Raw genomic sequence first — 222641 nt, 5'->3', positions numbered from 1 at the left:
GTTGGCGAAGATTCTTTCCAAATCCTCGTCTCTGGCCAGATAAACCCTCTCGCCGGGCTTTATGGGAACGCGGTTCGGTGCCGGTTTCACCAGAAACTCGCCGTCCTTCGTTCTGAGAACGCCGAGAACCTTGGCGGTAGCCAGTATCTCCTCGCTCTTGTCGAGGATTCCGCGCGAGAAAACGTTGACCGTCTTTTCAACGTAGTCGTAGCTTCCCCTTCCGGCTTCCATAAGCCAGTTAAGGTTTCTGATGGACTTGAGGAGAGCCAAAACTTCGTCTCCCTCGCGGTTTTTGACGACGAGGAACTCGCCGAAGCGCGGGAGCTCGTTCTTGGGGTTGACTATGAACGTGAAGTGATCCGTGCTCGATTCACCGAACACTATTCCAACCGAAGCGTCGCGCCCTTCCATATTACCACCTTGAGTTGATTTTCCGGCGAGGACAAAAACCTTTCGATGCCGAAAGGGTTTTTATTGGCTCCCCCAATCCACCACGCCCGATGACGAGCTACTCCCGGCTGAGCGGTGATGAACCACCTACCGGCCGAGGGCTTTTAAGGTTAAAGCGGAAGTTCCAACCATGAGAATCCTCCTCGTCACGGGAAAACTCGCCGAACCGCTCGTGAGGAAGTACGGGAAAGGCTGCGACGTCCTCGTCACGCCGGTCAGCGTCGCGGCCTTCTTAACTCCCGAGCTGATAGTCCGCTACCTGAAGAGGGCCGGCGTGAGGAGCGAGGACTACGACTTAATTCTGATTCCCGGTCTCGTCAGGGGTTCAGCCCAGCCCATCGAGGACGAAATAGGAATCCCAACGTTCAAGGGGCCAAGGAACGCGAGGGATTTGCCTGCGGTGCTGAGGGCATTGGAGAAGGGCTTCAGGCTGAGCAAGGAGAAGCCGGCGGACGAGCTCTTCTCCCTCGACGGGTTGAAGAAAGTCGAGGACATCAGGAACAAAGCAAAGGACATGCGCTACATCGAGAACGCCATTAAGAAGCCCTGGAACGTCCTCATCGGCAATCTACCGGTTGGAAGGGACTTCCCGACGAGGATTCTCGGCGAGGTCGTTGACGCCTCGAGACTCGGCGTAGATGGGACGGTTGAGAAGGCCCTCTACTACCTCCGTGAGGGGGCGGATATAATCGACATTGGAATGGTTGCTGGAGAGACGAACCTCGATTTCATTGAGTCCCTCCCAGAAATCCGCGAGAGGCTCAAAGAGAGGGGTTTCGACGTTCCGATTAGCTTCGATTCTCTCAACACCGCTGAAATCGAGAAAGCTTTGAGCTACGCAGACCTCTTCCTGAGCGTCGACGAGGGTAACCTTGAGGAACTCGTCACCGATAAGCCGGTCGTTCTAATTCCGACGAACCAGAGGAAGGGCTTCTTCCCCGCCAGGCCCTCAGAGAGGGTCGAATTTCTCGAGAGGCTCAAAGAGAGGGCGCTCGATTTGGACTACAAAACCCTAATCCCTGATTTAATCCTCGAGCAGGTTCCCCACCTGGCGCGCTCAATTACGGCCTTCCAGCTCTATCGCGAGAGGAACCCGGACGACGTTCTCTTAGCTGGAGTCGGCAACGTGGTTGAGCTCTACGACGCCGACAGCGTGGGAATGAACGCCCTACTGGCCGGAATCGCGAAGGAGCTTTCGATAGGTCTTTTCCTCACGACGGAGACGAGCGCAAAGGCTAAAGGCTCCGTTAGGGAGCTGAGAAGGGCTGTGGACATGAACCTCTTCGAAACTCCAAAGGACCTCGGCTTCGACCTGCTCATTCTGAAGGAGAAGAGAACCAGGGAGTGGCGCTTCGAGCCGGCGGAAGAAATAATCGAGGCTGAAGAAAAGCCGGTCCAGCTTGAGCCGGTTTACTTCAGGATTTGGATTGAAAACGGAAGAATCTGGGTGAATGCCCATAGAGGAACAGAAGCGGTTCTTACAATCGTCGGCGACGAGCCGAACGCGATAATCGACACGATTCTTGAGCGCTTTGAAATAAGCCCGAGGCACGCCTTCTACCTCGGCCGGGAGCTGGAGAGGGCCTACACGGCCTTAAAATTGAGGAGGAGCTACGTTCAAGAGGTTGAGCTGTTCCCGGGGTTTTACTTGGACAAACTTGAGTAATGATGCACATATAATTTTTGGTCGATTCCTTCTTTCTGGCATTGCGTCGATGAGCCAAGTGCTTTTAATGAATTGGGGTTTTGCGTTGGGATTTCAGCCAAGAATTGGACATAAATTTTTGTTTTTCCAAATGTATTCATTATCAACTACCTCCTTACAAGATTTTTTAGCTAGAATGGAGACACAATAACACTTGCTGTTCAATAATTTCTTGTCTGAGCGTTTTAAACTGCAGAAGGTGGTCTGAAAATGCCTGTTCATATTTTACGTTATGTGGAGGTATTAGCATGTACAATTCTGACAAAATAGGCTTTGTCTTCCGTTTTATCCCAATATAAGGTAGTTCCAAAGGATTCTAAATAAAAAAACCGAGATGCGCTGGTTTTCAAAGTTCAAACAAACGAAGAAAGATGACACCTTTTCTCGGATTCTTGCGCTGTTTCCGAGGGGTGCGGTGGGACGAAAACAGCTGACCTATGGACGTTCCGTGAAACACGCTTTGATAAAACCAAAATTGCAAATTCTACGGGTGCTGTTCCTTACTCACCCTGTTCCCTTCAGTAGATTTCCCAGATTGCATTTTTACAATACTTAATGGTCTAAAAAACGGCCTCTAATCTCTCTAAATCCAAAGCATTCAAAGGCGCAAAACTTATATACCAGTTTCACTTTCTCCTTTAATGTCCAAAGGACGAAAAAATCGGACCGTTTCAGAACTAGCGTAGCTTTGGAAACTCAAACTTCTCTGCGTCGGTTGAGAAGCGTATGGTTGAGTTTCAGAACTAGCGTAGCTTTGGAAACACTTTAAAAAGAAGTATGGGTGACAAAAAAAGCTCAATTTTCACCTTGTTTCAGAACTAGCGTAGCTTTGGAAACCTTATATATGAGCAACATTTGTTCTCTGCTGAGGGAACCACCGATAAGTTTCAGAACTAGCGTAGCTTTGGAAACTCCGCTGGGTCGAGCCCGCCCAAAATGCCCCCGATTTCCGGGGGGCGTTTCAGAACTAGCGTAGCTTTGGAAACTATCACCCAACTCGCCATAACACCACCTCCATAGTATTTCAGCAATTTATTGCACACAGTTTCAGAACTAGCGTAGCTTTGGAAACGGAATAAGGAAAGAGAGAAGTCACAAAAGCTCCAGGCGACGAAGAACGTTTCAGAACTAGCGTAGCTTTGGAAACTGCCTCAACACCATTTTTCTCTATAAATATGATTTTGTTTTCAATCTTTAGTTTCAGAACTAGCGTAGCTTTGGAAACTTGGAAACATGGTGGGATGACAAGGATTTAAGAAAAAGCCGGGACTTAGGTCGTTACCGAAGGTTCTGCATCGCCGGCTTCCTGAAGAGCTCGTCGAGCTCCGCCCGCTTGGCCCTGATTTCCTCGTATAAGTCCGCAACCTCACCTTTCCCCGGGTACTTCATCTTCAGTGTCATCAGGAGTCCCTCCAGGAAGCTCAGAATCGAGAGCTTTATGTAGTCCCCGCCTTTCTTGGTCTCAAGACCCTCGTTTAAAGCGATGAATGAGTCCAGCCTTGCGATTAATGCCTCTTCACCGAGTTCCTTCAAAAGCGCCCGAACCTTTTCGGCCTCTTCGACCTTCATGCTTTCACCTCCAGAGCAAAGAACTCGACGGCCTTTTTCTCGGTTTCCCTCTCGACCTCTTCAAACTCCAGCCCCTGGAGCTTGGCTATCCACTCGACCGCAACGCGAACGTTGCACGGGACGTTGCGCTGTCCCTTGAAGGGGCTCATGTATGGACTGTCTGTCTCGGCTAAAAGGTAATCCACATCGATGGCTTCAGCAACCGCCTTAACTTCCGGGATGAAGACTATCCCTGTGTTTATCCCTATGACGTGGTCGTTCTCGGCTATCTCTTTTGCAAGCTCGACGCTCCCGGCGTAGGAGTGGAAGTAGGCCTTAACGCCGGCTTTCTGAACCAGCTCGTAGGCCTCCTCCTCGGCTTCCCTCGCGTGAATAACCACCGGAAGGTCGAGCTCAACGGCCAGCTCAAGGAAGTGCCTGAAGATTTCGCGCTGGTTTTCCCTCTGCGCCTTGTTTTCGGCGTAGTGGTAGTCGAGGCCTATCTCCCCAATGGCGACTATCTCTTTCGAGTGCTCCCTGATGAAATCCTCGACTTTCCTCACCTTCTCCCAGTTGCCCCTGCGCGCTTCGTTCGGGTGGTAGCCGAGGGTCGGAAAGATGAAGCCGAAGTATGGCCTGAGCAGTTCCCAGCTCTTCCAGACGTGGGCCTTCCGGTACTCGGTTATCGAGTCTACCACCGCCCTGAGCTCTTTCCGGCACTCTTCGATAACCTTCGGAGCGTCCTTTTTGTAGAACTCGAAGTGAGCGTGTGCGTCAATCATGCTCCCTCGTTAAGCCGGGAACAGAAAAGCTTTTCCCCTGGTGTGTCCAAGTAACTTTGGGCGTTGGTCATGGAGCGGGACCCGAGTGAGGTAATGAAGGAAATCGTAAATCGTCTGAAAAATCTTTCAGCCAAGGAGTTGCTGAGCTACGCGATTTTCAACGAGAGGGATGAGGTTGAGTACTACGCCGAACTCGCAAAGAGAGCCAAGCGCAGGAGCGTGAAGGTCCTCTTCAGGAAAATGAGCGAGGAAAGCAAGGTTCATGAGAACATGCTTCGCGAGCTCTTCAAAAAGCTCTTCCCCGGTGAGGAGCCCGTGAAGGTGGACGCCCCTCCGGTGGAGGTCTACCCATTCTACCCAGAGTTCGAGAGCGCCGAGGACTACGTCTCAGCCCTGCGCTACTGTATGGAGAGCGAGCTCTTCGCAAAGCAGACCTACGAGCTCCTTGCGAGTGTTGCCCGAGACGAGGAGGTCAGGAAGCTTGCCCTCGACCTCGCGGCGATGGAGCAGGGGCATTACGAGGAGATAAAGCGGGTCTACGACCTTATGGAGGCCTTTGAGCGGAGGCACAGTTCTCCCTGGGAGCTCGACTCCGGAGCTTACCTGCTCACGGACGACACCAAGGTAAGGTACTTCCTCCTCGACTTTCTCGACGAGCCGAAGGAGCTCCTCGCCCTCGTCCGCGAGAATCCCCACCGGTTCGGGGAGTTCATAGAGGGCTCCAGCAGGGTGTTCTGGATTACAAAGACGGACGTGGAGGGTGCCGTTCCCCCAGAACTCCTGCCCGATATGAGGAACGAGCTGTCCCACTTCTTCAGGGAATGCTCGTCGCGGGAACGGCGCGGCGTCGTGTTCCTCCAGAACCTCGGCTACCTCGTCAGCCAGCTCGGCTTCAAGGACACCCTTGACTTCGTTCTCTACGTCAAGGACCTCGCAATCATCAACGACGGCTACCTCATAGTGACGGCGATTCCAGAGGCGTTCGAAAAGAAGGAGTGGGCGATTCTCACGTCGGAGCTTGAGCTAATCTCTTGAGCGCCTCTCCCACACCACTTTCCCGTCTTTCCGGACAACCCGGATTATCCTGTGGTATGGAATCTGCGTCTCGCCGATGAAGAAGTAGCCGTGCCCAAGCTCAATCATCTCGACGGGGATTTTCTTCTCGTTTCCATACGCTCCCCGATGCTCGATGACAATGTAATAGTCCCTCTCGTCTTCCCTCGGGTCGTGCTTAATCTTCGCCAGAACCTCCTTCAGGGAACCCTTCCTCATAGGAACCTCCTCGCGGTTTCTATGTTCCCGCGCCAGTCCTTTATCACCCACCCGTGCCCGGGCAGGCCGAAGTCAACATCAAGCTCCGCCAGCCTCCCGATGCTTCTCTTCAGCTCCTCCCGGTTCCCGGTTGGCAAATCAGTTCTTCCGACGGTTCCATTGAATATCGTGTCTCCGGTGAAGATTAGCTTAACTTCGCCGTCGAGGTAGAGGCAGGAGCTCCCCGCTGTGTGGCCCGGCGTGTGGAAGAGGAGTAGTTTTCTCTTGCCAACCCTTAGATAGTCGCCGTCATTGAGCTTGATGTCAACATTATGCCCCGGAAACCTCTTCCCGTAGGCGTAGTCGAGGATTATCCTTCCATCGGCGCGCTCAAGGACTCCGGCTGTTTTCCTGTGCGAAGCGAAGAGAACCTCGACGCCGAGCCTCTCGAAGAGCGCCTTCATCGCGAGGTTCCCGCCGACGTGGTCGAAGTGCTCGTGGGTGTTGAATATCACGACCTTCCTTAGGCCGTCAAGGTAGCCCTCGCCGAGCCACAGGGAGAAGTAGCGTTCGACGTTTTTGCCCGTGCCCGTGTCGATGATTAAAGCTTCTTTTCCGGAGCGGAAGAGGTAGACGTTGGAGTCCCAGTTAAGGCCCTTTAGCATCACCGTGTTGGGCGGAATCTCGATTGGGAACAGGTCCGGATAGATTACTTCAAGGTTCTCCAAGCTCCCACCTCCAAAAGGGCTCGAGGGGGGACCGCGTCTTCATCTCGGGGGGAGCGAGTCCCCGTCAGGAGGGATGAATCTCTTCATCGCCCGGAGTAGTTTAGGGCGGTGGTTTATAAGGTATTGGTATGGGGCGGGTGAGGGGTTTATAAGCTCACAATCCAAAGCCCATTAGGTGAACCAAATGAAGACCGAGAGAGCGAAGGAGATACTCCTCCAGCTTTTGAAGATACCCTCGCCTTCGGGCCAGGAAGACCGGCTCATGCTCCACATCATGGAGTTCCTGCACAGGCTCGACTACGACGTCAAGATAGAGAGCGACGGCGAGATAATAGACCTCGTCGTGAACCCCGAGGCGGAGCTCTTCTACGAGGTCCACGTTGATACGATACCGATTCGCGCAGAGCCCTTTGTCAGGGGCAACATAATCTACGGCACCGGAGCGAGCGACATCAAGGGCGGTGCGGCCGCGATTCTGCTCATGCTCGAGGAGCTTAGGAAAGAGGGCAAAGACCTCAACGTCGGCATCGTCTTTGTCAGCGACGAGGAACTCGGCGGTCGCGGGAGCGCGCTCTTCATGGAGCGCTACAGGCCCAAGATGGCCGTCGTTCTGGAGCCGACCGACCTTGAGGTCCACATAGCCCACGCAGGCAACATCGAGGCCTACTTCGAGGTGGACGGCAAAGAGGCTCACGGCGCCTGCCCGGAGAGCGGTGTGAACGCCATAGAGGAAACCTACAAGATGCTGGAGGAACTCAAGAAGCTCGAACCATTCAAGGCCAAGGGCGAGTTCTTCGACCCTCACATAGGAATTCAGGAGCTCGTCTGCGAGAACCCCGTCTATTTAATCCCTGCCCTGTGCAAGGGAAGGCTCGAGGCGAGGCTCCTGCCGGAGCAGGAGGTCGAGGACGTTCTGGATTTAATGGACCCGATACTCGACGAGTACACCAAGAGCTACGAGTACACCGAGATATGGGACGGCTACAGACTTGAGCCCGACGAGGAGATAGTCCAGCTGGCCAAGAAGGCGATGGACTGGACGGGCCTCGACGAGTTCGGCGGAATGAGGAGCTGGACGGACGCGATAAACTTCATGTACAACGGAACGAGGACGATAGTCTTCGGCCCCGGCAACCTCGACATCTCGCACACCAAGTTCGAGCGCATAGACGTCAGGGACGTCGTTACCGCCAGCGAGTTCCTCAAGGCCCTCAACGAGATTTACGGTGGAAGTTAGAGTATCCTGCACTATCCTGCTATGGAGCTCTCGCCTTTGCGGACCGGTAAAACGTTACTCTGAGACGCTTTTCCTCGCCCCGCCTTTCCTTTACCGTCCCCAACCTTCACCATCCCGAAGCCCACTGAATTCTTCTCTCCGAAACCAACGAGGTAACCAACCCGGAGGAGCTCCTCGCTCCCCCTCGCCCTGAATATCAAGTGCCAGGCGCGCTGGAAGATTCCGGGTTTGACTTGGATGCGTTTTGGCTTTGCAAGGAGAACTTTGAACTCGAGGTCCCTCTCATCGGGGAGTGTCCCGTAGAGGGCCGTGTACTTCTCCATCAGGTTCTCGACTATATTCTCGTAGAACTCTGGCTCCGTTGGGTTGAGGTCGTAGCGTTTTACTCTCCCAAGCTCCTGTCTCAGTGTCGTCACCGCTATGGGGGAAAGGGTTATCATCTTTTTTCCGCTGAACCTCTTTGGTTCGGCTATTGATTTAACGCTCTCGACCGTGAAGCGCTCCCCCCAAAGGGTGACCTCCGGCTCCTGGAGGAGTCCTCCGAGAAACGCCTCCGCTATCTCTGGGACGGCAGTGGAGAAGTAGAAGTAGCCCCTACCGTAGCCATAGAAGTAGGGCTTGCCGTATTCAAACTCACGCCTCTCGGCCATGAAGAGGGAGAACGTGAAGAACTTGGGGACTTTTGGGTTGTGTAGCCTTAAGCTGAGCTCCGGATTGGTACGCTGGACCCTCCTGTATATCAATCCCTGAAGGTAGTGCAGATGATTAAACGGTACCTTGAAAGGTTCACTCTCGGGTGTTAGCCGTATTGCAAATCTCAAAGTATCACCTCACGTACTATTTGGTTAAGGAATTACCATTGTAGGATGAATTTTAGAATTTATAAAGTTTTCCAGAAATTGTAGAATCTACAACGAAGCTGCACGGAGGTTATCCAAAGAGTTAGGTAGAAGGTAAAAAGAGAGGAAACTTCAAAGAAGCATCCTCGCGTCGACGGCAACGGCGCCGTCCTCGTAGGCGAAAATCGGGTTGATATCGAGCTCCTTAATCTCGGGAAGCTCAAGGGCAAGCTCGCCGACCTTGACGATGATGTCAGCCAGGGCCTCGATGTCCACCGGCTTCTCACCGCGAGCTCCGGCGAGAATCGGGTAGGCCTTGATTTCCTTAATCATCTCAAGGGCTTCCTCCTTGGTAATCGGGGCGACGCGGAAGGAAACGTCCTTGAGAATCTCGACGAAGATTCCACCGAGACCGAACATTATGGCCGGGCCGAACTGCGGGTCGCGTATCATACCGACTATGACTTCCTTGCCGAGCGGGAGCATCTTGTAGATTATGACGCCCCAGAGGTCGGCGTCGGGCTTGTACTTCTTGGCGTTCTCCATGATGGTCCTAAAGGCCTCTCTGGCTTCCTCATCGTTCTTGATGTTGACCTTAACACCGCCGGCGTCGCTCTTGTGGATAATCTGCGGAGAAACGATTTTCATGACGACGGGGTAGCCGATTTCACGGGCGAACTTTACAGCTTCTTCCTCGTTGGTCGCGACCTTGAAGTCCGGAACCGGGACGCCGTAAAGGCGGAGTATCTCCTTCGCCTCGGGCTCAACGAGTGGCCTGTTCTCGGCCTTGGCCTTCTCGATTATCTTCCTTGCCTCTTCGACACGGCTCATCTCAATCACCTCGTAAGCTTGACGTTTATCACTCAGAGGGGAAGGTTAAAAGGGTTTCCATTTGCAAAGTTTTGGTTCAAGCCCGGTTGAAGCCGTGCGAGGCTATAAATAGGACAAAGGCCAAAGTTAATTGGTGAACAATATGAAGAAAAGGTTCTTTCCCTTGGTCGTTTCGCTCGTTGTCATTGTTCTCGTTGCCCTCTCCTTCCAGGGTGAGAAGGCCTCGACGAGCGACGTTACGGTTGCACTCTACAGCTCGGCGAGCGTTGGGATCGTCGAGCGAACCTTCGAGGTGGAGCTGAAGGCCGGGATAAACGAGGTCCCGCTGAAGGAGCTTTCGGGCCTGAACCTGGCGGAGGTGAGCGTCAGACCCCTAGACGACGGCGTCTCGGTCATGGGCCTCTTCGGTAGCGGTGAGAGCAGGGTCGGAAGCGACGTCGAGGTCGGCCTGAAGAACGGGAAGGTCATAGCAGGGAAATACCTCGGAACCCGGGACGGAAAAATAGCGGTCGAGGGAGACGGTTACTACCTGATAAACCCGAACGAGGTCGCCTACTTCAAAACGAAGGACCTCGGGGGGTCAAGCGTTTACGCCGTCCTCAGGTCGGAGAAGGCCGGGAAGTTCAGGGTGAGCGTCACCTACCGCGTCTCCGGGATAAGCTGGGAGAGCAGGTACAGGCTCTACCTTGGCGACCAGGCCGAGCTCAGGGGTTACGTTGTCATAAAGAATCCCACCGACAGGGAGTTCAGCGATGCCAAAGTTCTCCTCGTCGCTGGAGACGTCAACTTTTACTCCACCTACTCACAGCCGAGGACCCTCTACGCTAAGGCCGGGGAAACGAGCGAGGTAACGGTTGGCTCGCCGGAGAAGGTCGAAGCCTTCTACCTCTACCGCCTCGGCGTTGCGGACATCAAAGCGGGGAGCACGATGGTTTACCCCTACGTCGAGCTGAAGGCTCCGTTCACGAGGGAGTACCTCTACGAGAGCTGGGCCTACAGCGGTGAGAGACCCGTCTACGAGTCGATTTCCTTCAAGACGGATAAAGTCCTTCCAGCTGGAACCGTGGAGATTTTCAAGGAAACCCGGGATGGGGAGCTCTTCATGGGCGAGTCGAGAATCGGGCACACGCCGAAGGGTGATACCGTCAGGATAGGCATCGGCAGGGACTACGAGCTCAGGGGCACCACGACCGTCCTCGAGCGGAGCGACGATGGAAAACAATACAAAATCAGGATAACCCTTCAGAACTTCGGGAACGACACGAAAACCGTCATCGTCAGGCACCACAAGTGGGGTAAGGTGACCTACGCCAGCCTTCAGCCCCTCGACGAGACGGCCGACTACGTCGAGTTCTCGGTGACCCTGAAGCCCGGGGAAAAGAGGGAGATAACCTTCGAGTACGGGAGTTAGCTCTTCCGTAGGGTTATCTCGAAGCTCTTATCCCCTTTTGTCACGTCCATGACGAGGCTCTTGTCGTAGTCTATGAACTTCGTGCCCACGACGTTGTAGCCCTCCTTCCTGAGGAAGTCGGCCATCTTGAGCCCGAGGTCGTCGAAGAACTCGGCCGCCATCGTGGCCAGGCTCGGCTCCTTTATCCCAAGCTCGTCGTGATACCTCCTCGCCAGCTCAAAAACGTCGCTCATGATGACCACCGACATGAATAACTCGTTAACACATAAAATCCTTACCCTCAATAGCTGAGCCTTGGGTTGTACTCGAGGAGCATGAGGCCGTTCTTGAAAATCCTTATCGTCCCGCTCTCCGAGAGGCTTATGGCCATTGCCTTCGTCAGCTTGGTTATTCCGGCGGCCGCGATGTGCCTGCTTCCCAGGCCAGGCGGGAGCATCAAATCTATTACCTTAGGTTCGACCTCGAGATACCTCCCGGCCGAGACTATCCGTCCGTCCTCCCTTATGACGAACGCACCGTCGAGCTGGGCGAACTCCTTTATTATCTCTTTACTGTTCCTGTCGAGGACGTTTATCTTGTGGCCCTTGAACGGGTTTGGAATGAGCTGGTGTGAGTGCTTTAGAACCCTCCTCGTGTCGCCGATAACGAATATCGTCCCGACAGGCGTCCCCTCTCTGCCTTCTATGCTGAGCTCGATTGCAATCTCCAGCATCCTCTGAAGGACGCTTTGGTTCTGGGCAAAGAAGCTCTTCATGGCCGAGATTCCTTTCTTGACAGTCTTGACTCCTATTGAGTTCTCGGTAACGTAAACGAAGGAATCTCCCTCACTTACGATGTTGTGCTCCAGGAGAAACGCGGAGAGGAGGTTGAGAACGTTGTTGAGGTCGAGGTTCTGGGGAATGGACACCCTCTTCACTTTCTCGTCCTCAACGTCGAAGGAGGACCCGACGAGAACGACGGGCAGGTCAGTTGCAGGCACGTTCTCGTCCTCAATCTCCTCCATTATTACAATTGCCTTGGCTCCGAGTTTCTTCGCTATCTCAAAGGCGCTCTCAATGAGAACTGGGGGTATCTTCATGGTACCTCAACGTTTTTCGGCCAAAAAGGTATAAAAAGGTAGCGGGGAAACCGGAACGGTGGTGGCATGAGAGTAGTGGTTGCAATAACCGGCGCGAGTGGAACAGTTTATGGAACCCGGCTCTCCGAAGTTCTTCGGAAACTTGGCCACGAGGTGATTCTTCTCGCAACGGAAACAGGGATAAAGGTTGCCCGCCACGAGCTCGGCGTTGAACTCAAGCCGGATTACCCAGAGGACGACCTCTTCGCTCCCACGGCATCGGGTTCGTATCCCTTTGACGCAATGGTGGTCGCCCCCTGTTCGATGAAGACTCTTTCAGCGATAGCGAACGGTTACGCCGATAACCTGATAACCAGGACCGCGGACGTTGCGTTGAAGGAAAGACGAAAGCTCGTGCTCCTCATTAGGGAGACACCACTTAACTCCATTCACATTGAGAATATGCTTAAGGCAAGCAGGGCAGGCGCAATTGTTATGCCAGCATCCCCTGGATTTTACACAAAGCCCAAAACTGTGGATGATATAATAAACTTTATAATCGGCAAAATCTTAGATATTCTGGAAATCAAACATGATATTTACCAGCGCTGGGGGATTCCCCATGGTACAGTTGGATGACCTTGATAGGGCAATACTCAGACTCCTCAAGGAGGACGCTCGCCTGACGATATCCGAGATAGCGGAGAGGTTAAATAGGCCAGAATCAACCATACACTTTAGAATCAAAAAGCTCCTGGAACGAGGTGTAATCGAGCGGTACACGATTATCCTAGGTGATTCACTTCGTCCAAAGGCAGTGGCGCTGATTTACATTCAGGCCGAGACGCCAATCATCGAGGACTTCCTTGAGAAGTACATCAGCTACATCATGAAAACACTCTCCATTCTCCCCAACGTTCTTGCAGTCGCGAGGAGCGGTAAGGACAGCGTCATCGCGCTGGTCGGTGAGGAGAGCGAGGATAAACTCAACAAGTTCATAGACGAGACGATAAAGGTTCTACCAACGCTGAAGCGTGTGGAAGTGATTCCACTACAGGACTTCGTCAAAGGCGAGGATTTGATAGGTTTCCTCGTGAGGGTCTGAGATGGAGATTGAGGTGAAGTTCAGGGTTGATTTTGAGGAAGCAAAGCAAAAAATCGAGTCCCTTGGGGCCCTCTTTGTCAGGGAGGAGCTCCAGGAGGACGTTTATTTCTCCCTACCCCTTCCAAAGCTCCTCCGCGTGAGGAAGCTCGAAAACCTCGGGAAGGCCTTTCTCACATACAAGGAAATCAAGGATTTGGGCAGGAACGAGGAGTTCGACGAGCTCGAGGTCGAGGTCTCGGACTTCGACACAACCGTCGAGATTCTCAAGCGCCTCGGCTTCGAGAAAGACATCGTCGTGAGGAAGAGGAGACTCGTCTACCGCCTGGGCGATGTCACCTTTGAGCTCAACGACGTTGAAGGCCTCGGCGGTTTCCTCGACATAGAGGTCATCTCAGATGACGTTGAAGAGGCGAAGAAGAAAATCTGGGAAGTTGCAAAGCTCCTCGGCCTGAGCGAAAGCGATGTGGAGCCGAGGCTTTACCAGGAGCTCATGAGAGAAGCCATGAGAAACGAGAAGAAGGATGAAAAAAGCTGACCTTTCTTTTCACAAGCCTCGCCCTTCAGGGCGGGGTAGAGTATTCTGCAAATTAGCCATTAATCAGGAAAGCAACCTTTTTTAAAGCCCAAAAACCACACCATACTTTGAAATGAAGCGAACAGTAACAGTAAAACTTCAACCCTCAAAGGAGCAGGAGAAAATTCTCTTTGAGTTAGCCTACGCTACAGCAATAGTCTGGAACAAACTCAACTATCAGAGACTAAAACAGTTCAAAGAATTCGGCAAAATCGATTTTAATGGAACGGAAAAAGAGGCTTATCACGAGTTCAAAAACTGGATTGGTGGTTCGACAGTCCAGCAATTAGCCAGAAAGAACGCCGAAGCGTGGAGAAGTTTCTTCTCACTCAACAGAAAGAAAAAGAAGGGTGAACTTCCCGAGTGGTTCAAGCCAAGACCACCGAAATTCATTAGGGAAAAGAACGGTAGAAAACTCTTCATAATCCTCCTCAGGAACGACCAGTATCAGGTTAAGGGAAATGCTCTTGAATTGAGAAGACTTGGCAAATTTGGAAAACTCGAAATCCAGTTCAAGGGGCGAATTCACCTGAGGGGCAAACAGGGACGATTGGAAATCACTTACGACCCCGTTAAGCGTAAATGGTATGCCCACATCAGCTTTACGGTTGAGGAAAAACTTGAAGGCGAAGAATGGGTGAGCATTCCAAGGCAACATAAAGGAAATCTCTCGGCTGGCATCGACCTTGGAGTAAACAATCTCATGGCAGTTTACGTGGAGAACGGAGAGAGCTTCCTCGTGAATGGAAGAGCACTTAAAAGCATTGACTTCTACTGGAGGAAGAAGATAGCTGAATACCAGTCGAAAATCGACAAATCTGGAGCTAAAACGAGTAGGAAACTCAGGAGAATGCACGATAAAGCGAAACTACAAGCCAAGCACTACATTAACACTGCCGTTAGACAGACGGTTAAGAAGCTCTACGATTTGGGTGTTTCTAAAATCGTGGTTGGCTATCCAAAAGGAATCGCCAGAAACTCTGGTAAGGGCAAAAGGCAGAATTTTATCCTCTCCCACATTTGGAGATTCAATTACCTCATTAAACGTCTTACTGAAGTTGCTGAGGAGTATGGCATTCAAGTTGTTGTAGTTGACGAGGCTTTCACATCTCGGGTTTGCCCCCTCTGTGGCCAACGTCATAAGAATGCTCGTTTTGTTAGGGGTTTATTCAAGTGCCACAGGGGGGGCGTTGTTATGAATGCGGACTTAGTTGGTGCCTTCAATATTTTGAAAAAGGCCGTAAAAACCATAACCCCGAGCCTTCCTGCTCTTGCAGGAGGTAGGGGTAACAGGGGCAAGACCGTCCCAGAGGGGTCGAAGGCCCACGTTATCTTGGGTCTAAATGAGACCCCTCAAACCTCCCTGCCGTTGGCGAGGGGTTAAGCCGAACCCTCGCCTTGGCAGGGGAGGAGGTCAGCTAAGGCCCGTTCCTCACTTGGCCGTCGCAACTATCTTGATTATGTCGTTGAACCCAAGCTCGTAGTCCTCTCCAACGCGCCTCTTCGTTCTGGCGTTCACTGCGTAGAGGAAAGTCCTTCCGAGGTCGGTGTGAACCTTGTACGCCAAATCCCTCGGCGTCGAACCCTTCGGGAGCAGGTAGACGTGGGGCAAGACGTTGCCGAACTGATCGGTGAGCTTGTTCTCGTCCTGAACCGGGTAAACCGGGATGAGGTTGAGGAGCTCAAAGACCGCTCTGTTTATGACCTCCTGAACGCCGGTCGAGCCGAACCTCTTAAGGACCTTCTCCCTGATAAGCTCCAGGGCCTTCTCCTGCTTGGGATTCATCTTCTTGACGATTTTGAAGTCGCTCGAGCCCGGGATGTACTCGATGAAGCCCGCCTTTGCCGCCTTCCTGAGGGTCAGCTCCGCGGCGGCCGAGGTGGGGACGACGATGTAACCCCTCTTCTTTCCCTCCTCGATGAGCCTCCTGATTTGCTCGTCTGTGGCGGCATCTGCCTTGTTGGCGGCTATTATTATTGGCTTGTTGATTTTTCTCAGCTCGCGGACGAATGCGAGCAAGTCCTCGTCGCTCCACTTTGTAGGGTCGCCCGGAAGGCCCACCTTGTGAATCGCTTCCCAGACGTCCTCCTCGGTTACTCCAATCCCGGAAAGGTGGTCGGCTATTGCCTGCTCTAATTTCATGTGCTGGAGTTTAATCCTCTTCGCGAACTTCTCCCAGCCCTTCTTGAGGATTCCGTAAATCCAGTAGTCTATCTCCCTCTCGAGGAACTCGATGTCCTCAACCGGGTCGTGGTAATCCGTCGGCTGGCCCTCTGCGTCGGTCTTTCCGGTGGCATCTATAACATGAATCAGCGCCGAGGCCATCCTCAGGTCGTCGAGAAACTTGTTGCCCAGACCGCGTCCCTCGTGCGCCCCTGGCACGAGACCGGCGACGTCAATCATCTTTATCGGAATCAGGGCCTTCCCCTCGCGGTACTCGTAGTTCTGAGGGTTCGGCTTACAGCCGAGCTCTTTGCAGGGGTGCTCCGCTATGGCATAGCTCACGCCGACGTTGGCATCGATGGTAGTGAAAGGGTAGTTCGCTATATCAACGTCAACGAGCGTCGCCGCCGAGAAGAAAGTTGACTTTCCGACGTTTGGCTTTCCCACAACGCCTATCTCCATTCCTCCCACCGGCCTAAATTGGGGGGAGGGTTTTAAGGGGTTTCGGCCGAAAGGCATAAACGCTCCAGTGCCCATTATACCCGGTGGTTCCCTTGAGGGTTTACGTTCTGGTCGAGGACTACTCGGGCTATGAGAGCCCGTTCCTTGCACAGCACGGCGTCAGCTTCCTCATCGAGGGCGATGGGAGGAGAATTCTCTTCGATGCCGGTCAGAGCGCCGAGCCAGTGCTCCACAACATGAAGCTCCTTGGGATAGGGCCGGCCTCAATAGACCACGTCTTCCTGAGCCACTGCCACTACGACCACACCGGCGGGCTCTTGGGGATTTTACAGGCCATCGGAAGGCGCGTTCCGGTTGTAGCGCACCCCTCGATTTTCAGAAGGCACTTTATCACGAAGCCATACCTCCGCGAGGTCGGTGTTCCCTTCAGGCGGGAGGAGGTTGAAAAGCTGGCAGACCTCTACCTCACCGCCGACCCGCTCCTGATAACGGAGAACGTCCTCTCAACCGGCGAAATAACCGCGAGGGAGGACTTTGAAAGGGCCGAGCTTGAGGTTTACACCATCGAGAACGGAAAGATCGTGAGGGACGAACTGAGGGACGACATGAGCCTCGTCGCTAAAACTCCAGAAGGACTCGTTGTTATAAGCGGTTGCAGTCACGCGGGAATCGTGAGCATAGTGAAGCACGCGATACGGCTGACGGGGGAGGAGCACGTTAAGGCAGTCATCGGGGGCTTTCACCTGATTGAGGCGAGTGAGGAAAGAATAAGGAGAACCATCGAGGAATTCCAGAGGCTCGGCGTTGAGGAGGTCTACACCGGGCACTGCACCGGTCTGAAGGCGGAGACCACTTTCCTTGAGGCCTACGGCGAGCGCTTCCACAAGCTCCACTCGGGGATGGTCATCGAACTCTGAGCTCCTCAAGGCCGAGGGCAAGCTTTACTGATTTCTCGGCTATGACGTCCATCGGGTCAATCAGGGGAACGCTCAGGTCGTCCGGCTTGAGAGCGACGCTGACCTCGGTACAGCCGGCTATTATTCCATCAACCCTCTTTTCGAGCTTCTTCGCGACCCGCAGGAGGAGTTCCCGCCCGTAGGCAACGTTTCCGGCCTTAACCCCCCGGTATATCCCCTCCATTACGAGCTCCTGCCCGGTCCTGTCCGGCGTCGCGATGGCTATTCCCCTCCTAAGGAGTGCGCGGTGGTAGACAAGGCCCTTTATCGTCCCGTCAGTTGCGAGAAGGCCCACCTTCTTGAGGCCCATCTCCTTCACGCGTTCCGCAGTTTCCTCGACCATGTTGACGAGCGGAATCCGTATGGCCTTCTGGATGTCCTCGGCGAAGAAGTGAGCCGTGTTGCAGGGCATTATTATGAAGTCCGCCCCCCAGCTCTCGAGCTTTCTGGCGCTATTTATGAGCTCGGGCCTCGGGTCCTCGCCCCTGCCGAGGATGTATGCGGTTCTGTCAGGGATTTTCGGGTTGTTGTAGATGATGATGCGTGGGTGCTCCTGGTCCTTTTTAGCCGGGGTTTTCTCAACTATCCTCCGGAAGAGCTCGGCAGTTGCCAGCGGGCCCATCCCGCCGAGGATTCCGATGATTCTCTCAGCCATCAAACCACCGTTACACGTTTTTGGGAAACATTTTTAAACTTCGCTACTATGTCTAAATCAAACATGTCTCTACAAGACATGTCTGGGTGAGGAATATGCTGAACTACAAGAGGACGACCCCGAAGAAGGTTCCGGACATCGAGGAGAGGAAGGCCTACATGGTCGGAGGGGGAATAGCCTCCCTCGCGGCGGCGGTTTTCCTCATAAGGGACGCCAGAATGCCAGGAAAGAACATATACATCATAGAGAAGACCCCCGTAAACGGGGGCTGTCTGGACGGCTCTGGAGACCCTGAGAACGGCTACCTCCTCCGCGGTGGCAGGATGTTTGAGGAGCACTACGAAGCGACCTGGGATTTGCTTGGAAGCATTCCCTCCCTCGACGACCCTGAAAAGACAATCCTCGACGAGGTTGTCGAGTTCAACAAGGAATACGTTGGCTCCTCCAAGTGCAGGCTCGTCGGGACTCCGGGCAAAAAGGTTGACTTCTCCAAGTACGGACTAACCCTCAGGCACCTCAACGAGATGAACGAGCTCCTCATAACACCCGAGGACCAGCTCGGCGGAATAACAATCGAGCAATGGTTCTCCAAGGACTTCTTCGAAACCAACTTCTGGTACTTCTGGGCGACGATGTTCGCTTTCCAGCCCTGGCACAGCGTTGCCGAGATGAGACGCTACATGCTCCGCTTCATGCACCTCGTTCCGGGAATGAACAGAATCGAGGGCGTCCTCAGAACACCTTACAACCAGTACGATTCAATAATCCTCCCGATTCAGAAGTGGCTCCAGGAAAGGGGAGTCAACTTCATCATGGGCACCAAGGTAGTTGACGTTGAAATCGAAGAAATCGACGGCAGGAAATACGTCACCAAGCTCTACACGAAGGGCCAGCACGAGGGGGTTATAGAGGTCAGCCCGAAGGACCTTGTCTTCATAACCCTCGGCTCGATGGTGGACAACTCCACCTACGGCGACTTCGAGCATCCCCCGGTTCTCAACAGGGGCGAAGGCGACAGCTGGAGGCTCTGGCGGAACCTCGTCAAGAAGGACCCGTCCCTTGGAAACCCAGATGCGTTCGCCTCGGACATTGACAAGACCAAGTGGGAGTCCTTCACGATAACTTTCAAGGGAGAGGAGTTCATCAAGATGCTCGAGGAGTTCACCGGCAACAAAACCGGAACAGGCGGTCTCGTGACCTTCAAGGACTCCTCCTGGCTCATGTCGATAGTGGCCTTCAGGCAACCCCACTTCAGGAACCAGCCGGATGATGTAACCGTAATCTGGGGCTACGGCCTCTTCGTGGACAGGGAGGGCGACTACATCAAGAAGCCGATGAGCCAGTGCACGGGGAAGGAGATATTCCTTGAGCTCCTCTACCACCTCGGCTGGCTCGATAAGAAGGACGAGCTCCTCGAGACCGTCATAAACGTCAGGACTGCGATGATGCCCTACATAACCGCCCACTTCATGCCGAGGAAGCCCGGCGACAGACCTCCAGTGGTGCCCGAGAACTACGGAAACCTCGCCCTCATGGGCCAGTACGTTGAGGTCCCTGGCGAGTGCGTCTTCACCGTCGAGTACTCCGTCAAGTCGGCGATGATTGGCGTTTACAGCCTCCTTGACCTCGGCAGGGAGGCGCCGGAAGCCTACAAGCCCTACAGGAGGATAGACTACCTCCTCAAGGCGGCGGAAACCCTCGTTGACGACGACAAAAAGGAGATGCTGAAGAGGAGCCTGAACCTCTTCCTCTTCGGCTGACCCTTCTTTTTACTCTTCCAACCATACCGAGTCGTCGCCTTTGTAGTTGAGCTTCACAACGAAGAGCCTGAAGGGTTCATCCTTTTCGTTGATTACCCAGTGAACGGTCTTCGGCTTGACGAGGAAGATGTCGCCCGGCCTCGCGAGGTACTCGGTCTCGCCGATGCCCAGCCGAGCTTCACCGCTCATTATGTAGAACAGCTCGTACTGGTGGAGGTGGTAGTGCCTCTTAACAGTCTGCCCCGGCTTTACCTCGACTATCTGAGCGTACGAGCCTTCGGGCAGTTCGCCCTCGAAGAGCGGGAGCTTTCTGTAGGTGCCCCTGTCTATGAGGTTTTTGATTTCGGCTTTCATGGGCAGAAATAGGATGTGGAAAATAAAAACGTGGCGGAAATAACTGCTCCCAAGCACGCTTCAAGTTTTCTTTTTAGGCCATCAGAAAGTTCAAGGTTGCACAACAACGTCATCAACGACCTCGATTTCCGAACTCCAAACGCCACCTCTGCCTTTGGCCTCAATCAAAACACTTGACAGGAACGGTCCTGTCAGAAAGGTCTCAGCTTTTCCGCGAAATATGAGCCACACCGCTGGACTGCAACCTTTTGCGGATAAGTTCAGGGTTATCTCCCTGCTTGAGTTCCCCGAGAAGTCGCTCTCATAGTAGGTCCCATCACTATACAGGCCAGAGAAGTCAAGGGGGCGCTGGGCGTATACCAAATCTCCCGGGGCGGAGAGCTCGGCGCAGTAGTTGTCGGGCGGCTCCGGGCCCATTGAGCTCGGTTTCTTCAGTGCGCTCAGTGGCTGGATGCCTTTTTGGAGACCACTAAGCATCGAGGACAGGTAACTTTCGAGCTCCAGCCAGTAGGTCTCGTTTCTACCGAGCCTCCTTGGCACGAGAACCGACAGCGACCAGTTGCCGTAATCCCAGGGAACCGAGATTTTAAGGGTATAACTGCCGTTCTCTCCCCCGAGAGTGGCATCGGGTAGTGTGAGCTCGTTAGCACCCAGACCGCTGACCTCTATCCTCTGCGGGAGACCCGTTTCCCTGAACACTGTCCTTATGGACAGAACTGTACATTCACCTTTTCTCAGGTATCCCCTGTACCTTATCGTCCCGTTTTCATAGCTGAAGTCGGAGATTGTGGTGTTGGCCATACGAAACTTCCCCACTTCCTTGGGGATATCACCGAGAAATCCCGGCGGATACGCGCCAGGTGGAAGAAGGACATAGGTAGCGGCTCTGTCATCTATCCATTTCTGGGGTGTTATGTTGACAGCCACGTTTTCATCGGCCAGTGAGCACAGGAGAATGTGGATGGTGTACCCCGTGTTGTCGAGCACTTCAAGGGATTTTGAATACACTTTGCCCGCGAACTTTACCTCAGTCCCTTTCATTGGCTGTGGTGTGTTATAGATTCTCTGACCTGTGAGTGCTATAAGAAGTGCGAAAAAGAGAAGAATCGCCAATGAGTATTTTTTCCAGGATCTCATCCTGAGTCAAGCCTCCAATTCTTGTCCCCATCAAGCTCGAATGAGGCCTTTCCCTCAATGTATTTTTCCCACCAGTTTGGTTGGATAGACTCCATCGCCTCGTACGCAGTTTTTCCTTTATCAAGCATTTCCCAGAACTTCTTTCCCTTCTGTTTGATTACACTAAGTGAAATTGGCTTGTCAGTCCCAATGTAGACTTGATACTGTGCTCCGTGTCTGAGCTTAAATGAGTCACAGCCCAAGACAAAGATTAATGCACTACTGAAGTCTGCATGAACATATGAATATAAATCCCACATCCCCCTTGATGATACTCCATAGTTGCCCGAAGGAGTTTCTAGGAGTATGAAGCCAGAAACCTCGTTATCATGGTTTAATTCGGCAGTGTGTCCATAGTAGTACCACACCTTAATCTTAGCGTTACGAGCAGCGTTATAGTACTCTGCCATGCATCTACTTATGTTTGAGAGGCAATTCTGATCGTGTCCTCTTGACCACGCATTCCAAACAAAAACAGGATATCCATGCCGGGAAAGTATTTGTGTAACGTAGGACGTGTGGTCATAATCGACAGACGGGTCCGGGATGAATGTTATCACGGCAAGTACATCACCGCCTCCACTGCCACCAGGCGTTACTGCACTGATTGAAGGATGAGTATTGCCCCTTCCGGAGTTCAGCCAGGGTAGAATATCCGTCGGTTTAATCTGGGTTGCGTTTTCCATGGCAACTCTGGTAGCACTTACAAGGATGCAGGCTCCAATCAACAGCGACACCACAAACATGACCAACAATGCATGCCTCCGCATCGACCCCCCCAACGGGTTCTTGCGTTAAATTTTATTCACTCATCATATATAACACTTTCGTTCGGAAAAAAATTAGCAATAAATATTGTCATACATTTGTTTTATAACCACGTAATATTTTCCTTTCGACTCCCATCGAAAGGCTCAAAAGACTTTTATAGTTGTTCATCCCACAGGTATTTGGACAAACGTCAACGGTGATGGCCATGGAGGCACTTGAAAGGGCCCTTAAGTGGGCTGAAGAAAACCTGAAGGCTGAGTATATCGAGCTGCGCTACGAGGACCTCAAGAAGACCACGCTCGGCCTCAAGGATGGAGTCTTCACGAGCTTTACAGGGAAACTCCACAGGGGCGTTGCCATAAGGGTTCTGGCGGACGGTGCCTGGGGCTTCGCCTCGACGAGCGAGCTTGAGAACCTTGAGAAGAAGATTGAAGAGGCATACAAGCTCGCCAGAGCGGCCGCTCAGACGAAGAAGGAGAAAATTCAGCTGGCCGAGATAAAGCCTGTCGAGGACTTCGTAAAGAGCAAGATGAAGGTCAAGCCGAGGGAAGTGGACATCGAGGAGAAGGTTTCCCATCTCAGGGAGCTTGAGAAGCTTCTCAAAGAGGACAAGGCAGTTAAGAGCGTTCAGATTCGCTACGAGGACGGCGGGGGGAAGAAAATCCTCCTCACCAACGAGGGAACGAGGATAGAGTGGGACTACAACTACCTCTACCAGGGAACATACGTCACCGGTAAGGCCGATGGAAAGCTCGCGATGGCTAGGGACAGCATCGGAGCCGTTGACTATGGCTGGGAGCTCATGACCGAGATCGAGCCAAACGAGAAGGTCACCGAGAGGGTCCTGAGAAAAATGCACAGCCAGCTCAAGGGCGTTGCCCCGAAGCGCGGTGAATGGCCCATCGTTGCCGGCCCGATAGTCGTCGGAATCATCGCCCACGAAGCCCTCGGTCACCTCGCCGAGGCGGACCTCACGATAAACTCGCCCTTCAAGGACCTTATAGGCAAGCAGATTGCACCGGAATACGTCACGATGAGCGAACGCTACGTCGAGGGCGGCTTTGGAAACGACAAGTACGACGACGAAGGGGTTCCGGTTAAGGACATTCACATCATCGAGAACGGAATCCTGAAGGAGATAATGCTCAACCGCGAGTACGCGGCGAAGTGGGGCATGGAGCCGAACGGCCACGCGAGGGCCGAGAGCTACCGCTACCCGCCGATAATCAGAATGCGCAACACAGTCTTCGAGCCGGGCGACCACTCCTTCGAGGAGCTCATCGAGGACATCAAGTTCGGCTACTACGTGGTTGACTTCCGCGGTGGACAGGCTCAGCTCAACAGCGCCTTCCAGGTCGGAATCCAGGAGGGCTACGTCATCAGGAACGGCGAGATAGCCGAGCCGATAAGGGACACCTCGATTACCGGCGTCGCGATAGAGGCCCTCAAGAAGATAAGCGCCGTCGGCAAGGACTTCGGCCTCGAGGTCGGCTTCTGCGGAAAGGGACAGACCGCCTTCGTCAGCTCCGGTGGCCCGCACATGAGGTTTGACGGGGGAATTCTCATCGGGTGAGGTGGTGACGATGGAGAACCTCATACGCTACGCCGAGAAGTTTTTCGACGAGGTTGAGATTGCCGTTTACCGCTCGAGGGAGGTTAGCGCCAACGTTGAGCTCAACGAGATTTCGATGGCCTCGACGAGGAGCGGGGCGGTAACGATAATCCGCGGTATAAAGGACAAGCGCCTCGGCCTGGCCATAGTGGACAGCGACGAGGAGAAGCGCGTTAAGGAAGCGATAGAGCAGGCCGCGAAGATGGCGAGGCTCAACAGCAGGGACGAGAAGTGGGTCTCCCTGCCAGAGCCGGGGAAATACAAGGAGAAGCCCAAGCCCAACTACGAGCTGAAAGAAGCTTCTCCCGATGCCCTCGTCGAGATGATGGTCAAAGCAATAAAGCTCGCCCGTGAGAAAGAGCCGAATGCCGTCGTCGCCGGCGGACAAGGAGGCGTCAGTTGGGAGGAGAGGCAGGTTGTGAACTCCCACGGAATAGATGTCTTCCAGGAGGGCGGCGCGGCGTTCTTCTTCGTCGAGCTGGTCGGCAGGAAAGAGGGAGTCGTGACGCCGGGCATCTTCGACTTCGACGCGAAGAGGAATTTGAACCTAGACGTTGAAGGAGTCGTCGAGAGGGCCGTCCAGAAGGTCAAGTGGGCCTACAGCGTCAAGCCGAGCAGGAACGAGGAGGTTCCGATAATCCTCGGTCCTTGGGCAATCGCCGGTCTCTTCAGCTACGCTCTCCTTCCGGCCTTCAGCGGTGAGAGGCTCGTTAAAGAAACCACGCCTTTAGCTGGGAAGGTGGGCGAGAAGATTGCAAGCGACGTGATAACGCTCTACGACGACCCGTTCCACGAGCTGTCGCTCGAACCGGTGATAGCGGACGGCGAGGGCGTTCCGACGAGGAAGAACGTCCTCATTGAGAGCGGAACCTTCAGGGGCTTCGTCTGGGACAACTACTGGGCGAAGGTTTACGGAACCGAGAGCACCGGAAACGGGAAGAGGGATTTAAGAAGCGGCGGAATCAACATTGGCTTCCACAACGTTGTGATTGAGAGGGGCAAGCGCTCCCTTGAGGACATGATAGCCGAAATCGAGAGGGGCTACTTCGTGGACGGCTTCCAGGGCGCACACTCCAGCAACCCGGACAACGGAAACTTTGCCGTAACTGCCAACCCCGCCTTCCTCATCGAGAACGGCGAGGTCGTCGGCTCGAGCGTCTTCCTCATCGCCGGAAACGTCTACGAGCTCCTCAGGCAGGCGAGCGAGGTAAGCAGGGAGCAGACGGTAATGCCCTTCATGAACATCATAACGACGCCGTTCATAAAGTTCGAGAACGTGAAGATAGCGGGGAAGTAAACCGGCCCTTCTGTCATTTTCAATCTTTCCGTTTTTCTAACCTTAAGGGTGTTTTATCGGAAAACATTCGCTTTTAAAATCCCGTTCTCCGCGCAGAACATCACTTCCGAACCCTGAAGTCAATCGCGATGTTGAACTGCCTCGGAGCGTAGGGGCGGACTTTCCTCTGCTCAAGGAACTCGACCGAGAAGCCCAGCTCCCACGCAGCGGCTTTAATCCTCGCCTCGTGCTCCGAGTACAGGTCCTCCTCCGGGCCGAAGCCGTAGTAGTGAACAACGCCCCCGCTCCTAACGCTCAGCATCGCCTCCCTCAGAAAGCGGTCCGCGAACTTGGGCAGGTTCATTATAACGCGGTCGGCCCTGAGCTTTCCGGCAACTTTCCTGACGTCCCCGAGGATTGGAACGACGTTGTAAGCTTTGTTCAGCCCGATGTTCTCTTCAAGGTAGCGAATCGCCCAGGGGTTTAAGTCACAGGCAAAGACGAGCCTCGCCTTCCTCGCGAGGATGATTGAATACGGTCCAACCCCGGCGAACATGTCGAAGACAACCTCGCCCGGCTTTGCCTTCCTGAAAATCCTCATTCTCTCCGTGGCGAGGCGGGGTGAGAAGTAGACTTTAGCAACGTCGAGCTTGAGCCTTATCCCGTTCTCGCGGTGGAGGGTTTCAGTTCTCTTCTCCCCTGCGAGGTGAATTAACTCCCTAATGCGGTATTCGCCTTCAACCTTACTCCCCTTGGCGAAGACGGCCCTTATGTGTCTGTGGACCCTGAGGATTGCCTCACCGATGGTCCTTCCGTAAGGCATCAGCTCCTCGGGGAGCTCGATTATCGCGATGTCGCCGATTATGTCGAAGGAACTTGGGAGGAGGGGTTTAACACTATCCGGGACGTCAACTACCTCGCGGTAGCTGTGGGGCCTCCTCTCGAGCCTCTCGAACTCGGCCTCGACCAGCTCGAAGCCCTCAACCTCTCTCGTGACCGGAAAGAGTACGAACTCACCCTCCCGCCTGACGGCGTATCCTTTCGCCAGAACGCCGAGCTCGATGAGCTTCCTCCGCACTTTCTCGGCCTCTCTCTTGGGAACTTTGACAGCGAGCATCGGAGGATGTTAGTGGTGAGGTTTTTAAAAATGCCTGTCACTGAGGGTTTAAAGCTTTTCAAAAAGGAACTCCTTCTGCAGGACTATCGTCCCTCGCGTCGAGCTTTGCTCAACATCGTGCAAGCGAACAAGCTTTACAACAGCCTTTGAGAAAGGCTGGCGAAAAGAACGTCATTCTTGCCAAAGAGCAAGAAGTCAGTCGTACATTCTCGAATTGGGAAATTCAACGCGAGTTTAACATTAAAGGGGCTCAGTGAAATAGCTTCAACTTATTTTTGGCGTCCTTCGGACGCCGTTTTCAGAGTGAAACTCTCGCCAAGCAAGCTTTTGGGAAAAGCTTGACCAAAAGAGCCAAACCCTCTGAAGAGGCAACAAAAGAGCCGCATGCCTCCCCAAGCGATTCACTTGTTTTGGGTTTACTCTCATGACTGCTTGGGGGAGGTGTTTAAACTTGTAACGCGCCCAAAGGGCGCTAATGGAAAAAAACACGCTCGAGAACGGCGAGTTTGAGAGCAAACCCACCCGAAAATAAACCCTTCTAAAACGCATGCTTCACTTTAATGAAACTTTTCACCAGAAAAGTTTCCCCACCAGCGCTGAAACTTTTGGAAAAAGCTCCACCAAAAGCTTGTGATTCTTCTTTAAGGCATCCTTATCAAGGGATTTCAAAGTCAAACCCGCCGTTGAAAGTTTGAATTCACACTCTAAGGACTCCTTCACACGGGTTCTACTAAAACCGCGCTCCAAAGGAGCGCTTTTCTGGAGAAACCCCTTCCAAATGGCTCCTTTGAAGGAAATTCCTTGAGAGCACTATTATTTAAAAATGCAAACTTCTTAGAGTTGTGTTTTTGAAAAGAATCACGAGCCTTGGTCAAACTTCGCGTAGGCGAGCAAGCTTTAAGAAAGCTTGACCAAAGAGTGCCATTCTCCTCCAAAGAAGCAAAAACCAGTCGTGCACTAACTAAGTGCAACTTTAAATCATGGGTTTAACCTTCTTGACAAACATTTTCAAGCAGTTTCACATTTTTATCGGCGCCCAAAGGGCGCCTTTGGAGAGTGAAACACTCACTAAAGAATAAGTGAATAGAAAAACCCGCTCTAAAATCTTCAATCCCCAAAAAGACACATCATTTTCCGCCAGCGCTTGCGAAGCAAGGGCTGATGGCGGGCCCGGCGGGATTCGAACCCGCGACCTCCGGCTTAGAAGAGGTAAATAATTTTTTTGAAGAAGTTACCGAAGATTTCAGAGAGAGAAGAGTATCATCAGGGGCGGAACCGCAAGTAGAACCCCTGCCCTACGGGCTCGAATACTCACGGGAGAGTGGTTCACGGAGGAATTACAGTAGGGGTGGATGGTATGATTTCCCTGCTTGGCGGGACGAGTTCTACCAGTATTTAACTCAGGAGAAGGGCATCTCAAGGAAAACGGCCAGGGAATATCTTAGACGCCTCGATAAGTTCTTCTGGGAGCATAAAGGGTTGAGAACTCTGGAAACCCTGAGAAGGGCCCTCAAGAAAGAAAACTACCCGCAAAACCTCTCGAAAGGCCTGAGAAACTACTTCCACTTCCTGTTGAGTAGAGGGGTTTTGAACAGGATTGAGCACGATGAACTCGTGGCAGTGTGCAAACTCAAGAAAGGTGGCGTGGACTGGAAACTCCTCGATGACGAGGGCGTTAGAGCGTGGAAGAAAGCAGTTGATGACTTCGCTCCAAGATACAGAATACCCTTCAACCTCATACTATACGGGGGATTGCGGCTGACGGAAGCCGTAAAAATTTACACAGAATTCGACCCTGAAAAACTCCACTGTGAGAAAAACTACTGCTTTTACGAACTCGGCTGGAGAAGGGGGCAGAAGAGGAGTTATTACGCTTTTATGCCCCGCTCCTTAGGAGAAGAACTCCTCAAACACGATGGCGAGAAAGTCAGCGAGCACACCGTAAGGAAACACTACCACAGGCACGGAATTTACCCCAAATACCTGAGAAAGTGGTTCGTGTCCAAAGCCAGCGAGGCGGGAGTTCCGAGCGACGCCATCCGCTTCATCATAGGCCACTCCATATCAAAAGACACCCTCAGCCTCCACTACCTCGACCTCCTCGGGCAAGCAAAACGGAATTACCCAAAAATCCTCAAAACCATAGAAAACGCCCTAACAGAAGAGAAAACCCAAACAACCCACACAGAAACAGCAACAACCGAAACGGCCCTACTAAACTCCTTCATCAGCGGGGAACTGGCCCAAATCCCCGCCAATCTTTAACCTCCACCATCTCCCCAATTTTAGGTTTTATAAAGTTTTCAGTAGAGGACACGCCTTCTTTCGGGATTTTAGGTTTTATAAAGTTTTCACGGGGGAAATAAGGGGCAAGTAGGGGTGTTCAACTGGTAGCCTTTAAAAAAGCACAACGGGGCAAACTTTATGGTGAAGGTGATGAAAAACGGGACCCTCACACAGACGAGTATCGAAACGGGAGCAAACGCGGCAGTGATGAACGCACAGGCTGGTGCTGTTCTGGACAATTTTGTCCAGAATTGGGACAGGAGGCTTAAGCAATTTTCAACTTCCGTATATACGGAAGTGCCTATGCTGGTGTCGCTCGGAAAAGAAGTTTGTTCGAAACAAAGAGAGGACTTCCCCTACTACAACAGCGACCCCACAAAGAGAAACGGAGACATCTTTATATGGAAAAGGGAACTCACCGAAAAAGAGAAAGAGAAGCTAAGGGAGTGGTGCGACGAGGAAAAATTCGCAGTTCTCCTCGTCGGAAAAACCCAGCTCCCAATAAGAGTGAAAGTAAAAGAGAACCAGTGGGCTTTTAGAGTCAGGATTCCCGCCTCAGTGAGCAGACTGTTCTTTATGGGCAAGCACTCAGCCCAAGTAAAAGTCTTCGAGAACGGCCTCCTCATCAAACTGCCCAAGAACATCCTGAACCCCCAATTCTTCGACCTCAAAAACGGAGAAGAATTACTGAAAGGAGGGAGCAACGATGAGTGAAGCCCCCACCACAACACAAACCACCAACCAGTCCCCAGTTAGAACAGAGAAAAAACCCCTTAAAAAGACTGCCCTCACCATCCAAGTCGAGAAGATACTCGACTACCTGAACCAATTCTACTTCGAGTGGCAAGGCTACCCCAAGGACAACCCCGATTACCTCGTCCGCATATGCAAGAACAAAAAAGACCGCTGGGAAGAAAAACACTTTTCTCTCTCCCAAATCGCAAGAGGGGATGAGAAGCTGAAAAACTTCATAACGGACGCCATATGGAACAAAAAGAGCCTGCATAACAGCATCAGGGCTTACAGCAAAAAAGCGAGCTTGAAAAAGTGCGGTGGAAAAGCCTGTTTTAAGGCGTTCAAAGCCATCCAAAAAGGGAGCAGTAGGGTTCTCCTGCTGGATATTGACAAGGAAGGGCACGAGCCGTTCACCATCGAGGAGTTCAAGAGGGAGTTCGGGGAGCTCTTAAAGGAGATGAAGGATGCGGGCATCAAGTTCGTATATTACAACAGCGGGCGTGGCGTTCACATCCGCATACTGCTTGATGAGCCACTGGGTGAGAACGAATACGGCAAAGTGATAGTCACACTGGCCCAGTATCATCGGGAGATACTCAAGGAGGGGAGGCCTACTCTAACCATAGACACACAGGTTAGCGACTTGGCGAGAGTATTCAGGACTGTCGGCTCTTACAACCACAAGAACCCGGTAGCACTTGTGGGCTCCGATATGAGGGGCATCGAAGGGGTCACTGAGAAGAAGAAACTCCTCCAGTTTGTCAAAGAAAAAGAGGGGCTCCTCCAGAGAGTGAACGAAGCTGAGAAAACTCCGGATGAGAAGTTCGATATATACAGTGATGATTTTAGCACCGTCGCTTTTGAAATTGCGGCGATATGGAAACCCTATTACAGAGAAGGGACAAGACAAAACCTTGCACTGCTACTGGCTGGCATCCTGAAAAAATACACGGTATTAGAGGACAAACAGGTGGAGGAACTCTTCAAGAAAATTATCGAGAACTTGGACGATGACGAAAAGGCCGTCAGGTTAGGTGGCCTGCAAAACACCCTGAAAAAAGACAACCCAGCAACGATAACCCTCTTCTTCCTGAAGGGAGAGAACGGGGAAATTATTGACAGGAGTGGACGGTTAGAGCAATTCTGCAGTGTAAACAACCTTAGCAAAGAACGGGGGGCAAAGACCCTCGAAGAGCTCATAGAAAAAACAAGGGAAATTTTGAAAGAAAAAGGATTAGCAGTCAAAGCGAGGGGACTCATAGGCAGAAAACAATTTCAAAGAAAAATAACCCGGAAAGGAGTAGTGGTGGGTTTCCTCGAAATTTACACAGATAAGGTGAAACAGTCCATAGCAAGATACAACGATGAAGAGGGCAGATGGGAATTAATAGGCGAAGATGCAATTTTTGACGGAAGCTTTAGGCTAAGAAAGATTGAAGTATTAAGAAGAGAAGACAAAAACATACCAACAAGATACTATACAATAGACTTCATCAGCAAAAGCGGGGAAAAAGAAACTTTTGAAAGAGTAACACTCCCTGAGATAGCGAAGTATTTTAGCACGACAGAATATGCAGTTATGCAGTCTACAAACGAACTCAAGAAAATATTCCAAGGGATTACCGCCATCCTAAAGGACATATATAACATACAAGAAGAAAGCCTTTCCGAAAGCTTTGAATTCGAAATTATAAAAGAAGATGATTACTGGCTCGTCACGCAAAAAAGCGGCGCGATTCTAAATGACCTCGTGACAATTGATGAAAACGCAGGAGAAGTCAAAAATATGACAAAGCTCCTAACCGCTATGAACTGCATAAAAGACGATAAACTATTATTCTTACTCGCAGGCACGAGTTTCTCAGCACCCTTAAACGAACTCATAGAATATAAGCCGATAATATGGATATATGGGCCACCAAGAGTTGGGAAAACAAGCTCAGCAAGAATTTTTACAGAAAAAGCCTGGGGAATAGAAACCCCCGATGCAGTGAACATCACGGGAAGTACCTTTAGACTGGACTACAACCTAAAAGTCGGCTCCATCCCACTTCTCGTCGATGACCTCTCAGAACTTTCATACGGAAAACTCGTAGACTCCCTCAAGTCCTATGTCACAAAAAATACAACAAACATAAAAGGAAACGCCGACCAAACAGTGAAAAAATACAAGCGGACTGCAAGCCTGATATTCCTCTCAAACTACAAAATAAAAACCAAAAGGGATGACGAGGCCTTTTTGGATAGGGTACTCCAGTATGAAGTCCAAGAACAAGTATTTGACGAAAACTGCCCCAGAGGGTTAGTAAGCTCCCTCCCAAGAGGGATTTTTCCCAAAAGTTATTTCTTCGGCCTCATCTTCTACAAACACCCGAAAAAGTTATTCTACGAAAAAACAGGCGAAATAGGAGAAAAAGTTGGGAGTATCCTACCAAGCGTCACTGGAAGGAGAGCAGAATTCTGGGCGAAACTACTTGTGGGGCTTATTGGCTTCAGGAACTTCCTGCAAAAAGCACTCGAAGAGTTCCAGAACTTAGACCCAAAAGAAAACAAAGAACTGAACTTTGAGGACTTACCCGAACTGGAAAAAGCCACCGCAAACCTTGAAAAACGCCTCAGCAAACTTATCGAAAAAGCTCCCGAGTTAATAAAAGAACTTGAAAGCACCAAAGACGACGACGCTGTGCTCACAATATACGCAAAAGACATACTAAGAGCCATAGTCAAAGACCCCGACCTACACATAAGCAGGACGAAAAAAGGAAAAGAATACTTCTATGTGACGAGGGTAGAACTCGAAGAAGGGAGAAAAAGAGACAGACAAAAAATACGGAGCCTCTTCGAAAGAATAAATAGCCTCAACCAACTCAAAAAAGCCCTCGAAGCCCTCGACTCAGGCTTCGTTGAGATTGACAGATACAAATTCAACGGCAAAAAAATAACAGCCCTCCAGATAGACGCCGAAGTCGCAAGAAACCTGATAGAAGAAGATGAGTGGGGAGGAAGAAGCATAGAAAAAGAGCCCACAGACACCGACATAGGCTACGCCCTAACCGATGCCCTTGACGCCTTCTCAGAACAAAACAATAAGAAAATAGTGAGCCCCTTCATACTCTACAACCACCTAAACGAAAAGCTAAGACACTTCGGCCCCAAGTGGTCCACCTGGACAGAAGAAGATATGATACCCCTCCTGGAACAGTTAGCGAAAGAAAAAGCCATAGAGAAAGTGCTGGGGCTTGATGGGACGCCGACTTATCTTGTTGCCGATAAGAAGAAATTCCTTGAGAAGTTTCCAGAACTCCTCAAAAAAGAGGCCGAAAACAAACTCAAACTAACGGAAACCCCCGAAACGGAAAACACGAACGAACCGATGCCCCCCGACGACCTGCTTAAAAGAGTCATCACCAGCGTCCTCGGAGCCACCACCGAAACCGACGAAGAAGGCCACAAACGCCTCAAAATAGATGACGCCGTAAGAGCCTACAACACAATTATGCCCAGAGAAGGCTACCCCAACTGGGGCCACTGGACAAGAGGAGACTTCCTCGATGTCGTTTACTACCTCAGAAAAGACGGCCTCGTCAAGAAAACAAAACGGGGCAGTATGACCTACTACTACATCATCGGGGACGAAGAGAAAACCATCGAACGCTTCATCGAAGCCCTAAAGATGATTTACCAAGAACGCTGGGGAGACGATTGGTAAGCTTTTTTTCTTCTCCCTCCTTCTCCATAAGCGGGACAAAAATATGAGATACACTGTGCCTTTCATATTTCTGGGGACACTGGGGGCAGTATGGGGACACTGCCAATATTTCTTTAACTGTCCCATCCAAACGATAGCCTGGTGAACTCCCACCCAAAAATTTTCCAAGGGGACACTGGGACAGTGGTTTTTTCGAGCTCGCATATTGTGGTAGGATTGCGCAAAGGGGACACTGGGAGACAGTATGGGGACACTTGTCGAAAAATTTTTAGTGTCCCCCGAATTTTGAGGCTGTGTGCTCTCTCGCTTAAGAATTCTTCAAGGGGACAGTGGGACAGTGGGTTTTTGGGATACCCCCCAATATTTTGATTCTCTTTGTCAAGTCCATCTTCAGGGGACCTTCTAAAAAAAACAAGTTCAAAAAACTGCAAGTCCACTGTCCCCTCTACCCCTTGAATTTGAAAGCTATATTGCATACAGACCCAGAATCTGGAGGGGGCACTGGGGGACAGTGGACATACAATTGTATAGTATGTATGAATTCTTGCCCTATATAGCCTCCAGCCTAAGAATTCTTCAAGGGGACACTGGGGACAGTAGAAGGGGTAAACGGGGGTGTCCCTTTTCCATCACCCCACACGCGGGGAAGCTTAAGGCTTTTCCCCCCATATTAGTGGTGAAAGCCTGTGGAAGTAGGCGATATTCTAAAAATTATAGCGGCCATCGCCATCATCGGCCTGATACTGCAATACGGTTACAAGACGATGAACAAGGGCAACAGTCAGACTAACACGGTCGTCAGCACGGCTCAAAACACGATTAACAGCCTGGCCAGTAAGGCTGAGGTTCAGGCGAAGCTCACCGACCCGAAGATTTCAATAAGCTATATCGTCTATAAGGACACCACTAACACTGGTAAGTATGACCCTGAGAGTGGGACTGGTGACCAGATTTTGACTTCGGGCTCTGGTTGGGATGGTCTTCAGACGGCTTCACAAAACTATAACTTGGTCTTCTTTGGTAAGGTCAGTGCGTTCCCGTCAAGTGGTGGGAGTATTGTTCCTGCGACGACTCTTCCGTTCTCAGGTTCAGCGTTCTATCAGCAGTTGAAGAGCGATTATGCTTCGGCTGGTGCGTTCCCGCTGACGGAATACTTTTTGCTTGTGGACCCGAGTGAGATGAGTTTGATTTCTTCAGGCTCAGGCTCTTCGTCTTCTTCAGGTTCGGGCGGCTACTATGCCATAGTTACGGTTAGCGTCCAGCAGGGATGGCTCGGGTGATTTTCGTTTTCCCTCTTCTTGTGGTATTTTGGTGCACTTTCTGGATGGAAAGTTTGAAAAGTTCGGAAAACCAAGGGTCGTCTTGGTGGTTTCTCGTGGTGAAGCTTGATGAGGTGCTCAAGGACCGGGATGTTGATAAGGCCCTTGTCGAGGGCTGGATTAGGACGGATGGGACTGGGAGTTGGGGGCACTTTTCAAGGATAATTCGCCAGCACTTCGGGCTTGATGATGAGGACGAGGAAGTTCGCTCGAAGGGTCGGGATGAGCTCCTTGGTATGGCGCACACTCTTGCCCTTGAGATTCTGGGTTATGAGCCTCTTCCGGCCTTGGTGGCTCTGCCTCAGGTTGCTTGGTCGGCCCTTTTCTGGGCCAAGGTTGATGAGTTGAACGGTCTCTTGTCCCAGGCTGATGTCATAGCGTCTCGCTGGGATTTTGGGCAGTTCAGGGATGATGACGAGTTGTTCGTTATGAATATCCTGAACGGGCTTGTGATTCTGAGTGATGATATTGCCCAAATTCGGAGGGAGTTGCTGGATTTGGGTGTTGATGAGCCCATCAGGATTACGAACCCTCTGCTCGTGGCCCTCTTCATAGAGGCGGGTATTGAGAGTGGCGTGTTCAGTGAGGATTTGGTGTGCGATTTGCCCGAGATGGATGATGGTGGCGAGTCGGTCGAGCCTTCACAGGAGGGTGAGTGATTATGAAGCTCACAGGTTGCTTCAATTCTTCCGAGGTCCTTCACTTCGAGTTTTGCACCACAGGCGTTAAAACTTCCTCACAGTTGTTTGGGTGGTGGTGTCTTTGAAGCGTAGGGCAGGTTTCAAGGGAGCCATCAAAAAGCTGTTGGAGGTCTTGGGCGTCATCTTTATCCTCATAGTGGCCCTCGGAGCGTATGCCGTGTATGAGGAAAGCAAGACGCCTTCTGGGAAGGTGTATACTCAGAAGGAAGTGTTCCAGAACTGGGCGAACGCTCGGGTTAAGTTTGCACTTGAGAACGAGATAGTGCTGAACTATACTGTTTACAAGGATACGGCGGAGCCCGGTCGGTTCAACCCTCAGCTTGACCGTGCTGTGTCCGTTGGGCAGGGTTGGGAGTTCCTCAACGACACCGCTCATCGTTTCGGCCTTCTCCAGTTTGGTTATGTTCCTAACCTTGCTCCTGGGTCGAAATACAAGCCATCCGCTTTGAAGAAGTTCACTGCTAAGAACTTTTATGATGAGCTTGTGAGTTTGGTGAAGGTGCAGGGCCTGCCGTTGAACGCCACTTTTGTCCTCGAGCCCTTTGGGGGAGAGGGTGGCTACTACGCTGTGGTTTCGGTTCACTTGGAGCGTGGGTGGGGCGGTTGAGCCCCTCTCCCCTGCTTTGCTTTCCTGTTTTCTAAGTGGCTTTTTTGAAAAAGCAGAGAAAAAGAATTCTTCAGGACTTTGCGGGGCTTAGTTGGACTTTCCAGCCCAGTATCCCAACATCGGGGGTGGGAGAAACGGTTATCCCGTGCCCAGGAGCTTCGTTCACGAATTCTCTTGCCCTTCTTTGTAGGGCTTCGCCCATCTCCGTGTGCCCGAGGGCTTTGAGCACTTCGATGACTTTGACTTCTCCTCTCTCTGTGATGAGCGCCCTCACTTTCTCCCAGAGGTCGTCGTTAGCCGAGTTGATGCTCGACTCCAGTTTTTCGAGTTTCTCCTTCAGTTCGGCAAGCTCTTTCTTGAGTGCCTTATTTTCCGCTTTTAGTGCCATATTCTCAGAAAGGAGTTCTGCTTTTTCTCTTTTTTCAAGGAACAATTGTGAGAGAAAATCACCCAGCCCTATGGAGTGAGGTTTTGCCCTTATCATCTCATCGTAGATGTCCGACTCGAGAACGAGGCTTATCAATCGGGGATTGTTATACTTCCTCGGTCTTCCCACACTTTCACCGAAGTTAATTATATAAATAAATAACTTAACCCTCCGAGAATCAGGTTGAGCTACTCGTCTCTCTCCTCGTTCTTGTTTATCTGGTATCTGTTCTGTTTGTTCTGCAGGGATTTTTTATTTATTTATATAAAAAACTCTGCAAGATAGAGAACAGACTGACTTCCTTCCTGTCCTGGTGTGTGGGTTTCGAGAGGAAGTCAAGTGTTCCCGGGGAGAAAGAGAATAAGAGAAGAATTGGGAACTTCTCAAGTGAAGACTGCTCTCTTCCCCGCTGGTGTGGTGAGGCTTAAGGCTTTTTGCCTCTCTTTATTCTTGGGGTGTGGTATGATTGATGTCCTCTCGTTCCTGCTCGCCTTCCTCGGGGGGTTTGTTCCGGCCTACACTATCAACCATCCTGTTCCCGTCATAATTCCTCCTTCGACTGTCCTCTCGCTGACTTCGACTCACCAACTTGCTGGTGGCAGTGCAGGGGCAGGGAGTTCTGGGAGTTTTTTCACTGTGTTGGTGGTCCCCGATTCTGGGTCCTCTTTCCACTATGTTGAGGTTATTTATGGGGCCGATAAGCCAGCGAGTATAAGTGCGAACTTGTCGAATTTGAGCACGATTTGTGCGTATATTCGTTTCCCAAAACTGCCTTCGGGATATAAGGACGAATACCCAAGTATCAAGCTTTGGGGGCGGGGTGTGACTTTTATCACTCGGCTGAAGGAGAGGGTGCTGACGGTGACTCCCAGGGGGCCTGCGTTTGTTTACAGGGATGTGCTCGTTCACGCTTCTCAGATTATCTTTTACAATACTTCGGAGATTCGCCTTTATCCGCCTTCGGCTTTCAGTTGGGATATTGTCCCCACTAAGAAGAAGGGAGCGGCTTGGAGGCTCATCAGTTTCTATGCTGGTAATATGACCCTTTATGTTTTTGCGAGTGGTGTTGGGCCTGTTTTGTATACTGGACAGCTCAATTTCAGCAAGAGTTCCGAGGTTCAGTGGATACAACTGTGGGATAAGGCGAACAATTTCCTCTTCCGTTATCGAGAGCCAGCCTCTTGATGATGAGGGCAATTCGTCAGGGCCTTCGGATAATTCTACTAACTCAACGGGCAATAACAACGGCACAGGCCCATCGAATTCTTCTAACTCGACTAACTCGTCGGTGAGCGTGGAGCCCGATGACCCGAGTTATGTTCTCAAGCAGGCCGTTCAGGAGGTGGAGCGGGATTCCCACAGTTATGATGACGCCAGTTCGTTCTCGAATATTTACAGCACTGGGCCGTTCCACTATAAGTTTCCGAGGCTGTGGTTTTACCATCATACTGAAAAGTGGTCTGTTTCTGATGGAGTGACCGTCAAGCATCGGAGTATCAAGGAAGCGTATTTGCCGATTGTCCCGCTCTCGCAGGTTGCGGAGTATTTGAACCTCACGGTGCCCGATTACTGGAAGAATAATTTGACTATGATGGATTTGGCCGTTTTGGCCAATAAGAGCTTGACCTATATTGAAGACCTTGTGGTGAACCTCACCGTGCGGAAGTATGAGGCTTTGATGGGGAGTTCGACCAATTTGAGGGCCGAGGGCTTGAGTTATATTGACGGGCACTGGCTTGTTAAGGTGAGTGGCTCCGAGTCGGTGATGGTAACGCTCACGGTTTCAGAGGGAAAGACTATTGTCGGCACCCTTCACCCGATTGCTCGGTGGACTGTCGTAAGTGCCTTTCCCGCATCCGGTTATATCCTCGTGAACAAGCATACTGGCGAGGCCTATATTCGAGTTTACCCAGAGGGTGACTTGCCCACTTCGCAGTTCGGGGTTATCACTGGCACAGTTGTGTTGTATGGTGGTGAGGCCATCGTGACGACTTGGAAGGATGGGCTCCCAACGGGGGTTTTCACGAAGTATATTTACCGTTACAAGGCCAGCGTGAAGTTTGGGAGCAAGGCCCTCATAAAGGCTCACTTGAAGGACCTTCACCTGACTTCCGTGCTCAACCAATTGGGCTACAAGTTGTATGCCCAGAACGATGATTGGGCCCTCTACCGTTTCGGCCTCTCGAAGAAGGAAGTAAGGGCCCTTCAATATGAGCGGGAAGCGGGGGCTTTTCGTCTTTTCTGGGCTTATTTGGAAGATTCGGGTTTGGTCTGGGTGTTCGACCCGTCGTTGAAGAAATTGTCTGATGATGTGAAAAAACGGGTGTGGGTGAACCCGGCCCGTTTGGTCCTTTCATCAAACGACCTGGTGGATGGTGCAGTCAGCCGTGAGGGCGACTTCTTCGTCTACACTGATACCTGATTTTTTTCACTTTTTTGAAATTGAAAATAGAAAAGAACAGGCCACTTCAGAAGAAGACATCTTTGATGGCATCAACGATGCCCCTGCTGTCTATGAGGAGCTCCTTTGAGATGGTATATTCCTGACCGTCAGCGGTCAGCAACCTAATCTTGAAGCGGAAGTCCATCTTTTCGCCAGTTATCAGGCTCCACTTCTTCTCGGTCGTGACGACGAGGGAGAGGGTGCAGTCGTAGTAGGTGGTTGCGGGGGTTGTATTGGTGGCCTTCGTGGTAAAGGATGCGTTGCAGAGGCCGAGCTTGTTGAGGTAGTTGAAGTTGAAGTCAATCGGGATGTAGTTCATAGCCGTGTTTATGTTGAACTCTTTGACGACATCCTGGGCGGGGATGTTGAGGGTGTCCCCGTGTAGCCCCTCTGCTATTTTGGTCCCCAAGTCGCCTTTGAGGATGGCTATCTTATCGAAGAAGAATTGGCCGTTTGCCGTCTTGTAGAAGCTCATCAGCACTCTGTCCCCGGGCTTTATGTTGTAGACTTCGACCTCAATTGGGATGACGGTTTTCTGGTCTTTGAAGTAGCCGCCGCCTTCGAAGACGGCCTTGTCTCCGGTGTCGGGGTGGAGCAGTTTTATGTTTGGGCTGTGAGTGGTGGCCGGTGTCGTGTGCTGGGAGAGGTTTGAGAGGTAGCCGTTCTTGTAGGCCCAGTATCCTACGGCGAGTAATAGGAGTAAAAACAACAGGTCGCTTGAATTGGCTCGGCGTTTCACGCTTTCACCACTAATACTTGGGCTGAGGCACTTTAACCCTCCCCGCGTGTCTGGTGAGGCTTAAGCAATTTTGTTACTATTTTACCTGGTAAGAGCTGTGGAAGCCCCCCAGTCCCCCAATAGTGTGGTTTCGGAGTTTGTTGAGCAGGCTTTGAATATCATCCTTCACCGTTCCTCGGATTTCTCCTCGCTTTCCCAATCAGAGCTTGATGGACTGGCCGATAGGGTTGAGAAGAGGGCCCGCAAGAGCACGCACAAAGTTCAGGATGGCTATCTTCCGATAAGCCTCGTCGGCAGGTGTGAGGTTATGGCTTACTCCAAGGTGAAGGCGGCCCTTTCAAAGGCCACCCGCTCAGGGAACGGTGAGAGCACAAGATACCTATGGGGAAGGGCCGAGGGATTGAACACAAAGAGCAGGTTCAGGGGCTCGCTCCTTGAAGAGTTCGTTGGTGAGGCCCTTGAAGATTTTGCAGAGTTTTACAGTGAGAAGACTGGCACGAAAGTGGTGTTTCAACATAACAGGCTTCTCGTGGGCACGATACCCGGGTTCAAGGAAGCCCGCTTCAAGGGGTTCGTGAGCGAGGTTGATTTCTCCTTTGAGTTCTACTCCGAGGATGGCCTGACTTTTGAGCTTGGTATTGAGTTGAAGAGGAAGAACAAGTCGCCCGAGTTCGACCAGTTGAGCAAACTCTGGTATCACGACTTTTTCTCGATGAAGTTCTTCGCTCTGAAGTTCGACCGCTTGTGGATGGTGAACGCTCACCCGAGGAATTCGTTCCAGATGGAGTTTTATCTCAGTGGGCCTGAGCGGACGGCCTTCGCTTATGAGCTCGCTGAGATTTTGAAGCGGTGGAACGCTGATGAGCCCTCGCTACGCCCCAACTCGTGGTATTGCAGGTATTGCGATTTTGGCCGTTCAGGGAAGTGTCCTCTGCTGATGAGCAGGCCGTCGTCGGAGTTTTCAGGCGTCAAGTGGCTCGATGCCAAAATTGTCTTCAACTGATGAAGGGGCAAAGTCCCCCTTTTAAAGTGGTTCCCCGCAGGACAGCGGGGAGGTTAAGGTGTTTGGGTGAAGATTATTATGGTGATGGTGATGGGAAAACAGAGGCCGAAGGATGATGGGACGGCCACCACTGGCCGATTTTATATCAGACAGGATTGCGCCTCAGTCAGCCCGAGGTTTGATGTCCACATCTACCCGTCGGCCATAGAGGAGAAGCCTGCCTTGAGAAGTTTCCTCTTCAAGTGCTCGGACTGGGAGTATACTCCGGTGGAGCTCCGGATTTACGGGGTCAGTGATAAGCCCATAACGACGCTCTTTGGGGCGAAAGTCAGTTATGTGGATTTGGCCCGCTTCAAGAAGAACACGAACAGTTACCGCTTTCAGCTCTCCATCCCAGCCCGCTTTTTGACCCTGATTAAGAAGGTCCTCAAGAATTTGCCCTCTTCAGGGCCCATAACGGTGAGGGTTGAAAAGAGGGATGGGTTCAGGAGAAAACTCATAGTCCTTGAGCTTCACGCTGACGAACTCAATTGAGTTTCCACTTCCCGATTGGACAAGTTTGTCCCCACAGAGAATATAGTTGAACACCCAAACGGCCCTCTGCGGCCTTCTTTTCCTGTTCTTGCCCTGTTGCCCGCAGGCGAAGTTCCACTTCGCAACGGGTATAAGATTAGGCTCCCCTAATTGGTTTTTACATACTTCAGCAGTTTGACCATACTCCGACCCAGACTTTTCCCGACTCTTCAACTTCAACTCACTTACCTGACCTGACTGACTGAAGACTGACTGCCAAGTGATTTTTCTTGGAAAAGTTTGGTTCTCAGTATGGGCAAACTGCTGAACTATGTAAAGCCTCACTCGCTTGGCATCTCTCCACTTCGCAACGGGTGTAAGATTAGGGGGCTCTAACCCTTCAAATTGTGAAGGGCACAGGCCCCTTCATATCCATCCAGAGGAGAAACAGTCCGAAGGCCACCCCGAGAATCGTTAGTTTGAAGGCCTCAACGGCCCCTACCAGGTGGCAGGTGGCCGCTTCAAGGGCTATCATCGCTGAAATTCTAACGAGGGCTTCGTTCAGGGTTGCGGTCCTCACACTCCCCCCCATAACTTGTCTTGGTCTATGGCCGTTTAAGCCTCACCACTCACGCGGGGAGGCTTAAGCAATTTCATCCCCTATATTAGTGGTGAAAGTTGTGGAGAAACTGGTAATAGGCCTATTGCTTGTTGGTGTAGCCGTCCTCGTGACTTACCACTACAAGGCTTCGGTTGTCGGCATACTGGGGATGTTCAGCGACAAGACGAACCGCCAGGTGATAGGAACCAACGATGAGCCTGCTTATCATCTTGAAGTCGTTGCGGCCCCGGGACAGGAGCTCAAGATGGTGCCCGACAACTCTTCAAGTGGGGTTTACAAGACCACAGTCCTCGTCATATCGGACAGGCCTTTGAAGGTGAACTCCAGTGTTCCGCTCGGGACGGACTTTCCGCTTGCTGGAACCCCAAGGGTTGAGAAGCTGGTGAAGGTTTCAAACACGAGCGATGGCAAGAGGGAGTATCTGTATGAGATTTCCCTGAAGGTCAGGGTTCAGAACGAGAGCAAAGTCCAGGGGTTCATCGGTGGCCACTTTGTTTACCTCACGGCGGATAAGGACACTGTGGGCTCCTCAACCTCGGGCTCTTCATCTCCTATTGCGAAGCCAATAACGAAAGTCTTTCAGGTAAATTCGAGCGATGAGATTATCAGGTTTGGCTTTTACCCAGCTCAGGGTGTCGCTGACGGTCGGAGTGTGACTTTGGAGTATTTCAGCCCCAGTGGCGAGGTTCTCAAGAACGGAACTCTCTACCAGCTCTCGGTGAACGACTCGCTCACGATAGCGAACATAACTGACGGTGCGAGCATCCAGCTCAATTTCCCGCTCAACACGACTCTAAAGCAGGATGTCGAGTATTATGTCAAGATTGAGATTGGGAACTTGTCCTCGGGAACCATAGTGGCCAATTACACTATTCCAGTCCCGCTTGATGAATACAAGAGTGTGGTCTTTTGCTTTGACAAGACTACTACGGTGAACTCGATGAGTTCGCAGTTCGTGGCGAACTTGGAAGAGCCTGACTCAGTTAGCGGGGTCATCTTTAGTGATGCTGAGGGTGGCCCGCTCTTGAAGTTGGGCGTCATCCTCGTGCCTCGTGGGTGATGGCTTTTTCATCTTCTCTCCCCCTTTTTCTGTGTTGGTTCTTGGACTCTCTTTGCGGTTGAAGGCCGTTCTCGGGGGGCATCACCACTGGTTGGTATGCTTAAGGTGACAACGCTATGATTTTAGTGGTGTCGGTAGTGGGTCGGAGCAAGAAGGTTGGCGTAAGTGAAGCCCGTTTGATACGGTCGCAGGAAGACTGGGGAAGATACTCATACAGGGTGTATGCTTATGTTGGGAAGATTCATCCCGATTTGACGGCGAGGCTTAATAAGAAGGTCAGCGAGGAGCTGGAAGTGAAGTTGAGGATTCTGAAGGGCAGGAAAAAGCTGGTTGAGGTTCCGTTCACGGCGACCCTTTTGAGGGTTGTGATGCTGGGGGTGAATAAGGAGGGCAGGAGTATTCATAAGGGGACGAGGTTCCAGTTCACTATCCCTCAGAGGGTGGTTACTCCTCTTGAGGATGTGCTTGGGTGGGAGCGGAATAGTTGGCCTGTTCAATTGTTTTTTGAGCACGATGAGCGGTTCGGTAGTGATTTTCTCGTGTGCGAGTTGAAGCTTTGAGGGCTTTTTTCAATCTTTTCTGCCCCCGCAACCTTAGCCCCGCTGAAGAGGCCCTGTTTTCACATAAGTTCTTCTTTTTGCCTGGTTATCCGAGTCCTATTTTGAGAGCCCCCGCTGTGCTCGTCTCGTGCGCAAAATTCAAGCCTGCCCCGAAACCTTAGGAGCGAGGGGCCGTAGCCTTAGCAGGATAGGGCGCCGGACTTCTAAGCCGGAGGGAGCGTAAAAAATTACTTTTGCCCCGTGTGCCCGTTTCGCAAGTTTTGACCCCAAATCGGAGCCCTTATAAGGCTGGAATTTGTACAACTTTTGTACAACACGGGTTTGGAGGTCACGGCTTTGGTGGTTAAGTTTTCTAAAACTCGCATAAAGAAAGGCCGTAGGGAGTATGAATATGCGGTTGCTCGATTTCCGTCAATCCTTGCCGGTAGAAGTTTCCAATACACTATTACAAAACTGGGTGGGCGTTTTTTGGTAGTGCTTTTGGAGGTTGGGCCGGGGGTTGTACAACCGTTGTACAACCGTCTTCCTGTGGAGGAGGGTTTTGGAGCTTCAATACTGGAGGTTTTGTTGGGTGCGTTGTTAACTCCAGTGAAAAACGGCAGTTGCTCCGTGAATTCGTCAAAAAACGCTTTGTTGGCGGGCCCGGCGGGATTCGAACCCGCGACCTCCGGCTTAGAAGGCCGGCGCCCTATCCTGCTAGGCTACGGGCCCTCGCTCCTAAGGTTTCGGGGCAGTTTTATAAAAGTTGCGGTGGGAATGAAAAGAAAAGAAAGCTCAGCGCCTTCTCCTGAGGAGGAGCGGTATTATTGCGAGTCCGACTATTGCGGCCGGACCGCAGATGCCCTTGCTGCTCTTCGAAGTGGTAGTGCTGCTCGTCGGAGCCTGAGTGCTGGTGGCACTGGCCCCGTTCGATGATGTCGCTCCACCCTGCCCCGCGGGCGTTATCGACCTCGTGGCGACAAAGCTTCCAAGGCCGCTTATTGGGTCAGGCATTGCGACGTTAACCCTGCTGTTTGTGAGGAAGAACCTCCAGGTTTCAACTGTGTATATCCTTGGGGAGTTGTAGATGTGAAGGGCATAGGCGAGCTTGTAGAGGTCCCAGAACTGGTTGATGTTGCTGATGCTAACGGTGAAGTCATTCTTAGTCCATGTGTTCTGAACGAGGAGCATATCGAAGTCGTATCCGGTCCAGTCAAGGAGGGGTCTGAGCTTGTTGGGGGTGTTGTAGTAAGTGAGGCCGAGCGAGGTTATGAACTTGTTAAGGTCGCCGTTGGAAACAGCATCAACGACCTGTCTGAGTTTGACCGGGTTGTGGTAGCCGGCACCCATGTTGGGGGCAACGTAGTAGTCGAGGAGCCAGAAGTCGGTGGCGGTGCTGGTAACCGGGTGGATTCCCCTAACGACCCAACCCTCGGTGTAGACCTGCCACTGAAGGGTGTGCGGATCCTGGTTGTAAACGTTCTTGTTGGCTATCGTTCTGTCCCACTTTATGAGGTCCACCTTGAAACCTGCCTTCTCGAGAACCTGGGCGACGTATTTACCCTCATCTAGCCTCTTATCTTCGGGGCGGGCAACGACCTTTATGGTGACTGGCTTGCCGTCAAAGTACCAGACACCATCCTTCTTTACAAGGCTGTGACCAGCGACCTTGAGCCTCTCGGCCGCGGCTGTCATGGTGCGGTCAATCATGTCGAGGGCGTACTGCTCGTCACCCTGTGGAGTGAGACCCAGGGCGCGTCTAACCGTGTCAATCCTCGCGTAGGCATCAGCCTGTCCGCTGACTTCGGGGCCGAAGAGGGGGGCGCCGCTTCCCTGAAGTATCTGGTTGACGAGGTACTGTCTGTTGATGAGCCAGTTGAGGGCGTACCTGACGCCGCGAAGGGCAAGCGGGTTGAACTTGATTCCAGAGGGGGTTTTAACGAGTCCGGTGCTCTCGTTGCCCACGAAGTTGAGGTTGAGGCTCCACCAAACGGCGATGCTCTTAATCGGTTTGAGGCTGTCTTTGTACTTCTGCAGGAGGCCTTGGAACTCGTTGTAGGTGATTGCGTACCAGTAAACGTCATAGTCGCCCTTGGCAACGGCCAGAATTGCAGTCTGGGGGTTGAGGGTCCCGTAGATGTCTATCTCTTTCCAGTAGGGCTCCCAAGGAAGCTTCTTGCCGTTGACCTCGCCGGGGAAGCCAATCCTCTCGTCGTCAGCGAGTCTGAGGATGACGGTCATGGACTTCGGGTTGTAGCTGTAAACGTAGTAGGGACCATCGCTTATTATAGCGTTCTTGTACTTCTCGGTCCAGCTTATTATGCCCTCGTAGCCCTTCTTAGCGAGCTCGGGGGTGAGTCCAGCCTTATCGGGGGTAAGTCCCCACATCCGAAGGTAGGAGTTAAGCTCGCTCTCGTTCCCCAGCCAGATGGGTATTAGCTTCCCGCTCTCGAGTATTTTCTTTGCCTCGGCCGCGAAGTATGGGGCTTGGTTCGGGTCAATCATGTCGAGGTGGAACCCGTTCTGGGGCTGGGTATCCCAGGAAAACGCCTTGCCGTTGACACCGTTGGCCACCATCTGAACCGAGACGTAGAACAGCTCCCATGGGAATGAGGGCTTAACGAAGTAGTTTCCAACGGCAGTTCCCCACTTGCTGTACGGGACCACGTAGTTCTGGTAGATTGTGTACTCAACGTACCTGTCGGTGACGTTGTCAATCTTAAGGCCGAGAACCTTTGGAAGGGACGTTAGGAGTGCGTTGGCCCAGGCCTGGTCGTAGTACTTGTCGTTCTTGCCGTTCTGGTAGCTCCACTCCCAGTCCATGGCGTAGCTGAAGAGGTAGTCTGCAAGGGTTATTGGCTGGCCGTCCTGCCAAGTTCCGAGGCCACACTTCCAGGTGACGGCGCTCTTGGCTATCTTCCCGGTGTTGGGGGAGACCCACTTCTTCTGGGTTCCGTTCCAGATTATAGCATCGGCCGGAACCTGAACGTTGTACTTGATGCCAACGAGCTCACAGCGGTAGTTGTGGAACTGAACGTCCGAACCGGTGACCACTGCGGGGTCGCTGAGGAAGTACCAGACCCTGCTCGTGTAAGTGTCGGTCATCCCGTTGGGAGATGGATTGAAAACACCCATGAAGAGGCTGCCCTGGGCGGCGAGCTGGACTATCTTGAGCTTGTCCCCCGGGACGTTCTGAGCATTGACCGGATTTGAAACTGCAAGTACGCTCGCGAGAACGAGCAGGGCGAGTGCTACTCCAATGCCCTTCTTCATGTGCTCACCTCCATACATGCCATTACCCCTAGTTATAGACCTTCTTAAATCTTACTGTCACATTTTTAGTCCTAAAATATCCCTAATAGACACAATTTAGCGTCGATGTCTTGCCCATTAAAGCGTGGGATTAATAAGTCTCTGAATGTTCCTTTGTTGAATGCGTGGGTTCTGTCACCCTCATTGCCACCCATAGTTTTACAACAATGTAAAACTTAGGGCGCCACCGGGTTTATAAACCCCTTCCCCATTTCAGCCTCAGGTGAGAGCATGGGGAGACCGGTTTTCCTTGGAAAGGCTTACATAAACTGGTGCGAGAAGTGCAACGTCCCGCTCATCGGCGATAGCTGTGCCGTTCACGGAAAGGAGGGAATATTCCGCCTTAACATTACTCCCCCCGGCGATTTGAGGTTCGCCTTTGAGAAGGACCTGGAGTTCATAAAGTCAGTCTTCGTGGAGCACTTTGGCGTTGACGTCGGAGAGATCCTCGACGGAAAGGTCGTCCTCCTCAACAAGCTCCCGAGCGAGGACGATGCCTACGAAATCATCGTGGACGGCTACGTTTTCGGTTACATCAAGTTCGACCCGGTTGAGCTCCGCTGGAAGGCCGGCCTGAAGGTTGAAGGTGCCATAGCGCTCTGGAAGCGCTTTGGAAAGAGAATGAAGAAGTGGGTTATAGTTGACAGAGGTGCCGTCGAGCCGATAAAAAACGGGGCAAACCTCTTGGCTGTCGGTGTCCTTGAAGCCGACCCGAGCATAAGGGTGGACGACGATGTGATTCTCGTCTCCGAGGACGGCGAAGTCTTTGCGACGGGAATAGCGAAGAAGGACTACGAGGCCCTAATACGGGGCGAGCGCGGAACGGGGGTCAAGCCGAAGAGGCAGAAAAGCGTCAACTACCGCGAGGGAAGAAAGGCAACGATGGAGGACGTTCTAAGGGCGAACGCGATAGCGCTCGAGGAGAAGGTCATGAAAAGCCGGGAGTTCATGCGGAAAGTGGCGAGCAGGTACTCGGACTTACCCGTTGCCGTTGCCTTCTCTGGCGGAAAGGACAGCCTGGCCGTTCTCGGGCTGGCCCTGGAGGAGTTTGGTGGGGACTTCACCGTCTTCTTCAACAACACCGGAATCGAGTTCCCGGAGACGATAGAATATGTGGAGAAGCTGAGGAAGGAGCTTGAGCCGAAGGGTATAAAGTTCGTTGTTGCGGACGCTGAAGACACCTTCTGGAGGGCGCTATACGTTTTCTCACCGCCCGGTCGCGACTACCGCTGGTGCTGTAAGGTCACGAAGCTCGGCCCGATAACCCTCGCTATAAAGGAGAACTATCCGAAAGGAGTGCTCATGTTCGTCGGCCAGAGGAAATACGAGAGCATAAAGCGCTTTAAGCAGCCGCGCGTGTGGAGGAACGAGTGGGTGCCCAACGAGATAGGAGCTTCCCCGATATTCCACTGGCGCGCAATTGAGGTGTGGCTCTACATCTTCAGCAGAAAACTGCCCTACAACCCGCTCTACGAGCGCGGTTTTGACAGGATAGGCTGTTTCCTTTGCCCGAGCGCTTCTTTAGCAGAGTTCGAGAGGCTCAAGCGCGAGAAGCCCGAGCTCTGGGAGAAGTGGAGGAAGGCGCTGGAGCACTGGAGGAAGCGCTTCGGCCTTCCAGAGGAGTGGATTACCTACGGCTTCTGGCGCTGGAAGAAGCTCAGCAAGGGCGAGAAGGCCATAGCGAGGAAGCTTGGCGTTGATATTCCCGAGGAGCGCTCGTGGGAGCCAGTTAAGGTTAAAATTGAGGAGACAGGCGAGGGTTACGAGCTGGAATTCAACACAGTTCTCAACAAAAAGCGCCTCCTCCAGGTCGCGCCGATACTTGGCGAGGTGAGCGTTGAAGGGGATGTGGTAAGGGCCGGCGAGGCCGAGTTCTTCACGGGGACGAGGAAAGCAAAGGCCCCCGACGAGAGGGAAGCGATTAGCGCCTATCACCTCGTCAAGCGTGCCTACGAGTGCGTCGGCTGCGGCGTCTGCGTGGGAAAATGCCCAGAGGGGGCTTTGAGCATAGACCCGCTCAGCAGGAAGATAGTGGTGGACTGGAACCGCTGTACGCACTGCAGGGAGTGCATGGACGTCTGCCCGCTTTTGAAGATTAAGAACCCTGAGGAAGGGAGCCAGCTTTAATGATTTTGCGAACTTTGTCTACCTAAGCTTTTAATTTTTAAAATGTAAAATTTGCCAATAGATAGTACAATATTCTAAACAATGACTACATTAAGCATGTACTACAATTAACCAAAAATTTTAAGTACTTTTAATGTGCTACATTAAAATGACCACCCATTTGGAGGTGGTTAAATGCGACAGAAAGTAGTATGGTTTACGACACTGTTGTTGGTAGTGGCCGTGTTCCAAGGAGTGAGCGCCACCGGCTACAGCAAACAACTTGGAGTCAGCACATACACGCTGTATGTACATGACCAGAAGATTCCAATAATTGCAAAGAACGGGGTAATACAGATTCCCAACACTCCTGGACTTGACAGAAAAGAGGTTTTCATGGCAGTGAACAGATACTTTTCTCTCAGACACAGACAACTACTAGGAGCATCAAGTCATTGGATAGGGTCAAGCTCTGACTACGAACAAAGAGAGGCTTTCAGCGTACCACATCAAGGCGACGTTTACATCTCTGCATATGCATCTCTGAATATTGAAAAGGACCAATTTTCCGTGGTGGCAGTAGGCGGATACTCTTCGGCGGCCTGCTGGATTCAGCCATACGACTACTGGTGGTCCCAGGACTATCGGGCAGAGAATTTAACCCTAGGGGTTGAATTGAGGTTCGTTGCCATTAGGGGTTCCGTCCACATCTCAATACCACCAGGGATAGATTTTCAGGGAACTTCCGATGAAACGAAATACAGCATAACACTTCACAACACTGATTATGCTGGGGTAGACTTTGATAACATAGAGGCAACTGCACTTTTTGGCATATGGCGTGTGGAGGATCATACTATCGGGACATTTTATTTCAGCAAAGCCCGGGGGACTGAATATATACAGGGGGCTAACGTTATTAAGGTTAGGAGGGAGTCACATTGAAAAGAAAATTTTTCTTTTCTTCTCTTTTAATATTATTAATTTTTTTGTTGGGGATATACTGGAAGACCGGATGGAGCGGAAGCAATGGAAACAACGCTATTGAAAACAGTGGGACAACAACAAAACTCAGCTGTCTCCCAACGCGTCTCAATCTCTCCACGTTTCTTGGTGAATCATGGATTAACTACACCTCCCGGAGGTTGCATCTTGCCGAGTGTCCAGAAGGGGGTTTCACTGAAATTGACGATACAATAACCCCCGACATTGTCTCAACGTACTACTTTGTGACGGCACTAAAGATGATTAACCAAACCCCATACAACAGACTTCAGACTATAAAATGGCTTCATGAGAATGAGAGAAATCTTTTTGAAAATACGACAAGTGATTATACCGCTGACTTCCCTAAATTCTGGATAGTCTACTATGGTGTTATGACTCTGTCAATGTTAAACTCTTCTCCCAAAAATCCAGATAGAATTATAAGTTTCATATTAAGTATGAAGCAGAGAAACGGTTCTTTTGTGTACAAAGGAATGGACTTTACTCCACAACCCATCGAGCTTCTCCATGTCCTTGGATACAATTTAAGCAGTCTCACCAAGACAAGGGAATATTGTATTGAGCAGTTTGAAAACCTGACGGTGCCAGATGGATATGATGGCCTCCAATTTATGAACTTTCTCTTTAACTTTCCCTATTATACAAAGTGCCTAAAACTATTGGGTGTCAACTATACAAAATTGAGAGGATACCACCGAGACCTCTTGTTCATACAAAACCTTTCCAGAAACATAAAGACAATAATAAGCTACCGGCCACCGCTTTTTATCATAGCCCATGTAGCCCAACTACTCAGGGAGTATCACCTGCTGAATAGCACTGTCTCCAACGAGATTTACAATTACGTTATCTCCCAAGAATTGCCCGATGGGGGCTTTAACCTCTTTGGAAAGAACTACGGAGAGTTTCAGGGAACGTATTATGCAGTGAAAGCTATTGTAGCAGTTGGCAGAAAACCCGACAGAAAAACAATAGACTTTATACACAGTTGGGAGAGTCCCCTCGGAGGCTTTGGCTTTCCATTTCAAAAAACCTGCGGACCAATATTAACATACATGGCTGTTTACGTTGCTAAGAAAATAGGAATGCCCCTTAACAAAACTAAGCTGGAGGGGTATCTTGAAAACGCTCTCCGCAATAGATGGCCCTACGGCCAGGATGATCCCGGTGCTTTATACGCCGTCTACTTTACGTATAAAGAGCTTAACCTCACAATTGATTCCAATGACTTGAACTACCTAAAAAATGAAACGATACGGCTGATACGATTGTACTTAACTCATAAACGGGAGGACCTTTTGATGGACGATGGATGGATATCACTCATAGAGCTTGGAAATTCAATAGGGATTAAGCTAAGTCCAAAGACCAAATCTGAACTGATTAGGGAGATACTTTCCAAGAAAAACGATGATGGAACGTTTGGAATCGAGAATGGAACTGGAGTAATCTTCTACCAAACAACAAATGCAGTAATGCTCCTCTACGCCCTTGGGTACAACTACAATGACACTGACACTCTTCAGTATCTCTTAAGAACAATGCACGATGGAGGTTGGGGTTACCCAGACCTCTACAATACCTATAGAGTTGTAGAAGCGCTGACACATATGGGCCACTGTCCAGAAAATATCCAGAGTTTGATAGGCTTTATCCACTCATTAAAATATAAATATGGAGGTTTCCTGTTTTATAGAGGGGCAGATTACTATGGGGGACTTCAGGAAACCTACTATGCCCTTAGGATTTTGGAGCTGATAGGGGCCATTAATTAGGCACCTTTATAAGCCCCTTCTCTTTTCCCTACTCCGGTGAGAGACATGGAGGAGTACTTCATCTGTCCCGAGTGCGGTAGCGATGACGTTGAGGTCATCAAAGAGCGCGGAAGGGAGCTTACCCTTCGCTGTAACGAGTGCGGTAACGTCTGGCACGTGACGCTTCCGAAGCTCGTCAAAGTCCCGCTCATCGTTAGCAAGCACGAGAGGAGCTTCAAGAGCGAGGCAGAGCTTCCCGAGGGCGAGGAGATTAGAGTCGGCGATATAGTTGAGACCGAGGAGGATGAGGTAAGGATTACCGGAATCGAGCTGGAAGGAGGAAAGAGGGTGAACCGGGCGAAGGTCGGCGAGATAGTGACTCTCTGGGGCGAGAGCTTGACCTATCCAAAGGTCATCAAGGTGTCGGTTTACATGCCAAAGGGACTCACGCAGTCCTTCCGCGTGAAGGTTCCTCGAGATGAGGAGTTCGCCGTCGGCGAGGTGGTTGAAGTCGGGGGCTACACCTTCAGGATTGAGAAGATTAAGACCGAGCGCAAGATGCTCCACCACGGGAAGGCCAAAGCCGACGAGATAGTCGCCCTCATGGGCCATCACATCCCCCGCGCGAGGGCGAGGAGGAGCCTTGAGCTTTACCGGGGCTACGATAGGGAGAACCGCTAATCACATGATGTCGTGATGAGTTTCTTTATTTCCTGACCTCCGGGATGATGAGCTTGGCCGCTCCTGAGGTTGGGCATACGTTTCATTTTGTATTCCAACCTCTCGTGTTTCCTTTCTAATGTTCATCGTACTACACGCAAAGGTTATAAGATGGCACAGTAAGCCCCCAATGGTGATAAAATGCTATCACTGGGAGTGAGACAACTCGATGATATACTGGGTGGTGGGGTCGAAGAAGAGTCAAGTGTTGCGTTCGTTGGTTCAATAGAGTATGATAACGTCATACTCATGCACCAGGCAGTTTTACAGGCCCTCCGAGACGGTAAGAGGGTCCTTCTCGTGGATTTCAGGCAGCCCCCTCCAACCCTCCTAAAGGAGTTAAAAAACCACGGTATAGATTACGAACCATTCATGGGGAAATCTCTCACGATTCTCGATGGATACTCCAACCTTTACGGTCAGGCTACCCAGTCCGGAAAAGATGTTCTACCAAACCCCCTTGACCTTGGAATCACGACGGCGATAATAAAAGAAGCACTCCAAAAGAGGAACTATGAAATCCTGGTTATAGACGATGTGACATCCCAGTACACCCTCCAATCGAACCCTAAAATTTACATAAAGGCTGTTGTGAGACTCGTCAATTCGGTTAAGTCCCTTGGCAAGACGACGTTCGTTGCCGTGTGCTCCGATGTCTTTGAGCGTTCAGACCTCGCGGCAATACTGATACCTTTTGATTACATAATCGAGGCATCCAACGGAAAAATCACCATCAAAAGGACCCTCCAGCCCCTCCGTGTTCTTGAGCCCAAATTTGCTTACGTAAGGACCAAAGCCGGCATAAACCCGGTGAAGGAACACTATCAGAGCCTTGAGGGTCTGAAGACCCACTTAAAAGCCGAGGAAGATGGGACCATATGGATTGGGGATGTGCGAGTCCAGATAACAGAAGAACCGGCAGAGAGAAGTTTGATAGAAACCGTTTACGATTTTCTTGGACCTGAAAAAGGGAAGGAATTGCTCTACGCTTGGGGCAAAAAGCAGTTCCTTGGCTATGGAGAATACTCAAAGAAGCACAGCTCGAACGTGGAAGAAGCTCTTGAGGACCTCTTCAAGTTCACGATGGCAGGAGGGGGAGGAAAGCTCGAACTCGTTGAACTTTCAGATTCCGTTGTCATAGCTAGGGGCACCAACCTGTTCCCGGGTGGAAAAGGTTATCCCTATCCGTTTCACCCCCATTACGCGGGTTCACTTGCGCAGTTTTTGACTGAGTTCACGGGCGAGCGCTGGGAAGGAGAGGAGACCAAGTGCGAGGCGATGGGCGCGGAACACTGCGAGTTCGTGCTGAGAAAGATGACGTAGCGAAACCCTTTTAAATTCTCGCCCAAACTCCCCTCGCAAAACCGGATGAACGATGAGGTTTCGGAGGGATGAAAGATGGCGAAGCCGAGCTACGTGAAGTTTGAGGTTCCCCAGGAGCTTGCCGAGAAGGCCCTTGAGGCCGTTGAGATAGCCAGGGACACCGGAAGGATAAGGAAGGGTACCAACGAGACCACCAAGGCCGTCGAGAGGGGCCAGGCCAAGCTCGTTATAATAGCTGAGGACGTTGACCCCGAGGAGATAGTTGCCCACCTTCCGCCACTCTGTGAGGAGAAGGAGATTCCGTACATCTACGTTCCGAGCAAGAAGGAACTCGGCGCCGCCGCTGGAATCGAGGTTCCGGCCGCGAGCGTCGCCATCATCGAGCCCGGCAAGGCCCGCGAGCTCGTTGAGGAGATTGCCACGAAGGTTAGGGAGCTCATGAAGTGAGCTCCTCTTCCTTCCTTATCACGAAAGGTTTAAGGTTCATCCCGCGAGTCTTTACGAGGTGTGAGGTATGAGCGACGAAGGCTACCCCGCCGAGGTTATCGAAATCGTTGGAAGAACCGGCGTCACCGGTGGCGTTACCCAGGTCAAGGTCAGAATCCTCGAGGGGCGCGACAAGGGTCGCGTCATCAGGAGGAACGTTAAGGGTCCCGTTCGCGTCGGCGACATAGTCATCCTCAGGGAGACCGAGCGTGAGGCGAGAGAAATCAGGAGGAGGCGTTGAAAATGGCCCGCTGGAACGTCTGCTCCTACTGCGGAAGGGAGTTCGAGCCGGGAACGGGCAAGATGTTCGTCAGGAACGACGGCAGAGTGCTCTTCTTCTGCTCCAGTAAGTGCGAGAAACTCTACTTCATGGGCAGGAACCCGAGGAAGCTCAAGTGGACCAAGGCCTTCCAGGAGGCTCGCCTTCAGAGAGCCAAGAGGAGGAAGTGATTTCTTTCTTTTCAATCCTTTCCAACTGTTTCTACCAAGGCTCCAAAAAACCTATTAACCGCGCACCCCATTCTATAAGCGGTGTTGCCGATGGCCGAGAAGCAGATAGAGAGAACCCTCGTTATTCTGAAGCCGGACGCCGTTGTCAGGGGCCTCATGGGCGAAATCATAAGCCGTTTTGAAAAGAAGGGCCTCAAAATCGTCGGAATGAAGATGATATGGATTGACCGCGAGCTCGCTGAAAAGCACTACGAGGAGCACAGGGGCAAGCCCTTCTTCAACGCCCTCATAGACTACATCACCAAGGCCCCGAGTGTCGTGATGGTCGTGGAGGGCAGATACGCAATAAGCGTCGTCAGGAAGATGGCCGGCGCGACCGACCCGAAGGACGCTGAGCCCGGAAGCATAAGGGGCGACTACGGCCTCGACGTCGGCGATGCGATATACAACGTTATCCACGCCTCCGACAGCCCCGAGAGCGCTGAGAGGGAGATAAGCCTCTACTTCAAGCCGGAGGAGCTCTACAGCTACTGTAAAGCGGCGGACTGGTTCTACCACACCCACGCGCGGGCCAAAAAGGAGTACCTCGACACGATGGACTGCCTTGAAAGGTGACTCCCTTCCGTGTCTTTTCTCTTCCCCCGAACCCTTTAAAAGGCCAGCCATGAGTTATGCTCAGGTGATGAAGATGGCAAAGAGGATTAGACAGCCCATCATAGCGGTTCTCGGTCACGTTGACCACGGAAAGACGACGCTCCTTGACAGGATTAGGCGGACGAACGTCGCCGGCAAGGAAGCGGGCGGAATAACCCAGCACATCGGAGCGACGGAGGTTCCGATTGACGTCGTCAAACAGCTCGCCGGACCGCTAATAAAGCTCTGGAAGGGCGAGATAAAGCTTCCGGGCCTGCTCTTCATCGATACACCCGGCCACGAAGCCTTCACGAGCCTGCGCGCGAGGGGAGGAAGCTTAGCCGATTTAGCCGTTCTCGTTGTTGACATCAACGAGGGCTTTCAGCCCCAGACGATAGAGAGCATCGAGATACTCAGGAGGTACAGGACGCCCTTCATAGTCGCCGCCAACAAGATAGACAGGATAAAGGGCTGGGTCGTCGAGGAGGACGAGCCGTTTTTGGTCAACATCAAGAAGCAGGACCAGAGGGCCGTTCAGGAGCTCGAAACCAAGCTCTGGGAGCTCATCGGCAAGTTCTACGAGCTTGGCTTCCAGGCAAACCGCTTCGACCGCGTTCAGGACTTCACCCGGGAGCTGGCGATAGTCCCGATTTCGGCCAAATACGGCATAGGCGTTCCTGAACTGCTCGTTCTCATCGCGGGTCTCAGCCAGAAGTACCTCGAGCAGAAGCTCAAGATAGAGGTCGAGGGACCGGCGCGCGGAACGATTCTCGAGGTCAGGGAAGAGCTGGGCCTCGGAACAACGATAGACGTCATCATCTACGACGGAACGCTGAGGAAGGACGACACAATCGTCGTCGGCGGAAAGGACAAGGCGATAGTTACGAAAATCCGCGCGCTCCTTAAGCCCAAGCCCCTTGATGAAATTCGCGACCCGCGCTTCCGCTTCGACCAAGTTGACGAGGTAACAGCCGCGGCGGGTGTGAAGATAGCCGCACCGGGTCTCGAAGAGGCCCTGGCCGGTTCACCGGTAATAGCCGCGAGGAGCGAGGAGGAAGTAGAGAGGGCCAAGCAGGAAATCCTGAACCAGATACAGAGCGTCGTCATAAGCACTGGTAAAATAGGTGTCATCGTCAAGGCCGACACCCTCGGAAGCCTCGAAGCTTTGAGCAAGGAGCTTCAGGAGAAGGGCATTCCAATAAGGAAGGCCGACGTTGGAAACATCAGCAAGACCGATGTCATGGAGGCTTTAAGCGTCCGCGAGGAGGAGCCGAAGTACGGCGTCGTCCTCGGCTTCAACGTCAAGGTTAATGAAGACGCGGAGGAGGTCGCGAAGGCCAAGGGTGTGCCGATTTTCGTAGGGAACATCATCTACAAGCTCATAGAGGACTACGAGGCCTGGGTGAAGGCAGAGGAAGAAAAGAAGAAGCGCGAGCTACTCAAGAACGTTACCTTCCCGGGCGTCATCAAGCTCTACCCTGACGAGCGCTACGTCTTCAGGAGGAGCAAGCCGGCAATAGTCGGTGTCGAGGTCCTCGAGGGCAGGATAAGGCCAGGAGTGACCCTCATCAAGGAAACGGGCGAGAAAGTCGGCGTCATCAAGTCCATCAAGAACAAGAACGACTTCGTTCAGGAGGCCAAGAAGGGGGACGCCGTTGCCATAGCGATTGAGGGGGCGATAGTTGGCAGGCACATCCACCCCGGCGAGACCCTCTACGTTGACCTTACCAAGAACGACGTCATAATACTTCTCAAACAGCTCAAGAACGAGCTCGATGAGAGCGACCTGAGGGCCCTCAAGATGACCGCCAAGGTCAAGGCCAAGGAGGACCCCTTCTGGAGGGCGGTTTGAGTTTTCTTGCCCTTCAATTTTAGTTCTTTGCAGAGGCCGATGTGTATGCACTCACCAGGGGTTCCCATGATAGTTATCATGGCCGGCGGACGTTCCAGCAGGATGGGGCGGGAAAAGCCAGTTCTGAAGGTCGGCGGAGTGCCGATGCTCCTTAGGGTCTACCGTGAGGCCGAGAGAGCTAGTGAGGCAGTTGTCGCCCTCTCAAAAAATGCACCGAAAACGAGGAAGCTGTGTCTCCGCGAGGGAATTCCTTTCGTCGAGACGCCTGGAAACGGCTACGTTGAGGACGTTAAGTGGCTCCTCCGCGAGTTCGGGCCGTTCATCAGCGTCTCCGCGGATTTACCCTTCGTTAAAGCGAGCGATATAGCCCAGATGTCAGGAGCCTTTGACGGGAAAACGAGCCTTACAGGTGTTCTACCGCTAAAGCTGGTTCCAAAGGATCTGAAGCCCGTCATTTACAGGGGCTACGTGATAGTTGGCTTGAACGCCGTCGGAACCGAGGGGGAGCGGTTCTTCGAGCTGAGAAACCCGTTGCTCGCTTTGAACGTCAACACGCCGGAAGAGTTAAAGCTCGCGGAGAGGATAGCGGGGCTGGTGGGAAGATGAGGGGGAGCGAGGTTAAGGGAGCGGTGGCATTCGTCATCTTTCTGGCGCTCACCGTGCTGTTCCTTCTCGGCTTCCTGCTCTTCGCGGTGGTTTTAATTGTGGTTGGCCTGCTGGTCTTTCTCGGGTTTTACGTATACATTCGCCTGAAGCTCTGGTGGATAAGTAGGTATCCGCCGAAGGAGCTGGAGAGGCCGGAGGATTATTTTTGAGAAGCGAAAAATTTTTAACTTATTTTCTGGCTATTCTAGCTATAGCTACAAAGAACGGGGGATATCATGATGGATAAAGATACTCGGTTTTGGTTGGTGGTTGTATTCTTTGCTCTTCTTACAGTTGGAATATTCCTTTATTCGACGTCTTATGTCCAGACAGTAGTAACATGCAACTGTACTACTAGTACAGCAAGTGTACACTCGACTATCTGCACATGTATACCGAAAACTGATAATGATGCCTTATTTGCACAGTATATTCTTGTCCCCCTCCTTGTTAGTGCCACAATATCCTTGATAACATTGAAAATTGAGAGAGATACATAGGTTTGCTTTTCTCCTTTCTTTGAGGGAGTATTCTTTTCTTTTACCTCCACATTCGCAATGCTTCTCCCGGCTTTTCTCATTAGAAAAGAGAGAAAAGAGCTCATAAAAATAAGGGTAGGGAACTCTCAGAGTCCCAGCTCCTCTAAAATCCTCTCGATGTCGAGGTTCTTCTCAACAACTCCCGCGAACCTCTCTATTTCCCCCTCGATGCTCCAACGCTCAACAGAGACAGGCTCAAGGCCCTTCTCAGCCCGCAGGAAGTTGAGGAAGCGCTCCGTGAAGGCGAAGTTGTGGAATATCCCGTGCAGGTAAGTCCCGAAGGCCCTCTCGCCTATCGCTCCCTCAGGCTCGAAGGCTCTGGCGCCGTTGATTGCCCTAATCACCGAGAACGGCCTCTCCGAGACGCTCCTTCCAAAGCGTATCTCGTAGCCCTCGACGGCCATTCCTTTAGCAGGTTCCCAGAGAACCTCGGCACTCAGGTGGTTCGTTCTCTTGGTTTTCTCGAAGACGGTCTTAGCCGGAAGGAGGCCGATTCCTCTGACTGCTCCGTGCTTTGATTCGACATTGTCGATGATTTTTTCTCCCAGCATCTGGAAGCCTCCGCAGATTCCGACTACAAAGGAACCCTCGCGGTGGGCCTCAATTATCGCGTCCTCAAAGCCCTCCCTCCTCAGCCAGAGCAAATCCTCGACCGTGTTCTTGCTCCCGGGGATTATTATCACGTCCCCCTTGAGCTCCTCCGGCTTTGTCACATAGTCAACGCCGTTCGCCCAGTGCAGGGGCTCGAAGTCCGTGAAGTTGCTTATGTGGGGAAGTTTGATTATCTGGATGTGGAGCTCGCCCCTCACCTTGGGAAACTCCGTCAGGGAGTCCCCTTCCGGGAGGCGGTGCTCAACGTAGGGTATAACGCCAAGGGTCGGCTTCCCGTAGCGTTTCTCGAGGTACTCAAAGCCCGGCTTTAGGAGGGAAGCGTCGCCTCTAAACTTGTTGAAGACGAAGCCAATTATTGCGTCCCTCTCCTCCTGTTTCAGAAGCTCCATCGTGCCGACTATGCTCGCGAAGCTTCCCCCTCGGTCTATATCAGTGACGATGATTCCCTTCGCCTTTGCGTGAAGCATGACGCGCGTGTTGGCTATGTCGTAGTCTTTTAGATTAATCTCGACCGGACTGCCCGCCCCTTCGATTATGACGAGGTCGTGGTTCTCCTTCAGCTCGTCCAGAACGGCCATCGCCTTCCTGAAGAGTTCTTCCTTTCGCGAGAGCATGTAATCCCTTGCCGAAACGCTCCCAATCGGCTTTCCCATGAAGACGACCTGGCTCCTCATATTTCCTTCGGGCTTGAGCAAAATTGGATTAAACTTCACGCTCGGCCTTTTCCTGCACGCTATCGCCTGCAGATACTGCGCCCTGCTTATCTCGCCACCCTCGATGCTCGGGGCCGAGTTCAGGCTCATGTTCTGGCTCTTGAAGGGCACGACGTCGTAGCCGAGGTTCGAGAAAATCCTGCATAAGGCCGTAACGAGGAGCGACTTGCCGGCTCCGGAAGAGGTTCCAAGGACCATCAAAGCCTTTCCCATCTCCAACCCCAAAGCCTATAAGTGGGACTGGATAAAAACTCCACGGTGGTTGGAATGGAGAGCCTCTTCCTTCTCGTCTTGGGCAACACCGAGATAAGCACCGTGCCGGGAATAAGCGTTGCCGGAGCGACGCCAGAGCTGACGAAGCTTACACCGGTCGCCGACGCGGAGTACCTCTTCCACGAGAAGCCCCTGACGATTGATGTGATTCCCGTAACGCCAGAGGGCCACCCGACGCCGGCCATAATCACCAAAGCGGCAAAGGAGCTCGCGGACTTCCCGGTTCTCGTCGTCAGGGGTGGAACTTATCTTGCCCCGCTCGTCCCGCACGTCCACATCAGCGACGCCGTCGGGCGGGACTTCAGAAAAGAGCCTGCCCTTCCGGAGTTCGGCGATATAATCAAGCGTGCCAAGCTCTTCGGCGAGGAGCTGAACAAGACGCCGGTGAAGGAGCTCGTAATCGGAGAATCAACTCCGGGAGGAACGACAACCGCCCAGGCCGTCCTCTGGGCACTCGGCTACGAAGCGAGAACCTCCTCAGCCTCTCCGGACAATCCTCAGAGCCTCAAGGAGAAGGTCATCGCCGAGGCATTCGAGAGGGCGGGAATTGAGAAGGGCCAGCTGAGGGACAACCCCCTCGAGGCCCTCAGGCAGTTCGGCGACCCTATGATGGCTACCGTAATCGGCATCGCGCTCGGCTTTAGGAGGGACATCGTTCTGGCCGGCGGAACGCAGATGCTGGCCGTTTCGGCGCTCCTCAAGGCCCTCGGCGAGGATTTAGGCAGGTTCATGATTGCAACGACCAAGTGGGTCGCCAACGACAGGAGCGCGACCTTCCTCGAAACCGCGAAGGAAATCGGGATAATCACCTACGCCGCCGACCTTGACTTCTCGAAGAGCGAGTTCAAGGGACTGAGGGACTACGAAAAGGGCTACGTCAAGGAGGGAGTTGGAGCCGGAGGAGCAACGTGGCTGGCCGTTAAGGCTGGCTTCTCGCCGAAAGAAGTCAGCGCGAAGGTCAAGGAGCTGTACAGAAGGCTCATGGAGATGGGGTGAGTTCTCGCAGGAGTTCGGCTTTCACGCCCTCTTTGACCTATAGCTCCTTCGGAACTTCTTTTATTTAACCCCTTCCGTATCTGGAAGTACGACATATCACACTCCCGTTTCTCCCGCGCGCTCCCCCTTCAAGGCGTCCATTGCGTGGATGAGCGCGAGGGCGAGAACTGAGACAGCGGTAACCCCGGCGACTGGCGGGGAGCGCTCCGCGAGGAGAACCGCGGGAATGGCAAAGGCGTAGAGAAGGGCAACGTCGAGGAGTGCCTTCTTCAGGTGTAGCTTCCGCCCAACAAGCGCGCCGATGTTGATGAGGATGTATCCTAACGCAAGTGTCGTGCCGGCGTAGAGGGGAAGCAGGGCAACGCTTCTGCTTGAGCCCACGAGGTAGTAGAAGATTGCTCCGATGGCGATTGCTCTCGCGACGTTCACCAGTAACCGCCGCAAATGTCCCCACCGGTGAAGCACTACTGGAAGAAGTATTTAAATCTTTCTCTAGCTAGTAGGGCTTGGCGGTGAGGTCTCAACATCTCGTCATCTCCCACTTTCTTAAACTCTCCTCAAGCGCCTCCCTGACCGCCCTTCCGATATCGAGGCCGAGCTTCGTCGCCGTTCCAGCCCACTCCGTTTCGCCCTCGAGGGCAAAAACCCCGATGCCGTCGCTTGTCGTTCCGGTGGCCTTGTATCCGAGGCTCAGGAGGGTGTAGGTTTTTGCCTCCGTCGCCGTCATTATCGCGTTGGCCATCGCGCCGATGGTCAGGCCTTCTTCGATGACAAGGGCGATGTTTATCGTCCCGGGTTTCCACGGTGGCGGCTCCTCACCCGCTATCGCAGGGTTGGTTATTCCTGCGGTAACGTAGGCCTTAACGCTCCCGCTCCTCGAAATTGCGAGCACTTTGCCGATGTCCGCGGCCGTCATGAAGCCGACGAAGTTTTTCAGGTTGTGCTCTCGCTCGAAGACAAGGCAATCCCTCTTGTAGTCGCCGGAGTAGTTCTTTGGAACCTTCATGAAGAAGAATCCGCTGGCCAGAGTTAGACCGCCCCTGTGAGGAGCGTTGCTCAAAGCTCTCATCGGCTCATCAAAGGGCAGGATGAAGTGGTCGGACATGGCATCACCCTCTGTTTTGACCGGTTAGTTTTCCCATCCTCGAGGTCCCAGACTAATCAGTCTTCGACTTTTAGGGATTCTCCCCTCAATGCGCCTGCCAATCAACTCGTAACTCCCCCCTACCTTCCAGTCCCACAAGCTCGGCCTTTCTCTCAAAGGTCCTTTAGAATTCCCATTGCTTTCCTCTCGTTCGACTCCTTCCACCTGACCTCACCGAAAAGCACTTTCTTCCGCCCGTTCAAGGTAACCCCTCCAAAGAGATTATCCCCCAATGCTTCCCTCCAACGTCAGAGCACTGCGTTGAAGTCCCCCAGATCCCAGACGTGGTAGCCTTCATTATTGAGCCCTTCTTTTCCTTCCACTCTCTTCGCAATCAACCCGTAGCCCTTTTCCCACCCGTCAAGTCCTACGAGCTCACTCTTCCGCTCCAAATCCTTCAAAATCCCTCTGGCCTCCCTTTCACTGAGGCTCTTCCACTTAACCTCGATGAAGAGCGCCTTCTTCTCCCTCTCATTCAAAGCGACGAAGTCAATCTCCTCTCCTTTTCTCCACCACCTGCCAATCCTCGTGAATCTGAGGGGAAGTTCTCCTGCCCTGTTCAGCTCGATAAGGAACTGCTTGGCAACTTTCTCAAACACCGGACCGAGGTAATGGTCGTAGTCCCGCTTAATCTCCTCAACGTCAAAGACCCCCTCCTCGATGGCCGAGAGGTTTGGATGGACGAAGCGGAACCAGAAGGCGAGGAAGTTGTCGGCCACGTAGTAGCGGCCCCTCTTCGAGTTCGGTTTTTCGGTTACCGGAACCTCCCTGACGACGAGTCCAGTTTCGATTAAGTTCCTCAAGTAGGGTGTTATGTCGGAGTGCCTCATTCCGATGAAGTCCCTTATCTCCTTGGGTGTCGTTCTGCCGAGGGCTATCGCCTCAAGGATTCGCCTGTAGGTCCTCGTCTCCGTGAACTCGTACCTCAGCAGGAAATCCACCTCGTCGCGGAAGAAGCTCACGGGGTTTCTCAGCTCCCGGTCAAGCCACTTCCAGAAGGGCAGCCGGACCTGCGTTATGTAGAATGGAATACCATCGGTCATGCCGTAGACCTCTACGAGCTCCTCCCAGCTTGCGCGGGGAAAGAACTCCCGCAGGTGGAAGAACTTCAGGGGTTTGAGCTTCATTGAGCCCGTCCTCCTTCCGTAGAGGGGACTCTTATAGCTGAGCACCTTCTCCGTCATCATGCCCACGGAGGAGCCGAGGAGGATGAGCTTCGTCTTTGAGTTCACAAGGTCGGTGTCAATCGCCCGCTGGAAGACGCTCAGAACCCCCGGGTCTTCCTTAATCAGGTTGGGAAACTCATCTATGATGATTACCCTGCCCCTGAGGGCGTGGAGCAAACTCTCCCAGTTCTCCCCGGCGTACCTCACCTCCGGGAAAACTCTGCTCGCAGTCTCTCGAAAGTGCCTCAGGTTGTCCCCCTCGACGGCCAGGTAGTAAACGTGGGGAACGTCTTTCACCGCTTCGAGGACGAGACGGGTCTTTCCGACGCGCCTTCGACCGTAGATAACGATTAATTCAAATTTCCCGCTTGGGAGCCGTTCTCTCAACGCCTTAAGCTCTTCCTCTCTGTCTACGAACCTGACCATGTGATAATCACCGTTATGATAATCTCAATTATCACTTTAAGCCTTCCGCCGCTACCGCAGACATCTTCACAAAGCCTGGATGGATGGAAGCTCGCCACCGGTGAGCGTGTACTGAAAGACACCCCAAAAATAGGGAAATTGACGGCGAAGCTCACTTCGTCGCCCTCGTTATGCCGACGTCCTTAACGAGGACATAGGGCGTGATTACAGGTCTCGAAACCTCCCACCAGTGCACCTGGAACGGCTCGTTGCCTATAGCGACCACGTTGCTCAGAATCCTCCCGAGGTTGTCGCTGACGCGGATGTTCCGTATCGGCTTGAACTCGCCGTTCTCGACCAGGAAGATTCCGTCGCGCGGTATCGTCGAGAAGTCGCCGGTCACGTAGTTCTGGAATCTGGTGTACCAGACGTTGGTGATGTAGATGCCCCGCTTAACCTCGCTGAACAGCTCAGCCTTGGAGTAGTCGCCCGGTTCGAGGACGAGGTTCCAGGGCCTCGGCATTACCAAGCCGGCGTTGGCGGTTGTCTCGGTTCCGTACTTCTTGGCGAGGCTCGTGTTGAGGAGGAACGTCTTGAATGTCCCGTTCTCTATGACGGTGGTTTCCCTCGTCGGAACGCCCTCGTCGTCGAACTTCCTTGTGCCGTAGCCGTTGGGGAGGTTGCCTATATCCTTGAGCGTTACCAGCTCGCTCGCGACCTTCTGACCCAGCTTTCCGGCCAGGAACGAGAAGCCCGCCTCCGCTGCATAAGCTGAGAGCATGAAGCCCATGTAGCTGAGAAGGTTCGCGAAGGCGAGCGGGTCGAAGATGACGTCGAACCTCCCCTCGGGCCCCTGAACCGGGTCCTTGGCCATGTGGGCAATCTCGCCGGCCTTCCTTCCGGCAAGCTCAGGGTCGAACTTCTTGAGAACCCTCGCGGAGCACGTCCCGTGTCCGCTCTCAAGGTCGCCCACAAAAGCGCGAACGCTTATCTCTATCCCCGTTCCCTCGTCGAAGGCCTCAACCCCGTTGCTCGTGGTCAGGTAAAGCCTGTTGTGGTCGGTGTAGAGAACCCCTGCCACGCGCTTCGCCCCCTCGCTCAGGGCGGTGTTTATGGCAATCTCGACGTAGTCGTTCGGCTCGTCGAGCTCAACTATCGCCTTATCGAAGGTCTCTGGGATGTCTTTATACTGGAACGGCCCCTCGGCGATGCCGTAGTAGTCCTCCTTGGGCGAGAGGTTCTCGATGTTCTTCTTGAGGGTCTTCAGAACCCGCTCGACGTTCTCCTCGCTCAGCTCGGTTATCGTGGTTGTGGCGATGCGCTTGTCCTTCTCGACGAAGAGTTCCACCTTCCTCTCGTGCCAGTGCTTGGCAACGGTAATCTCGTTGTTAGCAAAGCGCACCTGCCTCCTGTTCGTTTCGTAGCTCAGAACGACGACGTCGCCGAAGCCAAGCTCTTCAGCTTTTTTGAGTATGAACTCATTAAGCTCGAACATCGCCACCACCTCACGGCCTCCTCAGAGGTATGTCCCTAAGCCTCGCGTGCGCTCCACCCATCCAGACGGGGACACCCTGTCCAGGCTCGCCCTTGCCACAGGTTCCGGGGTAGAACTCGACGTCTTTACCAACGGCGTCAACACTGCTCCACAAAGCTCTCGTGGTTATCTCAAGGATTGGCCTCCTGACGGGGTGCTTTATCTCGCCGTTCTCGATGAGATAGGCTTCCCTGCCGATGTACCTCTGCTGGTAGCGTCTGTCGTCTATGTTCCACTCGTTGAAGGACACCATGTAGACGCCGAGCTTTATGTCCTCAATCAGGTCCTCAAAGGAGTGGTCACCGGGCGCGAGGTAGGTATTGGCCATTCTCACTATCGGCTCGCGGTTGTAGTTTATTGCCCTCGCGGCCGCGTTCGAGCGCTGGCCGAGCTTTGCCGCGTACTCCCTGTTGGTTAGGAACTCGGTTATGATTCCGTTCCTAATCAGGTAGCGCGGTCTCGCCTTTACGCCCTCGTCGTCGTAGAGATAGAAGCCCCAGCTGTTCGGAATCGTCGGGTCGTCTATGACGGTGACTACCTCGCTCCCGATTCTCTCGCCGAGCATGTCTGGCTTGACAAAGCTCTCTCCAGCTTGAGCGGCTTCCCTGCCGAAAATCCTGTCAGACTCGTAGGGATGCCCGACGCTCTCATGAACCGCTATGCCAGCGACCTCTGGGCTTATGACGAGGTCAACCCTTCCTTCCGGTGGCTTCTTGCCCTCCGTGATGAGCCTCTTCAGGGCTTTGACGTCCTTGACCGCCCAGTTCCATGGCTCGTCCTTCTCGATGAGCTCGAAACCGCCGGAGAAGGCCCTCTGGACGAAGGGGGCCTGCTCCATCTGACCGTTCTCGAAGACGACGAGGTTGTAGACAACGGAAACGCGCGGGATTTTGCTCTTCACGTAGGCGCCTTCGCTGTTGACGAAGACCTTCTTCCAGAGCTGGTCGGAGTACATTAAATAGCGCATCGGCACGTTGACGCCGGTGGCTTTAACCTCCTCCTCAATTTTCCTCAGGATTTCGAGCTTCTCCTCCGGGGAAATGTCCCTGAAGTCCTTCTTCATCTTGACCTTGTAGGAAACGCGGTGGAAGTCCTCATCGCTGAACTCAACCGGCTCGTTTCTGACCTGGGAAGCCGCCTTCGCCAGCTTGACGGCCCTCTTAACGGCCTCGGCGACGCTTTCCTTAGTTAGAACGTTCGTGCTCGCGAACCCCATTCCGCCGTTGGCGAGAACCCTTATCCCTATTCCCCTGTCGGCCTCGATGCCCATTCCCTCGGGAGAACCGTTCTTCATGGCCAGATGAGTCCCGCTCTTCTCCTCGTAGCGGGCCTCGGCGTAGGAAGCGCCAAGCTCAAGGGCCTTCTCGACCGCGAACTCCAAAAGCTCCATGCACATCACCTCGGATTACTGCATAGAATAGTTCACGGGGGAGTATAAAAGTCTTTTCGTTCAGATAGTGGTCGAAATGAAGGGAAAGTTTAAGTCTCCCATGACAGGGGAAGATTAGGGGTGGAAATGGGCAGAGGGATACATCTGAAAACGAAAAAGCTTGAAGCGGAGGAAGTTAGCGAGGAGGAACTCAGAGAACTTGAGAAACCCTCCAAAGAGACCCTTGAAAACGGGATTCCCTGGGAAGAGGCTAAGAAGGAGCTCGGTCTTTGAGGTGCCTGGAAAGCGGGAGAACGTTTACGAATAAAGCAACGAAAACGTTTAATGAAAAAACCCGCACCTTTAACCATGGACTACGTGGGGCGGTTCTACCTATCAAGCCTCCTTCATATGACGTTCTACTCGGGCTTCTACCTAATCTACCTTCGGAGCATCGACCTCACCGACGGTCAGATTGGCTTCCTCATTGGCCTCTCGCTCGTTCTCGTTGCCCTGCTTGAGGTTCCGACAGGAATCGTGGCAGACAAAATCTCGAAGAAGGCGAGCGTCCTGCTCTCTAAACTTCTGCTGGTTCCCGGGACACTCCTCCTCTACCTCGCGCACTCCTTTACAGGCGTTCTCATCGCAACCCTCCTCAATTCGCTCGCGGTCGCGTTCCTAACCGGCGCGGAAACCGGCTGGCTCTACGAACTCCTTTCCAGAGACGGAAGGGAGGGCGAGTACCCGAAGGTTTATGGAAGGTTGAGGTCGTTCGAGATGGTCGGAGGCTTCGTCGGGGCCGTTGGCGGAGGTTTCATCGCGCACTCCCTCGGCATGCGCTCCGCCGTTCTCCTAAGCGCCCCCTTCGCGCTCCTCTCGGCGCTAATCCTCGCCACGGTTCCGGCGGACACCGCGAGAAGCGGAACTTCCTACGGTAGGCACCTGCTCGAAAGCCTCTGCTTCGTCAGAAACTCCCCCGAAGTCCTCTGGCTCTTCCTCTACGCGAACCTCATCGGGCTCCCTCTTACTGCATTTACGTCCTTCATGCAACTTTACTTCTACGGCGTCATCGCTTCCGTCATGGCTATCTCGTGGATTTCCGCAGGCTACACCCTGATAAGCGGAATCTCGTGGTACGTTGACTTTGGAGAAAAGGGCAGGGCCGTCATCTGCCGGTGGTCCCCCGTGTTGATTCCATCTTTAACCCTCCTCGCGGGGCTGAACGGCTACCTCGGCTTCCTCACGCTGGTTCTTGGGAGTCTCTTCTTTGCCCAGGCGTTCAAAGAGTGGCAGAGACGCTTTCAGAGGGCAATTCCGGACGAGAAGAGGGCCACCATAGGTTCGTTCTACTCCCTGTTCACTGCAACGCTGAACGGAGGTCTAAACGCCTTGGCCGGCTGGCTCTACGGGCGCGTTGGGATAGTGGAGGGTCTCGTTCTGCTGTCCCTCGGTTTCCTCCTGCTCGGAGCCGGAACAGCCCTAAAAAAAGACATATGAGTCAGAACTTCTCCTCGCACTCGCACGGTTTCTTCCCGCAGTAGGGGCAGACGCCGGGGTACTTCTTCTTAGCCGCTTCCCCCAAATCAACGCCGAGAAGGTTCGCCAGACTCGCGAGCCACGCCAGAACGTCGGCAAATTCTTCCTCCATTGCCCCGCGGTCGTTCTTCCTTATCGCCTCGCTTAGCTCGCCGACCTCCTCGACGAACCAGAGGAAGGTCCTATCAACGCCCCTCTTTGAGTCCTTGTGGAAGTAGATTTCCTTAATCATCTCCTGAAACTCACGGATTTCCATTCTCTCACCCGGGGAAAAGGGGAGAGGAGGGCCTTAAAAATCACTCGCTCGCGAGGTCGATGAGCTTGCGCATATGAATGTCGACGGTGTCAAAAACTTCAGCATCGACGTCTCCGGCCTTGACGATGAGCGGGAGCTCCGTGCAACCGAGGATGACCCCTTCGATGTCCTGTTCTTTGATATAACGGTTGATTAGGTCTATTATCCAGTCCCTGCTCGCGAAGTTGCCGAGGGCGAGCTCCTCCTTGATTATCCTCTCAACCTCCTCGATTTCCTCCGCGTTCGGCGTCAGGACTTCGAAGCCGGCCTCGCGGAGGGCGTTCTTGTAGAAGTCCGCGGTCATGGTCGTCTTCGTTCCAAGGAGGAGGGCCCTCTTAACTCCCCTCTCCCTCATCTCCTCGATGAGTGCATCTATTATGCTGACCATCGGCGTGTCAATCGCATTCTGGACGTCGGGAAAGACTATGTGGGGGGTGTTTGCCGTCAGGGCTATTATCTCCGCACCGGCTCTCTCAAGGGCCTTCGCCGCGTTGATGAGTATCTCCTTCCTGCCCTCCCAGCCCCTCGGGTTGTCCACGAACTCCTTGAAGTTTATAGAGTAGATTATCAGCTCGGGATAAACGTTGGGCTCGAAGCGCTCCCTGCTGACCTCGAGGTACTTCCTGTAATAATAGCAGGTTGACTCCGGGGTTGTTCCTCCTATAAGGCCTATCCTCTTCATCCGGCTTCACCAGAGGTAGTAACCCGGGTTTGATATGAACCTTTTGGTTTAAAACGAAAGGTTTGAGAAGGGACCCGCACACAAACTGCGGGAAAAGGAGGAAAAATACGAAAATCATTCGTTCTTCAAGTGGACGTCGAGCTGCGGGAACGGAATCTCTATGCCCTCCCGGGTGTAGAGCTCGTAGATTCCCCTCGTGAGGTCGCCCTTAACGGCCCAGTAGTCCTCGGTCTTCGCCCATGCTCTGAGCTGGAGGTTTATAGAGGAGTCCGCGAGGGCCGTTATGACGACGCTCGGTTCCGGCTCATTGAGAACCTTCGGGTGGCCCTTCATGAGGTCCATCGCGAGCTTTATAGCCCTGTCAAGGTCGGTTCCGTAGGCGACGCCTATGTCAACGTCCACCCTCCTCGTGGGCATCCGTGTGTAGTTGGTTATGACGCTCCCCCAGACGAGCTTGTTGGGAATCGTTATCAGCTTGTTGTCCGGAGTCAGGAGTTCGGTTCCCATCAGGCCGATGTTGTTGACCTTGCCAGTTTTGCCAGCGACCTCCACTACCTCCCCTATGTCAACGGGCCTCAGCGCGGCGAGCCAGACACCAGCCGCGAGGTTCGTAAGCGTGTCCTGCAGGCCGAAGCCGAGGATTAGGCCTATCACCGCCGACAGACCGAGGATTACCGGCGACACCGAGACCCCAACGGCCCCGAGGGCCACGATGAGGACTATCAGGTAGAGGCCAATGGCCAGAAACCTGCCGAGGAACTCGACGACCAGCGGCGGGAGCTTGGTCTTTCTGAGGGCCCGTTTGAAGGCCCCAACGACGGCTCTCGCAATGACGTAACCCACGATGAGAATCGCGAGGGCAGAAATCAGCTGAAACGGCGTCACCCCAACGTAGGGGAGCGCCTGGTTTAGGTTCACCATACCAACGACCTCCATACGAAGTTTTATCAAGAAAGATGGGAAAAAGGACTTAAAAAGGTTCGGGTTAGATAAGGCGCTCAACCTCGTCCCAGAGCCTCTCTGCCAGCTCGCGCTTGTCCATTCTCGGGAGCTTCTTAACACCATCGCGGGTAACGAGAAGGACCTCGTTCTCCTCGCTTCCGAAGGCACTGAGTGTATTCGCAACGACGAGGTCGCTCCCCGCGCGCTCAATCTGCTTTCTGGCTTCCTCGATGAGCCTTTCCTCGCCCGTCTCGGCCTTGAAGCCCACGAGGAATACGTCTGGCTGAAGCTCTTTAACGCGGTCTATTATCTTAGGCGTCGGCTCGAGTTCAAGGGTTAAACTCCTGCCGCTCTTGATTTTTTCGCCCGCCCGGTTTTTAACCCTAAAGTCGCTGACCGCCGCGGCTAAGACGACGACGTCGTATTTCTTCGCCTTCAGCTCGTTTTCTATAGCCTCAAGCATCTCCTCAACAGTTTCCACCTCAATCTGGTTCTCGACGAAGCTCGGGACGCTCCCCTTCGTCCTGATGAGCGTGACCTCCGCCCCCCTGAAGTCCGCCTCTTCGGCTATTGCAACGCCCATTCTGCCGCTGCTCGCGTTGGTGATGTAGCGAATCGGGTCTATGTACTCCCTCGTCGCGCCTGCCGTGACGAGAACGCGCTTCCCCGCGAGGCTCTTGGGGTGGAGCTTCCTGATGACGCGGTAAACTATTTCGTCGGTCGTCGCGACCTTCGCCTTGCCCTCCTCGAAGCGGGGGCCGATAAACTCGACGCCCAGCTTTTTGAGCTTCTCGATGTTCTCAACGACTATCGGGTGCTCGTACATGCTGGAGTGCATCGCCGGGGCTATCATAATCGGGGTGTGGGCGAAGGCGGTGGTTACAACGGTCGTGACGGGTGTGTCGTCTATGCCACAGGCTATCTTGCCTATGGTGTTCGCGGTCGCGGGACAGACGAGAACCAGGTCGGCCTTGTTCTCGTGGTCTCCGGCCAGCTCGACGTGCTCTATGAAGCCAGTAATCTCGGTCACGACGGGGTTTCCGGTGGCGAACTCCATCGCGTAGGGGTGGATTATTTTTTGAGCGTTCTCGCTCATCACCGCGTGCACTTCCGCGCCGTGTCTTATGAGCTCCCTTGCCAGCTTGACGCACTCGACAGCGGCTATACTGCCCGGAATCGCGAGAACGATTTTCTTGCCGACGAGCTTCCGGCTCTTGGTCGCGTAAATCAGCCTAACGTGGTGAAGCATCGGAACCACCGAGAAGAGTTGGGAGGGGAGGTTAAGAAGTTGTCGAGTTAAACGAGGGCTATCTCCTTCCCCGATGAGTTCGGAACGTTCGCCCTGAGCTGGATGAAGAGTCCCCCATCAACGATTGAGCTTCTGACCTTCTCGGTTTTGAGGAGGTTCACTTTACCAATCGTTAATTTGAGCACGGTGTCTATGAGCTCCTGTGGGGCGTCCGCGGAGGTGCCAACTATTATAGTGTCTGGGTAGAACTTGCTGACGTTGTAGAACAGGAGCACGACGACTGGGTATGAGCCCGTTGAGACGTCCACCCTTAGGAGAAACGCCTCGTGAATCAACCTCGCCCCGGTTTTCTCCTCCACTATCGTGACCTCAACCGGAAGCTCCACCACCGACGCCAGTCTGAGCAGAAACCTTTCAAGCGTTCCCTTTGAGATGGTCGTCCTCACGACGACGCTCTTCGCATCGTCACGATAGTACACCCACTGGAGCTTGGCGTCCTCCCTGAGGATTACCCCCATAACGTCGTTGAGCCTCTTCACGGGAACTTCGAACTCAAGCGACATCATCTCTATCCCCTCTCAGGGGTTACTGTAACGTTAGTTTGTGAGAAAGTCGAGTTAAGGCTTTATTAAGTTATTGGATTTTGGTTGTACTATTCCTCATGAACCGCGTCCTCTTCGAACTTCTTAACTTCCTCCTTCGTTCCGACCCACACGACGAGGGTGGGCTCAACGGTTATCATGCCGTCCTTAATCATCGGCTTGATTTCACATATCGCTTTCTCTATCTTGAACCCCCTGTCCACGACCTCAATCACGATGGGCAGGTCCGCCGAGAGGCGCATGACGTCGCTCGAGTGTATGTGACTCTTCTTTCCGAAGCCGTAGATGCCCCTGTAAACCGTCGCCCCGGCTATGCCCATCTCGCGGAGCTTTTCAACTATCGCTTTGTAGAGGGGCTTCCCCTTCCAGCGGTCGTTTTCGCCGATGTATATTTTCAGCCTGAGGGTGTTCCAGTGCTCAACCTCAACCATGCAATCACCTCCTTGCCACAATGAAGCCAAGGAAGACTAAGCCGATGGTTACAAAAACGTTTGCCAGCACGTTTAGGCCCGCTATGAGGTACTCCCTCTCGCGGAGGAGCGAGAACGTTTCGTAGGAGAATGTTGAAAACGTGCTCAGCGCACCGCAGAAGCCCGTCCCAAGGAAGAGCCTCCACTCGGGCGTGACGTCTATTCCCCAGAAGAGCAGCCCATAGAGGTAGCCGAGGATGAAGCTGGCCACGCTGTTTACTAGTAGGGTTCCCACAGGAAAGTCCCTGTAGACCGGCAGCAGTCCCGATAGATAGAACCTCGTGAGTGCACCCAGCGCCCCTCCGAGTGCGACCAGGGTTATTAGCTTCGCGTTCATGCCATCACCTCTGCATGTACCTCTCGGCTATCCTGAGGATCTCTTCCTTGGCCCCGTTTCCACCGAGGAGTTTGTTTCGTGAGGAGAGTGCAAAGAGCTTCATGGCCAGGTAGAAGTTTTCGTTCAGGACGGTGGTGAGTTTAAACCGCAGGGAAGCTATTTCACGGGAGAGCTCGAAGAGCTCCCTAACGTCATCAACGTTGTTCCCCTTTGGGTGACCTGAGGAGTCTCTCATTTTCAGCCCTCAGCCGGGCTATCTCCCTCCGCATGATTTCGGCATCCTTTAAAGCTTTTTGGTACTCCTCCCTGAGCTTCTCAAGTTCGCGTAGAAGTTCTTCAACCCTTCCCACTTCCCTCACCGAACGCGGATGACATGTAATAGTGTATCAGCTCCTCCACCTTCGAGTAGTCCCTTTCCGGCATGCCGAGCATCTTCCTCAACCTCTTGTTCTCGGCTATCATCCCCGAGAGCATTATCGCCAGGTTCTGATTGTCCATGGCTGAGTAGTACGTTTTGAACTTTAAGGGGGACCAGTGGCCTTCGAGCTCGTAAAGTTTCTCCTCAAGCCCGTTTATTTCCTCTTCAATTTTTCTTAGCTCCTCGTCATCAACTTCCTCGTCAACGTATCCATCGAGGAGGATAATCCGAAGTGCTTCCTCAATTCGAAAGCCGTGCTTTTTGCTCACTTCTTCTATTTGCCGCCACAGGTCGTCGGGTATTGTGAAGCTAACCTTTCTCCACCTTCCCTTTGCCCACACCGTTATCTTCATCCCCACCACCCAGCATCTTCCTGAGCCTTTCGTTCTCTTCCCCGAGCTCCTCACGGAGTTTCATCATGTACTCCCTGTCGGCCTTGGCTTTTTTCTCGAATTCAACGAGCTCTTCGTAGTGTTTCTCCATCTCCTCAAGCTTTCTTCGAAGTTTTTCCCGTCTCTCAAGCAAAATCCTCAGCTTGAGGACTCTCAGCGTTCTTTCAAGTCCCTCAACGTCCCTCAATCTCGCCTCTATCTCTCGCCTGTTCCTCCTGACTGCGTCGAGTTCCTCACCGCTCACCTCAATCTCAACGGCCAACGCTTCTCCCTCCTCTCCCGGCGCTGGGAATGAGGCCCTACCTCCCTCCCGACCAGAAATTCAACGGCCTCAATGACTGCCCTCTTTTCCTCCTCACTCGGTTTCTCCTCGGACCTGTAGTCAAAGCTCTCGATGAGCCGCACGAGCCGGGCGTCAAGCTCCCGAAGCTTTTCCTTTTGAACCTCTTCGAGACGGGTTTTAAGGTTCTCGTCTTCTACGAGTTTGAGGATTTCCTCGTAGTGCCTCCTGCAGAGTATCGATGGGGATTCCGCATAGGCATCGAGGAGCTCCGGCAGTCTGTCGGCGATGGACTCGATTAGCGTTCTCTCCTTCTCTCTTGAAAGTCTGCAGAGGAAGCACTCATCTTCCCCCACTTTTCCGGAGAGGTAGCTCCTAAGAACGTCCTCGTATATGACGGAGACCCCGTGGGGACCAAGGAGGGGGTTGGAAAGGGCGAGGTGGAGGACCTTCCACGCGTGATACGTGCAGAGCCCGCCGCTCCCCCTGAACTCCCTCCGCACCTCGGGGTCGTTGGGGTGCTCGTAGAGTATCGTTTCAATCTCGGTTCTCTCGAACCTCTCAACTAACCTGCACACCGGGCAGCCCGGCTCGCTCATGGCGTTCCTCAGCTCTAGCTCGATAACGTCCATAGGCCTTCACTAAACGAAGCGTGAGGCGAACTCTACGACTGCCAGCGCACGGTAGGTGTTCTGGAAGTTCGAGATTCCGAGTTCGATACTCCTCCTGAATCCCCCGTTGGGATTCTGAAGCTGGCGGATGAACCATACGTGCCTCCTCGGACAGGAAGGCGTCTCGTCCTGAATCTCCAGCCCCCTGGAGGCATAGAACGTCGGCTCTAGGTAGGGCGGAAGACTGTAGGGCACCTCGGTAAAGCCTCCCCAATCACCACAGAGCTCGCAGTTCCTGAAGTGGGGACTCTTCGGCGGATGATAGCCGAGTTTGCGAAGGCTGAATATCGCCTGATACGTCATAGTCGTAGTCGGCTGCTTGACGCCGTAGCCGTTGCCGTTGCGGAACTTCATGACGAACTCCCTTATGGCTTCCCTCTCGTCGGGGTTAAACTTGAGGCCGATGGCATCGAAGGCCTTTGTGACCCAGTAAGTGGCCTCGAGCGGCGTTGCCGTTCCAAACTCCTCACTCCCCCCGAGTCCAACCGCGAACTTGCCCTCCGCCGGGTTGTACTTGGTGAAGACTATCTCACTCCTCTCCCTCGCCACGTCCTTGGCCCCGAGAACGGCCAGCCCCTCAAGCGCCATCGCTATTGCCACGACGGCCGTCTGGGGCTGTATCGCATTTGCAAGGAACTCTATAGTCTTCTCGGGCTCTGGAAAGTCCAGGTCCAATAGCTCGTAAATCTTGACCGCGTAGTAGGTGTCGTTTACGTTCGTATCGTCGAGAAGGCTCACGAAGCAGTACCCTCCGTCCTCGTGGCGCCTCTCTCCCACGTATTTGAGAACCGCATCAACGTTAACGTAACGGGCAATCCTGTCGAACTTGGAGACCATACCCTCACCCCCCGGACGCAGAACAGGCGTCATCAGGCCCGGCGGGCCGTTAGGGCGGACGCCATCGCCCGAGCATTCACTTCCAGTGGTGACTTAAAAACATCTTGGTTCAACCTTCTAAAAGAACGCTTATAAAGATTCTCCCGCCTAAGTCATGAGCGGCGGTGGAATCCATGGAGTTCATCGGTTTCACATACGTTACCAACTTCCTCAGCGAAACGCTTGAAAGGACAATGTTCGAAGTCGTTGATGACGCTAACAGGCTTCTAAAAGACCTCGACCTCCCGCTGAGGTTTCTCTATCTGGACAGCCTGACCCTCGAACCCGGTTACTTAATAACGGTTGAGACTCCCGAGGGCAGGGTCAGATTATATCCCCTCGAGGTCCTCGTTGATTTCCTTGACTATCGCCTCAAGGTTGAGCTCGAGAAGAACGACGGAATAACCATGAACAAAATCCTCGGTTTGATAAGCTTCCCTCTCGCATCGAGGAACCGCTACTTCGACTTCTACGAGAGCTTCCTGGGGTTCCAGGCGGAGAGGCTCGGAAGGAGGATAATGGTGCTCTCAATGAGACCTTTTGAGTCGGACGTCCTCAGAATGGTCATCAGAACCCTTGAGAGTCCAAACGTCGAGGAGGACGTCAAACACCTCGCCAGAAGGGTCCTTCCCCGTGAGCTCGAGACCTTCAAGGGACGCCTCCTCAAGGGCATCCTTCACGAGGTCGGCCACGCCTTCGGCCTCGAGCACTGCTCCAACCCGTGCGTTATGAACCCGCCGGCGACGATTGAGGAGTGGGACTCCAGACCCGCCATCTTCTGTGACTCCTGCATGAAAAAACTGAAGGAGAGTCTTGGGAGCTTCACCCTTTGAACTCTCTGGCAACCTTGAGAACCCTTTCGGCGTGCCCCTTTGCCCGGACGTTGCGCTTCTCCCACACGATTTCTCCATCGGGGTTTATGATGAACGTGCTCCTTATGACTCCCTCGTACTCCTTTCCGTAGCGTTTCTTCTTGCCCCATGCGCCGAGGGCCTTGATGAGCTGAACCTCCGGGTCGCTCAGGAGCTTTACCCTTAACCCGTGCTTCTCCTTGAAGCGCCTGTGGCTCTCAACAGAATCCTTCGAGACTCCAATCACCTGGAAGCCGAGCCTCTCGAACTCAGAAAGCAACTCGGTGAACTCCTTTGCCTCGGTCGTACAGCCCGGCGTGTTGTCCTTTGGGTAAACGTAGAGAACCGTCCACCTGCCCTTTACGATGTCCCCAAGCCTGACCTTCCGGCCCCCTTCGTCGTAAACCTCAACTTCAAGGAACCCCATAAAACCACCGGGGCTTTTAGGGCGCCCTAATTAATAAACCTTCCGCGGGAAACGTTTTTTAGCGGGAGCGCGTAGTCCCTTCTTAGGTGGTAGCATGAGACTTCCGGGGCAGAAGACGAAGATTATAGCGACCCTCGGCCCGGCTTCGCTCAAGGAGAAAACGGTTTCTGCGATGGTCCGCGCTGGCATGAGCGTCGCGAGGCTCAACTTCGCCCACGGCGACCTCAAACAGCATGAGAGGGCGGTAAAGCTCGTCAGGAAGGTTTCGGAGAAACTTGACAGACCCGTCGCGATACTCGGCGACCTTCCCGGCGTCAAGATTCGTGTTGGGGAAATAGAGGGCGGTTCCGTCAACCTGAGGCGCTGGCAGACGATAACGCTGACCACAAGGGATGTCGTTGGAAACGAAGCGGTAATCCCCGTCGAGTTCAAGGACTTCCCGAGGATGGTCTCCAAGGGCGACGTGATTTACCTCAGCGACGGCTTCATAGCGCTCCGCGTTGAGGAAGTCCGGGGTCAGGACGTCATCTGTAAGGTTCTCGTTGGAGGTACGCTGTTCTCCCACAAGGGCATAAACGTCCCGAAGGCGAGGCTGGCGATAGATGCGGTGACCGAGAAGGACTTGGAGTTCGTGGAGTTCTCCCTTGAGGTCGGCATCGATGCCGTAGGAATAAGCTTCGTGGGCTCGGCCTACGACGTCCTCAAGGTCAGGCGCTTCGTTGACTCTCACCACGGAAGGCTGTTCCTCATCGCGAAGATAGAGCGCCCCGATGCGGTCAGGAACTTCGACGAGATTCTCAACGCCTCCGACGGCGTGATGATAGCGAGGGGCGACCTTGGAGTCGAGATGCCCATTGAAAAGCTCCCGATACTCCAGAAGAAGCTCATCAAGAAGGCCAACTGCGCCGGCAAGCCCGTTGTGACGGCCACCCAGATGCTCGAAAGCATGACGCACGAGAAGCTCCCCACCAGGGCTGAGGTCACCGACGTCGCCAACGCCATCCTTGACGGAACCGACGCGGTTATGCTCTCCGAGGAAACCGCGGTCGGAAAGTACCCTGTTGACGCCGTCAGGATGATGGCAAAGATAGCCAAGACCACCGAGGCCTACCGTGACAGCCTCTGGACGAGCAGAACGGTCGAGTGGAAGATGAACGAGTGGAAAGGTCGCGGGCCGACGAAGGGAACGATAAAGGACGCGATAGCGAGAAGCATCATAGAGGCCCTTAACTCGATTGACATTAAGTACATACTCACGCCAACCAGAACCGGCCAGACCGCGAGGCTCATAGCGAGGTTCAAACCGAAGCAGTGGGTTCTGGCCTTCGTTACCAATGATTGGGTTAGGAACACCCTTATGTTTTCCTACGGAGTCTACCCGTTCAAAGTGGAAGAAACGAGCGAAAGGGAGATAATCCGTCTCATAACGGGCCTCGGACTCGTGAGCGAGGGCGACACCGTCCTGCTGACCAAGGGAACACCGATAGGAAGGACCGCGGGAACGAACACCATAAGGATTTTCAACGTCTAACCTCCCCTTCATTAATTCTTATAAACTCCCGGGCGTAGCTTCAGGGGATGAGGCCAAAGCTGAATCCCGAGGCGAGGGCAGTTCACAGGGCAATCCTGTCGGAGATTCGGAGGAGGCTGAGCCTTCCGGGTAGTGAGGCTCATCTTGAGCGCTTTTCCCTTACCAATGACCCGAACGAGATAAGGAGACGGCAGGCCTACCTTAGGGAGAACCTCTCAAAGGTAAAGCCCGAGATGAGGGACCTAATCTCGAAGGTCAGACCGATAAGGTTCCAGCGGGAGTTCCTGAACGACAGGGTTCTCCTCGTCGACGAGTCCGAGGTTGAAGAGGCTGAGTCTTTGAACCTGTGCCACGTCACAACAGACGTCGAGGAGGCCCGCGAGTATCCTATTGTCCTGAGCACCCTCGGCTACGGGGTTGACGTCGAGCTGAAACCTCAGGAAATCGCTCCTGAGCTTTACATTCTACCCCTCTGGAGGAACAGGGAAACTCTGAAGGCCCTCACCAGAATCGGCGAGCTGACCGGCGAGGGGAGCGTTGCTCCGAAAATACTTGAGGCCCTGAAGGAGTTCAAGGAGGTAATGAAGCGCGAAAAGGTTCTCGAATCCCTCGACGAGCTGATCGCGGAGAAGGAGCGCGAGCTCAACGAGAGAATCGGCGAGAGGCTTGAGAACTTCAGCTTGACCCTCAGCGGGAAAGAACTCTTGAGCTTCCTCACCCAGCTCCGCGAGGGGAACTACGACGCCATATTCCGGCACTTCAGCGACGTCGAGGAGGAAATCCTTGAGCTGATAAACGAGGCCGAGCGCGACCTCTCGGAAAGGCTCGGAGTTACAGTGGAGCTCTTCTCGCGGGAGGAGCTTTATCCAATTCGTGTCCCTGCGGAGAGAGTCGAAGAACTCAGGAACCTTCTCGAACGCGAGCTGGCCCTCGAACGCTACCTGAAGGCGAGGAAAATCCTCGATGAGATTGGCCCGCTCATTCCCAGGCTTAAGGAGGAACTTGAGAGGGTTCACGAGCTCGACTTTCTCCTGGCCGTGAGGGAATTTGCGGAGAGCTTTTCGTTCCCGGAAATATGGAGCGGTGGAATCGCGTTCCTGCGCGGGAGGCACCTCTTCATCGAGAACCCACAGCCGGTGAGCTACGTCGTCGGGAGGAAGCCCGAGGAGTTCGATGCTCCGGGAGCGGAGAGAATTCGTGATGAAGACGTTGTAATCCTCACCGGCGCGAACAGCGGTGGAAAGACGAGTTTGCTCGAGCTGATAACGCAGGTTGAGATACTCTTCCACATGGGCTTTCCTGTTCCCGCTGAGAGGGCCTGGCTCGAGCCCCTCGACGAGCTGTTCTTCTTCCGGCGGAAGAGGAGCGTTTACGGGGCGGGAGCCTTTGAGACCGCCCTTAAGTCCTTCGTGAGGGCCTTAAGGGGTGTTGGAAGAAAGCTAATCCTGATAGACGAGTTCGAGGCCATAACCGAGCCCGGTGCCGCTGTGAAGATAATTGGCGAGCTCCTCAAGGTGGCCCACGAGAGGGGCTTTAGGGTCGTTATCGTTTCTCACCTCGGCGAGGACCTCAAGAAGGAGCTCCCCTTCGCGAGGGTTGACGGCATAGAGGCGAAGGGCCTCGACGAGAACCTTAATTTAATCGTTGACAGACAGCCAGTCTTCGGAAAGCTCGGCAGGAGCACGCCAGAGCTCATAGTTGAGAGGCTCGCGAGAAAGGCAAGAGGAAATGACAGGGAAATATACGAGCGGATTCTGGCCTCTTTCGGACGGAATGTGTAGGTCCCTGTGTAGGTAGTTACTACACCTTTTTGGCGTCATGTTCTTACTTTGTTGAATTAGAAAGCTTTAAGTATTTTTAACGCGTACCCTTTCGGGGGATGATGCATGGATGAGAAGAGCGCGCTCATAGCGTCACCGGTTCTGGCCTTTGGCCTGACGATAGTGCCGGCGTTTCTAGCGGGCCCCATTGCGGGCCTAATTGGAGGCATCATCGGCGTGGGCGCAGGGATAATGCTGACGAAGAATATAGCAGGGAAGGCAAAGATTCCTCCGGAGGTTGAGCAGTACCGCAGGGAAATAGAGAAGCAGATGAACGTCATCATAAAAATCCTCGACAGGATAGCAGAGGGAGACCTAACCGTTGAAGACACCGAGCTCAACGGACACCTTCAGGGAATTAGGGAGGCAATAGAGAAAATGCGCCAGAACCTTAACAGAATGGTTACATCGATAAGGGACGCCGCGGAGACCGTGCAGGAGAGAAGCGTTCTCATCAAAGAGAACATAGACCAGATTAGCGAGGCCATACAGCAGGTTGCCGAGGCAATCAACCAGGTCAGCATTGAGGCGCAGAGGGAGCAGGAGAACATCAACCACATGACCGAAACAATGCGCTACATTGATGAGATAGGGAAGGAGACCATAAACACGATGGAGGACTTTGAGAGGTCCATGAGCGAAGTTGTTGGACTTGCCAGGGAGGGTGGCCAGAAGGGCGAAGAGGCCGTCGGGCAGATTGAAGAGATAAGGAACATGATGCTGATGATTGAAGAGACCGTCAAGGGCGTTGCCGAGATGGGCAAGAACATAGCCAACATAACCAACGTGATTACGGGCATCGCGGAGCAGACGAATTTGCTCGCGTTGAACGCGGCTATTGAGGCGGCGAGGGCCGGCGAGGCTGGAAAGGGCTTCGCGGTCGTTGCAGAGGAGATTAGAAACCTCGCGGAGGAGAGCAAGCAGGCCGCCGACGATATCAGGAACATCGTGGAGCAGATTATGGCCAAGATTGACGAGAGCGTCGAGGTCACCGGAAAGAGCGTAGAGACCGTTGCCCAGTCAACAGAAGTCCTCAAGGAGAGCGTCTCGTACCTCACCCACATAGCCGAGCTCATGGAGGAGATGGAGGTCAAGGCCAACGAGCTCAAGAACAAGGTCCTTGAGGAGGGCGAGAAGATAGACGAGGGTCTGCGCTTCCTCGAGAACCTCGCGGCATCCGCGGAGGAAACCACGGCGGCGGCAGAGGAAGTCAGCGCCGCGGCGGAGGAGCAGACCTCGGCGCTGGAGGAGGTCCGCGCAACGCTCGCGGACTTCGAAGAGGTCGTCCAGAGGCTCATGGAAGAAGTCAACAGGTTCAAGCTTTGAGCCAGCTCCGCTCCCTGTACCTTCCCCGGCTCTCTATCTCTTCTATCTTCTCCTCGATTCCCTTTCTCGCTTCTTCGCCGAGAACCTCTGCATAGCCCTCTAAAACGGCCCTAAAGCCATCCTCGAACCAAGTGTAGTGGGTGCTTTCCATGGCCCTTTTGAGCAGGTGTAAATCAACGCCCCTCGCCTCGAGCGTTGAGTCGAAGTCCGCTAAGCCGAAGTCTATGAGGTAGACCTTCCCCCCGCGGAGAATCATGTTACTCGTTGTTAAGTCGCCGTGAACGATGCCAGCTTTGTGAAGCTTACCTATCTGCCTTCCGATTTCCCGGCAAAGCTTCAATCTCTCCCCCATTGGAACGCTTTCAAGGTGCTCCTTCAACCTTTTGCCCTCTATGAACCCCATAACTATTACCATGTCGCGTAGGTTGACCTCGTAGACGTACGGGCAGTTCACGCCGAACTCCTTCGCCCTGTGGAGGATTCGGGCTTCTCTAACGGTTCGCTCCTTCCTCAGTTTGACGTCTATCTCCGGAATCCTGTACCTCTTCGGAACCCTGTGCTTCACGATTACCCTCTCGTTCAGCAGGTCAACGCCAAATACCTCCTCAAAGGTCCCCTCGTAGATTTTCGCCTCGGCCCCCTGGGCTATGAGCCTCATTCAATCACCCCTGCTTCCCGAAGCAACTTCTCATACTCCCCGAGCTCAACCCGAATCTCAACAACGTTCTCGACGTTTATTACAAGCGTTCCCGTCCCGTCTCGAACGACCAGCACGGCCTTATCAACGTTGCCCTCCTTCACCTTCTCCCGCGCGTACTTGAGCTTCTCCCCGTCCGATTTGAGCATGTCGTCGAGGAGGGAAACTTTGTTCTCGACGTCCACCGAGACAATCCCATAACGTTCGATGTCATCTAAGACTTTCCTTGCAAAGTCAGGGGAAAGGTTGTAGACATTTACGTCCATAGACTGCCCACCACCCGTCATTGTTTCCCAAGGTTTTAGCCCTTTCCATAACTATTCTTGAATTTTTCTGTCAATTGACCAAAATTAAACTGAAAATTTGAACAATTTGAACCAAAAATTTATATAGAGCGCTGACGAACTGATTTCGCAAAAAGGTAAAAGGTTTGGAGGAATGTCAAAATGAGCATGAGTGGACAGCCGGTTGTTATTCTCCCGGAGGGAACCCAGAGGTATATAGGTAAGGACGCCCAGAGGCTCAACATCCTCGCCGCGAGGATTGTCGCCGAGACGGTTAGAACAACCCTCGGCCCGAAGGGCATGGACAAGATGCTCGTTGACAGCCTCGGCGACATCGTCATCACCAACGACGGCGCGACCATTCTCGACAAGATTGACCTTCAGCACCCGGCCGCGAAGATGATGGTTGAGGTTGCGAAGACCCAGGACAAGGAGGCCGGTGATGGAACCACTACCGCCGTTGTCATCGCCGGTGAGCTTCTCAAGAAGGCTGAGGAGCTTCTCGACCAGAACATCCACCCGAGCATAATCGTCAAGGGCTACACCATGGCGGCCGAGAAGGCCCAGGAGATACTCGACGAGATAGCCATCAAGGTCAATCCGGACGACGAGGAGACCCTCCTTAAGATAGCGGGCACCTCAATCACCGGAAAGAGCGCCGAGGCCCACCGCGAGCTTCTGGCCAGGCTCGCCGTTGAGGCAGTTAGGCAGGTCGCCGAGAAGGAGAACGGAAAGTACAAGGTCGATATCGACAACATCAAGATAGAGAAGAAGCCCGGCGAGAGCGTTGACGAGAGCGAGCTCATTCGCGGTGTCGTCATCGACAAGGAGGTCGTCCACCCGAGGATGCCGAGGCGCGTCGAGAACGCCAAGATTGCCCTCATCGGCGACGCCCTCGAGGTCAAGAAGACCGAGACAGATGCCAAGATAAACATCACCAGCCCGGACCAGCTCTTCGACTTCATAGAGCAGGAGGAGAAGATGCTCAAGGATATGGTTGAGGCGATAGCCAAGACCGGAGCCAACGTTCTCTTCGTCCAGAAGGGCATTGACGACCTCGCCCAGCACTACCTCGCGAAGCACGGCATCCTCGCAGTCAGGCGCGTCAAGAAGAGCGACATGGAGAAGCTTGCGAAAGCTACTGGCGCCAAGATAGTCACCAACGTTAAGGACTTGACTCCAGAAGACCTCGGTGAGGCTGAGCTTGTCGAGCAGAGGAAGGTTGCCGGCGAGAACATGATATTCGTCGAGGGTTGCAAGAACCCGAAGGCCGTCACCATACTCATCCGCGGTGGAACCGAGCACGTGGTTGACGAGGTTGAGAGGGCGCTCGAAGACGCTATCAAGGTCGTCAAGGACGTCATGGAGGACGGTGCAATACTCCCGGCCGGCGGTGCTCCTGAAATCGAGCTCAGCATCAGGCTCGACGAGTACGCGAAGGAGGTCGGCGGCAAGGAGGCTCTGGCCATCGAGGCCTTCGCTGAGGCCCTCAAGATAATCCCGAAAACCTTGGCTGAAAACGCTGGACTCGACCCGGTTGACATAATGGTCAAGGTCATCAGCGAGCACAAGAACAAGGGCCTTGGAATAGGCATCGACGTCTTCGAGGGCGAGCCGGCCGACATGATAGAGAAGGGCATCATCGCCCCGCTCCGCGTTCCAAAGCAGGCCATCAAGAGCGCCAGCGAAGCTGCCATAATGATACTCAGAATCGACGACGTCATCGCCGCCAAGCCCAGCAAGTCCGAGGGAGGACAGGCCGGCGGAATGGGCGGTATGGGTGGAATGGGTGGCATGGACATGGGTATGGGCATGTGATGCCCCTTTTCTACCCACTTTTGACCAAAAAGATTTATTTTTCGCCCTTGTATTCTTTCCCGGGGTGAGACGATGGGGCTCGAAATGTGGCTCCGAACGGGGCTGTTGATGGCAATCCTCACCGGACTGCTTATGGGAATCGGCTACCTCTTCGGAGGGCCCAGCTTAGCGTTCATAATGTTCCTCTTCGCCATGCTCTTCAACTTCATAACCTACTGGTACAGCGACAAAATCGTGCTGAGCTGGTACAACGCAAGGATAGTTGACGAAACCGAGGCGCCGGAGCTCTACGCGATAGTGAGAAACCTTGCCGAGAGAGCAGGGCTTCCAATGCCCAGGATAGCGATAATCCCGACCGAGACTCCGAACGCCTTCGCCACAGGGAGGGACCCGAAGCACGCGGTCGTCGCCGTAACTCAGGGACTCCTCAGAATCCTCAACAGGGACGAGCTTGAAGCCGTCCTCGGTCACGAGCTAACCCACGTCAAGAACAGGGACATCCTCATTGGAACCATCGCCGCGGCCATGGCTGGGGCGATAATGCAGCTCGCCTACTGGGCGCGCTGGATAGCGATATTCGGCTCTTACGACGACCGTGACGGTGACAACATCATCGCCGCAATCCTCGTGGCGATTCTCGCTCCAATCGCGGCGATGCTGATTCAAGCCGCTATAAGCCGTTCAAGGGAGTTCCTTGCGGACGAGGGCGGTGCGAAGCTCAGCGGAAAGCCTTGGGCGTTAGCGAGCGCGCTCCTCAAGATTGAGCAGGCCGTCCGCTACAGGCCGATGCGCGAGGGCAACCCAGCAACCGCCCACATGTTCATCATCAACCCCTTCAGGGGAATGAGCATCGCCGAGCTGTTCTCAACACATCCACCGACGGAGAAGAGAATCGAGAGGCTCAGGAAGCTCGCCGAGGAGATGGGCTACGTCCCCAACTTCTGAATTCAATTTTTGCACAATAATTTAATCCATCAATTCTTTATTTATATAACTCTGCTGAAAACTACCGGTCGCGCTTCTCAACAATATGCATTTAAACGTTAGCGCTCAACTCTTAACGGTGATTAACGTGAAAGCCGTGAAGGCAACCCTTCTCTACGACGGCCTCGGCAACGTCCAGAGGGACGTTTACGTCGTTTTCGATAAAAACATCATGGACGTAACGAAGGAGAAACCGAAGGATGCAGAAGTAATCGCGGAGGGTGTCGTTACCCCCGCATTCATAGACGGCCACAGCCACATTGGAATGGACAGGTATGGGGAACCCTACCAAGAAGGCGAGGCCAACGAGCAGATGGATTCGGTTCTTCCGCTCGTCGATGCGCTCTACTCTATCTATATGGATGACAAGGCCTTCAAACACTCCATCGAGTTCGGCGTGCTCTACTCCTCGGTTCTACCAGGAAGCGGAAACATCATCGGCGGAAAGGCCGTCTTCATAAAGAACTACGGGCGAGACATCGAGGACGCTTTCGTCCAGTACGCGGGCGTTAAGGCCGCTTTCGGCTACAACCCGCGCTCGACCACGAGCTGGAAGGGGACCAGGCCGAGCACAAGAATGGGCGCGATAGGAATACTTCTCAACTGGCTCATCAAGACCCAGAAGACGATAACGCTCCTTGAGAAGGGCAAGAAGGAGCCTGAGGAGGTCGAGCCTACTGTCGAGGCTCTGATTCCGGTCCTCAAGGGCGAGCTCCCGCTCCGCGTCCACGTGCATAAAGAGGACGATATAGCTGCTCTGCTGATGATAAAGCGGAAGTTCGGGCTCAGAATAACCATCGAGCACGCCGGCGACGTCCACAGCAGGGAGACCTTCGAGAAGATTAAAGCCGAGGGCGTTCCGGTCATCTACGGCCCCTTCGACAGCCACCCCTACAAGGTCGAGCTCAATCACGAGGACTGGAAGAACGCCAGGTATTTGCTCGATGTCAGGCCCCTCTTCGGCCTCATGAGCGACCACCCCGTTACGCTCCAGATGAACCTCTACCTGCAGCTCAGGCACTTCATAAGGCTCGGCATGAGCAAGGCGGAGGCGATAAAGGTTATCACCCACAACAACGCGAAGATACTCGGCGTTGACGACAGGCTCGGAAGCGTAGAGAAGGGCAAGTGGGCATCTCTCGTCGTCTGGAACGGCGACCCGTTCAGCCTCGAGAACTACCCGACGCACGTCTTCGCGGAAGGCGAGCTGATTCACGAGGCGGACTGGTGAGTTAAAGCCTTTTACCTCTTTTTTGCTATTCTGTTGCTTCAGAGGTCAACGCTTCTCGTCATTGCGCCATCTATGACGACGGTGGAGCCGAGCATGTATTCGGCATCATCACTGAGCAGAAAGGCCACGAGCGAGCCGAGTTCTTCCCACCTCCCGGTTCTGTGAAGGGGCGTTCTGCCAAGCACTTCCTTTTCCCACGTCTCCTCGAAGGGCTCTCCCTTCGCCTCTGCAACCGCCCTGAGGTTCTCCCGCGCACCGGGCGTGTCGAAACTGCCGAGCAGAACGGAGTAAGCACGGATTCCCTTACCTCCGTAGGTCCTTGAAACGCTCTTCGCCAGCTGAACAAGTCCGGCGCGCGTTACATCGGCAAGAACGAGCGGGGGCATCGGTTCCTTTATCGAGACCGAGTTCAGGTAGACGAGAACGCCCTTCCGCCTCTTCTCGAGCCACGTTTGAACGAGGAGCGTCGTTAGATAGCCCGGCGCCACCGTGTGGAGCGCTGAAGCCTCAATCCAGTCGAGGTAAGTAGCTTCGTGGAGGAGGCACGGCTCACAGCGGACGTTTCCGGCGTTCCAGACGAGGGCGTCAACTCCCCCAAGGAGCTCCCAGCCTTCTTTCACAAGGTTCTCAAGGTCCCTCTGGTCAAAAAGATTGGCCTCAACGGCGTAAACCTCGCCGTAGCCCGAGAGCTCGTCAAGGGTCTTTCTCAGGTTTTCCCGGTTTCTGGAGCTTATAACAACCCTTGCGTTCCTCCTCAAAAGCTCCCGCGCGACGTTGAAGCCTATTCCGCGCGAGGATGCGGTAACTATTACACCCATCCCCTTCAGGTCGACCTCAATCATGGTAGCGCATACGAGGGTGGGCTAATAACCTTTGTCCCCCTGACGAATTAGGCTTCCCGAATTTGGGAAATCTCCGTCATTATGGCAAGATTTTCGGGAAAAGAGACTTAAGGTGCAAAACCTTCGGTTTTTAACAGATTTTTCGAAAAACTTTGGGGGTGATAGAGTGAAGTTCTACATCTGCAGGGAGAAGAGCGAGCCGAAACCCTTCAAGGTCGCAATCATTGGCGCAGGCCCGGCTGGGCTGACGGCCGCCGGCTACCTCGCATGCAAAGGCTACGAGGTCCACATCTACGACAAGATGCCAGAGGGCGGGGGAATGGTAGCCTTTGCGATTCCGGAGGTTAGAATACCGATAAAGACAGTTAGAGAAGGCGTTAAGAATCTCGAAAAGCTCGGCGTGAACTTCCACTTCAGGACGAAGGTCATCTACGACTCCCCACGGGAACTCGGGGACGAGTGGGCCGAGCACTTCGTGTCGCTCGAGAGACTGCTTGGTGAGTTCGATGCCCTTCTCATTGCAACGGGCGCCTGGCGTCCGAGGAAGCTGAAGGTTTCCGGCGTGGAGCTCCCGGGCGTTTACGACGCGCTTAAGTTACTCCACCACATAAAGATGGCGAGGATAGGTTACTACCCCTGGGACCGCGTTCCCGACTTGAAGGGCAAGCACGTCGTCATAATCGGAGCAGGCTACACCGCGGTTGACGTTGCCCTCGAATCGAGGCTCCTCGGTGCTGAAAAGGTCACGATGGTCTACCGCCGTTCCCTGGAGCAGAGCTACGCAAAGGCCGAAATCAAGAAGCTCATTGAGGAGGGGCTTGAGTTCATCGAGATGGCCTCGCCCGTCAGAATCATCGGCGGAAGCAGGGCCGAAGGTGTTGAGTTTGCGAGGACGAAAATCGTCGAGGGAAGCGTTGTTACAACGGACGAAAGGTTCATCGTTGACGCCGATGTGGTAGCCTACGCTATCGGCCAGTTACCAACGAGTCCGATTCGAGAAGTCGTTTGTGCGAACGAGGAAATCCTTAAGGAGGCCGGGATTTTCTTCGCCGGAGACATCGTCGCGCCGAGAAACATCGGAACCGCGATGCGTGAAGGGAGAGCGAGGGCAAAGGAGATAGAGGAGTGGCTCACAGAGAAGGCACCGAGAAAGGTCTTCCCCGTCCCGGTTACGGCCAGGCTGATAGGCTCCGTCCTGAGCGGGAAGTGCTGACGAAAGCTTTAAACGCCCCCTTCCCAACCCCCTTCCATGACGGAGCCGAAAGAAATCGTGCTTAAGGAGAGCGAAGAGGTAGAGGGAGTTCCGATTGAGGGGCCGTGGCTTGACGACGTTTCAAGCATTGAGGAGGTTTTGGATTACTACGGGCGCATAGGCTTTCAGGCGACGCACCTCGGAAGGGCGATAGAAATCTGGCGGAAGGTCGAGGAGAAAAGGGCAAAGGGAGAAGAAGTCCGCGTTTTTCTCGGCTACACCTCGAACATCATCTCCTCCGGTTTGAGGGAGATAATCGCGTGGCTCGTGAAAGAGGGCAAGGTCGACGTCATCGTAACCACTGCCGGCGGAATAGAGGAGGACTTCATAAAAGCACTCAAACCCTTCGTCCTCGGCGACTGGAACGTTAATGATGCCCTGATGCGCGAGAAGGGCATCAACAGGATAGGCAACATCTTCGTGCCCAACGACAGGTATATTGAATTCGAGAAGTACATGATTCCCTTCTTCGAGCGGGTTCTTGAGATGGAGAAGGAACGCGGGGTTTTAACGGCGAGCGAGTTCATCTACGAGCTCGGTAGATACATGGACGAGAAGCTCGGAAAGGAGAAGGAGAAGAGCGTTATCTACTGGGCCTACAAGCGGAACGTCCCGATTTTCTGCCCGGCGATTACCGACGGCTCGATAGGGGACATGCTCTACTTCTTCAAGGAGGAGCGCGGGGATAGAGAGCTCATCATAGACATCGCCAATGACATAGTGAAGCTCAACAACCTCGCCGTCACCGCAAAGGAGACCGCCTCGATAATCCTCGGGGGTTCATTGCCGAAGCACGCGATAATCAACGCCAACCTCTTCAGGGGTGGAACTGACTACGCGATTTACGTGACGACGGCAATTCCGTGGGACGGCTCTCTGAGCGGTGCACCGCCGAGCGAAGGTGTCAGCTGGGGCAAGATAAGGGCAAAGGCCGACTACGTCGAGATTTGGGCCGATGCGACGCTGGTCTTCCCGCTACTGGTGTGGAAGGTGATGAAGGGATAGGGTTATATCCAGAAAAAAGCAACTAAGAACTGGTGAAAGCATGGAAGAGGTTATCCTCAGAGTCAGATTGCCCAAGGGCATTAATGAGGATACACGACGGGCTATTGAGAGGGAACTTGAACTTGAAGCGTTGAGGATATACCTCGAACTGAAATCAAAGAAAAAACGCGAGAAGCGCTCGATTGAGGAATACCTGGGAATATTTGGTAAGGCTTCTCCTCAGGAGCTCGACGCCTACGCTCTGGAGGCTGAGGGCTTTGAAGACGTACATTGACGCAAACGTCATTTACAACTTTCTATTCACGACGCCTTTGACCGCGAGGGCAAAAGGGATACTGACTTTGGACGATGAGCTGATTGTCTCCCCGATTTCAATCAACGAGGCAGTTTACGTCTCCTTCAGGAAGCTCGCCAAAGAGAAACATGGAATCTCCAATATCTACGATGCAAAGCGATTCCTCAAGACACCAGCTGGTTCAAAACTGATTGAAACGGCGTTTGCCATGGTCTTGGGCCTCGTTGGAGATGCGGGGATTGATATTCTACCCGATGAGGATAGGACTGAGATAATAAAGGAAGTTGCCACAATATACGGCCTCCTACCAAGCGATGCCACAATCCTTGCAACCTGCATAAAGCACGGAATTCCGAGGATAGCAACTTTTGACTCCGACTTTGGGAACATTGATGTGATTGAGGTCGTTAAATAGTTTGCACCTCCACTGCAAACTCTTTTTAAACTCCTTTGCAGTTGGAATGCAAAGGTCAATAGTTAATTGTGAATCCTCGAGGTTTCACCATTAGCGAACTCCCTTATCCCCTCCACGTCCCTCCTCTGGACGAGCCTGAGAAGCTTGGCCGTGTAGGCTATCTCAAGGGCGTTCTCCTCAAGGTTTTCGAGGAGTTCGTCAAGTCGATTGAGCAGGTCTCCCTCCGCCCGCTTCATCACCTCGCCCGAGAAGCCAGAGTATTCGAGGGCCTTTGCTATGGTGATGAGCTCAGAAGATGGCCGCCGAATCTTCTTGGCAGGGGTTGGGGTTTCTGATTTTCGGACTTCAAAAGCCCTTGGGTCAATCCCTTTCTTCTTGAGGAATTCGTACCATAGGTCTCCATACACTTCCTCTGGTTTCACGACGTTCGGGAATGCTTTCTTCAGTTCGATTATGTGATCTCCTATTGTTTCGAGCACTTTCTCCCGTGGTACTCGGAGGAGCCCGTCGAACACTCCGGTCAGCTGAACTGCCGGCGGTTGATCGTACAGGTTTTTGTAGTGATTAACGGCTATCCAGTATGGATCTGCTCGGTTGTCGAATATGTTGTGCGCAAGTTTGTCCGAAATCTCAACAGCACTCTCAACAGCCTTTCTAATTTTCTCCTTGTCTATAATCTTTCCCCTCATTTTGTACGCTGTGTAAATGGCATCTGTCATCTCTTCGATTACTTTCTCTCTGTGCTTCTGCAGGAACTCCTTGAATCTTGGCACTTTTATACCTTTACCTTTTCCTCTGTATGTTATGTCTTCTAAAGGTCTTATTTCATCCAAACCGCGGATTTCTCCAACTTCTTCACCGATTTCTTTAAGTATGTTGTGGAAGCGGGACTCTACGTGATCTGTGTGCGCGCCGCCGATCCCATCTCTTGCTAGCCCAGTGAGCAGGCCCATGAGAAAATCATATCCGACCTCTGTGGGCGTTTCTCTTTCGGAGACAAATCTGTAACTTCCGTCAGGAGTCCAGTGTGTGTGTTGGGTGCGGGTCGGGTAGGCCCGCGGCGATCTGGGCAATTTTGGCAAAGACTGTCTCGTTTTTCCCTGACGGTGCCGTATATACATCTACCTGTTCCCTTCTCTTTACTGTTCTGAATCTTCTTTTTTCTTCGATCTCTACTATTCCGGTTCTCTTCCGCGTGAGCACCATCTGGCACACCCTTTAAACTTCACCCCGGGGAGAAATAAGCCTTTCGAAGTCCCCCAAGTCAAAGGGGAAACATCTCTCAATCCACTTCAATGGGGGACTTGACCTTTATTGGCTCGAATAATAATCACGGTTATGATAATCAGAATTATCATTTCAAAGTTCCCAACGCTTCCAAAACCCTACCCTCCCCACCCGGTAACACCAGAGGCCTCGACAGGTGCTTCCTCGCGTCGGGGGGAACCTCGTAAATTTTCCTCTCCAGCTCGCGCGGGACTTCAACTGGAATCAGCTTCTTCGGCATTCTGTAGCCACAGCGCTTGCACTTCAGGTAGTCGCCCTTGCTCTTCATCGTTCCACCACAGCGCGGGCACTTGGGCTTTCTGTATTCGATTTTCGGGACGAGCTTCACCGGGTAGAACTTCTCAAGGTTGAGGGTCAAGACCCCCTCGTGCTCCTTAACCCCTCCAGCGGCTATGATTTCATCGCCGGGCAGGAGCCTCCGAACGTAGTTCCTGAACTTCTTCGTCGGCTCGAAGGCCGCCACCCTGATTTTTCCGGTCTCGTCCTCCAGCTCGAAGAAAACGTGCCTCCCGCGCTCCCAGTACGGCTTGGAAACTCTCCCTCTGACAACCGCACTGTCGTATAGCCTCAGCTCGCCGATTTTTTTGGGAGTCAGATGGTCGTCGGTGTTCTGGTTCGTCTTGTAGAGCTGGTAGAAAGCTATCGGCTCCCCAAAGCAGACCATCTCAAAGGTCTGGAGAACCTTTCCCCTGTCAATCCCCCTGATTCCGACGAGAACGGGGTCTTTGCCGTGAGGGGCTATGAGGACTGTTCTCTTGTAGGGGTCAACGTTATCGTAGGTGAAGGGGTAGCTCCACCTGTCGGCCAGAAACACGCTCTCGGCGTCGACTTTTCTCTCCTTCCCCCAGTTCTCCGGCTCGCGGTAAGCTAAAAGCTCGTAGGTGAAACGCTCCAATGGATAACCGATTGAAGCGAGCGCGCCGATTATGCCCCTTCCGAGCTTGAACTTGAAAGTTTCCGCCCCTACTTCCCTCGCAACATTCTCGGCTTCCTCGATGGTAACGTGCTCCCTTAAAGCTTTGAGCGAGAACTTCCTCAGTTTTTCGGGGATTTCGCCCTCGAGAAAAGCGACGCCGGGGTTTGTGTTCTCGTGTGTGAAGTCCGCAAGCTGATTAACGTAGAACAGCACGAGGTCCTTAATCTCAAGGATAAGCTCTTCATCGACCTCGAAGGTCATCGCAACCGCTCCGTTCCCGCGCGTCTTGTAGGGGATGTTCGGGTTCAGCCTTATCAGCCTCGGCAGGTCGATGGGCTCAGCTAAGCGCGACAGCTCGCGGTAGAGGAGCGCGCCGAGATATGTCGTGCACATGCCGTTGGGCGAGTCCGTGTCGTCGATTCCGATGTGGAGGAGCATGGTTGGAGAAAAGAGCGAGGGCTTAAAAATTAAACGCTCAGCCCCGCTCAAGGAGGACTCCCGAAGGCAGTCTAATGCTGTACCATATCGAGGCGTACGCTTGTATGCCCCTAAGGGCATCCTCGTCCGTGCCAATGACCAGCATTATCAGCGCGCTCTGGTTCCATGGATTTTGGATAACCTCCAGAACACGGAGGCTTCCGGAGTACGTTTTCCCCGTGATTCTGCTCTTTACCATCGTTCCATTGACGAACACAGGTGTGTTCTCCTGAAGTTTGGAGAGGATTGAGGCGTTGGATAGCAGGACAAGTACAAGGTTTTTCCTGAGGTCACTGGAATTTAGGTTCGAGACCGGCTTTATTGTCGCCCGAATGCCTTTGGCGGTGTACGATTCAAACACGAACTCCGCCAGTTGTTTTTCCGCAGGCGATGCGCCGTACGAAACTACCACGCCACTGTTGTTTGCGGCGATGACAAAATCCCACACGGTGATGGGAAGCGTGAGGTTCTTACCCCCATCGGTACGGTTGTACACCTCCCCGATTACCCGCGCAAGTTCGGGCATGAAGTCGGTGTAGTTCTTGTAAACGTCCCGGTGCTTCATGTAGTCGTTGACGTAAGCCCTGTAGACGTCTCCGATAAAGTAAAAGCCGATGTCCCGATTTCCTATTAGGCTCTTGAGCGCCTCCTTGGGATGCCCCGTAACGTTGAGGTAGTAAACCTCGACGGCTCTGACGAAGGTCTCGTAGAGCATGACTTTGAAGTTTGGATAGGCCATCCTGGTGAGCTTTTCCCGGACAGGGTTGTATAGGGACTCGTATGGTTTGAAGAGGTAGTAGTACTTATCCACAGCTGGATTAACGAAGCTGTGAGCGAACTCGTGGACAAGGAACGTTATTCCCGCCCGGCTCAAGTACACCCTTGGGACACCGCCCTCAATCCTGTCAAAGCCCAAGAACGCGTAGATTCTCTTCTTCCCCCCTTCGTTGAGATGATAACCGAAGCCGTCGTAGGCAATCAGAGTCAGCGGAACTATTGTCCATGAGGAGGCGTTCTCGCCGAAGAAGTTCTCCTCAAAGCGGGTCACGTTGAGGATTCTCCTCCCGTTTGCCTCGAATTCGAGAAGGGTTTCGTTATAAAAGGCTCTGTGCTCGTTGTAGAACCTCCAGAAGTCTGTCTCGTTGGCGAACTGGGCAACCGCCCTCGCGAACTCGTTGAGCAGGGTAACGTTGAGCCAGGGCCTCAGGCGGAGCATGTCGCTCCAGTTCATATCCCTTGAAAAGTTGACGGGGTTTAGGTGAAGCGCGAACTCCGGGATAGCGTCGTACGCCAGACTGTTGTTGACCATTTCAGGAACCATCCGAACGGCAGTGGCGTTTGTGTAATTCCCGAAGTAATTGAGAACGTCCCTTAGGTAGGGATAGTTGTAGGGATTTGCCCCAGCCCGGTACGGACTGGCATGCTTCCGGTACCAATCGGAGTTTGAGAGGAAGTATATTATCTGGACGAGCTCAAGGCGCGGGTCAATCTCAACGTGAACCCTGCTGGAGAGGTTCACCTCAACGGGGGCAAAGTCAAAACGCTTGGAGCTGGAAGAGTTCCGCGGGAAGCCCGACGATGAGGTGCTCAAAGACGTGGACTCGTTGATAGCACCTGAGTGCGCTTGTCCCCCCGTGGGATGAGCCGAAGATGTTGGGGACACCGGGTGGCTGGAACTCGAAGCGATGCACCCAGCCCCAACAACGAGAAGCACAATCAGAACCATGGAGGCAACGCGCTTCATGCCATCACCTGAAAACAATTTGGATTAATAAATTTAAATCTTTTTGAGGGAAGAAACCAGACATGAAAATCACGAACAGGGCTCAGAGCAGGATAAGCCCCGCGGAGATTACGAGGACAACGATGAAGTACAGCAGGGAGCACCTGTGGAAGTCTCTCAGCGAAACCCGTGCTATTCTAACCGCTATGAGATTGGCAAGAGAGCCGACGACCGTGCCCGTTCCACCGGCGTTCACGCCAATCGCCAGCGGGAGCCACGCGGGTTTGGAGCCGAGGAAGACAACCGTCGCCGGAACATTGCTTATCAGCTGGCTTAATCCTGCAGACGCCAGAACAAGGCCGGCTCCCTCGGTCGGGAGAGACAGCCCCGCCTTGATGAGTAGCGCCGAGAGCTCGTTGAAGTCGATAAAGATGAACGCGAAGGTGAGCACGAGCGCCCAGTCGAAGCTTAGAAGCACGTCTCGCTCGAGGAGAAGAAAGGTCAGCAGAGTGAGCGCAATCGAGAGCTCGTGCCTCCCGGTTTCGCCGAGGTAAACGTTGAGACCGAGGAGAAGGGCCGAGACAAGAAACAGGTCCTTTCTGAAGGCAACCGGGGGAAGGGAGCGGACGGAGAGCGGTTCATCGGGAGTAAGGAAGACGATTGCCAGCAACAGGCTGAGCCAGAGGAGGACGAAGGGGAGCATACCCCTGATGAATGCAAAGAAGCCCAAACCGTACTCGCGCCAGATTATGATGTTCTGCGGGTTCCCTATCGGCGTCAGGGCGGAACCGACGTTCGCCGATATTGCCGAGAGTGTTACCGCCCTCGCCTTGTCCATTCCCGAAAGCTCTGAGAGGGCCACGACGAGGGGAATGAAGACGAGCATTGCTGTATCGTTCATTATCAGTGCCGAGGAGAGGGCGATAGTTGGAAGCAGGAGGAGAAGCAGTCTTCTGCTCGAACCGTTTGCCCTTGCTACGAGCCTCGGCGCGAGCCTGTTGAAGACTCCCGAAAGCTCGAGGCCCTTCGAGGTTATGATTAAAGCTGTGATGAGACTTAAACTGCCCCAGTCAACGAGATTCAGTGTTCTCCCGGGGAGAGAGCGGTCTACCAGGACTAACCCGGCATAGAGAAGGAGCAGAACGCTCAGGAACCACTCCCTTTTCAGGAACTCCCCGAGCCTACAGGCCGTGTCGCCTCACCTCTTCGGTTAGATGGTAATCCGGAATCAGCTCGCTTCCGTCCGCCGAGACGCGGACGTGCAGGATTATAAAGCTTTTCCAGGCAACAGGCACGACCCAGCAGTCCTCCGGCTCCCTGAACTCCGCCCCCTCAAGGACATGGGCCTCTTTGAGGACCTCGTCTATCCTTTCGCGGGCCCCCTCAGTGCAGGGCTCCGCGTGGGGAGGTGCGCCCTTTGGACTTGGGTTGCCTGTTCGCGGGTCGTAGTGAACCCTGTCTATCGCGAAGTCGAGGTAGAGAACCGGAACGTCCACGTGGTCGGGGTGAACTATCGGTTCTCCCGCCCTGAAGAAGGGCAGTGCCTGCCTGACGAGCTCTATTGCTTTTTCAGCGTCTTCCGGCTTAAGGATTCGGCTCTTCCTTTCGGGTGTTCGCCTTATCGGGGGAAACGGCGCGCTCACCTTTCACCACCTCCGGAAAGCGCAACGACGAGGGTGAAGGTCATGACGAGGATAATTTCATAGGTCTCTAAGAGGGCCGTTGAGGGCCACTTGAAGAGGGTTCCGATTACGGCGAGGGCAAAGAGAACGAGCGAGGCAATCCTAACGTTTTTCTCCGAGCCGAGGCCGTAAATCAAAGCTCCCATGAAGAACTGGACGAAGAAGTACGTCGAGACGAAGACGTGGGGCCTCGTTCCCTCGTGGAATATCCCTATTAGAGCCAGAAAGATGGCCGAGACGCTTATGTAGGCCCCGCCAACGGTCTGGACTTTGTTGACTGCCATTGCAATTAGGTAAAGCGCGAAGGCCAGCACGAAGAACGATGTAACCACCAGACCGGCGTTGTAAATCCAGGGCGAGTTCGCTCTGGCTCCGCCGAGGTCGCTCAGCGCGTTCCTCCAGAAGGAGAACCAGGGGTTTTCCTTTATGGCCCAGGCGACAAAGAGCCAGTAGACAAGACCGCCCGCAAAACCGCTCCACGCGAGTTTTTTCGAGACCATTTTAACCCCCTAATTCCTTCGAGCTTGTGCGTAAAAACCTTTTATGTTAATTAAGGACTTCCGTTGGTGGTGGCATGGAGTTCTTCGAGGTTCTCAGGAAGAGGAGGAGCATCCGGAGGTTTCAGGACAGGCCCGTTCCGAGGGAGCTTGTGGACAAATTGCTCGAATCCGCGTTCCTCGCCCCGAGTTCCTACAACAAAAGACCCTGGCACTTCATCGTGGTGGATGATAGGGAGAATCTCAAGGCCCTCTCAAAGGCAAAGCTCGGTGCGTCCGGCCTGGCGACGGCGCCTATTGCGATAGTGGTTACCGCCGATGAAACGAAGAGCGACGTCTGGATAGAGGACTCGAGCATAGTTGCCGAGCACATACAGCTCTCAGCCTTTGCCCTCGGCCTCGGTGCGTTCTGGGTGCAGATAAGGAACAGGATGCACGACGAGACGAAGAGCGCGGAGGAGTACGTGCGAGAAGTCCTCGGCATTCCCGAAAACTACCGAGTCCTCTGCATAATAGGCGTTGGCTATCCGGCAGAGAAAAAGCCCTCACACGGTGAGGAGGTCTTCGAGTGGGAGAAGGTGAGCTACAACACCTTTGGCAGGCCGTGGAAAAAGGAAGAGGTCAGCCGAGGGCAGAGAAAGTAGCTTCCACCAGCCTCTTCACCGCTTCAACGTAACCCTGCCAGTCCATCGCCTGAACGGAAGCTGGGTGGAAAAATTTGTCGATTATCACCGGGGCGAAGAGCCCGAAAGCGACCACGAGGATTCCGAGGACTAAGTTAATTGCCACGAAGAGCGGAACCTCGTGCCTCTCCGGTTCTTCATGTTCTCCGTGCTCATGATGTCCCTCGACCGGCTTTCCGCGCCAGAGGGTTATGAAGAGCTGGAAGTATGCCCACGCGGCTATCGCGCTCGTGATTATCACGACGGAAGCCACGAGCGGGCTCACCTGGAGGAGGGCGTTGAAAATCAGCATCTTGCTGAAGAAGACGTTGAGGGGCGGAACGCCGACGAGGCTGAGCGTCGCCAGGCCGAAGAGGAACGTCGTTACCGGCATCTCCCTGCCGACTCCAGCTAAGTCTTCGACCTTCATCGCTCCCCTGCGGTAGATGAAGGCTCCAACCGTGAAGAACAGGAGCGTCTTCGCTATCGCGTGGTTGACGATGTGGAAGTCGATTGCCATCAGCGCGAGCTGGGTTCCGACGCCGAGGGTCATGAAGAGGTAGCCCATATGGAGTATCGTGGAGTAAGCGATGAGTCTCTTGACGTTCTTCTGGACGAGCATCATAATCGAGCCGAGGAATGCCGTCGCCGTTCCGAGGACGAGGAAGACGAGCGAGAGGGTCTTCCAGAAGGGAAGCCCGTGGAAGAGCGTGTAGGTGTAGCGCGCGAGCAGGTAGATTCCGACGACCTCGACGAAACTGCTGAGTATCGCTCCGACTGGAATCGGCGCGCCTGAGTAGGCGCTTGGAAGCCAGTAGTGGCCCGGGAAGATTGCGCTCTTTACTATGACCATCGCCAAAGTCAGCGCGAAGAAGATGGCCAAAGCGAGCGTCGGCTCGCCGAAGAGCTTCGTAGTTACCGGGAATGAAACCCCGTGGAACTTGGCGCTTAGGTCAGCCATGTTGAGGGTTCCGAAAGATGCGTAGATGAAGCCGAGGGCGAGGAAGTAGAGGCTCGTCGCGACGGCCCCGCTGATGCCGTACTTGAAGGCCCCTTCAACGGCCTCGCTCCTGTTGCGGTAGAAGCCGACTATCGCGTAGGCGCTCGCGCCGATGACCTCGAGCATGACGAAGGTGTTGAAGGCATCACCCGTCATGAAGGCCCCGAGAGTTCCTGCCTCAAGCCCGAGGAGAAAGGTGTAGTAGAACTCGAGGCCGTGCGTCCTTATGAATTTGGCCGAGTATATTCCCGCGAGGAGGAAGCCGAAAGTCGCCGTTAAAACGAGCGTCGCCGAGAGCTTGTCCACCTCGAAGACTATGCCGATGGGCGCTATCCAGTTGCCAAAGGCGTAGACAAGCGGTTCACTGCTCGAATAGGCCCTATCGAACAGCCAGATTCCAGCGAGGAACGTAACGGTGAGGGCGATGAGTGAGTAGGCTATTACAATTCCCCTCTTTCTGCCAGTCATGAAGGCCACAAAGGGCAGGAAGAAGGCGAAGCCAAGTGGTATGACTGGAACGAGTCCGACCTGCATGCTATCACCTCAGTCGAAGATTTTCCTCGCGTAGTCCTCGAAGTAAGCAACTATGCTCTCCTTCACTTCCTTCTCGTCGAGCGTGGAAACGTCAATCCAGTGGACGTAGAGCCACTTTCCGTCGTCGCTTATGTCCACCACAACCGTTCCGGGCGTGTTGGTTATCGAGTTTGCAACGAGGACCTTTCCGTAGTCGCTCTCGACGTCGAGGGGAATTCGCACTATGCCGGGGTTGGCCTTGAGCGTGAAGACCCTCTTTGCCACGTCAATGTGCGTCTTGGTTTCCTCGATGAAGAAGTATCGGAGGGCGTAGACGATTGCGTAGAACCACCTCCTCGGCGAGAAGAACTTGAGCTCGTTCTCAACCAGCCAGTGACCGACGATGAAGGAAACTATGAGCGCGACTATCGAGCCCGTTATTATGTCGTACTCCGTCGCTGAACCCGTGTAGAACAGGTACGTTGCCAGCACTATGAAGAACGTCGCCGGTGAAAACCTGAGCCTCATTCGCCCTCACCTCCCATTATCTCGGCCATGTCCCTTGCATCCACCGTCCCGTGGAGGCGGTAGAACTGTATCGCATATGTCGCGAGAAGTATGTTCATGGCCATTCCGATGACTATGGCCGTGAGCACGAGTGCCTGCGGAACCGGGTCGACGGCCCTGCTCAGGAACTCCTCAAAGCTCAGGTGCTTCTCGTAAATCGGCGGGAAGACGGGAAAGACGAGGCGGTAGCCGATTAGGATGAAGAGCATGTTTATCGCGTCGCCCATGACGTTGAGCATGATGATTTTCTTAATCAGGTTGGAGCGCGTGGCAACTCCGTAGATTCCAAGGAGTATCATGCCGAAGAGCGTCAGCGTGATGTAGGCGAGGAGGAAACTAATCATCGACCTCACCCCTGAGGACGGTCTTGAATATCCACTCCGAAACGCCGAGCACGAGGAACACCGTCAGGAAGCCGAAGGTTACCGCAGTGTACTCGCCGACGTCGAGGTTGAAGAGGCCCGTCTCGCCGGGCAGGAGGTTTATCTCAAGGACTTTGCCACCGTAGAGGAAAACCGGAGCCAAGACAGTGGCGAGGATTAAAGCTAAGCCGAGGGCATAAGCTGAAATCGTGTGCCTCAGGTTGAGGCCCTTTCTCTCAAGGGTGAACTTCGAGAAGACTGCGAAGAGCAGGAGGGAAGCAACTGCCATCGCCGAACCACCCTGGAAGCCACCGCCCGGCGTCAGGTGGCCGTGGAGCGCTATCGAGGCGGAGATGGCGACTATCATTACCACGACGAGCTTTGTGGTTGCACGGGTTATGAGGTCCATCTGCCTGTGAGGTTCCTTCGCCTCGAGCTCCCTTACAATCTTCTCCTGCTCGTCGGTGAGCCTGAGCACGCTGAAGGCTCCCATTATCGCGAGGAAGAAGACGAAGGTCTCGAAGAGCGTATCGAAACCACGGTAGTTCCAGACTATGGCCGTAACGACTTCAGGGCTGTGGCTCGTGAGGCCCTCGTGGGCGAAGGCGTGGCCCAGGTAGAACTCGCCGAGGGGTCTTAGCTCTGCCCCGCCGAGACCGAGGACGTTGGCGTAGACTAAGGCGTAGGCAATGAATGCGAAGGCCCCAAGGAAGGAAACCGCGACGATAACGTCCCTCTTCATTCTCCCACCTCGTAGCGCTCCGTTTTGCTTATGGCGAGGATTACGAGAGCTGTATAGGCTCCAACCGCTATGGCGAGGTATGCTAAAACTATGTCCGGGGCCGCGAGTATGTAGAAGCCGAGGGCGAAGAACGTTGACTGGACGGAGCTCAAAGCAAGGGCCTTGAGCAGGTCGTGCTCCTTCATGGCCAGGTAGCTGAAGGCGAAGCCGAAGGAAACGACTATCGCAAGGATTATCAGGTGAATCTCAATCATCTCGCCAGCCTCCTGAAGGTGAACTTGGGTTCTTCCTCCTCTCCGGGCAACTCCTCGTGCTCGCGGACGAGCTCCGCAACGTCCTCTCTCGTTGGTAAGTCCTCCTCGAGCTGGTCAACTACCAAAGGAGGCTTCTTTCCGACCCTTCCGAAGTAAACCGCTGAGACGAGGGAGTGAGTTCCTGTGGGGGCTATCAGGAGGATTAGGACACCGACGGTGAAGGCTATTCCGGCCATGAAGAACCTCTGGGCGCCGAGCGGGTAATAGACGAGCGCCACCAGACCTGCACCGAAGACCGGTAACGCAGCGCCTCCAACCGTCCCAACGGTCGCGGCGTGGGTTCTCATATAGAAGTCCTTGAACCTGAGCAGGCCTATCGCCGCTATGAGGTCGTAAATCGCCCCAAGGAGTATCGCGACCGACCCGATGATGAAAATGACGTCCTCGATAATCATACCTCCACCTCCCCGTAGAGGACGTACTTGGTGTAGTAGATGTCCAGCATGAAGGCCCACAGGGCAAGGATTATCGCACCGCTCGCGAGCATGATTGACTTGAAGTAGATTCCTAATATTACCATGAACGCCGCCATGTCGAAGGACAGGCAGTCGACGGCGAGGATTATGTCTGCCGTCGTCGGACCCTTAATCGCGCGGATTCCATAGAGGACGAACGCGAATGTGTAGATGACGGCCGCGAAGTAGAGGACCTCGTTGAAAACGACCTCAACGTTCATGCAAACACCCCCAGGAGGACTATAAGGACGGCCATCGCAATCGCGAAGCCACTTATGAGCGCGTTCATGTCGAGGTTCTTTGATTTGCCCCAGCGCGCGAGCCTTTCAACGGCCCTTATGAGTGGCATGAACATCGCCTCGTCAAGGTGCCTCACAGGGTAGTCGAGCGCGTCGTCGTAGTCCCTAATGAGCGGGAGCTCATGCTTCGGAACGACCTTTATGATTGGGAGAATCCTGTTGAGGTAAAAGCCCTTGCCCAGAGATAGGAAGTAGTCCGCCGTGAAGCGCAGTATGTCGCCCATGTTGTAGAAGATTAAAAGGAGCTCGCTGATGCGCTCCGTTGGCATCTTCCCGATTCTCCAGCCGATGACTGCCATAGCCACGAGCGTGACGAGTGCAATGAGCGAACCGGGACTTCCCAGGAAGAGCTGTGACGGAGTCTCTGGCAGGGGATAGCCGAGTTCTTCAATTGAACCCGTCAGCCATGGAAGCAGGATGAATGGGAACACCGCCACGAGGAAGCTCGCGAGCGAGACTATTCCCGTGACGGTTCTTATCGCGAAGGGAACTTCATCCCTTTCAACTTCCCTCTTACAGATGAGCCTGTTTATCCTCCTGACCTGGATTATCGAGGCCAGCGGGAATATTCCCAGGAATGCTATCGTGACGACCATCAGCCAGAGGAGGACGTTGGTAGTGCCCATTGAAGCCGTGTAGATGAGCCACTTGCTCACGAAGGCCGAGAGGGGCGGAATTCCGGCCATCGAAAAGACGGAGAGCGACATCAGGAGTGCGATGACGTGCCCCTTGAGGAGCTTTCTCATCGAGCATATGTTCGGCTCCTCTCCGTAGTGCTCTATCGCGCCGAGGCCGAAGAAGAGGGAGCTCTTGTAGAGCACCTGATACAGGACGTGGAGCAACGCTCCGAGGAGCGCAACCGTTCCGAGGAAGGTCCCCTGGAGCACGAGGGAGCTTCCGAGGGCGAAGTAGGCTATTCCAACGTCCATGACGCTGTGATAGGCGAACTTGCGCTTGAGCCTGATTTCCTTGAAAGAGTAGAGCGTCGCAAAGGCCGTAACCGTGCCGATAAAGGCCACAGCGTAACCGAGCGCCTCTCCAGACGGGAGGACGAAGTGGGCAACCCTGAGGAGCAGGTAAACTCCAAGGGCCTCGCCGAGGAGGAAAACCGGCACGAATGGACTCGGAAGCGAGCGGTAAACCCTCGGAACCCAGACGTGGAAGGGGAACGCCCCGCTCCTGACGAGGGAAGCCAAGAGGAAGAGGACAAGGAGAAACGCTGGACTGACGGCTAGATTTCCGAGGTTCTCGCGGAGGCCGTGGAAAGTCAGGTGGTGCAGGTTCCCGACGGCACCGTAGGCCAAGCCGGTCGCTATGAGGAGGGGGATTATGCCGAAGACCTGTGTGAGGACGAGATAGCGCCAGGTGGCCTTTCTTGAGCCCCTCGTCTCAGATGCCAACACCATCACTGCCGTGAAGACCGCGAAGAGCTCGTAAAAGAGCGTGAGCCTCTCGATGTTGTTCGTTGACAGAAAGACCACCGCTGAGAGGAGTGCCATGTTGGTGGCCATCGCCAGGAACCTCTCGTCCCCCTTCACCTCATAGGAGAGCAGGTAGAGCGAGAGCGTGAACGTGATGAAGGCAGTTACGAGCAGAAAGAGGGCCGAAAGGGAATCTATCCTAACAGTCGTGGGGAGGAATGGGATTATCTCACCTGAAAGACCGTTCAACCCCTCAACGGCGCTCGCGAATAGGAAGACGGAAGAGACAAGGGTAACGTAGTAGGCTCGCTTTCCAGAGGCGAGGCCGATGAGTGAGGCTATGAATAGCAGTCCGAGGGCCAGCTCCAGGACGTAGAGGCTCATGGTATCACCCCGTAGAAGGTTATCTCCTCGACAAGCGGGTAGGCGAGGTAAGCCGAGACCAGCGTCAGGACGATGAGAGTCACGAGCGACGCGGTTATTATCGGGTGGGTGCTGGCCTTCTCGACGTTGGGCTCCCCGAAGACGTTCTTCGTTATCCACTTGAGGCCGACCCAGAGGAAGACGGCCGAATCTGTTAGAACCATAATAATCGGGAGCCAGGCCAGGGCAGAAACCTTGACGAGGCTCAGGTTGGTTATCAGCTCGGCCTTGCTGAAGGCTATGCCCATCGGGGGAAGACCTGCCAGTCCGAGGAGTGCTACCGTCCACGCGAGGCCGTTCACGGGCAGGATTTCCCTTAGACCGCTTATCCGCCTCAGGTCGAGGGTCCCGAGGGAGTACGTGAAGGTTCCGGCGGTGAGAAACGCCAAACCCTTGACGAAGGCGTGGGTTGTGAGCTGGAACATTGCGGCCTTAAGTCCGATATCGAAGTTCGGTGCTTTGCCCGTAAGGCCGAGGACGGCGTAGGTCAGGCCGGAGAACATTATTCCCGCCTCTGCCACCGTTGAGTAAGCTAAAAGCCTCTTCGCGTCCTTCTGGACTGGGTAGTTGAGTATCGGGATGAGGAGCGTGAGGGAGACCATTATTGCCATGAAGTAGAAGACCCAGACGGGGAGGGGCCCGATGAACTGGATAACTCTCGCGACGAGGTAAACCCCCATCTCGACCATCGCCGCGCCGTGGAGGAAAGCGCTCGCGGGAGTTGGAGCCTCCATAGCATCGGGAATCCACGAGTAGGTCGGAAACTGGGCGCTCTTGGTGTAGCCCGCTATGAGTAAAGCAAGGAACAGCCAGGGCTTTACCCCGGGGGAAACCGTCGAGAGCGAGAACAAACTTAAATCGTGGAGCTGGGTGAGGCCGATGTAGATGGCCGTGTAGAAGCCTATCATAGCACCAACGTTCGGGATTATGAAGGCCTTGAAACCGGCCCTCCTCGCCTCCTTGGTGTTGTAATAGCTCACAACGCCCCAGCACGCTAAACCCATAAGCTCGAAAAAGATGAGCAGGCCGAGGAACGTGGAGGAGTAGATGAATCCGAGGGTGGCACCTTCAAAGAGCGTCATCCAGGCGTAGAAGAGCCCCCTACCTTTTCCTCCCGGGTGCCCGACGTTTCTCTCGCTCATGTACTCGACGCCGTAGAACATGAATATAAAACCCGCAACGGCAACAACAGTGCCTATCAAAACGCTCATGGGGTCGATTATAAGGCCATAAACCTCACCGAACTGGGCGCTTTTGAGGTAGGTAATGTGAATAAGCTCCTCGTGGCCGAGGAGGTAGAGAACGGCGACGCCGAACTGGGTAATCATCGCCGATATGAAGGAGGCGAGCATTATAACGTCCGCTTTTCTCTCGTCGAGCCTGAAGAGGATTAACCCACCGATGAGAGGGACTGTGAAGGTTAGTGCTGCCAGAAGGCTTATCATGACTGACCCCCCAGTCGGGTTAAAATCCATTAGGTTTGTCTAACGAACCTTTTTAAAGTTTTTCATTGTTTTCCGAAAGATGTTCAAAAGCGGTCATTTAGTGGCGAAATTCAATTCACTGGAGGTGAAGTTCTGTGGACATAATTGGGAACTCTTAGGGGGACAGCGCTTGTGGAAGGAATTAAAAGGTAAGGGACTTACGGCCCATTCTGAGTCAGCAGATTCCTCAGTCCGGCCTTTCTCGCGCCCAGTTCCCGGTCGAGCATGAAGAGACCGTTTGGACTGTCTCCGATTATCTTCAGCTTGTCCACGATGGCCTTCGTGTTCGCTTCTTCCTCGACCTGCTCCTCGACGAACCACTGGAGGAACTGGTATGTCGCCCTGTCCTTCTCCTCCTCGGCCAAGTCAACGAGCTTGAAGATGGACTGCGTGACGCCGATCTCGTGGAGGTAAACGGCCTCGAAGGCCTTGAGCGGGCTCTCGAAGTCCTGCTTGGGCTTCTCAATCCTCTCAAGCTCAACGGTTCCTCCCCTGTTGAAGATGTAGTCGTAGAAACGCATCGCGTGTCCAAGCTCCTCCTCAGCCTGAGCTTCCATCCAGCTCGCGAAACCATCAAAACCCTTCTCCTTGAAGTAGGCCGCGATTCCGAGGTAGAAGTAGGCCGAGAAGAGCTCCTTGTTGAGCTGTTCGTTCAGAGCTTTAAGCATCCTTTCGCTCAGCATGATACCACCTCGTTCGTTATTGTTTTCGAACCTTATAAGTTTGTCTATCGAGCTTTTTGACTCAACAAGATAACCGACGGCGGGGAGCTCGATTACCTCCGCCTGATTTTCCTGAGCTTCGGCGCTCCAGCTCCTAGGAGCAGTGCACCAATAATCAGAAGGTAGAGGTTTTCCCTTTTTCTTGGGGCGTTTTTGCAGACTGGAAGCCGGTTTTTAAAGGCCCTGGTGAAGTTCACGACTTCCAGCTTGTTTCCATTGTAGTAGAGAACCCTGACCTCGTTCCAGCTCAGGGGAGTGTCGTAACGCTCCGGACGGGTGTAGATTAGAACGCCCCTGCCCAAGAAAACCACCCTCAGCGTAACGTTCGACGGAAGTTCGAGGGAAAAGTTATCGGGAAGCCTTATCGTGTAGGTCAGGTTCTTTGAGGGAGGTAGCTCAATTGTGTCCGTAGGGCCCACCCCAATAATTTCCAGCGTGGAGCCGTTCAAAACGACCGGGTAGGACTTTGACTTTATCGAAACGTTGTCGCACGAACACAGCTCCTTTCTGATTTCCTTGGGAATCGTGACGTTCTCTACGATGCAGGGCCTCTCCGGATAAATCACCCGCCTATCGCTCAGGTACCAGAGGCCATCGTGGAAGACGTAGAACAACTCATACGCCCCGGTGGTGTTTCCGAGGTAGTAGAGCCGTCCGTCCTTGAAGTAGAAGTAGTAGTCCCCGACCATGCTCGGCGTTATCGAACCTCCCATAGCGGGACCGAGGGCGTCCCAGGAGAGGTCTATAATCGCGTCGTTGTGTCCAACCTTGATGAAGGGGTAAAACGTGCAGTACTCGTCTGGAGCAAGGACTGAGTGAGGCCCGCACAGGGACCCAATAGGAGTTGTATGCACTAAGCGTACAGTGGGGAGCATCAAAACGAACAGGAAAGCAACGGCGAGCCGGGATTTTGTTCCCATCTGAACACCGCTTGAAGAATCGCGGGAGAACTTAAAGGGTTTCTCTCCCCATTTTTGTCCCATAAGGTCTTTAAACGCATAACGGTACTCTTCTCGGTGTTGCTATGAAGGTTAAGATAATCCTCGGAACGGGGAGAGAGGGCAGGGAAAGCGAGAGGGTTGCGAGGTATCTCCTCAGGAGAGCGAAGGAGCGCTTCGACGCCGAGCTCATAGACGTGAGGGACTACAAACTCTGCTACACCCACCGCTGGAAGGTCCCGCCCGAGGTCGAGGACTACCGGCGGAAAATGCTTGAGGCCGACGCCCTAATCATCGTCGCTCCCGAGTACAACGGCGGTTTTCCCGGGGAGCTGAAGGTTCTGCTGGATACGCTCTTCGAGGAGTACGAGGGGTTGCCAGTAGGAATCGCCACAGTTTCGAGCGTTACCGGCGGGGCGAGGCTTCTGCAGGAGTTAAAGCTCCTCGCGACGAACTACCGCATGCTACCCGTCTCGTGGGTGCTCTTCTACAACGTGGGCGAGCTCTTCGAGGGGGACGAGCTGAAGGACGAGAAGTACCTCGAGAGGGTTGAGAGGTTTTTCGAGAGGCTTGAAAAGTACGCCACCGCGCTGAAGCCGGTTAGGGACGAGGTCAGGAGGGAGCTGAGATGAGAATTTTTAGGGTTCCGAGGGAGCCCGGGGCTGGAGGAACGATAATCCTCGCCATGATTGGTGGCTTACTCCTCAGCGGTGCCAGTTTGGTTGGCTGGCTAATCGGCCTCGCCGTCGCTCTGGTAACTTTCTTCACCTTCGACTACGCCTTTGACTCCTACCGCGCGTGGAAGCTCAGAGATATGGCCGTCGCGCTGGGACTGAACGGTCTGGCGTATCTCCTTCCGGCTCTCTACTGGGGAACGGTCGATGAGCTCATCATTCCCCTCGCCATCGTTGGAGTTATCTTCGCCCTCCACTTCGCCTTCTCCCGGGCAAAGGGCTGGAAGAACCCGGTAACGTATGCACTCGGAAACCTACTGCCGGCCGTCCCGGCCCTCTTCGCTCCGGCCGTGTCAGGTAAGCCCTTCACGGATAAGGTGCTCGTATTCTGGTTCCTCCTGGCTTACTACGAGGCCATTGGAGCCGCTTATGTGGAAACGAAGCTCGCCTTCAGGAAGTTCCCGCGAAAGTACCCGCTGATAGCCTGGATTCCCGCTTTCATTGTGGTTCTCTACAACCCCTACCTTACCATAGCCCTCATCGAGCCAACAATTAGACTCGTGAGGAACCTGAAGGACACCACTTACGTGGCCAGGATAGAGGACATCAAAAAGCTCGGCTGGAGCGTCTTCAGGAGCGTGATGCTTCTCTACCTCCTAACGCTGGCGATACTCTACCTGACGTGATAGTCATGCCCTTCAATCCCGCTTTCGCGGACACTCTCGACAACCCCGAGCGCAGGAGGGCGCTTCCAGTAAAGGAGATACTGCGCTATCTACTGGCTCTGAAGATGGAGAGAAAGGTTGCCGTTGACGTCGGAGCCGGAACCGGCTACCTCACCGTTCCGCTCTCGTGGGTCTTTGAGAGGGTTTACGCGGTCGAAGCGAATCCGAAGATGGCGAAGTTACTGAAAGAGAACATCGAGGGTAGGGGCATCGCGAACGTCGAGATAATCCTCTCGGAGAAACCGCCCGAGCTCCCGGAGAGGCCGAACCTCGTTGCTTTTTCCCTCTCGCTCCACGAGGTCGGTGACTGGCGGGGTTATCTGAGATGGGCGTCGAGGGTGGACTACGTTCTCGTAATCGAGTGGTGCCCCGAGTCAGAGCGCGGTCCGCCGAGGGAGGAGAAGATTCCGCGAGAGGAGTTGATTGAAGTTGAGGACTTTGAGGTCGTCCTCTCGAGGGTGCGGTTTCCTTACTACCTCGTGATTTTGAGGCCGGTGCGAAGGGGTTAAATAGTTCCGGGACAAGACGAGATTGGTGGGAAGATGGAGATAGTCATACCCGATGACGTTCTCGTTTCCCTCAAGCTCCCAAAGAGCGAGGTTGAAAGGGAGCTAAAGCTTGAGTTAGCCATTATTCTCTACTCCAGAGGTGCATTATCCCTTGGAAAAGCCGCCAAGCTAGCCGGGCTTACGAAGAGGGAATTCCTTGAGGAGCTTGCAAGGCGGAGAATCCCGAGGCACTACACTGAGAGAGAGCTTGAGGAGGATTTGGACTTTGCCCGTGGTTAGCAACTCCACTCCCCTCATTCACCTCGCCAAAATCGGCAGGCTTGAGCTTTTGAGTGAGTTCTTTGGTGAGGTTATCATTCCAAAGGCTGTTTACAGGGAGTGCGTCCTTGAGGGAAAAGGTTCAAGGGACGCAGAGCTCATTGAAAATGCCGACTGGATAAAGGTTGTGGAAATAAAGGACAAGACCCTCAAGAAGTCGCTTATGCTCGAGCTTGATGAGGGAGAGAGCGAGGCGATTGTCCTCGCGCTTGAAACCAATGCCGAGCTTCTGCTCATTGATGACTACGACGGCAGGGAAGTTGCAAGGGCACTGGGGCTGGAGGTTACTGGAACGATTGGCGTTCTGCTGAGGGCGAAGTTCCAGGGGATAATTCCGAGTGTCAAAGAAGAGCTTGAGAAGCTGAAGGAAACGGGCTTCTGGCTGAGCGAAGGGCTTTACAAAAGAATTTTGGAAGAGGTTGGGGAGAGTTAGGACTCCTTCAGACCATTGGCAATTGACTCTCCAAGCTTTTTTATGGCTTTTTCCTGTTCAAATCTCTTAAGTCTAGTGTAATCAATTAATGCGACTATTAGAAGTCCCAAAATTATCGGTCCAGAAAGAGTAATTATCCAATGAGTCTCGGATATGACCTCAGATAATTGCTTGGAGTCAGATACGAGGAGTCCCCCTCCAATGATTATTGCTGTTACACATTCAGCATATCCCTTTAGCCTGTTTCTTACTGCGAGTTCTGTATTGGTCAATGCAAAGAGTCCAACAAGAATAAACACAATGCCGACCAATTCCCCTCCCATCATTAACAAGGCACCTATAACTCCCAGTAATCCCATTTCCCTCCTCCCTCCGGGTACTTATAGATTTCCCTCCTCCCGGAGAGTATAATATTTGGGAGAAAGCCGTTCCGAAAACCAAAGCTCTCCCATCTCGCGTGAAAACCTTTTTATTCGGAAAACCGAACTAAAACCGGTGATAGTCATGGTGAAGGCCAGAGTTGAGAAGCTCTGCACCGACCCGGAGCTCTACATCATCAGGATTGACGATGATGAGATTAAGTACTTCGAGGCGACCTGGTACATTCCCGAGGGGATAACCTACAACGCCTATCTGATGAAGCTGAAGGACGCGGTTGTGCTCTTCGACACGACCAAGGCGGACTACGCAGACCTCTTCCTCGAGAAGCTGAAGGAACTCGTGAACCCGGAGGAGATAACGCACATCATCGTCCACCACACCGAGCCGGACCACAGCGGGGCACTTCCAAAGGTCCTCGAGGCCAACGGCTACAGAGCCCAAGTCATCGGAACGGCCTTCGCGAGGAACCTGCTCGAGGGCTTCTACGGAAAAGACGTCGTTAGGAACTTCAAGGTCATCAAGGACGGCGAAGAGCTCAGCATCGGCGGAAAGACCTTCCGCTTCATCACCGTCCCCTGGCTCCACTGGCCGGACACGATGATAACCTACGTCGTCGAGGACAGGCTGATATTCAGTTGCGACGCCGGCGGTGGCTACTCGATTCCCGAAACCATAGACGACAGCGATGAGGAGGTCGTTCAGCGCTATCTGCCTTACGTCACCAAGTACATCGTCACCGTCATCGGCCACTACCACAAGTACATCGTCCAGAACCTCAAAAAGCTCAAGAACCTCGGAATAGTTGACGATGCCAGGATGATTCTGCCCGGGCACGGAATAGCGTGGTGCCACAATCCGAAGAGAATCTTCGAGTTCTACGAGCGCGTCGGGGCCGGTGTTCCCGAGAAGGGCAAGGTTCTCGTGGTCTACGACTCGATGTACGGCTTCGTTGAGCGGAGAATGGAGATAGTGCTCGACGAGCTTAAGAAGCTCGGAAAGAAGCCGGTAGTTTACCGCTTCACCGACAGGGAGGCTCCAGCAGTCAGCGACATCCTCGGCGAGGTCCCGAGTGCCGAAGCCATTGTCATCGGCGCCTCAACCTTCGAGGCCGAGATACACCCGCGCATACGCTATACGCTCTTTGAGATACTCGACAAGGCCAACTACGAGAAGCCCGTCCTAATCGTCGGAGCGTACGGCTGGGGCGGGGTTGCGGGAAGGAAGATAGAGACGCTGATAACGAGGAGCAAGTTCGACCACGTAGCTACCGTCGAGAGCAAGGGAATGCCGACCGAGGAGGACGAGGCCAAACTAAGGGAAGCCGTCAGGAAGCTCGTTGAGTGGGCCTCGTGATTCTTGTTCCCTTTCTCTTCTCAACAGCTTTACTCTCTTCAGGTTCGAAAAGTGTTATATACTTTCGCTTCCATCTCAGTACGGTGTTTTCCATGCCCGTTGAGAGAGCCATGACCAGGAAGTTTTTGGAGGACGCCTTCGCCGGCGAGAGCATGGCCCACATGAAGTACCTGATTTTTGCCGAGCAGGCCGAGAAGGAGGGCTTTCCGAAGGTTGCCAAGCTTTTTAGAGCGATAGCCTACGCGGAGTTCGTGCACGCGAAGAACCACTTCATAGCCCTGGGCAAGCTCGGGAAGACCGAGGAGAACCTGAAGGAAGCCATAGCGGGCGAGACCTTCGAGGTCGAGGAGATGTACCCCGTTTACAAGAACTCCGCCGACTTCCAGGGTGAGAAGGAGGCCGTCAGGAGCACACACTACGCCCTTGAGGCCGAGAAGCTCCACGCCGAGCTTTACGAGAAGGCCAAGGAGACGGTTGCGAAGGGCGAGGATGTCGAGGTGAAGAAGGTCTACATCTGCCCTGTCTGCGGGTACACGGCGGTCGATGAGGCCCCGGAGCGCTGTCCCGTGTGCGGTCTGCCGGGCGAAAAGTTCGTGGTCTTTGAGTGATTCCTTCGCTTTTCCATTTCACAGGTTTGAACCGCAAACCTTATAAGTGCTCAATCCTATCCTACATCGGTGAAAGAAGTGGCAAAGTGGAGATGCATAATCTGTGGATACATCTACGATGAGGACGAGGGCGACCCGGACAACGGGATAGAGCCCGGAACCAAGTTTGAAGACCTTCCCGAGGATTGGGTTTGCCCGCTCTGCGGTGCGCCCAAGGACCAGTTTGAAAAGATAGAGTGAGGTGGTTGAGATGCTGAGCGAAACGGTAAAGAGTGGAGACTGGAAGGGGGAGAAGCACGTCCCCGTTATAGAGTACGAGAAGGAGGGCGACCTCGTCAGGGTCGAGGTCTCCGTTGGAAAGGAGATACCGCACCCGAACACCCCGGAGCACCACATAGCGTGGATTGAGCTCTACTTCCACCCCGAGGGGGAGAACTTCCCGATTCTCGTCGGCAGGGTTGCCTTCACCAACCACGGCGACCCGCTGACCGAGCCGAGGGCGGTCTTCTTCTTCAGGACGAGCAAGAAGGGCAAGCTCTACGCGCTCAGCTACTGCAACATCCACGGCCTCTGGGAGAACGAGGTCGCGCTCGAGTGAGCCCTTTCTTTTTCCGCCCCACCCCCATTTTTATTTGGAGAGTCCGAACGTTACGGCGGTCCAGTTTTCAACTGTCTTTGCCTCAATGCCGTTCAAGCCCTGGGAGTATTCAACGCCCGTTCTGCAGACCGAGACCGTCACGTTCTCCGGCATTTTCCTGAGCTCAAGGTGGTACCGTATCACCGCATCGCCGGGCAGGAACAGAAGGGATTGAAACGGACCCCAGAAGACCATAAAGTCGTAATTCTGCCCTACCGCCCGGCCGTCAACGTACACCCTAACCCCGCAGGAGTCTTTGGGAACGGCAATTAGAACGTCCACGACCACGAGGGAACCCGAGGTCTTCCAGTACAGCGCAACCCCATCGGACCGGGCCGAATGGCCGTACGACTCAAATGGAACGTGGAAGAGAACCGGCGAGAGGATAAGGGAAGCCGTGAAAATCGCGATGGCCTTCTTCGGCGAGAAGTTGATGGGAACGTTGGTCTTCGCGGTCATGGGTAGCTTCCAGTAGGAGTAAGCCTCGACGAAGCGGGCGATGGCTATCAAAACGACGCCAACCAGGACGGGAAAGAGGAGGGCGCCGATGAGGTAGACGTTTCCGGCGAGGTTGAAGTTCAGCTCACCCGTTGATTCGGCGAACAGGCCCATCCTCACCCGGTACACAAGAGCGTTCGCCACGAGAACCGAATAAGCCGGCGCGAGGGAGTTAACGAGTTTGTAAAAGCCCCAGGAAGGATTGAGAAGGACCCACTTGGAGCTTAAGGTTAAGAGATAAAGTGCGACAGCGAAAAGCCCCATCTCAACCGCGAAGAGCTTGATGGGCCTTGAATCAACGTCGACGTTCCACAGGTAGAGGCCGAGCAAGTAAACCACGAGGCCGAGACCCGTGGCGATGAGGGAAAACGAGCCGAGGAGCGGCGCGAGAATGAAAAGCAGACTTCCCGCGAGAAGGTATTTCCTTCCACTTACGGGAACAAACCTTTCTTCAACCGCCACTCTTATCCCCAACAAAACTACTTGTCTTAACACTTAAGGTTTTGGGCAAGGTTTAAAGGGCGAGTACCGTAGTTTCATGTGGTTGAGAGTTATGGATTCGTACTCTCTTGTAATGTCCGTTGACGGCCCGCTCGTCCTGGTCGGGGTCTTTCTCACCTGGCACCTGACGAGGCTCGTCGAACGAAACCGGCTTGGAAAGGAAAAACTGTCCGGGTTAATCCTCGCGGGAGGATTAATAACGGCCTTTGGCTTTACAGGGTACCTCGCCGGCTTCAATCTCGGAGTGCTGGTCATAATTGGCCCGGCTATCATCGCGTACGCCCTCTCAATGAGCGGACTCGTCGGGGCAAAGCTCGAAATGCTGGTTCAAATCGGTTTAATGGTCCTCTCAATACCAATCAGCGAAGACCCCAAAACCTATACAATTCTGATGTTCTCGGACGTTTCCCTGCTCCTCCTCATGGATGCGGTGGCCTTCTACTCGAATTCGCCGAAGAAACCCGCCTCGATGGCCCGCCTGTCCGCGTGGCTCCTCGTGGCCTTCACGGTCGTGAACGCGATTTACTACCGCTCCCTGCCGGCGCTCCTGCTCTACACCGCCTCCGTGTCGCTGTGGATAACCGCGTTGCTCCTCTCGTGTCCCTCGGCTAAAGTTCTCAACTCTGCCCAGGAAGGCTTATAACTGACCAGTCGAAGGGTAATCGGTGAGGGAAATGAAGGTTTACAGTCCAGACAGGGAGTGGCCCGAGCCATACAGGGCCGTCATCGAGGAGCTGAAGAAAATAACCGACCCGGTAACAGGAGGAGATATTCTCGATTCTGGCGTTGTGGCTGGCCTTGAGGTCACCGACGACACGCTCAAAATATGGCTTCGCTTCGAGAGCCACGCCGAGTACAACATCATAGGCGAGAGCCCCATAGCGTACTCCAAGATAATCGGAGACATAATGGAGCGGTTTGCACTGGTCAAGTTCGACAACGTCTACGTCTACGACCTCGGGAACAACGTTGTTGGAAAGTTCGAGAACAGGAAGGGTTACAGGCCTGAAGACCTCTCCGGGGAGAAGGTTTGAATGCCCCTCCTGGACTTTTTACGGCCCAAAAAGAGACCGGAGCCGGGTCCGAGGAAGGACCTTCCCGGGGAAGTCAAGCGCGTTGTGAAGCTACTCGAAAGGGTTAGGGACCCTGAAACCGGCCTTAACATCGTCGAGGAGGGCCTCGTCTACGGCCTCACCGTTGAAGGTGAGCGCGTCGAGGTCTTTCTCCTCATGGCCCGCTCAACTCCAGAATGCCATGCCTGCCAGATGCTGGCAATAAACGTCCAGAGGAAGATACTGGACGAGATAGTTTCGATTCTTAAAACGGAAGGGTTTAATACCGTGAAGGTGTATAACGAACTTGGACTGCTTTTAGTGGAGGGATGATGTATGGTTCCGCCCGAACTCGACGAGGGGCTTCCCCTCGAACGGATTAAGGACTTCTCGCTTGAAGAACTTCTCGGAATGGCCATAAAGGCCGAAATCGGCGCGAGGGAGTTCTACGAGAGCCTCGCGGAGAGAGTTGAGATAGGAGAGCTGAAGGAAAAGGTGAGCTGGCTCGCCGGAGAGGAAAAGAAGCACGAGGAACTGCTGAGGAAGATTTACGCCGACTTCTTCCCCGGAAAAGAAGTGGTCTTTCCGAAGGAGCACATAGGACCGGAGCTCCAGCCCGTTGCCAGGAAGCTCGATAAGGTGGAGGATATAATAGACTTAATCAGGTGGGCAATGAAGGCCGAGGAGATAGCGGCTAAGTTCTACGCCGAGCTTGAGAACATGGTCGGGGACGAGAGGAAGAAGAGGCTAATGCGCTACCTCAGCGACATGGAGTGGGGCCACTACTACAACCTCAAGGCTGAATACGAACTCCTCCTCGACTGGGCGATGTACGACCAGATGATGCACGTTGGGCCTTAATGTTCTGTTTTCTCTTTTGATAGTAAAGTATTTAAAGTTAGAAGTTGTTATTCCCATGAGTCAACATGGACTTCAGAAAGTTCGTGAGGTTGTTGGACTCGGGCAGTATTTCAGAAATCCTGCTGACCGACCACGTCAAGCTGAGATTAAAGCAGAGAAACGTTGACCCCAAACTCGTTGAGGAACTTCTACTGAAGAGGCAAAAGGCCCTTCGAGGGGTCGAACATCAAGGAGGCAACAGGTTTAAATCAACGTACGTACATCCAGAATCGAGAGGTATGGACTTGGTTATCGTCGTTGAAGCGAGGGAACGGAAGAGCAAGATGAGACTAACCGTGATTACCGCATTTCCACAGCCTGCAAGCAGACGTATCCGGGTGAGTGAAGATGGAGAGAAGTGTTAGAGGAATACAACCCATTGACTACGACCCGGTAGTGGATTCTCTGTTCGTAAGCGTTCCTAATCGGAAGTATGAGTACTCCATCATGGTCGGCGATGACTTAATCCTCGATTTTGGAAGGATTCCCCCCGGTGAAAAACAGACCATTGTGGGGTTTGAACTGTTAAACGCTTCGGAAAAATTTGGAATTGACAGACACCTTTTGAAGAACATCAGGAGACTTCACGCGGAGATAACCATCGATGAAAAAACCATTAAGCTAAAACTTTCCTTGGTCATCTCCCATCGTAGAAAAGAAAGAGAGCGCTCCAAGGTCTTAGAAGTGGCGAATTTAGGAGTTCCACCAATGGTTTCTTCAATCAACATCTGAGCTCAAAGCTCCACCTTTATCCCCGTCTCTTCCTCAACCTCTTCGAAGCCCTCCTTCATGTACTTCGCGAGCTCCTCGTCAACGGCGAAGAGAACCGCCATGAACTCTCCAAAGTGCTCCTTCTCCTCGTTGGCGACGTCAAGGAAGACGTGCCTAATCTTCTCGTCCTCGATGTGCTCCGCCAACTGTTCGTAGAAGCTTATCGCGTCGAGCTCGGCCTCGATGGCCCAGCGCAGGGCCTGGGCGATTTCCTTCTTACTCAACGGCCGGTCCTTCGGCAACTCAAACGGATATTTGGCCAGCATGGTATCACCCCCATCAAAACCCTCAGAATCCACAAAAGGAAAGCGTCAGTACACCTCAAGGCTGAAGTCCTGGTAGTCCATCCAGATACCTGTCTTCATGACCGCATCGTACTGCGCCTTGAGCAACTCGTAGTGGGCCTTCTCTATCTTCGCCAGCTCCTCAAAGAGCCGTTTAACCGACTCGTGCCTTGCTTCCTTCGAAGCGTTCTCGTAGAACTCCCACGTGAGCTTTTCCTGCTCCATTCCAATCCTCACGGCATCGACTTCGCTTTCAATCTCCCCGGCCTTCACCAGGAGCTTTTCGAGGAGCTCTTCGCTTACGGCCGGTAACTTGCACTCCTCCGCAACGCGCTCAAGGAACTTCTCCTCGAACTCCTCCCAGTGGTCGGCCTCCTCCTTGGCCAGGAAAAGGAACATCTTTCTGGCCCTCTCGTCCTTTGTCTTCCTTGCGAGGTCGAGGTAGAAGCGCATCTCGGCCTTCTCAACCTCCAGGGCCAAAGCTAAAGCCTCAAGCTCGTCCATAAAACCACCACAGTTATTTTAACTCCAACCCTAATAACCTTTGGGGGACGGAGATGAACATTGAAATGGTCAAAGACCCGCTCGCCCTGAAGGAGGAGCTTTTGAGGTTCGTCTTCGAGGTTTACCGCTCAACGAACGGCGCTTATCCCGCTCTGGAGTGGGTCGAAGAGAAACCATCGCCGGACGACTTCGAAGGTTTCAGGAGAGTTTACGAGCCGTTCCTCGAGTTCAGGCTCGGAGAGGAGTTCGACGAGCTCTACCTGCTGAGGGAAAGGCGGAAAATCGCCGGAACCGTGGCGCTCGTCTACAACCTCAAGGGCAAGGAAATCCACTGGGTTCCCGATGGGCTGAAGAACGAAAGAACGGGCCTCATCGAGTTCTTCATGACCGGCCCGGAATACAGGGGAAGGGGGTACGGAAAGGCCCTGCTCGATTTCGCGGTGAAGAGGCTCCTTGAGCTTGGAAAGACGCCCTACGTTGTAACGTTTCCCTGGCTTGAGGCCTACGGCTACTACATCAGGAAGGGCTTTGAGAAGGTCATGGACTACGGGGAGTTCGTGGTGCTCAGGTGGGAACAACCTTAAAAACCCCTCATGGGAGGCTGGAACATGCTCTACGTTGAGATACTCGGAAACCTGCCGGAGATGGCGAGGGACGAGGTAAAGGCGATGCTCGAACTCGGGGGAGGGAAGATAGTCGGCCAGGACTATCTCTTCCTGAAGGTTGACGCTCCCGAGAGGGCCTTCCCCTTCCTTGACCGCCTCGGCCTTGCCCACGAATACGGTGAGCTACTGGTTGAAGCTGATTCCGTTGACGAACTACTCAGGAAGGCCAAAGATGTGGAGTGGCCAATTGAAGGCACGTTTAAGGTTGACACCGAGACGATGGCCAACTGCAGGCACGATGTCCTCGACCTGCCGAGGAAGCTCGGGGCGGTGATTCACTCCCAGGGCCACCGCGTGAACCTCTCAAGGCCCAACACGCTCGTCCGCGTTTACTGCGGTGAAAAGCTTTACGCGGGGATAAGGCTACGTTTCTTCGACCCTAAGGACTTCGAGAGGAGAAAGGCCCACCACAGGCCGTTTTTCCGGCCGATTTCGCTCCACCCGAGGGTTTCGCGCGCGCTGGTGAACCTGACGAAGGCCACCAAAGAGCTCCTCGACCCCATGATGGGAGCCGGCGGGATACTCATCGAGGCGGGCCTGCTCGGGCTCAAGGTTTACGGCGTTGACATAAAGCCCGAGATGGTTGAAGGGGCCGAGATGAACCTCCGGCACTACGGAGTCAGAGACTTCGAGCTGAAGCTCGGCGACGCGACGAGGCTTGAAGAGCTCTTTGATAAAAAGTTCGAGGCGGTAGCAACTGACCCTCCCTACGGAACGGCAGCAACGCTCGCCGGGAGGAAACGGGAAGAGCTCTACAGGGCCGTTTTGAGGAGCATCTACAACGTCCTTAAACCCGGCGGAAGGCTCGCGATAGCTTTTCCAACGAGCTTCGACGGAATGGGCGAGGCCGAAAAGCTGGGCTTCAAGATGCTTGGACGCTACTACCAGAGGGTTCACAAGAGTCTTGAGAGGTACTTCTACGTGTTTACGAAGGATTAAATTACAACGACTGCTTAAGGTGAATCTGGAAAAACTTTTTTAGAAGTTTTTTAATAAAAATTTAGGGGGTGCACCATGAAGGCTATAGGTTTCTCAGAATATTTTCGTAACCTTCAACCTGGTGAGGATGTGATTCTTGAGTATTCCTCCCAAGACCCTGCTTATATCCTGTTAGGAACTCTCATTGAGTGCCTTCTGGAACACAATTCGCCAATTCTCCTCGTTGATGAGCTGGACCAACTTCATGTCTTTAAAACACATATGGAACTTGCCGGTTTTGATACAAGCTACCTCAACGGGATTAAGGTGATAAAAATTGGTGGTCTTATTCAAACAGGGAACGTCGTGGGATGGATTGAGCTTAGTAAAGAGCTACCAATACGAAAGAAGCGCTACGAAGAGGCCCTGAAGAAGGCCAACCTTGAATTTGCATTTAGGATAGTCCTTGGATTTGACAAGGTACTCTCAATTCATGAGGAGGACAGACGTGACCTTGAGTCACTCTTTAACCATATGATTCGCCCTTACCTTGGGAGTAAAAGCAGGACAACGATATATTTCATCAATACGGACATCATAGCGGATAGAACTCTGAAGGAGTTCCAAGAACACGCCAGCAGGGTCCTCCAGGTTAGGCACGACCTCGATAAAATGGTTCTTAAGATAGTGAAGTCTCCGCACTTAAAAGAATACGGAGAAGAAATAGCGATTCCCTTAGAATGATACGTTTTAACCCTCAAGCCAGATTTCGAGCCTCTGCTTCCCCTTTCCGAGGCTGGAGCGCTTGAACTTCTTCAGGTGGCCGATTTCCTTTATGTCCCTCACGTGGGTTCCACCGCAGGGAATGACCTCGAAGTCCCGTATCTGGGTGTATCTTGTTTCTCCTTCCCACCATATCTTCATCTCTCCGCCTTCGTCGACGAGCCTGTTGAAGGTCTCGATTATCTCTTGCTTCCACTTGTTCACGTTCTCCGGGTAAACGATGTCGAGCCTACCCTTCTCGGCGCTCATTCCGCTTCCGTAGGGCTCCCACTTCTCAGGCAGGACGACGTTGAGGACGTGCTCGAGGAGGTGCATGGCGCTGTGGATTCTCATTAGCTTGTAGCGGTAGTCCCAGTCTATCTTAAGCTCAACCTCGTCGCCGGGCTTGAACTTCTCCGGCTCCGCAACGACGTGCCAGACGTTGCCTTGGTCGTCCTTGTAGACGTCAAGTACCTCGACGCCGTTTATCGTTCCCCTGTCGTGGGGCTGACCCCCGCCGGTTGGGTAGAATATCGTCTGGTCGAGGAGCAGGGCGTTATCCTTCACCTCAAGAACCTTCGCCCTGGCCTCCTTGAGGTAGGCGTCCTCATAGTAGAGCTTGCGGGTCATTTAAACCACCGTAGAAAAGAGGGCGCGGGAGTTTAAATGGGTATCGAAAAGGAAAGAATGAAAGGTCACTTCCTCCTCCTGAGGAGGAGCGGTATTATTGCGAGTCCGACTATTGCGGCCGGACCGCAGATACCCTTCTTCGCTGATGAGCTCGTGGAGGTCGCAGTGGGGCTTGAAACGGGCGTGCTTCCCGCTATGTTGAGCTCCTTTGTGAGGACGGCTTTGTTCCCGTAGAAGTCCTCGGCCACTATCTCAAGCTTGTATTTGCCTGCCTTGAGTCCCGGGAGTTCGACGATGTAGAAGGTGTCGCCGGGCTTTCCGCTGGCGGGCTCGGCCGGGAACTTCTCAACCTTGCCGTACTTGACGAGGTTGCCGTTGGAGTCATAGATTACCGCGTAGAGGTTCCTTATGCCGAGGTTGTCCTGGGCAGTGAAGTAGACGGTGAAATCGGAGTTCGGCTGGGGGTGGCTCGGCTGCAGGTAGGCAATCTGGAGGATGGGCTTCTCAGTGTCCTTGCCAGTGTCGATGACGAGCTGGGAAACTCCCTTCGGGACCGTTACGTTGAGGAGCATGTAGTACTGGCCCGCGATTTCCCTCTCTTTTATAACCTTGTAGGTGACGTTGGTGGCACTTGGGTCCACCTTAGCGTTGGCAGGAACCGGAACAACGATGGGCCCTGAAACGCTATTGTTGAGCTCGTTGATGAACTTAAGGGCGGTTCCAAGGCTCGTCTCGTACCTGAATATCATGAACTCCTGCGGGACCGGGACGCTTATGAAGTCGCTCCTGACCTTGTCGTTCTCAATCTTAACCGGGGTGTAAGGCATCTCAACGCTGCCGTTCTCGCTTATGACGACGAGGTTGCTTCCGTACCAGGTCGGGCTGTGCTTCGGGTTGGCCGGCGGGTTGGGCTCCTTGTCAGGAGCACCGGTAGAGGTGAGGGTGAGGAAGTAGTGCTTGTGGCCCTCCTTGTCAATGTAGAGCCAGTACATGTCGTGGTGGATGTGGCCGCTCATCGTGAGCGGGATGTTGTACTTGACGACGTCCTCGAGGAAGCGCTTCGCAACGGCCGGGTCAGCGCCCCAGTAGTGACCGACGTACTCCTTGAGCTGGTCCCAGTCGGTGCTCGGGTCGAGGTTCTTTATGACGCCGCCGAGGTAGTTCCAGCGCGGGGCGAAGAAGTACGGGTGGTGGTATAGAACTATCGGGATGTATCCCTTGTGCTCGTTGAGGACCTTCTCCATCCACTCAATCTCGTCCATGGTCGGGTAGCCGCGGTCGCCGCCGGTGTCGAGACCGATTATGAGGAACTTGCCAATGGTGACGTAGAAGTACGTCGGGCCGAGAATCTGGGTGTAAACGGTCGGCGGGTCATCGTGGTTGCCCTTAATTCCAACGACCGGGAGTCCTGAAGCGGACGCAAGCTTGGTGATGTTGAAGATTATCCTGTAAGCAGTGAGGTCACTGCTCGTATCGGACTGGTCACCGGTGTTTATGAGAATGGTCGCCCCCTTCATAGCCCAGTACTGGTAGGCGCTGTAAGTCGCGACGATGCTGTGAAGCGGAATCGGGTTGGAGCACATGTTCTCGAGCTTGTATATGTTGTTCTGGAAGTAGGGGCCGCAGACGTAGCCTATCTTTGCGCCGGTGGTGACGTGGGTGTCGCTGACCCAGGCAATCTTGAGGGTCTTCGGCCACTCCTTGAAGACCTTGAGACCGTTCGGAAGAACGAGGGTTCCCTGGTTGGTCTTTATGAGCAGGAAGTAGTCATCGGGGGCCATGTCCTTGGGAACGCCAACGACAACCGTGCTCATGTCTTTCCCCGCTGGAGCGGTGGCGCTGAGTATGTGGAGGTCGTAGGGGCCGTGCAGAATTGAGACGGCTTCTATTCCCTTCACGTCCAGGTTGTTCCCCTTCAGGTAGAGGGTGAAGTTGCCGCCCGGAATAGCGAACGCTGGAACAACTGGTGCCGGCTGGTAGAGGAACTTGCTGTACGTGTACGAATAGCTGCCGGTAGCCGATACTGGCGTTACGTTCAAAATCGCCAGTGCACCCATAAAAGCCAGCAATAGTGCCAACAGCCGCCTGGCCATGGTATCACCGGTGGGAAGGGGAGAAGAGGCACTTAAAACCTTTCCCGTTCGAAACCTGTCCAAAGAAACGCCGTTCACGGTCCTTTTTGAGTCTCTCCTGTCAAAAAAGATACCATGTAGTCCGCAGTCGGGGAGCGACCGCCGAGGTGTTTGTAGAGGGAGTGCATTTCCAGAATCTGGACTCTCAGCTTTTCCTCCGGCCTCACGAGGTAGCGCGTGAAGAGCACCGCCATCTCAACGAGCAGGCAGTCGGCCCTGCTGAATGGCCGAAGCGGCAACGCTCCCTCGATTTCGCCCTCCGGAATCAGCTCGCAGAGCAGAACCTCGGTCTCGCCGAGTTCATCCTTCCAGCGCTCAACCTTCCACTTCGCCTGCCCATAGAAGCCTGGTAAGCCTTTAATCCAGCGATAGCCGTTCACCTCAACGAACTCCAGCTCGACGGGAAGGTTCAGCGCGGTTCTGACGAGCAGTTCGGGGTCATTTGTAAGCTGAATTGACACCATACCGGTTTCGGGAACCTCACGGAAGCTCTTTCCGGGGAAGAGCTTGAACCTTAGCCTCTCGCCCTCCCGGACAACGCCAACGGGCGTAACGTTCGAACGCGTGACGAGAAGGACCTCGTAAACTTTCCCCTCCTCGAAAACGTCGAGCATTCCGACCACCGGGCCAAATGAAGAAGAAAAATCAGAGGTTCTGCTTGGGGAGGACGATTATGTCGTCCCTGTCGACGTAGAAGGTAACCGGCTGGGTCGGCCGGAGGTTGGCTATCTCCCTGTCGCTTATGGCCCTGGCTATGATTCTCGTTTCTCCGAAGAGGCCGACGACCTCGGTGAAGAAGCCGTAGTACTCGATGAGGTCAACGGTTCCCTCAAGTGAGACGGTGTTCTCGCCGGGCCTGAACTTTATGCGCTCCGGCCTTATGACGAGGACGACGTCCTCACTCTTCTCGGTGTAGTGGAGCCCATCGAGGCGGAAGCTCTCGAACTCAACGGTGACCTTATCGCCGTTCCTCTCGACAACCTTTGCCGGAATGACGTTGGTCTTGCCCATGAAGCTCGCCACGAACTCGGTCCTCGGCCTCTCGTAGATGTCCCTTGGTGTTCCGACCTGCTCGACGGTTCCGACGTTCATAACCGCTATCCTGTCGCTTATGGCCATTGCCTCCTCCTGGTCGTGGGTAACGTAGATGACGGTTATTCCGAGCTCGCGCTGGATTCTCCTGATTTCCGAACGCATCTCAAGCCTTAACTTGGCGTCGAGATTGCTCAACGGCTCGTCGAGGAGGAGGACCTTCGGCTCGACAACGAGCGCCCTGGCTATGGCAACACGCTGCTGCTGTCCGCCGGAAAGCTGGGTCGGGTAGCGGTTCTCGAAGCCCTTGAGCTTGACGAGCTCGAGCGCCCACTCGACCTTCCTCTTGATTTCCTCCTTCGGAAGCTTCTTGAGCTTGAGGCCGTAGGCGACGTTGTCGAAGACAGTCATGTGGGGCCAGAGGGCGTAGTTCTGGAAAACTAAAACGGCACCGCGCTGGTAGGAGGGGAGGTACGTGACCTCTTCGTCGCCGAAGTAGATGTGCCCGCTGTCCGGGTAGTCTAGGCCCGCTATAATCCTCAGCGTCGTGGACTTTCCACACCCGCTCGGGCCGAGCAGGGTGAAGAGCTCCTTGTGCTTTATGTGAAGGTTTATCCCCTTTAACGCGGTCGTTCCATCGAAGGTTTTCACGATGTTCTCAAGCTTGACGTCAACCATCTCAATCACCACCTCAGGTAAGACCGATGAAGGAGTACCTCTGCTTGGTTATTATGTTCGCCAGCACTATGGCCACTATCTGGACGAGCATGAGGAAGACACCCAGCGCGGCCGCGAGGTTGGCGCTTCCAACGGCGCTCATGATGAGTTCCCTCATCTTCGCCGTTATCGGGTACCACGTGGAGTTGATGGAACCGAGGGTGATGCCGACGCTCGTCTCGCTCATACAGTAGACGAAGCTCAGCATCGCTCCGCCGAGCAGGTTGAGGGAAATCATGGGCAGGAGTATGCTCGTCAGTGCCTTCCACCGGCCAGCTCCGAGGTTCATTGCCGCCTCCTCAAGCGAGACGTGGACCTGCTGGAGTCCAGCCGAAATGGAACGGGCCGCGAAGGGCAGACGCCTAATGGAGTACGCTAGGATAAGCGCCGCTCCAGGGAAGAACGCCAGCAGGTTCGTGGGGTCGAGAATGCTTCCCTTGAAGGGCGGAACCGTCGAGAAGAAGAAGAAATAACTCATGGCAATGACGATTCCAGGAACCGCTATCGGTATTGTGGCGAGGCTGTCGAGTATCGGGGCGAGCTTGGCCTTCTTGAACCTGCCGGAGGCGTATGATGCAGTAAGCGAAAGCAGGATGATGATGAATATTGCAACGGTCGAATACAGAAGGCTGTTGAGGATTACCCTCGTGACGTCGGGCTGTGTAATCATGGCCTTCATGTTGGCGAGTGTGAAGCCGCTCGGCCAGGTTCCGTACCACTGCTTTGAAAACGCGAGCAGGATGACTCCAATCTGCGGGAAGATGGTTATCAACAGGAGCGGAACGGCGACGAACGCGATGATGAGGGCCTGCCACCACTTGGGCTTGGCAACCCTCGGCTTCCATCTGCCTCCCTTGCTGAGCATCGCGTACTGCTTGAGGCCGACGTACCAGCGGACGGCGAGGAACATTATGAGGGCGATGGTGAGCATTATCAAGGCCAAAGCCGCCATCTGCGGGTTGCCTATGGCGAAGCCCGAGACGAAGGAGCTGTAAATCTGGTAGGACATGAGCTTCTTGGCTATTGCACTTCCCTGGAAGACTATCGGCGCGGCGAGGTCCTCGAGGCTGAAGATGCCGACGAGTATGGCACCGGCCATTATTCCGGGCAGGGCGAGCGGGAATGTAACCGTCCTGAAGAGGTGGAAGCCCCTGCTGCCGAGGTTCTCGGCCTGCTCCTCAAGGCTGGGGTCGATGTTGATGAAGCTTGCGTAGGCGTTGAGGTAGACTATCGGGTAATAGGTTATAGTCTGTGCTATGACGACACCCACGAGACCGTCAATCCATATTGGCTTGGGGAAGAGGTGCAGGTGCTGGTAGAAAATCCAGTTGATGATTCCGTCCGGGAGGAACATCTTCTTGACAACGACGACGTTGACGAAGGGCGTAACGAGGAGCGGGATGAAGAGGAGGATTCTCATTATGTTCTTGCCCGGGAACTCGTAGCGAGCCATTATGAAGGCGAAGAACGTTCCGAGGAGCGTCGTTAGAATCATGACGCTTATTGAGACGATTATTGAGTTGAGAACGACACCGAAGTCCCAGCCGTAGAAGTGGTAGACCTCATGGTTTCCGTAGGGCACTGACTTGACTAGGTATCCGTCCGGATGGAGGTTGAAGTAGTAACTCGAGCTGAAGATGCTCTTGAACCAGTAGAGCGATACGTGACCGTTGTACTTGAACGCCGTTCCTAGCATTACCAGGACAGGAATCACGAGAAACGCCACCAGATACAGCAACGGAAACAGGAAGGAGACTATGACGACCGGGTCCGGCAGCGGGGTTCCGAAGAGCTTTTCACTCCACTTGCTGACCTTCATGGTGTTACCTCCTCGCGGTTTTTAAACCACTCGCAACTACCTTAGGATTTGCGAGTTCATTTTAAAGGTTTCTGAAAAGAGTCTGGAAAGTTTGGGGAGATTGAGTGGCTTTTCTTGACTTTAGCCTGTCAAAATGAAGAAAAGAAAGGTCAGCTACCCTCCATCTTCTTAAGGTCCTCCATGACCTTGTTGTACTTGGCCTGGGCGGCGTTCCTCCACTCCTGCATGAGCTGGCTCTGGAAGCCGGCGTCCGTTGCTATCTTGTTGTTTATCTTGGCCGCATACTCCTCCGTGAAGGTTACCATTTTACCCGTGAGCGGGTCCTTGAACTGTATCGGTGCGGTCAGTTCTTCCTTGAGTTTCTCAAACTGCTGCTGTGTTATCTTGCCGCTCTTGTAGGCGTTGACTATGGCCATCCAGGTCTGGTGGAGCGGGCCATTGACGTCGATGAGGGTGGCCTTGAAGTAGTACTGAAGGGCGTTCACGGTCTTGAGGGCCTCATTGTCGTTGAACGGGATTCCCTTGCTCGTTATAGCGAGCTTGTAAGCCTTTAGAAGGGCCGGCCTGGCCTTACCGAAGGTCTCACCGGCGTACTTGCCGTTGAAGAGAACCTTGGCCTCATCCTGGGTTATGGTCTGGTTGAAGATACCGGCGTTAATCGGAAGCCTGTTAACGTCGGGGCTCATCCAGACGGCCTGTCCCTCGGTTAGAACCCAGTAGATGAAGGCCTGAGCCGCCTCGGGGTGCTTGCTGTACTTGAGGAGTGCAATCGGGTCACCGTTGATGATACTCTCGCCCTGCGGGATGACGTAGACACAGTTCGGGTTCTGCTTCATGGCGGTGTAGCCGTAGAAGTCGATGGTGTTTCCAGCGGCAATCTCACCGTTGATGACGGCGTCCCTGACGGCGTCACTCGCCTCGTAAACCTTGGAGTTCGCCGCTATGATGGTCATTATGCGCCATCCCTTGTCCCAGCCGAAGGCCTGGAGGATAATCTGGTAAATCCTCGTGTTGGAGGTGCTCCTGGTCGGGTCGGCTATACCGTACATCGGCGGGTCGCGGGCCCACTTGTAGGTGGCTATGTCCTCCCACTTGTGCGGGAACGGGAGCTTCTGCTTCTCCAGAACCTGCTTGTTGACGGTGAAACCGAACGACGAGAGGGCCGCGGCAATCCAGTAGACCTTACCGTTCTCCTCCCTAATCATCGGCATTCCGGCGAGGGTCTTGGGAATCTGCTTGCCGATGAGGCCGAGGACCTTCTGGTCGGTTATCGGGGCGAGGTAGCCCATCTTGTACATGTCATCGAAGAGGGTCGGACCTCCGCCCCAGCCGACGTCGGCACCCTTCTTGATGTACTCCGGCCAGAGGGACTCGGGAACGCCTATGAACTTAAGGTTGGTTATGTGGTACTCCTTGGCTATCTTGCTCTTGAGGAAGAGCTCCTTCGTGAGGTACTGAATCGTCGCATCGTGTCTCGTGACTATAACAAGGGTTATTCCCTTGGAGTTCTGGGTCGCGGTGCCACTTCCGCTGCTACTACTACCGCTAATACAGCCGCTGGCCACAACGCTAAGGCCCAAAACGAGTATGAGGAGGACTCCAAGCATGCGCCTCATGGCAATCCCCACCCCTTCTTTGGGCATCTTTTAAAAAGCGTGTTGGTTCAACGATATAAAAAAGAAGGAAATCACTTCCTCCTCCTGAGGAGGAGCGGAACGACTGCAAGACCCACGATAAGGGCCGGGCCACATATCTTGCTACCGCTTGAAGAGCTCTGGCTCTCCTTGGTCATCTCAACACTCCACTCGAGGATGTTGGCTATGACGGTCGGCCCATCAAGCTTGACACCGTAGTACTGGCTGACCCACATGGGCTCGTAGCCGCCAATCGGAGTCTCACCGCTGACTATGATGACGTCCGGCTTCTTGTCCTTGCCGACGTTGACAATCTGGGCGGCGACAATTGGGAACTGGCCGGTGCTTCCGGCGGAGTACGCCTTTCCGGCCGGGGCACTGTTCTCAGTTATGTCCGAGTGATTGCTCGAGTGTATGATAACGTAAGCGTTGTCCGGCTTAACCTTTGGTTCGAGTGGGTGCCAGGCCCCGCTTCCGTCCGGCTTGTCAACCCAAGCGACGACACCCGGACCGTGGGCAAGAATCTTACCGCCGTACTTAAGGTTCTGGACGAGGATTGACCTCTTCGGGGTGTCCTTCCACGGGTCGTCGTAGGCGACGACACGGTAGGACTTTCCACCGGCGTTGCTGACGGCATCCTCAACGGAACAGAGGTCAACACGGAGGTTGGTTATGTTGAGCTGGTCGAGGAGGCTGTCGACGAACTGCTGGGTCTTGGCACCGTTTCCGTAGTCGGAGTCACCGGCGACCCAGAGAACCTTACCGCCGAGCTCAAGCCACTTCCTGATGGCCTTAATCTCGTCGGGGTAAAGTGGGCTGATTGGCTGGCCGAGGATAAGGATTGTAACGTTGTTCTTCACGAGGGCGTCATAGGTTATCTTGCCGCCGATGTCCTTGATTCCAAGCTCGGACTCGTACTTGGTGTCACCGAAGTAAACGAAGGTGTACTGCGTCAGCGTCTTGAGCATGCCCTTCGTCAGGAGCTTGCCCTTGTAGGTGGCATCCGTCAGTCCCTTCGGGTTCTCCCCGTGGGCGAGATCCACCGCTATAACAACCTTGCCGGTGTCAGCGGCGCTGACCGCTGGGCTGGCAACCACCCCAAAAACCGACAGCAGAACGACTGCCGCCAACAGTACTGCAACCTTCCTCATGGTATCACCGTCCTCTTTAGCGATAATGCGGTTATAAATCTTATCGCTCGGAACTTTAACGAGCCAGAAAAACTTCCGCAAAGCCCTTAAAGCCTTCCGCCGTTTCAGGCTCAGGTGGTAGTGATGGACGTTGAGGAAAAGATTGAGCTCATAAAGCGCAAGCCGACGGAGGAGCTCCTCACCGAGGAGAACCTTAGGCACCTTCTCGAGATTGGAATCCCGATGCAGCACTACATCGGCTTCGAAATCAGCGGTTACATTCACCTCGGAACCGGACTCATGGCCGGAGCCAAGATAGCCGACCTCCAGAAGGCTGGGATAAAGACTAGGATTTTCCTGGCTGACTGGCACAGCTGGATAAACGACAAACTCGGTGGTGACTTGGAAACCATTCAGAAGGTCGCCCTCGGCTACTTCAAGGAGGGCATGAAGCAGAGCATCAAGGTGATGGGCGGAGACCCCGACAAGGTCGAGTTCGTTCTGGCCAGCGAGATACTGGAGAAAGGTGATTACTGGCAGACTGTAATAGACATCTCCAAGAACGTCACCCTCGCGAGAATGATGCGCTCGATAACGATAATGGGGCGTCAGATGGGAGAGGCGATAGACTTCGCCAAGCTGATTTACCCGGCGATGCAAGTTGCTGACATCTTCTACCAGGGCGTCACCATAGCCCACGCCGGAATGGACCAGAGGAAGGCCCACGTCATAGCGATTGAAGTTGCCCAGAAGCTTCGCTATCACGCCCTCGAGTGGAACGGCGAGAAGCTCAAGCCCGTTGCTTTACACCACCACCTCCTCCTTGGCCTGCAGGAACCGCCGGTCTGGCCCATCGAGAGCGAGGAGCAGTTCAAGGAACTTAAGACCCAGATGAAGATGAGCAAGAGCAAGCCCTACTCTGCTGTGTTTATCCACGACAGCCCCGAGGAGATTAAGCAAAAGCTCAGGAAGGCCTTCTGCCCGGCGAGAGAAGTTAAGTACAACCCCGTCCTCGACTGGGCCGAGTACATAATCTTCCGCGAGGAGCCGACGGAGTTCACAATCCACCGCCCGGCCAAGTTCGGCGGCGACGTCACCTACACCACCTTTGAGGAACTCAAGAGGGACTTCGCGGAAGGGAAGCTCCACCCGCTCGACCTCAAGAACGCCGTCGCCGAATACCTCATCGAGCTCCTCAAGCCGGTTCGCGAGTACTTCGAGAAGCACCCGGAGCCACTTGAGCTGATGAGGCAGGTCAAGATTACCCGCTGATTTTCCTTTCCCTTTACCGGTGATAAAATGCCAGGGATTGACGAAAAGGACAGGGAGGTTCTAAGAATCCTCCGCTCAAACGGCAGGATTACACTGACCGAGCTTGGAAAAAGGGTCAACCTCTCTCCAGCAAGCGTGAAGAGCAGGCTTGAGAAGCTCGAAAGGCTCGGGGCGGTTAAGGGCTACTCGGCGGTGATTGACCCTGCTTTCCTCGGGGACTTCGTGAGGGCCCTGGTGTTCCTGCACTTCGAGCGCTTCGACGAGGGGCTCGGCCCCATGATAAGGGACATAGCGAAGCTCGACAACGTGGAGTTCCTGTACATAAAAACCGGTGACTCACAGGTGCTCATCAAGGCCACGTTCCGAGACACCGCGGAACTGGAAGAGTTCCTGAAGAGCCTGAAGCGGAAGTTCGGCAGGAACCTGAAGTTCATCGAGGCGAACCTCGTCGTAGAGGAGCTTAAAAACTGCTGGCTCGCCGATGAGGACGCCTCCCGACGCTGAGCCGTGATGAGTGGACGGCTGACCGAGGCGGTGAAGATGCTCTTCGTAATCAGACCCGGAAGGAAGAAGAACGAGCTTGAGGCCTTCTTTATCGAGAACGAGCCGGAAAAGCTTAGCGAGATGAAGAACCTGAAGGCCGAGCGGATATTCCGCCTCATAATGCGAGAGGGAAGGCTCTTCAAGGTTCTGGAGGGGAGCAACTATCGCAACCCGAAGGAGATTGAGAAGCTTTTAAGGCAGGCGAGAATCGTCCTCGTCAACGCGGACGAGTGGGAGGACTACTTTAAGAGGAGGCTCCAGAACAAGCGCGTTGAGAAGGCCGAGCTGTGCCGTCTCTGCCTCCTCGAGGGCAGGATAACCGTTCTGACGCCCGGCAACAGGATAAAGTACCGCAACGAGTACATCTGCGAGCGCTGTGCCGAGGACGAGCTTAAGAGGGAGCTCAGGTTTAGATTCAACAGCATAGCGATGTTCGAGCAGGCGAAGAAGCTCCTCGACAGGTTTAGGGACCTTGATAAAGTGCTCTACGCCTTCGACCCGCGCTTCGACCCGACGAAGCACCCGGAAGTCACCAAGTGGGACGAGCTGAAGGCCAAGCGCGTCAAGGTCGAGAAGGTCAAGGTTGACGAGCTCCCGCTTCCGGAGAGGTTTAAGGAAGTTCTGAAGGCCGAGGGCGTGAAAGAGCTCCTTCCCGTTCAGAGTCTGGCCGTCAAGAACGGCCTCCTTGAGGGAGAGAACTTACTCGTCGTTTCCGCGACTGCGAGCGGTAAAACGCTAATCGGAGAATTAGCTGGAGTTCCCAAGGCGATGAAGGGGAAAAAGCTCCTCTTCTTGGTTCCGCTCGTTGCTTTGGCAAACCAGAAGTACGAGGACTTCAGGAGGAGGTATTCGAAGCTCGGGCTGAGGGTTGCCATTCGCGTTGGAATGAGCCGTATAAAGACCAGGGACGAGCTTGTGGTTGTGGATACCGGCATAGACGCCGACATCATCGTGGGAACCTACGAGGGAATAGACTACCTCCTCCGCGCCGGAAGGAAGGTAGGCAACGTCGGGACGATTGTAATAGACGAGATACACACGCTCGACGACGAGGAGCGCGGACCGAGACTTGATGGACTAATCGCGAGGCTGAGGAGGCTTTACCCGAAGGCCCAGTTCATAGGCCTCTCCGCTACCGTCGGGAATCCTGAGGAGCTGGCTAAAGAGCTCGGATTAAAGCTCGTCCTCTACGACGAGAGGCCGGTTGACTTGGAGAGGCACATCATAATAGCGCGCAACGAGTCCGAGAAGTGGCGCCACATAGCCAACCTCTGCAGGGCGGAAGCGATGAGGAAGTCGAGGCAGGGCTACAAGGGGCAGACGATAGTCTTCACATTCTCAAGAAAGCGCACGCACGAGCTTTCAGCCTACCTCACGAGCAAGGGCCTCCGCGCGAAGCCCTACCACTCCGGTTTGCCCTACAAGCAGAGGAAGCTTACCGAGATGGAGTTCCTGGCTCAAAGGCTTGACGTCGTCGTCACGACCGCCGCGTTGGGGGCTGGTGTCGATTTCCCCGCCTCCCAGGTCATCTTCGAGAGCCTCGCCATGGGCAACAAGTGGCTCTCTGTTAGAGAGTTCCACCAGATGCTTGGAAGGGCCGGAAGGCCCCTCTACCACGAGAAGGGCAAGGTCTACCTCGTAGTCGAGCCCGGGAGAAAATATTCGGCCCAGATGGAGGGAACCGAGGAAGAAATAGCTTTCAAGCTCCTGACGGCCCCGATAGAGCCGGTTCAGGTTGAGTGGAGCGACGAGCTTGAGCAGGACAACGTTCTCGCTCACTCCTGCGTTTTCAACAGACTTGACGTCATCGAAGAGGTCCAGGAGCGTTGTTTGGGGGCCAACCAGAGCGCCGAGAAGGTTTTAGAAAAGCTGGAGGAGTTCGAGCTCGTAAGGCTCAAAAAGCCCCTCGTCGAGGTTACTCCTTACGGAAGGGCCGTGAGTATGAGCTTTTTACTGCCAAAGGAGGCCGAGTTTATCCGGAAGAACCTTCGGGAGAAGCCAGCAAGGTGGATTGCGCTCAAGCTTCACCCCTTCGAGAACCTTTACCTGAGTGGAACGCTCCAGAGGGAGCTTGAGGGGGCCGTGAGAGGCAGGATAAGCTCCAACGTCTTCTCGCCGAGCTTCGCTTCTATTCTGGAGGAGCTTGACAAGGTGATTCCCGAGCTGAGTCCCAATTCCGCGGAAAGGCTGTTCACGATTTACCAGGAGTTCTTTATGTGCGGTGAGGAAGACTGCACCGAGTACGCGATGGAGCGCGTCGGAAACCTCATAATCGAGCTCCGCAGGAGCGGGAAGCACCCAAGCCAGATAGCGGAGCACTTCAGGAAGGTTTACGGCCTCATCGTTTACCCGGGAGACGTCTTCACTTGGTTGGATGGCATCGTCAGGAAGCTTGAGGCGGTGGAGAGAATCGCAAGGGTCTTTCGCGTGAGAAAGGCCGAGGAGGAAGCAAAGCTCCTCAGAAGGGAAATAGAGGAGGGGAGAACCCTCAGCTGAGCCCGAGCTTTCCCTTTATCTTCTCCTTGAGGCCAACTTTAAAGGCGCTTATGATTGGAACCATCCGCTCCACTGCGTCGTGTATCTCCGATGCAACCTTCTCGAGATTCCGTATCAGGTTTTCCTGCTCCTCCATCGTTGAAGTAACTTCCTCCGTTGAGGCCGTCGTCTCTTCGGAGCTGGCCGCGAGGTTCTCCATCGCGCGGAGGGCCTTCTCTACCTCCTCCCTCGTCCGGAGTATGCTCTCCTTGACCTCCTCCATCTTTGGGGTGACCTCCTCTATGAGAGTTGCTATGTTGCCGAGGTACTCAACGGTTTCCTCAAGCCCCTTTGAGCTCTCTCCCACCACAGAGACGCTCTGATCCGTGAGCCGTGAGGCCTCATCGATGCGCTCGGTTATCTGGACGATTATGTTCCTTATGTTGTCGGCGGCCTGCTTGCTCTCCTCCGCGAGGCCCCTTATCTCCTGGGCAACCACCGCGAAGCCCCTACCGGCTTCTCCTGCCCTCGCTGCCTCAATAGCCGCGTTCAACGCGAGCAAATTCGTCTGCTCCGCGATGCTCGTTATGACGTCGGTTATGCTGACGATGTTCTTGCTCATCTCCTTGATGTTGTCAACCGCCTCTTTGACGAGCTCTATGGTGCGCTGGATTCCCGCTATCTGGCTGGCCGAGGCCCTGCTCCTCTCGCGTCCCTCGTTCGCTATCTCCACCACTTCCCTCATCGAGACCTCGAACTCCTCCATGGCCTTAACGCTCTCCCCGCTGATTTCCTCAACGTAGCGCATTCCCTCGGTTATCTCGTTGATGTTCTCCTGCTGTCTCTGCGCCTCGACCGCTATCTGTCGTATCGCCTCGGTTCCCTGGGCGACGAGGTTAACGCCCTCGCGGGACATTTCAAGTAGTCTCTGGGAGCTGTCCTCGAGCCTCTCAGTCGTCTCCTTCAGCGTGCCGAGCATCTCAATGAGCCTCTTCCTGAAGGTCTCAAGGGCCTGGTGGAGCTTCGCGAACTCTCCTTTACCCTCAGGCAGGCTAACGGACAGGTTTCCCTCAGATAGCTCCGTGATGTAGCTTATCAGGAGGTCAAGCTCGCGCTGGAGCTCATCGCGCTTTCTCTCGCTCTCCTCGTGGACGCCGACGAACTCCGACGTAATGTTTCCAAGGTAGCGGAGGAGGAGAACCGCGATAACGACGCTGAGAACGAGCATAACTATGAGATAGTACTCAAGGTAGGTCATCTTCCTGCCAAAGGTCTCGCTGTAAAGACCCACAGCGGTGTTCATCTCCGCCAGGAGCTGGTCGTTGTGGGTTATGATGTAGTTAAGCGCCTTCTTGAACTCAGGACTGTTGGGGTCGTCCTTGGCGACGATTTTGACGCTCGCGTAGAACGGTTCCCAGAGCTTCTCAACCTTTTCAAGCTGGTCGCGGACTTCTGGAGGTGCGGGGGGTACGTTCCACTCCTTGTCGTGAATGGGGGCCTTTCCACCGTAGAGGAGGGCCTTGAGGCATGTGTCAAAGAGCTCCGCTGTCGAGAGGAGGTCATCGCGGTAGGAGTCGTTTCCGAGGGCAACAATGAGGGCTTCCTTGGACATCTTCTGCGTGAGCATCCTCTGCCTGCCCGCGATGTCAATGACGATTCCGTCCGCCTTTGCCTTGCTCGCGTAGAGGAACACCCCTGCAACGGACACGACATTGAGGATGAGCATCACTATAATCCCCAGCCGGACAACCCGCTCCATTCTCATGAGCGTTCCCCAAAATTGTTACCTTTGGGAACTTAATTGGGTTTTGTGTAGGTGCGGATGTAGAAACAAAAGAGAAATCAAACCTGAAGGACCATCTGGGCCGGGTCGCGGATTGCGGGGCCGAGGCCGATGATGTAGACCGCGAGGTACCAAAAGCGCCGCTCCTCCTCGTCCGGAACTAAGTACTTGAGAGCGTAGTAGACGACGACTAGAATCAGGGTTATCCACGGGTAGTAAACGAAGGCCCCGAACCAGTGAACGAGGTGGCTCTCAATCCAGTGGACCTCGTGGTAGTGGTAGTCATGGATTCCAACGACCGTTGAACCCATATCGTAGTAGTGAGCTAAAACCGCGTAGAGGTAGAGCTTATCGAAGGGCCTCCAGTGGTAGTAGGCTAAAACCACGGCCCAGCTTATGAAGGTGTAAAGGAGCGTCAGCTCGTATGGGCGCCAGTTCTTGGCGTGAGTTACGAGCATGTAGTTCGCCCAGAGGGCCAGAACCGTTCCCCACCCGATTGTAATCTTTGGGTAGGTCTTGAGCTTCGCATCGGCCACTATCGCAGGAACTATAAGGACAAAGGCCGTGAAGAATATTCCAGGGGTTAAAATAAGCGGATTCTCGGGCAGGACGCCCCCATCAACGAGGGCCCTCACCGTTGCCCCAAAGACGACCATCGGCGTTACCGCCCAGAAGAGCCGCTCATCGACTCTGATTTTCAGGGGCTTTATTATGTAACGGTAGGAGTAAATGACTCCAAGACCGAAGAGGAAGGCGTAAACGAACGTGTTGACGGCGTTGTAGCCGCTCCTAGTGAACATTGGATGCCAGAATTCATTGTAGAAGAAATCCCACAGAGCCTTCTCGATGCCCATTTTAACCACCGGGGGTCGTTGGCGTCGAACCTTAAAGACCTTTTGGAACAACTTATTAAGGTGAATGCCGTAGGTTGTATGAGGTGGTATCATGTACGGTCATCCCGCTGGACCTGCACTTACGGGTCTCGGAACGCTCGCCCTCCTCGGCTTCCTCCTTGCCCTCTTTATAGCGGGGCTAATCTTGGCCTTCAGTGCGAAGCTCGTCGGTATAAGGGACGCGTCCATAGTCGGCGCAATGGTCGCAATAGTCGGGGGAGGAATCCTCGGCGCGATAGTGGGTGGAATCGTGGCGCTGGTGTTCTCAATCGCAGGCCCGATGGGAGTAGCGCTCGGCTGGCTCGCCTTCATGGTTACCTACGTCTGGGTCATCAAAGCGGTGTTCCACACCGACTGGGTCAGGGCGTTCCTGGCGTGGCTGATAGCGATAGTGGTTGAGCTAATCATAGCCGGGTTCCTTGGCCTCATCGGGGTCGCTACCCTCGGTGTAATGTTACACCCCTGAGCGGAAAAGATAAATAGAACCTCCGCGAAGGATAAACGATGCCGGGCTTTTTCCAGCCAGTTGAGGAAATCAGCGGGATAAAACCCTTCGAGGGCTTCCCGGTCGAATTCAGCCGGGGTTCGCTGTCGGCCCTCGTATCAACCGATGAGTTAGCCGGCTCGCTGTTCGTCCACACCCTGCTCGGTGAGGCGCTCAAAGCTGGAAAGGCCTACCACGTCGGGCCCAAGAGGGCGTTCTCCCCATCAATCCTTAGGGCCCTTGAAGTCGATCCGTCCACCCTATTATCGGCCAGCGTTTACAGCGCCGATGAGCTCCTCCAGGCCCTTGATTACGTTGAAGACGAGTCAACGGTCCTCGTTTCCCAGTTCCCAACGCTAAAAGGTGTCTCCAGGGAAACACTTCTGGAACTGAGAAGGAGGGCCGATGAGGGTTCGCTCACGCTCGTCCTCCATCACGAAACCCTTACCTTCAACGAGCTCGACCTTCCGGGAGAGTTCGCCCGGCTCTTCCTCCTGCCCGAGCTCTTCGATTCTCTCCTCGTCCTGAGAACTAGCTCCTACCGCGGGCATTACAAGCTAAACGCCACCGCCCTCAAGGCCCCGCCAGAGCAGATAGCGAGCCTTGGAGACCACTCGATTCCCGTTGACTCGCTCGTCAGGACGCTCACCGGTAGATGACGACGTGCCCGAAGCCAAGGGCAAAGCGGAGGTACAGGAGGGACGCGAAGCAAACCAGCAGGATTGCAAGGGCCAGGTAGTCCCTTCCCTTCATCGAAATGTCTCTGTAAAAGGTTCTCTTCTTGCTCGCTCCAAAGGCCCTACTCTCAAGGGCTATGCTGAGCTCGTGGGCCGTTTTGAGCGAGGCAACGATGAGAGGAATCAGGATTGGAATCGTCTTCCGAATTCTCTCCAAAAGGTTTCCCCTGTCGAGCTCGAGACCGCGACTCCTCTGGGCGTCCATTATCGTGCCCGCAATGCCGTAGAGCGTCGGAATGTAGCGGAGCGCTATCGTCAAAGTTAAGCCAAGCTCATAGGGGAGGCCGAGCCTGACAAAGCCGAGTATCAGCTCCCTCTGCCTCGTCGTCATCAGGAGCTGGAATGTCACAAGCCCAAAACCGAGCAGGCGAAGCGAGAACGAGACACCGAGGAGAAGGCCGGTGAGCCTCGGTTTGTAAACGAGTGGCCAGATTACGACGGTTAACGCAACGATGAAGAGGAGGGGTTTGAGGAGTCTCAACTGCTCGCCTATTCCGAGCTTTCCGAGCAGTCTGCCCGAGAGCAGGATGAGCAGGAACAGGGGGATGAGAACCTTCGGGTCGTTGAAGAGCATCAGCGAGGTTATTCCGATGAGCATGCCGATTATCTTGACCCGTGGGTCGAGCGAGTGCAGGAGCGAGTCCCTTTCGACGTAGAACTGGTAAATCACTGCCTAACCCTCCTCGCAAGCTCCTCAACGCTCCTCACGAAGCCGGCACCAAGATTCTCAGCGAGGGCGAGCAGTTCGGGCATCTCAAGCCCGTGGCGCTCAAGGTTGAGGCTGAAGAACTCCTCAACCGGGCCGTCGAAGGCCTTCTTCCCATCCTCCAGTAGAACCACGCGCTCAGCGAGCTCGAGCACCAAATCCATGTCGTGAGTTATGAGCAGAACCCCGTGGCCATTCTCGCGGAGTGATTTAATCGTCTCGACAACGCTCCTCTCGGCCTTCCAGTCGAGTCCCGTCGTTGGCTCGTCAAGTATTAGGTACTTCGGCCTCATCGCGAGCACACAGGCTATAGCCAACCTCTGCTTCTCCCCACCGCTCAGGGAGTAGGGCGTTCTCTCCTCGAATCCCTCAAGGCCAACCGCCCCGAGGGCCCAGCGAACCCGCTCCTCGACTTCATCCTCGCCCAGTCCGAGGTTCTTCGGCCCAAAGGCGACCTCCTTGAAGACGGTCTCCTCAAAGAACATGTGCTCGGGGTTCTGGAAGACGTAGCCGACCCTTCTGCTCAGCTCCGCTACCGTGTGCTCCCTCGTGTCCATCCCGTCAACGAGAACCCTTCCCCTCGTCGGCTTCAGAAGGCCGTTGAGGTGCTTGGCCAGTGTCGTCTTCCCGCTGCCGTTCGGGCCGACTAACGCGAGGATTTCCTCCCCAAAAGCCAGGTTTATTCTCCTGAGGACTTCCCGCCCGTTGTAGGCGAAGTGAAGGTTCTCTACCCGTATCATCGCTTAGAGCTCCCCCGAACCCTTAAAAACCTTCTCAGACCATCCTCGACAGCGGGCAGCACCTTCCTCGCAACTTCGAGGAGCGAGACCTCTCCGAGCAGCATCCTGAGGGAGATGGCGCCCTCCGGAACGGGGTTGTTCACGTTGAGGCCGACCCCCACGACGGCGCGTCTCACCTCCTCCATCTCGCCGGAGACCTCGACGAGGACTCCCCCGAGCTTCAGGTCTTCGACGTAGATTGCCTTTCCCACGGGTTCGGCGCCTACGCCGAGGTCGCTGAGAGCATCCAAGAGCGCCGAGAGCACGGGCTCCAAAATCGAGCCGGCCTCGGAGAGGCGAAGCTCCGGCGAGATGGGCACGGAGAAGTACAGGCCGCCGGGAGGGGAGGGCCAGCGGCTGCCCCTTCTCCCCCTTCCCGAGCGCTGGGTCCCCGCAACTACAAAGGTCCAGTCGCCCAGTTTCCACGCGACGTCCATTGTTGAAGCCGTCTCCGGCAGGTAGACTGAGCTGACGGGTAGCTCCCACGGATAGGGGACGTCCGGTTTTCCCTCGAGGACGTAGCCCTTCCCGGTCGAGCGTATGGAGTAGCCGAGCTCCCTGAGCTCCCGCACGTGCTTCCAAACGGCAACGCGCGAGATTCCGAATCTCTCAGCCAGTTCCTCCCCGGAAAGGGGAAATGGGCCTGCCAGAATCGCCCTCTTGACGGGGCTATCGCGAAGCATTCTCTCCCTCGGCACGGTAGTTCGTTAACCCAAACCCTTTAAAGCTTAACGGAAGTGTCCGTCGGTGGTGGCATGAAGGCGAGGGAGGTATCTTTGACTGGACTGTTCGTGGCGTTGACGGCCGTTAGCGCCCAGATTCAAGTTCCCTTCGGGCCCGTTCCCTTCACGCTTCAGGTCTTCGCGGTCATCCTCTCAGGTCTCTTACTCGGTTCGAGGCTCGGCTTCACGAGTCAGGTCCTCTACGTCTTAGCGGGTGCCATCGGTTTTCCTGTCTTCGCCGGATTCGCTGGCGGTTTCGCCCACATCTACGGCCCGACTGGCGGTTACCTGCTTGCGTTCCCCCTTGCCTCACTCATAGCTGGACTCTTCGCCGAGCGCTCAGAGAGAGTGGAAGTGTGGCTCCTCGGGTCAATCCTCGGAATCGGCGTGATTTACCTCCTCGGCTGGCTCAGGCTGGGCCTCTATCTAAACGGCGACTTTGGAAAGGCCCTCGCCGTTGGGGTGCTCCCGTTCGTCCCTTTCGACATAGCGAAGGCAATCCTGGCCGTTGGAGTTGCAAAGGCCGTTAAAAGGGCTCTCCCCTGGCTTTGAGCTCTTCAATCGTTTTCTCCGCGAAGGCGACGTCGAGGGAGTTCCTGACGCGGAAGAAGCTGAGGGTTATTTTGGGATTCCTCTTCGCCAGCTCCTCTATCGAGACCGGCTCGTAGTCAAGGAACTCGGTAACCCTTGAAAAGCTCCTGTAACCCTCGGCGAGCGCCGATTCTATCGCATCCCTCAGCGCGTCCGGCTCGTAGACCGCGTGAAATACCTCGGCGCTCCCGTCGTTCCAGACTGGGATTAGCGCCTCAGGTTCGTTCTCGTAGAAGAGACCGATGAGGTAGTTCACGAGGAAGGGCATTATAAGGGGCATGTTGCCCTCGACCAGGAAGAAGGGTTCGTCGGGGAGGGCTTTGAGAAGTGCCTCCATCTTGCTCCTTGCCGTTACTGGAATGGGCTTGGAAACGTGGAGCGAGTAAGTCTTCAGCTTGTCCCCTCTGACTATTGTGAGCGTTTCGTTGATTCTCTTGGCGGTTAAGAGCCTCCTCTCCGTGAGCTTGATGACGGGCTCCCCGTCCACGGGCAGGGTGTAGTTCTCCCACCTCTTCTCCGGAAACGCGAGTATAACGCCGAGCATGGTGCGAACTAAAGGGCCCGGTTTAAAAATCTCCCGGCCCGAAAGTTTTATATACCCTAGGTTACTAAAAAACCACGGCAAGAACGCGGAGGTGATGGGAAATGGCCGAGATGATAATACCCTATCCACAGCTCCAGAAGATTCTGGAGAGGACCTGTGAGCTCGCGGTCATCAAGCCGAGGGCCGAGGAGATGATGGACATCGTTGAGAAGAAGCTCAGCGACCTCTTCGAGGTTGCCTATGAGAACGCCAAGGCCGAGCGCTCGAGCACGATAAAGATGCGCCACATACCGATTACCAAGGGCTTCAAGAACAGCCTGAACCTCTTCAGGGCGGTCATCGAGGACGAGAAGGTCCAGATTGAGCCCATCAGGAAGTACGTCCTCAAGAAGATACCGGGCGACATCCCGCTCGAGGAAGAGGTTGTCAACGAGCTTCCAATTATCGCGGGAACGCTCTTCGTGCTCATTGGAAGGGTTATCAAGGCCCTCCACCCGGAGATTAAGAACGTCTACCCGGAGCACATCGAGGAGGCCAAGAAGGTTCTGGATTACACACTTTGATTTTTCTTTTTGTGATATTCTCTTTTAAACGCCGTCCATAACGAAAAGTTTATATATTATTGGATAAGCGATTATTAATGGTGATACCATGACTCAACTGGCATTGTTTTATTATGCTGGAAAGAAAATTACACCCAAAGAACAAATTGCAGAGTTTATAAAATATTTCGATGGAGTTGTGCTATTGTCCACCGACGAAGGAAAATATTCGGATTTTTCTACGCTCTTGAGTGACATGAAAAAGTTCGTAGCAGAATCCGGTTTGGGATTTGAAATATGGGTGGAAATCCCATATTATGATGCTACTAAAACACCCAGGGCTCTAGAGGATATGAAGGATTGGATAATTAAAGTTGAATCCTCTACTGTGGCTAGGAGGGTAACAGGGTACTACTTCAGTCTGGAGGGAGCAGGGGCCGTGTCTAGTGATTCTACTAAAATAAAAAACATTGTGAGTTACATTAGAGACACTTACAAAAAACCTGTACTGTGGATACCCATAGAAAGATGGGAGGACCGTGATCCATTGTATTTAACAAGAAAATGTGTACAAAAAGTAGGATTTACTCATGTAGCTCCGCAACCCCATTATTACATGGTCACCGACACTAAAGGTGATTACTACAGACCAAATGGTATGAATTATCAAGATTTAAACGAGTTTATGTGGTTCTGCCATGAAAATGGGTTCGGTGTCGAGATGGAATGGGACTCAGCAGTTAGAGGGTATTGCGAGCACTGTGGGTACGGATGTGATGCCGTTAAGTGCACAGAGAGAGCAAAAGACTACTTAATATCTCTCAGGGACATTGAAGAAGAATATGGAAAGTTTCCATATGTTGTTTACTATTTTAGCACAGACATTAACAACTATTTAAAAGTGGTGAGGTAATGAAAGGAATTTTCGATGATACATTTAAAAACATCATTCTTCTTTTGTTTGTTTTAGGATTATTCACTCTAGGTTCAGGAAGTGCGATGGATATATCATGGAACGGAACCGTCTGGGCTGTTTTGGATAATGAGAACGGAAGCCACTTAACGGTTGTAACGCCCGACTGGCACATCTCAACGGTTCCCCTCAGGGTCAACGGGACTCCCTGCGGTTTGGCGTGGAACGGAAGCCAGTGGATAGTTGAGACATTCATCCCGGACCGTGTGGAGATTCAAACACTCAATGGCTCGGTTCTCTTTAGAATACACAGCTATGACTGCAGGGGCTTCGCCTACCTCAACGGAACTTACTACGTTCCAATCTCAGAATCGGCGAGAATGGGGGACTGCTCGCTTGTCCAAGTTTCGGGAGAGGGGAAAATAAAAGGAACAGTCCCTTGCGGTTTCATCAACGGCGTGAAGGTAAAGACCGTAGAAGGAAGGATTTATCTCATGAACTGCACCGGAATCTACGTTTACTCCGATGGGCGCTTTGAGCAGGTTCAACGGCTTAAAAACTGTGCCGGGGACTTTGATTTCTTAGGGGACAAAACCCTTTTATGCTCCAACGGTCTCGTCGAAGTTTCCAAAAACGGCGGGCGGGAGATACTGAACGCCTGCGATGCCATCGGTTGCAACGATGAGGAGTGCCTGGTTGCGGCAAACGGAACGCTCTACGTATACGATGGCGGGCTGAAAAAGCTCGAAATTAAGAACCATGCGAACCACTCAGAGGGCACCTTCAAGAAAGCCATTGTCCTGGGCGCGTTCATCGCCATTCTGATTGTTTTGCTCGTTTGGAGGAAAAGGTCATTCTGAGAGTTTCAGCTCCCCAAACTCTTCTTTTATCCGCTCGAAGTGCCCGTCTCGTGTAACAAGCGTGAGCTCCCTGTTTATCGCGACTGCTGCAACTACCGCATCAACCGCCGGAACGGGCGTCCCCCTTCTGACCATCACTTGGGATATCTTGATTGATAGCAGGTAGTCTTTGAGGCTCGGCGTTATCACAGTCAGCCCGAGCTCAAGCGCCCTCGGAAACGCCACGATGTTGAGAATCGTTGTGTGCCCTTCGAGCTTCCTGCGGGATTTTAGGGCATCAATCAGGACGTTGGTGTCGTAGAGAGCCTTTTCCATTCGGCATCCCTTGTTTTCTTAAGCGCCTTCTCGTACTCCTCAACGGGCATGCTCTCAAGCTCTTTTCTGAAGTCCTCTCCGAGAAGCGAGAGCAGTTCGTCCGAACTGAGTTCTTCGGCCTCGATTTTGGCCAGATATTCCGCTATGGCCTTTCTCGCCACCTCACTCCACTTTATCTCCTGGGTGTTTCTTCATGCGCCTGTAGAGGTCATGCGGGACTGAGAGGGTTATGTTCGGCATGCCATCACCGCACATGATTATGTGAGTTTAAGTTGTGGTTTCACAAGCCCCAAGTTGGACTATACGCTTTGAGACTTTCTTCTGTTTTGAGTTACATTTCTTTATGCGCTTAGGAAGAAACATTTATAAGCACCACAGCATACCCCGAGCGGTGGTTGGGTGAGACAAAGCCCCTTCGTAGTGTTAATCATAATCCTCGTATTCCCTCCGCTCGTTGCAGGTGCAACACTGAAATGTCCTGCCAAAGCCCCCGCCAATGGAATCGTTTGCAGGCTGGAGGGCAACGGAAGGGGAAAGCTCTACCTGAAGAGTGTTGATGGGATTCCCCCTCGAGGATACTTAATCACGATAAAGGATTCAAAGGGGTTTAGGTACTCCATCAACGACAGGTGGGAGACCTTCGAGCTCCCTGCAAACGTCAGTTTCAGTCCCGATGGCATCTTGGGACGAATAAAAGACAACTACTTTGACTTCGTCCCGGACTGGGTCCTATTTAACAAGGAGCACACGTTTACGTTCGTTTTTATTGGGGAGAATGGAACCCGAGAGAGTTTTCATGTAAAGGTTTATATTGAGGGAAAACCGAACTGGAATAGCTTCAAAGATGACTTGAAAGCTTTTGTCTTCCTGTATGTCATTCTCTGGATTATATTTTCTCTGGTCTCTGGAATTGTGTGGCTCGCTGATAAGCGTCGCAACCTATACCCCCTGAAAGCCCAAATGGTTCTCATAATGGGCGCTTGGATTGCTGGGGTTGCTATGGCGCTACAATTCTCACAGCTATTCGTCTTTGGTCTGCCTTACTACTACTTCGGGAGCGGACTGAAGCTGTGGGGGGACATAGTTATTGGATTGAACTTATGGGCAATAACAATCTCCATTATCTTCTACACCGGAAACTATTTCCTGATGCCGCTTTATCTCGAACGTATGGCTTACCAAAAGCCTCTCCCGGAGCTGAAGAAGCAAACATTGGGCGGTTGCTCTGGTCTCGTGTGGTCCCTTATCACCCTCGCGCTTGTCTCCGGGGCACTCGACTCAAGGGTGGGGAGTTTGCTCCTGATATTCCTTGGAATTGCCCTCTCTATGCTCACCTATTACATCCTCAAAACATTAAAGCCCGAGGGGGTGCTCTTCACAAACCTCACCATCGCGGGATTCCCCTCACTCAAATACCGCCCGGATTTCGCATTCGTGGTCTTTCTGGTTGTCCTCCTCTTTGTAGTGTACTTTATCCAGAAAAAGTGCCTCAAGCGCTTTACAACGGAAAAAGAACGCCTGATTGCCGAGATTGAAGAGAGGGTTGCAAAAATCGAGGGGGCAGGAAGATGAGAAAGCGCACCATCCTGATAATTGTCCTAACTGTCTTAAGGATGAGGGGAAAATGGCCATGAAAAAAGTATTCGCAACAGTAACTCTGCTACTTCTTTTTAGTATGATTCCTTCAGCCAATGCAGTTCACGTTGAATGCTCCAGAACAGCGGGATACAATGGAAACTTTGGGGTTTGGATGTTAAAATGCAACGTTAGTGACGCCCCCCGTTATCCTGATTATTACGCTAAAGTTGGATTAAGAACAACGGGAATTGAGCCAATTCAGAGAGGATTTTTTGAAATATGGATTTCTGAGGCGGATTTGGTTAATTTTACACCCACTGTTTTGCCCGATGCCGCTTTCGCTCAAATGAACGTCCCGGTTACAATTTACATCATCACCTACAACTCCAATGGAACGCCGATAATCATTGCAAAGAAAAATGCTGAGGTGAAACTAAAAATGTCTATAAAGGACTATGTCCTCTCTTCTTTGATATGGGGTTTACTTGGGTTGCTCTTTCTATTCATTGCAGGCTACACTAAATGGGACAGCGGAAAGGGCCTCGTTGGAGACCTGCTATCAACATACCTCGTTTTTAGAGGGGCTTTCGTACCTTCCCTCTCGGCTCTTCTGATGATGCCCTTCACGACGTTTTCGATGATGTCAAACGGGAGAAGCGAGGCATCTGCCCTCGTTCTTTCTGGTCTCTCTGCCCTTCTGCTGTTCGAGAGTGCGTACGCCTATGGAATCGCGAAGTCGAAGTATCCAAAGGTATCCTTCTACACCGGCCTCGGTTGGCTTGCCGGCCTTCCGCTCGCGTTCAGCTTCCACTGGAGCGACTACTTTTACCCGTTTGCACTTTCCCTCCTGATAGCCGTCCCCATTATGGTAATCCTCTGGAGGTACGCCGAACTGCCGTATTCAAAGTGCCGTAAGATCCTTTCCCTCTTCAGGACTTACTCAGTGCCCCTAAGCATCGGCGTTGCGCTCGTTCTTGCGCTCCACTACACGACCGAAGAAACGACTTCGCTGTTTGCAGTGCTCATCGTTTCCCTGTTTATCTACGCGCTCACATCAAAGCTCGCCTTCGAGAGGCTGGAGTGGGCGAAGAGGAAGTTCGACGAGGACATTGGGAGAATCGAAAAAGCATTAGCATTACTCTGAGAGCCTCAACTCTCCGAATTCTTCTTTTATCCACTCATTTAAATTTATTATGTGGGATTATATCCCTGTGGAAGCTTTGCATGATATTGAGAGGGACGTTTTGGTTTGATATCTATGTCAAAAATGAAAAATATTAAGAATGCTATTATTCCAAAACTTTTCAGAATGTTTGAAATGCTATGATCTCGGATAATCGAAGAGACAGGAAGAGAAAATATCGAGAGATATAACAATCCCCCAAAGAGAACCTCAAGTTTATGTACAAAGTTCGGAATTTTTGAAAAGAATAGAAGGCCAACAAAAAACGATGCAATAAACACATAAACAAGAGAGCTAAAGTCACCAATCTCGTTCAGAGATATTTTCTGGCCATGTAATATTGCCCAAGAAATTCCAAAAAACAGGCCTGTTAAGACAAGGATAAAAGCATAGACACCAGCAAGTTCGGCGTTTTTGACAACTAATCTCATATTCTTTTTTAGTGTTGTCATTGAAACCTCAACCATAATATAAAAATGAGGAAATTTAATATCCCGCTTCATATAGTATTTATTGGCATAGTGTTGTATTTTAAGCTTTTAGACCTTCTCCAACCACCTCTCCATCCACCCTGCTATCAGCTCAAGCCTCCTGACCCTGTGCTTAGGCTTTCCGCTCCTGCTCAGGTCGTGGTTCTCTCCAGGGAAGAGCGCCAGCTCGACGGTCTTGCCAAGGTATTTCAGAGCGGTGTAGAACTGCAGCGCCTCCGGAAGCCAGCAACGGTAGTCCTCCATCGAATGGATTATCAGGAGTGGAGTTTCCACGTTCGGCGCGTACTTAAGCGGGCTCTTCTCCCAGTAGCCGTCGGTGTTGCTCCAGGGGTCGCCCCCTATCTGGTCCGGAGCAAAGAAGTAACCGATGTCAGTCGTGCCGAAGAAGCTTACCCAGTTCGAAATCGAGCGCTGGGTAACTGCCGCCTTGAAGCGCTTCGTGTGGCCGACTATCCAGTTGGTCATGAAGCCACCGTAGGAACCGCCAGTAACGCCGAGCCTCTCCCCATCAATGAAGTCGAATCTCCTTAGGGCCTCGTCAACGACCTCCATGAGGTCCTTATAATCCCGCTCCCCGTAGTGGCCCCTTATATCGGCGAACTCCTCACCGTAGCCGTCGCTGCCGCGCGGGTTGGAGAATATCACGGCGAAGCCTTTAGCCGTCAAAACGTGGAACTCGTGCATGAAGGCGTAGCCGTAGGCCGTCTTCGGCCCGCCGTGGATTTCGAGAACGGCCGGGTATTTCTTTCCGGGCTCAAAGTCAACGGGCTTCATAATCCAAGCGTCTATTTCAACGCCGTCGCTGGCCTTAACTGTGAAATGCTCAGGCTTGGAGAACTTGTAGTCCTTAATCCAGCCGTTGAGGTCGGTAATCTTCTTCTCCTTGCCGTCGCGGAGGACGTAGAGTTCCAGTGGAGTGACCGCGTCCTGGGCGGTGAAGGCTATGTAGTCGCCGATTGCGAAGCTCTCAACGCTCCTATCACCACTAACGACGCGCTCTATCTTCCCCTCAAGGTTCACCCTGAAGAGGTTCGCCCTCGGGCCGTCGGTTGCGACGTAGTAGACCCAGCCGTCCCTGAAGACCAGCTCGGCCCTCTGTGCTCCACGAACGTCGCTGTTGAGGGAGTTGTAGGACGAGCGGTCAAGCTTAGCGGTTAGCTTCCTCATCTCGCCAGTCTCAGGGTTGTAGTGGTAGATGTGCGTGTTCGTCGGAATCCCACGCTCGCGCGTGTTGGCCTTGAGGATGAAAGTGCCGTCGTCGAGTGGAATGAAGTCGCTCACGCTCCATTTTCTGGGAGTTAGGCGCTTCGCTTTCCTGCCTTCAAGGACGTAGAGGTCGCTCACCATTGGCTTCCTCTCGCGGTCCTCCTGGGCGATAAAGTAGAGCTTCCCGTCGTGGAAGCGAACCTGCGAGACGTCGAGGTTCTTCGGAGTTACGCGTCTCTTTTTGCCGGTTTCAACGTCCACCAGATAGACGACGCTTCTCTTCCCGTAGACCCAGCCGACGCCGTTGAACCAGAAGGGAATCTCCTTGATGAGGTGAACGTCGTCCTTGGGCTTCTTCTCGACGTCTATCGGCGTTATAACGGCTATGCTCTTGCCGTCCTCAGTGAAGCGGAGGTTCTTAATCCCGTACTTGAACTTCGCTAAAAGCCTCGCCTCACCGCCGTCGGTTGGGATAACGTAGAGCTCGGCTTCCTTGCTCTCCCTATCGCGCTTGGAGGTGAAGGCTATCAGCTTCCCGTCCGGGGAGAAGCGCGGGTTTGAGTCTTTCTTTCCCGAGGTGAAGGGTTTAACCTTCCTGCCGTCGTAGAGGTAAAGCCTTGAGAAGTAGTCGTCCTTCTCGACGCTTATCTCGGTAACCTGGAAGACGACCTTCCGCCTGAAGGCGTCGAGGTTGCCGACGAGCTTGAACTTTCCGAGGTCCTTCTCGGTCAGACCTTTCATAGAAACCACCGGGGTAAGTCAGTGTTTTTCGTATAAAAGCTTAGCGTTTCAATTTGTATCGAAAAAAAAAACTTAAATATTTAACTATAAGTAGTTATTAATGAAAACCTTATGGAGGGGTCTATATGCAAAAAAGGCTTATAGTAGCAATTGTGTCTCTTTTTGTAGTTAGTTCTTTGTTAGTAGCACCAGCAATCCAGGGAGTTCCCCCCAGCTATTCTAACCAGCTTTACAGCCTCTACGGAGATTGGCTTCAGGGAAAGCCCGTCGGCTTAGCAGTTTTCCACGTAATCCCAACCTACAACGGAAAATCTTTCAAGGGCAATCTAATACTCACCGTTATAAACTACTCCTCTGACCCTCCTAGGGTAATACTCGTAAAGCGCATCACAGGATATTCCGACGTTGCATTCAAGATAGAAAGAATTCCCGTTGGTGTCAGAGAGTTCACAGTCGTCGAGAACGGCAGACTCGTTCAGAAGACCAGAACTGTCTTTAGAGAGAGGGAGTACTACGTGGGAGTTTTCGGCTACGTGAACGGAAAGCTGTACAGCGGTGGGAAGTTCGTGATCTTTGAGCCACAGAAGCCAATAACCCAGCTGAACGTAGAGCTAGGGCTCTTTGCGAAGAGTGTTCCCAAGCCGAACAAATCCAAGGAGAGAGAGTACATGGAGAGCCTTAAACGAAGGGGTGTGAGTCTCAAATCCTCTGACGGCATCGTCTATTCTTCGACCCCCGTTGAGACTAAAACAGAAATTGTACACCTTCCTGCTGGTGTTATACACGCCGCCCCATGGACAAAGGTTTCCTGGTGGGTCTCCGGCGGATTTCTTGTCAAGGGCTACGGAACAGACCAGAAGACCGCCCTATGGTACGATTCCTTTGACCAGTACACCTTTGGAGAACTAATTCCCCCTGACCCCCACGGATGGCATAAGAGCGGAAAAGACCCGGCAGTTTCCTCTGTGACGACTTGGGTTACTCTCGACAACACGAACTCCCCATACTACAGGAAGGAAATCGTCATGGCACACGTTAGGTACGAACTCGATGCCTACGTTTACAGCTCCTGGATAACAGGACTCACGATAACCCAGTACGTCCTGAAGCCAACGAGAATAACTGGACTTTCAAACGGTCCTGTATCAATAGAAAACCCACCAGCGGTTCCCAGTTACGCCGACACAATCAACCAGAACGGAGAGTCCTTTGGATTCGAACCGAGAACAAGCGGTCCTGAATGGATGGTCAGGGAGGTAACGTTTACCTTCAGCCTCAACTACGAGGGAGTCGATGCAGAAGTCTCTGTAACCCTTTACAGGCAGGCAGGCGGTTCCTCGTACGGTGCGCCGTTTGTGGTCGTTTACAACGCTGTTGGCGCGAAATACTGGTACAAAAACGATGACCCTAAAACGTATGAGTTCTTCGTTCACTGGTAGTTCCTTGTCTTCTATTCGGATATTCTTTCCCTTTTGAACCTTAACCTCAATTGAGTCGAATCATCTGATGCCTCACCGCTTTCGAATCAAAGCTTGTAACACAGAAATGTATTTAAAGGCATCTTGTGTATTTATGGTAATGAAACTTCCCTTGAGAAAACACTTCGTGGTGCTTGCACTGGTCTGTGTGGTTCTCCTGACCATCGTTCAGTGGTGGGATTACGGCCGAACCGGTGAACTCCTTGAAAAATATCCAGGAGCCTCCTTCCCCGCCCAGTACACGGCCAACGTCAGCCCCATTCTGCCGTCCCACTACGTCCACTCCCTCGGGGACTCCATAGTTGGCTACTCCTACCGGCTCTCCACCGGTGAATACCTCCTGTACGTCAGAGGACGGCACGGAAGGCCAAACGACGACTACACGGAAGAACTTCAGTGGCTGAACGATTCCTACATCCATTACCTTACTCTAACGAGCGAGTCCATTAGAATGTGGTCTGAAACTGGAAACGAGTCTTACTTGCCCGCGCCGTGTTTTGGATGGAAGAGACTCTCAGAACAGGATACGAGCTGGAAATCGTCAAGCGCGGAAGAAACGTGACCATGATTGTTATGAAACCTCCTTATCCCTACAGACTCCTTTTGGAGGAAACACCGGTTTTACTAGGTGAGGTGGTCTTCATCCCGCTCCTCATCGTGATTACCCTCCTGCTGGTGTTCCGGTTCGATGCGGTGAGAAGGTTCATATCCAGACACAGGTACCTGGCGCTTCTGCTGATTGCTGTCATCTCGATGTCTTTTCTTGTGCACGGACACGTCCACAAAGGACCCAACGCCTTCGTCGGTGTCAAGCCCCACTGGAACAACGCGCTCAACCTCTGCGGTGGTGAAGTTTACTACGTCCACCGCAACGCCGCGTCGACTCGATACTGCTCAATGCATCCCGCTCCGCGGAGTACGTGGGCGTTGTGAGAGAGAATGGACACCTCAGACTGATGGCCCTTGCACTTCCCCGCGGGAGAGAAAGGGAGCTGTTGCGCAGTCTCTCAAGGGTAACTACCGTCCTTTACATGTACACAGTTCCCCCGACGGCTCCATCGCAGACCACAGTGGAGAAGGTTCGCGGCGACCTGCTTAAGAAAGGCGCTATCAGCGGAACGGCCGCTGATGAAGTGATAAACGCCACGCTCAAGAACATTCAAGAGTCGGAGGGTCTGAAGGTCTGCGGTAACCTAACGGTCGTAACGCTCACGTTTGGAAGGGAAGGGTAGCCAAATGGAGGTTCATTGAGGGTTTGGCCCAAAAAGAGAACTCACACTCTCGGGTGGCCTCCGAATCAATCTGGGCTATCTTTTTAAATTCCCCTTCTCCCCTTTAGCGGGGGGAAGCCATGACCGTGAAGGTCAGATTTGACAAAGAAGTGAGAGACTACGCGAAGGGCGAGAAAGTTAAGGACTCAATCTTAAAGCTCACCGAGACCGCTTTAGCCCAGGCCCTCGAGAACTTCCACAGGAGAATGATTGTAATCGAGGGCGACACGCTGAGGAAGGCCGAGTTAGCTGGAATACTCGCGGGGGCCTCCGCGAGGGTTTTGAGCGGAATTTTGGAAGAGCTCATGAAGAAACGCCTCCGCGACGAGAGCGAGGATAAAATAGAGGTTCTCTACGCCACCGACGCGCTCGGCGAGGAGACCTTCGGCAGGAAGCGCTACGAGGCATTCAGGAAGCATTTCGACGTTTTAGCAGGCTCAAACGTCGAGGTAAAAGCCGTTACCTTCAAGCACACCCGTGACATCCTTGGAAGAACCTACGATTTGCTCATCCTTGACATGAGCTACGACTACTCGCCGAACGACCTCGGAAGGATTATCGAGACCGTTCGCGGTGGGGGGCTGATTTTCATACTGGCTCATCCCTTTGAGAAGTGGAAGAACATGTGGACAGGCTTCCACAAGAGCCTCGTAACGCCACCTTACACGATAGACGACGTCAAGAAGCGCTTCAATAGAAGGCTCATAAGGAAGTTCACGGAGCACGGCGGCATCTACATCATCACCGAGGGCGGAAAGGCCAGGAAGAAGCCAAAGAGGAGCAAGAGCCAGGCGAGGATTAAAGCAAGAAAGGGAGTTCCTATCCCGGAGGAGACCCTCTTCCCGAAGGAGCTCTACGAGATGGCCTTAACCGAGGGCCAGGTTGAGGTTTTGAAGGCCTTTGAAGAGCTTGTCGAGGGCGGAATGCTCGTTCTTACAGCGGACAGGGGAAGGGGCAAGAGCGTTTCCGTTGGAATCGGCGCGATAGGTCTGGCCTTAGCTCTAAAGAAGAGGACGAGAATCGTCGTTACCGCTCCGGAACTCGAGAACGTTCAGGCACTGTTCCGCTTCGCCAAGAGGGCTTTGGAAAGGCTCGGCTTCAAGCCCTACGTCGTTGAAGAGCGCGGGCTGATAAAGGAGCTCTACGCGAGGAAAATCGGCCTGCGCTATTACCCGCCGGCCGAGGGCTACAGGAAGAGCGCCGACCTCTACATTTTGGACGAAGCGGCAGGAATCCACGTTCCGATACTCCACAAGTACCTCAACAAGGAGCGCGTCGTTTACTCCTCAACGATTCACGGCTACGAGGGAGCGGGAAGAGGTTTCTCAGTCAAGTTCCTCAAGAGGGCGAGGGAGAAGAGGGAGTTTAAGGAACTCCACATGGACGAGCCGATTCGCTACGCGGAAAACGACCCGATTGAGCGGTGGCTGTTTGATGTGCTCCTTCTCGATGCCGAGCCCGTGGAGCTCACCGAGGAGGACTTCGAGCTGATTGAGAAGAAGGAGGTCTATCTGGAAGAGCCGGACCTCGACGACTGGTTCGAGAACGACCGGGAGGACCTCAGGAACTTCGTCGGAATCTACATCCTCGCCCACTACCGCAACAGGCCGAGCGACGTGGCTTTACTCGCTGATGCTCCACACCACGAGGCCCGCGTGCTTAGGCTTAAGAACGGCAAGATAGTGACGGCGATACAGATTGCCAAGGAAGGAGGAATTCCGAGGAAGGTAATAGACAAGATGGCCAAGGGCTACAAGCCGAGGGGCAACATAATCCCGGACATGATGGTCAAGCACCACTACATCAAGGAGTTCGCGAAGCTAAAGGGCTACCGCATAGTGAGGATTGCAACGCATCCGGACGCGATGGACAGAGGCTTGGGAAGCAAGGCCTTAGAACTCCTCGAAAAGGAAGCGAGGGAAAAGGGCCTCGACTGGATAGGCTCTGGCTTTGGAGCCAGTGAGGAACTCGTCCGCTTCTGGGTCAGGAACGGCTTCGCTGTGGTTCACCTCAGCCCCGCGAGGAACCCGGTCAGCGGTGAGTTTACCGCCATAGTCCTCAAGCCGATAAGCGAGAGAGCCAAGAAGCTCATCAAGAAGGCCAACGACGAGTTCAGGATAAGGCTTACAGAGTGGCTCGGAGACACGCACAGGGAGCTTGAGCCCGAAATCGCGCGCTGGCTCTTTGAGACGCCCTTCGGCGAGGCCGTTGATTACCCGGTTCACCTCACGGAGATTCAGAAGAAGAGGCTTGATGCGTTCACGGGCAAGGTCCTGACCTACGATACCGTGGTCGACGCGGTGAAGCCGATAGTGAAGCTCTACTTCCTCGACGGATGGATGAAGCCCTACCTGGACGAGAGGCAGATAAAGCTCCTCATCTACCGCGTTCTGCAGGCCCACAGCTGGGAGGAGACTGCGAAGCTGATAGACAGAACCGAGACCTTCACAATGATTGAGGTGCGCGACATAATAAGGGGCCTCTGGTACTACTACAAGAGGCTCCTCTGACGAACATTTTTTATATCATTGGCCCGTAAAAGGCCGTGTTAGTTTCAGTGATTTCAACGGTGACACCTATGCCAGGCGGAAGCTGGGAAAAGATAATATCGATGACGAAGGACGGAATAAAGAGCATTGGGATGATTAAACAGAAGTCCAAGCGCGGAAAGAAAATAGCCCTTCTCATTGATGGGCCGAACATTCTGAGGAAGGAGTTCGGGATAAAGCTCGAAGACATCGTTGACGTTCTCGAAAGCATCGGAGACATCCGCGTTGCGAAGGTCGTCCTCAACCAGTACGCCCCACAGGGCCTCATAGAAGCCGTCTCCAACCAGGGGTTTGAGGCCGTCGTTGTCTCGGGCGAGACCGGGGTAAAGCTCGCCGTTGAGGCCATGCGCGAGATTTACAACCCCAACATAGACGTAATTGCCCTCGCGACGCGGAACGCGGAGTTTCTGCCGGTCATCCTCAAGGCCAAGGAGAAGGGAAAGGAAACGGTGGTCATCGGCGTCGAGCCGGGATTCTCCGTTGCGTTAAAGCACGCGGCGGACTACACCATAGTCCTCGAGCCCAAGCGGAACGGGAGGGATGAGCTGTGAAGGAGACGCTCATCAAGGTCCTCAAGCGCGAGAAAGAGTCACCAAGTGAGGAGATAAGCGGCAAGAGCATCGGGCTCATAATAGACGGGCCGAACATCCTGAGGAAGGAGTTCGGGATAAAGCTCGAAGACATCGTTGAGGCCCTTGAGAGAATTGGTAAGATAAGGGTCGCAAAGGTTGTCCTGAACCAGTACGCCCCACAGGGACTCATAGAGGCGGTCGTCAACCAGGGGCTTGAGCCGGTTATAGTCGCCGGCGACACCGACGTGAGGATAGCGATAGAGGCCATGGAGCTCATATATAACTCCGACGTGGAGGTTATAGCCCTGGCCACGAGGGACGCGGATTTTCTGCCAATAATCCAGGAGGCAAAGCGGAAGGGAAAGGAGACGATAGTCATAGGCACCGAGCCCGGCTTTTCTGTGGCCCTCCAGAACGCCGCCGACTACGTCATCAAGATGGTTAGCAAGGTAGAGGAGTGAGATGACCAAAACTGTGAAGCAAACCTTTTTTAAACCTTCAATTATCGGGTTATTGAACGTGACAACTTGTTAATGGAGGTGGTTCGATGAAGAGGCTACTGGTGATTCTGGTTGCCGCCCTCATGGTGACCTCTCTCTTCGGCGCAAAGCCAGTCAAGGCTGAGGAAACGCTGACCGTTTACTCCTACGATAGCATTGAGCCTTGGATGAAGGAAATCATTCCAATATTCGAGAAGGAGTACGGCGTCAAGGTCCGCCTCGTGACGTTCGGCGACGCTGGAGAAGTGCTCAGCAAGCTGATAATCGAGAAGAACAACCCGCAGGCAGATGTCGTCGTTGGAATAGACAACAGCTACCTCCAGAAGGCCCTTCAGGCGGACATTCTAATCCCCTACAAGCCGGAAAACGCGAAGTACATTCCCGATTGGATTATAAAGGACTTCGACCCGACTTTCCACCTCACGCCCTATGACTATGGCGCTATAGCGATAGTCTACAAGAAGGACGTCGTGAAGAACCCGCCGAAGACCTTTGAGGACCTGACGAAGCCAGAGTGGAAGGGCAAGCTCATAGTGGAGAATCCGCTGACGAGTTCAACTGGAATGGCCTTTTTCCTCTGGACTATTGGCGTTTACGGTGGCAAATGGCCCTACTACTGGGAGAAGCTCAAGCAGAACGGCGTGATAATCGTCAAGGGCTGGGGGGCCGGCTGGGAGATGTGGGACAAGAACCAGGCCCCGCTGTTCGTCAGCTACGCTACCGACCCGGCCTACGCGGCTTGCGAGGAGAACAGCACCAACATCGGTGCAATTTTCCTTAACAACACCGCCTACGTTCAGATTGAGGGGGCGGGAATCGTCAAGGGGACGAAGCACCTCGAACTTGCAAAGGAGTTCATAAACTTCCTGATAAGCAAAACCGCCCAGGAGAAGCTTCCGCTCAACCAGTGGATGTATCCCGTTAACAAAGAAGTCAAACTCCCGGCCTGCTTCAGCTACGCCCTCAACGTCAGCTCGGCGAAGGTTATCACAATCCCCTCGGAGGAGCTCGCTAAGAACACCGACAAGTGGCTCAAGGAGTGGAGGGAGCTAATGGTCGAGGGCAAATCCCCCGAGGAAATCTCGCCAATGCCGACTTCCACCGCCAATACGAACAAAACCGAGAGCTCAAGCGGTAAGGGTTCGAGTATCTGCGGCCCTGGTTTGATAGTCGGACTTGCTATAGTGCCTCTCCTTCTCAGGAGAAGACTCTAACTTTCCCCACTTTTCAATTATGCCTAACAAATCTCTATTCAATGAATAAGAACGAGAACAACATTTTTCCTTTGAGGTTAACACCCCTAAAACGTCCAAATTCTCGTCGAACAAGTGAAGTTTAGGCTCAAGGAGAGCATTGGAACGCTTTCCCGAACTTGTAGAAAGGTAAAGGGAATAATCCACAGGATAAGATTGGCTGATATAATTTCCTTATTCTTCCATGGAAGGCAATCTCCAGATTGGAGAAACATTTATATACTCCAAGAGCAGTGATATTAAGTGCAGTGGTGTCTATGCGATATTTAGTGGTAGTGAGATACGAAAATGATGCCGAGAGAAAGAGAGTGGACTACCTCCTTGAGAAATGGTCAGAAAAAACTTCAATAAAAAAACCAAAGGGTCTTATTTTTTTCATAGATACCGACCGTCCACATGAGTTCTTGGAGGACTTGTTTTCAAAGTTAGAGGGAGAACCCGAGAGGAAAGTGGAGGTGTATAAGGTTGAAGGTACCGTTAGGGGGGTGGAGAAAAGGAGCGTTGAGTTGAGGTACAAAATTCCCGAGGAAAAGCGAGTGGTTGAGAGGTTTATTGAGTACATCCTTACGAAGTTTAATGCAAACGTACTCCAGAAGATAGGGGGAAGCAAAGTCTACGAGGTCCCAACGCGAAAAGGTAGGGGTACGGTACAAGTGGAACTCAAAGAGAACAACGGGACCGAGGTCATAATCACGATTCAGGGTTATGGGGATGTTGTTGATTTTCTTTCAGAACGAATCAAAGAAGAACTCACATTGTTTGCAGGTGATTAAGATGGGGCTATTTGAGGAGGGCAGGACGGATTGTGTTAAGGCTTTGCTAAAACCCGCGGAGCGGGTTTTGAAAGAAGGGCTGGATATCGCGGTAGAGAGTTTTCAGAGGCGAGAAAAGCTCTGGCAACAGGTAGAAGAAAATTATGAACGCTATTTAGATGGAGAATGTGGGGAATTTCTTAGGGACCTTGATATGCACTTTAGGAGCAAGTTTGAGGGCGCGTTGGCTTTGCTCGCTTGGAGTTTCAGGCAGAACGGCGAAACGTACCTTCCAGCCAGTAGGAGGTATAGGGACAGAGAGCTTGAGGCTCTCGAACGTGTTCTCCGTTACAACGTCTTCGAAATATACACTATGGAGGACATACTGAGGCAGATAATGCATAGGGACACCAACATTCTCGGTCTCCTCAGGGAGTACCGTAGCGTGAACACATGGATTGAGGGAATACTACAGGACCACAGCATCAAGTTGCAACTGAGATTGTTCTTGAAATCAACGTGGGAATCCTACAAGGGCAAAATAACCGCCGCCATGGCAGAGGCAACACAGCGCTTTGATTGGTTCCAGGATGTCATCCACGAAGCCGAAGAAGAAACAATGGCCGTCGAGAGGACATACCGGAGACAACTGGAGAGGAAAGACCAAGAGATGAACGAACTGAGGAAGCAGATGAACAGTATGCGCATGAGATTCGAGCAGGAAAAGGCGGAGCTTCAGAAAAGACTTGAAGCCGCAAAGGATGAGGAACTCGCCCGCATCATTCAGGAAAAGGAGGAGATGCGGAGAAGGTTCGAAGAGGAAAAGGCCAGGCTTGTTGAAGAGATAAGCAGAATGAAAGATGAGGAAGCTAGAAAGATGCTGGAAGAAGAACTGGCCAAGATGCAGGAGAAAATGACGGCAGAAGTTAGGGCAATGGAGGAAGAAATAAAACGGAGGGAACTCCAGCTCAGAGAAAAAGAAATGGAACTTAGGAAGAGAGAACTTGAAATCAAAGAGAAAGAGGACGAGATTTCAAGGAAAATCCGGGAGGTAATGAACCTTACAGGAAAGGTCGAGAAGGGTTCACGCTTTGTGAAACTTGACGAAGCAAGGATAATGGAGATTAACTTCATAGGTCGGATTAAGAGCAAGTTCAAGGACAACGTTAAACTCCTTGGAATGACGTTTAAGGTGGAGTCAGTAAAGGAGGTAAAAACGTTTGACAAAACATCGTACGTTGGAAAGCTCAATGAGAGGGACATCAAAAACGTTCCGGACAATATGCTTGTTGAGGTCAAGCTAAAGGAAAAGAAGCTTCTTGGCAGGGGAAAAGAGATAATGGTCAAGGCACTCTTCTACGGAAGGCCAGAGCGTTATGCGGAGGTCGGCTTCGATACAGACCCAATTGAATTGGCCGACATAAACGCCCTCCTAATAGACGCCCGGGATAACGCCAAGAACGACCGCGTTGTTCTTCTCGTGGCATCTCCCACGGGATTTGAGAGGAGAGTAAGGAGTTACATCGACTCGAAGGACTTTCATAGGAACTTTATCTCCGAGAACGTCTCCATTGCCCTCCTTGACCTTGAGAGCGGTGAACTGCTGTACAATCCCCACGATGAATACGCTAAGGCCTTCGAGCCTTTCCTCAGGCTTGAACGGGATGAAGAACTCTTGGCCAAGGTTAAGGCAATGCTTGAGGAGAGAGTCTCACAGAAGGGATACGTTAGGCTTGAAGATGCCGTTGGAGACTTCTCCGAGGACATCGTGAAAAGGGCATTCCAGGAGCTCAAGAATGAGAAAGGTTACGTAACAAAATTCATCGACGGCGTTGGTTACGTCCTCGTAAAGGAGGGGTTCCTCTGAAGCTTTCGTTTTTAGTATGAAGATTGTGGTGGGGGTGTTGATATGGGACTAAGAGACATGTTTGGGAAGAAGAACACGATAGAGAAGCTCTCCCTTAGGGAGCTCCAGGGGGAAGAGATACGGCTGAGGAACAGACTGGAACGTCTCAAGAAGGACCTCAATCAGATAGAGAAAAAGAAAAAGCAGCTCTTCCAGGAGGGAATTGGAGCGGATAAACTCAAGAAGAAGATGCTTGCCCAAGAAATCAAAAGCCTTGACATGGAGCAGAAACTCAAGCTCAAGGACTTCACGATGGCCCAAAAGCAGTACACTCTGATAAAGAATATGATAATCGTCAAGAAGTACGAGAAGGAGCTTCGGAAAGTTGGGATATGGGAAAAGCTGAGCAGTGTTGAGCCAGAACAGCTCGAGCAGGCCCTGATAAAGATAAACCTTGACGGAAAGGAGTTCGATGAGATGGTAAGCAGCCTCAACAGGGTATTCGAAATGGAGGTTGCTGAATTTGAAGAGAGCGAAGACGAGACGGAGAGGGAGCTTCTCAAAGCCTGGAGCCAGGTAGAAACAGGGGAAGCTGATGTAGAAGAGGTCGCAGAGAAGGTCATTTCTATGGACAAAAAACTTGAGGATGAGGAGCTATGAGCATCCTCTCAAAATTTTTTGGAAAAAGAAATCCGCTGGACGTCCCCTTGAAGAGCCTTAACGAGAGCAGAATAAAACTGGAGTACCAGATAGAGAAAGTTGAGAATGAGATAGCAGGCATTGACCGGGAGATAGCGATACTATTCGAGAGGGCCAAAAGAGCGAGGAGCAAGAGCGAAGAGCTGACCATTGCAACCAAGATTAAAACGCTCAACCAGCGCAAAAAGAACCTCCAGAAGACTCACATGCAACTTAACAAACAGCTCATGCTCATCAGTAACCTTGCAATAATCAAGGAAAACGAGGCCCTTCTCAAGGACACACCGACGTGGAATCTACTTCGTAGGATGTCTCCGGAGGAGCTTGAGCGCCACCTCACGGAGATGCAACTCGATGCCCAGAACTTCAACGAGAACCTCAACCAGATGCTGGGCATGACCGACCAAACAATAGGAGCAGGTGTGGATTTTGAAGAAGATGAGGAGCTTGCCGAGATTATGAGGACCATCCACGCAGTCAAGGAAGGGGAACTTGAGCCCGAGGTAGCAGCAGAGAAAGTGACCGGCGAAGAGAGGCCGAAGAAAAGGAAGGAGGACTGGTTCGAGGAGTTTTGATTTTTTTCTTGCTTTCAAAACCCTTGGAGATGGGATAATGAAAAAGAGAATCGTTGCTGTTGTATGGGTTGTTTTGCTCATTGGAGCGGTGCTGGTTACACCGAAGGAAGTGGCGGCAGAAAAAACAAACGGATACTGGGTAAAAACATATGGGCCCGGAGAAATAACCGACACCAAGATTCTTCAGGATGGGGATATTATTGCAGTAGGATATGCATATACGACAACAGGTAAAAAAGATGTATTAGTAGCGAAGCTCTCATCAAATGGAAGGATAATATGGGCAAATACATATGGAGGAAACGAGGATGATAGAGCCAATGCAGTTGCTGTCACTCCAACTGGTAATATTATCGTGGTGGGGTGGACAAAGAGCTTTGGCAATAATGAAGGTAGCGCCTGGATTCTTAAGCTGGATAGCAACGGAAACATAATTTGGCAAAAAACGTATAACGATGGTGATACATGTTATTTTGATACTGTCGGGGTATCCCCTGAAGGAGACATAATTGTGGCAGGTTCCGTGTATATTCCCACCCCAGGAAGATGGGAGGCATGGATTCTTAAGCTTGATGAAAATGGAAATATAATCTGGAAGAAAACATATAGTGGTGGATCCGGGGAAATTACTACAATTAAAGTTACATCCAGTGGCAACATACTTGCAGTCGGAACATTCCATGGGGATATTTGGGTTGCACAGCTCGATTCATCGGGTAATATAGACTCACAAAGGGTACTCCGCCCAAAACTTAGTAAAGATGAAGAAGCGGAGATTGGGATAAACAGTGTTGCACAGACTTCAAATGGGGATATCATTTTAGCTGGGTGGATTTGGACATTTATTGTTGCCCCCGGGTCATACTCACCATACAACCCCGATGGGATTATTATAAAACTTAGTAGAGATAAAAACATCATATGGAGTCATGTCTATGGAGGAAACAGACGGGACTTTTTTAAGTCAGTACAGGTGGTCAAAGGAGATATAATTGCGGCGGGAAGTTCAAACAATGCAGAATGGGTTGTTAAATTGGGCCCTGACGGAACCCCGATTTGGCAGAGGGCCTATTACTCAGGCAGGATAAATTCCATTTCATACACAAATGATTCGCTTATCCTTGGAGGCACATATATTGGTTACACCGAACAGGATGCGCAAATCCTCAAGATTCCTTTGAATGGTATTGTGGATGGGGCGTACTCAAATATCACATTAAACTCAAAGAATCTCGAGTTTTTAGAAAGTTATAGTGTTAATTTGAACGTTACTTCGCCTACACTCCAAACTATGGAAAGTAATGCTCTCGTGGCCCCTTGGAAACCGACAGTTTACACATTATATACTACCACCGGGTACTTACAGATTAATTCTTCTCCCTCTGGTGCTAATATTTATATAAACGGAACATATGTTGGCACATCACCCATCAAGCTGACGTTAAACTCTGGGTATTACAATGTAACTATCACTAAGGAGGGATATTTGGACTACAAAAAACTAATCAAAATAACCCCTGGAAAAACAACATCTATCTATGCAAATCTCACCCCATCGATTGCAAGTTTAATCGCATATTACTCCTTTAATACCTGTGATGCAACGGATGACAGTGGCAACGGGCATGATGGAACAATACAGGGCAATATTCGGTGTGCTCAGGGTGTCATGGGAAAAGCTTTAAACTTTACAGACTATTTACAGGTAGTCAAGTTACCCAACTCAATCCTTAACGGACTTAGGTATACTACCATAACCTTCTGGATTAAAACCACAAATGGAATCCAAGGGATTTTAAGTGGTGCAAACGAAAATTACGACAATGAGCTCCTGATATTCATGGGGAATGGGAGTTACACAGCTAGTTATCACAACAATTTTGGTAGGGTTGAGCTGTTACTTCATGAACAGTTCGTTATGTATTCGCCACCAATAAACGATGGAAAGTGGCACATGGTTACCCTAGTCTTAGGACCCAGCTTTTCTAAGATGTACATAGATGGTAGATTAGTAAATCAGAGTACTATCGGAACCGGAAGTGGTCTCAATATCTCAAAGAATGGCCTATGGGTTGGTAATGACCAAGACTGTGTGGGAGGATGCTGGGATTCTGGACAGCAGTTCAAAGGTGCCTTAGATGAGCTGCGGTTTTATCAGGGCATTCTTAACGCCTCAACTATCGAGGCCTTATACGAGCAGGGGGAAGAGGCACTTGAAAAGCAAAAAACAGCAAACTCGCAAGAAACCCATGTTGGAGCTTTGGGAATAGTAACTCTGAAACTTAACGAGTCTGTTATTGTGAGGGATGCTAATGGGAATGAATACAATATTACATTACTCGACGTTTCTAAAGTAAGTCAAAGAGTCCTTTTAAGGATAACATCACCAACCAATCCCCAGTTCTCTCAAGTTATATCCCCCTACGCCAACGACACCCACTCAGTAGGCCCCATTAATATAACATTACTCCGTGTGTATATCGGAAACAATGGAGAATACTACGCAAAAATAAAAATATCTGGGGCTATCCCATTAAGTAATACCACAACAACATCAATCACCCAGACTGAGGCTTCAACGGGTTATATGATTGGTTCTGAGACTATTCCCGGTTTCCAGCCGTCACAGGAGTACTTGAAGAACGTCTCAGCCTACGCGATTCAAAAGGCAGAAGAGCTCATCGGTTGGATGGAAGAGAATGGCTACCAGGTCCTCTACGCCGAAAAATACCTAGATGAAGCCAAGAACGCTTACAACAACGCGGATTACAAGACAGCCAAAGAATTGGCCCTGAAAGCCTGGATTACAGCTTGGGAAGAATGGTGGATTCAGTATGAGGCCGAGATCCTAAAGGAGGGCGGTGTTGACCCCTCACAAGCCCTCTCTTATTACCAGTCCGAAGACCTGAATGCCTCAATCTCGGAGCTGAAGTCGCTCTCCTCCGGCCTCTCAGGTGAGTATGCTAAGCTCTTCAATTCAGTGGACTCAACTTTCTCAACAGTTCAGCAGTACTGGAGTTGGGGCATCAGGCTCTGGAATTACGTTGGTGACCTTGAGGCCTCGGCGTTAAAGTTCAATAACGGACAACTGGAGGTTGCTAAAAATCTCGCGGATAAGGCGCTGAACACGGTTAGGGACATTGGGAGCATGGCGAGGAAAGTGTTAGAACAATTGAAGAGCCTCGGTCGCTCAGTATTCGTCGAAGGCAGGGGAGGTAAAAACGCTCAAAACCTCTTCGAACACGCCATGAGTCTCTTTGAGCAGGGTAAATTCGAGCAGGCTAAAAAAGTCATCGTCCAAGTGGAGGAAATCATCACGGTGACAACGACACAAAAGAAACACGGAATCTGCGGACCAGCGTTTATACTTGGTCTTGCATTAATCCCGCTGTTTTTGAGAAAGCGCAGGGGGTGAAAAATTGAAAAAACTCCCCTTAATCTTTTTCATTCTTCTCATCTCAACCCAGTTAGTGGGTGCCTATTCATTACCCGCTAAGACTCTCTTTCATACCGGTGGAAGGATATACTCCATCTCCACAAACAATGAAGGCATACTAATAGGGTCAGGAGACGGCTACGCCTACTTTATTTCCCCTGATGGGCAGTTAATCTGGAAGTACGGAGTTGGGAGCGAGATATACTCCACGTATCTGGTAGGCAATATGGCGTTTCTCGGGTCGAGAGACGACTACGTTTACGAGCTCAACATGGACGGCCAGGAGGAGACGAAGTACTATATGGAGGGAGACGTGACTGGGATTAAAGTCCTTGGAAATACTCTCTACGTATCCACGGGGTACAAGGATTATAACGGTAACTACTGGGGTGGAATCTGGGTTTGGACAGTCGCGGGGAAACCCATATGGCAGATTGCGCGTCTCCAAAGGGCAGCTTTCAGTATTGACTCAGACGGGAAAATAGTTGTGGTCGGAACAGGTTGGGAACAGGGAGGGTATCATGGTGCAATAGAGGTTTATGACATGAAAGGAAACCTAAAGTTCTCCCATCAAACGGGGGACTGGGTAAAAAACGTTAAAATCTGTAGCGGCATAATCCTTGGCGCGTCCTATGATGGAAGCCTATACGCCCTCTCAGAGGATGGGAAACTACTATGGAAGTACAACGCCACCAATCCGATATATTCTCTCGATTGCAACGGCAAGGTAATAGTAATTGGAACAAACGACGGAGTTATACACATCCTTGACATGAAGGGCAGACCCTTAGTTGAGACCAGCATTGGAGTTGCTCCCTGGTCTGTCAAGCTCGACGGAAAGTACATTTACGTTGGGACTGACTCAGGAAACCTCATAAGGCTTGACCGTTCAGCTATCCCATCTGAGGAGATTAGCAAAGCAAAAGAACTGGCATCCTCCGTTGAAAACGCCAGTGGGATTACACTAAGTCCAGTTGAGAACCTGCTGTCCAAAGCAGAAAACCTCTTCAATAACGGAGACTATGAAAATGCCTACAGCTACGCCCAGCAGGCATACGCTCTTGCAGAAAACGCAAGGGAAGCGTGGAACGATATTCAATCCGCGAAGTCGGTGGGTAACGTCACCCAAGCAGTTCAAGCGTTCAAAGCGGGGGACTACGACCAGGCCAAGGAGCTTGCTCTAAAAGTGATGAACTCGGTAACCAGTGTGTCCCAAACGGCATCAACCGAGACGGAAACAATAAAACGAACACAGACAAGGGTTGTGGTTGTTGAGAGCAACACGAACTACCTCCCTTACGCTGGTGCCGGACTCGCCGTGCTCTTAATTCTGGTGCTCGTTGTGTGGAGGCTCCGCTCAAAGCCAAAATCGGGTAAAATTGAAGGAAGGGAGGACCCTCTGCAAAATCTCTTGTCCCGCTATTCCGATGTCGAGAAAATCGGCGAGGGTGGCTTTGCCGCTGTTTACAGGGCGAGGCGTAAGGACGGCACCGTGGTCGCCCTGAAGGTGCCGAAGAACATAGACGAAGAGACTGGAAGAGCGTTCATCCGTGAGGTCAGCAACTGGCTCCACCTGAGACATCCCAACATCGTTCGTCTCTACGAGGCCAACGTTGTCCCCGTTCCCTACATAGAGATGGAGTACTGCGAGGGTTCGCTCGAAAGGGAGAAGAAGCCCACGGGAGTTGAGAAGGCGGCGTGGTTTATCTTCAACACAGCGGAAGGCCTGAAATACGCGCACTCGAAGAAGATAATCCACCGCGATTTAAAACCGAGCAACATCCTGCTCAAGAACGGCGTTCCCAAAATAAGCGACTGGGGGCTGAGCAAGTTCATAGGCGAGGAGAAGGCAAAGACGATGGTATTCACACCCTACTACGCCTCTCCCGAACAGATTGCCCCCGAAACCTTCGGCGATGTCGACGAGAGGAGCGACATCTGGCAGCTCGGCGTCATCTTCTATGAACTCGTCACCGGAAGGAGGCCGTTCGAAGGTAACTCGCTCTCCAGCCTCGCACAGGCGATAACGACGAAGGAGCCCGTTAAGCCGGGCGAGATAAACCCGGAGGCGAAGGAAGTCGAGCCGATAATCCTGAAGATGCTCGCCAAGAGGAAGGAGGAGCGCTACCGGAGCGCCGAGGAACTCCAGAGAGACCTCGCGAAGGTGCTCGGCATCAAGTACCAGAGGGCCCTTGAGAAGAGCGTCTCGGCGAAGGACTTCTCAAAGAGCGCCTTCTACGCCGGGGAATTGGCTCTGATGCACCTCAAGCTCGGCAACTACAAGGATGCCCTGAAGTACCTCAGGGACCTCAAGGTCTATTCGAGGAGCGGGGAGCTCGACGGGCTGATAAGCCAGGTCGAGCTCGCGATGGACGAGGGGATAAAGCTCGGAGAGGACTTCCTCAACAGGGCAGAAGTTGTCATTCACGATGCGAAGATGGGGAGGTGAAGGTTTTGTTTTTGCATTTTCAAAAGCCAAGAAAAGGGGTGGAAGGATGAGGAAGGTCATCGCACTGATGTGGATTGCCCTGCTCATTGGAGCGCTGGCGGTTACGCCGGGGAAAGTGAAGGCTGAGGACACGAACTGGTGGGTCAAGTATCTCGAGGCAGGGGATACTTGTATTAATGCCCTCACAATAGCGCCAAACGGGGACATAATAGTAGCTGGAGAGACTGACAGCTTCGGCGCTGGCGCTACTGACGCTTGGGTTCTCAGGCTTGATGCTAATGGGAATGTTATCTGGCAGAAGACTTACGGCGGGAGCAGCTGGGATTATGCTAACGCGGTTGCAATAACAGAGAACGGGGACATAATAGTAGCTGGAAAGACTGACAGCTTCGGCGCTGGCGAGGGGGATGTTTGGGTTCTCAGACTCGATGCTAATGGGAACGTTATCTGGCAGAAGACTTACGGGGGAAAATACGGGGGAAAATATGATGATTGGGCTAAAGCGGTTGCCATTGCACCAAACGGAGACATAATCGTAGCTGGGACTCGGTTGCTGAGGTTGAGCCCGCGTGGAGAACTCAAGTGGGCGGTGAAATTAGAAGGATCAGACATCAAAATCCTCCCTGATGGGACTGCAGTACTGGTGGGACTAGTGGGAGGTTTTATTGCTCGCTTCAACATCGACAAAGTCCCACAGTACTCCGGTTGGGTCAGATGGGATGAGGTAAGCCTTGAAGTCCATGACACCAACGCCCAAGTCCAGTCAACAGACGCCAAGGTGAAAGATTCAAATGCAGAGATACAAGACACGAACGCGGAAGTTCAAGATACCAGCGCCGAAGTGAAAACACTCTGGACTTACACTCCTCCCAAGACTTCTTCCTCAAGCTCATCCACGCCAGTTCAAACCCCAACGCAGACAAGCAGTACATCTTCAACAATCACCCAGACTGAAACCTCAACGGGTTACATGATTGGTTCTGAGACTATTCCCGGTTTCCAGCCGTCACAGGAGTACTTGAAGAACGTCTCAGCCTACGCGATTCAGAAGGCTGAGGAACTAATCACGAACCTCACGAGCATGGGTTACCAGGTCCTTTACGCTGAAAAATACTTGAACGAGGCCAAGAACGCTTACAACAACGGGGACTACAAGACGGCCAAAGAACTCGCGCTGAAGGCATGGATTACCGCGCTGAAAGAATGGCAGATTCAATACGAGGCCGAGATACTGAAGAAAGCGGGAATAGACCCCAGCCAGGCCCTCCAAGAGTACCAGAACGGAGACTTGGACGGGGCCATTAACGAGCTAAACAGCCTTGCGTCGGACCTTAACGGAGAGTACGCTAAACTCTTCAATTCCGTTAAGAGCACATTTGACACCATCCAGTTCTACTGGAAGAGCGGGATTAGGCTCTGGAACTACGTGGGAGACCTCTACTCCTCAAACGAGAAGTTCAAGGACGGAGAGCTTGAAGTCGCTAAAAATCTCGCGGATAAGGCGTTGAACACGGTTAGGGACATTGGGAACATGGCAAGGAGTTTGTTGAAGCAATTGGTTAGCCTAGGCAGGTCTGTGTTTAGCAACGGTAGAAACCCCAAAGCCCAGGAACTATTTGAGCACGCTATGAGTCTCTTTGAGCAGGGTAAATTCGAGCAGGCTAAAAAAGTCATCGTCCAAGTGGAGGAAATCATCACGGTAACAACAACACAGAAAAAACACGGAATCTGCGGACCGGGGATTATTGTGCTAATAGCGCTGGTTCCCCTGCTCAGGAGGTTAAAACATAGATGAAACACAACTCGGGCCCGTTTGTAATTTCATTTTTTCTTCCCATAAAACGACAGGAGAGAAAAAAGATGCCAAAGAGAAGCCTTGAGGAGGACTTCGTTCGGAGGCTCATCATCTCGATTTTCCTGATTGCCCTCCTTCAGGGCTTCGGGTTACTCATATCGCTCTTCATATTCCTGCCGTGGATTGAGAGGTTCCTGCGGGAAACTGGTCCTCGGAGACCAAGACCCGAACCAGTTCCCAGACCAGTGCCCAAGAAACCGCACAACAAGGACTCAACTCGTAGAATCTCCCTTACGGACGGGCTGATTTTTGAGGCGCCGAAAAAGCTAATCCGGGGAGCTGAGGCGCTGATAAAGGTTGGTTTCAGAAACAGGACAGGGAAAAGCCTTCGCGTCTCGATAGACCTGTCGGAGCTGGCCCTCTACGGAAAGCTGGAGAAGAAAACCATTGACCTGTACCTCCTCCCGGGCGAGGAGAGGAGCGAGTACGTGCGCTTCGTGCCCTCGAAGGTTGGGAAGCACGCACTTACAGTCCGCGTTCGCTCCGGGCCGTTTATGGGGAAGAAGGCCATTGACATTGAGATTACCGGAGAAAAAGCCGGGGGCAACGGGTTGGAGGCCCTTCTGTCGAGATACGAGAGGGTCGAGCTAATTGGAGAGGGCGGCTTTGGCAAGGTCTACCGCGCCCTAAGGGACGGCCGGTGGGTCGCGCTCAAGGTCCCCCACGTCCTCAACGAGAGAACCGGAAAGCTCTTCCTGCGCGAGGTTTCCATATGGCGCGAGCTGAGGCACGGCAACATAGTGAGGCTCCACGACGCAAATCTGACGCCTTACCCCTACATAGAGATGGAGCTCTGCGACCGGTCGCTCGAAGACCTGGAGAAGCCCCTTCCGGCGGAGCGCGTGGCCGAGATAGCTTTTGAGGTAGCGGAAGGCCTGAAGTACGCCCACTCAAAGGGTATAATCCACCGCGACCTGAAGCCAAGCAACGTCCTCCTCAAGGGCTCCAAGCCGAAGATAAGCGACTGGGGGCTTGCGAAGGGTCTGTTCGAGAGCGGAACCACGACGGTAACGGCGATGACGCCTTACTATGCCTCACCCGAGCAGATAAGTCCGTCGCGCTTCGGAGGGGTTGACGAGAGGACCGACATCTGGCAGCTCGGCGTTCTCATGTACGAGCTCGCGACGGGGAGGAGGCCGTTCGAGGGGAGCGACTTCGTCGAGGTCGCCGGGAGGATAGTCATGGAGGAGCCGCGGAGACCGAGCGAGCTCAATCCGGAGGCGGAGCCCCTCGACGGGATAATCCTCCGCTGTCTGAGCAAGGAGAAGGAAAGGCGCTACGGAAGCGTTGAAGAGCTCCAGCGGGATTTGGCGGGGATCCTCGGCGGGAAGTACAGGGAAGAGCTCAAGAAGAGCGTCGAGCCCTCGCGCTCGGCCTACTACGCGGGCCAGCTGTTCCTCCTCCACCTGCGGCTCGGGGACGCGAAGGAGGCCCTGAAGTACGCGAGGGACCTGCTGAGGTACACGAGGGGGAGGGAGAGGGAAGAGCTGGAGAGGCTCATCGAACAGATTGAGCTGAGGGTTGAGGAGGGGCTCCCCATTCCAAAGGAGCTCGTTGAGAAGGGTGAGGTGGTAGTCCATGAGGTTAGCGGGGCATGAACGTATAGTGCATGTTATGGCTCCCTCAGACACAGAGGGGTTCGAGATGGGAGGGATGTTGAATTTGGATGATTACAGCGCTCGTTGGGGGTCTAGCATGGGTGGGAGCCGGTTAGATAAGGGGGGAATTTCATGAGAGCAATGAAGGTGTTTGTACTAGTTCTTTTAGTATTCATTGTCTCGGAGAGTGTCCCTTGGGCTACTGCTGGAAACGTTAGCGTTTCGTGGTCCTCAAAGGCACCAGGTACACTGATTGCCGTGTGTGAGACAATGAACCAGTTGATAATAGCTTCCGGGACTAGGTTGGAGTTTAGAGACCTTAAGGGGAACCTCCTGAATTCGAGGGATTTGGTGTATCCAATAACCGATGTCGAGCTTGAGCGTAACACATGGGGGTTGGATGTCTATGTTGCATCTGGAAAGTTCATCCATGTTTTCTATAAAAACGGGATGTACAAAAGGTTCACAGCACCCGACTCGATGAAAGTTCTGAAAGTAGAACCCTCCCCTTGGATCGACAGGGTTCTTCTCCTGCTGATGGATAACGGGCACTACTACGCGTATATAACGAACAAGAAGTTCTCAGAGGTCGTATTTAAGCTCGATTTGGGGACGGATAGACCCCTCGTTGGAATGACCTACGATGCCAACTACCTCGCGGTAGCCCAGGGAAGCGAACTCCGCCTCGTTGAGGTTTCCGACGGAAAGGTCGTGTGGACTAAAAAGCTCGGAGGAAGCGTTACCGCTCTCCTCGTTGTTGACCGTGGGGATGTGTACGTGGGAACCTCCGGGGATACACCGAAACTTCAGAAACTCAATGCTAAAACTGGAAAAACCGAGTTCTCGGTGCCTCTGCTCGGTACTCCCGTTGCAGTATCCATCGACTGGGAGGGGAGCTATCTCGCCGTCGCTCAGAAACCCGGTAGGCTGTCTTTACTCTCCTCCTCTGGAAACGTTCTGTGGGAGGAGGATTTCTCCAAGGAATTCGGCGAGGTGGGCGATGTTGAGGTATCGAGGAGCGGTCGCTACATAGCGGCGACGTTCGGCGGTGGGACGTTGGTTCTTACCAACGGATTTGTGCCTCCGGCGAAGTTTAGTGTGAATGCCAAAAACGCCAAGTTGATTCCTGTATTCACGGCACAGGTTAGGGGAAGCGTTTACGCTGTTGATGCGGACGATGAAGGGAAAGTTCTTGCGGTCATTAGTTACTACCCGAACCCTCAGGGGACCTTTCCGGATTACCTGAGTGACGTTGTCATTATGGACAGCTCCGGCAACGAGATGGGAAAAGACACTTTCGAGGGAATACTCAGAGATGTAGCAGTTAGCGGGAATGGAAAATACATAGCGGTTGTTGGCGACGACCACTATCTTCACGTGCTCAATATGAAAGGCGATGAAGTTGCGAACAGATTTTTTGACTTTTACAGCGGTGGATCATACACGGTCGCCATCTCAGAAAACGGTAATAGAATAGCAGTTGGAACCTTTGCAGGCTGGACCGATGATAACATGACGGAGGTGGCAAACGCCAGCATTTACTACTTCACGTTTGATGGCTCCAAAATCAATGAGGTATGGAAGAAGCCGTTTCCAAGCCCTACCTGGGGAACGAGGGTGTGGGGGCTCTCTATGGACTCTCAGGGAAACCACTTGGCAGTGAGTGTTGATGGTGGGTATAACAACACATTTATCCTTTCATCGAGCGGTAAACTCCTGTGGGAAAGTGGGGAAAGGGGATACATCCGTATCAGCAAGGATGGTGAAACCGTAGTATACCTGCCCCTCCCAGGAGATGGCATTATTCGCGTTCAGAAAATAACGGGGGATATTATCTGGACCAAGCCCGTATCTGGGGTTATAGGGGGCTTCAAGTTTTCAAGGGACTTCTTAGTGGCATGTCTACGAGATGAAAATAAATTAATCAGCACTATCAAGATTTTCTCGATACAAAATGGCACAGAGATTCTTACAGCAACTTTTCCCGGATTAATAGTTGATTTCGCAGTCAGCAGGAACAACTACCTCCTGATAGGCTTCGAGAACGGCACCGTAGAATACTACAAAATCGAGAGCACGGTTCCTCTGCCCAACGTTAGGGTCACACTGAAAATCAAGAGCTTCCCATCCAACGCGAGGGTCTTCGTAGACGGCTCATACAAGGGAAATACTCCCCTAACCCTTGAGCTTGAGGAGGGTACTTATTCAATAGCCATCGAGAAGATAGGCTACACCCGGTGGACCTCGACCGTTAAGCTCCTTGCGGGGGAGACGAAAACCCTCAACGTAACTCTTGAGAAGGTGGCCGCGGACACGGGAGCAGTCTTGGAGGTAACCTCCACTCCCGAGGGAGCAAAGGTCTATTTGAACAGGGAGTACGCGGGGGTTACGCCCCTCAACTTGACACTTGAAGCCGGCGACTACGAGGTAAAACTGGTTAAAGAGGGTTATCTGGACTGGGTAAAAACCGTCTCCCTAACTCCAGGCTCCTCGGAGAAGGTCAGTGCAGTTCTGAGCGAAGCTTACGGCGTCCTTGAGGTTACCACGAGTCCAACCCAATCCAAGGTCTATGTAAACGGGGATTACCAGGGCCTCTCACCTCTGAGGATAACCCTCACCCCCGGCAACTACACCGTGAGAATAGTCCGCGAAGGCTACGAGGATGAAGAGAGAAACGTTACAATCAAGGGTGGGGAAAAGACTTCCCTCGCATTGACGCTTGTTCCATTGAAGGGCTCCTCAGAAGGGTCAGTTGAAATAGCAGGGGTTACAATGAGCTCGAGCACGTTCTACTACATAGGTGCCGGTGTGGTTGCTGTTTTCGTTGCCCTCGTGCTCTTCATCAACAGGCGCTTGAAGCAGATAGAGCAGAAGACCACCGCCATGACGGTTGATGAATTCGCCCCAAAGCCGGCCTCCCCTACTACCTTTCCCCAGGAGCTCTCCAACAAATACACTGACGTTGAGTTTATAGGCAGGGGCGGCTTCGCCAGGGTCTTCAAGGCCAAAAGGGCGAGCGATGGAAAGGTCGTCGCCGTAAAGGTTCCCATAAACCTAGACGAGGCTACTGGCAAGAGTTTCATCAAGGAGCTCCAGAACTGGGCCAACCTGAGGCATCCAAACATCGTGGAACTCTACGATTACAACATCCTTCCCATCCCGTACCTTGAGATGGAATACTGTGACTGCAGTCTTGGGCGGGAGAAAAAGCCGATGGACGTAAAGAAAGCGGCATGGCTGATTTTCAACATAGCTGAAGGCCTGAAGTACGCCCACAACAAGAAGGTCATCCACCGCGACCTGAAACCGAGCAACATCCTCCTCAAAAACGGGGTTCCAAAGATAAGCGACTGGGGACTGAGCAAGGTCATGACGAGCAGCAGGAGCTCCACGGTTGCAGGCTTTACCCCGCTTTACGCCGCCCCAGAGCAGATAAGTCCGACAAACTTCGGGGGCACCGATGAGAGGACGGACATCTGGCAGTTGGGCGTGGTGTTCTACGAGCTCGTAACCGGAAAGCTTCCATTTGAGGCGAGCGATTTCGTGGAGCTGGCTTCAAAGATAACCACAAAGGACCCGGTTCCGCCGAGCCGGCTCAATCCAGAGGCGAAGGAGGTGGAGCACATAATAATGAAAATGCTCTCCAAGGACAAGGAGCTCCGCTACAAGAACATGCTCGAACTCCAGAGGGACCTCGCGATTTACCTCGGCATGTCCCTCAAAGAGGAGCTCAAAAAGAGCACGACTGTGGGGGACAGGCACAGGATTGTTTCGTATCTCGGCGACCTTCTGCTGATGAGTATGAAAACCGGAAATAAGATCGAGGCATATAAATACGCAACGGATATCGTGAACTACGTTACAGGAGAACTAGGAAATGAGTTCAGAAACCTTGCAAAGTACCTGCAAATAATAACAGAGGAGGGCCTTCCGATTCCGGATGAACTCATTCAAAAAGCCGAGATTCTCATCCACAAAGTGAAGCTTGGCTTTGAAAGGCTCTAGGTGGTCTAAATGAGATGCACCCACCAGTACAGGCATTCGATTAAGGAGTGTCCGCGCGAGGCGGAGGAGCTTGGCCTCTGCATTTTCCACCTTCCATTCAGTGGAAAGAACTTTGAAAAGGCGGAGCTAAGCGGCGAGGACCTTGAGGAGGCCTACCTCAGCGGGGCAAATCTGAGGGGGGCAAACCTCAGCAACGTCAACCTTCGCTATGCCGATGTAAGTGAGGGTAATCTAAGCGGGGCAAACCTTGAATGGGCCTCTTTGGTGGGTGTTGATTTAAGCACTGCCAAGTTGGACGGCGCAAACCTGACAAACGCTGATATACGCAATGCTGACTTAACGAGAGCCAACCTAGACGAAGCAAACCTGAGCTTTGCCAACCTGGAGGGTACGAGCCTTATTAGGGCGTCTCTCAATGGAGCCGAGCTCTATGGTGCAAGTCTGAATGGCACAAATCTCCTTGGTGCCGACTTCAGGGGAGCAAGGCTCTATGGGGCTGAGTTTGATGGGGCAAAAAACGTTGAGCACGCGATTTTTGACGACATCGCAGTTGAGGAAAAGGAAGGAGATGAATTCAGAAAGAAGAAGGACTTTGAAAGGGCATACGATTCTTACTCCAAGGCTCTTGAAGTTTACCTCGACCTGAAGAGAATTTTTAGGGCCAAGGGGCTCTACGACAGGGCCTCAGTTTACTCAGTCGGCGAGTGGCGCGTTCGTGGTAAGCTTCAGTTAATAGCTTCCCGGGTTCAGAATCATAGTTCAACCAGATTTCTGCCCCTAACGGGAGGTGGAAAACTGGGTGTCGTTGAGGGAACACTTAGGTACGTTACAAACAGGTTGTACGGGATTACATCCCTTTACGGAGAAAGCCCACTGAGAGTTCTCTTGACGACAGTGACGATAATACTGGCTTACGCACTGATTTTCTGTGTGAGTGGAACAATCCGTGTGGGTTCCCCAAGGGACTGCCTCTACTTTAGCATCGTGACGTTTACAACCGTTGGATACGGGGATATAACCCCCGTCCCCTCCCATAGACTACTCGCGGCGAGTGAAGCCTTTATCGGTGCGTTCATGCTTTCGTTCTTTGTGGTTGTGATGAGCAGAAAACTTATCAGATAAATGAGAAAGTTAGGAGGAGGTGTAAGAATGCCAGTTGACCTTTCAGGGCCTTTAATGGCCGCCTTCAAGAAAGCGAAGAGGGAATTCGAAGAAGCCGTGAAGAAAGGAAATAACGAGGTTGCCAAGAAGAAGGCTCTGGAGTGCGCCCGCATACTGAGGCAGCTCGCCAACTATGACGAGTTCAGCAGGGAGAGTTATCTTAGAAAGGCCAAGAAGTGGGAAGCCATCGCAAGGGACGTTGAAGCCGGCCGCTACGGGATAAAGAGGAACAAGCCGATAAAAGAGGGCGGAAACCAGAGGAGAAGCGGGAACTTCGAAGAGAATCGTGAAGATGATGTATTCAAACAGTACGTAGAGGGCCTCATTGCAAGGTCAAACGTTAAGTGGAACGACATAGGTGGTCTTGAGGAAGTTAAGAGACTCATGATGGAGACCATTGTTATCTCAGCTCTACAAAAACCCCAGTCAGTACAGCCTTGGAAGGGAATCCTCCTCTTCGGTCCGCCGGGAACCGGTAAGACCCTCCTCGCGAGCGCGGCAGCTGGAAGCTTAAACGCGACCTTCTTCTCTGTCAAAGCCAGCAACGTCCTAAGCAAGTACTTCGGCGAGTCCGCGAAAATAATCTCGGCCCTCTATGAGGTGGCTAGAGAGAAGGCCCCCAGTATAGTGTTCATGGATGAAATAGATGCCCTAACAACGAAGCGCTCCGGTGACCAGAGCGAGGCCAGCAGGAGGATGCTGTCAACGCTCCTCACCGAGCTTGACGGTTTCCAGGACAAGAAGAGTGATATACTCGTTCTCACCCTCGCGGCAACGAACACACCCTGGGACCTTGATGAAGCTGTTCTGTCAAGGTTTCCACGGAGGATTTATGTTCCGTTACCTGACCAGAAAGCCACGAAGGAGATAATCAAAATCAACACGCGCGGGCTCGACATAAGCAGACTCGACTTGGACGCGATAGCCGAGGAGAGCGTCAGACGCCGGTACTCGGGAAGGGACATCAAGAACCTCTGCCAGGAAGCAATATGGAATATGATACGTGAGGAGAACAGGGACCTTCACAAGCTCGCCGAGCTTCCATTCCACGAGCTAAAGAAGCGCTCGCTCAGAACGAGGCCTCTTGAAATGAGGGACTTCGAAGAGGCATTCAAGAAGATTAAGAGCCCACTGACGAGGAAGGAGGTCGAGAGGTACGAGAAGTGGGCGGAGGAGTTTGGAGGGTAACGCTTAACAGGTTTTATCATTTGGGAGGAATTGCCATGAAAAAGAGCGCTATCATACTGTCAATACTCATACTTGCTTCCATGTGTATGGTTTCCACACAGGTAATGGCTGACAGCTCCACAACATCAACCAACCTACCAACATACTGGGTGAAGACTTACGGCGGAAGTGGTAATGAGACGATTACCGGCGTTAAGGTTCTGCCGGATGGGAGCATTATTGCAGTGGGTTACACGAATTCCAGTGGAGCTGGGGGCGATGATGCTCTCGTCATGAAGCTCTCACCCAACGGTAACGTAATCTGGGCGAAGACTTATGGTGGAAGTTGGGAGGATCTTGCCAATTCTATTGCAATTGCCCCAAATGGAGACATAATAGTAGCTGGAACAACTAATAGCTTTGGTGTTGGGACTCCCCATTATAAAAATGTTTGGGTTTTCGAACTGGATGAGAATGGAAATGTTATATGGTCAAAGAATTACGGCGGGTATAATGATGATATGGCTTCTGGGGTTGCTGTAACCCCAGAGGGGAACATTATTGTGGCGGGCTATACTTATAGCTTCGGCGATTGGCACGGAGACGTTTGGGTTCTTAAGCTCGATGCTAGTGGGAACGTCATTTGGCAGAAGACTTACGGGGGAGGATGGGCTAACGCAGTTGCCATTGCTCCAAATGGGGACATTATAATAGCTGGAGAAACGCAAAGCTCCGGGTCTGGTGATGCTTGGCTTCTTCGCTTGGATGAGAATGGAAAAGTAATATGGTCTAAGACTTATGGTGGAAGTTGGGAGGATCTTGCCAATTCTATTGCAATTGCCCCTAACGGGGACATTATAGTAGCCGGCCAGACTTGGAGCTTCGGCATTGGAACACCAGATTATTCAAGCGTTTGGGTTCTTAAGCTCGATGCCCACGGCAAGATAAGTTGGCAAAGAACCTTTGGTATCTATACTAATGAATATGCTGAAGCAGTTGCTTTAGCTCCTAATGGGGGTATTATTGTAGTAGGTAGTACTCTAAATGGAGGTGGTTTAATCTGGGAAATTAATTTAGAGGGAAAGATAGTTTGGCATTGTGATGAAAGTGATGAAGATTGGGTTTCGTGGTTTAAGACAGTTACCGTGGCTCCTAATGGAGATATAGTGGTAGCAGGCTATATATACATGTATACACATAACAGTTATGAAACTGAAGTCCTTAAACTCCCCCCCGATGGGAATCTACGTAATTGTAACTTTTGCGGGTGGAGAACTGATACTCCGACAGAAAATTCTAACGCCAAAGTTAATAACGCCACTGTTTCTGTTAGGAATCCAAGTGCTACAATTAGATATGCCCATGCAATTGCAAAAGTGTTCAGACCAAGAATAAAAACATTGTATCCCCCATTTGGCACGATACTAATTTCTTCCTCACCTCCAGGCGCTAAAGTTTATATAAACCGGATTTACAAAGGAGTCACTCCCTTGGAGATGAATCTATCAGCGGGAAATTATAATTTAACTTTAGTATTAAGTGGATATAAAAACTATAGTACTATAATAACGGTACAAGCAGGAGCAACAACAAAAATATCGGCAAATCTAACGGAATCCCCCCTCCACACAACAAGCCCAAAGAGCACAACGTCGAAAACAACAAACAGAATTGACTTCTCAGATATTGTAGGAGCACTAATTGGACTCCTCCTAATCGGCGGAATCGCTGCTAAAGTCAAAGGCGGAAAATCCAAAACCTCCCCACCCAAGGGAGATATCGTAACCTCAACCCCCGCTCCCGCTAGAAAGCCCGAACCAAAACATTACGCACCACCAAAGCACGTTCCCGGCTTCCCGCCCGAGCTCCTCGACAAGTACGAGCCACTCGAGTTCCTCGGTGAGGGTGGCTTCGCCAAAGTCTTCAAGGTTAGAAGGAAATCCGACGGGAAAATCATAGCCCTTAAGGTTTCCCGCCTCAACGAGAAGACAAAGCGTTTCTTTCTCAAGGAGGTCAAGGCCTGGCGCCTGCTCAATCATAAAAACATCGTCAAGCTCTACAACGCTTACGCTGAACCACTACCCCACCTTGAGATAGAGTTCGTCGATGGAATTCAACTCAATGGTGAAGTCATCAGGGACCTCGGCAAGTATCCGAAGCCCACTGACGAGGAGAAGGCACTTCACTTCATCAGGGGCATCGCTGAAGGGTTGAAGCACGCTCACTCAAAGCAGGTGTATCACAGAGACCTTAAGCCCCAGAACGTCCTCATAACGAGCGATTTAACGCCCAAGATAACCGACTGGGGACTGGCCAAAGTCGGCGCGGTTTCAACCACAGCCACGACGACAAAGGGACTGACGCTCCTCTACGCGGCACCGGAGCAACTCGACGACGAGACCTATGGGCACACCGACCAGAGAACTGACATATACCAGCTCGGACTCATTTTCTACGAACTCTTAACCGGGAAGTTGCCCTACCAAGGGACTTCTCCAGCAGTCGTCATGGCCAAGGTGATAAATCCGGCAGTAAAGCCCAAACCGCCGAGTCACTTCAACAAGGCCCTGGCAAAGTACGACGGCATCTTTGAGAAACTCCTCGCAAAGGAGAAAGAAGGGCGCTATCAGTCGGTTGAGGAGTTCCTCCGCGACCTTGAGCTAATGAAAAAGCTTGACGAGGAGAGGAAGGCCCTCGAAAAGGAGATAGAGAAGACAAAGACTACCATGAGTCTCACAACAAATAGCAAGGAACTCAAAAAGCTCGTGCGCCAGCTTGTTGAACAGCTGAGCAGAAATGCCGTACTACATGCCCAGCTCAACGACAAGGCTGGACTCATCAATGCGCTTGAGGATTTGAAGGCGTTCTCGAAGGAACATAGAGATGAGCTTGAAAGTGCAATAGACCAGTTCAAGATGATGATGCAGGAGAGTGTGCCAATAAGCAAGTCCACGCTGGACGAGCTGAAGGTCCTCCTGCACAAGGTTCAGAGGGAAGTTGAATGACTTCGACAGCAATAAAGCTCCACAAACGGCACTTTAAAATTTCAGAGGAAATCAAGATAGTCCCACATCTAATGGAAAAGTTGAATGTGCAAAGAGCATCATCACAACGACCTAGAGTTCACCCTCATGAGGGGGACGGCGAAGAGGGGGATATTCCTGCTCAGCTCAGAAAGTTTCACAATTACCTAGAGGCGAGAGGAATGAGGGGGATAACTCACCCAAAAAATGATGGGAATCCCCACGAGACCCATTGGAAAGACACTGCCAATTGCAAGGGACAATATAGAAGCCGGCATGTTGGTGATGGGAAATGAGCAGAAATCCATCTCTCCTGTTGCTCCCCGTGGTTTTCTTAATTATATTGCCGTACGTCAGTGCAACGACGATTGGGATAGACCTCTCCCACGGCGAGAACCCAAACGGCCTCACATCAGTGGTCTACAAAAATCAGACGCTCGCTCCGGGAATAGTTGAAACCTTAACCCAATATAACTTCGTCTACTTTGGGAACGAGAGTTACCAGGACGAGCTGGGAATCCGCTGGCTGGGCAGGTCAATAACTCCAGGCCTGCTGGAAAACGTTGACGTCCTCATACTCGGCCAGCCAACGACAAACCTCTCAAGCGCCGAAATCTCAGCCATAAGGGAGTGGTTCTACTCCGGAGGGAAAGTTCTGTGGGTTGCCGGTGATTCGGACTATGGAAACGGTGCCAAAACCCAAGGAATAGTGAACAGCCTGCTTGAAGCCCTTGGAGCGCCCCTACGCCTTGACCTGTGCTCCGTTGAGGACCCTGTGAGCAACGCCGGCGGGAAGGCATACCGCCTCATAGCCTACGACAGACCGAGCAATGATACCCCATACCGCCTGCTTTTGATTCAGGGAGTGGCTTACGGCATCCTTGCCCATGGCCCGGGCCCGGTGGCGCTCTTCGCAAACGGCACCTGGAAGCCCCTGAGGGATGGGAACAAGCCTTCGGGAGTTTACATCATACTCAGGACGAGCAAAAATGCCCAAATCGTTGAGAACAGCGCACCCTCTGCAAAGGCTTACAAGGCCGGAGAAAAGGGTGAATTCCCGATAGTGGTGGCATGGGTATGGAATTTGGGCAACAAAAGGAGTGTTCTGATAGTCAGCGGCGAGACGCCCGTTGGAGGCTACCTTCCAATGTGGGTCAGTCAGTATTACGGCATCAAGCTCGACGGACCAACCTTTGTCTCGAACGTAATCCACTGGGGAATCACCGTTGCGTCTGGACCCCTTGAAGCTTCAGGTTTGAGCTCATCAACGTCCGCACAGGAAGTATCAAACAACCCTCTTGCCCAACCTCCGAGTTCCCTGCCGGAGACAGGAACGACCGGACAAGGCCCGTCTTCACAAGTCTCCTACCTCGCAATTGGAGGTATTCTAATATTCCTCTTCGTTGGACTTGTCTTCCTGAAGAGCAGGGAAGGGAGTGAAAATAGGAGCAACCGCGACATCCCTAGCTTTCCTCCTGGGCTCTTGGACAGGTACGAGCCACTCGAGTTCCTTGGCGAGGGCGGTTTTGCCAAAGTATTCAAGGTCAAACGCAAAAAAGACGGCAAAACAGTCACCCTAAAAGTCCCGCATCTAACAGAGAAGTCAAGGAAATCCTTCATTAGGGAAGTTCAGGCCTGGAGCATGCTGGAGCATCCAAACATAGTAAAGCTCTACCGTGCAGAGGAAGAGCCGGTACCGTACCTTGAGATGGAGTTCGTCGAAGGTGCGGAAGTTAATGGGAAGCTCGTTAGAACGCTTGAGGAACTTCCAAAGCCCGTTGATGAGACCACTGCTTTAGAACTCGCCAGAAGTATCGCAGAGGGATTGAAGCACGCGCACTCCAAGGGAATAATCCACAGGGACTTAAAACCTGGAAACATCCTCCTGAAGGCCGGCTTAACCCCAAAGATAACAGACTGGGGATTAGCCAAAATCGGAACAAATTCAACGACCACAACCTCAGGGGTAACGGTTCTCTACGCCGCGCCGGAGCAGCTTGACCCCGAAACCTACGGACGCACCGACCACAGGACTGACATCTACCAGCTCGGCCTAATCTTCTATGAACTCCTGACAGGAAAACTGCCCTACGGAGGGAAGGGCCCCGCAAGTGTAATCGCAAAGATTCTCAACCCAGAAACCAAGCCAAAACCGCCGAGTGCCGTTAGGCCAGAGCTTGCGAAGTACGATGGGCTCTTCGAGAAGTTGCTGGCGAAGAGGAAGGAAGACCGCTACGGAAGCGTTGAGGAGTTTCTGGAGGACCTTAAGCTCTTGGAGAGGCTCGAAGGAGAAAGGGCCGACCTCAGAGGGCAGATTGAGGAGCTCAAGAAAACCATCCAGGTAACGACGGACCGGTCGGAGGTTCAGAGGCTCGTCGGGAAACTCGTTGAAGGACTTGGGAGGAACGCGGTCCTTTCAGCCAGGCTCAACGACAAGGCAGGCCTGATTAGTGCGCTTGAGGAGCTCAAGGAGTTCACCCGGGAAGAAAGGGGAGAGGTTGAGCGGGCGATTGAAACCGTCGAGCTCCTCCTGAGGGAGGGTCTGCCGATTTCCCGGGAACTTGTTGAGAGAGTGGAGGTTCTCGTTGACAGGATTAAAAGGGAGGTGGAGAGATGAGGCTAATACTGCCCGAAAATCCATGCGTGGACTTCAGCGGGGCCGGAGCTGACTTCGTTTACGGGATAACCCACGTTGGAGGACGAAAGCACAACGAGGACGGCCTGCTCATCATGAAGCTCCCCGACGGCTACCTACTTGCCGTTGCGGACGGGTTGGGGGGCCACAACGCCGGGGAAGTCGCTTCTAGGCTGGCATTGAATGCAATCGCAGAGGTCTTTGAAGGGGAGTACGTTGGGGGCCTTGAAGAAGACCTTCTAGCAATTCTCCTGAGGAATGCCCACGAGGTTGCCCACTCCGTTGTTAGGGAGCGCGCAAAGGGGCCGCTTGAAGGGATGGGGACGACCCTCGTCTCGGCCGTAGTTAGGGGAAGGACCGTTATCGTTGCCAACACCGGCGACAGCAGGGCGTACCTGGTTTCAAAGGGGAGGCTCGTCGCGAGGACGCTCGACCACTCACCACTTCAGGAGCTCGTTCTCATGGGTCATGTAAGTGAGGAGGAAGCCATGTACCACCCACTCAGGAACAGGGTGAGTTCTGCAATTGGGCGGCGTCTGATGGTTGACCTCTACCGCTGGGAGGTGGGAGCCAATCACATCCTTCTTCTCAGCACGGATGGCCTTCACGACTACGTTCCAAAGGAGGAAATCCTGCGGGCGTTCACCCCGGGGAAAACGGCACGTGACCTCGCCAAAATCCTCGTGGAAAAGGCCCTGCCTGCCACTGAAGATAACGTCACGGTGGTGGTGTGGAGATGGTGACTAAGAACATGGGGAGTCTCGTAGTGATAGCCCTGCTCCTCGTGGCAATTTTAGCGTCCTCTACACCGGCCGCGGCCAGCAAAAGCACCTCTATGGTTAACATCGACACAACGGCTCCGGGAGTTAGCGTTTACCTCGACGGAAAATACGTCGGAGTGACTCCTATACACGGGCTTAAGGTCTCAGAGGGAATTCATACAATTCGACTCGAAAAAAACATGTATGGAACAGTCATTGTTCTCTTCAACGCGGTCCCCGGCAGAAACATTACACTAAACGTTCCTATGGTGTTCAATTTTAAGGTTGGAGAAAATCCCATTCTTAACGTGAGAACAAGCCCTCCCGGTGCGGAGATAGAGCTGAACGGTGTTATCATAGGCACGAGTCCAGTATACAACTATACACTCATTCCAGGTATGAAATACCAACTTCAGATTAACCTGAGAGGGTACAATCCAGAGAACCTCACACTGAACCCAGATATGCACACTTTGTACTACGTCTACATCACGCTGACTCGGGAACTCACAACTAATTCCTCGGGCTCCCCTGGAGAAACCTCTATCACTTCAAAGCTGTTGGGTTTGGCCCTTCTGATTGCAGTTGGGGTTGTAGCGGTTGCCATAGGCCGTAAAAGGCACAAGAAGGAAAAGAAGCCCCCCTCCCCTCGGCAACCCAGAGAAAGCGTATCCAAGCCCTTGGAAGGCTTTCCTCCTGGGCTCTTGGACAGGTACGAGCCACTCGAGTTCCTTGGAGAGGGCGGTTTTGCCAAAGTCTTCAAGGTCAAACGCAAAAAGGACGGCAAAACAGTCGCCCTAAAAGTCCCAAGAATCGACGAGAAAACAAGTAAAACCTTCCTCCGCGAGGTTTCAACGTGGTTCCAGCTCAACCACCCCAACGTCGTCAAGCTCTACGACGCGGACATCTTACCAGTTCCCCACCTTGAGATGGAGTTCGTTGAGGGTGCCAAGGTTGATGGGAAGCTCGTTAGAACACTTGAAGAACTGCCTAAGCCCGTTGATGAGGAAACCGCACTGAGACTCATAAAGGGAATTGCGGAAGGCCTAAAACACGCCCACTCGAAAGGCATCGTTCACCGCGACTTAAAGCCTGGAAACATCCTCCTGAAGGCTGACTTAACGCCAAAGATAACCGACTGGGGACTCGCGAAAATCGGAACGATGAGCTCGGGAAGGAGCGTGATGGGATACACCCCACTCTACGCCGCGCCGGAGCACCTGATGCCGAGCAAGTTCGGAAACACCGACCACAGGACAGACGTATGGCAGTTGGGGACTATTTTCTACGAGCTTCTCACAGGCAGGGTTCCGTTCGAGGGCTACACCTACGAGGAGGTCTTCGGCAAGATAACTGACGAGAACTACCGCCATAAGCCACCCTCCGACTTCAACCCCGCATTGGCAAAGTACGATGGGCTCTTCGAGAAGTTGCTGGCGAAGAGGAAGGAAGACCGCTACGGAAGCGTTGAAGAATTCCTGAGGGACCTTGAGAAGCTCGAAGAGAGCGAGAAGCGGAAGCAGGAGCTCGAGTCCCAGGTTGAGGAGCTGAAGAAAACGCTTGCAAGAAGCGTGGAAGCCCTAAAGAAGAGCAAGACGGCCGATGAAATCAGGGAGAACGGCAGACTTGTCGTTCAGACTCTCTCAAAGCTTGCTCTGGCTTACGCGGAGCTCAACAGAAAAGCCGAACTTCTCAACACCCTGAGCGACCTGAAGTTCTACACAACCCAGCACAGGGAAGAACTTGGAAGGGCAATTGAAACCCTTGAGCTCATGATTAGAGAAAACCTGCCCGTAAGAGAGGACTTCATTGAAAGGCTCAAGGTGCTCCTTCACAAGATAGAGCGCGAAAACGGGGTGTGAGTTATGAAGTTCTGGAAATCCAAGGAGGAAAAGGAAATAGAGCGGAAGATACGGGCCAGAAAAGCGAAGATGGCCCTAAAACAATACATAAGTAACCTCGAAGCCTTAAAACGCCGGGTCTTTCTCCAGGGAAAGGAAGCGGCAAAGCTCGGCGACGAGGAGCTGTTGAGGAGGAGTGCAGTGAAATACCTCACCCTTGAGAACAGGATAAAGCAGGCGAAGAGACTCCTCCTTCTGATGGAAGAAGCCGAGATTCAGAGGGAGCTCGTTAAGGTCTCTGGAGAGTTTCTCCGCTTCAGCCGGGACATCGTTGAGAGCATTGCTGAGGGACCCGGTGCAGAAGACGTTGCCAAGATGCAGGTCGAGTTCGAGAAGGCGATGACAAAGGTGGAGAGCCTCGATGAGGCCCTGAGTTCCATGCTCGACGTAACGAGCGAAAGCATCCTGAGCGGAAACTTTGACGAAGAAACGATAAAAGAGGCAGAGGCGTTCTTCGACGTAGAGCCCTCCGGAGAGAGGCTCAAAGAGATTGAGAAGGCTATGAGGGCTTAGCCCAAGCCACTTTTCCATTTACCACAACCTTTTCCACGTCGCTTCCCCTCGCGGAGTAAACGAGGAGCGAGTAAACGTTTTCCAACGGCCTGAACCACGGTTTATCCGCGTTTATGAGAACCAAATCCGCGAGATAGCCGGGTTCTATGAGTCCGGCCTTTAATCCAAGGGCCCTTGCGCCCCCAACGGTCGCCATTCCAAAGAGCTTCCGAGCTGGAACCGCGTGCGCCTTTCCGGCAGTTAGATTAGCCACGATTCCGGCCGTTCTCATCTCAAGGAAGGGGTCAATGATTCCGGTTGGGTTGGGTGAATCGTTGCCCAGCGCTACGTTAAGGCTGATGTCAAGGAGTTTTCTCAAGTTCACCGTCCGAGCCTCAAGTTTGACGTTGCTCGTCGGGCAGTGGACGAGGGTCGAGCCGGTCCTGGCCAATCTCTCGAAGTCAGAATCGTTCAGGTAAACGCCGTGGACGCTGATTAGCCTATCGTTCAAAAGCCCGGCCCTTTCGAGGAGACCAACGGGCGAAAGGCCGTAGCGCCTTCTAACCTCGGAAACCTCCGCCCTGCTCTGGGCGAGGTGAACGTGAATCCTCGCACCGGTTTCCCTTGAAAGCCCGGCAATTTCCCGCATGAGCTCAAGCGAGACGGTGTTCGTTGCGTGCGGTGCAAGTGTGGGCGCTACGAGCTCGCTCCGGTTTCGCCAGCGCTTGAAGAATCGGGAACCTTCCTCAGGACTTGCAAGAGGAAAATCAACCTCGTCCATGACCGTCTGGCCGATGAAGGCCCTTACCCCGAGCTTCTCGGCGACCTTCGCTATCTCGTCCGCGAAGAAGTAGTGGTCGTTTACCGTCGTCGAGCCGTTCATCAAAGCCTCTTTAAGGCCGATTTCAGCCCACTCGCGGATTTCCTTCCGCGTCCATTCCAGCTCCATCGGCCAGATGATTTTCTCAAGCCACTCCTCCGTCGGCAGGTCCTCGCCGAGACCCCTAAATCGTGCCATTGCCACGTGGGTGTGGGCGTTGATTAGGCCGGGAATCACGAGGTAGTTCTTCCCGCCGTAAACTTCGTCAACGCCCCACTCTCCCAGTTCCCCCGCCGGAACGACGGCCCGAATGACGTTATCCTCAACGATGACGGCCCCATCTCGAACGGAGCGGTAATCGACGAGCTTTCCGACCAGTGCAAACATCCTCCCACCGTTGAACATACGGCAGGGAAGAACTTAAACCTTTTGACGTTGTGACATTCAAATTCCCAAAGGATTTAAATCCCAAAACGAAAAACTCCGACCATGCCCCGGCTCGTTCGGATTGAGTCAAGGCTAAGGGTCCTGTCGCTCTGGCTGAATAACCTCTTCTGATTGGGTTAGCGTTATAAACCCCGCTGAAAAGCTTTTGGAGGTGGTAAAGGTGATTGATAAGGTTTACTGTGCCGACGTTAAGCCCGAAATGGAAGGAAAGAGGGTTAAGCTCGCCGGATGGGTTTACAGGAAGAGGGAGGTCGGAAAGAAGGTCTTCATAGTGCTCAGGGACTCGAGCGGAATCGTCCAGGTGGTCTTCTCCAAGGAACTCAACGAAGAGGCCTACAGGGAGGCCAAGAAGCTTGGCATTGAGTCGAGCGTCATCATCGAGGGAACCGTTAAAGCTGACCCGCGCGCTCCAACCGGCGCCGAGGTTCGGGCAGATAAGCTTGAAGTTATCCAGAACGTTGACTTCTTCCCGATAACGAAGGACGCGAGCCCGGAGTTCCTGCTCGACGTCAGGCACCTGCATCTCCGCTCGCCCAAGGTCGCGAGCATAATGAAGGTGAAGGCCACGCTCGTTCAGGCCGCTCGTGAGTGGCTCCTCCAGGACGGCTGGTACGAGGTCTTCCCGCCGATACTTGTCACCGGAGCGGTAGAGGGTGGCTCAACGCTCTTCAAGCTCAAGTACTTTGACCGCTACGCCTACCTCAGCCAGTCGGCCCAGCTCTACCTTGAGGCGGCCATATTTGGCCTCGAAAAGGTCTGGTCGCTCACGCCGAGCTTCAGGGCCGAGAAAAGCAGGACGAGGAGGCACCTCACCGAGTTCTGGCACCTCGAACTTGAGGGAGCCTGGATGGACCTCTGTGACATCATGAAGGTCGAGGAGGAGCTGGTGAGTTACATGGTTCAGCGCGCGCTTGAGCTCAGGAGGGGCGAGATAGAGACATTTAGAAAGGATTTAACCACGCTCAAGAACGCCGTTCCGCCATTCCCGAGGATAAGCTACGACGAGGCCATAGACATACTCCAGAGCAAGGGCGTCGAGATAGAGTGGGGCGAGGACATGGGCGCCGACGAGGAGAGGGTTCTTACCGAGGAGTTCGAGGCCCCGTTCTTTGTCTACGGATATCCGAAGGGCATCAAGGCCTTCTACATGAAGGAAGACCCGGAGGACTCGAGGAAAGTTCTCGCGGCAGACATGCTCGCGCCCGAAGGCTACGGCGAGATAATCGGAGGCAGTCAGCGTGAGGACGACTACGACAAGCTCGTGCAGAGAATCCTTGAGGAGGGAATGAACCCCGAGGACTACCAGTGGTACCTCGACCTCAGGAAGTACGGCTCCGTTCCGCACAGCGGTTTCGGCCTCGGCCTTGAGAGGCTCGTCGCGTGGGTCCTCAAGCTCGACCACGTCCGCTGGGCCACCCTCTTCCCGAGGACGCCGAGCAGGCTTTATCCGTGAGCCCTTTGCTGGCGCAAAGCGCTCGCGGAAAGTTTTTGCTCTTTTAGTTTATTTCAGGTTCAGAAAGTGACTAATTAGAGCTGAAAGTACCATAGTACCAACTGTAGCCATGGCGGTTACAAGATACTTGAAACTTCTTGGCCATTCCTCTATTTCCCGGACAGCATCAATAGCTACTTTTAGTTCTGAGAAACGGGTTGGAGTAGGGTGTTTAGAAATTAACTTCTCATACTCTTCTTGAAGAGCTTTTTGAAGTTTTTCTAATTCCCTAAGTTTTGCACGTTTTATATTCTTGTGATGAGTCAGTAAAAGGCCAATACCAATAAGTCCCGTGAGAGAACTCAAGAATAGTCCTGAGGCAATTGCATTTAGGGCTTCATTTTCTGTTATAAAAATGAAAAGTGCAAATCCAATCGACATGCTTAAACTAGAAGATAGCACGTTCAATACAACTTGACCAAGCTCGTTAAAGTTGGACCACTTATCAAAAACAATCTTGTAAGAAAAAGTTTCGAGAAGAGAATCTATGTCGTTAACTACGACAACTACGGGCACTATAAACAAGTATCCAATAAACAAAGACAGGACAGGCCAGTAAATCAAATAAATTAATGTGTGCGTTTCTGATAAGAGAAACTTGAAAAGCCCAAAACCAAGGAAAAATATTTCAAATGTAGATATTTCTTTAAAAGTATTGTTAATGAACAAGCAATTTAGAATAAGAGCATTTTTTCTTAGATATACCTCTGAAAGATTTAGAGGAAGCTTTCCAAAAAAGTCAAAATTCTGAAAGTCATTAATGCCACGAAGCAGGAATACAAATGCAATCAAGAGAACTGCAAAAAGGAAACTAAGCATTAACCGCTCTCTGGAATATTCCACAATTATCATGTCAAAAAGAATCCAGTATAATGGATAAATATGAACTTCTTGGTCTCGGAAACTAAAGGAAATCCCCGCAAAAAGGATTCTCATCATAGGAGGTCTCTTGATAACACACGCATTATTCATTTCACTTTTTAGAAAAACCATAGTGAATGCTCTATCACAGTAAGGGCAAGTAGCTTCAGAAACTAATATTTTTCTTCTATCCCCTCCAAACGAACCCCAAAGAAATTTAGAACGCTGTTTTGTCCCAGGAAGAATATATAGATTATTCAAATCTGAATCCAATTCAATTGAATGAATTTTGCCACAGTATGGGCAGTTGATTATCTTCTTCATACGTTCAGAGTCAAACCTAATCCTGATTTAAATATTTGGGAAACATTCATTCTCCATCGCTGAAGCTTTTGAAAAAGCTTCACCAAAGAAACTTTGCCCACAGCCTTTGGGAAAGGCTGGCGAAGGAGCGCCCTTCTCACCAAAGGGCAAAAAACAGTCGTGCACTAACAAAAGGGCAAATTCACAAGGGGTTTAACACTACAACAAAACCCCTAAGATAGTTTCAACTTCCTATTGGCGCCCTTCGGGCGCCTCTTCAGAGTGAAACTCTTGGAAATGAAGCAAATTTGACAGAAACCCCTTTCCCAAAACGAACACTTAGAATCAGCACTTAACCTTCCGCCAGCGCTTTCGTCAGAAAGGGCTGTAATGGTGGGCCCGCGGGGATTCGAACCCCGGACCTCCACCTTGTAAGGGTGGCGTCATAACCATCTAGACCACGGGCCCGCCCACCTTCGAGGACGCTGGAAAATTTATAACGTTTTCGCATTATTTCCTTTGGGATTGACATGGACAGAATTAAACTTCTCGCGGGGCTCTCGGCAGTTCTCATCCTAATCGCAACGGGGGCAACGTGGGTCATTACAAAAGACATCAACACTACCGTTGTAATCCTCACGCTCGCCTCAACCCTGGCAACCGTTATGATGGCAGTAACGATATACGAGCTGGACATAGCGCTGAAAGAGCTCAACTTCGAAGCGGTTAGTGCGGTTTACGAGATGATGGACGAGAAGGTCAAAGGCGACATTGCAAAGATTAGAAAGTGGCACCAGGAGGATAGTGAAAAAGGACTGATTTCAAAAGGAAATGTAGTGAAAGAGGAGTTCTACAGAGAGTTCTTTCGGGACAACGAAAAGGTAAAAACCGTAAGCGACGCCAGCAGGGTGCTCAATCGCATAGGATACTTCGTTTACAGGGACTTCGTGGGTGACTGGTTCATCCAGGAGCAGTACGCTGGTTTGATACTTGACTCATTTCTCGCCATGAAGCCGTACCTCAAAGCCCTCAGAGACAGCAGAGAATGTGGCGAGGAGGAAAGCGAAAGGGAAAGGTGCAAAAACGGACCCTGGTTCCTGAGGCGCTTCTACCTCCTCCTGGTCGTGATTAGCTACGACTACCTGTGTAGGGAATTTCAAGAGAACTGCGAGAAAACGTTCAAAAAGTATGGATATCCCGGGCACACAAATCCCATTCCCAAAGAGTGGCTTGCAGAAGACGTTAGAAAATGGCTAAAGAAAAAGGGTTACAAAAAGTATGTTTAACCAACGCCCCTCCTGACTTTCACCGCCAGCCCGCTCTGGAAGACCTTCAGCTCCTCGCCGTTCAGGAGGGTCTGCCCTGTCGCGAGGAGCTCGTCTTTTTCATTCACCACCAGAACCTCGTCGTAGGGCCTGATTGAGGGGTCGGCATCGACCACGAACTTGGCGAAGACGTTCTTGCCCTTCCTCGCGAAGGGTTCGGCATCTTCGTTGACCACAACGCGCATCCTAGGGAACGGCAGGAGCGCGTGGAGTCTCTTGGCGCCTTCGATACCGAGCGTTAACAGGCCGTCCTCCGCTCTAAAGGTCGCGAGATGCTTACCTTTGGCCTTTACCTGCCTCGGCATGCCAGTCTTCCGCGATAGCTCCACGAAGGCGTCTTTGAAAGCCTCGCCCGCCCCTTCGCCGAACTGATACTCTGCCACCGCCATGACGTACTTCCTCGCTTCCCCTTTCCTCGGCTTCTCTATCGTGAAGTCCTCCTCGCCCTCGCTCTGGGCGAAGGGGTAGCTCAAACTCAGATACTTCGGAATCTCTCCGAAGATTGGATGGTTAATCCTCTCAGGGAACTTCTGGGCAACGCGCTCGGCCCTCTCCCTGGCGCGATAAACGATGGGCCATCTCATCGCTTCCTCGCTCACCTTGAAGAAGGCGCTCGCTTTGGTTATCGGCTCGTTTTTCTCAAGGTAGTCCCTGTACTCGAGCAGTCTCTTGTAGGCGGAGTAAAGCTTCGGGTGACTCCTTGCCCTCTCGTCAACGAGGCGCCAGAGTTCACCCTCTTTTATCGCTTGCTTGACCCTGTTTAGCTCCTCGCGTATCACCCAGAGGTTGTGAAGAGCTAAAAGCCTCGTCCGCTCCTCCTTCGGCATCTCACGCAACTCTTGCGGGGTGTAGCGGGAGCAGACCGGGCAGGAGCAGGGGAAGTATTCGAGCTCTTCGAGTCTTTTCGTCCCCTCGGGCGTCAGGTAGCGGTCGTCTTTAGCGTACAAAGCGTAGCTGGCTGAGTCGAAGAGGTCAACGCCCATAGCAACTGCCAAAGCGAAAATCATCGGGTGGCCGGCGCCGAAGAGGTGAACGGGCCTGTCCGGTCTTAGACCGAGCTTGGAAGCTATAACAACGTCCACCAAATCGCGGTAGCGGTAGCTCTCCATGAGAGGAACGACGGCCCCAATCGGGTGAATTTCGAAGTTCATCTTGCTGAGCTCCCGAGCGGCGTAGGTTCTTAAGTCCGGATAAGTTGAACCCTGAACAGCAGCGTTCATGGCGATGTTCTTTATGCCTTCGGCTTCCTTCGCCCGCTCGAGGGTTATCCTGAGGTCCTCCTCGACATTCTCCCTCGGCGCGTCTGGGGGAGTCGGAATGTCGAGGAAGGTACCTATATCAACGCCGATTTTCTCCTGGAACTCTATTATCTCCCGGTTGGTAACCTCAACCTCGCCGTAGCGCATGAGCTGGAAGGAGCCGGAGTCGACCTCGATTATCCCGTCGTAGTCGAGGAGCCTATGAATGCCAAGCTCAATGGCCTTTTCTCTCAGCTCCGGCGTCTTGTAGATGATGTAGGAGTTGGTGATTATCATTCCAAAGCCCATCTCCTTGAGCTCCTTCGGCGTCACGATGAGCTGTTTCGGGTTGATGACGGGCATTATAGCTGGAGTTTCGATGCTCTTGCCGTTGACGGTGAGCTTTCCTATTCTTCCGGCCGCGTCGCGCGCCTTAACCTCGAACCTGAACTCCATGCTCTCACCTCTAGGAGAGCTATCTCTTGAACTTAAAAGCCTTAGTTGACTGTTTTTTAAGCGAAATGTTTAAAAGTTTTTGTGATTAAATGTGAGTGTATGGTAGTGAAAGAGAAACTCTATACGCTCAAACAGGCGAGCGAAATACTCGGAGTCCATCCAAAAACAATCCAGAAATGGGACAGGGAAGGAAAAATCAAAGTCATTAGAACGCCCGGCGGACGAAGAAGAATCCCCGAAAGCGAAATCAGACGCCTCCTCGGGATAAAAGAGGAAAACGGCCTCATCATAGGCTACGCAAGGATTTCCAGCCACACTCAAAAAGACGACTTGGAACGACAAATCGAGGCGATAAAAGAATACGCAAGAGAAAGAGGCTGGCAAGTTAAAATCCTCAAGGACATTGGCTCCGGACTGAACGAGAACAGGAAGAACTACCGGAAACTCCTTGAAATGGTCGCCAAAGGAGAAGTGTCAAAAGTCATCATCACTTACCCAGACAGACTCACCCGTTTTGGGTTTAAAACACTGCAATTCTTCTTCCAGCAACACGGGGCAGAGATAATAACAATCCACGAGAGGGATAAAACCCCAAGAGAAGAACTAATTGAGGACTTGATGGCCATAATCATCCATTTTGCAGGCAAACTCTACGGAATGCGCTCTCACAAATACAAAAAACTCAAGGAAGGCATGAAAAAACTCATAGAGGAGGTTGAAGACGAGTGAAAATCGTTCTCACCTACAAAATGACGCACGACTGGAATGTTCAGGAACTCCTTACCAAGTATCAAAAACGTCTCCAGCGAGTGATTGATGAGATTTGGGAACACACGACTTGGAAAGAGAAGAAAGTCAAACACCGATACTCCATCGGGAACGGGAAATACAAGTATTACGAGACCACCCGATTAATCCCATACTTTCCAAAATCCAACGAGTTCAAGAGGAAATTAAGAAATCAGCTCCTCAAGGACTGGCCCTTTGCCAAACACTACGTTGATTCCGCCATAAAAACAGCCTACTCAATCCTTGAGAGCTGGAGGCAGAACTACTTAAAGGGAAGGAGGAAGAGAAAGAAACCCGTAGTGAAGAGGAAGTTCGTGCGGGTTAAAACCACCTTGATGAAAGTCGAAGGTTCAAAAATCAGGATAACAGTCAAACCGAGGGAAGAATACCTCGAACTCAACTATTCTGGCGAGTGGTTTTATGAGCGAGTCAAGGACTGGAAGGTTGGCGGGTTGATAATCAGGGAGAAAGACGTTTACCTGACATTCTCGAAGGAAGTTGAGTTTTCGAGCAGGATTAAAATCGGGATTGATAGCAATCTTATGAGTCTCGACGTTTATCACCCTGAGAAGGGCTGGATTAAAGCGGACTTGAGTGAACTCCACAGGATTGCTGAAACTTACGACAGGATTATTGACAGACTCAAGAGTATTCAGAAGAAGGCTCCAAAGAGGATTTCGAGACTGCTCAAAAAGTATTACGTTCGCAGGCGGAACAGGATTGAGGATTACCTTAACAAACTCGTAGTTCAGCTCTCAAAGGAGTTTCCTGATGCGGTTTTCATCTTCGAGGACTTGAACAAGTTCAGCATGTTCAACGGAAATGGTAGAAAGTTCAATCGGAAACTCTCACGCTCAACTTGGAGTAAGATTGTCCAAAAGCTCTCCTACCGTGTTCCGGTTGAGTTCGTCAATCCCGCTGGCACTTCCTCCACCTGCCCGGTGTGTGGGAGCAGGTTAGAGTCCCGAAACGGGCTGGTGGAGTGCTCTAACTGTGGGTTTAAGGCTGATAGACAGTTTGTTGGAGCGTTCAACGTTTTCGTGCGGGGACTTGGGGTCGCCCTGAGCGGGGGTGAAGCCGGTGATTTACTCCCCAATGAACCCGGAGGGGAGTTGAGGCTGATGAATCCCAAGTCCGTCGTGAGAGTAAACTTGAACGGGAGGACATTCACTCACTTACCTCCCTAAACTCTCACGACGGACAGACCCCTGCCGAGAAGAGCTTGATGAGCAGGAAGGCGAGGATTCCAGCGAAGAGCGGCGCGCGAACCCAGCTCTTCACGATGTCCACGAGGAGCTTTTTGTTAACGCGCTCACCCTTGTAGGCGCTCAGTCCGCTTATCGCCCCGACTATCGCCTGGCCCGAGCTGACGGGCAGGCCGAAGAGGTTCGCGGTGCTGACCGCTATTGATGCCCCAAACTGGCTTGAAAAAGCCGAAGTCGGACCAAGGGGTGCTATGTCCTTTCCTATCGTCATCATAACCTCGTAGCTGAAGGTGAGCGTTCCGAAGGCCATCACGAGGGCGAGGAAAGCATTAGGATTGGACATTCCGCCGGCCTTTGCGAGGCCTATGACGTTCGAGACCTCGTTCGTACCGAGGTTGAAGGCTGAAAAAGCTGAGGCGAGAAAAACGAGCCACTTTTGAGTAATTTCAAGGTTCTTGAGGCACTTTATCCTCCTGAGGAATGGCTTGTAGAGCTTGTATATTGCTATGGCCAGGAGGGAGGCGAAGACCGGAGAGAAGAACCACGCCGAGACGATTTTACCGATTGTCCACCAGTCAACGGGGAGGCCGAGGGCGAGGGAGGAACCTATGAGCGCGCCTATTATGGACTGGGTCGTTGATATTGGCCGTCCCCACAGGCTCGCGATTGTAACGGCAGATGCCGCACTGAAGAGCGCCAAAGCGACTTCTCCAGCCGATAAACCGCTCGCCAGTCCAGTTATCGTCCCTGAAACGGCCGAGTGACCGATAACCGCACCCAACGTGGTGAAAACCGCGATTATCAGGACGGCCCGTTTGAAGCCCACTATCCCTGAACCGACTGCTGTGCCGACTGCCTTTGCGCTGTCGTTCGCTCCTACAGCCCATGCCATAAAGAACGCCGCTGCGATGACCTCCAGCATTCCCTCACCTCTCTATATTCTATATAGTCTATTTAGGCAGAGAGGCACTTTAAAAGGGTTTCGGCTTTAAAAGCATTGCGGTAGCTATGACCAAAAAAACTAGGACAGAATGCTGAATTGAGATTCGCGACGAATCACAACCGCCCGGTGAGAAGCCTAGTGTAGCCGTAGACGTGGAGCGAGAGGTAGAAGAGCGCCCAGAACCAGACGATTAGGGGGAAGAGGAGGGCGTTGGAGAGCTTCCCGCCCTCAACGAGCGTTGGGAGGAGCATTGTGACAACCTCGAACCCCCACCAGAGGGCGAAGAGGCTAAAGTTGCCGGTCGCGAGCAGTAGAATTGGAACCAGAACGTCTAGGAGGGCTATGAAGTCACCGAGCAGGAGAAATCCCCAGTCTTTGGTAAAGCCACCACCGAGGTTTTTGAGGTCGCCGAGAAACCAGCGCTTCCTCTGGCGCCAGAGAACGAAGAGGCTCCTCGGCATCTCCGTCCAGACCCTTGCCCTCGGCGCGTAGACCACCCTTCCGAGCCTCTTGATGGCCTTTGTGGTGGCGTAGTCCTCAACGATGTCCTCGACGAAGCCTCCGATTCTCCCGAGGGCGTCCCTGCGGAAGGCCGAAACCGGACCCGGGGCGAGGCTTAAATCTTCAAGCTCCTTGGCCCTGCGGAACATCGCTATCCTAAGGTGCTCCGCGTCCTGCGCCCTCTCGAGGAAGGAATCCCCCATGACCCTTACCTGCCCTCCAACGCCGAGCACTTCATCGGAATAGAAACGCCTCACGAGTTCCCTAACCGCGGTCGGTTCGAGGTAGCTGTCGGCGTCGGTCGTCACTATTATCTCGCCAGATGCTTTAGAAAGGCCGAAGTTCAGGGCTTTGGCTTTGCCCCCGTGCTCCTTCCGGTAGACCTTCAGGCGGGGGTTTCTCACCGATGAGGCAACCTCAAACGTGTTGTCCCCACTGCCGTCATCGACAACGATGACCTCAAAATTGGGGTAATCCTGAGCAAGAGCCGAGCGTATGGCTCTAAGAACCCTCTCCCCCTCGTTGTAAGCCGGGATTATGATTGAAGCTCTTGGCGTCCATTCATTAATTCTGTAATTCCTGAAAAGGCTAATTATGTAATTGAAGAAGAAGTAGCCGTCCCAGAGGAAGATGAGCGCGAGCGCAAGGCGAAGGAAGTTCATGGTCATAACTTCAAATTCTGGTTTTTAACGGTGTCGCCGGGGACGTCAAGGAACCTCGAGAGCCATCGAGCCACCTTTGCTACGGCTTCGGGCCTTGCGTAGAGTCCCCAGCGCCAGTTGCTCTCCTTGGCCTCGACGAGCGCCCTGACGACCGGCGAAACCTCGCTCAGGCGTTTTATTTCACCGCTGAACTCCACGAAGGCATTCCTCTCCTCAAACCTCGGCTTTGGTGGGTAATCAAGCAACGCGAGGTGGCCGAACTCGCTTTCCAGCTCCCGTTTTAGCTCCCTGATGGTTCCTTCATCGAGCTCCTCTCCGCTCCAGATGACGCGCTTGTAGAGTTTTCTGTTCTCGATTGCACCGATGAGCTCGCGGACTTCCCTTCTCTCGCTCGCCCTCAGCCGAGCAACGAGGTCAACCTCGTCCATTTTCCGGAGCTCCTCAAGCTCAATCCCTTCAAGCTCAACGGCCTTGCACAGCATCGCGCTCGCTATTCTAACAGTGTGGTGCTGGTAAACCGTTGGATACATCATGCTCCGTGATATGAGGAGGTTCTGGCCGGCCATTATCCCCTTCTCGCCGAGGATTAGTCTCTTCCCGTCCCAGCGGAGGTTTCGTATGAGCCTCTCGAGGTCGACCAGCCCGTAGGCAACGCCGGTGTAGTATGCATCGCGCACGAGGTAGTCCATTCTATCGGCGTCTATGTCACCGCTCACGAGGGGGTGCTTGAGAAGGCCGAGGAACTCCCTGAGCGAGAAGCGCTCCATCAGAACGTCGCCGATTTCGCCGTGCTTTATCAGCCACCTTGTGTTGTCCTCGTGCCTTGGGAAGAGGCATTCAAGGGTGTGGCTGAAGGGGTAGTGCCCGAGGTCGTGGAGTAGGGCCGAGTAAACCGCTCCCTCATCAATCCCCGGGTTTCTCTCCCGTATGAGTCTCGCTATGTGGAAGGTCCCGAGGGAGTGCTCGAAGCGTGTGTGTCTGGCAGAAGGGTAGACGAGGAAAGCCAAGCCGAGCTGGGTAATCCTCCTGAGCCTCTGGAACTCCGCTGTGTCCACTAGCTTTACCGCGAAGTCGTCGAGCTCTATTCCACCGTGTATCGGGTCGTGGACGAGCTTCATTGAAATCCCTCAATAAACATTTTCCCGCTTCCCGATTTTCAGGATTCGTATAATCTTTTCTGCCTTGTTATACTCAAACAGAACTCCGGTAATCTCCCACACGAAGGCGGTAAACGTTCTCGTATCCTCTGAGTTTTTGAACATCGAGCCTCGCAAGGGGAAAGTAAGCCAGCTTTGATATCCTGTCCTTAACCAGATTGCGTTCTTTTACGGGGATACTCTGAAGTTCTTTGAGAGCTTTCCTGCTAATCAAAATGCGGTTTTCAAAGCCCATCCTTCACCACGTCCCACTCAAGGAACTCGTCATCTCTACGCTCCATGATGGCCTGTTTCTCCCACTCCTCGGGCTCGGCTTCTTCGATGAGCTGAAGGTTGACTTCAATGAGCTCTCTCAGGAACTTCTCTATCGCGTCTATCCTTTGCATTATCTCAACAAGGGACGTCCCCATGCTCTCACCGATTCAATGTTATGAAGAAAGGATAAATAAATTGTGTTCCCAATCAGCTCCACGTCTCGGCTATGACGTCGTGCTTGTGGATGCTCTCGTTGCTGATTACGCGCACGTGGATTTTGCCCCTAAACTTCTCCCGGGCCTTGACGAAAATCTCGCGCGCGACATCTTCAACGAACTTCGGGTTGCGGTGCATTCCCCGCACGACCGCGTTTTCATCGACGGTCTTCAGGAGCGTGTAGGTCGGGTGGCTGAAGGAGCTCTCCACGACATCAATCATGTCTTCGAGCGCTATCTCCTCATCAAAGGCCGTTCTGACCTCAAGCTCGCCTACGGCGCGCTGTATGTGGGTCTTCCCTTCGTTGTTGGCCATCGCGTGCGGGCAGGCGGTGTTTCCAATAACGCGAACCCGGAGAACTTTCTCAAATGTGCCGTCCTCGTTCTTGATGACGCCGACCTCGACGTCGTAGGGCTCGTAGCTCGTCTTCCCGCTAGCCGGCGTTTCCCGGGGGATTATGAGGTGGGTCTTAATCCAGACCTCAGCGCGCCTGTGCGGATGCTTGCCCTCAAGGCGCCTTATGACAGCCCTTCCAAGCTCCTCAAGCGAGCTGTGGGCTTCTCTGACCTCCTCCTCTACGGCCTCGCTCATGGCCTCGGTGATGCTCTCCACGAGCCTGCTCATGTGGATTCCCTTCTTCTCGGCAGGGACGTCTATCGTGACCTCGAAGAGCGGGAGGAACGTGTATACCTTCCCCTTCCAGTTAATCTTGGCGACGCTCCTGAGGTTGGTTATGCCAACGCGCCTGAGGGGTTCTCTAATCTCCGGAACTTCTTCCTGAGTCTCAATCACTTCTCTCACCCGGGGTTGGCTTGAGAAAAGGTCTTTTAAAGTTAAGCCCGGAGCTCGTTCACCATGTAGTAAACGGTCCTCAGGGGAATGCCAAGACGCTCGCTGATTTCCCGCATCGGGACGCCCTTCCTGGCCAGCTCGCGGACGAGCTTCACCGTTTTTTCGTCGTACTTCCTTGGCCTTCCCCTGGGCCTGTTCTCGGGGACGAGCTCTATACCGAGCTGGCCGAGGGCGTAAATGACCCTCTTGGAGACCTTTGGATAGAGACTCGGTGGACAGCTTATCCTCTTCACGTTGGGCGCGTTCTCGAGGATTTTGACTACGACCTCCTTGGTGGGCCTTAAACTAACGTAAACCTCGGTAACGTCCTCGTTGAGCTCAGAAAGCTTCCGAAGAAGCTCGTCGTAGGTTTTGGCGCTCACCCGAACTTTCATCTCCTCACCCCTGCAGGAGGTCGAGGAAGCGCTTGGCCTTGTCGCTCTTCGGCATGAACTTCTCGAACTTCTTCAGCTCGCTCTCGCTGAACAGAACCTTGTGCAGGCCGGAAATCACGAACTTCTTTATGGCCTCCTCCAGCTCGGCCTCGTCAATCCCGAGGAGCTCCGCGACTTTTCCTTCGTCGTAGGAGCTCATGCCGTAGAGCAGAACCCCACCGAGGAGGTAGTTGGGAATCGTGGTTATGTCCTTCCTCTTCCCCGTCAGCTGGCCCTCTATCTCGCACTTCCTTATGACGTAGATGCTCCCCTGCCCGGTCTTGAAGTCCTTCTCGTGCCTGAAGGGCAAATCGAGGATTGAGTAGTGGCAGTCAACGCAGAGCTTTATCCCGGGGAATATGCCCAGGGTTTCACGCTCGGTCGAGGAGGTGAGGAAGTAGTAGCGGAAGATGTCCAGGCCGAGCTTTTCGGCGCCGTTCTCGGGGTCGAGGGAGGCGTAGGCAAGTGCGAGGTTGTCAACTGTGTAATGGTTGTTTATGAGAACCCCCCTCGTCTTCACGAACGTCAGAACGCGCCAGCGGAACCTTCTTCCGAAGCGTTTCCTGAGCTCCATCTCGATGTCTGCATCGGCCGGAAGGTCGAGGCGGGCCTTCTTCAGCCTGTTGTTCTCGAAGTACTCGACCTCAATCCTTATGCTCTTCGTCCTGACGGTTCCCTTCTCGCGGAGCTTGCCCTTTATGAACTTGAAAGTCTCTCTGACCTCGATGCTCTCCCTGGCCAGAAGCCTGAGCACATCGCCGGAGTAGGCGAGGTGTGGAAGAACTTCAAGCCTGCCGAGCTTCACGGGCTTCTCAACGGCCCTGACCTTCTCGAAGTTCTCCTTCGTTATGGCATCTATCGGAATCTCCTTCCTGCCGAGCTTGAAGGTGTAGTTGGCCGAGAGCAACGCCAGGGCCATCTTGTGAGCGGTGATAGCGGAGCGGAGCCTCTCAAGGGCCAAAGCCCTGTTGTGCTTCTTCCTGTAAATCCACTGGAGGTGGGGGTCCTTGTTCTTCTTGTCCATGAAGCGGACGGACGGAGCCGTTTCCCCAACGCGCCTCTCGAGCTCGTCCTGGAGGTCGTTCAAAAGGGAAACGTTGCGCTGGAGGGTGTAGGCTAACTTAGCGGGCTCGAAGTTCTCGAAGAGCTCACCCAGGTCTATGCCTATATCGTCGAGTATCTTGTTGACCTGGGCGACGAGCTCTTCAGTCGTCGTCATGGTAGCAAATCACCGTTGTTTATCTTTTCCGGTAAATACTCCTTGGCGACGAACTCGAGGGACTTATTAGCCAGGGCCTGCTGTTCAATCCTGACGCCCCACTTGAGGGCCATCTTGAGCTGTCTCTGCCACTCCTTGTTCTGGAACCAGGGGTACTCCATTTCCTCAAGGATTCTCTTGTAGTCGCCCGTCGGGCCACCTTTCTTGTTGGGCGGGATTCCCTTGAGCTTCTCGGTGACGTTCTCAAGGCCGTAGCGCTTTATGTCGTCCATCGTCATGCCCACGAACCTCGCTTCCGGAGTTGCCAGCTTGTCGCTGAGGTAGGCGAGGTTTATCGAGCCCTGCTTTATGGTGGAGTAGATGTACCAACCGTAGGGGTCGCCATCGGTGAAGACGATGATTGGCAGGCCTTCCTCGTAGTGGAGCCTGTGGATTAAACGCCTGACGCCACGCGAGGCCTGTCCCTGGGTCGCTATGATTAAAGCTTTCTCCTTCTTCGGGAACTTTTCCTCGATGAGACGGTCTGCCATAGCGGCGGTCTCGACAACGAGGGCGTAGTCAACGTTTATCTCCGGGAACTGAATGTGCTCGACCGTTCCCGGGACGGCCCAGCCACCGCTTCCGAGCTTGCTCGCGTTGAACTCGTCCTCGCCGTCCCTAATCACTATGTCGCCGTAGATGTAACCGCGCCTGTCCGCTGTGATGTGCATCTCCTCACGCAGGACTCCGAGCATTCTCTCCAAATCCTCGATAATCGGGTCGCTCTCGCGCTGGTCCTCGAAGGTGTTCTCCTTCGTTCCAGGAATCGTGTGCTTGTTGGCGTAGTAGGCTTCACGAAGGCTCGCGTGCTTGCCCTCGGCGACGAGCCTCTTCACGTAGGCCATTATGAGTAAGGTTTGCATAAACTTCCGCGTATGAGCAACGTTGAGGAAGTAACGCCTCGAAAGCTTGTCGCCCATTCTGATGAGCTTGGCCTTCTCGTCGAAGTAGACGTTATTGAGGCCCCTTGAGGGTATGTCGAAGTGGGGATTCTTACCGGCCTTGATAGCCTCGAGGACGCTCCTTCCGTACTCCTCAAGCTTGCTGAGCACCTTTCTCGGGTCGTAGGAGAACTTCTCCTTGGGCCTCTCGCGCTTTATTGCCTTGGATTTAGGCATTCTCGCTCACCTCCTGCCCCTTGGAGGCAAAGTGACTCTCTATAAACCTGATGAAGTACTCCCTAATCTTCTCCTCCGGCTCGCCCGTGAGAACGCTTAAAGCCCTCGCTACCTCGGGCACATACTTCTCAAAGGTTTTCTTCCTCTTGACCTGGTAGAGGCGTCTGTGCTTTCCGCTGAGGTAGGTCTGCAGTCTTCTCGCCGCGTCCATTATGGCCAGGCGAATCTCGTTGTAAATCTCGTCAACGCTCGCTATGCTCTGCTTTCCGGTTCCGGTGTAGGGGACGTGGACTGAAACGACGTTAATCATGAGCACGAGCGGGGTTCTGTCGAGGTCGTCAACGCGGTAGCGCTTCCAGTCTATCGAGCGTGCGGCCTGAGTGGTCACACACGAGCCGGCGTCGAAGAGGAGCGGAACGCGGTTCGCGTATCTTAAAAGCTCGAAACCGCTCGGTATCTCACCGCCGTAGGCAAGGCCGACCTCGACCTGGAAGGGGATTCCGCCCGAGTAGACCTTCGGGGGCCTCGTTACGGCCGTTACGAATTCGGGCTTGAGGATTCCCTTCAAACCCTTCTCGATGTTCTCCTCGCCTATGGGCCTGAGGCCGTGCGTCGGCGGAGCGAGGAACTTCATGTACTTGAAGGCCTCGACTATCTCTTCAGCCTCATGCCAGGTGAGTTTTTCGGGCGGTTTCTCCATCATCTTCGCGACCTGCTTGACGACCTTGGTGTAGCCCTTGAAGGAGCGGAGAACGGCCTTGACTTCACCCTTCATGAGCCTCTCGTAGAGCTGTTCCTGAACCTTCTTGTCCTCGACCGTCTTGATGAGCCTCAGTGCCGCTATGTACTCGACGAGCTCGTCAACCTTCTTGTCGCTTATCCTCGAGAATTCTCCAACGAGGAAGCGCCTCACGCTCGTCCTTCTCGTCTTCTTGGCCATTCTATAAACGTCGTCCGTGAGAACGCCCTTCGGGTGGGGCTTCATCTCAACCGGCGGTTCCGGAATCTCGTCGCTCGAGCGCGGGAAGACGATTAGCCTTCCGTCGGGCTCGATGAGCTCGATGTGGGCGTGGGGATTCGCTATCGCGGTGAGCTTGAGGTACCAGTAGACGCCCTGCTTGGAGCGGATGTAGCGGACGTTCTTGACCTCGAGCTCTATCCTCGTCCCGTGCCAGCCGTCCGGGTTGGGGTGCTTCTCCTTCTTTACGATTTTACCCTCGTTTCTGTCAACGTCTATCTTCACCCATGCCTCGATTATCTCGTCGCCCGTCGAGGTCACGACGCGCGTGGCCTTTCCGCTCGTTATCTGGGCGAACATCACCGCACCGCTTATACCGATACCCTGCTGGCCCCTGCTCTGTATGTTCCTGTGGGCCTTCGTTCCGGCCAGCATCTTTCCAAAGACGTGGGTTATGTACTTCTCCGGGATTCCCGGGCCGTTGTCCTCTACAACCACCTTGTAGTGCTCCCTTCCGAGTTCCTCAATCTCGACCCTTATGTAGGGGGAAATCCCGGCCTCCTCACAGGCGTCGAGCGAATTCGTCACCGCCTCATGGACGAGCGTTGTAAGCGAGCGGACCTTGCCGGTGTAGCCAAGCATTGCCGCGTTTCGCCTGAAGAACTCGCTGACGCTCTGGATTTTGAACTCCTTAAAGAGCTGATTCGCCTCGGCCATGCTCATTCCTCCAGTTCGTTCTCGGGCCCGCCCTCAAGGGCCTCGTAGTAGGCAGAACTCTCAAGCTCGAGGTCCTTCTTGCGCCTTTCGAGGTAGCGGTAAACGACGCCGTGGGGCGAGCCCTTGGCGAGCTTCTCGATGGCCGTCCTGGCCACCTCGACCTGAATCGGATTACCGATAATCGCGACGGTCTTCCCGTAAACGCTAACGTCAGCGCCACTCATCTCCTCGATAATCTCCCTCGTCCTTCCCTTCCGCCCGATGATTCTACCCCTGACCCTCGGCAGGGCGTTCTTCTCGTTTCCTACGACGATATCCGTGAGGTTGACAACCTCGAGGATTTCACCCTCGTTGAAGAGCCTGAAGGCCCTCTCCGGTGAGAAGCCCCTTCCGATTGCAAGAACAACATCCCTCGCCTTCCAGACCGCGAGCGGGTCCCTGGTTTCCTTCGTGGAGGTGATGAAAACTTCCCCGGTCTCGCTGTCCACCTCTATTTTCGTGCCGGTACGCTCCTCGATTTCCTTCTTGGTCTTGCCTTTTCTGCCTATGAGGACGGCTATCCTCTCCTTCGGAATCCTGACGAACTCCTCCTGCTCGCCCTCGGCCACGTAATCAATCTCGCCGAACTCGGGTTCCTCAACCGGTCTTCCATCCTTATCAACGCGCTCGTACTTTTTCAGGAGTCTCTCAAACTCGTCCATGCTCTCACCTCTCAATCAGCTCGCGGAGCTTAACCTCGTAATCCTCAACGTCAACCCCCTTCCTCGCGAAGTAGTTGGTAACGTTCCTCAGGTCGCGCTTTAAAAGCTCGACGCTCATGCGGTTCCTCCTGACGGTGGCCTGCGACCAGTCTATGACCACCGGCCCGTCCCAGAGCAGGACGTTGTACTCGCTCAAATCGCCGTGAACCATGTCACCGCGCTTCCAGAGCCTCTCGATGACGCCGATTAGGTAATCGTAGAGCTCCTCAAAGTCGCTCCTCTCAAGCTCCCTCTCAACGTCCTTCAGCCTTGGAGCGGGCATCTCATCGCCAATGAACTCCATTACCAGGACGTTGTTGCGGAAGATTACCGGTTCGGGAACGCGAACCGCGTACTTTATCGCCCTCTGGAGGTTCTTAAACTCCCTCCGAGTCCAGACGAAGACGAGCTTCCGCATGTCCTTCGGCAGGTAGCCGATGCGGGGGTCCGCCGCGAGGTACTCCCATATCCTCCTGAACTCGGTGGTGTAAGTTCTGTAAATCTTCACCGCTATCCTGTTGCCCTCGGCATCAACGCCAGCGAAGACGTTTGCTTCCTTGCCAGTGCTTATTACGCCGTAGAGCTCCTCGATTTTACCGCGCCGGTGGAGGTAGGCCAGGGTTTCTTTCGTCGTCCTGTCGAAGACCTCGTTGGCTATCTTGTAGAGCTCGCTGTCCTTCTCCCGCCTATCCCTAAGACCGAGTATCTCCTCGACTTCCCTTTCAAGGGCTTCCTCGCGCATCTCCCATCACTCGGAATCAGAACAACAGCTCCCCGCCTGTGAGGAAGTCCTGGCTTATCTTGCCCTTCCTGAGGAGCCAGTCCACCTGGGTCCTCGTGTAGCGGTAGACGATGTCTCCGCGCTCGTCGGTCTGAACGGGCCAGGGCTGGACGATGACGACGTCGCCAACGCGCATCCACATTCTCCTCCTGAGCTTGCCCGGAATCCTGCATCTCCTAATCTTGCCGTCCTCACAGCGGACGTCCATCCATCCGGCACCGAGGGCCTGCTCTATGACTCCGAAGAGCTGTCCCTGGCTCCTGTCCGGGAGTGGAACGCGGATAACCTCGTCTCCCTCTACCTGCCTGTTCTTCTTTTTACCGCCCCTACCTTTCCTGTACGCCATGAGCATCACCTCCAACCGCTTTGTTTGAGCCCTTATAAGCTTACCCATGCAAAAATTCTCCAACTGCCCTTTGGCCCCAGACTTTTAAAATTTTTGCAACGAGATTACACACTCCTGTCCAGTATGGGAACATCAAAGTTTAAAAACGAACCGAAATACTTGAGGTGGGATTGGCATGACCGCGGTGGAGGCCGAGAACCTCACGATACTCTACGAGGGCAAACCCGCTTTGAGCGACGTGACGTTCAGGTTAGATGAAGGTAAAACCCTCCTTCTCCTTGGCCCAAACGGCGCGGGAAAAACGACACTCCTCAAGACGATAGCCTGCTTCCACCGCGAGTACAGGGGAAAGCTCCTCGTCTTCGGGAGGAACCCCTGCGACGCGAGGCACCTGATAGGCTACGTCCCCCAGAGCAGTTCCCTCAACGAGCGCGTTCCGATTACGGCCTTAGAGGTCGTTGCAATGGGCGGACTTTACAGGAGGGGCTTCGTCCACTTCAAGATTCCCGAGGAGGTTCTGAAGAAGGCAGAGGAGGTTCTGACCTTCGTGGGCCTCGGCCACGTTAAGGACAAACTCTTCCGCGAGCTTTCAGGGGGACAGAAGCAGAGGGTCCTGCTCGCGAGGGCTTTAATGAGCGACCCCAAGCTTCTCCTCCTCGACGAGCCCCTCTCAGCGTTGGACCCGAGCGCAAGGGCAGAGGTAACGAACGTCCTCAGCAAGATAAAATCCGAGAAGAACGTCACGATGATAATAACGACCCACGACATAAACCCCCTCCTTGAGATAGGCGACCTCGTGATGCTGATTAACAAGAGGCTGATAGCCTTCGGAAAACCGGAGGAGGTCCTCACCGACGGCGTCATCAAGTCCGTCTACGGCCCGCTGGCGAAGGTAATCCCTGTCGGCGGAAAGCTCTACTGCATAACCGGCGACTTCCACCTCCACAGGGACAGGGGTGGTGGGCTGTGATTCCGGAGTTCATACTGAGGGCTATCCTCGCGAGCATAATGGTCAGCGTCCTCCTCGGCCTGCTGAGCCCGCTGATAAACACCAAGGGCCTGGCTTTCCTCACTCACGCGCTCTTTCACGCCCTCCTCCTTGGAGCCGTCCTCGGAATGATTCTGGCTTTGCTGTTTAACAACTACGCCCTCGTAACCCTCGTGGCGCTCATAGTCACGATAGCAATCGTCCTAATCATAGCCCAGCTCGAAAAGCTCGGCTTCACCCCGGATTCGGCTGTAGGAATAGTGGCGAGCTTCGTTGCAGGCCTAACGGTTCTCGGCTTCGGAATCCTCTACAAGGTCATGGCGAGCAGGCCCTACTTCCCGCTTACCGAGAACATCGTTTCCTACCTTACGGGCGACATCTTCCTCATAACCCTCAACAACCTGACGGTTCTAATCTTCGGCGGTGCGCTCATCTTCTTCGTCCTCCTCTTCCTCTACCGCGACTTCCTCTACCTCAGCTTCGACCCGGAGGGGCTTGAGAGCTACGGCGGGAACGCGAGGGCCTACCTCATGATTCTCTACGTCCTCGTGGGGGCGATTGGCGCTTTAATCGTCCAGACGGTTGGATTAATAACCCTCCAGGTCGTTGCAGTTCTGCCCGGCGCGATAGCGCTCATGGTGAGCTCGGATTTGAGGAAGGTCCTCGCGGTTAGCCTGCTCCTCACCCTCGCCGTCCAGCTCTCGTCGGTTGTTCTGGCCTACTTCACGGCAATCCCGCCGAGCGGTATAGCGACCATAATGCTGGGCGTAATCTACGGCGCGCTCCTCTTCCGGAGGTGAAACCGTGGGACGGAAGATAGCGGGCATCGACGAGGCCGGCAGGGGGCCGGTGATAGGCCCGATGGTCATCACGGCCATAGTCGTTGACGAGGATAAACTCGAGGAGCTTGAAGCCCTTGGGGTTAAGGACTCAAAAAAATTGACGCCGAAGAGGCGCGAGAAGCTTTTTGACGAGATTCTAAGCCTTGCGGACGATTACGTCGTTCTAATCCTCTCGCCGGAGGAGATAAGCTCCCGCGAGGGAACGCTCAACGAGTTCGAGGTAGAGAACTTCGCGAAAGCTTTGAACTCCCTGGAGGTGAAGCCCGACGTGATTTATGCCGATGCTGCCGACGTTGACGAGGAGCGCTTTGGGCGGGGGCTGAAGGAGAGGCTGGACTTTGAGGCTGAAATCATCGCGAAACACCGGGCCGACGCGCTCTTTCCGGTTGTTTCGGCGGCATCAATCATCGCGAAAGTAACCCGCGACAGGGAAATCGAGAGGCTGAAAGAGAAATACGGCGAAATCGGGAGCGGTTACCCGAGCGACCCAAGGACGAGGGCTTTCCTTGAGGAGTACTACCGGGAGCACGGAGCCTTTCCGCCGATTGTGAGAACCGGCTGGAAGACGCTGAAGAAGATTGAGGAGAAGCTCAGGGCGGAAATGGAAATCAAAAAATCAAAGAGGGGCCAGCTCAGTCTTGAAGATTTTCTGAGGAGGTAGCTTTTCCAGGGCCGAGCTTTTGGAAGGCCCGGTCCTTGAATCCCTTCAGCTTCTCCCGATAGAAGGCCAAGGAGCTCCTGAAGGCCTCCCACCTGAGGAGCTCGTTCAGCGCGACGCCCATGACGACGGCCGCCGATGGGACCAGGGAGGTGGCGTAGAAGCTGAACTGCGTCTTTCCGCCGAGGGCGTACTGGAGGGCGAAGAAGCCTATCGTGCTCCAGAAGACCATGAAGGGCGCGAGGATTCCCTCTTTCCTCTTGTAGAGCCAGGGCATCGCGAAGATTAGAACTACCATGCCGAGCAGAAGAACCGGGTCGGTGCTGGCGAAGACGTTGGGGTTGAAGTGGAATGGAAAGGCCCGGTAGTTGACGAACCACTGCCAGAAGGGCGAGGTGTTAGGGTTCGGCCCCTTGTAGCTCAGATGCCACCGGAAGCTCGCGAGGAACTGCTTCAGCCAGGGGACAAAGCCTATGGCCTTTATTATCGTGAGCTCCGGGAGAAGGAAAACGATGCCTGGGATTACCACGACTATTGAGAAAAACCTCACGAAAGATTTCTCCCGCTTGAGTGCCCTCCACAGGAGAACTGGCCAGCCGAAGGCGCCGTCGAGCTTGGCCGCCGCGGCGAGGCCTATCGCCACCGAGGAACCGAGTTCGCTCTCGTAGGCCAGCGCGAGGACGAAGAGCGAGACGAAGAAGGCCGTGTGAATGTCAAGCATGGCCGCGACCGAGGTTGCTTGGAGCGTTGGATCCGCGACGACAAAGGCGAGTGCTATGAGAGACGCGAGGTAGCTCCTGCTTATCCGGTAAGTTGCCATAACGACGAGGAGCTCTATGAGTGCAAACTCGATTATACCCGGAAGGCGCCAGTAAATCGGCTTGTCCCCGAGGAGTGCCATGCTCAGCATTATAAGGTCCTTCGCAAGGAACGGGTGCTCGGTGTTGAGGTAGTTCTGGATGTTCTCCTTGTCCGGATACCTGTAGCCGGGGACGATATAGTACGTTCCGGGGGGGAGCTCCTCAGAGAGCCTTTTCAGAAAAGCGGTGTAGTTGGACTTGGGAATCTCGTAGTAGACTCCTGGGAAGTTGTAGTATTCGAGCCTGAAGCGGACGCCGGCGAAGCTCGCAACGGAATCGGCGGCCCCAAGGTACTTGAACTTGTCGCTGTCGTTGGTGAATATCACGTTGACACCGTAGGTGCCGTTATGCTCGTAGGTGACGTTGATTCCGAGGAGGTGGAGGACGTTCCTGCTCGCGGGCACGTACCAGACCTCGTCGCCGATGTAGGTGTTCAGACTCCTCTGAGAAGCGAAGTGATAGTCGAACCAGACCGTCCCGGCCATGGTGAGGGCAACGATTAGAACGAAGGCAACCCGCTTCCAGTCCATTATTAACACCGCTTAAAATAAGCGGGCAACGTTTTTAAGCCTCTCTCCTTAGGCGAGAACATGCTCGAAGGAATCACAGAGGAAAAAGTCAGAGAGGCAATGGAGCTTATAAGGCGCGGTTTCGACGAGAAGAAGCTCCGCGCGAGGCTTGGAAAGGACTGGGAGCTGATAGCCGAGATAGCGAGGGCGAGGATTAGGGCTAAAGACAAGTTCTCGCGCGACGACCTGTGGATGGACCTTGAAGGCCTTCGCTACGCCACCCATGAGGTTGTGGCGAAGTACCGCGCCGAGCGCCTGAAAGAGCTCGGAGTCAGGAGCATCGCCGACGTCTCCTGCGGAATAGGAATCCAGCTCATCTTCTACGCGATGAATGTCGAGAAAGCCTATGGAATCGACATAGACCCGCTCAAGATAGAGTTCGCCCGGAGGAACGCCGAGCGCTACGGCGTTACCAACGTCGATTTTATCAACGCCGACTCTCTGGCCCCGGAGACCGTGGAGAAAATCGATGCTGAGGTAATCTTCTCAGACCCGGCCAGACCGCCGGAGATGCCCGAGAGAAGGCTTGAAGATTTGCTCCCAAGCCCGCTGGCAATCTACAACGCCTACAAAGCCAAGACCGACGCGTTCATATTCGACCTCCCGCCCCAGATGAGGCGCGAGAGGGTTCCCTGGAAGGGCGAGTTCGAGTACATTGATTTGCACGGCCACCTGAACAGGCTGACCTTCTACACCGAGCCGCTCGCCAGAGCGGAGAGGAGCGCCGTAATCCTTCCGGCAGGGGTCAGGCTCGAGAGCGACCCGAACCTTGAGGACATCGTCGAGTGGACTGAAACACCCTGCCAGTACATCTACGAGATTCCGCAGGCCGTTGATTACGCCGATTTGCTCAACGAGCTGTTCCACAGGCTCGATGGCAACGCAAAGATGCTCCTCCGCGAGAAGAGGCGCGTTCTAGCTACGGGCGACGAGCCGATTAAGAGTCCCTACCTCAAGAGGACCTACTCAGTCGTTGCCGTCTTGCCCTTCCATCCGGTCAGGATTAACGACCTCTTGAAGAGAGAGGGCTTTGGACGGGCGACGCTGAAGATGAGCGTCCCGCAGGGGGAGTACTGGCGGATAAGGCGGAAGATAGAGGCCGGCCTGAAGGGCGAGAGAAGGGCCTTCGTCTTCAAGGTCGGGGAGAAAGCGGTTGTAGCTGAGGCGCTATAGCTCCTCTATCCTCGCGTTCCTAATCTTCTTCGAGCCTATTCTGAGCCCCTTGAAGTAGTTAACGTATTCCTCGGGCAGAAAAGCCTCGAGACTCGTCGATTTGAGGCGCTTCTTTCTCTTCTTCGGCTTTTCTTCAGGATTTGCCTTCGGCCTTGCCCCCGCTAGGAACTCGTCGAGCTTCCTGTTCATTCGCCCACCCGGTGAAGATTGAAGCCGTCGTATAAAGGCTTTTTCCCTGGTTCAACCTTCTTAGGAAAGCTTTTAACTTCCGGGGTTTATCAGGGGAAAGAGTAAAGGCGGGTGGTTGCCATGTGCGGAATCATCGGCTACATCGGCGAGCGACGGGCCTGCGAGGTAATCGTCAAGGGGCTCAAGAGGCTCGAATACCGCGGTTACGATTCGGTTGGTGTTGTAACGGAGGAAAACGGGAAGCTGTACATCAAAAAGGGCGTCGGGAGCGTTGATGAGGTCGTTGAAAGGCTAAACCTCCTCGACATGCCCGGGAATCGTGGCGTCGGTCACACCCGCTGGGCAACGCACGGCGTCCCGAATGATATTAACGCTCACCCCCAGAAGGACTGCACCGGGAAGATAGCCCTCGTTCACAACGGCATAATCGAGAACTTTGCCGAGCTGAAGAAGGAGCTGGTCGAGAAAGGCCACACCTTCGAGAGCGACACCGATACCGAGGTTATCGCCCACCTCATAGAGGAGGAGCTGAAATCGAGCGGGAACTTTGAGGAAGCCCTGAGAAAGGCTCTCCTGAAGCTTAAAGGCTCCTTTGCCCTCGGAATCGTCTACACGGGGGAGCCCGATAGACTCTACTTCGTCAGGAACGAGAGCCCCCTCGTGCTCGGAATCGGTGATGGAGAGATGTTCGCGGCGAGCGACGTCCCGGCCTTCCTTGAGTACACGAACAAGGTGGTTTTCCTCGACGACATGGAATACGCGGTCGTTACGAAGGACTCGTGGGTCGTGAAGAGACTCGAAACCGGTGAGGAAGTCGAGAAGGAGGTCAAGACGATAGACTGGACGCTTGAGATGGCCGAGAAGGCAGGTTTTCCACACTTCATGCTCAAGGAGATATTCGAACAGCCGAGGGTTCTCAGAGATGCCATCCACGGGAACGCGAAGGTAATTCGCGACGTTGCAAGGGAGATAGCGAACTACAGCAAAATCTTCATCGTCGCGATGGGGACCTCTTATCACGCGGCCCTCACCGGCAAATACCTCCTCCAGAGGCTGGCGAAGAAAGTTCCAATAGTCGAAGATGCGAGCGAGTTCCGCTATGAGTTCGAGGATTTAATTGACGAGAACTCCCTTGTCATAGCGATAACCCAGAGCGGTGAAACGGCCGACACCCTCGCAGCCATGAAGCTCGCGAAGCGGAAGGGAGCGAAGGTTCTGGCTATAGTCAACGTGGTCGGCAGTATGGCGACGAGGATAGCCGATCTAACTCTATACACCCACGCGGGGCCCGAGATAGGTGTCGCGGCGACGAAGACATACACGACCCAGCTCGCGGTCCTCACGATGCTCGCCATCGAGCTGGCCAGAACCCTCGGAACGGCCGAGGAGGAGCATCTCAAAGAACTTGAGGAAGGCTTGAGGAGAGTCCCAGACCTTGTTGAAGGCATTCTAAACCTCAGCGAACCGCTCAGGGAGCTGGCAGAGGAGCTGAAAGACAAGCAGAACTTCTTTTACATAGGCAGGGGCATAGACCTCCCGACTGCCCTTGAAGGCGCTTTAAAGCTCAAGGAGATAAGTTACATCCACGCCGAGGGACTGAGCGCCGGCGAGCTTAAGCACGGACCGTTGGCCCTGATTGAGGACGGCGTTCCGGTCGTGGCGATAGCGCCGAACGGGAGGACCTTCGACAAGATGCTGGGCAACATCGAGGAGGCGAAGGCGAGGGGCGCCCACGTCATAGCGCTGGGCTCCTCAGAGAGGCTGGAGGAGGTCTCGGACACTTTCATAAGGATGCCAGACCTTGATGAAATCCTGACCCCGATTCCCTACATCGTCCCGCTCCAGCTTTTGGCTTATCACCTTGCCGTGCTGAGGGGCAACGACCCCGACAAGCCGAGGAACCTCGCCAAATCCGTTACGGTTGAATGAGGTGGTGTGAATGAAGACGGACGTTAAAGAAAAGAGGAAGCGGAAGGGCTCAAAGCCCGAGCTCTCCAAGTTTTACGTCTATTTCAGGGAGTACGCAATACCCCTGATTGTACTGCTCTTCGCGTACGTCGGCTACAAGATAAGGGCAGTCACATCGAGCTACAAGACGTTCCTCGACCCGGATACGTTCTTCCACTTTGAGATGTACCGCCAGGCCATAGCACACTGGATTCCAAAGTACTATGCCTACGCCGAGCCCCCGATGGGCATAAAGGCCGGTGGCTACCTCGGCCTCTACACCATGCAAGCGCTGTTCTACAAGGTAACCCACGCACTCTTCGGCTGGAGCGAGCTCCACGCCTTCAAGGTTTGGCCGCCGTTCGTCGGTGCGATGATAGTCATAGCGGTCTTCCTCGTCGGCAGGAAGCTCCACTCGAACTGGGCGGGCTTCTGGGGAGCGGCGCTGATAATGTTCATGAGCGCCAACATAACGAAAACCATGTCCGGAAACAACCGTGGTGAAGGGCCGTTCATGATGTTCTTCCTCTTCGCCGTTTACTTCCTGCTCGTTTACCTTGACGAAAAGGCCTGGAACTGGAGGAAGATAGGCGGACTCATCGGCTTCTTGGTTCTCAGCCCGATTTACATGGGCGTCTGGAACGGAAGCCAGCTGGGCATAATGGTCCTCCTGACCACGGCGGGCCTGACCATGGTGGCCCTCTTCACACTGGGGGAGATGGAAAAGCTCAGGCGCTTCGTTAAGGAGCTCTACCCTGTACTGGGGGCGTCCCTCATCATAGGATACGTAATGGCTCACCTCAGGTTCGTCGGAATCGGTGGCTTCCTCGTCTTTGCCATTGAGCTCTACGTTGCCCTCGGCGTCCTCATAGCGGTGATGCTCTACGGAAAACGCTTCGGCCTGAACTACTCCGACAAGAAGCACCGCCTTGGAACCGTCGTTGGAATCCTAATCCTTGGATTCCTGGCGTTCTACGCATACTTTGGAAGGGACCTTCTCCGGTTCCTCGGTCAGGCAACACGCTCTACTCCCCTCTACCAGACCGTTGCGGAGCTCCAGGCCGCCAGCCTCAAACAGCTTGCCTCGTTCTTCAGTGTAAAGTCTAAGGACGGCCTAATCTTCGTGCTCTCCTTAGGCGGTCTCGCCGTGATGATTGGAAGGATGCTCAAGAAGTTCACGGAAAGGGACTACACAGTCTACAAGGAGTTCTTCATACTGACGTACTACCTCGCGGTTATGTACCTGCTCCACGGGGCGATACGTTTCACGTTCCAGGCGTCTGCCCCCGTTGCGATTCTCGCCGGTGTCGCAATAGGTTTCGCCTTCGTCTTCGTCGAAAACATGAAGGAGAAGGCAAGCACGAAGGCGCTCTACGCGGTTTTCCTCATACTGCTCTTCCTGCCGCTGCCCTACGTGGGGGCCAGCTACGCGGACAGCCAGCAGAAGAACATGATGCGGGCGTATTCCAGAATCAACCCCTCGATGCCAGGTAGCGTTCCGGAAGCGTGGACCGATGCGCTGTTCTGGCTCAGGGACCACAGCAGCCCCTACGCAACGGTTCTGAGCTGGTGGGACTACGGCTACTGGGAAGAGTCGAGTCTCCTAAGCCATAGAAGGGCGGTCAGCGACGGTGGTCACGCATACGACAGGAGGTACATAATAGCCAAGTTCTTCTCCCACAGCGACAACGCCGGCGAGGTGGACCTCGAGGCTTGGGAGGACAAGTACGTCATAACTTTCCTCGACCCCTTTGACGGCCAGAGCGACTTCGGAAAGTTCAACGCGATTGCCTACCTCGGCGGTGCGATAAGCCACGGTGAAGGAACCGCGATGTTCGGCTACGTCCCGTATACGAGCATCATAATCCAGAACAACACCGTCTATGTTAACCTTGGAAACAACCAGTACATAAAGCCCGTCATGACCATAGACATGGTGAACGGTAAAGTTTACAAGGCCACGGGTACAACCGCCCCCTACGTTCTCTACGTCGTTCCGTACAGGACCGCTAACAACAAGATTTACCCCATTGGAATCCTCGCCTACAAAAAGATTGCCTTCAGCAACTACGTTAGGCTCGCCCTTCATCTGACGTTCTCAGTCAAGGAGTGGGACGCCCAGAAGCTCTTCGCCAACTTCAAACTCGTCTACACTGGCTACAACGGCTACCTCCGGAGAGAGGGAGTCTACGACCCCGCGGTGATGGTCTACGAGTTCACGCCCTTCGCGATATACAGGATGGACTTCCTACAGAACGGAACGTGGGAGCCGTTCTACAGCACCACGGGAGGAGGAAAGCTTCCAACGGGCAACCAGACGCTCAGGCTCTGGATTTCGGCCTTCGGCAGGGATGTTAAGAACGGAACGATAATCTTCGAGGCATACAACGGGACCAAGCTCATCGAGAGAAAGGTCGTGGCCAGGAACGTCTACATCAACCACCTCAACGAGACTCCCGTTGAGATACACCTCTACGTTCCGAAGGCCACCAAGTACCGCTTCCTCCTCATCCAGGACGGACCTGTGGGAGTTACAAACGGTCCCGTCTACGTGAACGGAAAGCTCGCGAACCCGAGCTGGGTCATCGCCCCCGGCCAGAGTGGAACCATCAAGCTCACCGAGGCCTTCGACAAGAGCTACACCAACGTCGAGTTCACCCTCAGGGGAATGCTCTACTACTACGTGGCCCCCAACGGAACGGACATATACAAGCCCAACTTCTACCTTGAGCCGCACATGGACATCGTTGGCTACATTCCAGTTGAAACCCTGAAGAGCGTCAAGAAGGGCGACAACGTAATAACCGGAAGGGCAAGCGTTCCGGCGGACCTGTTCACCAAGTACATAAACGAGCTCAAGAAGAAGTACGGCGACAAGGTCGTCATCGTCAGCGAGAGAATCGAGCCGATATTCATCACGGAGAAGACCTACGTTCTCTGGGAGGGGAGCTGAGCTTTCTCCCCTCTAACCGCTATGAAGGCTCCAAAGCTTTTGCATTTTTTGTGACATTTTCTATCCACCTTCTCCGCGAGACCAAGGAAAGGCCAGAAGGAGGGGAAGAATATCACCCCGGCGCTCTTGACGTTGGTAAAGCCGACCTTTTTGAGAAGCTCCTCGAGCTCCTTTGGTGTGTAAAAGCGGGCGTAGCGGTAGGCTGTCTCGACGAAGAGGCTTTTGAGGCGCTTGAAAAAGAACCAGAGACTTCTCCCGTTCATCGTTCCGATTAGAACCTCTCCTCCAGGCTTTAAAACGCGATGGATTTCCCTTAAAACATTCTCCGGCTCGTGGATAAACTCGAACATCGTGACGCTGAGAACGAGGTCGAAGCTCTCATCGGGAAAGGGGAGTGAGTAAGCGTCTCCTTTGACGCAGTCGAGACCCTTTGAGTGTGCTATTTTGAGCATCTCCTCACTCGCGTCGAGGCCAATTACGTCGAAGCCCCGCCTTTTGAGCTCGAGCGTGTAGTTGCCGGTTCCGCAACCGAGGTCCAAAGCCCTGCCGAATTTCGTCCGGAGTATAGAGAAGACGAGCCATTTCTCGGTCCTGTCAACGTACCTGCCGGTCTTCGTTCTGTACCAGTCGTCGTAGCGGTGGGCTATCCTATCGAAGTACTCCATCAGAGCTTCACCTTTCCCTCGATGGTGAGCTCCTTGTCGGTCCTGTCGTCTATCCTGAGACTTATGACCACGCGCTTCGCCCCGGCCTTCAAAATCGCCTCGTGGCACTTCTTCACCAGCTCAAGGATTTCATCTATCGAGCCCTCAACGACCGTCCCCATCGGGCAGAGCTGGTATTTGAGCCCGCTCTCCTCGATTACCCTGAGGACGGGCTTTAGATACTCGCCGACGCTCGGGCTCCCCGTCCCGAGGGGAAAGATGCAGAGTTCCGCGACGGCCATCAGCCACCACCGGCGGGCGGGAATATGTGCACCTCGTCGTCGTCCTTGAGTTCGGTGTCAAGGCCTTTCAGGTGGAGGATGTTGTGTCCGTTCACGAGGATCATGCCGTCTATCGGCTTGTTCGGTCCGACGCGGGGACTCTCAAGGAGTTCCTTTTTAATCTCGGGGCTGTAGTGTTCGGCGAGGTAGTCTATGAGCTCCCTTACTGTTTTAACGCCGTGAACCTCAATCTCCTTCCTTCCGATTAGTTCGCGGAACGTCGCGTAAAACTTCACCCTCATTAGACACACCTAAGGTTAGTGGATGGAAACCCTTAAAGCGATTTCCACTTACTATTCTAAGGTGGCGAGAAAGTGCTGAACGTGGAGCCCGGAGAATATTACTCAATTGTTGATAAGCTGTTTGCATCGAGGATAGTTGAGGCAGTTGAACCACTCGGTGCGAGCGTTGAGAGGATTGACGCTAAAATCAGACCTGAAGGAAGGGTTCTCTTTCTGAGCTTCGAAGTGGAGGTTGTCCAGCACAGCCTCGCGGGGATAGTTGATATGGAAACCGTTATCCAGGGAATCGTTGAGAAGCTCATCCAGGAAGCCAACTCATCCTTTGGAAAGCTTTATGGGGTTGCCTTTGCCCTCGAATCACTGAAAGTTAGGGAGGAAGTTCCCAGAGCGCACAAAAGGGGGGAGGTCAAGCTCGTAATCAGCGGGCCCCCCGAGCTGGAGGACGCACTCAGGCGGCTTGGCCGCGGTTTAATGATAACCTTAAAGGATTGGGGGGTTTCCCTCTCATCAATAACCGTGACCACGGACTTAGTCACCCCGAAGATTGTTTCAGTCGTTCTTAGGCTCACCGAAAAAAAGAGCGAAGCCGAGAAAGAAACCCTGCGTGAAGCCGTTGAAACCAAGGCCAGGGTTTACGCGAGAACGCTCCTCCCCGAAGACCTATCAATCCAAGTTAAGGTTCTCGACCCGAGCGACAGGAACATTGCCCAGGTGATGAGAAGGGCCAGGGAGATAGAGAAGGAAGTTGAAATGCTCACCAAGGATGAGGAAATCAGAAAGCTCATGGAGGCCTTAGGTAAGTCTCCCTCGCCCTGATGTAGTCGAGCAACGGGTGGATTCTCTTCCAAACCTCCTCAACGCTCCCATCGCCGTCAACCCTCACGTATATCCCCTTGTTGCGGTAGAACTTTATTATCGGCTCCATGTTCTTCGTGTAGATTCTGTACCTCCGCTCCACGACCTCGCGCCTGTCGTCCCTCCTCTGAATCAGCTCCGAGCCACAGACGTCGCATATTCCGGGCTTTTTGGGCGGGTTGTGCTTGACGTGGTAAACCGCGCCACAGTTCGGACAGATTCTCCTCCCGCTTATCCTCTCGACGCTGGTTTCAAGGTCTATGAAAATCTCAAGGGCCAAGTCAAGCCTTATCCCGTGGTCGTATAGGTAGCTCTCAAGGGCCAAAACCTGCTCCGGGGTCCTCGGATAGCCGTCAAGGATGAAGTTCTCCCTCTGGCGCCTCAACTTGGAGATTATGAGCGTGTTCACAATCGTGTCAGGAATCAGTTCACCTCTGCTCAGGTAGGCCTCCATCTCCTTCCCTATCGGCGTTCCGCGCTCTATCTCCTTTCGTATCAGGTCGCCCGAGGAAATATACGTCAGACCGTAGCGCTCCACTATCCTGTGGGAGTGCGTGCTCTTTCCGCTCCCGGGAGGGCCGAAAATCAGAATGTTCACCGCGCACCACCATTAAACATTTATGCACACGAGTTGAATAAACTTTTGGTGGTGGCCGTGAAGCTGAGCACCGGTTACGTCCGCGCGAGCGGTTACGCCCACAAGGTAAGGCGCGTTCTATTCGCTCTGGCGAGGAAAAAAGTCGAGCCCAAGGAGATTATCCGTGCCTCGGCCGAACTCAACCAGAGGATTTTCGAGGAGTTCCAGAGGCTCAACGTCTCGAAGGAGGACGTTGTGAGGATTACCGTCGAGTTCCAAATCAAGGACGGCTCGATAGTCTGGGACTACGACTCACTCAGGATTGAGGTCTACAGGAAAGGCGAGGAAGAGAGGCTCGCGAAGGCGATGGAGGAAGTGGAGGAGCGCGAGAGGGAACTCGAGGAGAAGATTAGGGCCATCGAAGAAGTCGCCCTCAACCTCAAGAAGCTCAGCGACGAGCTAATCGAGAGGATTGAGGAGCTCAAGCAGGAGCACACCTCACTCAAGCTCAGGGAAGAGCTATAGAGTCAAGGAAGATGTTGACGTAGGCAACGACGTGGGAAGCGAGGTAGCTCTTTTTCCCGACGCTTACCTTTTCCGCTATTCCCTCCAAGAATGCCTCGTCCTCCCGGCTCAGTCCCTCGTGGTCGCCGAGGACAAAGGCGACGTTCCCCCTGAAGGAAACCCTCTCTATCGGCCTGCCCTCCTCGTGAAGGTAGTAGAGGGTGGAATTCTTGAGCGTCAACCTGATAACGTCCTCAAAGGTTCTGTTGCTCACGTAGAGGCCGGGGTAAACCTCAACCTCCTTCCCGGGCTCCTTCAGTCCCTCACCGGCCTTGAGCGCCTTCATTATGAGCTTCGCCGTGCTCCTCTCGTCGGGATTGAGGCGGACCTTAAGCCTTGGCCCATCAAAGCGTATCGCCTTCGGCGGATTCGGCGGACCGTAGAGGAGGAGCCAGACACGGACATTTTTCCGGAAGCCGTGCGAGAGCAGAAAAGCGGAGTTTAGAAACCTGCAGAGGACGTCTATCCTCCCGCTCGTGCCGGGTAAATCGCTCAGCTTGAAGTCGGGGCTCGTTCTGGCCTTGTTGGCCTTGATTATGAAGGTTCTCAACTCACCCCCTCCCGTGCCTCTCGTACCAGCCCCACTCCTTCTTCGGCCCGAAGGCCCTCACTCCCTTCTTCGCGAGCGTTATCCTCAGTTCTTTCGCAATCTCGGGCGTTATCTCGCCCCTGCTCTCCATCCAGTTGATTATCTCCAAGGCCTCTTCGTCGGTCTCGCATCTCCGGAGGAAGTCTATAACCGTCGGCTCGTAGCCGGCAAAGCTCCTCGGCTCGGCCTCCCGCTCACCCTCCTCCTCGTCGGCCCGGAAGGCCTCTATCGGAACCCCACCTTCCTCAAGCTCCTTCGCGAGGGCAGGGAAGCGCTTCTCAAACTCCTCTTTATCGTACTCCTGCCACGCGAAGTCGTCAACCGGTTTTTTCTTCCCCCCGTCCATAGGCACACCGATTGGGTTACGGCAGTGGGCTTATAAACCCCACCCCGAAAGGGATGGCATGAAGGGTTCATACTTCCTCGTTATCAGGCTCGATGAAGGGAAGAGGATTCGCACGAAGGGGAAAACCTTCGAGCTCAAGCCGGGTTACTACGTTTACGTCGGCTCGGCCATGAACTCCCTCGAAAAGCGCGTCGCGAGGCACTTCCGGCGGGAGAAAAGGCTACACTGGCACATTGACTACTTCCTCAAAGAGGCCGAGCTCCTCAGGGCTTACCTTATCCCGAGCAAGGTGAAGCTGGAGGAGGAACTCTCTCGCGAGGTTTCCAAGTTTGGAGAGCCGATTCCGGGCTTCGGTGCAGGCGATGTTAAGGTGAGCTCCAACCTCTACCGCTTTGAGGACGAGCCGGACGAAGCCCTGATGGGAATCCTCGATAAGCTTGGACTGGGCTGGAAAATCGTTAAAAGCGAAGATGAGACCTACCAGATGGGTGAGTGAAATGTTGGAAATAGGCAAAGTCGAGCGCTACATTCACGAGAAGCTGGAGAAGGAGAAGCTCCACTTCGTTCTCCTCGACCCGGACGACGTTTCGCCGGAAACGGCAGGAAAGATAGCGGAGATGAGCGAAGGCATTGGGGTTGACGCGATAATGGTCGGGGGCTCGACCGGGGCCGAGGGGGACGTTCTCGACAGCGTCGTTAAGGCGATAAAGGAATCCTCCAGCCTGCCAGTAATCCTCTTTCCTGGCTCGCACGGCGGCATAAGCAGGTACGCCGACGCGATATTCTTCATGAGCCTCCTCAACTCGAGGAACCCCTTCTTCATAACCGGCTCCCAGGCTTTGGGGGCCTTCACCGTCAAGCGCTACGGGATAGAGCCAATTCCGATGGCCTACCTGATAGTCGAGCCCGGCGAGACCGTTGGCTGGGTCGGCGACGCGAAGCCTATACCGCGGCACAAGCCGAAGATTGCCGCCGCTTACGCTTTGGCTGGCCAGTACCTCGGCATGCGCCTCGTTTACCTCGAAGCGGGGAGCGGTGCGCCGCAGCCGGTTCCGCCGGAGATGATTGCCCTCGTTAGGAAGGTCATAGACGTTCCCCTCATCGTCGGCGGCGGCATAAGGACGGGGGAGCAGGCGAGGAGAGCGGTCGATGCCGGGGCCGACATCATCGTCACAGGGACGGCGATAGAAAAGGCCGGCTCCATCGAAGGCGCCAGGGCAAAGCTGGAAGAGCTCAACTCGGGAATCAAGGGGTGAGTTGCGTTTTCTGTAACCCCACCAAAACTTTTTTATATCCCTTCGGCCAGCCTAAAACCGCCGAGCTGGTTTCTGACAAGAATACAGCTCAGCGGAGGTTAAGGAGAGATGAGAGGACTGGAGGTGAAAGCGATGAGGGGTGAGGAGGATGAGTGTGGCGCAGATGGCAGTAGGCCACGCACACACGTTCAAAGGAAAACTGAAGGAAGCGTTTCTCCTGTCGTTCCCAGCCCTGTTCCTGTGCCTGATATTTGACTTCGTAGGTGGCGCTGTTCTTGGTAAGAACTGGAACACGATAATGAGCTACTTCCCGATTCTGGTCTTCATCATGCCCGGCCTTATGGACCTGAGGGGCAACATCTTCTCTGCCCTCGCGTCCCGCTTCACGACCAAGCTCAACCTCGGTCTCATAGAGAGCATCCGAGACCCCGAGGTAACTACTCAGATAGTTATGGCGATACTCAGCAGTAAGATTCCCCTGATAGTTCTCTGGGTCGTCGGCCTGTTTCTGATACATAACTTCATTCAGAACGTTATAGTGCTCCTCATGGTTATCGCGTCTGCAATCTTCATAGGGGTTATCCTCGGCTACGGTACGGCGGCGATAACGATAATTCCATTTAAGCGAGGCTACGACCCGGACCTGATAGCCGCACCGCTGATAAGTTCGCTTGCGGACCTTATAACGATGCCAACGATGGTTTACTTTGCCCTGCTCTATCTCCACCATCCGATTCCGTTCTACATCTTGGCCTTTACGATGCTTGGAATCCTCGTATTGCTTGCTCTGAAAGCCAAATTCAGGCACGAACACAAGCGAGCTTTTGGGGAGCTCGCGGCAGTCATTGGAGCCATGGCGCTCATAGAAACCGTAACCGGAGGCCTGCTCGTCACTTACGAGAAAATCATCAACGCGGTAATCATCGTCAGCGTCATGTGGCCGAGTGTGAACGACAGCATGGGAAACTTCGGCTCGATAATAGCGGCGAGGGTTTCAACAAAAATCCACCTTGAAGGTGTAGAAGCAGTCAAGAGCAGGGAAACGCTCTACGACTTCATAGTCCTCCTAATCCTCGCGCCGATAATCGGCTATCTGACGAACCTCATCTCAATGTGGGTGGTTATTCACTACATCCACCGGCCCGCGAGAATCCTCTGGCAGTTCGTACTCGGCTTTCCAGTTGTAATCTTGGTGGCCATGTTGATAGGTCTCGTCGTAGCGATACTGGCGGACAAGTACAACTGGGACCCGGACAACGTGGCGATTCCAGTCGTTACGACGCTCAGCGACGTCATAGGGACAATGTTCCTTGTCTGGGTGGCGCTGAGCGCAATGTAAAAAGAATCAGGCTTCGGAAAGCACCTTGAACGAGAGCCTTCCATCCTTTACAATTTTTCTGAACTCCTGAATGAGCTCCTTACCACCAACGAGTTCCATCCTAACCTCGGACATGCCCGTAGCGTCGGGCGGAAGGAAGTGTATGTCCTTAATCCTGCCAGAGACCTTGGAAAGGAGACGACCCAAAACGTTCCCCCTCTCGCGGTAGGGGAGTCTCATGTTAACTTCAAGGATTTGCATATCCATCACCGCTTTATTCTTTGAAAAAAGACCTATAAAACCTTTTTCATGAGCGGGGATTATCGGTTTCTGAGGAGAATATTCCCAAGAGTTATTACGGGTCCGGTAGATTTTTATCTCAGCGCTTCTATATCCCTCTGGTGATTGCCATGAGGGCCTTCATTTCTCTCGACCTTGAGGGTTTACCTCATATCGTCAGCAGGGAGCACCTCTTCGTGAAGGGCACCCTCTACGCGGAAGCGAGGAAGATAGCGACCGAGGTGGTAAGGGTCGTCGCCGAGACGCTCCATCACGAGCTCGGGGTTGATGAGATTGTCATAGCGGACAGCCACGGCCCGATGGTGAACATCCTCGTGGACGAAACTCCCGACTACATCAAGCTCGTCCGGGGCTTTCCGAGGCCATTGAGCATGGTCGCCGGGGCGAAGGGCTCGGACTTCGCAATCTTCCTCGGCTACCACGCCAAGGCCGGAACCGGCCACGCTACGTTCGACCACACCTACAGCAGCGGGACCGTTGACAGGCTTGAGATAAACGGCGTTGAGGTCAGCGAGACCCTTTTGAACGCCTACCTTCTCGGCGAGTGGGGAATCCCTGTGGCGATGGTCGCCGGGGACAAAGTGCTGATAGAAACGGACGTGAAGACTCATCTCCCCTGGGCGGTCGGCGTTCCGCTGAAGGAGAGCCTCGGCAGGTATTCGGCAGTGAGTCCAGGAATGGAGGGGATAAAGAGGCTCCTCCGCGAAGGAACCCTTGAGGCCTTCAGGCGCGTCGAGCGCGGTGAAGTTAGGCCACTGAAAACCGAGAGGCCGGTCGAGGTCAAGCTCCGCTTCCTCAACAGCGCCTACGCGGAGGTCGCTGAACTGCTGCCCTTCGTCGAGAGGCTCGACGGAAAGACCGTCCGCTTTGAGGCAAAGAACGTTGAGGAAGCCTACAGGACGTTCGAGGTCCTCATCCTCGCCGCCTCCGGAGTCAGCTCGATAGTGAACCGCTAACGATTTAAGCGGAAGTCCGTAACTTAAGCCGCCCCCGGGAAACCGCGGGGGATGAGCGCCTCGGCGAGCCGTGAGTCCCCTTCGCTCCCCGGGGGCACAGTCACAGCCCTTTCTGACGAAAGCGCTGGCGGGAAACTTTTCTTGATGAAAAGTTTCATCAAAGTGGGCATGCCTTTTGAATGGATTGTTTCATAAGGGTTTTACTCTCAAACTTGCCAGTTTTAAGCGTGTTTCCTTCATTAACGCCCTCCAGGCGCGTTCCAAGCTAAACACCTTTTCCAAGCCGGCATGAAAATAAACCCTCCGTCTTTTCGTGGGGTCTCACTTTCATCTTCAAAACCTTGTGCACGGCCTCGGAATCCTCCCCCGCACCCTACCAATTGGTCCGCTGGGCTCTTCCTCATTGGCCGGAATCACAGGTAGGGAGCAAAGAGCAAATCCTCAATCTCTCCGCCGGATTTTCGGAAGACCGCCAAGCTCCAGCCGACGTTTCCAACCTTCTCCGGCCTGTGGGCGTCGCTGGCGAAGGTCAGCTTAACGCCCCTCTTTATGCACTCCCTCACGAACTCCAAATCCGGAACACGGTAGCGGGAGCTTATCTCAAAGGCCTTTCCCCTTTCCTCGGCGAGGGCGATGAGTTCAAGGAGGTCCTCCCATGAAGGGTAACCTATGTAGGGGAAGCTCGCCCCGAAGTGGCCTATTACATCGACGTTCTCATCGAGGAGGGCGACCCTGACGAGCTCGACGTACTGCTCTGGTCTATCAACCCACTCGTGAACGCTCGCTATCACGAAATCGAGCTTTTTAGCTATCCAGTCCGGCACGTCAACGCCGTTGGGAGTTATATTGCCCTCGATTCCGGCCAGAACCGTTATCTCGCTATCCTCGCTCCAGCGCCTTATCTCGCTCAGGTAAGCGTTGAAGTTGCCCCGCAGGAGGTAGTGACTGTGGTCCGTTATCGCGACGAGCGAGAGACCCTTCCGCTCGGCCTCCGCGATGTTCTCAAAGACCTCTCCGAGGCCGTCCGAGTGGAGCGTGTGAGTGTGCGAATCGTGAAGCATGTTCAGGGCTATTCTGGGGCTTTAAAAAAGCTTGTGGACAAAAAATCCAACGTAAAGCTAAACCTTGAGTTTTGACAACCTTTAAATACGACAAGAAAGAAACCCTACCCGGTGGTGTCAATGGTCGAGCGCTCAAAGGTTCGCGTCGTCATAGCGAAGCCCGGTCTTGACGGTCACGACAGGGGAGCCAAGGTTGTGGCGAGAGCCCTGAAGGAAGCAGGATACGAGGTTATCTACACGGGAATCAGGCAGACCCCCGAGCAGATAGTCGAGACGGTTATTCAGGAAGATGCCGCCGTCCTTGGGATAAGCATTCTCTCCGGTGCCCACATGGTCCTTATTCCGAAGATTATCAAGCTCCTTGAGGAGAGGGGCATAAAGCCGAACGAGGACGTCGTAATCTTCGCCGGCGGAATAATCCCGCCCGACGACGCGGAGGAGCTGAAGAAGGTGGGCGTCGCGGAGGTCTTTGGCCCGGGAACGCCCCTGAGAACGGTGATAGAGTTCGTTGACAGGGCCGTCGAGAACCTCAAGCGCTTCAAGGCTTAACTTTATATTCTCCCTCTGGATAATTTCTCCAGTGATGAAAATGACGCTCGAGTCCCTCATTCAGTCGGCACTATCGGGCGATAAGAAGGCCATAGCAAGGCTGATAACCCTCGTTGAAAACGACGAGGAAAAGGCAAGGGAGATAATACGGAGGATTTATCCCCACACGGGGAAGGCCTACGTCGTCGGTATAACCGGACCCCCCGGCTCGGGAAAGTCAACCCTTCTCGACAAACTCATCAAGCTTGCCAGGGACGAGGGGCATAGGGTCGGTGTCATAGCGATAGACCCGACGTCGCCCTTCACCGGGGGTGCACTGCTCGGCGACAGGCTGAGGATGCAGAGGCACTCGACCGACCCCGGGGTCTTCATCAGGAGCATGGCGACACGCGGTTCCCTCGGCGGTCTGGCGAAAGCTACTAACGACGCGGTTAAGGTTCTGGACGCTTCAGGCTACGACCTGATATTCGTCGAAACCGTTGGGGTCGGGCAGATTGAGGTTGACATCGTCA

Annotated in this window: 232 protein-coding genes, 2 tRNA genes, 1 CRISPR repeat array and 1 riboswitch (2 of these 236 cut by a window edge); of the genes, 124 read left to right on the top strand and 110 right to left on the bottom strand. The window is 53.3% G+C overall.

The window, feature by feature from the left end:
* On the bottom strand, window positions 1-411 hold the 5' end (the start) of the coding sequence (locus ACYQ04_RS04710; RefSeq protein ID WP_460127729.1) for a helicase HerA-like domain-containing protein. It extends 1257 nt beyond the left edge of the window; 411 of the gene's 1668 nt are visible here — the first part of the coding sequence; it begins with the start codon at window positions 409-411; its stop codon lies beyond the left edge, outside the window.
* A 169-nt stretch (window positions 412-580) separates the two neighbouring features.
* Between ACYQ04_RS04710 and ACYQ04_RS04705 the strand changes: the two genes are divergently transcribed.
* On the top strand, window positions 581-2116 hold the full coding sequence (locus tag ACYQ04_RS04705) for a dihydropteroate synthase-like protein (RefSeq protein WP_460127726.1): 1536 nt from the start codon (window positions 581-583) through the stop codon (window positions 2114-2116).
* A 707-nt stretch (window positions 2117-2823) separates the two neighbouring features.
* Window positions 2824-3380: direct repeats of the CRISPR family, unit length 28 nt; unit sequence GTTTCAGAACTAGCGTAGCTTTGGAAAC.
* Between the two features lie 53 nt (window positions 3381-3433).
* On the opposite strand, the gene ACYQ04_RS04700 is transcribed toward ACYQ04_RS04705, so the two are convergent.
* Together ACYQ04_RS04700 and ACYQ04_RS04695 are read right to left on the bottom strand one after the other, a co-directional pair.
* The gene (locus tag ACYQ04_RS04700) at window positions 3434-3724 is read right to left on the bottom strand and encodes a DUF3216 domain-containing protein (RefSeq protein WP_460127723.1); all 291 of its coding nucleotides are present in this window, start codon (window positions 3722-3724) and stop codon (window positions 3434-3436) included.
* Window positions 3721-4485 carry a YchF/TatD family DNA exonuclease gene (locus tag ACYQ04_RS04695; RefSeq protein WP_460127721.1) on the bottom strand — a complete coding sequence of 255 codons (765 nt, stop codon included), beginning with the start codon at window positions 4483-4485 and terminating at the stop codon, window positions 3721-3723. Before ACYQ04_RS04695 ends, ACYQ04_RS04700 begins: the two co-directional genes overlap by 4 nt.
* Before the next feature lie 69 nt (window positions 4486-4554).
* Between ACYQ04_RS04695 and ACYQ04_RS04690 the strand changes: the two genes are divergently transcribed.
* Window positions 4555-5520 (top strand): DUF835 domain-containing protein, encoded by a 966-nt coding sequence (locus ACYQ04_RS04690; RefSeq protein ID WP_460129876.1) that lies wholly within the window; start codon window positions 4555-4557, stop codon window positions 5518-5520.
* On the opposite strand, the gene ACYQ04_RS04685 is transcribed toward ACYQ04_RS04690, so the two are convergent.
* Together ACYQ04_RS04685 and ACYQ04_RS04680 are read right to left on the bottom strand one after the other, a co-directional pair.
* Entirely contained in the window at window positions 5509-5757 is a 249-nt protein-coding gene (locus ACYQ04_RS04685) for a DUF504 domain-containing protein (RefSeq protein WP_297516532.1), read from the bottom strand. The two genes, ACYQ04_RS04690 and ACYQ04_RS04685, sit on opposite strands and share 12 nt — an antisense overlap.
* Window positions 5754-6401, bottom strand: a complete 648-nt coding sequence (locus tag ACYQ04_RS04680; RefSeq protein WP_460129874.1) for an MBL fold metallo-hydrolase — start codon at window positions 6399-6401, stop codon at window positions 5754-5756. The genes ACYQ04_RS04685 and ACYQ04_RS04680 overlap by 4 nt, the downstream gene beginning before the upstream one ends.
* Window positions 6402-6648: 247 nt before the next feature.
* Between ACYQ04_RS04680 and ACYQ04_RS04675 the strand changes: the two genes are divergently transcribed.
* The gene (locus ACYQ04_RS04675; protein ID WP_460127720.1) at window positions 6649-7701 is read left to right on the top strand and encodes a M20/M25/M40 family metallo-hydrolase; all 1053 of its coding nucleotides are present in this window, start codon (window positions 6649-6651) and stop codon (window positions 7699-7701) included.
* 11 nt (window positions 7702-7712) lie between these two features.
* Here the strand turns inward: ACYQ04_RS04675 and cas6 are convergent, their stop codons facing one another.
* Both cas6 and ACYQ04_RS04665 read right to left on the bottom strand, forming a co-directional pair.
* Window positions 7713-8522, bottom strand: a complete 810-nt coding sequence (gene cas6 / locus ACYQ04_RS04670; protein WP_460127718.1) for a CRISPR-associated endoribonuclease Cas6 — start codon at window positions 8520-8522, stop codon at window positions 7713-7715.
* Between the two features lie 150 nt (window positions 8523-8672).
* The gene (locus tag ACYQ04_RS04665) at window positions 8673-9371 is read right to left on the bottom strand and encodes an acetate--CoA ligase family protein (RefSeq protein ID WP_042689023.1); all 699 of its coding nucleotides are present in this window, start codon (window positions 9369-9371) and stop codon (window positions 8673-8675) included.
* Window positions 9372-9513: 142 nt separating this feature from the next.
* Between ACYQ04_RS04665 and ACYQ04_RS04660 the strand changes: the two genes are divergently transcribed.
* Entirely contained in the window at window positions 9514-10782 is a 1269-nt protein-coding gene (locus tag ACYQ04_RS04660) for a DUF4139 domain-containing protein (RefSeq protein WP_460129872.1), read from the top strand.
* On the opposite strand, the gene ACYQ04_RS04655 is transcribed toward ACYQ04_RS04660, so the two are convergent.
* A complete protein-coding gene (locus ACYQ04_RS04655) occupies window positions 10779-11015 on the bottom strand; it encodes a hypothetical protein (protein WP_460129870.1) in 237 nt (78 codons plus the stop codon). The genes ACYQ04_RS04660 and ACYQ04_RS04655 overlap by 4 nt on opposite strands.
* A 47-nt stretch (window positions 11016-11062) precedes the next feature.
* A complete protein-coding gene (locus tag ACYQ04_RS04650) occupies window positions 11063-11860 on the bottom strand; it encodes a DNA integrity scanning protein DisA nucleotide-binding domain protein (protein ID WP_460127716.1) in 798 nt (265 codons plus the stop codon).
* A 66-nt stretch (window positions 11861-11926) separates the two neighbouring features.
* On the opposite strand from ACYQ04_RS04650, the gene ACYQ04_RS04645 reads away from it, so the two are divergent.
* The 4 genes from ACYQ04_RS04645 (at window position 11927) to ACYQ04_RS04630 (ending at window position 14902) form a co-directional block, all read left to right on the top strand.
* Window positions 11927-12478: a UbiX family flavin prenyltransferase gene (locus ACYQ04_RS04645; protein WP_460127714.1), complete on the top strand. Its 552-nt coding sequence runs from the start codon at window positions 11927-11929 to the stop codon at window positions 12476-12478.
* A complete protein-coding gene (locus ACYQ04_RS04640; protein ID WP_099210840.1) occupies window positions 12462-12944 on the top strand; it encodes an Lrp/AsnC family transcriptional regulator in 483 nt (160 codons plus the stop codon). Before ACYQ04_RS04645 ends, ACYQ04_RS04640 begins: the two co-directional genes overlap by 17 nt.
* 1 nt (window position 12945) lies before the next feature.
* A complete protein-coding gene (gene cyaB / locus ACYQ04_RS04635; RefSeq protein WP_460127712.1) occupies window positions 12946-13479 on the top strand; it encodes a class IV adenylate cyclase in 534 nt (177 codons plus the stop codon).
* A 112-nt stretch (window positions 13480-13591) separates the two neighbouring features.
* Window positions 13592-14902 (top strand): RNA-guided endonuclease InsQ/TnpB family protein, encoded by a 1311-nt coding sequence (locus ACYQ04_RS04630; RefSeq protein WP_460127711.1) that lies wholly within the window; start codon window positions 13592-13594, stop codon window positions 14900-14902.
* A 48-nt stretch (window positions 14903-14950) separates the two neighbouring features.
* On the opposite strand, the gene ACYQ04_RS04625 is transcribed toward ACYQ04_RS04630, so the two are convergent.
* Window positions 14951-16144 carry a redox-regulated ATPase YchF gene (locus ACYQ04_RS04625; protein ID WP_460129868.1) on the bottom strand — a complete coding sequence of 398 codons (1194 nt, stop codon included), beginning with the start codon at window positions 16142-16144 and terminating at the stop codon, window positions 14951-14953.
* A gap of 83 nt (window positions 16145-16227) precedes the next feature.
* On the opposite strand from ACYQ04_RS04625, the gene ACYQ04_RS04620 reads away from it, so the two are divergent.
* Window positions 16228-17061, top strand: a complete 834-nt coding sequence (locus ACYQ04_RS04620; protein ID WP_460127709.1) for an MBL fold metallo-hydrolase — start codon at window positions 16228-16230, stop codon at window positions 17059-17061.
* Here ACYQ04_RS04620 and cuyB read toward each other — a convergent pair.
* On the bottom strand, window positions 17048-17755 hold the full coding sequence (cuyB, locus tag ACYQ04_RS04615) for a cysteate racemase (protein ID WP_460127706.1): 708 nt from the start codon (window positions 17753-17755) through the stop codon (window positions 17048-17050). The genes ACYQ04_RS04620 and cuyB overlap by 14 nt on opposite strands.
* 95 nt (window positions 17756-17850) lie before the next feature.
* Between cuyB and ACYQ04_RS04610 the strand changes: the two genes are divergently transcribed.
* Window positions 17851-19515, top strand: coding sequence for an oleate hydratase (locus tag ACYQ04_RS04610; RefSeq protein ID WP_460127704.1), 1665 nt, complete (start codon window positions 17851-17853; stop codon window positions 19513-19515).
* Window positions 19516-19524: 9 nt separating this feature from the next.
* Here ACYQ04_RS04610 and ACYQ04_RS04605 read toward each other — a convergent pair whose 3' ends face one another.
* The 3 genes from ACYQ04_RS04605 to ACYQ04_RS04595 form a co-directional block, all read right to left on the bottom strand.
* Window positions 19525-19869, bottom strand: a complete 345-nt coding sequence (locus ACYQ04_RS04605; protein ID WP_460127702.1) for a cupin domain-containing protein — start codon at window positions 19867-19869, stop codon at window positions 19525-19527.
* Between the two features lie 90 nt (window positions 19870-19959).
* On the bottom strand, window positions 19960-20877 hold the full coding sequence (locus tag ACYQ04_RS04600; protein ID WP_460127700.1) for a hypothetical protein: 918 nt from the start codon (window positions 20875-20877) through the stop codon (window positions 19960-19962).
* Window positions 20878-21002: 125 nt separating this feature from the next.
* On the bottom strand, window positions 21003-21773 hold the full coding sequence (locus ACYQ04_RS04595; protein ID WP_460127698.1) for a hypothetical protein: 771 nt from the start codon (window positions 21771-21773) through the stop codon (window positions 21003-21005).
* Between the two features lie 248 nt (window positions 21774-22021).
* On the opposite strand from ACYQ04_RS04595, the gene ACYQ04_RS04590 reads away from it, so the two are divergent.
* A complete protein-coding gene (locus ACYQ04_RS04590; protein ID WP_460129866.1) occupies window positions 22022-23389 on the top strand; it encodes a metallopeptidase TldD-related protein in 1368 nt (455 codons plus the stop codon).
* A 10-nt stretch (window positions 23390-23399) separates the two neighbouring features.
* Complete coding sequence (locus ACYQ04_RS04585; RefSeq protein WP_460129864.1) at window positions 23400-24725, top strand: TldD/PmbA family protein; 1326 nt, start codon at window positions 23400-23402, stop codon at window positions 24723-24725.
* A gap of 100 nt (window positions 24726-24825) precedes the next feature.
* Here the strand turns inward: ACYQ04_RS04585 and trm5b are convergent, their stop codons facing one another.
* Window positions 24826-25821 (bottom strand): tRNA (guanine(37)-N1)-methyltransferase Trm5b, encoded by a 996-nt coding sequence (gene trm5b / locus ACYQ04_RS04580; RefSeq protein WP_460127696.1) that lies wholly within the window; start codon window positions 25819-25821, stop codon window positions 24826-24828.
* A 1161-nt stretch (window positions 25822-26982) separates the two neighbouring features.
* Here trm5b and ACYQ04_RS04575 point away from each other — a divergent pair.
* From ACYQ04_RS04575 to ACYQ04_RS04550, 6 genes are all read left to right on the top strand, one after another.
* Window positions 26983-28086, top strand: coding sequence for an integrase (locus tag ACYQ04_RS04575; RefSeq protein WP_460127694.1), 1104 nt, complete (start codon window positions 26983-26985; stop codon window positions 28084-28086).
* A gap of 159 nt (window positions 28087-28245) precedes the next feature.
* Window positions 28246-28821 (top strand): hypothetical protein, encoded by a 576-nt coding sequence (locus tag ACYQ04_RS04570; protein WP_460127693.1) that lies wholly within the window; start codon window positions 28246-28248, stop codon window positions 28819-28821.
* Window positions 28814-32551 carry a hypothetical protein gene (locus ACYQ04_RS04565; protein WP_460127691.1) on the top strand — a complete coding sequence of 1246 codons (3738 nt, stop codon included), beginning with the start codon at window positions 28814-28816 and terminating at the stop codon, window positions 32549-32551. The genes ACYQ04_RS04570 and ACYQ04_RS04565 overlap by 8 nt, the downstream gene beginning before the upstream one ends.
* A 686-nt stretch (window positions 32552-33237) precedes the next feature.
* On the top strand, window positions 33238-33831 hold the full coding sequence (locus tag ACYQ04_RS04560) for a hypothetical protein (RefSeq protein WP_460127689.1): 594 nt from the start codon (window positions 33238-33240) through the stop codon (window positions 33829-33831).
* Window positions 33832-33944: 113 nt separating this feature from the next.
* On the top strand, window positions 33945-34529 hold the full coding sequence (locus tag ACYQ04_RS04555) for a hypothetical protein (RefSeq protein WP_460127687.1): 585 nt from the start codon (window positions 33945-33947) through the stop codon (window positions 34527-34529).
* Window positions 34530-34623: 94 nt separating this feature from the next.
* Window positions 34624-35178 carry a hypothetical protein gene (locus ACYQ04_RS04550; RefSeq protein WP_145955385.1) on the top strand — a complete coding sequence of 185 codons (555 nt, stop codon included), beginning with the start codon at window positions 34624-34626 and terminating at the stop codon, window positions 35176-35178.
* Window positions 35179-35248: 70 nt separating this feature from the next.
* Here the strand turns inward: ACYQ04_RS04550 and ACYQ04_RS04545 are convergent, their stop codons facing one another.
* Window positions 35249-35734, bottom strand: coding sequence for a hypothetical protein (locus ACYQ04_RS04545; RefSeq protein WP_460127685.1), 486 nt, complete (start codon window positions 35732-35734; stop codon window positions 35249-35251).
* Window positions 35735-36067: 333 nt separating this feature from the next.
* Here ACYQ04_RS04545 and ACYQ04_RS04540 point away from each other — a divergent pair, with 333 nt between their 5' ends.
* Together ACYQ04_RS04540 and ACYQ04_RS04535 are read left to right on the top strand one after the other, a co-directional pair.
* Window positions 36068-36790, top strand: coding sequence for a hypothetical protein (locus tag ACYQ04_RS04540; protein ID WP_460127683.1), 723 nt, complete (start codon window positions 36068-36070; stop codon window positions 36788-36790).
* Window positions 36791-36899: 109 nt separating this feature from the next.
* Entirely contained in the window at window positions 36900-38027 is a 1128-nt protein-coding gene (locus tag ACYQ04_RS04535) for a hypothetical protein (protein WP_460127681.1), read from the top strand.
* 46 nt (window positions 38028-38073) lie between these two features.
* Here the strand turns inward: ACYQ04_RS04535 and ACYQ04_RS04530 are convergent, their stop codons facing one another.
* Window positions 38074-38787: a hypothetical protein gene (locus ACYQ04_RS04530; RefSeq protein WP_460127679.1), complete on the bottom strand. Its 714-nt coding sequence runs from the start codon at window positions 38785-38787 to the stop codon at window positions 38074-38076.
* Between the two features lie 124 nt (window positions 38788-38911).
* On the opposite strand from ACYQ04_RS04530, the gene ACYQ04_RS04525 reads away from it, so the two are divergent.
* Both ACYQ04_RS04525 and ACYQ04_RS04520 read left to right on the top strand, forming a co-directional pair.
* Window positions 38912-39790 carry a hypothetical protein gene (locus tag ACYQ04_RS04525; protein WP_460127677.1) on the top strand — a complete coding sequence of 293 codons (879 nt, stop codon included), beginning with the start codon at window positions 38912-38914 and terminating at the stop codon, window positions 39788-39790.
* Window positions 39791-39856: 66 nt separating this feature from the next.
* Window positions 39857-40324, top strand: a complete 468-nt coding sequence (locus ACYQ04_RS04520) for a hypothetical protein (RefSeq protein WP_460127674.1) — start codon at window positions 39857-39859, stop codon at window positions 40322-40324.
* Window positions 40325-40703: 379 nt separating this feature from the next.
* Here ACYQ04_RS04520 and ACYQ04_RS04515 read toward each other — a convergent pair whose 3' ends face one another.
* The gene (locus ACYQ04_RS04515; protein ID WP_460127672.1) at window positions 40704-40883 is read right to left on the bottom strand and encodes a hypothetical protein; all 180 of its coding nucleotides are present in this window, start codon (window positions 40881-40883) and stop codon (window positions 40704-40706) included.
* 148 nt (window positions 40884-41031) lie between these two features.
* Here ACYQ04_RS04515 and ACYQ04_RS04510 point away from each other — a divergent pair, with 148 nt between their 5' ends.
* Entirely contained in the window at window positions 41032-41985 is a 954-nt protein-coding gene (locus ACYQ04_RS04510) for a hypothetical protein (protein WP_460127671.1), read from the top strand.
* Window positions 41986-42101: 116 nt separating this feature from the next.
* On the top strand, window positions 42102-42545 hold the full coding sequence (locus tag ACYQ04_RS04505) for a hypothetical protein (RefSeq protein WP_460127669.1): 444 nt from the start codon (window positions 42102-42104) through the stop codon (window positions 42543-42545).
* 634 nt (window positions 42546-43179) lie between these two features.
* Here ACYQ04_RS04505 and ACYQ04_RS04500 read toward each other — a convergent pair.
* Together ACYQ04_RS04500 and ACYQ04_RS04495 are read right to left on the bottom strand one after the other, a co-directional pair.
* Window positions 43180-43256: transfer RNA gene (locus ACYQ04_RS04500), tRNA-Arg, on the bottom strand.
* A gap of 63 nt (window positions 43257-43319) precedes the next feature.
* Window positions 43320-45797, bottom strand: a complete 2478-nt coding sequence (locus ACYQ04_RS04495) for an ABC transporter substrate-binding protein (RefSeq protein ID WP_460127667.1) — start codon at window positions 45795-45797, stop codon at window positions 43320-43322.
* Window positions 45798-46067: 270 nt separating this feature from the next.
* On the opposite strand from ACYQ04_RS04495, the gene ACYQ04_RS04490 reads away from it, so the two are divergent.
* From ACYQ04_RS04490 to ACYQ04_RS04435, 12 genes are all read left to right on the top strand, one after another.
* Entirely contained in the window at window positions 46068-47963 is a 1896-nt protein-coding gene (locus ACYQ04_RS04490) for a phosphoadenosine phosphosulfate reductase domain-containing protein (protein ID WP_460127666.1), read from the top strand.
* A 174-nt stretch (window positions 47964-48137) separates the two neighbouring features.
* Complete coding sequence (locus ACYQ04_RS04485) at window positions 48138-48887, top strand: hypothetical protein (protein WP_460127663.1); 750 nt, start codon at window positions 48138-48140, stop codon at window positions 48885-48887.
* 47 nt (window positions 48888-48934) lie between these two features.
* Window positions 48935-50725 carry a prenyltransferase/squalene oxidase repeat-containing protein gene (locus ACYQ04_RS04480; RefSeq protein ID WP_460127661.1) on the top strand — a complete coding sequence of 597 codons (1791 nt, stop codon included), beginning with the start codon at window positions 48935-48937 and terminating at the stop codon, window positions 50723-50725.
* Between the two features lie 45 nt (window positions 50726-50770).
* On the top strand, window positions 50771-51385 hold the full coding sequence (locus tag ACYQ04_RS04475; protein ID WP_460129862.1) for an HVO_0476 family zinc finger protein: 615 nt from the start codon (window positions 50771-50773) through the stop codon (window positions 51383-51385).
* 180 nt (window positions 51386-51565) lie between these two features.
* Window positions 51566-52747 (top strand): V4R domain-containing protein, encoded by a 1182-nt coding sequence (locus ACYQ04_RS04470; RefSeq protein ID WP_460127659.1) that lies wholly within the window; start codon window positions 51566-51568, stop codon window positions 52745-52747.
* 75 nt (window positions 52748-52822) lie between these two features.
* On the top strand, window positions 52823-53194 hold the full coding sequence (gene rpl7ae, locus ACYQ04_RS04465; protein ID WP_042689830.1) for a 50S ribosomal protein L7Ae: 372 nt from the start codon (window positions 52823-52825) through the stop codon (window positions 53192-53194).
* A gap of 67 nt (window positions 53195-53261) precedes the next feature.
* Window positions 53262-53474, top strand: a complete 213-nt coding sequence (locus ACYQ04_RS04460) for a 30S ribosomal protein S28e (RefSeq protein WP_011250261.1) — start codon at window positions 53262-53264, stop codon at window positions 53472-53474.
* Window positions 53475-53476: 2 nt separating this feature from the next.
* Complete coding sequence (locus tag ACYQ04_RS04455) at window positions 53477-53683, top strand: 50S ribosomal protein L24e (RefSeq protein WP_015859485.1); 207 nt, start codon at window positions 53477-53479, stop codon at window positions 53681-53683.
* A 90-nt stretch (window positions 53684-53773) separates the two neighbouring features.
* A complete protein-coding gene (gene ndk / locus ACYQ04_RS04450) occupies window positions 53774-54298 on the top strand; it encodes a nucleoside-diphosphate kinase (RefSeq protein WP_460129860.1) in 525 nt (174 codons plus the stop codon).
* Between the two features lie 67 nt (window positions 54299-54365).
* Window positions 54366-56168 (top strand): translation initiation factor IF-2, encoded by a 1803-nt coding sequence (gene infB, locus ACYQ04_RS04445; RefSeq protein WP_460129858.1) that lies wholly within the window; start codon window positions 54366-54368, stop codon window positions 56166-56168.
* A 66-nt stretch (window positions 56169-56234) separates the two neighbouring features.
* Complete coding sequence (locus tag ACYQ04_RS04440) at window positions 56235-56774, top strand: NTP transferase domain-containing protein (protein WP_460127655.1); 540 nt, start codon at window positions 56235-56237, stop codon at window positions 56772-56774.
* A complete protein-coding gene (locus tag ACYQ04_RS04435; protein WP_460127653.1) occupies window positions 56771-56983 on the top strand; it encodes a hypothetical protein in 213 nt (70 codons plus the stop codon). Before ACYQ04_RS04440 ends, ACYQ04_RS04435 begins: the two co-directional genes overlap by 4 nt.
* Before the next feature lie 149 nt (window positions 56984-57132).
* Here the strand turns inward: ACYQ04_RS04435 and ACYQ04_RS04430 are convergent, their stop codons facing one another.
* Window positions 57133-57393: a hypothetical protein gene (locus ACYQ04_RS04430; protein ID WP_460127651.1), complete on the bottom strand. Its 261-nt coding sequence runs from the start codon at window positions 57391-57393 to the stop codon at window positions 57133-57135.
* 45 nt (window positions 57394-57438) lie between these two features.
* A complete protein-coding gene (locus tag ACYQ04_RS04425; RefSeq protein WP_460127650.1) occupies window positions 57439-58890 on the bottom strand; it encodes a cobyric acid synthase in 1452 nt (483 codons plus the stop codon).
* Window positions 58891-58944: 54 nt separating this feature from the next.
* Between ACYQ04_RS04425 and cobT the strand changes: the two genes are divergently transcribed.
* Complete coding sequence (gene cobT, locus ACYQ04_RS04420) at window positions 58945-59946, top strand: nicotinate mononucleotide-dependent phosphoribosyltransferase CobT (RefSeq protein ID WP_460129855.1); 1002 nt, start codon at window positions 58945-58947, stop codon at window positions 59944-59946.
* A gap of 96 nt (window positions 59947-60042) precedes the next feature.
* Here cobT and ACYQ04_RS04415 read toward each other — a convergent pair whose 3' ends face one another.
* The 5 genes from ACYQ04_RS04415 to ACYQ04_RS04395 all read right to left on the bottom strand — a co-directional run bounded on the left by ACYQ04_RS04415 (window position 60043) and on the right by ACYQ04_RS04395 (window position 65585).
* Window positions 60043-60375 (bottom strand): hypothetical protein, encoded by a 333-nt coding sequence (locus ACYQ04_RS04415; protein ID WP_460127648.1) that lies wholly within the window; start codon window positions 60373-60375, stop codon window positions 60043-60045.
* 91 nt (window positions 60376-60466) lie between these two features.
* On the bottom strand, window positions 60467-61051 hold the full coding sequence (locus ACYQ04_RS04410) for an adenosylcobinamide amidohydrolase (protein WP_460127646.1): 585 nt from the start codon (window positions 61049-61051) through the stop codon (window positions 60467-60469).
* A 287-nt stretch (window positions 61052-61338) separates the two neighbouring features.
* On the bottom strand, window positions 61339-62682 hold the full coding sequence (locus tag ACYQ04_RS04405; protein WP_460127644.1) for an ATP-binding protein: 1344 nt from the start codon (window positions 62680-62682) through the stop codon (window positions 61339-61341).
* A 151-nt stretch (window positions 62683-62833) separates the two neighbouring features.
* Window positions 62834-64156, bottom strand: a complete 1323-nt coding sequence (locus ACYQ04_RS04400) for a TldD/PmbA family protein (protein WP_460129853.1) — start codon at window positions 64154-64156, stop codon at window positions 62834-62836.
* 10 nt (window positions 64157-64166) lie between these two features.
* Window positions 64167-65585, bottom strand: a complete 1419-nt coding sequence (locus ACYQ04_RS04395; RefSeq protein ID WP_460129852.1) for a TldD/PmbA family protein — start codon at window positions 65583-65585, stop codon at window positions 64167-64169.
* 126 nt (window positions 65586-65711) lie between these two features.
* On the opposite strand from ACYQ04_RS04395, the gene ACYQ04_RS04390 reads away from it, so the two are divergent.
* Together ACYQ04_RS04390 and ACYQ04_RS04385 are read left to right on the top strand one after the other, a co-directional pair.
* Window positions 65712-65858: a hypothetical protein gene (locus ACYQ04_RS04390; protein ID WP_460127642.1), complete on the top strand. Its 147-nt coding sequence runs from the start codon at window positions 65712-65714 to the stop codon at window positions 65856-65858.
* A 75-nt stretch (window positions 65859-65933) separates the two neighbouring features.
* Window positions 65934-67061: an MFS transporter gene (locus ACYQ04_RS04385; protein ID WP_460127640.1), complete on the top strand. Its 1128-nt coding sequence runs from the start codon at window positions 65934-65936 to the stop codon at window positions 67059-67061.
* A 1-nt stretch (window position 67062) separates the two neighbouring features.
* On the opposite strand, the gene ACYQ04_RS04380 is transcribed toward ACYQ04_RS04385, so the two are convergent.
* The 13 genes from ACYQ04_RS04380 to ACYQ04_RS04320 form a co-directional block, all read right to left on the bottom strand.
* A complete protein-coding gene (locus ACYQ04_RS04380; protein WP_460127638.1) occupies window positions 67063-67356 on the bottom strand; it encodes a MazG nucleotide pyrophosphohydrolase domain-containing protein in 294 nt (97 codons plus the stop codon).
* Window positions 67357-67396: 40 nt separating this feature from the next.
* The gene (locus tag ACYQ04_RS04375) at window positions 67397-68077 is read right to left on the bottom strand and encodes an aspartate/glutamate racemase family protein (RefSeq protein ID WP_460127637.1); all 681 of its coding nucleotides are present in this window, start codon (window positions 68075-68077) and stop codon (window positions 67397-67399) included.
* 114 nt (window positions 68078-68191) lie between these two features.
* On the bottom strand, window positions 68192-68998 hold the full coding sequence (locus ACYQ04_RS04370; RefSeq protein ID WP_460129851.1) for a mechanosensitive ion channel family protein: 807 nt from the start codon (window positions 68996-68998) through the stop codon (window positions 68192-68194).
* Window positions 68999-69062: 64 nt separating this feature from the next.
* Window positions 69063-70268 (bottom strand): bifunctional phosphopantothenoylcysteine decarboxylase/phosphopantothenate--cysteine ligase CoaBC, encoded by a 1206-nt coding sequence (coaBC, locus tag ACYQ04_RS04365; RefSeq protein ID WP_460129849.1) that lies wholly within the window; start codon window positions 70266-70268, stop codon window positions 69063-69065.
* A 47-nt stretch (window positions 70269-70315) separates the two neighbouring features.
* Window positions 70316-70834: a hypothetical protein gene (locus tag ACYQ04_RS04360; RefSeq protein WP_460127635.1), complete on the bottom strand. Its 519-nt coding sequence runs from the start codon at window positions 70832-70834 to the stop codon at window positions 70316-70318.
* Between the two features lie 86 nt (window positions 70835-70920).
* Window positions 70921-71301, bottom strand: a complete 381-nt coding sequence (locus ACYQ04_RS04355; protein ID WP_099210940.1) for a DUF190 domain-containing protein — start codon at window positions 71299-71301, stop codon at window positions 70921-70923.
* A 4-nt stretch (window positions 71302-71305) separates the two neighbouring features.
* On the bottom strand, window positions 71306-71677 hold the full coding sequence (gene crcB, locus ACYQ04_RS04350) for a fluoride efflux transporter CrcB (protein WP_460127632.1): 372 nt from the start codon (window positions 71675-71677) through the stop codon (window positions 71306-71308).
* Window positions 71678-71681: 4 nt separating this feature from the next.
* Window positions 71682-71912, bottom strand: a complete 231-nt coding sequence (locus ACYQ04_RS04345) for a hypothetical protein (protein WP_460127630.1) — start codon at window positions 71910-71912, stop codon at window positions 71682-71684.
* Window positions 71872-72027, bottom strand: coding sequence for a hypothetical protein (locus tag ACYQ04_RS04340; protein ID WP_158523825.1), 156 nt, complete (start codon window positions 72025-72027; stop codon window positions 71872-71874). The genes ACYQ04_RS04345 and ACYQ04_RS04340 overlap by 41 nt, the downstream gene beginning before the upstream one ends.
* Window positions 72014-72448: a hypothetical protein gene (locus tag ACYQ04_RS04335; protein WP_460129848.1), complete on the bottom strand. Its 435-nt coding sequence runs from the start codon at window positions 72446-72448 to the stop codon at window positions 72014-72016. Before ACYQ04_RS04335 ends, ACYQ04_RS04340 begins: the two co-directional genes overlap by 14 nt.
* The gene (locus tag ACYQ04_RS04330) at window positions 72405-72749 is read right to left on the bottom strand and encodes a hypothetical protein (protein WP_460127628.1); all 345 of its coding nucleotides are present in this window, start codon (window positions 72747-72749) and stop codon (window positions 72405-72407) included. Before ACYQ04_RS04330 ends, ACYQ04_RS04335 begins: the two co-directional genes overlap by 44 nt.
* Window positions 72728-73399, bottom strand: a complete 672-nt coding sequence (locus ACYQ04_RS04325; RefSeq protein ID WP_460127626.1) for a DUF6062 family protein — start codon at window positions 73397-73399, stop codon at window positions 72728-72730. The genes ACYQ04_RS04330 and ACYQ04_RS04325 overlap by 22 nt, the downstream gene beginning before the upstream one ends.
* A 9-nt stretch (window positions 73400-73408) precedes the next feature.
* Window positions 73409-74275 (bottom strand): prenyltransferase/squalene oxidase repeat-containing protein, encoded by an 867-nt coding sequence (locus ACYQ04_RS04320; protein ID WP_460127624.1) that lies wholly within the window; start codon window positions 74273-74275, stop codon window positions 73409-73411.
* A gap of 16 nt (window positions 74276-74291) precedes the next feature.
* A riboswitch (Fluoride riboswitch) is annotated at window positions 74292-74353 on the bottom strand.
* 95 nt (window positions 74354-74448) lie between these two features.
* On the opposite strand from ACYQ04_RS04320, the gene ACYQ04_RS04315 reads away from it, so the two are divergent.
* Complete coding sequence (locus tag ACYQ04_RS04315) at window positions 74449-75147, top strand: archaemetzincin (protein ID WP_460127622.1); 699 nt, start codon at window positions 74449-74451, stop codon at window positions 75145-75147.
* On the opposite strand, the gene ACYQ04_RS04310 is transcribed toward ACYQ04_RS04315, so the two are convergent.
* A complete protein-coding gene (locus tag ACYQ04_RS04310; protein WP_460127620.1) occupies window positions 75137-75592 on the bottom strand; it encodes a peroxiredoxin in 456 nt (151 codons plus the stop codon). The two genes, ACYQ04_RS04315 and ACYQ04_RS04310, sit on opposite strands and share 11 nt — an antisense overlap.
* Before the next feature lie 94 nt (window positions 75593-75686).
* On the opposite strand from ACYQ04_RS04310, the gene pyk reads away from it, so the two are divergent.
* From pyk to ACYQ04_RS04295, 3 genes are all read left to right on the top strand, one after another.
* The gene (gene pyk / locus ACYQ04_RS04305; RefSeq protein ID WP_460127618.1) at window positions 75687-77123 is read left to right on the top strand and encodes a pyruvate kinase; all 1437 of its coding nucleotides are present in this window, start codon (window positions 75687-75689) and stop codon (window positions 77121-77123) included.
* Between the two features lie 47 nt (window positions 77124-77170).
* On the top strand, window positions 77171-78904 hold the full coding sequence (locus ACYQ04_RS04300; RefSeq protein ID WP_460127616.1) for a P-loop NTPase family protein: 1734 nt from the start codon (window positions 77171-77173) through the stop codon (window positions 78902-78904).
* 105 nt (window positions 78905-79009) lie between these two features.
* Complete coding sequence (locus tag ACYQ04_RS04295) at window positions 79010-80269, top strand: methyl-accepting chemotaxis protein (protein WP_460127614.1); 1260 nt, start codon at window positions 79010-79012, stop codon at window positions 80267-80269.
* On the opposite strand, the gene ACYQ04_RS04290 is transcribed toward ACYQ04_RS04295, so the two are convergent.
* Window positions 80259-80927, bottom strand: a complete 669-nt coding sequence (locus tag ACYQ04_RS04290; RefSeq protein ID WP_460127612.1) for a Kae1-associated kinase Bud32 — start codon at window positions 80925-80927, stop codon at window positions 80259-80261. The genes ACYQ04_RS04295 and ACYQ04_RS04290 overlap by 11 nt on opposite strands.
* A complete protein-coding gene (locus tag ACYQ04_RS04285) occupies window positions 80924-81232 on the bottom strand; it encodes a hypothetical protein (RefSeq protein WP_460127610.1) in 309 nt (102 codons plus the stop codon). The genes ACYQ04_RS04290 and ACYQ04_RS04285 overlap by 4 nt, the downstream gene beginning before the upstream one ends.
* A 180-nt stretch (window positions 81233-81412) precedes the next feature.
* Between ACYQ04_RS04285 and thsB the strand changes: the two genes are divergently transcribed.
* The 3 genes from thsB (at window position 81413) to ACYQ04_RS04270 (ending at window position 85283) form a co-directional block, all read left to right on the top strand.
* Window positions 81413-83068, top strand: a complete 1656-nt coding sequence (gene thsB, locus ACYQ04_RS04280; protein WP_460127608.1) for a thermosome subunit beta — start codon at window positions 81413-81415, stop codon at window positions 83066-83068.
* A gap of 72 nt (window positions 83069-83140) precedes the next feature.
* Window positions 83141-84013, top strand: a complete 873-nt coding sequence (htpX, locus tag ACYQ04_RS04275; protein WP_460127606.1) for a zinc metalloprotease HtpX — start codon at window positions 83141-83143, stop codon at window positions 84011-84013.
* A gap of 127 nt (window positions 84014-84140) precedes the next feature.
* The gene (locus ACYQ04_RS04270; protein WP_460129846.1) at window positions 84141-85283 is read left to right on the top strand and encodes an amidohydrolase; all 1143 of its coding nucleotides are present in this window, start codon (window positions 84141-84143) and stop codon (window positions 85281-85283) included.
* Between the two features lie 38 nt (window positions 85284-85321).
* On the opposite strand, the gene ACYQ04_RS04265 is transcribed toward ACYQ04_RS04270, so the two are convergent.
* On the bottom strand, window positions 85322-86101 hold the full coding sequence (locus ACYQ04_RS04265; RefSeq protein WP_460129844.1) for an SDR family oxidoreductase: 780 nt from the start codon (window positions 86099-86101) through the stop codon (window positions 85322-85324).
* A 190-nt stretch (window positions 86102-86291) separates the two neighbouring features.
* On the opposite strand from ACYQ04_RS04265, the gene ACYQ04_RS04260 reads away from it, so the two are divergent.
* The 4 genes from ACYQ04_RS04260 to ACYQ04_RS04245 are packed head-to-tail and all read left to right on the top strand — an operon-like array spanning window position 86292 to window position 89092.
* Complete coding sequence (locus ACYQ04_RS04260; protein ID WP_460127603.1) at window positions 86292-87338, top strand: FAD-dependent oxidoreductase; 1047 nt, start codon at window positions 86292-86294, stop codon at window positions 87336-87338.
* Window positions 87339-87374: 36 nt separating this feature from the next.
* Window positions 87375-88382 carry a deoxyhypusine synthase gene (locus tag ACYQ04_RS04255; protein WP_460127601.1) on the top strand — a complete coding sequence of 336 codons (1008 nt, stop codon included), beginning with the start codon at window positions 87375-87377 and terminating at the stop codon, window positions 88380-88382.
* 40 nt (window positions 88383-88422) lie between these two features.
* Complete coding sequence (locus tag ACYQ04_RS04250; RefSeq protein ID WP_460127599.1) at window positions 88423-88656, top strand: hypothetical protein; 234 nt, start codon at window positions 88423-88425, stop codon at window positions 88654-88656.
* Complete coding sequence (locus tag ACYQ04_RS04245; RefSeq protein ID WP_460127597.1) at window positions 88586-89092, top strand: PIN domain-containing protein; 507 nt, start codon at window positions 88586-88588, stop codon at window positions 89090-89092. The genes ACYQ04_RS04250 and ACYQ04_RS04245 overlap by 71 nt, the downstream gene beginning before the upstream one ends.
* Before the next feature lie 62 nt (window positions 89093-89154).
* On the opposite strand, the gene ACYQ04_RS04240 is transcribed toward ACYQ04_RS04245, so the two are convergent.
* The 7 genes from ACYQ04_RS04240 to ACYQ04_RS04210 form a co-directional block, all read right to left on the bottom strand.
* Window positions 89155-90045: a hypothetical protein gene (locus ACYQ04_RS04240; RefSeq protein ID WP_460127596.1), complete on the bottom strand. Its 891-nt coding sequence runs from the start codon at window positions 90043-90045 to the stop codon at window positions 89155-89157.
* A 61-nt stretch (window positions 90046-90106) separates the two neighbouring features.
* Window positions 90107-90298 (bottom strand): hypothetical protein, encoded by a 192-nt coding sequence (locus ACYQ04_RS04235; protein ID WP_460127595.1) that lies wholly within the window; start codon window positions 90296-90298, stop codon window positions 90107-90109.
* A 148-nt stretch (window positions 90299-90446) separates the two neighbouring features.
* A complete protein-coding gene (tiaS, locus tag ACYQ04_RS04230) occupies window positions 90447-91733 on the bottom strand; it encodes a tRNA(Ile2) 2-agmatinylcytidine synthetase TiaS (RefSeq protein WP_460127593.1) in 1287 nt (428 codons plus the stop codon).
* Window positions 91734-91770: 37 nt separating this feature from the next.
* Window positions 91771-93516: a DUF4932 domain-containing protein gene (locus ACYQ04_RS04225; RefSeq protein ID WP_460127591.1), complete on the bottom strand. Its 1746-nt coding sequence runs from the start codon at window positions 93514-93516 to the stop codon at window positions 91771-91773.
* A gap of 82 nt (window positions 93517-93598) precedes the next feature.
* Complete coding sequence (locus tag ACYQ04_RS04220; protein WP_460129842.1) at window positions 93599-94579, bottom strand: SLC13 family permease; 981 nt, start codon at window positions 94577-94579, stop codon at window positions 93599-93601.
* 97 nt (window positions 94580-94676) lie between these two features.
* On the bottom strand, window positions 94677-95138 hold the full coding sequence (locus ACYQ04_RS04215) for a hypothetical protein (protein WP_460127589.1): 462 nt from the start codon (window positions 95136-95138) through the stop codon (window positions 94677-94679).
* A complete protein-coding gene (locus tag ACYQ04_RS04210; RefSeq protein ID WP_460127587.1) occupies window positions 95135-95677 on the bottom strand; it encodes a DUF998 domain-containing protein in 543 nt (180 codons plus the stop codon). The genes ACYQ04_RS04215 and ACYQ04_RS04210 overlap by 4 nt, the downstream gene beginning before the upstream one ends.
* Before the next feature lie 74 nt (window positions 95678-95751).
* Here ACYQ04_RS04210 and ACYQ04_RS04205 point away from each other — a divergent pair, with 74 nt between their 5' ends.
* Window positions 95752-96318: a nitroreductase family protein gene (locus ACYQ04_RS04205; RefSeq protein ID WP_460127585.1), complete on the top strand. Its 567-nt coding sequence runs from the start codon at window positions 95752-95754 to the stop codon at window positions 96316-96318.
* Here ACYQ04_RS04205 and ACYQ04_RS04200 read toward each other — a convergent pair.
* The 11 genes from ACYQ04_RS04200 to ACYQ04_RS04150 form a co-directional block, all read right to left on the bottom strand.
* A complete protein-coding gene (locus ACYQ04_RS04200; protein WP_460127584.1) occupies window positions 96296-97870 on the bottom strand; it encodes a proton-conducting transporter transmembrane domain-containing protein in 1575 nt (524 codons plus the stop codon). The genes ACYQ04_RS04205 and ACYQ04_RS04200 overlap by 23 nt on opposite strands.
* 9 nt (window positions 97871-97879) lie before the next feature.
* On the bottom strand, window positions 97880-98377 hold the full coding sequence (locus ACYQ04_RS04195; protein ID WP_460127582.1) for a Na+/H+ antiporter subunit E: 498 nt from the start codon (window positions 98375-98377) through the stop codon (window positions 97880-97882).
* Window positions 98374-98760 carry a sodium:proton antiporter gene (locus tag ACYQ04_RS04190; protein WP_042689936.1) on the bottom strand — a complete coding sequence of 129 codons (387 nt, stop codon included), beginning with the start codon at window positions 98758-98760 and terminating at the stop codon, window positions 98374-98376. The genes ACYQ04_RS04195 and ACYQ04_RS04190 overlap by 4 nt, the downstream gene beginning before the upstream one ends.
* Complete coding sequence (locus ACYQ04_RS04185; RefSeq protein WP_460127580.1) at window positions 98753-99520, bottom strand: Na(+)/H(+) antiporter subunit B; 768 nt, start codon at window positions 99518-99520, stop codon at window positions 98753-98755. The genes ACYQ04_RS04190 and ACYQ04_RS04185 overlap by 8 nt, the downstream gene beginning before the upstream one ends.
* Window positions 99517-99774 carry a hydrogenase subunit MbhD domain-containing protein gene (locus tag ACYQ04_RS04180; RefSeq protein ID WP_042689942.1) on the bottom strand — a complete coding sequence of 86 codons (258 nt, stop codon included), beginning with the start codon at window positions 99772-99774 and terminating at the stop codon, window positions 99517-99519. The genes ACYQ04_RS04185 and ACYQ04_RS04180 overlap by 4 nt, the downstream gene beginning before the upstream one ends.
* Window positions 99771-100229 carry a monovalent cation/H(+) antiporter subunit G gene (gene mnhG / locus ACYQ04_RS04175; protein ID WP_167914871.1) on the bottom strand — a complete coding sequence of 153 codons (459 nt, stop codon included), beginning with the start codon at window positions 100227-100229 and terminating at the stop codon, window positions 99771-99773. The genes ACYQ04_RS04180 and mnhG overlap by 4 nt, the downstream gene beginning before the upstream one ends.
* Window positions 100226-100510: an MrpF/PhaF family protein gene (locus ACYQ04_RS04170; protein WP_167914872.1), complete on the bottom strand. Its 285-nt coding sequence runs from the start codon at window positions 100508-100510 to the stop codon at window positions 100226-100228. The genes mnhG and ACYQ04_RS04170 overlap by 4 nt, the downstream gene beginning before the upstream one ends.
* Window positions 100507-102393 carry a complex I subunit 5 family protein gene (locus tag ACYQ04_RS04165; protein ID WP_460127578.1) on the bottom strand — a complete coding sequence of 629 codons (1887 nt, stop codon included), beginning with the start codon at window positions 102391-102393 and terminating at the stop codon, window positions 100507-100509. The genes ACYQ04_RS04170 and ACYQ04_RS04165 overlap by 4 nt, the downstream gene beginning before the upstream one ends.
* A complete protein-coding gene (locus tag ACYQ04_RS04160; RefSeq protein WP_460127577.1) occupies window positions 102390-103877 on the bottom strand; it encodes a hydrogenase 4 subunit D in 1488 nt (495 codons plus the stop codon). The genes ACYQ04_RS04165 and ACYQ04_RS04160 overlap by 4 nt, the downstream gene beginning before the upstream one ends.
* Before the next feature lie 197 nt (window positions 103878-104074).
* Entirely contained in the window at window positions 104075-104599 is a 525-nt protein-coding gene (locus ACYQ04_RS04155; protein ID WP_460127575.1) for a ferritin, read from the bottom strand.
* Between the two features lie 92 nt (window positions 104600-104691).
* Complete coding sequence (locus ACYQ04_RS04150; RefSeq protein ID WP_460127573.1) at window positions 104692-105558, bottom strand: hypothetical protein; 867 nt, start codon at window positions 105556-105558, stop codon at window positions 104692-104694.
* Window positions 105559-105662: 104 nt separating this feature from the next.
* Here ACYQ04_RS04150 and ACYQ04_RS04145 point away from each other — a divergent pair, with 104 nt between their 5' ends.
* The 5 genes from ACYQ04_RS04145 to ACYQ04_RS04125 are packed head-to-tail and all read left to right on the top strand — an operon-like array spanning window position 105663 to window position 108235.
* Window positions 105663-106208 carry an NADPH-dependent FMN reductase gene (locus ACYQ04_RS04145; protein ID WP_460127572.1) on the top strand — a complete coding sequence of 182 codons (546 nt, stop codon included), beginning with the start codon at window positions 105663-105665 and terminating at the stop codon, window positions 106206-106208.
* Entirely contained in the window at window positions 106205-106936 is a 732-nt protein-coding gene (locus ACYQ04_RS04140) for a hypothetical protein (RefSeq protein WP_460127570.1), read from the top strand. The genes ACYQ04_RS04145 and ACYQ04_RS04140 overlap by 4 nt, the downstream gene beginning before the upstream one ends.
* Before the next feature lie 5 nt (window positions 106937-106941).
* On the top strand, window positions 106942-107484 hold the full coding sequence (locus tag ACYQ04_RS04135) for a methyltransferase domain-containing protein (RefSeq protein ID WP_460129840.1): 543 nt from the start codon (window positions 106942-106944) through the stop codon (window positions 107482-107484).
* Window positions 107485-107517: 33 nt separating this feature from the next.
* On the top strand, window positions 107518-107763 hold the full coding sequence (locus tag ACYQ04_RS04130; protein ID WP_460127569.1) for a UPF0175 family protein: 246 nt from the start codon (window positions 107518-107520) through the stop codon (window positions 107761-107763).
* Window positions 107756-108235: a PIN domain-containing protein gene (locus tag ACYQ04_RS04125; RefSeq protein WP_460129838.1), complete on the top strand. Its 480-nt coding sequence runs from the start codon at window positions 107756-107758 to the stop codon at window positions 108233-108235. Before ACYQ04_RS04130 ends, ACYQ04_RS04125 begins: the two co-directional genes overlap by 8 nt.
* On the opposite strand, the gene ACYQ04_RS04120 is transcribed toward ACYQ04_RS04125, so the two are convergent.
* Entirely contained in the window at window positions 108232-108594 is a 363-nt protein-coding gene (locus tag ACYQ04_RS04120; RefSeq protein ID WP_460127567.1) for a hypothetical protein, read from the bottom strand. The two genes, ACYQ04_RS04125 and ACYQ04_RS04120, sit on opposite strands and share 4 nt — an antisense overlap.
* 145 nt (window positions 108595-108739) lie before the next feature.
* On the opposite strand from ACYQ04_RS04120, the gene ACYQ04_RS04115 reads away from it, so the two are divergent.
* The 4 genes from ACYQ04_RS04115 (at window position 108740) to ACYQ04_RS04100 (ending at window position 111175) form a co-directional block, all read left to right on the top strand.
* On the top strand, window positions 108740-109969 hold the full coding sequence (locus ACYQ04_RS04115) for an FprA family A-type flavoprotein (protein WP_460129836.1): 1230 nt from the start codon (window positions 108740-108742) through the stop codon (window positions 109967-109969).
* 92 nt (window positions 109970-110061) lie between these two features.
* Window positions 110062-110577: a rubrerythrin family protein gene (locus ACYQ04_RS04110; protein ID WP_460127565.1), complete on the top strand. Its 516-nt coding sequence runs from the start codon at window positions 110062-110064 to the stop codon at window positions 110575-110577.
* 78 nt (window positions 110578-110655) lie between these two features.
* A complete protein-coding gene (gene rd / locus ACYQ04_RS04105; protein ID WP_099211063.1) occupies window positions 110656-110817 on the top strand; it encodes a rubredoxin in 162 nt (53 codons plus the stop codon).
* A gap of 10 nt (window positions 110818-110827) precedes the next feature.
* Window positions 110828-111175: a class II SORL domain-containing protein gene (locus tag ACYQ04_RS04100; protein ID WP_460127564.1), complete on the top strand. Its 348-nt coding sequence runs from the start codon at window positions 110828-110830 to the stop codon at window positions 111173-111175.
* Window positions 111176-111205: 30 nt separating this feature from the next.
* On the opposite strand, the gene ACYQ04_RS04095 is transcribed toward ACYQ04_RS04100, so the two are convergent.
* Window positions 111206-112174: a DUF996 domain-containing protein gene (locus tag ACYQ04_RS04095; protein WP_460127562.1), complete on the bottom strand. Its 969-nt coding sequence runs from the start codon at window positions 112172-112174 to the stop codon at window positions 111206-111208.
* Between the two features lie 91 nt (window positions 112175-112265).
* Here ACYQ04_RS04095 and ACYQ04_RS04090 point away from each other — a divergent pair, with 91 nt between their 5' ends.
* The 6 genes from ACYQ04_RS04090 to ACYQ04_RS04065 all read left to right on the top strand — a co-directional run bounded on the left by ACYQ04_RS04090 (window position 112266) and on the right by ACYQ04_RS04065 (window position 114897).
* Window positions 112266-112856, top strand: coding sequence for a hypothetical protein (locus tag ACYQ04_RS04090; RefSeq protein ID WP_460129834.1), 591 nt, complete (start codon window positions 112266-112268; stop codon window positions 112854-112856).
* Window positions 112857-112887: 31 nt separating this feature from the next.
* The gene (locus tag ACYQ04_RS04085; RefSeq protein ID WP_460129832.1) at window positions 112888-113247 is read left to right on the top strand and encodes an iron-sulfur cluster assembly protein; all 360 of its coding nucleotides are present in this window, start codon (window positions 112888-112890) and stop codon (window positions 113245-113247) included.
* The gene (locus ACYQ04_RS04080; protein ID WP_460127560.1) at window positions 113248-113598 is read left to right on the top strand and encodes an iron-sulfur cluster assembly protein; all 351 of its coding nucleotides are present in this window, start codon (window positions 113248-113250) and stop codon (window positions 113596-113598) included.
* A 3-nt stretch (window positions 113599-113601) separates the two neighbouring features.
* The gene (locus tag ACYQ04_RS04075) at window positions 113602-114126 is read left to right on the top strand and encodes a ferritin family protein (RefSeq protein ID WP_460127558.1); all 525 of its coding nucleotides are present in this window, start codon (window positions 113602-113604) and stop codon (window positions 114124-114126) included.
* A 65-nt stretch (window positions 114127-114191) separates the two neighbouring features.
* Window positions 114192-114530: a DUF4258 domain-containing protein gene (locus tag ACYQ04_RS04070; protein ID WP_460127557.1), complete on the top strand. Its 339-nt coding sequence runs from the start codon at window positions 114192-114194 to the stop codon at window positions 114528-114530.
* Window positions 114514-114897, top strand: a complete 384-nt coding sequence (locus ACYQ04_RS04065; RefSeq protein ID WP_460129831.1) for a DUF2283 domain-containing protein — start codon at window positions 114514-114516, stop codon at window positions 114895-114897. Before ACYQ04_RS04070 ends, ACYQ04_RS04065 begins: the two co-directional genes overlap by 17 nt.
* 2 nt (window positions 114898-114899) lie before the next feature.
* Here the strand turns inward: ACYQ04_RS04065 and ACYQ04_RS04060 are convergent, their stop codons facing one another.
* Both ACYQ04_RS04060 and ACYQ04_RS04055 read right to left on the bottom strand, forming a co-directional pair.
* Window positions 114900-115202, bottom strand: coding sequence for a ferritin family protein (locus ACYQ04_RS04060; protein WP_460127555.1), 303 nt, complete (start codon window positions 115200-115202; stop codon window positions 114900-114902).
* A gap of 45 nt (window positions 115203-115247) precedes the next feature.
* The gene (locus tag ACYQ04_RS04055; RefSeq protein WP_460127554.1) at window positions 115248-115724 is read right to left on the bottom strand and encodes a ferritin family protein; all 477 of its coding nucleotides are present in this window, start codon (window positions 115722-115724) and stop codon (window positions 115248-115250) included.
* A 53-nt stretch (window positions 115725-115777) separates the two neighbouring features.
* Between ACYQ04_RS04055 and ACYQ04_RS04050 the strand changes: the two genes are divergently transcribed.
* The 3 genes from ACYQ04_RS04050 (at window position 115778) to ACYQ04_RS04040 (ending at window position 118051) form a co-directional block, all read left to right on the top strand.
* Window positions 115778-116308, top strand: a complete 531-nt coding sequence (locus ACYQ04_RS04050; RefSeq protein WP_460127552.1) for a GNAT family N-acetyltransferase — start codon at window positions 115778-115780, stop codon at window positions 116306-116308.
* Between the two features lie 24 nt (window positions 116309-116332).
* Entirely contained in the window at window positions 116333-117328 is a 996-nt protein-coding gene (locus ACYQ04_RS04045) for a TIGR01177 family methyltransferase (RefSeq protein ID WP_460127551.1), read from the top strand.
* Between the two features lie 75 nt (window positions 117329-117403).
* Window positions 117404-118051 carry a DUF257 family protein gene (locus tag ACYQ04_RS04040; protein WP_460127549.1) on the top strand — a complete coding sequence of 216 codons (648 nt, stop codon included), beginning with the start codon at window positions 117404-117406 and terminating at the stop codon, window positions 118049-118051.
* Between the two features lie 6 nt (window positions 118052-118057).
* Here ACYQ04_RS04040 and ACYQ04_RS04035 read toward each other — a convergent pair whose 3' ends face one another.
* The 7 genes from ACYQ04_RS04035 to ACYQ04_RS04005 form a co-directional block, all read right to left on the bottom strand.
* Window positions 118058-118699 carry an alanine--tRNA ligase-related protein gene (locus ACYQ04_RS04035; protein ID WP_460127547.1) on the bottom strand — a complete coding sequence of 214 codons (642 nt, stop codon included), beginning with the start codon at window positions 118697-118699 and terminating at the stop codon, window positions 118058-118060.
* A gap of 65 nt (window positions 118700-118764) precedes the next feature.
* Complete coding sequence (locus tag ACYQ04_RS04030) at window positions 118765-120792, bottom strand: CGP-CTERM sorting domain-containing protein (protein WP_460127545.1); 2028 nt, start codon at window positions 120790-120792, stop codon at window positions 118765-118767.
* A 74-nt stretch (window positions 120793-120866) separates the two neighbouring features.
* Window positions 120867-121445 (bottom strand): DUF447 domain-containing protein, encoded by a 579-nt coding sequence (locus ACYQ04_RS04025; RefSeq protein ID WP_460127544.1) that lies wholly within the window; start codon window positions 121443-121445, stop codon window positions 120867-120869.
* Between the two features lie 31 nt (window positions 121446-121476).
* Complete coding sequence (locus ACYQ04_RS04020) at window positions 121477-122541, bottom strand: ABC transporter ATP-binding protein (protein ID WP_460129829.1); 1065 nt, start codon at window positions 122539-122541, stop codon at window positions 121477-121479.
* 13 nt (window positions 122542-122554) lie between these two features.
* Entirely contained in the window at window positions 122555-124399 is a 1845-nt protein-coding gene (locus ACYQ04_RS04015; RefSeq protein ID WP_460127543.1) for an ABC transporter permease, read from the bottom strand.
* 149 nt (window positions 124400-124548) lie between these two features.
* Window positions 124549-126015, bottom strand: a complete 1467-nt coding sequence (locus ACYQ04_RS04010; RefSeq protein ID WP_460127541.1) for an ABC transporter substrate-binding protein — start codon at window positions 126013-126015, stop codon at window positions 124549-124551.
* A gap of 71 nt (window positions 126016-126086) precedes the next feature.
* Window positions 126087-127184, bottom strand: a complete 1098-nt coding sequence (locus tag ACYQ04_RS04005; RefSeq protein WP_460127539.1) for a CGP-CTERM sorting domain-containing protein — start codon at window positions 127182-127184, stop codon at window positions 126087-126089.
* 123 nt (window positions 127185-127307) lie between these two features.
* Between ACYQ04_RS04005 and ACYQ04_RS04000 the strand changes: the two genes are divergently transcribed.
* The 3 genes from ACYQ04_RS04000 to ACYQ04_RS03990 are packed head-to-tail and all read left to right on the top strand — an operon-like array spanning window position 127308 to window position 131474.
* On the top strand, window positions 127308-128435 hold the full coding sequence (locus tag ACYQ04_RS04000) for a tyrosine--tRNA ligase (protein WP_460129826.1): 1128 nt from the start codon (window positions 127308-127310) through the stop codon (window positions 128433-128435).
* Window positions 128436-128462: 27 nt separating this feature from the next.
* Window positions 128463-128939, top strand: a complete 477-nt coding sequence (locus ACYQ04_RS03995; protein WP_460127538.1) for an Lrp/AsnC family transcriptional regulator — start codon at window positions 128463-128465, stop codon at window positions 128937-128939.
* Window positions 128940-128975: 36 nt separating this feature from the next.
* Complete coding sequence (locus ACYQ04_RS03990) at window positions 128976-131474, top strand: DEAD/DEAH box helicase (RefSeq protein ID WP_460129824.1); 2499 nt, start codon at window positions 128976-128978, stop codon at window positions 131472-131474.
* Here ACYQ04_RS03990 and ACYQ04_RS03985 read toward each other — a convergent pair.
* Both ACYQ04_RS03985 and ACYQ04_RS03980 read right to left on the bottom strand, forming a co-directional pair.
* Entirely contained in the window at window positions 131467-133218 is a 1752-nt protein-coding gene (locus ACYQ04_RS03985) for a methyl-accepting chemotaxis protein (RefSeq protein ID WP_460127536.1), read from the bottom strand. The two genes, ACYQ04_RS03990 and ACYQ04_RS03985, sit on opposite strands and share 8 nt — an antisense overlap.
* Window positions 133219-133295: 77 nt before the next feature.
* On the bottom strand, window positions 133296-134090 hold the full coding sequence (locus tag ACYQ04_RS03980; protein WP_099211120.1) for a DUF63 family protein: 795 nt from the start codon (window positions 134088-134090) through the stop codon (window positions 133296-133298).
* 91 nt (window positions 134091-134181) lie between these two features.
* Here ACYQ04_RS03980 and ACYQ04_RS03975 point away from each other — a divergent pair, with 91 nt between their 5' ends.
* Both ACYQ04_RS03975 and ACYQ04_RS03970 read left to right on the top strand, forming a co-directional pair.
* The gene (locus tag ACYQ04_RS03975; protein WP_460127535.1) at window positions 134182-134595 is read left to right on the top strand and encodes a hypothetical protein; all 414 of its coding nucleotides are present in this window, start codon (window positions 134182-134184) and stop codon (window positions 134593-134595) included.
* Between the two features lie 38 nt (window positions 134596-134633).
* Window positions 134634-135272, top strand: a complete 639-nt coding sequence (locus ACYQ04_RS03970) for a hypothetical protein (protein WP_460127533.1) — start codon at window positions 134634-134636, stop codon at window positions 135270-135272.
* Here ACYQ04_RS03970 and ACYQ04_RS03965 read toward each other — a convergent pair.
* Genes ACYQ04_RS03965 through ACYQ04_RS03955 form a run of 3 tightly spaced genes read right to left on the bottom strand, consistent with a single transcriptional unit; the run spans window position 135259 to window position 137533 of the window.
* Complete coding sequence (locus tag ACYQ04_RS03965; protein ID WP_460127532.1) at window positions 135259-136020, bottom strand: energy-coupling factor transporter transmembrane component T family protein; 762 nt, start codon at window positions 136018-136020, stop codon at window positions 135259-135261. The genes ACYQ04_RS03970 and ACYQ04_RS03965 overlap by 14 nt on opposite strands.
* On the bottom strand, window positions 136017-136796 hold the full coding sequence (locus tag ACYQ04_RS03960; RefSeq protein WP_460127530.1) for an energy-coupling factor ABC transporter ATP-binding protein: 780 nt from the start codon (window positions 136794-136796) through the stop codon (window positions 136017-136019). Before ACYQ04_RS03960 ends, ACYQ04_RS03965 begins: the two co-directional genes overlap by 4 nt.
* Window positions 136793-137533, bottom strand: coding sequence for a biotin operon repressor (locus ACYQ04_RS03955; protein WP_460127528.1), 741 nt, complete (start codon window positions 137531-137533; stop codon window positions 136793-136795). The genes ACYQ04_RS03960 and ACYQ04_RS03955 overlap by 4 nt, the downstream gene beginning before the upstream one ends.
* 57 nt (window positions 137534-137590) lie before the next feature.
* Between ACYQ04_RS03955 and ACYQ04_RS03950 the strand changes: the two genes are divergently transcribed.
* Window positions 137591-138109 (top strand): biotin transporter BioY, encoded by a 519-nt coding sequence (locus tag ACYQ04_RS03950; RefSeq protein ID WP_460129821.1) that lies wholly within the window; start codon window positions 137591-137593, stop codon window positions 138107-138109.
* Here ACYQ04_RS03950 and mobA read toward each other — a convergent pair.
* A complete protein-coding gene (mobA, locus tag ACYQ04_RS03945; RefSeq protein WP_460127527.1) occupies window positions 138084-138692 on the bottom strand; it encodes a molybdenum cofactor guanylyltransferase in 609 nt (202 codons plus the stop codon). The genes ACYQ04_RS03950 and mobA overlap by 26 nt on opposite strands.
* A 101-nt stretch (window positions 138693-138793) precedes the next feature.
* Between mobA and ACYQ04_RS03940 the strand changes: the two genes are divergently transcribed.
* From ACYQ04_RS03940 to ACYQ04_RS03930, 3 genes are all read left to right on the top strand, one after another.
* Window positions 138794-139255 (top strand): DUF1931 family protein, encoded by a 462-nt coding sequence (locus tag ACYQ04_RS03940; protein ID WP_167915001.1) that lies wholly within the window; start codon window positions 138794-138796, stop codon window positions 139253-139255.
* An 88-nt stretch (window positions 139256-139343) separates the two neighbouring features.
* Window positions 139344-140147, top strand: a complete 804-nt coding sequence (locus tag ACYQ04_RS03935) for a hypothetical protein (RefSeq protein ID WP_460127526.1) — start codon at window positions 139344-139346, stop codon at window positions 140145-140147.
* An 86-nt stretch (window positions 140148-140233) separates the two neighbouring features.
* Entirely contained in the window at window positions 140234-141007 is a 774-nt protein-coding gene (locus ACYQ04_RS03930; RefSeq protein ID WP_460127524.1) for a hypothetical protein, read from the top strand.
* Here the strand turns inward: ACYQ04_RS03930 and ACYQ04_RS03925 are convergent.
* Both ACYQ04_RS03925 and ACYQ04_RS03920 read right to left on the bottom strand, forming a co-directional pair.
* Window positions 140999-141322 carry a PIN domain-containing protein gene (locus ACYQ04_RS03925; RefSeq protein ID WP_460127522.1) on the bottom strand — a complete coding sequence of 108 codons (324 nt, stop codon included), beginning with the start codon at window positions 141320-141322 and terminating at the stop codon, window positions 140999-141001. The two genes, ACYQ04_RS03930 and ACYQ04_RS03925, sit on opposite strands and share 9 nt — an antisense overlap.
* Window positions 141289-141483 (bottom strand): hypothetical protein, encoded by a 195-nt coding sequence (locus ACYQ04_RS03920; protein ID WP_460127520.1) that lies wholly within the window; start codon window positions 141481-141483, stop codon window positions 141289-141291. Before ACYQ04_RS03920 ends, ACYQ04_RS03925 begins: the two co-directional genes overlap by 34 nt.
* 238 nt (window positions 141484-141721) lie before the next feature.
* Here ACYQ04_RS03920 and ACYQ04_RS03915 point away from each other — a divergent pair, with 238 nt between their 5' ends.
* Window positions 141722-142894 (top strand): hypothetical protein, encoded by a 1173-nt coding sequence (locus ACYQ04_RS03915; protein ID WP_460127519.1) that lies wholly within the window; start codon window positions 141722-141724, stop codon window positions 142892-142894.
* A 352-nt stretch (window positions 142895-143246) separates the two neighbouring features.
* Window positions 143247-144044 (top strand): hypothetical protein, encoded by a 798-nt coding sequence (locus ACYQ04_RS03910; protein ID WP_460127517.1) that lies wholly within the window; start codon window positions 143247-143249, stop codon window positions 144042-144044.
* A gap of 47 nt (window positions 144045-144091) precedes the next feature.
* Here the strand turns inward: ACYQ04_RS03910 and ACYQ04_RS03905 are convergent, their stop codons facing one another.
* Together ACYQ04_RS03905 and ACYQ04_RS03900 are read right to left on the bottom strand one after the other, a co-directional pair.
* Window positions 144092-144586, bottom strand: coding sequence for a hypothetical protein (locus ACYQ04_RS03905; RefSeq protein WP_460127515.1), 495 nt, complete (start codon window positions 144584-144586; stop codon window positions 144092-144094).
* A gap of 36 nt (window positions 144587-144622) precedes the next feature.
* A complete protein-coding gene (locus ACYQ04_RS03900) occupies window positions 144623-146521 on the bottom strand; it encodes an alpha/beta hydrolase family protein (RefSeq protein ID WP_460129819.1) in 1899 nt (632 codons plus the stop codon).
* A 176-nt stretch (window positions 146522-146697) separates the two neighbouring features.
* On the opposite strand from ACYQ04_RS03900, the gene ACYQ04_RS03895 reads away from it, so the two are divergent.
* The 26 genes from ACYQ04_RS03895 (at window position 146698) to ACYQ04_RS03770 (ending at window position 182520) form a co-directional block, all read left to right on the top strand.
* Window positions 146698-147960 carry a hypothetical protein gene (locus tag ACYQ04_RS03895; RefSeq protein WP_460127513.1) on the top strand — a complete coding sequence of 421 codons (1263 nt, stop codon included), beginning with the start codon at window positions 146698-146700 and terminating at the stop codon, window positions 147958-147960.
* A gap of 166 nt (window positions 147961-148126) precedes the next feature.
* Entirely contained in the window at window positions 148127-148561 is a 435-nt protein-coding gene (locus tag ACYQ04_RS03890) for a hypothetical protein (protein ID WP_460127512.1), read from the top strand.
* Entirely contained in the window at window positions 148558-148932 is a 375-nt protein-coding gene (locus ACYQ04_RS03885; RefSeq protein ID WP_460127511.1) for a hypothetical protein, read from the top strand. The genes ACYQ04_RS03890 and ACYQ04_RS03885 overlap by 4 nt, the downstream gene beginning before the upstream one ends.
* Window positions 148920-149231 carry a hypothetical protein gene (locus ACYQ04_RS03880; protein ID WP_460127509.1) on the top strand — a complete coding sequence of 104 codons (312 nt, stop codon included), beginning with the start codon at window positions 148920-148922 and terminating at the stop codon, window positions 149229-149231. The genes ACYQ04_RS03885 and ACYQ04_RS03880 overlap by 13 nt, the downstream gene beginning before the upstream one ends.
* 119 nt (window positions 149232-149350) lie before the next feature.
* Window positions 149351-151780, top strand: a complete 2430-nt coding sequence (locus ACYQ04_RS03875; protein ID WP_460127507.1) for a tRNA(Met) cytidine acetyltransferase TmcA — start codon at window positions 149351-149353, stop codon at window positions 151778-151780.
* A 68-nt stretch (window positions 151781-151848) separates the two neighbouring features.
* Window positions 151849-152370: a TIGR00288 family NYN domain-containing protein gene (locus ACYQ04_RS03870; protein WP_460127505.1), complete on the top strand. Its 522-nt coding sequence runs from the start codon at window positions 151849-151851 to the stop codon at window positions 152368-152370.
* Entirely contained in the window at window positions 152367-152852 is a 486-nt protein-coding gene (locus ACYQ04_RS03865) for a TIGR00288 family NYN domain-containing protein (protein ID WP_460127503.1), read from the top strand. Before ACYQ04_RS03870 ends, ACYQ04_RS03865 begins: the two co-directional genes overlap by 4 nt.
* Window positions 152853-152938: 86 nt before the next feature.
* Window positions 152939-154105 carry a thiamine ABC transporter substrate-binding protein gene (locus ACYQ04_RS03860; protein WP_460127500.1) on the top strand — a complete coding sequence of 389 codons (1167 nt, stop codon included), beginning with the start codon at window positions 152939-152941 and terminating at the stop codon, window positions 154103-154105.
* 114 nt (window positions 154106-154219) lie between these two features.
* On the top strand, window positions 154220-154381 hold the full coding sequence (locus ACYQ04_RS03855; RefSeq protein ID WP_460127498.1) for a hypothetical protein: 162 nt from the start codon (window positions 154220-154222) through the stop codon (window positions 154379-154381).
* Between the two features lie 20 nt (window positions 154382-154401).
* On the top strand, window positions 154402-154917 hold the full coding sequence (locus ACYQ04_RS03850) for a hypothetical protein (RefSeq protein ID WP_460129818.1): 516 nt from the start codon (window positions 154402-154404) through the stop codon (window positions 154915-154917).
* A 1-nt stretch (window position 154918) separates the two neighbouring features.
* Window positions 154919-156763: a hypothetical protein gene (locus ACYQ04_RS03845; protein WP_460127496.1), complete on the top strand. Its 1845-nt coding sequence runs from the start codon at window positions 154919-154921 to the stop codon at window positions 156761-156763.
* Window positions 156764-156805: 42 nt separating this feature from the next.
* The gene (locus tag ACYQ04_RS03840; protein ID WP_099211162.1) at window positions 156806-157402 is read left to right on the top strand and encodes a chromosome assembly protein; all 597 of its coding nucleotides are present in this window, start codon (window positions 156806-156808) and stop codon (window positions 157400-157402) included.
* On the top strand, window positions 157399-158016 hold the full coding sequence (locus ACYQ04_RS03835; RefSeq protein WP_460127494.1) for a hypothetical protein: 618 nt from the start codon (window positions 157399-157401) through the stop codon (window positions 158014-158016). Before ACYQ04_RS03840 ends, ACYQ04_RS03835 begins: the two co-directional genes overlap by 4 nt.
* A gap of 37 nt (window positions 158017-158053) precedes the next feature.
* A complete protein-coding gene (locus tag ACYQ04_RS03830; RefSeq protein WP_460127492.1) occupies window positions 158054-161431 on the top strand; it encodes a PEGA domain-containing protein in 3378 nt (1125 codons plus the stop codon).
* A gap of 55 nt (window positions 161432-161486) precedes the next feature.
* Window positions 161487-163901 (top strand): protein kinase domain-containing protein, encoded by a 2415-nt coding sequence (locus ACYQ04_RS03825; protein WP_460127490.1) that lies wholly within the window; start codon window positions 161487-161489, stop codon window positions 163899-163901.
* A 46-nt stretch (window positions 163902-163947) separates the two neighbouring features.
* A complete protein-coding gene (locus ACYQ04_RS03820) occupies window positions 163948-165696 on the top strand; it encodes a CGP-CTERM sorting domain-containing protein (RefSeq protein ID WP_460127488.1) in 1749 nt (582 codons plus the stop codon).
* A gap of 65 nt (window positions 165697-165761) precedes the next feature.
* Entirely contained in the window at window positions 165762-167354 is a 1593-nt protein-coding gene (locus ACYQ04_RS03815) for a serine/threonine-protein kinase (RefSeq protein ID WP_460127486.1), read from the top strand.
* Between the two features lie 270 nt (window positions 167355-167624).
* Entirely contained in the window at window positions 167625-171359 is a 3735-nt protein-coding gene (locus ACYQ04_RS03810; protein WP_460127484.1) for a PEGA domain-containing protein, read from the top strand.
* A 9-nt stretch (window positions 171360-171368) separates the two neighbouring features.
* Window positions 171369-172481, top strand: a complete 1113-nt coding sequence (locus tag ACYQ04_RS03805; protein ID WP_460127483.1) for a pentapeptide repeat-containing protein — start codon at window positions 171369-171371, stop codon at window positions 172479-172481.
* A gap of 27 nt (window positions 172482-172508) precedes the next feature.
* The gene (locus ACYQ04_RS03800) at window positions 172509-173708 is read left to right on the top strand and encodes an ATP-binding protein (RefSeq protein ID WP_460127481.1); all 1200 of its coding nucleotides are present in this window, start codon (window positions 172509-172511) and stop codon (window positions 173706-173708) included.
* Window positions 173684-176692: a protein kinase domain-containing protein gene (locus ACYQ04_RS03795; RefSeq protein WP_460127480.1), complete on the top strand. Its 3009-nt coding sequence runs from the start codon at window positions 173684-173686 to the stop codon at window positions 176690-176692. The genes ACYQ04_RS03800 and ACYQ04_RS03795 overlap by 25 nt, the downstream gene beginning before the upstream one ends.
* The gene (locus ACYQ04_RS03790) at window positions 176689-177006 is read left to right on the top strand and encodes a hypothetical protein (protein WP_460127478.1); all 318 of its coding nucleotides are present in this window, start codon (window positions 176689-176691) and stop codon (window positions 177004-177006) included. Before ACYQ04_RS03795 ends, ACYQ04_RS03790 begins: the two co-directional genes overlap by 4 nt.
* A complete protein-coding gene (locus tag ACYQ04_RS03785; protein ID WP_460127476.1) occupies window positions 177003-179327 on the top strand; it encodes a serine/threonine protein kinase in 2325 nt (774 codons plus the stop codon). Before ACYQ04_RS03790 ends, ACYQ04_RS03785 begins: the two co-directional genes overlap by 4 nt.
* On the top strand, window positions 179324-180088 hold the full coding sequence (locus ACYQ04_RS03780; RefSeq protein ID WP_460127474.1) for a PP2C family protein-serine/threonine phosphatase: 765 nt from the start codon (window positions 179324-179326) through the stop codon (window positions 180086-180088). Before ACYQ04_RS03785 ends, ACYQ04_RS03780 begins: the two co-directional genes overlap by 4 nt.
* The gene (locus ACYQ04_RS03775; RefSeq protein ID WP_460129816.1) at window positions 180082-181968 is read left to right on the top strand and encodes a serine/threonine-protein kinase; all 1887 of its coding nucleotides are present in this window, start codon (window positions 180082-180084) and stop codon (window positions 181966-181968) included. The genes ACYQ04_RS03780 and ACYQ04_RS03775 overlap by 7 nt, the downstream gene beginning before the upstream one ends.
* A 3-nt stretch (window positions 181969-181971) precedes the next feature.
* Window positions 181972-182520 carry a hypothetical protein gene (locus ACYQ04_RS03770; RefSeq protein ID WP_460127472.1) on the top strand — a complete coding sequence of 183 codons (549 nt, stop codon included), beginning with the start codon at window positions 181972-181974 and terminating at the stop codon, window positions 182518-182520.
* On the opposite strand, the gene ACYQ04_RS03765 is transcribed toward ACYQ04_RS03770, so the two are convergent.
* Window positions 182507-183706, bottom strand: a complete 1200-nt coding sequence (locus ACYQ04_RS03765; protein WP_460129814.1) for an amidohydrolase family protein — start codon at window positions 183704-183706, stop codon at window positions 182507-182509. The two genes, ACYQ04_RS03770 and ACYQ04_RS03765, sit on opposite strands and share 14 nt — an antisense overlap.
* A 220-nt stretch (window positions 183707-183926) precedes the next feature.
* Here ACYQ04_RS03765 and asnS point away from each other — a divergent pair, with 220 nt between their 5' ends.
* Window positions 183927-185219, top strand: coding sequence for an asparagine--tRNA ligase (asnS, locus tag ACYQ04_RS03760; protein WP_460127470.1), 1293 nt, complete (start codon window positions 183927-183929; stop codon window positions 185217-185219).
* A gap of 48 nt (window positions 185220-185267) precedes the next feature.
* On the opposite strand, the gene ACYQ04_RS03755 is transcribed toward asnS, so the two are convergent.
* Window positions 185268-186443, bottom strand: a complete 1176-nt coding sequence (locus ACYQ04_RS03755) for a hypothetical protein (protein ID WP_460127469.1) — start codon at window positions 186441-186443, stop codon at window positions 185268-185270.
* A gap of 370 nt (window positions 186444-186813) precedes the next feature.
* A tRNA-Val gene (locus ACYQ04_RS03750) sits at window positions 186814-186890 on the bottom strand.
* A gap of 62 nt (window positions 186891-186952) precedes the next feature.
* Here ACYQ04_RS03750 and ACYQ04_RS03745 point away from each other — a divergent pair.
* Window positions 186953-187708, top strand: coding sequence for a hypothetical protein (locus ACYQ04_RS03745; protein WP_460127467.1), 756 nt, complete (start codon window positions 186953-186955; stop codon window positions 187706-187708).
* Here the strand turns inward: ACYQ04_RS03745 and tgtA are convergent.
* Window positions 187705-189441 (bottom strand): tRNA guanosine(15) transglycosylase TgtA, encoded by a 1737-nt coding sequence (tgtA, locus tag ACYQ04_RS03740; RefSeq protein WP_460127465.1) that lies wholly within the window; start codon window positions 189439-189441, stop codon window positions 187705-187707. The two genes, ACYQ04_RS03745 and tgtA, sit on opposite strands and share 4 nt — an antisense overlap.
* Window positions 189442-189540: 99 nt before the next feature.
* On the opposite strand from tgtA, the gene ACYQ04_RS03735 reads away from it, so the two are divergent.
* Together ACYQ04_RS03735 and ACYQ04_RS03730 are read left to right on the top strand one after the other, a co-directional pair.
* Entirely contained in the window at window positions 189541-190170 is a 630-nt protein-coding gene (locus ACYQ04_RS03735) for an IS607 family transposase (protein ID WP_460127464.1), read from the top strand.
* Window positions 190167-191417, top strand: a complete 1251-nt coding sequence (locus ACYQ04_RS03730; protein WP_460127462.1) for an RNA-guided endonuclease TnpB family protein — start codon at window positions 190167-190169, stop codon at window positions 191415-191417. Before ACYQ04_RS03735 ends, ACYQ04_RS03730 begins: the two co-directional genes overlap by 4 nt.
* 4 nt (window positions 191418-191421) lie before the next feature.
* Here the strand turns inward: ACYQ04_RS03730 and ACYQ04_RS03725 are convergent, their stop codons facing one another.
* From ACYQ04_RS03725 to eif1A, 13 genes are all read right to left on the bottom strand, one after another.
* Complete coding sequence (locus tag ACYQ04_RS03725; protein WP_197704280.1) at window positions 191422-192357, bottom strand: inorganic phosphate transporter; 936 nt, start codon at window positions 192355-192357, stop codon at window positions 191422-191424.
* 134 nt (window positions 192358-192491) lie between these two features.
* Entirely contained in the window at window positions 192492-193541 is a 1050-nt protein-coding gene (locus ACYQ04_RS03720; RefSeq protein WP_460127460.1) for a glycosyltransferase family 2 protein, read from the bottom strand.
* Between the two features lie 2 nt (window positions 193542-193543).
* A complete protein-coding gene (locus ACYQ04_RS03715) occupies window positions 193544-194659 on the bottom strand; it encodes an HD domain-containing protein (RefSeq protein ID WP_460127458.1) in 1116 nt (371 codons plus the stop codon).
* 73 nt (window positions 194660-194732) lie between these two features.
* Entirely contained in the window at window positions 194733-194933 is a 201-nt protein-coding gene (locus tag ACYQ04_RS03710; protein WP_460127455.1) for a type II toxin-antitoxin system RelE family toxin, read from the bottom strand.
* A complete protein-coding gene (locus ACYQ04_RS03705; protein ID WP_460127453.1) occupies window positions 194923-195108 on the bottom strand; it encodes a hypothetical protein in 186 nt (61 codons plus the stop codon). The genes ACYQ04_RS03710 and ACYQ04_RS03705 overlap by 11 nt, the downstream gene beginning before the upstream one ends.
* Window positions 195109-195160: 52 nt before the next feature.
* Window positions 195161-195961, bottom strand: a complete 801-nt coding sequence (locus ACYQ04_RS03700; RefSeq protein ID WP_460127451.1) for a GTP cyclohydrolase IV — start codon at window positions 195959-195961, stop codon at window positions 195161-195163.
* 41 nt (window positions 195962-196002) lie between these two features.
* Window positions 196003-196395: a DUF1699 family protein gene (locus ACYQ04_RS03695; RefSeq protein ID WP_460127449.1), complete on the bottom strand. Its 393-nt coding sequence runs from the start codon at window positions 196393-196395 to the stop codon at window positions 196003-196005.
* A gap of 4 nt (window positions 196396-196399) precedes the next feature.
* Window positions 196400-197653, bottom strand: coding sequence for a DUF530 family protein (locus tag ACYQ04_RS03690; RefSeq protein WP_460127447.1), 1254 nt, complete (start codon window positions 197651-197653; stop codon window positions 196400-196402).
* Window positions 197650-198810, bottom strand: a complete 1161-nt coding sequence (locus ACYQ04_RS03685; RefSeq protein WP_460127446.1) for a DNA topoisomerase IV subunit A — start codon at window positions 198808-198810, stop codon at window positions 197650-197652. The genes ACYQ04_RS03690 and ACYQ04_RS03685 overlap by 4 nt, the downstream gene beginning before the upstream one ends.
* Window positions 198803-200485 carry a DNA topoisomerase VI subunit B gene (gene top6B, locus ACYQ04_RS03680; protein WP_460127443.1) on the bottom strand — a complete coding sequence of 561 codons (1683 nt, stop codon included), beginning with the start codon at window positions 200483-200485 and terminating at the stop codon, window positions 198803-198805. Before top6B ends, ACYQ04_RS03685 begins: the two co-directional genes overlap by 8 nt.
* Before the next feature lie 2 nt (window positions 200486-200487).
* Complete coding sequence (locus ACYQ04_RS03675) at window positions 200488-201186, bottom strand: KH domain-containing protein (RefSeq protein ID WP_460127440.1); 699 nt, start codon at window positions 201184-201186, stop codon at window positions 200488-200490.
* A 4-nt stretch (window positions 201187-201190) separates the two neighbouring features.
* Window positions 201191-201967, bottom strand: coding sequence for a serine protein kinase RIO (locus tag ACYQ04_RS03670; RefSeq protein WP_460127439.1), 777 nt, complete (start codon window positions 201965-201967; stop codon window positions 201191-201193).
* A gap of 16 nt (window positions 201968-201983) precedes the next feature.
* Entirely contained in the window at window positions 201984-202352 is a 369-nt protein-coding gene (gene eif1A / locus ACYQ04_RS03665) for a translation initiation factor eIF-1A (protein ID WP_460129813.1), read from the bottom strand.
* 175 nt (window positions 202353-202527) lie between these two features.
* Between eif1A and ACYQ04_RS03660 the strand changes: the two genes are divergently transcribed.
* The 3 genes from ACYQ04_RS03660 to rnhB are packed head-to-tail and all read left to right on the top strand — an operon-like array spanning window position 202528 to window position 204843.
* On the top strand, window positions 202528-203322 hold the full coding sequence (locus ACYQ04_RS03660; RefSeq protein WP_460127436.1) for a metal ABC transporter ATP-binding protein: 795 nt from the start codon (window positions 202528-202530) through the stop codon (window positions 203320-203322).
* A complete protein-coding gene (locus ACYQ04_RS03655; protein WP_460127434.1) occupies window positions 203319-204140 on the top strand; it encodes a metal ABC transporter permease in 822 nt (273 codons plus the stop codon). The genes ACYQ04_RS03660 and ACYQ04_RS03655 overlap by 4 nt, the downstream gene beginning before the upstream one ends.
* 4 nt (window positions 204141-204144) lie before the next feature.
* The gene (gene rnhB, locus ACYQ04_RS03650) at window positions 204145-204843 is read left to right on the top strand and encodes a ribonuclease HII (RefSeq protein WP_460127432.1); all 699 of its coding nucleotides are present in this window, start codon (window positions 204145-204147) and stop codon (window positions 204841-204843) included.
* Here rnhB and ACYQ04_RS03645 read toward each other — a convergent pair.
* A complete protein-coding gene (locus ACYQ04_RS03645; RefSeq protein WP_460127431.1) occupies window positions 204815-206230 on the bottom strand; it encodes a dolichyl-phosphate-mannose--protein mannosyltransferase in 1416 nt (471 codons plus the stop codon). The genes rnhB and ACYQ04_RS03645 overlap by 29 nt on opposite strands.
* Window positions 206231-206290: 60 nt before the next feature.
* Here ACYQ04_RS03645 and ACYQ04_RS03640 point away from each other — a divergent pair, with 60 nt between their 5' ends.
* Window positions 206291-207442: a methyltransferase domain-containing protein gene (locus ACYQ04_RS03640; RefSeq protein WP_460127429.1), complete on the top strand. Its 1152-nt coding sequence runs from the start codon at window positions 206291-206293 to the stop codon at window positions 207440-207442.
* Here the strand turns inward: ACYQ04_RS03640 and ACYQ04_RS03635 are convergent.
* Window positions 207437-207631: a PCNA-inhibitor gene (locus ACYQ04_RS03635; protein ID WP_460127427.1), complete on the bottom strand. Its 195-nt coding sequence runs from the start codon at window positions 207629-207631 to the stop codon at window positions 207437-207439. The two genes, ACYQ04_RS03640 and ACYQ04_RS03635, sit on opposite strands and share 6 nt — an antisense overlap.
* A 120-nt stretch (window positions 207632-207751) precedes the next feature.
* Between ACYQ04_RS03635 and glmS the strand changes: the two genes are divergently transcribed.
* A complete protein-coding gene (gene glmS / locus ACYQ04_RS03630) occupies window positions 207752-209560 on the top strand; it encodes a glutamine--fructose-6-phosphate transaminase (isomerizing) (RefSeq protein WP_460127425.1) in 1809 nt (602 codons plus the stop codon).
* Window positions 209561-209570: 10 nt separating this feature from the next.
* Window positions 209571-212531, top strand: coding sequence for a peptide transporter (locus ACYQ04_RS03625; RefSeq protein WP_460127424.1), 2961 nt, complete (start codon window positions 209571-209573; stop codon window positions 212529-212531).
* Here ACYQ04_RS03625 and ACYQ04_RS03620 read toward each other — a convergent pair.
* The 3 genes from ACYQ04_RS03620 to ACYQ04_RS03610 are packed head-to-tail and all read right to left on the bottom strand — an operon-like array spanning window position 212507 to window position 213758.
* Window positions 212507-213196 carry a class I SAM-dependent methyltransferase gene (locus tag ACYQ04_RS03620; protein WP_460127422.1) on the bottom strand — a complete coding sequence of 230 codons (690 nt, stop codon included), beginning with the start codon at window positions 213194-213196 and terminating at the stop codon, window positions 212507-212509. The two genes, ACYQ04_RS03625 and ACYQ04_RS03620, sit on opposite strands and share 25 nt — an antisense overlap.
* The gene (locus ACYQ04_RS03615) at window positions 213196-213477 is read right to left on the bottom strand and encodes an MTH1187 family thiamine-binding protein (RefSeq protein ID WP_460127421.1); all 282 of its coding nucleotides are present in this window, start codon (window positions 213475-213477) and stop codon (window positions 213196-213198) included. The genes ACYQ04_RS03620 and ACYQ04_RS03615 overlap by 1 nt, the downstream gene beginning before the upstream one ends.
* Window positions 213477-213758: a ubiquitin-like small modifier protein 1 gene (locus ACYQ04_RS03610; RefSeq protein ID WP_167913654.1), complete on the bottom strand. Its 282-nt coding sequence runs from the start codon at window positions 213756-213758 to the stop codon at window positions 213477-213479. Before ACYQ04_RS03610 ends, ACYQ04_RS03615 begins: the two co-directional genes overlap by 1 nt.
* 72 nt (window positions 213759-213830) lie before the next feature.
* Between ACYQ04_RS03610 and ACYQ04_RS03605 the strand changes: the two genes are divergently transcribed.
* Window positions 213831-214574, top strand: a complete 744-nt coding sequence (locus ACYQ04_RS03605; RefSeq protein ID WP_460127420.1) for a hypothetical protein — start codon at window positions 213831-213833, stop codon at window positions 214572-214574.
* Here ACYQ04_RS03605 and ACYQ04_RS03600 read toward each other — a convergent pair.
* A complete protein-coding gene (locus tag ACYQ04_RS03600; RefSeq protein WP_167913656.1) occupies window positions 214540-215211 on the bottom strand; it encodes an adenylate kinase in 672 nt (223 codons plus the stop codon). The genes ACYQ04_RS03605 and ACYQ04_RS03600 overlap by 35 nt on opposite strands.
* 57 nt (window positions 215212-215268) lie before the next feature.
* Between ACYQ04_RS03600 and ACYQ04_RS03595 the strand changes: the two genes are divergently transcribed.
* Entirely contained in the window at window positions 215269-215715 is a 447-nt protein-coding gene (locus ACYQ04_RS03595) for a single- stranded DNA-binding family protein (RefSeq protein ID WP_342764497.1), read from the top strand.
* Here the strand turns inward: ACYQ04_RS03595 and trmY are convergent.
* Window positions 215699-216304, bottom strand: coding sequence for a tRNA (pseudouridine(54)-N(1))-methyltransferase TrmY (trmY, locus tag ACYQ04_RS03590; RefSeq protein ID WP_460127418.1), 606 nt, complete (start codon window positions 216302-216304; stop codon window positions 215699-215701). The genes ACYQ04_RS03595 and trmY overlap by 17 nt on opposite strands.
* Before the next feature lies 1 nt (window position 216305).
* The gene (locus tag ACYQ04_RS03585) at window positions 216306-216689 is read right to left on the bottom strand and encodes a DUF2095 family protein (protein WP_460127416.1); all 384 of its coding nucleotides are present in this window, start codon (window positions 216687-216689) and stop codon (window positions 216306-216308) included.
* A 58-nt stretch (window positions 216690-216747) separates the two neighbouring features.
* Between ACYQ04_RS03585 and ACYQ04_RS03580 the strand changes: the two genes are divergently transcribed.
* From ACYQ04_RS03580 to ACYQ04_RS03570, 3 genes are all read left to right on the top strand, one after another.
* Window positions 216748-217185 (top strand): GIY-YIG nuclease family protein, encoded by a 438-nt coding sequence (locus ACYQ04_RS03580; protein WP_460127415.1) that lies wholly within the window; start codon window positions 216748-216750, stop codon window positions 217183-217185.
* Between the two features lies 1 nt (window position 217186).
* Window positions 217187-217945 carry a phosphoglycerol geranylgeranyltransferase gene (locus ACYQ04_RS03575; protein WP_460129811.1) on the top strand — a complete coding sequence of 253 codons (759 nt, stop codon included), beginning with the start codon at window positions 217187-217189 and terminating at the stop codon, window positions 217943-217945.
* 148 nt (window positions 217946-218093) lie between these two features.
* Window positions 218094-219284 carry a magnesium transporter gene (locus tag ACYQ04_RS03570; protein WP_460129810.1) on the top strand — a complete coding sequence of 397 codons (1191 nt, stop codon included), beginning with the start codon at window positions 218094-218096 and terminating at the stop codon, window positions 219282-219284.
* A 6-nt stretch (window positions 219285-219290) separates the two neighbouring features.
* Here ACYQ04_RS03570 and ACYQ04_RS03565 read toward each other — a convergent pair whose 3' ends face one another.
* A complete protein-coding gene (locus tag ACYQ04_RS03565; RefSeq protein ID WP_460127412.1) occupies window positions 219291-219530 on the bottom strand; it encodes a hypothetical protein in 240 nt (79 codons plus the stop codon).
* Window positions 219531-219673: 143 nt separating this feature from the next.
* Between ACYQ04_RS03565 and ACYQ04_RS03560 the strand changes: the two genes are divergently transcribed.
* Complete coding sequence (locus ACYQ04_RS03560) at window positions 219674-220519, top strand: M55 family metallopeptidase (protein ID WP_460129808.1); 846 nt, start codon at window positions 219674-219676, stop codon at window positions 220517-220519.
* Window positions 220520-220932: 413 nt separating this feature from the next.
* Here ACYQ04_RS03560 and ACYQ04_RS03555 read toward each other — a convergent pair whose 3' ends face one another.
* On the bottom strand, window positions 220933-221580 hold the full coding sequence (locus ACYQ04_RS03555; RefSeq protein ID WP_460127411.1) for a PHP domain-containing protein: 648 nt from the start codon (window positions 221578-221580) through the stop codon (window positions 220933-220935).
* A gap of 120 nt (window positions 221581-221700) precedes the next feature.
* Between ACYQ04_RS03555 and ACYQ04_RS03550 the strand changes: the two genes are divergently transcribed.
* Window positions 221701-222129: a cobalamin B12-binding domain-containing protein gene (locus ACYQ04_RS03550; protein ID WP_460129807.1), complete on the top strand. Its 429-nt coding sequence runs from the start codon at window positions 221701-221703 to the stop codon at window positions 222127-222129.
* A gap of 40 nt (window positions 222130-222169) precedes the next feature.
* A protein-coding gene (gene meaB / locus ACYQ04_RS03545; protein ID WP_460129805.1) for a methylmalonyl Co-A mutase-associated GTPase MeaB crosses the window boundary here: on the top strand, window positions 222170-222641 show its 5' end (the start). Its footprint extends 494 nt past the window's final position; the window shows 472 of its 966 coding nt (coding positions 1-472); the start codon lies at window positions 222170-222172; its stop codon lies beyond the right edge, outside the window.

The sequence above is a fragment of the Thermococcus prieurii genome (assembly GCF_054657655.1).
Note: the sequence above shows the minus strand (reverse complement) of the source record. Positions and strands in the feature narration are given on the sequence as shown.

Excerpts from the sequence above, each read along its gene's own strand:
- ACYQ04_RS04705 (WP_460127726.1), top strand. The coding sequence starts at position 581 with ATGAGAATCCTCCTCGTCACGGGAAAACTCGCCGAACCGCTCGTGAGG.
- ACYQ04_RS04700 (WP_460127723.1), bottom strand. The coding sequence starts at position 3,724 with ATGAAGGTCGAAGAGGCCGAAAAGGTTCGGGCGCTTTTGAAGGAACTC.
- ACYQ04_RS04695 (WP_460127721.1), bottom strand. The coding sequence starts at position 4,485 with ATGATTGACGCACACGCTCACTTCGAGTTCTACAAAAAGGACGCTCCG.
- ACYQ04_RS04690 (WP_460129876.1), top strand. The coding sequence starts at position 4,555 with ATGGAGCGGGACCCGAGTGAGGTAATGAAGGAAATCGTAAATCGTCTG.
- ACYQ04_RS04685 (WP_297516532.1), bottom strand. The coding sequence starts at position 5,757 with ATGAGGAAGGGTTCCCTGAAGGAGGTTCTGGCGAAGATTAAGCACGAC.
- ACYQ04_RS04680 (WP_460129874.1), bottom strand. The coding sequence starts at position 6,401 with ATGCTAAAGGGCCTTAACTGGGACTCCAACGTCTACCTCTTCCGCTCC.
- ACYQ04_RS04675 (WP_460127720.1), top strand. The coding sequence starts at position 6,649 with ATGAAGACCGAGAGAGCGAAGGAGATACTCCTCCAGCTTTTGAAGATA.
- ACYQ04_RS04665 (WP_042689023.1), bottom strand. The coding sequence starts at position 9,371 with ATGAGCCGTGTCGAAGAGGCAAGGAAGATAATCGAGAAGGCCAAGGCC.
- ACYQ04_RS04660 (WP_460129872.1), top strand. The coding sequence starts at position 9,514 with ATGAAGAAAAGGTTCTTTCCCTTGGTCGTTTCGCTCGTTGTCATTGTT.
- ACYQ04_RS04655 (WP_460129870.1), bottom strand. The coding sequence starts at position 11,015 with ATGAGCGACGTTTTTGAGCTGGCGAGGAGGTATCACGACGAGCTTGGG.
- ACYQ04_RS04650 (WP_460127716.1), bottom strand. The coding sequence starts at position 11,860 with ATGAAGATACCCCCAGTTCTCATTGAGAGCGCCTTTGAGATAGCGAAG.
- ACYQ04_RS04645 (WP_460127714.1), top strand. The coding sequence starts at position 11,927 with ATGAGAGTAGTGGTTGCAATAACCGGCGCGAGTGGAACAGTTTATGGA.
- ACYQ04_RS04640 (WP_099210840.1), top strand. The coding sequence starts at position 12,462 with ATGGTACAGTTGGATGACCTTGATAGGGCAATACTCAGACTCCTCAAG.
- cyaB (WP_460127712.1), top strand. The coding sequence starts at position 12,946 with ATGGAGATTGAGGTGAAGTTCAGGGTTGATTTTGAGGAAGCAAAGCAA.
- ACYQ04_RS04630 (WP_460127711.1), top strand. The coding sequence starts at position 13,592 with ATGAAGCGAACAGTAACAGTAAAACTTCAACCCTCAAAGGAGCAGGAG.
- ACYQ04_RS04625 (WP_460129868.1), bottom strand. The coding sequence starts at position 16,144 with ATGGAGATAGGCGTTGTGGGAAAGCCAAACGTCGGAAAGTCAACTTTC.
- cuyB (WP_460127706.1), bottom strand. The coding sequence starts at position 17,755 with ATGGCTGAGAGAATCATCGGAATCCTCGGCGGGATGGGCCCGCTGGCA.
- ACYQ04_RS04610 (WP_460127704.1), top strand. The coding sequence starts at position 17,851 with ATGCTGAACTACAAGAGGACGACCCCGAAGAAGGTTCCGGACATCGAG.
- ACYQ04_RS04605 (WP_460127702.1), bottom strand. The coding sequence starts at position 19,869 with ATGAAAGCCGAAATCAAAAACCTCATAGACAGGGGCACCTACAGAAAG.
- ACYQ04_RS04590 (WP_460129866.1), top strand. The coding sequence starts at position 22,022 with ATGGAGGCACTTGAAAGGGCCCTTAAGTGGGCTGAAGAAAACCTGAAG.
- ACYQ04_RS04585 (WP_460129864.1), top strand. The coding sequence starts at position 23,400 with ATGGAGAACCTCATACGCTACGCCGAGAAGTTTTTCGACGAGGTTGAG.
- trm5b (WP_460127696.1), bottom strand. The coding sequence starts at position 25,821 with ATGCTCGCTGTCAAAGTTCCCAAGAGAGAGGCCGAGAAAGTGCGGAGG.
- ACYQ04_RS04575 (WP_460127694.1), top strand. The coding sequence starts at position 26,983 with ATGGCGGGCCCGGCGGGATTCGAACCCGCGACCTCCGGCTTAGAAGAG.
- ACYQ04_RS04570 (WP_460127693.1), top strand. The coding sequence starts at position 28,246 with ATGGTGAAGGTGATGAAAAACGGGACCCTCACACAGACGAGTATCGAA.
- ACYQ04_RS04565 (WP_460127691.1), top strand. The coding sequence starts at position 28,814 with ATGAGTGAAGCCCCCACCACAACACAAACCACCAACCAGTCCCCAGTT.
- ACYQ04_RS04540 (WP_460127683.1), top strand. The coding sequence starts at position 36,068 with ATGATTGATGTCCTCTCGTTCCTGCTCGCCTTCCTCGGGGGGTTTGTT.
- ACYQ04_RS04505 (WP_460127669.1), top strand. The coding sequence starts at position 42,102 with ATGATTTTAGTGGTGTCGGTAGTGGGTCGGAGCAAGAAGGTTGGCGTA.
- ACYQ04_RS04495 (WP_460127667.1), bottom strand. The coding sequence starts at position 45,797 with ATGAAGAAGGGCATTGGAGTAGCACTCGCCCTGCTCGTTCTCGCGAGC.
- ACYQ04_RS04490 (WP_460127666.1), top strand. The coding sequence starts at position 46,068 with ATGGGGAGACCGGTTTTCCTTGGAAAGGCTTACATAAACTGGTGCGAG.
- ACYQ04_RS04485 (WP_460127663.1), top strand. The coding sequence starts at position 48,138 with ATGCGACAGAAAGTAGTATGGTTTACGACACTGTTGTTGGTAGTGGCC.
- ACYQ04_RS04475 (WP_460129862.1), top strand. The coding sequence starts at position 50,771 with ATGGAGGAGTACTTCATCTGTCCCGAGTGCGGTAGCGATGACGTTGAG.
- ACYQ04_RS04470 (WP_460127659.1), top strand. The coding sequence starts at position 51,566 with ATGCTATCACTGGGAGTGAGACAACTCGATGATATACTGGGTGGTGGG.
- rpl7ae (WP_042689830.1), top strand. The coding sequence starts at position 52,823 with ATGGCGAAGCCGAGCTACGTGAAGTTTGAGGTTCCCCAGGAGCTTGCC.
- ACYQ04_RS04460 (WP_011250261.1), top strand. The coding sequence starts at position 53,262 with ATGAGCGACGAAGGCTACCCCGCCGAGGTTATCGAAATCGTTGGAAGA.
- ACYQ04_RS04455 (WP_015859485.1), top strand. The coding sequence starts at position 53,477 with ATGGCCCGCTGGAACGTCTGCTCCTACTGCGGAAGGGAGTTCGAGCCG.
- ndk (WP_460129860.1), top strand. The coding sequence starts at position 53,774 with ATGGCCGAGAAGCAGATAGAGAGAACCCTCGTTATTCTGAAGCCGGAC.
- infB (WP_460129858.1), top strand. The coding sequence starts at position 54,366 with ATGAAGATGGCAAAGAGGATTAGACAGCCCATCATAGCGGTTCTCGGT.
- ACYQ04_RS04440 (WP_460127655.1), top strand. The coding sequence starts at position 56,235 with ATGATAGTTATCATGGCCGGCGGACGTTCCAGCAGGATGGGGCGGGAA.
- ACYQ04_RS04435 (WP_460127653.1), top strand. The coding sequence starts at position 56,771 with ATGAGGGGGAGCGAGGTTAAGGGAGCGGTGGCATTCGTCATCTTTCTG.
- ACYQ04_RS04430 (WP_460127651.1), bottom strand. The coding sequence starts at position 57,393 with ATGAGAAAAGCCGGGAGAAGCATTGCGAATGTGGAGGTAAAAGAAAAG.
- ACYQ04_RS04425 (WP_460127650.1), bottom strand. The coding sequence starts at position 58,890 with ATGGGAAAGGCTTTGATGGTCCTTGGAACCTCTTCCGGAGCCGGCAAG.
- cobT (WP_460129855.1), top strand. The coding sequence starts at position 58,945 with ATGGAGAGCCTCTTCCTTCTCGTCTTGGGCAACACCGAGATAAGCACC.
- ACYQ04_RS04410 (WP_460127646.1), bottom strand. The coding sequence starts at position 61,051 with ATGTCCGACCACTTCATCCTGCCCTTTGATGAGCCGATGAGAGCTTTG.
- ACYQ04_RS04405 (WP_460127644.1), bottom strand. The coding sequence starts at position 62,682 with ATGGTCAGGTTCGTAGACAGAGAGGAAGAGCTTAAGGCGTTGAGAGAA.
- ACYQ04_RS04400 (WP_460129853.1), bottom strand. The coding sequence starts at position 64,156 with ATGTTCGAGCTTAATGAGTTCATACTCAAAAAAGCTGAAGAGCTTGGC.
- ACYQ04_RS04395 (WP_460129852.1), bottom strand. The coding sequence starts at position 65,585 with ATGGAGCTTTTGGAGTTCGCGGTCGAGAAGGCCCTTGAGCTTGGCGCT.
- ACYQ04_RS04390 (WP_460127642.1), top strand. The coding sequence starts at position 65,712 with ATGGGCAGAGGGATACATCTGAAAACGAAAAAGCTTGAAGCGGAGGAA.
- ACYQ04_RS04385 (WP_460127640.1), top strand. The coding sequence starts at position 65,934 with ATGGACTACGTGGGGCGGTTCTACCTATCAAGCCTCCTTCATATGACG.
- ACYQ04_RS04380 (WP_460127638.1), bottom strand. The coding sequence starts at position 67,356 with ATGGAAATCCGTGAGTTTCAGGAGATGATTAAGGAAATCTACTTCCAC.
- ACYQ04_RS04375 (WP_460127637.1), bottom strand. The coding sequence starts at position 68,077 with ATGAAGAGGATAGGCCTTATAGGAGGAACAACCCCGGAGTCAACCTGC.
- ACYQ04_RS04370 (WP_460129851.1), bottom strand. The coding sequence starts at position 68,998 with ATGGTGAACCTAAACCAGGCGCTCCCCTACGTTGGGGTGACGCCGTTT.
- coaBC (WP_460129849.1), bottom strand. The coding sequence starts at position 70,268 with ATGCTTCACCACGTTAGGCTGATTTACGCGACCAAGAGCCGGAAGCTC.
- ACYQ04_RS04360 (WP_460127635.1), bottom strand. The coding sequence starts at position 70,834 with ATGATGTCGCTTGAGTTCGAAGTTCCCGTGAAGAGGCTCAACGACGTT.
- ACYQ04_RS04355 (WP_099210940.1), bottom strand. The coding sequence starts at position 71,301 with ATGGTTGAGGTTGAGCACTGGAACACCCTCAGGCTGAAAATATACATC.
- crcB (WP_460127632.1), bottom strand. The coding sequence starts at position 71,677 with ATGAACGCGAAGCTAATAACCCTGGTCGCACTCGGAGGGGCGCTGGGT.
- ACYQ04_RS04345 (WP_460127630.1), bottom strand. The coding sequence starts at position 71,912 with ATGAGAGACTCCTCAGGTCACCCAAAGGGGAACAACGTTGATGACGTT.
- ACYQ04_RS04335 (WP_460129848.1), bottom strand. The coding sequence starts at position 72,448 with ATGAAGATAACGGTGTGGGCAAAGGGAAGGTGGAGAAAGGTTAGCTTC.
- ACYQ04_RS04325 (WP_460127626.1), bottom strand. The coding sequence starts at position 73,399 with ATGGACGTTATCGAGCTAGAGCTGAGGAACGCCATGAGCGAGCCGGGC.
- ACYQ04_RS04320 (WP_460127624.1), bottom strand. The coding sequence starts at position 74,275 with ATGGTCTCCAAGTTCGACAGGATTGCCCGTTACGTTAACGTTGATGCG.
- ACYQ04_RS04315 (WP_460127622.1), top strand. The coding sequence starts at position 74,449 with ATGGAGTTCATCGGTTTCACATACGTTACCAACTTCCTCAGCGAAACG.
- ACYQ04_RS04310 (WP_460127620.1), bottom strand. The coding sequence starts at position 75,592 with ATGGGGTTCCTTGAAGTTGAGGTTTACGACGAAGGGGGCCGGAAGGTC.
- pyk (WP_460127618.1), top strand. The coding sequence starts at position 75,687 with ATGAGACTTCCGGGGCAGAAGACGAAGATTATAGCGACCCTCGGCCCG.
- ACYQ04_RS04300 (WP_460127616.1), top strand. The coding sequence starts at position 77,171 with ATGAGGCCAAAGCTGAATCCCGAGGCGAGGGCAGTTCACAGGGCAATC.
- ACYQ04_RS04295 (WP_460127614.1), top strand. The coding sequence starts at position 79,010 with ATGGATGAGAAGAGCGCGCTCATAGCGTCACCGGTTCTGGCCTTTGGC.
- ACYQ04_RS04290 (WP_460127612.1), bottom strand. The coding sequence starts at position 80,927 with ATGAGGCTCATAGCCCAGGGGGCCGAGGCGAAAATCTACGAGGGGACC.
- ACYQ04_RS04285 (WP_460127610.1), bottom strand. The coding sequence starts at position 81,232 with ATGGACGTAAATGTCTACAACCTTTCCCCTGACTTTGCAAGGAAAGTC.
- thsB (WP_460127608.1), top strand. The coding sequence starts at position 81,413 with ATGAGCATGAGTGGACAGCCGGTTGTTATTCTCCCGGAGGGAACCCAG.
- htpX (WP_460127606.1), top strand. The coding sequence starts at position 83,141 with ATGGGGCTCGAAATGTGGCTCCGAACGGGGCTGTTGATGGCAATCCTC.
- ACYQ04_RS04265 (WP_460129844.1), bottom strand. The coding sequence starts at position 86,101 with ATGGGTGTAATAGTTACCGCATCCTCGCGCGGAATAGGCTTCAACGTC.
- ACYQ04_RS04255 (WP_460127601.1), top strand. The coding sequence starts at position 87,375 with ATGACGGAGCCGAAAGAAATCGTGCTTAAGGAGAGCGAAGAGGTAGAG.
- ACYQ04_RS04250 (WP_460127599.1), top strand. The coding sequence starts at position 88,423 with ATGGAAGAGGTTATCCTCAGAGTCAGATTGCCCAAGGGCATTAATGAG.
- ACYQ04_RS04240 (WP_460127596.1), bottom strand. The coding sequence starts at position 90,045 with ATGGGCCTGCTCACTGGGCTAGCAAGAGATGGGATCGGCGGCGCGCAC.
- ACYQ04_RS04235 (WP_460127595.1), bottom strand. The coding sequence starts at position 90,298 with ATGGTGCTCACGCGGAAGAGAACCGGAATAGTAGAGATCGAAGAAAAA.
- tiaS (WP_460127593.1), bottom strand. The coding sequence starts at position 91,733 with ATGCTCCTCCACATCGGAATCGACGACACGGACTCGCCCAACGGCATG.
- ACYQ04_RS04225 (WP_460127591.1), bottom strand. The coding sequence starts at position 93,516 with ATGAAGCGCGTTGCCTCCATGGTTCTGATTGTGCTTCTCGTTGTTGGG.
- ACYQ04_RS04210 (WP_460127587.1), bottom strand. The coding sequence starts at position 95,677 with ATGGTCTCGAAAAAACTCGCGTGGAGCGGTTTTGCGGGCGGTCTTGTC.
- ACYQ04_RS04205 (WP_460127585.1), top strand. The coding sequence starts at position 95,752 with ATGGAGTTCTTCGAGGTTCTCAGGAAGAGGAGGAGCATCCGGAGGTTT.
- ACYQ04_RS04200 (WP_460127584.1), bottom strand. The coding sequence starts at position 97,870 with ATGCAGGTCGGACTCGTTCCAGTCATACCACTTGGCTTCGCCTTCTTC.
- ACYQ04_RS04195 (WP_460127582.1), bottom strand. The coding sequence starts at position 98,377 with ATGAGGCTCAGGTTTTCACCGGCGACGTTCTTCATAGTGCTGGCAACG.
- ACYQ04_RS04190 (WP_042689936.1), bottom strand. The coding sequence starts at position 98,760 with ATGATTAGTTTCCTCCTCGCCTACATCACGCTGACGCTCTTCGGCATG.
- ACYQ04_RS04185 (WP_460127580.1), bottom strand. The coding sequence starts at position 99,520 with ATGAAGAGGGACGTTATCGTCGCGGTTTCCTTCCTTGGGGCCTTCGCA.
- ACYQ04_RS04180 (WP_042689942.1), bottom strand. The coding sequence starts at position 99,774 with ATGATTGAGATTCACCTGATAATCCTTGCGATAGTCGTTTCCTTCGGC.
- mnhG (WP_167914871.1), bottom strand. The coding sequence starts at position 100,229 with ATGATTATCGAGGACGTCATTTTCATCATCGGGTCGGTCGCGATACTC.
- ACYQ04_RS04170 (WP_167914872.1), bottom strand. The coding sequence starts at position 100,510 with ATGAACGTTGAGGTCGTTTTCAACGAGGTCCTCTACTTCGCGGCCGTC.
- ACYQ04_RS04165 (WP_460127578.1), bottom strand. The coding sequence starts at position 102,393 with ATGAGCCTCTACGTCCTGGAGCTGGCCCTCGGACTGCTATTCATAGCC.
- ACYQ04_RS04160 (WP_460127577.1), bottom strand. The coding sequence starts at position 103,877 with ATGATAAGCCTTCTGGCAGCACTAACCTTCACAGTCCCTCTCATCGGT.
- ACYQ04_RS04155 (WP_460127575.1), bottom strand. The coding sequence starts at position 104,599 with ATGCTGAGCGAAAGGATGCTTAAAGCTCTGAACGAACAGCTCAACAAG.
- ACYQ04_RS04150 (WP_460127573.1), bottom strand. The coding sequence starts at position 105,558 with ATGGGAACAAAATCCCGGCTCGCCGTTGCTTTCCTGTTCGTTTTGATG.
- ACYQ04_RS04145 (WP_460127572.1), top strand. The coding sequence starts at position 105,663 with ATGAAGGTTAAGATAATCCTCGGAACGGGGAGAGAGGGCAGGGAAAGC.
- ACYQ04_RS04140 (WP_460127570.1), top strand. The coding sequence starts at position 106,205 with ATGAGAATTTTTAGGGTTCCGAGGGAGCCCGGGGCTGGAGGAACGATA.
- ACYQ04_RS04135 (WP_460129840.1), top strand. The coding sequence starts at position 106,942 with ATGCCCTTCAATCCCGCTTTCGCGGACACTCTCGACAACCCCGAGCGC.
- ACYQ04_RS04130 (WP_460127569.1), top strand. The coding sequence starts at position 107,518 with ATGGAGATAGTCATACCCGATGACGTTCTCGTTTCCCTCAAGCTCCCA.
- ACYQ04_RS04120 (WP_460127567.1), bottom strand. The coding sequence starts at position 108,594 with ATGGGATTACTGGGAGTTATAGGTGCCTTGTTAATGATGGGAGGGGAA.
- ACYQ04_RS04115 (WP_460129836.1), top strand. The coding sequence starts at position 108,740 with ATGGTGAAGGCCAGAGTTGAGAAGCTCTGCACCGACCCGGAGCTCTAC.
- ACYQ04_RS04110 (WP_460127565.1), top strand. The coding sequence starts at position 110,062 with ATGCCCGTTGAGAGAGCCATGACCAGGAAGTTTTTGGAGGACGCCTTC.
- ACYQ04_RS04100 (WP_460127564.1), top strand. The coding sequence starts at position 110,828 with ATGCTGAGCGAAACGGTAAAGAGTGGAGACTGGAAGGGGGAGAAGCAC.
- ACYQ04_RS04090 (WP_460129834.1), top strand. The coding sequence starts at position 112,266 with ATGGATTCGTACTCTCTTGTAATGTCCGTTGACGGCCCGCTCGTCCTG.
- ACYQ04_RS04085 (WP_460129832.1), top strand. The coding sequence starts at position 112,888 with ATGAAGGTTTACAGTCCAGACAGGGAGTGGCCCGAGCCATACAGGGCC.
- ACYQ04_RS04080 (WP_460127560.1), top strand. The coding sequence starts at position 113,248 with ATGCCCCTCCTGGACTTTTTACGGCCCAAAAAGAGACCGGAGCCGGGT.
- ACYQ04_RS04075 (WP_460127558.1), top strand. The coding sequence starts at position 113,602 with ATGGTTCCGCCCGAACTCGACGAGGGGCTTCCCCTCGAACGGATTAAG.
- ACYQ04_RS04070 (WP_460127557.1), top strand. The coding sequence starts at position 114,192 with ATGGACTTCAGAAAGTTCGTGAGGTTGTTGGACTCGGGCAGTATTTCA.
- ACYQ04_RS04065 (WP_460129831.1), top strand. The coding sequence starts at position 114,514 with ATGGAGAGAAGTGTTAGAGGAATACAACCCATTGACTACGACCCGGTA.
- ACYQ04_RS04060 (WP_460127555.1), bottom strand. The coding sequence starts at position 115,202 with ATGCTGGCCAAATATCCGTTTGAGTTGCCGAAGGACCGGCCGTTGAGT.
- ACYQ04_RS04055 (WP_460127554.1), bottom strand. The coding sequence starts at position 115,724 with ATGGACGAGCTTGAGGCTTTAGCTTTGGCCCTGGAGGTTGAGAAGGCC.
- ACYQ04_RS04050 (WP_460127552.1), top strand. The coding sequence starts at position 115,778 with ATGAACATTGAAATGGTCAAAGACCCGCTCGCCCTGAAGGAGGAGCTT.
- ACYQ04_RS04045 (WP_460127551.1), top strand. The coding sequence starts at position 116,333 with ATGCTCTACGTTGAGATACTCGGAAACCTGCCGGAGATGGCGAGGGAC.
- ACYQ04_RS04040 (WP_460127549.1), top strand. The coding sequence starts at position 117,404 with ATGAAGGCTATAGGTTTCTCAGAATATTTTCGTAACCTTCAACCTGGT.
- ACYQ04_RS04035 (WP_460127547.1), bottom strand. The coding sequence starts at position 118,699 with ATGACCCGCAAGCTCTACTATGAGGACGCCTACCTCAAGGAGGCCAGG.
- ACYQ04_RS04030 (WP_460127545.1), bottom strand. The coding sequence starts at position 120,792 with ATGGCCAGGCGGCTGTTGGCACTATTGCTGGCTTTTATGGGTGCACTG.
- ACYQ04_RS04025 (WP_460127544.1), bottom strand. The coding sequence starts at position 121,445 with ATGCTCGACGTTTTCGAGGAGGGGAAAGTTTACGAGGTCCTTCTCGTC.
- ACYQ04_RS04020 (WP_460129829.1), bottom strand. The coding sequence starts at position 122,541 with ATGGTTGACGTCAAGCTTGAGAACATCGTGAAAACCTTCGATGGAACG.
- ACYQ04_RS04015 (WP_460127543.1), bottom strand. The coding sequence starts at position 124,399 with ATGAAGGTCAGCAAGTGGAGTGAAAAGCTCTTCGGAACCCCGCTGCCG.
- ACYQ04_RS04010 (WP_460127541.1), bottom strand. The coding sequence starts at position 126,015 with ATGAGGCGCATGCTTGGAGTCCTCCTCATACTCGTTTTGGGCCTTAGC.
- ACYQ04_RS04005 (WP_460127539.1), bottom strand. The coding sequence starts at position 127,184 with ATGAGGAAGGTTGCAGTACTGTTGGCGGCAGTCGTTCTGCTGTCGGTT.
- ACYQ04_RS04000 (WP_460129826.1), top strand. The coding sequence starts at position 127,308 with ATGGACGTTGAGGAAAAGATTGAGCTCATAAAGCGCAAGCCGACGGAG.
- ACYQ04_RS03995 (WP_460127538.1), top strand. The coding sequence starts at position 128,463 with ATGCCAGGGATTGACGAAAAGGACAGGGAGGTTCTAAGAATCCTCCGC.
- ACYQ04_RS03990 (WP_460129824.1), top strand. The coding sequence starts at position 128,976 with ATGCTCTTCGTAATCAGACCCGGAAGGAAGAAGAACGAGCTTGAGGCC.
- ACYQ04_RS03985 (WP_460127536.1), bottom strand. The coding sequence starts at position 133,218 with ATGAGAATGGAGCGGGTTGTCCGGCTGGGGATTATAGTGATGCTCATC.
- ACYQ04_RS03980 (WP_099211120.1), bottom strand. The coding sequence starts at position 134,090 with ATGGGCATCGAGAAGGCTCTGTGGGATTTCTTCTACAATGAATTCTGG.
- ACYQ04_RS03975 (WP_460127535.1), top strand. The coding sequence starts at position 134,182 with ATGTACGGTCATCCCGCTGGACCTGCACTTACGGGTCTCGGAACGCTC.
- ACYQ04_RS03970 (WP_460127533.1), top strand. The coding sequence starts at position 134,634 with ATGCCGGGCTTTTTCCAGCCAGTTGAGGAAATCAGCGGGATAAAACCC.
- ACYQ04_RS03960 (WP_460127530.1), bottom strand. The coding sequence starts at position 136,796 with ATGATACGGGTAGAGAACCTTCACTTCGCCTACAACGGGCGGGAAGTC.
- ACYQ04_RS03950 (WP_460129821.1), top strand. The coding sequence starts at position 137,591 with ATGAAGGCGAGGGAGGTATCTTTGACTGGACTGTTCGTGGCGTTGACG.
- mobA (WP_460127527.1), bottom strand. The coding sequence starts at position 138,692 with ATGCTCGGCGTTATACTCGCGTTTCCGGAGAAGAGGTGGGAGAACTAC.
- ACYQ04_RS03940 (WP_167915001.1), top strand. The coding sequence starts at position 138,794 with ATGGCCGAGATGATAATACCCTATCCACAGCTCCAGAAGATTCTGGAG.
- ACYQ04_RS03935 (WP_460127526.1), top strand. The coding sequence starts at position 139,344 with ATGACTCAACTGGCATTGTTTTATTATGCTGGAAAGAAAATTACACCC.
- ACYQ04_RS03930 (WP_460127524.1), top strand. The coding sequence starts at position 140,234 with ATGGATATATCATGGAACGGAACCGTCTGGGCTGTTTTGGATAATGAG.
- ACYQ04_RS03925 (WP_460127522.1), bottom strand. The coding sequence starts at position 141,322 with ATGGAAAAGGCTCTCTACGACACCAACGTCCTGATTGATGCCCTAAAA.
- ACYQ04_RS03910 (WP_460127517.1), top strand. The coding sequence starts at position 143,247 with ATGAACGTCCCGGTTACAATTTACATCATCACCTACAACTCCAATGGA.
- ACYQ04_RS03905 (WP_460127515.1), bottom strand. The coding sequence starts at position 144,586 with ATGAAGCGGGATATTAAATTTCCTCATTTTTATATTATGGTTGAGGTT.
- ACYQ04_RS03900 (WP_460129819.1), bottom strand. The coding sequence starts at position 146,521 with ATGAAAGGTCTGACCGAGAAGGACCTCGGAAAGTTCAAGCTCGTCGGC.
- ACYQ04_RS03875 (WP_460127507.1), top strand. The coding sequence starts at position 149,351 with ATGACCGTGAAGGTCAGATTTGACAAAGAAGTGAGAGACTACGCGAAG.
- ACYQ04_RS03870 (WP_460127505.1), top strand. The coding sequence starts at position 151,849 with ATGCCAGGCGGAAGCTGGGAAAAGATAATATCGATGACGAAGGACGGA.
- ACYQ04_RS03860 (WP_460127500.1), top strand. The coding sequence starts at position 152,939 with ATGAAGAGGCTACTGGTGATTCTGGTTGCCGCCCTCATGGTGACCTCT.
- ACYQ04_RS03850 (WP_460129818.1), top strand. The coding sequence starts at position 154,402 with ATGCGATATTTAGTGGTAGTGAGATACGAAAATGATGCCGAGAGAAAG.
- ACYQ04_RS03845 (WP_460127496.1), top strand. The coding sequence starts at position 154,919 with ATGGGGCTATTTGAGGAGGGCAGGACGGATTGTGTTAAGGCTTTGCTA.
- ACYQ04_RS03840 (WP_099211162.1), top strand. The coding sequence starts at position 156,806 with ATGGGACTAAGAGACATGTTTGGGAAGAAGAACACGATAGAGAAGCTC.
- ACYQ04_RS03835 (WP_460127494.1), top strand. The coding sequence starts at position 157,399 with ATGAGCATCCTCTCAAAATTTTTTGGAAAAAGAAATCCGCTGGACGTC.
- ACYQ04_RS03830 (WP_460127492.1), top strand. The coding sequence starts at position 158,054 with ATGAAAAAGAGAATCGTTGCTGTTGTATGGGTTGTTTTGCTCATTGGA.
- ACYQ04_RS03820 (WP_460127488.1), top strand. The coding sequence starts at position 163,948 with ATGAGGAAGGTCATCGCACTGATGTGGATTGCCCTGCTCATTGGAGCG.
- ACYQ04_RS03815 (WP_460127486.1), top strand. The coding sequence starts at position 165,762 with ATGCCAAAGAGAAGCCTTGAGGAGGACTTCGTTCGGAGGCTCATCATC.
- ACYQ04_RS03810 (WP_460127484.1), top strand. The coding sequence starts at position 167,625 with ATGAACCAGTTGATAATAGCTTCCGGGACTAGGTTGGAGTTTAGAGAC.
- ACYQ04_RS03805 (WP_460127483.1), top strand. The coding sequence starts at position 171,369 with ATGAGATGCACCCACCAGTACAGGCATTCGATTAAGGAGTGTCCGCGC.
- ACYQ04_RS03800 (WP_460127481.1), top strand. The coding sequence starts at position 172,509 with ATGCCAGTTGACCTTTCAGGGCCTTTAATGGCCGCCTTCAAGAAAGCG.
- ACYQ04_RS03790 (WP_460127478.1), top strand. The coding sequence starts at position 176,689 with ATGACTTCGACAGCAATAAAGCTCCACAAACGGCACTTTAAAATTTCA.
- ACYQ04_RS03785 (WP_460127476.1), top strand. The coding sequence starts at position 177,003 with ATGAGCAGAAATCCATCTCTCCTGTTGCTCCCCGTGGTTTTCTTAATT.
- ACYQ04_RS03780 (WP_460127474.1), top strand. The coding sequence starts at position 179,324 with ATGAGGCTAATACTGCCCGAAAATCCATGCGTGGACTTCAGCGGGGCC.
- ACYQ04_RS03775 (WP_460129816.1), top strand. The coding sequence starts at position 180,082 with ATGGTGACTAAGAACATGGGGAGTCTCGTAGTGATAGCCCTGCTCCTC.
- ACYQ04_RS03770 (WP_460127472.1), top strand. The coding sequence starts at position 181,972 with ATGAAGTTCTGGAAATCCAAGGAGGAAAAGGAAATAGAGCGGAAGATA.
- ACYQ04_RS03765 (WP_460129814.1), bottom strand. The coding sequence starts at position 183,706 with ATGTTTGCACTGGTCGGAAAGCTCGTCGATTACCGCTCCGTTCGAGAT.
- ACYQ04_RS03755 (WP_460127469.1), bottom strand. The coding sequence starts at position 186,443 with ATGAAGAAGATAATCAACTGCCCATACTGTGGCAAAATTCATTCAATT.
- ACYQ04_RS03745 (WP_460127467.1), top strand. The coding sequence starts at position 186,953 with ATGGACAGAATTAAACTTCTCGCGGGGCTCTCGGCAGTTCTCATCCTA.
- tgtA (WP_460127465.1), bottom strand. The coding sequence starts at position 189,441 with ATGGAGTTCAGGTTCGAGGTTAAGGCGCGCGACGCGGCCGGAAGAATA.
- ACYQ04_RS03735 (WP_460127464.1), top strand. The coding sequence starts at position 189,541 with ATGGTAGTGAAAGAGAAACTCTATACGCTCAAACAGGCGAGCGAAATA.
- ACYQ04_RS03725 (WP_197704280.1), bottom strand. The coding sequence starts at position 192,357 with ATGCTGGAGGTCATCGCAGCGGCGTTCTTTATGGCATGGGCTGTAGGA.
- ACYQ04_RS03720 (WP_460127460.1), bottom strand. The coding sequence starts at position 193,541 with ATGAACTTCCTTCGCCTTGCGCTCGCGCTCATCTTCCTCTGGGACGGC.
- ACYQ04_RS03715 (WP_460127458.1), bottom strand. The coding sequence starts at position 194,659 with ATGAAGCTCGTCCACGACCCGATACACGGTGGAATAGAGCTCGACGAC.
- ACYQ04_RS03710 (WP_460127455.1), bottom strand. The coding sequence starts at position 194,933 with ATGGGCTTTGAAAACCGCATTTTGATTAGCAGGAAAGCTCTCAAAGAA.
- ACYQ04_RS03705 (WP_460127453.1), bottom strand. The coding sequence starts at position 195,108 with ATGGGGACGTCCCTTGTTGAGATAATGCAAAGGATAGACGCGATAGAG.
- ACYQ04_RS03695 (WP_460127449.1), bottom strand. The coding sequence starts at position 196,395 with ATGAAAGTTCGGGTGAGCGCCAAAACCTACGACGAGCTTCTTCGGAAG.
- ACYQ04_RS03690 (WP_460127447.1), bottom strand. The coding sequence starts at position 197,653 with ATGACGACGACTGAAGAGCTCGTCGCCCAGGTCAACAAGATACTCGAC.
- ACYQ04_RS03685 (WP_460127446.1), bottom strand. The coding sequence starts at position 198,810 with ATGCCTAAATCCAAGGCAATAAAGCGCGAGAGGCCCAAGGAGAAGTTC.
- top6B (WP_460127443.1), bottom strand. The coding sequence starts at position 200,485 with ATGGCCGAGGCGAATCAGCTCTTTAAGGAGTTCAAAATCCAGAGCGTC.
- ACYQ04_RS03675 (WP_460127440.1), bottom strand. The coding sequence starts at position 201,186 with ATGGACGAGTTTGAGAGACTCCTGAAAAAGTACGAGCGCGTTGATAAG.
- ACYQ04_RS03670 (WP_460127439.1), bottom strand. The coding sequence starts at position 201,967 with ATGCGCGAGGAAGCCCTTGAAAGGGAAGTCGAGGAGATACTCGGTCTT.
- eif1A (WP_460129813.1), bottom strand. The coding sequence starts at position 202,352 with ATGGCGTACAGGAAAGGTAGGGGCGGTAAAAAGAAGAACAGGCAGGTA.
- ACYQ04_RS03660 (WP_460127436.1), top strand. The coding sequence starts at position 202,528 with ATGACCGCGGTGGAGGCCGAGAACCTCACGATACTCTACGAGGGCAAA.
- ACYQ04_RS03645 (WP_460127431.1), bottom strand. The coding sequence starts at position 206,230 with ATGGACTGGAAGCGGGTTGCCTTCGTTCTAATCGTTGCCCTCACCATG.
- ACYQ04_RS03640 (WP_460127429.1), top strand. The coding sequence starts at position 206,291 with ATGCTCGAAGGAATCACAGAGGAAAAAGTCAGAGAGGCAATGGAGCTT.
- ACYQ04_RS03635 (WP_460127427.1), bottom strand. The coding sequence starts at position 207,631 with ATGAACAGGAAGCTCGACGAGTTCCTAGCGGGGGCAAGGCCGAAGGCA.
- glmS (WP_460127425.1), top strand. The coding sequence starts at position 207,752 with ATGTGCGGAATCATCGGCTACATCGGCGAGCGACGGGCCTGCGAGGTA.
- ACYQ04_RS03625 (WP_460127424.1), top strand. The coding sequence starts at position 209,571 with ATGAAGACGGACGTTAAAGAAAAGAGGAAGCGGAAGGGCTCAAAGCCC.
- ACYQ04_RS03620 (WP_460127422.1), bottom strand. The coding sequence starts at position 213,196 with ATGGAGTACTTCGATAGGATAGCCCACCGCTACGACGACTGGTACAGA.
- ACYQ04_RS03615 (WP_460127421.1), bottom strand. The coding sequence starts at position 213,477 with ATGGCCGTCGCGGAACTCTGCATCTTTCCCCTCGGGACGGGGAGCCCG.
- ACYQ04_RS03610 (WP_167913654.1), bottom strand. The coding sequence starts at position 213,758 with ATGAGGGTGAAGTTTTACGCGACGTTCCGCGAACTAATCGGAAGGAAG.
- ACYQ04_RS03585 (WP_460127416.1), bottom strand. The coding sequence starts at position 216,689 with ATGGACGGGGGGAAGAAAAAACCGGTTGACGACTTCGCGTGGCAGGAG.
- ACYQ04_RS03580 (WP_460127415.1), top strand. The coding sequence starts at position 216,748 with ATGAAGGGTTCATACTTCCTCGTTATCAGGCTCGATGAAGGGAAGAGG.
- ACYQ04_RS03575 (WP_460129811.1), top strand. The coding sequence starts at position 217,187 with ATGTTGGAAATAGGCAAAGTCGAGCGCTACATTCACGAGAAGCTGGAG.
- ACYQ04_RS03570 (WP_460129810.1), top strand. The coding sequence starts at position 218,094 with ATGAGTGTGGCGCAGATGGCAGTAGGCCACGCACACACGTTCAAAGGA.
- ACYQ04_RS03565 (WP_460127412.1), bottom strand. The coding sequence starts at position 219,530 with ATGGATATGCAAATCCTTGAAGTTAACATGAGACTCCCCTACCGCGAG.
- ACYQ04_RS03560 (WP_460129808.1), top strand. The coding sequence starts at position 219,674 with ATGAGGGCCTTCATTTCTCTCGACCTTGAGGGTTTACCTCATATCGTC.
- ACYQ04_RS03555 (WP_460127411.1), bottom strand. The coding sequence starts at position 221,580 with ATGCTTCACGATTCGCACACTCACACGCTCCACTCGGACGGCCTCGGA.
- ACYQ04_RS03550 (WP_460129807.1), top strand. The coding sequence starts at position 221,701 with ATGGTCGAGCGCTCAAAGGTTCGCGTCGTCATAGCGAAGCCCGGTCTT.